The sequence below is a fragment of the Variovorax sp. V93 genome, from assembly GCF_041154485.1.
GTDB lineage: Bacteria > Pseudomonadota > Gammaproteobacteria > Burkholderiales > Burkholderiaceae_C > Variovorax > Variovorax beijingensis_A.
The window spans coordinates 3,673,642-3,897,046 of the sequence record NZ_AP028669.1; the positions used below are offsets into that span (position 1 = coordinate 3,673,642).

Below are 223,405 nucleotides of genomic sequence, written 5' to 3' on the forward strand. Positions count from 1 at the left end.
CGGGAGCCTTGGCTCGCCCCATCACCAGGTTGATCAGCGGCCCCGTCATCGCGGTGGTGGCGAGCGCCATCACCAGCAGCATGGTGAAGAGCTCGGGGCCGATCAGGCCCACGTCGAGTCCGATCTTCATCACGATGAGTTCCATCAGGCCGCGCGCATTCATCAGCGAGCCGGTGGCCAGGCTGTCGCGCCAGCCGTAGCCGGCGATGCGCGCGCCGGCCGCGCCGCCGGCGATCTTGCCGACGGTGGCAACAGCCACGATCAGCAGCATCGCACCCAGGCTCGCGCCGGAGAAGGCATTCGCCGTGGTGCCCAGCCCGGCGAGGGCGAAGAACAGCGGCATCAGCACGACGATGGAAATCGGCTCGATGCGTTCGCTCAGCGAGCGCAGCAGCCGGTCGTCGCGCGGCAGGCAGGCGCCGAACAAAAAGGCACCGAACACCGCATGCAGATGCAGCCATTCGGTCAGCAGCGCGGTGACCAGCAGGCCGATCATGAGCGAGGCCATCACCGTGGTCGAAGGCTCGCCATCGGGCGCCTTCACGCGCAGCAACCAGGCAAAGGCCGGCTTCAGGCCGAAAAACAGCAGGGCAAGCATGACGGCCACGCCGGCCGTGATCTTGATGAGGCCGGCGTAGCCCTCGCCCGCGCCGACCAGGGCCACCACGAAGGCCAGCAGGATCCAGGCGAACACGTCGACCACCGCGGCGGCGCTGAGCGAAAGCTGGCCGAAGGAAGTGCGCGTCATGCCGCGGTCCTTGAGGATGCGCGCCATGACCGGAAAGGCCGTGATGGAGAGCGCCGCCGCCATGAACAGCGCAAAGGGCCAGAAAGCGACGCCGGCCGGCGCGAGCGTGGGATACAGCGCCGGCGAGACCGCGAGGCCCAGCGCCAGCGGCACGATCACGCTGAGCACGCCCACGGCGCCCGCCGCCTTGAGCTGCGAGCGCATGTTCCGCGAGGCGCGCAGTTCCAGGCCGACCACGAACATGAACAGCACCAGCCCCACCGTCGACAGCGATGAAAGGCCCTGCAGCAGGTCCTTGGCGAACAGCTGCGCGTGCAGCGACGGAAAGAGCGCGCCCATGACCGCCGGCCCGAGCATGAGCCCCGCGGCCATTTCGCCCACGACGCTGGGCTGGCCCACATGGCGAAGCACCCAGCCGCAGATGCGCGCAGTGGTGAGGATGACGACGAGCTGCAGCAGCAGCGAGGTGACGGACATGGACGATACGGCGGTGACGGGTATCGCTCGATCTTAGTTTGCCCCGCGCGTGCCGCTCAGTCGGTCTTCGGGGAGCGCATCAGCCGCAATCCGTTGGCCACCACCAGCAGGCTCGCGCCCATGTCGGCGAACACGGCCATCCACATGGTGGCGCTGCCGAACACCGCGAGCACGAAGAACACGGCCTTGATGCCGAGCGCCAGCGTGATGTTCTGCCACAGCACCGCATGCGTGCGGCGCGAGAGGCGGATGGTTTCGGGCAGGCGCCGCAGGTCGTCGTTCATGATGACCACGTCGGCCGCCTCCATGGCAGTGTCGGTGCCGGCGCCGCCCATCGCAAAGCCGATGTCGGCCTGCGCGAGCGCGGGTGCATCGTTGATGCCGTCGCCCGCCATGCCGGCCATGCCGTGGCGCTGCTGCAGCGCCTTGATGGCCTCGAGCTTCTCCTCGGGCAGCAGATTGCCGCGCACGTCGTCGATGCCCGCGTGCATGCCGATCGCCCTGGCCGTGGCGGCGTTGTCGCCGGTCAGCATCACGGGCGTGACGCCCAGCGCGCGCAGCTCGGCCATGGCCGCCTGCGAGGAGGGCCTGATGGTGTCGGCCACCGCGAACAGCGCCAGCACGGCCTGGCCGGAGGCCAGCAGCGTGACGGTGCGCCCCGCTTCCTCGTGCTGCTTCAGCTCGGCTTCGAGCGCGGGGCTGCACAGCCCCTGCTCTTCGATCAGGCGGTGGTTGCCCAGCACATAGCTGCGGCCTTCGTGCGTGGCCTGCACGCCGCGTCCGGGCAAGGCGGTGAAATCGCCGACCGGCTGGTGCTCGCGATCCAGGCCTTCGGCAATGGCCTTCGACACCGGATGGTCGGAGCGGCCCGCGATGCTCGCGGCAATCGCAAAGACCGCAGCTTCATCCGATGCGCGGTCGAGCAGGCGCGATGCGACCAGCTTGGGCTTGCCTTCGGTGATGGTGCCCGTCTTGTCGAGCGCCACGGCCTTGAGCCTGCGCGCCTCTTCGAGGTAGGTGCCGCCCTTGATCAGGATGCCGCGCCGCGCGGCCGAAGCCAGCGCGCTCACCACCGTGACGGGTGTCGAGATGACGAGTGCGCACGGGCACGCGATGACCAGCAGCACCAGCGCCTTGTAAATGGCCTCGGTCCAGCTCCAGCCCATGAGCCAGGGCGTGAGTAGCGCAACGGCAACGGCCAGCACGAAGACCGCGGGCGTGTAGACGGCCGCGAACCGGTCGACGAAGCGCTGCGTGGGCGCGCGCGTGCCCTGGGCCTCTTCGACCGCATGGATGATGCGGGCGAGCGTGGTGTTGGCCGCCACCGCGGTCACGCGGAATTCGAGTGCGGCCGTCTGGTTGATGGTGCCCGCGAACACCGGATCTCCCACCGTCTTGTCGACCGGGATGCTCTCGCCCGTGACCGGCGCCTGGTCGATGGCGCTCGCGCCCTCGGTCACCACGCCGTCCAGCGGCACGCGTTCGCCGGGCCGGATGCGCACCACGGCATCGAGCGCCACCGCATCGGCCTTGGCCGTCTTCCAGCTGCCGTCGGACTGCCTGACCTCGGCCAGCTCGGGCGCCAGCGCCAGCAGGCCCTGGATGGCGTTGCGGGCGCGGTCGACGGCGCGCGCCTCGATCAGTTCGGCAATGGCATAGAGCGCCATCACCATCGCGGCCTCGGGCCAGTGCCCGATCAGGAAAGCGCCCGTGACCGCCGCGGCCATCAGCGCGTTGATGTTCAGGCGCCCGCGCAGCAGCGCGGCAAAGCCCTTCTTGTAGGTGTCGAGGCCGGCCAGCGCGATGGCTGCGAGCGCGAGCCCCATCTCCGCCGCCATGAACCCGGCGCCCTCCAGTGCGAGGAAGGACACCGCCTCGGCCGCGATGGCCAGCGCCAGCGCGGCAATGAGGCGCACGAGGCCGCTGCCCATGCCCGCGATGCCTGCGGGAGCGGCGGCGGCCTGCGCGCCGGCAGCCGGGCTGCCTGCCGCATCGTTCAGCGGTTCGGGCTTGAAGCCGGCCTTGCGGATGGCGTCGAGTGCGCCGGACAAGGCCCCGTCGTCGGCCGTGATGGCCATCGTGCGGTCGCCGAGCCGAAAGCGCAGCCCCCGCACACCCGCGATCGGTTCGAGCGCGCGCCGGATCTCGGACTCTTCGACCGCGCAGTCCATCGTGGGAATGCGGAAAAGCAAGGCGCCCTTCGGGATGTCGGCAGCAGGCATGGCGACGGCCGGCGAGCCGCAGGCCGGGTTGCCGCAGCAGGCCGTTTCGGGAGCGGCCTGCGCATGGGAGTGAGCATGCGGCGCCATCGATTTCAGGGCATTCTGGTTCGTCATGAAGCCGATTGGAAACCCTGAAGCAGGTGTAGAGTCAAACGACGATTCCTCCACTTCATTCTTGCCGCATCATGAAAATCGGAGAACTGGCCAAGGCCGCGAACACGCCGGTCGAAACCATCCGGTACTACGAGCGCGAGCAGCTGCTGCCCGAGCCCGCGCGCACCGAGGGCAACTACCGCATCTACGACGACGAGCATGCGCAGCGGCTGGGCTTCATCCGCCGCTGCCGTTCGCTGGACATGACGCTCGACGAGATCCGCAGCCTGCTGAGATTCCGCGACGCACCGCAGGAAGACTGCGGCGAGGTCAACCAGCTGCTGGACGACCACATCGGCCACGTGGCCGCGCGCATCCGCGAGCTCAAGACGCTGGAGAAGCAGCTGAAGGCACTGCGCCAGCAATGCTGCGGCTCCGAATCGGCGCGCAACTGCGGCATCCTTCAGGAGCTGGACACGGCCGCACCCGCCACCGAGCCCTTCGGACAACACGCGGGGCATGTGCATGGGCCGCTGCACAACGCGGCGGCGAAGCGTTCGGCTTGAGGAACAGGAGGGCCCTCCAGCCCGGTCACTTCCCGACCAGCTGCGTCAGCTTCTCCGCCTCGAAGCTCTCGTCGCGCGCCGCGTCGCAGGGCACGCAGTCCTTGGTGCCTGGCTGCGACGACAGCTTCTCGATGGCCTGCCACAGCAGCGCGATCTGGTGTTCCTGGCTCGCGGCACTGTCGATCAGCCCGCGCATCGCCAGGCTCAGCGGGTCGTCGTCCTGCGTGATGCCGTAGGCGGAGAACTTCTGCGGCGCGGCCACATCGGCGCTCTCGCCGGCCTTCGACGGGATGATGCGGGCGGGAATGCCCACCGCAGTCGCCCCTGCGGGCACCGGCTTGATGACCACCGCGTTGCTGCCGATCTTGGCGCCGTCGCCGACGACGAAACCGCCCAGCACCTTGGCCCCCGCGCTCACCACCACGTTGCGCCCCAGCGTCGGATGCCGCTTGGTGCCCTTGTAGAGCGAGGTGCCGCCCAGCGTCACGCCCTGGTAGATGGTGCAGCCGTCGCCGATCTCGGCGGTCTCGCCCACCACCACGCCCATCGCATGGTCGAAGAACACCCGTTCGCCGATCTTGGCGGCCGGGTGGATCTCGATGCCCGTGAGCCCGCGCGCCACGTGCGCGATGAAGCGGGCCGGCCACTTGAAACCGTGCGTCCAACAGGCATGCGCCCAGCGGTGCAGCACCACGGCATGGAAGCCGGGATAGACCGTGATCACTTCCCAGGCGCTGCGCGCGGCCGGGTCGCGTTCGAGGATGCACCGGATGTCGGCGCGCAGTCGAGAGAACATCGCTGCCTTTTGTCGTTATATCGATATGGGGAGGGCAGTCTAAAGCCCGGGTTCTTCGCGTACGAACGATGGGGGTTTTAGCCGTTGCGGGGCGTCCGGGCCGCATCGGCCATCGCCTTGGCGATGCCGCGCAGGATGTGGATTTCTTCCGGCGTGGGCTGGGCGCGGTTGAAAAGCTGCTGCAGCCGCGGCATCAGCTTCTTGGGCGCCGCCGGGTCCAGAAAGCCGATCTCCACCAGCGAACGCTCCCAGTGGTCGAGCATGCCGGCCACGGCCTTGGCATCGGCCGCCTCGATGGGCGCCGTGGCATCGCGCACCTCGTAACCGCCCAGGGCAAGCCGCCATTCGTAGGCCACCACCTGGATCGCGGCCCCAAGGTTGAGCGAACCGAACTTCGGATCGGTCGGAATGCTCAGCGCCACGTTGCAGCGGTAGACATCCTCGTTGCGCATGCCGAAGCGCTCGGAGCCGAACAGGAAGGCCACGTGCTGCTCCCCCTGCTTCGCGAGCGGCTCCAGGTGCTCCCGGGGCGTGCGGGTGGGCGGTCCGAAGTCGCGCGGGATCATGGCGGTGGCGCACAGGTGGGTCACGCCGTCGAGCGCATCGTCGAGCGTCTCGACGATGCGGGCGTTGGTCAGCACGTCGAGGGCGCCGCTCGCGCGCTGGATGGTTTCCTCGCGCCGCAGCACGTTGGCCCATCGGGGCGCGACCAGCACCAGGTCGTCGAAACCCATGGTTTTCATGGCGCGGGCGGCGGCGCCCACATTGCCGGCGTGGCTGGTCTGGATCAGGATGAAACGGGTGCGCATGGCGGGTTGGGAGACACTAACGGGCGGAGCCGGTAAAATGCCCGATTCTCGCCGCCCGCATCGCCGGACCGCCTCCGGGGGACCTACCCCACCGTTCTTCTCACAATCCAGAATGTCGTCCCCCAACCTGCATCCCATGCTCAATGTGGCCGTCAAGGCCGCACGCGCCGCCGGCGCCATCATCAACCGCGCCGCCCTCGACGTCGAGGCCGTGCGCATCTCGCAAAAGCAGGTCAACGACTTCGTCACCGAAGTCGACCACGCCAGCGAGCAGGTCATCATCGAAACGCTGCTTGGCGCGTATCCGGGGCACGGCATCCTGGCCGAGGAATCGGGCACCCAGCATGGCGCCCAGGATTCCGAGTACGTCTGGATCATCGATCCGCTCGACGGCACCACCAACTTCATCCACGGCTTCCCGGTCTACTGCGTGTCCATCGCGCTCGCGGTGCGCGGCAAGATCGAGCAGGCGGTCATCTACGACCCGAGCCGCAACGACCTGTTCACCGCCACCAAGGGCCGCGGCGCCTACATGAACGAGCGCCGCATCCGCGTGTCCAAGCGCACCCGGCTCAGCGAATGCCTGGTGTCCACGGGCTTTCCGTTCCGCAGCGGCGACAACTTCAAGCAGTACCTGGCCATCATGGCCGACATGATGCCCCGCATGGCGGGCCTGCGCCGCCCCGGCGCCGCGGCGCTCGACCTGGCCTACGTGGCGGCCGGCTTCACCGACGGCTTCTTCGAGACCGGCCTGAACCCCTGGGACGTGGCCGCGGGTTCGCTGCTGGTCACCGAAGCCGGCGGCCTGATCGGCAACTTCACGGGCGAGCCCGACTTCCTGGAACAGCGCGAATGCCTGGCCGGCGCACCGCGCATCTACGGCCAGCTGGTGCCGCTGCTCGCCAAGTACTCCAAGTTCGCGGGCATCGACGACAAGATGCGCGCCAGCGACCGCGTGCGCGCCGTGTCGGCCGCCGCGCGGCCCGGTGCCGACGAATCGGTCGACCTCTACGCCCGCAGCACCGTCACCGACCTGACGGCCGCGCCGCTCGACGGCGAGGCGCCCGCTCCCGCCGCCGCACCGGCCGCGCCCGTGCAGCGCAAGCTCACGCGCGTGCGCCGCGACGCGCCTGCAGGCGGCTCCTCCGAAGGCGACGCTTCCGCCAAGTGATGCAGGGGCCAGGTGCCGCCCTCCGGTTCCGTGCGGCGCTGCGCATTGCGCTGAGCCAGTACGTCGCCAGCGGCCTCACGGTCGCGCTCGGCCTGCTCGTCATCTCGGCCGGCGTGCACCTGTGGCTCGGCGCCATCGCGGCCTCCACTGCCGCGGTGGGCGTGATCGTCACGGCCCCGCCCGACCTGCCCGGCCCGCGCCGCGGCAAGTTCTTCCAGATGCTGCCGGCCCCGCTGATCGGGCTGCCGCTGTTCTTCCTGGTGCAGTTGCTGCACGCCGCGCCGATCCGCCTGGGCCTGGTGCTGGTGCCCGCCACCTTCGTCGCCTTCCTGGCCATGGCATGGGGCAAGCGGGGCATTCCCATCGCCATTGCGGTGATGTTCTCGATGATCTTCTCGATGGCCACGCCCGCACCCAGCGGCATGGCCGAGGCGCTCGAGCGCACCTGGCACTTCGGGCTGGGCGCCGGGCTCTACGTGATCTGGGCCACGCTCGCCAACCATGCGCTGAATTCGCGCTTCCGCGTGCAGTCGGTCTCGGACGTGCTGTATTCGCTGGCCGCGCTGATGCGCACCGAGGCCAGCCAGTTCACGCCGCGCGACGACACCAGCGACATCCGCGAAACCCCCGCGCCCCTGCTGGGCCGGCTGCTGCGCGAACAGGCCGCGCTGGCTGACCAGCTGCAGGCCACGCGCGACATCGTGCTCGAATCGCCGCGCACGCCGCGCCGTCAGCGGCTCGCCGCCATGCTGGTGATCGTGCTCGAGATGCGCGACCAGCTGCTCGCGAGCGAGCTCGACCTGGACGCGCTCAAGAGCCATCCCGCGCATGCCCAGGCCCTCATCGAGATGCGCCGGGTGCTCGAGGAACTGGCCGACGACACCACCGCACTCGGCGACGCGCTGCTGATGGGCCGCGAGCCCGAAGTGGTGGCCGACCGGCGGCCGCGGCTCGCGTCGATCCATCTCCCGGGCGAGGACCATGCGCCGAGCCACGGCCTGCCGGGCCCGAACGCCGCCATGCTCGCGCGCGGCCTGGCCAGCCGCATCGGCCACATCAACGACGAGGTGCTGCGCCTGTCGGCCATGGCGCGCGGCGATGCCGAGCCCAACCTTGCGGTGGTGCGCGCCAACTGGCAGATGTTCGTGAGCCCGACCGACTGGTCGCTGCGGCCCTTTCTCACGCTGTGGCGCTGGGACGCGCCGCCGCTGCGCCACGCCATTCGCGCGGCACTGGCCATTGCGGCCGGCTACGCCATTGCGGTGTCGCTGCCCTGGGGTTCGCACGACTACTGGATCCTGCTGACCATCGTGGTGGTGCTGCGCGGCAGCCTTTCGCAGACGCTGGAGCGGCGCAACAGCCGCGTCGCCGGTACGCTGCTGGGCAGCGTGCTCGCGGTGGGCCTGCTCTCGGCGCATCCGTCGCCGCTCGCGCTGCTGGTCATCCTCACGGTGGCGCAGGCCATCGCCCACAGCTTTGCGGTGCGGCGCTACCTGATCACGGCGGTGGCGGCCACCGTGCTGGGCCTGGTGCAGGCGCACATGCTCAACACCGGCGCCGCGCCCATCTTCGCGCTGTTCGAGCGCATTGCCGACACGCTGATCGGCGCCGCGCTGGCCTGGGGCTTCTGCTATGTGCTGCCCTCGTGGGAGCGCGGGCAGATTCCGGCGCTGGTGGCGCGCACGCTCACCGCGCAGGCGCGCCATGCGCGGCTGGCGCTCGGCCTGGGCCAGCTGCAGGCCATCGACAGCAGCCCCGAACTCGAATGGCGGCTCGCGCGCCGCGAGGCCTACGACAGCCTCTCGGCCCTGGTGCAGGCCACGCAGCGCTCGCTGTCGGAGCCGCGCGCGGTGCAGCCGCCACTGGAGCCGCTCGAACACCTGCAGGCGCACAGCTACCAGTTGCTGGCGCAGCTCAGCGCCGTCAAGTCGATGCTGGTGCTGCGGCGCGACCGGCTCACGGCCGCCGAGATCGAAGGCCCGCTCGCGCGCACCGCGCAGCGCATCGAGGCCGCCATCGGCAGCGCGCCGACCACCGGTCCCTCGCTGCCCGAAAGCACCGGCTCCACCACCGTGGGCGGCCCGATTCCCCTGCCCGACCCGTTCGACAACGACATCAGCCCCTGGCTGCTGCGCCGGCTCGATCTGGCCACGGCACTTTCGACGCAGCTGCGCGACGACGCGGCGCGCATTCTTCAACACCTGGACGAGACAACAGACGCAGCAACGACCCCCGCCTGATGACCCAAGAGATACTTGCCCACCCCTGGTTCGGCACCTGGATTGCCGTTCTCGTCGCCGTCCCGCTCGCTCTTCTGGTCCACCGCATCGGCGGTCTCGTGCTGAAACGGATCACCCGCCCCGCGCCCGCGGTGCACGCGATGGTGATCAACTGCAACGCACCGGCGCGGCTGGTACTGCCGCTGTTGGCGCTGCTGCTCATCTTCCAGGCGGCACCCGAGGACCTGCGCTTTCTCGGCAGCGTGCGGCATTTCAACGGCCTGCTGCTGATTGCCGCGACCACCTGGCTCGCGGTGAGGGCCATCAGCGGCTTTGCCGACGGCGTGCTCGCGCAGCATCCGTCCGACATCGCCGACAACCTGCAGGCGCGCCGCGTGCTCACGCAGACGCGCGTACTGGCGCGCACGGCCATGTCGATGGTGCTGGTGGCCGGCGGCGCGATGATGCTCATGACCTTTCCGGGCGCGCGCCAGGTCGGCGCCAGCCTGCTGGCCTCCGCCGGCGTGATCGGCATCGTGGCCGGCCTGGCCGCCAAGCCGGTGTTCAGCAACCTGATTGCCGGGCTGCAGATTGCGCTGGCCCAGCCGATCCGCATCGACGACGTGCTGGTGGTCGAGGGCGAATGGGGCCGCGTCGAGGAGATCACGGGCACCTTCGTGGTGCTCAAGATCTGGGACGACCGGCGCCTGATCCTGCCGCTCAGCTACTTCATCGAGAAGCCGTTCCAGAACTGGACGCGCCATTCGGCTCAGCTGCTCGGCTCGGTCTTCATCTACGTGGACTACGGCATGCCGCTGGCGCCGCTGCGCGAAGCGGCCGAGCGCATCGTGAAGGCGGCGCCCGAATGGGACGGCCGCTTCTTCAACATGCGCGTCACCGATGCGACCGAGCGCAGCATGCAGGTTCGGGTGCTGTGCACCGCCGCCACCTCGGGCCTGGCCTTCGACCTGCGCTGCACCGTGCGCGAAGGCCTCCTCGACTTCATGCAGCGCGAGTACCCGCAGTTCCTGCCGAAGATGCGCATCGAGGCCGATCCGCTCCCGGGCGCGGCGGCGGCCTGAAGCAGCGCACCGCCGCACGTCATCCGGGCACGGCGCCCGCCGGCACCGCCACCGCGCGCGCCGGAATCGGCACCGACATGACGATCGATGTGCGCGTCTCCCCCAGGTGGTTGATGCTGCTCACGAAGGCCTCGAGATGTTCGATGTCCCGGGCGACCACCTTCAGCACATAGGAGTCCTGCCCGGTGACGTGAAAGCACTCGAGCACCTCGCGCCGGCCATCGAGCAGCTTCAGCAGCCGGGCCTTGTCGGGCTGCGCGGTCGTGATGCCGATCAGCGCCGTCACCGTATAGCCCGCCTTGCGCGGCGGAACCACCGCGCGGTAGCCCTCGATCACGCCGGCCTCCTCGAGCCGCTTCACGCGCTCCGAGGTCGAGGGCACGGACAAGCCCACCTGCCGCGCCAGCGCCGTCAGCGAGGTGCGCGCGTCCTGCTGGAGCGCGTCGAGGATTTGCCAGTTCTTGGAGTCGATTTCCATGAATCTAAGGTGCAGTTGGGAATTTCACTTCCGATTTCAGGCTGGGCAGGCTGCACGCCTGAATTTCGCCATTCTCGCTATCCAGCCTGCGCCGAACAATTGCAGGCATGGACTTTTCTCTTTTCCTCAAGGCCCTGGTCATCGGGCTGTCGATTGCCGCACCCGTGGGTCCCATAGGCCTGCTCTGCATCCAGCGCACGCTCGCGCACGGCCGTGCCATCGGTTTTCTCAGCGGCCTCGGGGCCGCGCTGGCGGATGCGTGCTACGGCGCGATCGGCGCGTTTGGCGTGTCGGCGGTCATCTCGTCGATGGTGGCGGCGCGCGTGCCGCTGGCGCTCGGCGGCGCGGCCTTCCTGGCGTGGATGGGTGTGCAGCTGCTGCGCGCACCGGCCGCCACCCAGGCCCGCAGCGCGCAGGACGCCGCCACGCCGCTCAAAGCCACGCTGTCGGTGTTCATGCTCACGCTCGCGAACCCGATGACGATCCTGTCCTTCGTCGCGGTGTTCGCGTCGATCGGCACCGGGCATGCGAGCGGCAGCAGCAGCGCTGCCGTGACGATGGTGACGGGCGTTTTCCTCGGGTCGGCCATGTGGTGGCTGGGCCTCTCTACCGTGGTGTCGATGGTGCGGCACAAGCTCGGTGCGCGGGTGCTCCAGTCCATCAACCGGCTGTCGGGCGTGCTGTTGCTGGGCTTTGCCGTGTTTCAGCTCTCGGCGCTGCTGTCGCGCTGATCCACATGCCGGCGCCGCCGCAGCGGCGGGCGCTGGAGGTTGGTGAAGGCCCGCAGCAGCCACTCCGCCGGGCCGTAGGCGAAGCGCTGCATCCACCAGTGGCTCAGCGCCAGGTTGCCCGCGAAGATCGCGAACGCGACCGCGAATGTCGCCAGCGGCCCGACCGTTCCGATCCAGCGCAGCCCGTAGGCCAGAAAGATCCACGCGCAAGCCGCCGATTGCAGCAGGTAGTTCGACAGCGCCATGCGCCCCGCCGGCGCCAGCAGCTGCGCCAGCCACCGGCCGCGAGCGCTCTGGAACACGAGCAGCATGCCGGCCGCATACGCGGCCGACAGGAACGGCGCCGTCAGCAGCGTGAGCGCGAGGGCCTGGATGTCGCGCACCGGATCGCTCAGCCGCAAGGTCGGCCAGGCGTAGGCCAGCGCACCCGGCAGGCCGATGGCAAGGCCCCACCAGAACACGCGCCACCACAGTGTGCGATGCGCCTCGGCATGTGCGAGGAGCCCGCGCTTGCCGGCGATGAAGCCCGCCAGGAACATGGCCAGCGCCTCCGGCGCCTGCACCAGCGCCGTGATCCACCAGGTCTGCGAGAGATCGCGCAGATGCTGCACCACCACCATGGCGGGCGTGGCGCGGTAGGCGGCCAGCGCCGCGGCGGCTTCGCCGTAGGCCGCCTGCGCCGCCATCTGCATGTCCGCGTGCGTGTACATCTGGCCGACCGCGGCCCACAGCAATGAAGTGAGCAGCACCAGCACGATGGCCGTGCACGCCAGGAACACATCGCTGCGCCGCCGCAGCACGAGCAGCACGGCGCCCAGCACGGCATACGCGGTGAGGATGTCGCCGTAGTAGAGCAGCACGGCATGCGCCACGCCGAGGGCCCACAGCCCGACATGCCGCCGCACCATGCGCGGCACGAAGGGCTTGCCGTCGCGCTCGGCCGCGCGCATCTGCAGCGTGAAGCTGTAGCCGAACAGGAACGAGAACAGCAGATAGAACTTGCTCTCGAACACAAGGGCCCGCACGAACGAGGCGCCGCGGTCGGCCGGCGAGACGGCCATCGGATCGGGAATGCCCAGGCCGTAGTAGGTTGACGCGAAGCTCGCGATGTTGACCACCAGGATGCCCAGCAGCGCAAAGCCGCGCAGCGCATCGACCATCTGCTGGCGTTCGCTCGGGGCGGTGTTCATGCGGGTTTCCTGACGCCGGCACTGCCCCGGTTGCCGCCCGCCGCAGCCGCGACGATGCCGCGGATCGCTTCGACCAGCAGCCGTGCGCCCTCGCCCGCTTCGCCGCCGCGCCGCACGGTAAAGCCCACCGGCCCCTCGGTGCCCGAGGTGTCGATGGCCACGCGCTTCAACGCGCCCTGCGCAATGAAGCCCTCGACGGCACCCTGCGGCGCGAACCACACGGCGTCGCAGCGCTGCAGCAGCCCGACCACGAAGCTGGTGTCCGTCGCCTCCACCAGCCGGCTGGGCAGCGCCATGCCCTGCGCGATCAGGAAGGCATCGGCCGTGTGCCGGATCAGGGTGCCCGAGACCGGCAGCACCAGCGGATGGGCGGCCAGGGCGTCGAGCCTGGGCCTGCGCCGCGCCGCGAGCGGATGGCCCGGGCGCACCACCAGCAGCAGCGGTTCGCTGTAGAGCTGTTCGAACGCCAGGTCGGCCATCGCCGAAGCCTGCGCGAGCCGGCCGAGCACGAGATCGATCTCGCCCTGGCGCAGCTGCGTCATCAGCTGCGCGTTGGTGCCGCTCACCACGCGCACGCGCAGCGCCGGATGCGATGCATACAGCTGCGCGACGGCCTCGGGCAACAGGTTGGCCGCCATGTTGGGCAGCGCGCCCACGGCCACGCGCAGCTGGTCGGCTTCGGGCTGGTCCATGGCCAGGCCCATGCCTTCGCGCAACCCGCGCAGCGCGGAGACGGCATGGCGCACCAGCACCTCGGCCGCCGGCGTGAGCTCGACGCCGCGGCGGCGGCGCAGCAGCAGCTGGCGCCCGACGATCTCCTCGAGCTCGGCAATGGTCTTGGACACCGCGGGCTGGGTGAGCGACAGGGCCTTGCCCGCGCGCACGAGATTGCGCTCCTGCGCCACCATCACGAGGCATTGCAGGTGGCGCAGCTTGAGGCGCGCAAAGTTGTTCATGGCTGACATGGGAGGCTTCCCTGTGAGGCGGCCATCCAAATATAACCAGCTGGAATAGCTGGCAGAAGAGCTTTCAGTTGTGCGGGCCGCCTCTGCCTCCTAGAGTGCCGGCTGTACGGAGACAAGCAAACACATGACCACCGGTTTCTCGAAGAAGAACGCCCCGGGCGCATCGCGCCGCCTGGCCCTTGCCGCCACGGCTGCCTGCGCGGCGCTTTGCCTTGCGCTCGGCAGCCCGGCCGCGCATGCCGACGCGGCCTACCCCGCCAAGCCGGTGAAATTCATCACCAACTTCCCGGCCGGCGGTCCGCTCGACATTCTCGGCCGCGCGCTGGGCGACGTGCTGCAGAAAGAGCTCAGGCAGCCCTTCGTGGTCGACAACCGGCCCGGCGCCGGCGGCAACATCGGCGCCGACCTCGTGGCCAAGAGCCCGGCCGACGGCTACACGGTGCTGCTGAGCATCGACAGCACCTTCACCATCAATCCGCACCTGTATGCGTCGATGCCCTTCGCGGCAAACGCCCTGAAGCCGCTGATGATCTTCAGCTCGTCGGGCCTGGGCTTCGGCGTCGGGCCCGCCGTGAAGGCGAAGACGCTGCCGGAATTCATCGCGCAGGCCAAGGCCGAGCCCGCCACCTTCAGCTCGGCCGGCAACGGCAGCCCGGGGCATCTTGCGGCCGGCATCTTCTCGACCGCGACCGGCGCCAAGATCACCCACGTGCCCTACAAGGGCAACGCGCCGGCCGTGATGGCGCTGCTGGGCGGCGAGGTGCAGGCCGGCATCCTCGCCACGCCGGGCCTGCTGCCGCAGGTGCAGGCCGGCAAGCTGCGCGCGCTGGCCGTAACCGGCCGCCAGCGCTCGCCGCTGCTGCCCGAGGTGCCCACGGTGGGCGAACTCGGCCTGAAGGACCTGGAATTCGAGGTGCTCTACCTCGCGATGGTGCCGGCCGCCACGCCCGAGCCCGTGATGCAGGTGCTGCGCCAGTCGCTGCAGAAGGCGCTGGCGCTGCCGGAGGTCAAGGCGCGCCTGGCCTCGCTCGACATGGTGGCGCTCGGCGAGACCGGCGCCGCCGCGGCCGAGCGCCTGGCAGCCAGCCAGGCGCGCTACGGCCGCATCGTCAAGGCGACCGGGATGAAGGTGGACTGATGCCGGCTGCGCCGCGGCGCCCGCGGTCGGCCTTGGGCAGCACGGCCTTTTGCACCATGCGCTCGGCCTGTGCCTGCAAGCGGCGCAGGGATTCGTCGAGGCGCGTGGCGTCCTCCTCGCCCAGGGCCTCCATCAGCTCGGCGTTGATCTTCGTGACCAGCGGAAAAAGCTCGCCGTACAGCGCCTGCCCGCTCTCGGTCAGGCCCAGCAGCACCTGCCGCCGGTCGCCCGCGCGGGCCACGCGCGAGACCAGCTGTTTTTCGACCAGCGAGCCGACCGCCTTCGAGGTGCGCGCGCGGTCGAGCTGGGCATGCTCGGCCAGTTGGGAGGAGCCCAGTTCACCGCGGCTCGCGAGCACCGCGATCAGCCGCCATTCGCGCCGCGTGATGCCGAAGCGGCCCTCGCACAGCCGGATCACCATGCCGCCCGCCACCCCGACCAGCCGCGAAAGCCGGTACAGCAGCAGGTCGTCCAGCGAGCGGCGCGGCGCGGTCATTGGGGGTTAGTCCGGGGGATGGTTGATTAGATCAATCGAATGTAGCGTCTCTAAAGTCCTTCGGGATCCAGCACCAACCCCAGAAGATCCCGGAGACACCGCCCCATGCCCAGCACGCCCCTTCTTTCTTCCACCTTCGGCCGCCGCCGCGCGCTCGCCGCGCTGGGCGGGCTCGCCCTGGCGCCGCTCGCCCTCGATGCGCGGGCGCAGGCCTTCAAGCCCGGCCAGCCGGTCAAGGTGCTGATCGGCGTGCCCGCCGGCGGCACGCAGGACGTGCTGACGCGCGCCATCGCGCAGCAGGTGCGCGAGACGCTGGGTCCGCTCATCATCGACAACCGCGCGGGTGCGGCGGGCCGGATTGCGGCGGAAACCGTCAAGACCGCCGCGCCGGACGGCCACACCCTGCTGCTGGGCACGGCCAGCATGATGACCATGTTCCCGAGCGCGTACCGCAGCCTCTCGTACGACCCCATCAAGGATTTCGTGCCGATCATCAACGCGGCGCGCTTCGAGCTGGCCCTCACCGTGCACAAGGACGTGCCTGCCAACACGCTGGCCGAGTTCATCGCCTGGGCCAAGGCGCAGGGCGACAAGCTGAGCTTCGGCTCCTATGGCGCGGGCACGCCTTCGCACTTTCTCGGCGAGATGCTCAACCGCGCGGCCGGACTGAAGATGGTGCACGTGCCCTACCGCGGCTCCACGCCCGCGCGGCAGGACCTGATGGGCGGCACCGTGCCTGTCTACTTCGACACCGTCGGCGGTGCGCAGCAGATGCTGTCCACGGGCCGCGCGAAGGTGCTGGCCACCAGCGGCGAGAAGCGCTCGCCGCTCATGCCCAACCTGCCCTGCTTCGTCGAGGCCGGCTACAAGGACGTGGTGGCCACCGCGTGGTTTGCCTACTATGCGCCGCTCAAGACGCCGCAGCCCGTCATCGACACGCTGCGCGCCGAATTCACCCGGGCCGTCAATGCGCGCGAGGTGCGCCAGCTGCTGCTGCAGAACGGCATGTACCCGGTCGGCGACGGCAGCGAGGCGCTGCTCAAGACCATGCGCGAGGACACCGCGCGCTGGGCGGGCATCATGAAGGCCGTGAACTTCCAGGCCACCGACTGAACAACCGAACGAACGACCGAACCGAGGAGGAACCCCCACATGCCCAAAACCATCCCCATCACCCGCCGCCTTGCCGCGCTGCTTGCCGCGGCCGGCTTCATGGCGTCCATCGCCGCCCTGCCCGCCAGCGCGGGCGCCCAGGCGCTCGACAGCCCGCTGCGCATCGTCGTCGGCTACGCGCCCGGCGGCGCCACCGACCGCGTGGCGCGCATCGTCGGCGACAAGCTTGGCGCCAAACTGGGCGTGCCGGTCATCGTCGACAACAAGCCTGGCGCCGGCGGCCGCCTTGCCGCGCAGCAGGTCAAGCTCACACCCGCCGGCCAGAACGTGCTGATGCTCGCCAATCCGGCCGTGATGGTGGTGGCGCCGCTCGTCTTCAAGGACAACAACTACGACGCCGAGCGCGACTTCGTGCCCGTGTCGCACGTCAACACCTACAACTTCGCGCTGTCGGTGTCGCCCACGCTGCCGGTGCGCGAGCTCAACCACCTGCTGGCGTGGATGCGCGCCAATCCCAGCCAGGCCAACGTGGGCGTGCCGGCCACCGGCAGCCTGCCGCACTTCTTCGGCCTGATGGTGGGCGAGAAGGCCAAGGTGCAGACGCAGGTGATCGGCTACCGCGGCTCGGCCCCGCTGCTGAACGACCTGATCGGCGGCCAGGTGCCCATCTCGGTCGACACCGAGGACGTGGTGCTGCCGCTGCACGACACCGGCAAGCTGCGCATCCTCGCGCTCTCGGGCGAAAAGCGCTCGCCCTTCGCGCCGAACATCCCGACCTTCAAGGAAGCCGGCCTCGACCTGGCCGCCACCGGCTGGAACACCTTCTTCGCGCCGGCCAGCATGCCGAAGGCCAAGGCCGAGCGCCTGGCCGCCGCCATCCACGAAGTCATGCAGGATGCCGACACGCAGCGCAAGTTCAAGGACGCCGGCATGACGCCGGTGGTGAGCACGCAGGCGCAGACCGCCGCGATGCTCAAGGCCTACAAGGCGCAATGGGCCCCCGTCGTCCAGAAATCCGGCTACCAGCCCTGAGCCTTTCCAAAGACATGACCCGACCCAACATCATCTTCATCGTGGCCGACGACCTCGGCTATGCCGACCTCGGCTGCTACGGCGGCCGCGACGCCGCATTCGGCCCCGTGTCGCCCGTGCTCGACGGCCTGGCGGCCAACGGCCTGAAGCTCACGCAGGGCTATTCGAACTCGCCCGTGTGCTCGCCCACGCGCTTCGCGATGATCACCGCGCGCTACCAGTACCGCCTGCGCGGCGCGGCCGAGGAGCCCATCAACAGCAAGAGCCGCGGCAGCACCACGCTCGGCCTGCCGACCGAGCACCCCACGCTGCCTTCGCTGCTGAAGGCCGGCGGCTACCAGACCGCGCTCATCGGCAAGTGGCACCTGGGCTATCCGCCCACCTTCGGGCCGCTGCGCTCGGGCTACGACGAGTTCTTCGGGCCGATGTCGGGCGGCGTCGACTACTTCACGCACTGCGACTCCACCGGCCGCCACGACCTGTGGTTCGGCGAGGAAGACAGAAAGGAAGAGGGCTACCTCACCGACATCCTCTCCAGGCGCGCCGTCGACTACGTGGAGCGCATGTCGAAGCAGGACGCGCCCTTCTTCCTGAGCCTGCACTACACCGCGCCGCACTGGCCCTGGGAAACGCGCGACGACGCCGGGAAGGCGCCGCTCGTGAAAGACAACCTGTTCGACCTGGCCGGCGGCAACATCCATGTCTACCGCCGCATGATCCACCACATGGACGAAGGCATCGGCTGGATCATGGCCGCGCTCGAGAAGCACGGCATGGCCGACAACACGCTGGTGGTGTTCACCAGCGACAACGGCGGCGAGCGCTTTTCGGACAACTGGCCGCTGGTCGGCGGCAAGATGGACCTGACCGAAGGCGGCATCCGCGTGCCATGGATCGCGCACTGGCCCGCGGTGATTGCCAAGGGCGGCGAGAGCCGGCAACTGTGCATGACCATGGACTGGTCCGCCACCATGCTCGACGCGGCCGGCGTCAAGGCCGATGCGGACTACCCGCTCGATGGCGTGTCGCTGATGCCGGTGCTGAAGGACGCGAAGCACAGTTTCCGCCGCCCGCTGCACTGGCGCATGAACCATCGCGGCCAGCAGGCCATGCGCGATGGCGACTGGAAGTACCTGAAGGTGGACGGCAACGAATACCTGTTCAACATTCCGGCCGACGAGCGCGAGCGGGCGAACCTGGGCAAGAAGGAGCCTGGGCGGCTCGCGGCCATGCGGGAAGACTGGCTGGCCTGGAATGCCAGGATGCCCGCGATTCCGGAGGATGCGACGGTGAGCCTGGGCTACTCGGTCAAGGACATGCCGCAGCGCTGAACCCAGGCGAAGGAACGAGCGGCTCCGCCGCCTCGTCCCTTCGCCAATCCTTCACCTGTTCACGCCAAGCTCGAACCTGCGAGCGGAAGCGGCCAGCTCGGAGGCGCCGGCCATCGCCAAGGGGTCTGCCGCGGAGGCAGCGCCCGCCTCCAGCGAGCACCACGCGGCCGCGGGTTTGTCCGCCTCGAGCGAGCACCACGCGGCCGCGGGTTTGTCCGCCTCGAGCGAACACCATGCCGCTGCGGGTTTGCCTGCCTCAAGCGAACACCATGCCGCTGCGGGTTTGCCCGCCTCGAGCGAGCACCATGCCGCCGCATCCTTGCCCGGCTCGTGCCGGGCTGCGGCCGCCGGCTCGCCGAATTCCTCGGCGGTCAAGCGCTGCATCTCCAGAAAGGCCGCTTGCAGCGCCTTGGCGTCTTCCTCGCCGCGCAGGCCGAGGTACGGAAAATGGTGCAGGAAGTAGCCGAAAGCGGTTTCGCAATCCGCTGCGTACTTTCTCGTGTCGAGGATGTGCATGTGCCAGAAGCGGTCGACGTCCTGCTCGGGAGCGAGCGTCAGGTCGGGGTGCTTGGCGTGCAGTATCAAGTAGCGCTTGTAGGCCACCTCCATCTGGTCCGCGTAGCCTGCCGACCAGCCGTAGCCATCCTCTTTGCGGCAGGCCTTGAACTTGATCGGCGTGAGGTCGATCGCCTCGATGGCGGCGATCGTCTGCTCCAGTGTCTTGCGCTGGCTGGAATGGATCATGAATGCTCCTGTGAAGGTTGAGGAAGGTCCGAGCGAACGTGCCCGGCGACGATTGCTTCAAAAGTTCGGCCGTCAGGCGGCCTCCGATGGAGCAAACTGGTTGCGCAAGTGACGCGCCATGAAGTTGCGTGCCTCGTCGGCAGGGACGGGCTTGCACAGCCAATAGCCCTGTGCCTCGTCGCAACCGTGGCTGCGCAGGTAATCGAGCTGGGCCGTGGTCTCGATGCCTTCGGCGACCACCTTCATCCGCAACCCGTGGGCCAGCGTGATGATGCCGTCGATGAGCGCCCGCGCGTCGGCGTCCTGCGAAAGGTCGTTGATGAAGGAGCGGTCGATCTTGACCGTCGACAGCGGGAAGTGCTTCAAGTAGGAGAGCGACGAATAGCCCGTTCCGAAATCGTCGATGGCGAGGCCGACGCCCATGTCCCGGATCGTCCGGAGCAATTTCGCCGCACGCTCGGGATTCGCCATCACCGCGCCTTCGGTGATTTCCAGCTCCAGCAGCGACGGCTCCAGGCCCGAGGCTTCCAGGACGGCCTGTATGTCAGCGATGAGCGTGCGGCTTCCGAATTGGCGCGGCGACAAATTGACGCTCATCAGCACTTTTGGCAAACCGGATTTCTGCCACGATCGCGCATCGGCGCAAGCCCTCTCCAGCGCCCATTTGCCCAAGGACACGATCAAGCCGAGCTCTTCGGCGATCGGAATGAACTGCACCGGCGGAATCATGCCCAGGACAGGGTGGTGCCAGCGCATCAGCGCCTCGACGCCGACGATGTGCTGGGTCTGCAGATTCATCTTCGGCTGGTAGTGCATTTCGAGCTCGCCACGTTCCAAGGCATGGCGCAGTGCGCTTTCAAGCATCAGCTGTTCGGTATTCTGTGCATTCATCTTCGCGGCGTAGAACCGGAAGGTGTTGCGGCCTCTTTCCTTGGCCCGGTACATCGCGGTGTCGGCGTTCTTCAGGAGTGCTTCTGCATCGCCGCCGTTGTCCGGGTAGATGCTCACGCCGACGCTGGCGCTGACGTGCAGTTCGCGTCCGGCGAGGAAGAAAGGCTCGGCGCAGCAGGCCAGCACTTTTTCGGCGAGCCCCGCGGCATCGTTCGCGCTGGACAGGTTCTCCAGCAGCAGCACGAACTCATCGCCACCGAAACGCGCCACGATATCGGTCTCGCGCAGCAGCGCCGTGAGGCGCTCGCCGCAGATCTTGATCATCTCGTCGCCCACGCCGTGGCCCAGCGTGTCGTTGATGTGCTTGAAGCGATCCAGGTCGACGAATATCACCGCGAACTGCTTCTGATGGCGGTTGCTGCGCTTGATGGCGCGAGCAAGCTCGTGTTGCAGCGCGGCGCGGTTGAACAGGCCGGTCAGTCCGTCGTGGCTGGCCATGAAACGAAGGCTTCTCTCAGCCAGCTTGCGCTGCTTGTACTGGGCGATCTGCAAGGCGATCACACGCAGCGACTCCTGCGTCTCGGCGTCGACGGCGTACGGGTTGGAACCAAGGAGCTCCAGCGCCGTGATCGAATCGGTAACGGCCATCGGCACGACGACGCCGACGGCCAGCCCGGCCTCGCGGGCCATCGCATCGCGCGCGAAATGGCCCGCAGCCGCCAACAGGTTGATCTGCACGATGCCGCCGGTTTTCCAGGCGCGGCCCAGCGAGCCTTCGTCGGCCTGGTATTCGAACGACCGGCTGTCGGAAGCGAATTGCCGCACCGCCGGGGGAATGTGCTCGGCATGCCAGGCGGCGGCACAGCGAACCACGCCGTCCTCGCCAACGCTCCACAACGCGCCGCAGTCCCAGCGCAGGTCGGTGCATACGGCTTCCAGCGCCTGCGAGATCACCGTCTCGGCCCTGCCATCGCCGGCAAGCAGACGCGCGATCCTGTATTCGAGCCCCTGGCGCAATGCATCCTTGCGCGGCCGGGTGGCGTCGCGCACGGTACCGCGCACCATCGTCTTTCCGTCTTCTTCGGCCGACTGTGCGATGACGTGGAGCCAGCGTTCGGTGCCATCGGGCAGGCACAGGCGATGCTCGAATTCGCTGCGTTCCGTGGACCCGGAGGCCAGCGCGAGCTGCTGTTCGACCGCGGGGCGTTCTGCGGCCGGAACACGCAGGAGCAGCGTGGGCAGGTCGGGCTGCAAAGGGCCCGTCTCGAAGCCCAGGATGCGCAAAGCTTCGTCGGAGCATTGCAGGGTTCCGGTTTCGGGATCGAGGATCCAGCTGCCCAGGCTTGCCAGGTGCTGCGCTTCCTCCAGCTGCCGTTCGCTGGTGCGCAGGTGGCGGGTCATCTCGTTCGCCAGGATCTGGGCTCGGCTGCGTGCGGTGGTCAGCGAAAAGACGATGCCGGCAAGCAGCATGCTGGTGGCCAGGCCGCCGAAGACGATGAACCACGGAATGGCCTTGTCGAGCGGGCCGAAGACCTGGTTTTCGTCTTGAGCGACTTCCACAAGCCAGGAGTGGCCGCCCAGCTCGAAGCCGAGCATGCGTTCGAGACTGCGCGCCGGTGCCGCAGCGGACTTGGCCAAGGCCGCGCTGTCGAACAGCAATTGCCGCTCGCTGAATGAGGTCGCCGCGACAAACCTGGTCTCGACGCGTGTCCCGATCGCCCCGCGGCCCGGCCCGGCATCGATCAAGCGCAGCCGGAACGTCCTGCTGGCATCGGCCCCCACCACGTCGCTCAGCATCCCTGCGACGCTGAAGCCCGAGCCGACCGAACCGATATAGGCGTTGCGCCGCTGCTCGAGCGTATCGAGCGGCTGCCGTGGCCGATAGACCGGCAGCCGCATCGCCAATCCGATGTCGGACTCGCGGCCCGCGATGCGGACCTTGCGGCCGGACGTGACGAGGCCGCCGGTGTCGCGCCCCTGCTCGAGCGCATCTCCCCTGTCGGGCATCGCGCCCAGGTCATTGCCGAGCAGCCTCTCGTTGCCGGCCTGCGGTTCGATGTAGACCAGCGGGTAGTAGGTGTCCCGCTCACCGGGCGGCTTGATGGCGAAGCGGGAGGCCACGCCAGCGTCGAGGCTGGCATCACCGCGGACCTGTTCCTCGAAGGCCTGCTTGTCGTTGGCCGCAACGCGGGGCGCATAGGTGACGGCCTGGAAACCGGGGTAGGCTCTCGCCAGGTTCAGCCCCGCGACATAGTCCCTGAAATCGCTTCGGGTCACGGTCTCGGAAGTGTTGAATCGCGCACGCAGGCCGATCAGGACGGCAATGTAGTCGTCGAAGCGGGCTTCGACCTTGCGCGCCAGGTCGAGGGCGGTTGCGTCGAAGCGCGCCTGGGCACTGCGCCCGATCTCCTGGCGGGCGGAAGCGCCCAGGACGATCGACAGCGCCGTGCCAGCCGCGAAAATCACCAGCGGCAAGCGAATCCTGATCCAGACGGACGATGACATCGGATTTGATCCTGTCCTCGAAGCAGGCCGGTTGGTTCCGTGTGCAGCAGCGCGGCACGGCAGAGAACGCAACAGGTTGTATCGTTGGCGCAATATATAGGGCCGGTGCAAGAACGTCACGCGATTTGTCTCGGCAGCCAGGCAACGCCGTGCCTGGCGCGCCGCGACCGCATCGGTGTTGCTGGAAGTCTGCAACCGGGCCGCGAGAGGGGGCCTGATTCCGAAGACATCAACATGTAACACTAAGGTTGCAGGACAATCCCGGGCAGCAAAAAACTACAGCCCGAGATCGCCATGACCCTGGACGAACTGTTTACCGACAGCCACTTGCTTCCCACGGTGCCCAAGGTGGTGTTCGATCTCATCGAGCTCCTGCGCAACGAGGACGCCGCGGTTTCCGTGGTGGCACGCAAGATCGAGCTCGACCAGGTGCTGACGGCCCGCGTGCTGCGCATGGCGAATTCGCCGTACTTCGGGCTGCGCCGCAAGATCCTCTCGATCCAGGACGCGATCCAGCTGCTGGGCTTCTCCTCGATCCGCTCCCTGGTGGTGAGCTCCGGCCTCACGGGCACCTTCCGCAAGGTCGAGGGCGTGCACCTGCCGGCCTTCTGGTCGCACAGCCTGCGCGTGGCCGCCGTGGCCCGCTACCTCGCGGGCAAGACGCGCCGCGTGGACCAGAGCCTGGCCTTCACGGTCGGCAGCATGCACGCCATCGGCCACCTGATCATGGCCGGCGCCATGAAGCAGCCGATGGCCGAACTCAACGCCGTGCATCCCTTCGACCGCATGGGACGGCTCGAAGTGGAGCGGCAGAAGTTTGGCTTCCATTACGGCCAGGTCGGCGCGCGGCTGGCGGCCCGCTGGGAATTCGCACCCGAGTTCGTCAGCGCCCTCTCCTCCTTCGCCAACCCGATGGAGGCCGAACACGTCGATCCGCTCGCCAGCGTGCTGCACCTGGCGGTCTGGCGCGTCGCCCTGGAGCGCGAAGGGCTGCGCATCGGCGACGCGCAACACGTATGGCCAGCCCAGCCTGCCGACGCGATCGGCCTCTCCGAGGACGTGATGCAGGACATGCCGGCACCGCGCGAACTGGCGTCCGACCTGGAATCGATGATCGCCTGATCACCGGACGGGCGCCGCCCGCCCGTTTGCCGGGGCCTCGGCCCCACTGCCTTACCCGCCCATGGATGCGCCGCAGTGATGCGAAAGGCAGAGCTGTTTGACTTTTTTAGATATATCGAAAATAATTTAGATATACCTCAAGAGGACATCGATATGCGGCACTTCCATTTCGGCCACCACCACCATCACCACTGCCACTCTCCACGCGGCGAACACGAAGACGGCCTCTCGGGCGGCCGCGGACGCCACGGCGGCGACGAGCGCATGCACGGAGGCCGCGGCGGACGCGGCGGCAGCCGGGTGTTCGGCCACGGCGGGCTGCGCTTCGTGCTGCTGCAACTCATCGCCGACAAGCCTGCCCACGGCTACGAACTCATCAAGGCCATCGAGGACCGCCTGGGCGGCAGCTACGCGCCGAGCCCCGGCGTGGTCTACCCCACCCTCACGCTGCTCGAGGAGATGGGCTACCTGAGCGTGGAAACGGCCGACACCGGCGGGCGCAAGCGCTACAGCATCACCGCGAGCGGCCGGGAATTCCTGGCCGCCAACCGCGACACGGCCGACGCCATGATGGCCCGCATGAACGGCGGCGTCGATGGCGCCGGCCCGCGCGGCGGCCGCCCGCCGCAGGTCACGCGCGCCATCGAGAACCTGAAGCTCGCGATGCGCATGCGCCTCTCTGGCGCCCCCCTCACCGAACAACAAGCCCACGATTTCGCCGCGGTGCTCGACAGCGCCGCTCAACAGCTAGAGCGCATCTGAACTTCTTTCTTTGAAATGACCGACTTCACAACCACTTCTGCCTCCATCACGCCCGACCGCACGCCGCGCCGCGTGCGCCACGAGCTTCGCTTTCGCCGGCTCACGGTCCAGACCGTGCAGCGCCTGACGCCGCACCTGATCCGCATCACGCTCGCGGGCGACGACCTCGAAGGCTTCGCGAGCCCGGGCTTCGACGACCACGCAAAGATCTTTTTCCCCGACGCGGCCGGCCAGCTCACGCTCCCGACCATGGGGCCGGACGGCCCGGTGTGGCCCGCGGGCGGCCGGCCCGCCATGCGCGACTACACGCCGCGCCGCCACGACCCCCGCGCCAACACGCTGGAACTCGACTTCGCGCTGCACGACGCCGGCCCCGCCACGCAATGGGCCGAGCGGGCCAAGCCCGGCGACGTGCTCGGCGTGGGCGGCCCGCGCGGCTCGTTCATCGTGCCGACGGCGTTCGACTGGCACCTGCTGATCGGCGACGACACCGCCCTGCCCGCCATTGCGCGGCGCCTGGCCGAGCTGCCGGCCGGCGCACGCGTGGTGGTGCTGGTCGAGGTCGACAGCGAGGCCGACCAGGTTCCGTTCGAAACGCAGGCGGAGCTCACATTGAAGTGGGTGCACCGCAACGGCGCGGAACCGGGCCTGAGCCCGGTGCTGCTCGATACGCTCAAGGCCATGGAACTGCCGGCCGGCGACTTCCACGCCTGGATGGGCTGCGAATCGGCGATCGCGAAGTCGCTGCGCGCGCATCTCGTGGGCGAACGCGGCGCCAACCCCAAGTGGACGCGCGCCTCCGGCTACTGGCGGCGCGGCGCGGCGGCCACGCACGATACGCACGACGAGTAAGCCCCCTGGCATATTGCTCCTTCCCCTCCCGGGGGAAGGTTGGGATGGGGGCACGCGGCGCTTGCAAGGCCGCCGATACCTGATACGCCGCCTGCCCCCACCCCTGCCCTCCCCCGGAAGGGGAGGGAGAAAGAAAATTCAGAGCCAGCCGGCGCGCCTGAACCGGTAGTAGAGATAGCTGCAGGTGGCCGCAATCAGCGCCAGCGCCACCGCATAGCCGTAGCGGAATTTCAGCTCCGGCATGTGCTCGAAGTTCATGCCCCAGATGCCCGCGAACGCGGTGCACACCGCAAAGATGCTGGCCCAGGCCGCCAGCCGCTTGGTGACTTCGCTCTCCTCGATGGTGACCATCGAGAGGTTCACCGAAATGGCCGTGCCGATGGTGTCGCGCATCGCGTCGATCGAGCCGTTGATGCGGCCCAGGTGGTCGGCCACGTCGCGAAAGTATTCCTGCGAGGTCACGCAGATCTGCGGCACCCGCCCGCCGTGCAGCTTGCCCGCCGCCTCGACCAGCGGCGCCACGGCGCGCTTGAGGATCATGCTGCGGCGCTTCAGGTCGTACAGCTGCTTGATCTTGTCGCGCGCCGCGCCGCCCTGCGCGAAGATCTGCTGCTCGATGGATTCGAGTTCCACCTCGAGCGCGTCGATGACGGGAAAGTAGCGGTCGACCACCGCATCCATCAGCGCATACAGCACAAAGCCCGCGCCGTTGCGCAGCAGCTCGGGCTCGCGCTCGCAGCGCTCGCGCACGCCCAGGAAGCCCTGCTGGCTGCGGTTGCGCACCGAGAGCACGTAGTTGCGGCCGACGAACACGTCGACCTCGCCCACGTTCACGCAGTGCTCGCCCTCGGCAGAAGGCTCGACCAGGTGCATCACGACGAAGAGCGAATCGCCGTATTCCTCGACCTTGGGCCGCTGGTGGCCGTGGTGGGCATCTTCCACCGCCAGCGGATGCAGGTTGAATTCGTCCTGCATCTGGGCCAGCTCCTGCGGCGTGGCGTCGCTCAGCGCCACCCAGACGAAGCAGCCGGGCCGGGAGATGTACTCGCTGATGTCCTCGACCGGAATGTCGGCGAGCTTGGCGCCGTTCTCGTAGGCCACGCAGTTGATCAGCATCGGTACTCGTCCATGGTCGGTCTTGAAGGAGGCGGGTCAGGCCACCGTCTCCGGATTCGAAGCCGCGGCCAGCAGCAGGCCGGTGTCGGCCAGCGCGGCCTCGATGGCCTGCGTCTCGCTCCTGAGCAGCGCGAGGCCCTTTTCGGCGAATGCGCGATGGCTTGCCACGTCGGCCCACAGGCTCGCGGCGGCTTCGGCGCATGTCAATGATGTGAATCGGATGCGGCCCTTCGCCAGCTCGGCGAAGCGTTTCTCGCGCAGCGGGTCCGCCCTGTCCCAGGCGCCGCCGATGAGCACGCGCCGCCCGCGCTTGATGCGCGGTTCGCGCTCGGCAAAGAAAGGCAGCCTGGCGGACAGCCAGCCCAGCAACCCGGAATCCGACGCGGTGTCGAAGGCCGTTGGGGCGGTGTGCGCCTTCGCAAAGCCGCGCAAGGTGCCGAGCTGATAGAGCACCGCGTCTTTCGGTCCGGCTGCAGCGCCGCCTTCCACCGGCCTGATGATGGACGCGCCATGGCCTGCCCGCCCGTCGGGCCGTTTCGATTTGCGCAGGTCGGCGAGCTGTGCTGGCGTCATGCAGAGGTACAGCGCAGCGAGTTCTGCCGGCACGGTGGCGGTGTCGGGCAGCGCGTCCGCTTCAGGGCCTTTGAATTCATCCGGGTGGACCATGGGCGCCTTGTTTCTTCACGCGGGGTTCGCGCCGGCGGATTTTAAAGGTGGGCTGCCGGCCCGGCCGGACCGTTCGCCGTCCCCGATAATCGTCCGAGTGAAAACGACGACCGCGCAACCCTCCCCCTCCACCAGCGACTTCTCCGGGCACACGCCCATGATGGCGCAGTACCTGGGCCTCAAGGCGAACCATCCGGACACACTGCTGTTCTACCGGATGGGCGATTTCTACGAACTGTTCTGGGCCGACGCCGAAAAGGCCGCCCGCCTGCTCGACATCACGCTCACCCAGCGCGGCCAGTCGGCCGGCCAGCCGGTGGTGATGTGCGGCGTGCCCTTCCATGCGGTCGACACCTATCTTGCGCGGCTCATCAAGCTGGGCGAATCGGTGGCCATCTGCGAGCAGGTGGGCGAAGTCGGCGCCAGCAAGGGGCCGGTCGAGCGCAAGGTGGTGCGGGTGGTCACGCCCGGCACGCTGACCGATTCGGAACTGCTGAACGACAAGAGCGAATCGCTGCTGCTCGCGGTGCATGCGGGCACACGCAACTTCTGCGGCCTGGCCTGGCTCAGCGTGACCGGCGCCGAGTTGCGGCTGGCCGAATGCCCGGCCGATGCGCTCGAAGCCTGGATCGCGCGCATCGCGCCGAGCGAACTGCTCTACAGCGCCGAGGTGACGCCGGCCTTCGAGCAGCGCCTGAAGGCCGCGCGTGCGTCCACGCCCTTCACGCTCTCGATCCGGCCCGCATGGCAGTTCGACGGCGGCCTGGGCGAACGCAAGCTCAGCGAGCAGATGGGCAGCAACAGCCTCGCGGCCTGGAATGCCGAATCGCTCGCCAATGCGCATGCCGCCGCGGCTGCGCTGCTGGGCTATGCCGAGCACACGCAGGGCCGCGCGCTCTCCCACGTGCAGCGCCTGTCGGTGGAACGCGATGGCGACCTGATCGAACTGCCGCCCACCACGCGGCGCAACCTGGAGCTGGTTCAAACGCTGCGAGGCGAAGACGCACCCACGCTGTTCTCGCTGCTCGACACCTGCATGACGGGCATGGGCAGCCGGCTGCTCAAGCGCTGGCTGCTGTCGCCGCGGCGCGACCGCAGCGAGGCGCAGGCCCGGCTCGAAGCCATTGCCGCGCTCCAGTCCACCGTGCTGGGCGGCACGGCCGCGCCCTGGCGCGCCCTGCGCGAGCAGCTCAAGAACACCAGCGACGTGGAACGCATCGCGGCGCGCATCGCGCTCCGGCAGGTGCGTCCGCGCGAGCTGCTGGCACTGCGCCTCGCGCTCGCGAAGGCCGAGCAGCTGGCACCGGCGCTTCCGGCCTCTGGCGAGCTGCTGGGCCGCATCATCGAACGGCTCGCGCCGCCGCCGGGCTGTGCCGACCTGCTGGCGAGCGCGATCAAGCCCGACCCGTCGGCGCTGGTGCGCGACGGCGGCGTGATCGCCACCGGCCACGACGCCGAGCTCGACGAGCTGCGCGCCATCAGCGAGAACTGCGACGATTTTTTGCTGAAGCTCGAAGTCAGCGAACGCGAGCGCACCGGCATTTCCAACCTGCGGGTGCAGTTCAACCGCGTGCACGGCTTCTACATCGAGGTCACGCAAAGCGCGCTCTCGAAGGTGCCCGACAACTACCGCCGACGCCAGACGCTGAAGAACGCCGAGCGCTTCATCACGCCCGAACTCAAGGCCTTCGAGGACAAGGCACTGAGCGCGCAAGACCGCGCGCTGGCTCGCGAGAAGTGGCTCTACGAGCAATTGCTCGATGCGCTGCAGCCCTCGGTGCCGGCGCTCACGCAGCTGGCCGGCGCCATTGCCACGCTCGACGCGCTGTGCGCGCTGGCCGAGCGCTCGCACACGCTGCACTGGCGCGCGCCGAGCTTCGTCTCGCATCCGTGCATCGAGATCCAGCAAGGCCGCCATCCCGTGGTGGAGGCGCGGCTGGCCGAAAAATCGTCGGGCGGCTTCATCGCCAACGACACGCAGCTCGGGCCGCAGCAGCGCATGCAGGTGATCACCGGCCCCAACATGGGCGGCAAGTCGACCTACATGCGGCAGGTGGCGATCATCGTGCTGCTGGCGTCCATCGGCTCGCACGTGCCGGCGGCGGCCTGCCGGCTCGGGCCGATCGACGCCATCCACACCCGCATCGGCGCCGCGGACGACCTGGCCAACGCGCAGTCGACCTTCATGCTCGAGATGACCGAGGCCGCGCAAATCTTGCACAGCGCCACCGCCCAGTCGCTGGTGCTGATGGACGAGATCGGCCGCGGCACCAGCACCTTCGACGGGCTGGCGCTGGCCGCGGGCATCGCGGCCCAGCTGCACGACCGCAGCAAGGCCTTCACGCTGTTTGCCACCCATTACTTCGAGCTGACCGAATTCCCGGCCACGCACCACTGCGCCGTGAACATGCACGTGAGCGCCACCGAGGCGGGGCGCGACATCGTGTTTTTGCACGAAATGCAGCCCGGTCCGGCCAGCAAGAGCTACGGCATCCAGGTGGCGCGGCTCGCGGGCATGCCGGCCGCGGTGGTCAACCATGCGCGGCAGGCGCTCGAGGCGCTGGAGTCGCAGCATGCCCAGACGCGGGCGCAGGTCGACCTGTTCGCCCCGCCCCCGGCGGCTGAAACGCCCATGGCCAGCGCCGTAGAATCCGCCCTGGCCGCGCTCGACCCCGATGCGATGACGCCACGGGAGGCGCTCGACGCGCTCTATGCCTTACAAAAACTGAACACGCGCGAACGCAGCGCTGCGTAGCGGGCATCCTTCGTGCGAGATGAAAAAATGACTTATTGCGTAGGCATCAAACTCAACGCCGGCCTGGTGTTTCTTTCCGACTCGCGCACCAATGCGGGCGTGGACCACATCAGCACCTTCCGCAAGATGATCGTCTACGAGCAGCCGGGCGACCGCGTCATGGTGCTGCTGTCCTCGGGCAACCTGAGCATCTCGCAGTCGGTGCGCGAAATCCTGCAGATCGAGGAGCTGCGCGAAACACGCGAAGACGGCTCGCAGGGCGACCCCATCACCATCTGGAACGCCAAGAGCATGTTCGACGCCGCGCGCGTGCTCGGCTCGGCGGTGCGCCACGTGTATGACCGCGACGCCGAGGCGCTCAAGCATGCGGGGCTGGACTTCAACGTGTCCTTCATCTTCGGCGGCCAGGTCAAGGGCGAAGGCATGCGCCTGTTCCTGGTCTATGCGGCCGGCAACTTCATCGAGGCCACCACCGAGACGCCCTACTTCCAGGTGGGCGAATCCAAGTACGGCAAGCCGGTGCTCGACCGCGTGCTCACGCCCGAGACCCCGCTCGACGAAGCCGCCAAGTGCGCCCTGGTGTCGATGGACTCGACCATGAAGTCGAACCTGTCGGTGGGACTGCCGCTCGACCTGGTGGTGTACGAGGCCAACAAGCTCGAGACCGACCGCGTGATCTGCATCGACGCCGACAACCCCTACTACCGCATGATGCACAACAGCTGGGGCCAGAAGCTGCGCGAGGTGTTCGACAGCATCGAGGATCCGGTGTGGGACGACTCCGCCACCGAGCATCCGCTGAAGATGCCGGCCACGCGGCACAGCCCGCTGCGCAAGATCTCGACGCCCGACGAAAAACTGATCTGAAGCCGACCGCGGCCATGCCGATGCCTCCCGTCGTGTTCTCGCACGGCAACAGCTTTCCTGCGAGCACCTACCGCGTCGTCCTCGACAGCCTGCGCAGCCGCGGCTTCGAGGTCGATGCCATCGAGAAATTCGGGCACGACCCGAAGTACCCCGTCACCGACAACTGGCCGCACCTGGTGCAGCAGCTGGCCGACTTCGCACAGCAGCGCGCCGACCGCGCCGGCGGCCCGGTGTTCCTGGTCGGCCATTCGCTGGGCGGAATCCTGAGCCTGATGTGCGCGGCGCTGCATCCGGCGCTCGCTTGCGGCGTGGTGCTGCTCGACTCGCCGGTTCTCAGCGGCTGGCGCGCGAACACGCTCAATGTCGTCAAGCGCACACCGCTCATGAAGAGCATTTCGCCCGGCGCCATCAGCCGCAAGCGCAGGAACAGCTGGGCGCACCGCGAAGCGGTGTTCGAGCACTTCCGCAGCAAGAAGGCCTTTGCCAGGTGGGACGAGCAGGTGCTGCACGACTACATCGACCACGGCACCTTCGCGAGCGAAGACATGCGCGAACTGAGTTTCGACCGCGACGTGGAAACGGCCATCTACAACACCCTGCCCCACAACCTGGGCGCGCTGCTGCGCCGCCATCCGCTCAAGTGCAAGGCGGCCTTCATCGGCGGGCGCCAGTCCGCGGAGATGAAGCAGGTGGGCATGGCGATGACCCAGAAGGTCACCAGGGGACGCATCGCCATGCTCGACGGCACGCACCTGTTTCCCATGGAAAAGCCGCTGGCCACAGCGGCGGCGGTCGAGGCGGCGCTGCGCAACCTGATGGGCTGATCGGCAGCGGCAACACAGGCGCGCCTGGTCTTCGCGGCGCACCTCACCAAGAATAGCCGGCCTGCACGCGGGCGGCAATGCGGTTGCTGCTGCCGCTGCTGGTGGCGGTGGAGACCCCCAGCCCCAGGTTCAGGTTGTCGCTGACCTGATAGCCGAAAGCAAAGCCGATGGCCGATGCGCCGGCGTAGCCGCCCACGGCCGCCCCCATCCATTTCTTGCCCGCCGGCAGGGTCGGCATCGACGGCATGGCCAATGCCGATGCCACGCCCTTTGCGGCAAAGGCGTTCGCCTGGCTGGTCGCGTTGCTCACCGCCTGCTGCAGTTGGTTCACGTTGACCGCATCGGTGCCCAGCAACCCAGGCGCGACGTTCGCAATGCCACGCAGCTGTCCGGTGGCCGCGTTACCCACCGACACGGTGTTGTCGCGATCCGCCACCGAGCCCTGGCCCAGCGCGACCGCATTGCTGCCCGCGGCCAGCGTGTTGGCACCCAGCGCCACCCCGTTGTTGCCGGTGGCCACCGCGTTGTTGCCGACGGCGGTGGTGGGATCGGCCAGGGCCCTGGCGCCGGCGCCGATGGCCACCGAGCCGGCATGGCGGGCCTCGGCGCCGCTGCCCACCGCGGTGGTGCTGTCGCCATTGGCCGTGGCATTGGTGCCCAGCGCCGTGGCACCCGCACCGGTGGCCTTGCTGCCCGTGCCGCAGGTCACGCTGCCCCCGCTGAAGCTGCACAGGCCGTTGGCAAGGGCCTGGTTCATCACGCTCTGCAAGGCCGTCACCTGCTGCACCGTGAAGCTGTTGGAGGCCGCGACGGCACCCTGCTCCGCCTGCTGGACCTGACCGACGTTAGCGGCATCCGTCGCGGCCGTGCCGGCTCGGACGTTGCCAAGCGTGGTTCCCGCGCCGCCGTTGGCATTCAGGCTGACAGTCGTGCCACCCGGACCGTACTGGACCGAATTGTTCGCCACGCCCAAGGCGGTGTTGGCCGTGCCCTGGGCGGCCGCTGCCGCGGTTTGGGCGCCGTTGGCCGTGGTTTGCGCAGTGGCTGCATTGGCAAGGGCAGTGTTCGCCGTACTCTGGACGCCATTGGCCGTGGCCTGTGCCGTGGCCGCATTGGCAAGCGCGGTGCTCGCCGTGCCCTGGGCCGCCGCCGCCGCAGTCTGGGCAAGAACCGCCGTGCCCGTTGCGGCACTGGCGGTGGCCTGCGCGGTGTCCGCTGCGTTGGAAGCCGCATTGGCGGCTTGCTGCACGGTGTACAGCTGGCTGCCGTTGACGACATCGGTGCTCGTGGCGGTCACTGATCCGGCGCTGACGTTGACCAGGCCGCGCGTCTGGCCGGTCGATCCGAAAGAGACCGTGTTGGGCGCCGTGGCAGAGGAGTTCGCGCCGATGGCCACGCTTCCGGTCGCGCCGCCTGCGACCTGGCTGCCAGAGCCGATGGCCACGCCGCCCGTTGCAAGCGCCGCCGCGCCCGAGACGCCATCGTTGGCGCCACCGATCGCCGTGCTGCCGCTGCCGGACGCCACGGCGCCCTGCTGGGTGCCCGAGGCGCTTCCGATGGCGACCGCCGCGTTGCCCGTGGCCTGCGCGCCGCTGCCACCTGCATGGCCGGGGTAGCCGCAGCAGCCTTCCGGGCCCGCGCCTCCCGCCCCCAGCGCGATAGCCCCGCTTGCCGAAGCCCGGGCGCCGCTGCCGCCAGCTCCGCCGGTGCCTCCTGCAAAGCCCTGCCCAGCGGTTCCACCGCCTCCAATGGCCGTCGAGCCATTGGCGGTTGCGCTGGCTCCCGCGCCGCCGGTTCCGCCGATGCCGCCGGCAGTTCCGTTGCTGCCATCTCCACCCGCACCGATTGCGGTGGCGCCATCTGCGGTGGCCACGGCCGCGCTGCCGCCGCTGCTCGATGACCAGCCTGGCCGAATAGGGCCTGGGTTGCCCGCATCGCCGGCTGCATAACCGGCGGCGTGTGCGCTTCCCGCAAGAAGCAGGGTCATCGGCAGCAGCCGTCCGAGCCTGCGTGCGAACTGCTGCTGTTTTGCCGTCGTCTGGTTGGCCATGGACTTTTCCCCGTGAACAGTTAGAACAAAACGTGGAAAGTGTGTCTTTTTGTTTTCGGCAAGACCATCCCGGAGAACTGGTAGATGAAGAAGCCTCGACCGCAGCCTTGCCTTCGAACCGCGCACCAGCGGCGTCGGCCTCAGCACTCGCTGTCGCAAAGCCCTGACCACCGCATGGACAAACGAGGCGCCACAGATGTGAACTAAGGCAACATTCATGGAAAATAAGTCGAAACGTCCCAGTTTCTCGGCCACAGCCTCAGAATGCCGCCCAAATGTTCTCCTCGGAAGCCGTCGAAACCGTCTCGCTGAGCTCGGTGCTCGTGGTCGAAAACGACACGGCGATGCAAGAACGTCTGCGCTACATCCTGCCTACGCTCGGATGCGACGAGCCGCAGATCATCTGGGCCGACGATGCCGAGATGGCCATGCATCTGCTGGAAAAGCCGAGCTTCGGCGTGGTGCTGGTGGACATCGGCCTGCCCGGTGACGAAGCGGTCGAGCTCGTCGAGTGGCTGCAGGCCCACCATCCGCAGGTGCCGGCCGTGGCCATTTCCGCCTCCCGCAGCGAAGAAGCCATTTTTTCCGCGCTTCGCGCCGGCGCGGTAGCCTATCTCCTGAAGGAGCGCGACGACCTCGAACTGAGCATCGGCCTGCGCAGCATCGAGCAGGGCGGCGCCACCATCGATCCGGCCATTGCGCGCCGCGTGCTTGCCTGGCATGCGGGGCACGCGGCCGATCCGGGGTCGGTTCCCGACGCGGCGCTGACGCCGCAGGAGCGCAAGACGCTTGAACTCGTGGTGCAGGGGCTCGGCCATCGCGACGTCGCCGAAGCGCTGGCGATGCCCCGGCTGGCGGTGGAATGCCGCATCAAGGGCATCTACAGAAAGCTGGCACTCGGCTCGCGCGCCGAGACGGCGCACATGGCCGGCGGGCACGCCTAGGCGCGCTGACCAACCCTAGAGTTCGAGCACCAGCCGGCCTTCGCAGGCGCGCGAGCAGCAGGCCATCATCTTGTTGTGGGCCTCGCGTTCCGGGCGGGTCAGCACCACGTCGCGGTGATCGACCTTGCCGGACAGCACCCGCACTTCGCACGAGCCGCACAGGCCCTCTTCGCAATCGCTCTGCACATCGACGTTGGCGGCGCGCAACGCCGACAGCAGGGTCTGGTCGGGCGGCACGGTGACCACCAGGCCGGAATCCTTCAGCTCGACTTCGAACGCATGCTCCTTCGACGGATCGAGCGTGGCGAGCGTCGACTCGAAATGCTCGACGCGCAAGGCACCCTCGGGCCAGGCGGCGCAGCAGTCTTCGAGCGCCTCGAGCATGCGCAGCGGGCCGCAGGCATAGACCTGCGCACCGGCCACCGGCTCGGCGAGCAGCGCGCGCAGATCGCAGCGCCGTCCTTCGTCGCTCGCATGGACATGCAGCCGCTCGCCGTGCAGCGCCGCGAGCTCGTCCAGGAAGGCCATGCCCCTGCGGCTGCGGCCGCTGTAGTGCAGTTCGTAGTCCATGCCGAGCGCCTTCGCGCGGCGCGCCATGGCGCTCACGGGCGTGATGCCGATGCCGCCCGCAATGAAGATCGCCTTCCGGAGCGACTCGTCGAGCCGGAAGTGGTTGCGCGGCCCGCGGATGCGCAGCCGGTCGCCGGCCTGCACCTGCGTGTGCACCCAGGCCGAGCCGCCGCGCCCCCCGGGCTCGTGCAGCACCGCGATCTCCAGCACGCCGGCTTCGTCGGGATCGCCGCACAGCGAATACTGGCGCGACAGCTCGGGCGAGCCGCATTCCACGTCGATGTGCGAACCCGCGGTCCAGCGCGGCAGCGGCTTGCCGTCCGGCGACACGAGCCGCAGCTTCACGATGCCCTCGGCCACCGGCGTCACGCGCTCCACCACCACCGGCCGCGCGATCGCGTGCCGCGAGGGCTCGCCGATGCGCACCGGCACCTGCACCTCGCGCAGCGCGGGGTTCGCGCGCTCCGGATTGGCCGCAGGGTCCCATTCGACCCACAGGTGCTCGGGCCCGCGGAACGAGGTGTTCGGCACGTAGCTGAAGCGCTGCTCGGCAAGGCGCATGTGCGGCAGCCGCCGCGTGAACTCCTCGAGGAAGATCTGCATCTCCATGCGCGCGAGGTTCTTGCCCATGCACTGGTGCGAGCCATAGCCGAAGGTCAGGTGGTCGCTGGCGTTGTCGCGGCGGATGTCGAACAGGTCGGCATCCGCGAAATGCGCCTCGTCGTGGTTGGCCGACGAGGTGACGATCAGGAGCCGCGAGCCGGCCGGCAAATCGACGCCGCCCACCTGCGTGTCCCTGGTGACGAGGCGCCGCCAGGCGGCCACCGAGCCGTTGTGGCGCAGGCACTCTTCCACCGCGTTGGGAATGAGGCCCGGGTCTTCGCACAGTTCCCGCCACACCTGCGGATGCTGCAGCAGCAGCTTGACCGCGTTGGCGGTGGCGTTGGCGGTGGTCTCGTGCGCGGCCACGATGCCGGCCATCATCATCGAGTGCAGGTACGAATCGGTCACCACCTCGGGGTGCAGCTTCTGCTTGCGGATGCCGTATTGCATCCAGCCGGGCGCGTCGGGGTCCTGGCGCATCTTCTCGAGCACCTTGCCGGCGTACTGCCAGAAGTTGCCGACCGCATGCGCCACGGCCACCTGCTCTTCGGGCTTCGGCCGGCCCCAGGTGTTGACGGTGTGCGCAATCGAATACTTGCGCAGCGTATCCATGTCTTCCTCGGGCACGCCAAGGAAATGCAGCGCCACGGTCAGTGGAATTTCCCACAGCATCTGGTCGACGAGATCGGCGCGGCCGTCGTCGATGAAGCGGTCGACATAGCTGCGCGCCAGCTCGCGCACCATCGGCTCGTGGTGCTTGAGCGCCTCGGGCGTGAACGGATCCATCAGCGCGCGGCGGCGCGGCATGTGAGCGGGCTCGTCCTCGTTCACCAGCGTGCGGTTCAAAGCAAAGCCGTAGGAGGCGAGCACGGCATTGGCCTCGTCGCTCGTGGGCGTGATCTTCTCCAGCGCGTTCGAGGGGCTGAAAGTGATGTTGTCGCGGAACACCGCCTTGATGTCGTCGTAGCGCGTGATCACCCAGTAGCCGAGCCTGGGGCTGAAGAAGATCGGCTCCTTCTCGCGCGCCCAGCGCACGTATTCGGGCGGGTCCTGCTGGTAGCCGTCCTCGAAGGGGTCGAACTCGGCCGCGCGCGCGCTGACGGGACAGCCGGTGGGCGTGCGCTCGGAAGACAGCGGCCCGTGCGCGACGGGACAGCCGGAGGTGCGTGGAGGCAAGGCGGTGTCGGCGGACATGGCGGCGGGCTCAGTCGAGGGTGATCTTCAGGTCCCGGATGAGCTTGTGCCAGCGCACGGTCTCGCTCTTGAGCAGCGCGGCGTACTGCGCGGGCGTGCTGCCCACGGGCTCCACGCCGAAGTCGGTCATGCGCGTGCGCACCGAGGGTTCGTTGATCGCGGCCACCAGCTGGCGGTTGAGCGTGTTCACCACCTCCGGCGGCGTGGCCGAGGGCACCACCACGCCGACCAGCGCGGCGGCCTCGACGTTCCTGTAGCCGAGCTCGGCGAAAGTGGGCACGTCGGGCAGCTGCGGCAGCCGCGTCGGGTTGGCCACCGCCAGAGCGCGGACCTTGCCGCCCTTGATGAAGCCCGCGCCGGCCGCCAGGTCGACCATCATGGCCGGCAGCTGCCCGCCCACCACATCGGCCAGCGCAGGCGCCGCGCCGCGGTACGGCACGTGGACCATGAAGAGGCCGGCCTCCACCTTGAGCAGTTCCATCGCCAGGTGATGCGGGCTGCCGGCGCCGGCCGAGGCGTAGCTCAGGTCGCCAGGCTTGGCCTTGGCCCTGGCGATGAAATCCTTGGCCGTGGCAATGCCGGAATTGGCGCCGGCGACCAGGATCATCGGGAACTTGCCCATCAGCGTGACGGGGGCCAGGTCCTTGGTCGGGCTGTACGAGAGCGACTTGTAGAGCGCCGGGTTGAACACCAGCGTGCCGTTGTCGGCCGACAGCACCGTGTAGCCGTCGGCCGGCGCGCGCGCCGTCTCGGCCGCAGCCAGCGCGGTGTTGCCGCCGGGCTTGTTGTCCACCAGCACCGGCTGCCCCACCTGGGCGGAGAGCGTCTGCGCGACCGTGCGCGCGAGAAAGTCGGAGCCGCCGCCGGCCGCGTACGGAACGAGCCAGCGGATCGGCTTGGCGGGAAAGGTCTGGGCGCTGGCGCTTGCCGCGGCAGCAAGGGAAAGAACGGCAAGGCACCGAGCAAGGCGGTTTTTCATGGATGTCTCCGACATGATTTCGTATTGCGTAAGTATCATACGCATTGCGTAATCATGGTTCAAGGGACAACCCTGAACCTGGGCGGCTCCTGGACGCCCGCTCCCAGCGCCTAACATGAAGCCCACATGACCCAAGCTCCGGAGCTCCCCCCTCTTTCCCCCGCAACCCGCGAACGCCGCCAGCGCGTGCAATCGGCCGAAACCGGCATGGCGGTGCTCAAGGGCCTGGCCCACCTGGGCGGCCGCAGCAGCCTGACGGCCCTGTCGGCCCACGTCGGCGAAAGCCCGGCCAAGGTACACCGCTACCTTGCCAGCCTGATGGAGGAAGGCCTGGTGCTGCAGGACGCCGTCTCGCAGCACTACTACCTGGGCACGGAAGCCATCCAGATCGGCTTGGCCGCCATGCGCCAGGCCGACCCGATCCGCGCGGCCGAGCCCAGCCTGGTCCGGCTGCGCGAATCGCTCGAAGTGACCTGCTTCGTCGCGGTCATGGGCAACAAGGGGCCGACCATCGTGCGCTTCGAGGAACCGGGCCTGCCGGTCACGGTGAACGTGCGCGCGGGCTCGGTGATGTCGATGCTCTGGTCGGCCACCGGACGCGCGTTCCTGGGCCTGCTCGACGAGTCGCGGGTGCTGGCGCTCGCCGAGCAGGAACTGGCGGAATCACCGGAAGACATGCGGGCCACGCTGGACGCGAAGGACCCCATCGGCCAGCTGCGGCGCGACGTGCAGAAGGCGCGCTGCGCGAGCGTGAAAGACACCTACCTGCGCGGCATCAGCGCCGTGGCGGCGCCGGTCTACGACTATGCCGGCCGCGTGTGCGCGGTGCTGACGGCCTTGGGTGCGACAGGCGGCTTCGACCCCGCCATCGATGGCCCGATCGCCGCCGCGGTGCGCCAGGAGGCCCGCGCCGCGAGCGCCATCCTGGGGCACGGGAACGGCGCCTGAGCGCCGGGACAGCCGCTGCGCCTGTTCCTATTCCGCCCAGACCACCGTGCCGGTCCAGGCCGTGGCCAGCACCACGATGCCGAAGGCGATGCGGTACCAGGCAAAGGGAATGAAATCGTGCGTGCTGATGTACTTCAGCAGCCAGCGCACGCAGAGCCAGGCGCTGATGAAGGAAAACACCAGCCCCACGGCGAACAGCGGAATGTCGGCCACCGACAGCAGCGCGCGTTCCTTGTAGAGGCTGTAGGCACCGGCGCCGATCAGCGTCGGGATGGCCAGGAAGAACGAAAAGTCGGTGGCCGCCTGGCGCGACAGGCCGAGCAGCATGCCGCCGATGATGGTCGAGCCGCTGCGGCTGGTGCCCGGAATCATCGCGAAGCACTGCACCAGGCCGACCTTGAGCGCGTCCCACATCGTCATGTCGTCGACATGCTCGATGCGCACCGAACCCGGTGGCCGCTTCTCGGCCCACAGGATGATGAAGCCGCCGATGATGAAGGTGCTGGCCACGACCACCGGGGTGAAGAGGTGCGCCTTGATCATCTTGCCGAACACCAGCCCAAGCACCACGGCGGGGAGAAACCCGATGACCACGTTGAGCGCGAGGCGCCTTGCCTTGGGCTGCCTCGGCAGCGCCACCACGGTGGAGTGGATCTTCTGCCAGTACACCAGGATCACCGCGAAGATCGCACCGGTCTGGATGGCAATGTCGAACACCTTCGCCTTGTCGTCGTCGAAACCGAGCAGCGAGCCCGCAAGAATCAGATGTCCCGTCGACGAGATGGGCAGAAACTCGGTCAGCCCCTCGACGATGCCCATGACGGCGGCCTTCACCAGCAAAACGATGTCCACGCTTACTCCTTTAAAGAGCACCAATTATGGCGAGGCATCGAGTCAGGCCAGGTTCAGCTGGCCCCTGGCATCTGCGGGCTTTATCGCGCAGCTTGATTCGTGCGCAGCCGCAGGGCCCGCACCGCACTGTCGACGGTGGTGAGAACCGGCAGGCCGCTGGCCTCTTCGCAGGCGGCGCGCGCGCGCGCCATGCTGAACTGCGCGAGCGCAATGCGCGTGCAGCCGCGCTCGCGCAGCGCCACTGCCTGGGCGGCGATCAGCGCGTCGTGCCGCTGCGTGTCGCCGGCGTTCAGCGCGTCGAGCGCGCCTTCGGCCAGCACGGGCTCGAGTGCGGTGCCGGCCGGAAACTCCGGCGGCATCGATACCAGCGTGGCCGCGAAGGTGGCGATGAGCCCGAGGCGGCCCTGCCCTTGCGCGGCCTCCGCCACCATCGCCTCGTTGGGCTTGAGCACCGGCATGCCCGCATGCCGCCGCGCCACCACCTCGATGCAGGGCCCGAAGGCCGAGCAGGTGAAGAGGATGCCTCCGGCACCCGTGTCGACCGCGTACTGCGCGAGTTGCTGAAAGCGCGTATGCATCGCCGCGTCGAGCCCGCGGCCGCCGCGCGCGAGGTCGGCCGAGAGGCTGTCGTCCAGCAGGTTCATGCGCACCGCCTCGGGCCAGTCGCGCTCGAAGGCGGCGTTGATGGGCGCAACCGAGTGCGAGAGGGCGTGGATCAGGGCGATGCGGGTCATGCGGCAGGATTGGTCAGATGCCCTTGGACGAGGGGTTGGCAAAGGCCTCCTTCGTCTCGGCATTGAGCGGGTAGTTGATGTTGATGCCCTTGGGCGGAATCGGCGACATGAACCACTTGTTGTAGAGCTTTTCCATCTCGCCCGACTTCATCATGCCCGACACCACGCGGTCCACCAATGCCTTGAAGGCCGGATCGTCCTTGCGGAACATGAGCGACTGGTTCTCGGTGCGCAGGCTCTCGCCGGTGATGATGAAGTCCTTCGGATTACGCGCATTCGCGATCTGGCCGGCCAGCAGGATGTCGTCGAGAACGAAGGCCTGCGCACGGCCGCTTTCCACCAGCAGGAAGGAATCGCTGTGGTCCTTGCCGCCCAGGTTGTTCACCTCGAGGTTGCGGCCCTTGTCGGCCTCGCGCAGCAGGCGGAACGAGGTGGTGCCCGTGGTGGTGGCCACCGTCTTGCCCTGCAGGTCGGCAATGCTCCTGATGCCCGAATCGGCCTTCACCAGCATGCGCACGTTGTAGCGGAAGATGTCGGGCGAGAACGCCACCTGCTTCTGGCGCTCGACCAGGTTGGTGGTGGAGCCGCACTCGATGTCCACCGTGCCGTTCTGCACCAGCGGAATGCGGTTGGCCGAGGTCACGGCCTGGTACTTGATCTCGACCGCCGGCAGCTTGAGTTCGGTCTTCACCGCCTCGACGATGCGATTGCAGATCTCGATGCTGTAGCCCACCGGCTTCAGGTTGCCGTCGAGGTAGGAGAAGCCGAACGACGACTCGCGGTAGCCGAAGGTGATGGCGCCGCTCGCCTTGATCTTGGCGAGCGTGTCGTTCTCCTGGGCCTGCGCGGCTGCGTGCGGCAACAGGGCGGCAAAGGCCACCGCGAGAGCGGCAGCACCGAAAGGGATCGGCAGACGAAGCTTGGGCATGGAAGCGCTCCTCGGAACGGCGTTGAAGAAAACAGACGAAAGAAAATCGGCAACGAAAGGATCAGCGCGCGGCGGCGCGCGTCACCGCATCGATCGAAGCAGCGAGGCGGGCCGCGATGTCCTGCAGCTGCTGCCGCGTGGCAATGAAGGGCGGCGCGAGCAGCACGTGGTCGCCCTGCCGGCCATCGACCGTGCCGCCGAACGGGTAGCACAGCAGGCCGCGCGCCATGGCGTCCTTCTTGACCAGCGCATGGACCTTCAGCGCCGGATCGAACGGTGCCTTGCTCGCGCGGTCGGCCACCAGCTCGATGCCCCAGAAGAAGCCGCGGCCGCGGATGTCGCCCACATGCGCGTGGCCGCCGAGCGCCTCGGCCAGCATCGCGCCGAAGGCTGCGCCGTCTTCGCGCACCTTGGCGACCAGGCCGTCGCGCCGGATCACCTGCTGCACCGCGAGCGCCGCCGCGCAGGCCATCGGATGGCCGAGGTAGGTGTGGCCATGCTGGAAGAAGCCGCTGCCCTTCGACATGGCCTCGACGATCCTGCGCTGCGCGAGCACCGCGCCGATCGGCTGGTAGCCGCCGCCCAGGCCCTTGGCGATGGTGATGAGGTCGGGCACCACGCCCTCCTGCTCGCAGGCGTGCAGCGAACCCGTGCGGCCCATGCCGCACATCACCTCGTCGAGGATCAGCAGCACGCCGTATTTGTCGCACACCGCGCGCACCGCCTTGAAGTAGCCGGGTACGGGCGTGAGCACGCCGGCCGTGGCACCGCCCACCGTTTCGGCCAAGAAGGCGATCACGCGGTCGGCGCCCTGCGCGAGGATGGCTGCTTCGAGCTCGGCCGCGAGCCGCAGGCCGTACTGCTCGGCGCTCTCATCGGCACGCTGCTCGCGGTACGGGTAGCACGGCGCCACATGGGTGGCCGGCACCAGGATGGGCGCGAACGGCTCGCGCCGCCACGCGTTGCCGCCCACGGCCAGCGCGCCCAGTGTGTTGCCGTGGTAGCTCTGGCGGCGCGCGATGAAGTGCGTGCGCTGCGGCTGGCCGGTCTCGACGAAATACTGCCGCGCCATCTTGAGCGCCGCCTCCACCGCCTCGGAGCCGCCGCTCACCAGGTACACGTGGCTCATGCCCTCGGGGGCGGAAGCGACCAGCTCGTCGGCCAGCTGCTCGGCCACTTCGCTGGTGAAGAAACTGGTGTGCGCATACGCCAGCCGGTCGAGCTGCGCATGCATGGCGGCCAGCACCTCGGGGTGCGCGTGGCCGAGCGAAGACACGGCCGCGCCGCCCGAGGCGTCGAGGTATTCGCGCCCTTCGGCATCGCGGATGAACATGCCGCTGGAGCCGGCGGCAACCGGCGGGGTGTGGCGAAGGTGGCGGTGGAAGACGTGCGTCATGGCGGGTGGCTGGCGGATTTGTGTTTGGAACTAACGTTTCCACGATATTGTTATCTGGAACATTTGTTCCGTCAACTGTTCCGTCGTTCCACGTCCGGTACATTCGTTCCAACGACCGCTAGAAGAGAGACACCGCCATGGGCGCCAGAGACCAGATCCGCCAGCGTTTCAACGAACTGAGCCCCGCGCTGCAACAGGTGGCGCGCTATGTGCTCGACCATCCCAACGAGGTGGTGACCGCCTCGATGCGCAGCGTGGGCACGCGCGCGCAGAGCACGCCCGCCACGCTGGTGCGCTTTGCGCAGCACCTGGGCTATGCGGGCTGGCCGCAGCTCAAGGAAGCCTTTGCCGGCGACATGGGCCTGGGCAGCGAAACCTACGGCGGGCGCGCCAAGCAGCTCATCGGCCGCGCGCAGGACCGCAGCCTCACGGCCGAGATGTTCGAGGTGCAGCGCCGCAACCTGGAAGCCACGCACCAGCAGAGCGAGCAGGCGCTGCAAAAGGCCTGCGCGCTGATCGAGAAGGCTCCCGCGGTGCATGCGGCGGGTTTCAGGGCCTGCTTTCCGATCGCGTTCTCGTTCGTCTACGTCTACCGGCTCTTCCGCGCCAGCGTGCACCTGGTCGATGGCCAGGGCGGTTCGCTCGAAATGCAGCAGCGCGCCTTCGCCAAGGGCGACGCACTGGTGGTGGCCAGCTTCATGCCCTACTCGCGCGAGGCGCTGCAGGTGGCCGAGGCGGCCCGGGCCGCCGGCTGCCGCATCGTGGCCATCACCGACAGCGTGGCTTCGCCGCTGTCGCTGCTGGCAGACGAAACGCTGCTCTTCACGATCAACAGCCCCTCGTTCTTTCCCTCGGTGGCGGCTGGCGTGGCCGTGACCGAAGCACTGGTCGAGTTGCTCGCGAGCCGCGCGGGCAAGCCGGTGATCCGGCGCATCGACCAGGCCGAGGCGCAATTGTTCGAGTCGGGCGCCTATCTGGTGGCGCCGGTGGCGCGCGGGGGCTAGGCACAGATCGGATCCGATTGCATGCTGCAGTGCCGCATCGCGGAACCCCGCCGGATCGGCACGGTCCAACCGCTGTCGCGGTTGTGTGTCGCGACAGGAGGTAATGACCATGAAGCAAGTGAAGCATTGGCAAGATCCGGTCAACGTCGCCCTGGGCGCGTGGCTGATCATCTCGCCTTGGGTCCTGGGCTTCCAGGGCGTCACAGCCGCGATGTGGAGCGCAGTGGCGACGGGTGTCCTGCTGGGCGCCGTGGCGCTGGGCGCAACGCTGGTACCGCGTGCATGGGAAGAGTGGACCGAAGGCGCGCTCGCCATCTGGCTGGCCGTGTCACCCTGGGTGCTCGGCTTTGCCACCGTGGAGAAGGCGATGGTCAACGCGGTGCTCGTGGCTGCGGCCATCCTGGTGCTCGCGCTGTGGGTGCTTGTCACCGACAAGGACTACCTCGGCGGGAGCATGGATCGCCACGCGCATTGAGCGCGCAGGCGATCGCGTCGTGAGAAGCGGCCCCGCGCGCCTGGCGCAGCGGGGCTGAGGGGGACGGGGCAGCCGCCCCTCCCCGGGCAGCTACTTCACTCCGCTCTGCGGAGAAGGGGCAGCCTGCGCCGTCGGCGGCGCGGACGACAAGGTTTCGCCCGTCCAGCCGGCTTGCCAGCCGCCGCCCAGGGCCTGGATCAGCGCCACCGCGGCGGTCTGGCGATTCACCTGCAGCTGCACCAGCGTGCGCCGCGCGCCGAGGGCGGCGGCCTGCGCCGTGACGACCTCGGTGTAGCTCACCTGGGCCGCGCGATAGCGGTTGAGCAGTTGCTGCTCGGTCTTGTCGGCCGCGGCCGAGGCTTCGCGCCGCAGGCCCTCCTGCTGCGCCAGCGCGGCGCCCGCGGTGAGCTGGTCTTCCACCGCCTGGAAGGCGGCGAGCACGGTCTGGCGGTAGCGCGCCACGCTGGCTTCGTGGGCCGCCTTGGCCGAATCGACGCTGGCGCCGATCGCACCCGCATCGAACACCACCTGCGCCACCGACAGGCCCAGCGCCCACAGCGTGTTGGATGCGTTGAACAGGTCTTTCACCCGGCTCGCGCTGCTGCCCACCGAGGCGCTGAGGCCGAAGTTGGGGAAGTACGCCGAACGCGCAATGCCGATCTGCGCGTTGGCCGCGGCCACCGCGCGCTCGGCCGCCGCAATGTCCGGCCGGCGCTGCAGCAGCGTGGAAGGCACGCCCGTCGGAATGCCGGGCACCGTGGGCGTCCACTGTGCCGCGGGCAGGCTGAAGTCGGCCGGCGCCACGCCCACCAGCATGGCAATGGCATGCTCCAGCGTGGCCCGGGTGCGCTGCAGGCCCACGCGTTCGGCCTGTGCGCTCACGAGTTGGGTCTGCGCCTGCAGCACGTCGGTCTGCGCGGCAATGCCGGCCTTGTAGCGGTTGCTCGTGATCTCGAAGGCGCGCTGGTAGCCCTCGATGGTCTGGTCGAGCAGCACGATCTCGGCATCGGCCTCGCGCAGCGAAAAGTAGTTGGTGGCCAGGTCGCCGACGGCCGACAGCCGCGCCGACGCCAGGTCGGCCTCGCTGGCCTGTGCATTGGCCTGCGCGCTGCTCACGGCCTGCCGCAGACGCCCCCACACATCGGGCGCCCAGTCGACGCCCAGCGTCGCCGAAAAGGCATTGGACGCATTGCTGGTGCCGCCGACGTTGCCGCTGCGCCGGCCGCTGCCGTCGAGCGACACCGTGGGAAACAGCGCGGCGCGCTCGCCCCGCACCAGCGCCTGGGCCTGCGCATAGTTGGCCACGGCCGCGGCGATGTTCTGGTTCGACACCTGCACGCGGGCGGCCAGTTCGTCGAGCGTGGCGTCGCCGAAGAGCTTCCACCATTCGCCGCGGTCCAGCGCATCGGCCGGCGCGGCGGGGAGCCAGCCCTCGGCGGTCCTCTGCTCTTTCCAGCCGGCGGGTGCGGCCGAGGTTGGTACTTCGTAGGCGGGCCCTACGGCGCAGCCGGCCAGCACAGCAGCCAAGGCCAGGGCGGACAGCCTGCCGGGCAGATGCGAAAGGATGCGTTGTCGGTGTTTCATGGCAGCTTCATTCATTCTTCCGGGTCTTTCACCACGCGACCGCTTTGCCCGCGGCGGCTGAAACCACGCAGCCCCAGGCCAGGAACACCGCGGAACCGGCTTTGCCGGGCCGCTGGTGTTGCCCCCTTGAGGGGGGAGTCGAGCTACACGAAGTGAGCGAGGGACGGGGGTGGGTCATATGCTTGCGGCGCGGCTCAGGTGCCGTTCGTTGCCCGAGCGCCGGCGCAGCTTGTCGAGCAGCACGTAGACCACCGGCGTCGTCAGCAGCGTGAGCAGTTGGCTCGCGATCAGGCCGCCGATGATCGCCACGCCCAGCGGCTGGCGCAGCTCGGCGCCCTGGCCGAAGCCGATGGCCAGCGGCAGCGCACCCAGCGCGGCGGCCAGCGTGGTCATGAGGATCGGCCGGAAGCGCAAGAGGCAGGCCTCGCGCACCGCTTCCACGGCCGAGATGCCGCGCGCGCGCTCGGCATCGAGCGCAAAGTCGATGATCAGGATCGCGTTCTTCTTCACGATGCCGATCAACAGGAAGAGCCCGATCAGCGCAATGATCGAGAAATCCATGCGGAACAGCAGCAGCGCCAGCACCGCGCCCACACCCGCCGAAGGCAGCGTGGTCAGCACCGTGATCGGATGGATCAGGCTTTCGTAGAGCACGCCGAGCACGATGTAGATCACCACGATCGCCGCCAGGATGAGCGCCAGCTGCTGCCCCTGCGACTGCTGCGCTGCGAGCGCCGTGCCCTGGAAGCTGCCGCGCACGTTGACGGGCATCGCAATATCGGCCTCGGCCTGCGCGACGATGCGGCGCGCGTCCTGCAGCGTGACGCCTTCGCCCAGGTTGAACGAGACGGTGCTCGCAAGCTCGGTGTCCTGGTGGTCGATGGAGCTCGGCACCGCGCGCTCGCTGACCTTGGCAATGGCCGAGAGCGGCACCATCAGCGTGGTGTTGGCCGCCAGCGCCTGGCCGGTGGAAGCGGTGCGCAGGCCGGGGTTGGCCGAGGTGGTGGTCGAGGTGCCGGTGCTCGCGTCGGTGGTGTTGGCGAGCGAGCTCACCGTGGTGGCGCCACTCGCGCTGGTGCTGGTGGTGAGCGTCGAAGGCACGTACAGGTCCTTCAGCACCACGGGCGCGCGCTGGTAGCGCGGCGCCCATTCCATGATCACCGAATACTGGTTGAGCTCGTCGTAGATGGTGGCGACCGAGCGCTGGCCGTAGGCGTTGTAGAGCGCGTTGTCGACAGCACTCGAGGTCACGCCAAGGCGCGCGGCGCTGTCGCGGTCGACGTCGACGTAGGTCTCCACGCCGTTGTCGGCCTGGTCGCTGTCGACGTCGGTCAGCGCGGTTTCCTGGCGCAGCCGGTCGGCCAGCTTGGCGGTCCAGGTGCGCAGGTCGGCCAGGTTGTCGCCCTTGAGCGTGTACTGGTAGGTGGAGTTGCTCGAGCGCCCGCCCATGCGCAGGTCCTGCACCGGGCTCAGGAACACCCGCAGGCCGGTGAGCTGGTTGAGCTGCGGCCGCAGCCGGTTGATGACCGCGGCGGTCTTCTCGGTGCGCTGCGACAGCGGCTTCAGGTTGACGAACATGAAGCCACCGCCCGAGCGGCTGCCGCCCGCGAAGCCCACCACGGTGTCCACGGCCGGATCCTTGTGGATGATGTCGACCGCCTGGCGCAGCTTTTCGCTCAGCGCCACCGACGAAATGCTCTGGTCCGCGCGCAGCCCTGCGTTGAGCTGGCCGTTGTCCTGCTCGGGGAAGTAGCCCTTGGGAATGGCGGAGAACAGGTACACGTTGAGCCCGATGACCGCCAGCAGCACCACCATGACCACGGTCTTGCTCGCGAGCGCCCAGTCCAGGCTGTGGGCGTAGGTGCGCAGGCTCCACTGGTACACGCTCTCCGCCATGCGCGCCAGGCGCCCCGGCGGCCTGGCGCCAGGCTCCTCGGCCCGCAGCAGCATGGCGCACAGCATGGGCGTGGTGGTGAGCGAAATGACCAGCGAGATCAGCACCGCCACCGACAGCGTGACCGCGAATTCGCGGAACAGCCGGCCGATCTGCCCGTCCATGAACAGCAGCGGAATGAACACCGCCACCAGCGACAGGCTGATCGACAGCACGGTGAAACCGACCTCGCGCGCGCCGCGCAGGGCCGCCTCGATGCGGCCCATGCCGGCCTCGATGTGGCGGCTGGTGTTCTCGAGCACCACGATGGCGTCGTCCACCACGAAGCCGGTGGCCACGGTGAGCGCCATCAGGCTCAGGTTGTTGAGGCTGTAGCCCAGCAGGTGCATCACGCCGAAGGTGCCGAGCAGCGACACCACCGTGGCCACCGCCGGAATGATGGTGGCGCGCGCCCGGCGCAGGAACAGGCCGACCACCAGCACCACCAGCGCGATGGAGATCATGAGCGTAGCCTCGATCTCGCGCAGCGAGGCGCGGATGGAGTTGGTGCGGTCGGAGGCCACCTGCACCTCGATGTCCTGCGGCAGCTGCGCGCGCAGTTCGGGCAGCAGCTCGCGCACGCCATCCACGGTCTCGATGATGTTGGCGCCAGGCTCCTGCGTGACCAGCACGATCACCGCGGGCTGGCCGTTGAAGAGGCCCAGGGTGCGCGTGTTCTCCACGCTGTCGATCACCCGCGCGACATCGCCCAGCCGCACGGCCGCACCATTGCGCCAGGCGATCACCATGTCGCGGTACTCCACCGCATGGCGGCCCGGCGAGGGCGTGTAGATCTGCAGCCGGCGCTCGTCGTTCTCGATCGCGCCCTTGGGCCGATTGGCGTTGTTGGCCTGGATGGCGGCACGCACGTCCTCGCTGCTGATGCCGAAGCGGTTGAGCGAGAACGGCTCGAGCTCCACCCGCACGGCCGGCAGCGAGCCGCCGCCGATCTCGACCTCGCCCACGCCCTCCACCTGCGAGAGCTTCTGGCTCACGATGTTGGACACGGCCTCGTAGATCTGGCCCGGCGTGCGCGTCCTGGACGTGAGCGCCAGGATCGCGATGGGCGCGGCGGTCGGGTTGCGCTTGCGGTAGATCGGGTTGCTGCGCAGCGTGGCCGGCAGGTCGGCCCGCGCCGCGTTGATGGCTGCCTGCACCTCGCGCGCGGCGCTGTCGATGTTGCGCTTGAGATCGAACTGCAGGCTGATGCGGGTCGAGCCGTTCGAACTGGTCGAGGTGAGTTCGTTGACACCCGCGATCACGCCGAGACGGCGCTCCAGCGGCGTGGCCACGCTCGAGGCCATGGTGCTCGGGCTGGCGCCCGAGAGGCTGGCCGTGACCGAGATGGTGGGAAAGTCGACCTGCGGCAGCGGCGACACAGGCAGCACGAAGAACGCCGCGATCCCGGCCAGCGCAATGCCGATGGTCAGCAGCACCGTCGCGATCGGGCGTTCGACGAAGGGCCTGGACAGGTTCATGCGGCCGCAGCCTCCCGCTTGCGTCCGAACCGGCGGCCCAGCCGGTCGAAGGCCAGGTAGACCACCGGCGTGGTGAACAGCGTGAGCACCTGGCTCACCACCAGCCCGCCGAAGATGGCCAGGCCCAGCGGCCGCCGCAGCTCGGCGCCCTCGCCCCAGCCGAACATCAGCGGCAGCGCCGCGAAAAGCGCCGCCAGCGTGGTCATCAGGATCGGCCGGAAGCGCAGCAGCGCCGCCTGGTGGATGGCTTCGTGCGGCGACTTGCCCTCGCGCCGCTCGGCGTCGATGGCAAAGTCGATCATCATGATCGCGTTCTTCTTGACGATGCCGATCAGCAGGATGATGCCGATGATGCCGATCACGCCCAGGTCGTTGCCCGTGACCATCAAGGCCAGCAGCGCACCCACGCCGGCGGAGGGCAGCGTCGAGAGAATCGTCAGCGGATGGATGTAGCTCTCATACAGCACGCCCAGCACGATGTACACGCACACCACCGCCGCCAGGATCAGCCACAGCTGGTTGGAAAGCGATTTCTCGTAGGCCCCCGCTGCCCCCAGGAAGGTCATGGTCATGCTCGCGGGCATGCCGATCTCCCTGGCCGCCGCGCGAATGGCCGCCACCGACTTTCCGAGCGCCACGTTGTCGGCCGTGTCGAAGCCCACGGTGGCGGCCGGATACTGCGCCACATGCGTCACCTGCAGCGGCGCGGCCTGCTCGCGCACCGTGGCAATCGACGACAGCGTGGTGGCGCCGCCGCTGCCGGTGCGCAGTTGCAGGTTGCCCAGCAGCTGCGGCGAGGCCAGGGCCTCGCGCTGCGCTTCGAGGATCACGCGGTACTGGTTGGTCTCGGTGAAGATGGTCGAGACGATGCGCTGGCCGAACGCGCTGTAGAGCGTGTCGTCCACCGAGCTGGCCGTGACCGAGAGGCGCGAGGCCGTGTTGCGGTCGATGTCCACGTAGGCGGCCAGTCCCTTCGCGCCTGCGTTGGTAGTGGGGTTGCGCACCAGCGGTTCGGTGCGCAGGCGCTCCACCAGCTTCTGCGCCCAGGCATCGACGGTGTTGGTGTCCACCCCTTCGAGCGAGACGCGGAATTCGGTCGGGCCGGTCTCGGCGTCGATGGTCAGGTCCTGCGTGGGCTGCAGGTACAGCGTCACGCCGGCCACGGCCCGCACGCGCTCGCGCAGGCGCTGCATCGTGGCTTCCTGGTTGCCGCGGTCGGCGCGCATGTTGATGAGCATGCTGCCGGTGTTCAGCGCCGTGTTGTTGGCCGCATCCACGCCCACCACCGAGCTCACGCTGGCCACCTCGGGGTCGGCCAGGATCGCGTTGGCGGTCTGCTGCTGCAGCTCGGCCATGCGCGTGTACGACACATCCTGCGCGGCCTCGATGCGCGCCTGCAGCTGCCCGGTGTCCTGGGTCGGGAAAAGCCCCTTCGGAATCACCACGTAGAGCAGCACGGTCAGCGCCAGCGTGGCCACCGCCACGATGAGCGTCAGCGGCTGGTGGCGCAACACCCATTGCAGCCACACGTCGTAGCGGGCAATCACACCATCGAAGAAGCGCTGCACGCTGGCACCGAAGCGCCCGCCCTCCTCCGCCTGCGGCCTGAGCCAGCGCGCCGACATCATCGGCACCAGCGTGAGCGACACCACCGCGGAAATCAGGATGGTGATGGCCAAGGTGACCGCGAACTCGCGGAACAGCCGCCCCACCACATCGCCCATGAACAAGAGCGGAATCAGCACCGCGATGAGCGACACCGTGAGAGAGATGATGGTGAAGCCGATCTGCGTGGCCCCCTTGAGCGCCGCCTTGAACGGCGGATCGCCCTCCTCCAGGTAGCGCGCGATGTTCTCGATCATCACGATCGCGTCGTCCACCACGAAGCCGGTGGCAATGGTCAGCGCCATCAGGCTCAGGTTGTTGAGGCTGTAGCCCAGCAGGTACATCAGCCCGCAGGTGCCCACGAGCGAGATCGGCACCGCCAGGCTGGCAATCACCGTGGCGCGCACGCTGTGCAGGAAGAAGAAGATCACCAGCACCACCATCACCACGGCCAGCCCGAGCTCGAGCTGCACGTGCGAGACCGAGGCCCGGATGCCGGTGGTGCGGTCGCTCAGCACCTCCACCTTGAGCGAGCCCGGCAGCGAGGCCTGCAGCTCGGGCAACTGCTTCTTGATGGCGTCGACCGTGCCGATCACATTGGCGCCCGGTTGCCGCTGCACATTCAGGATGATGGCCGGGTAGAGCACAGGCCGCTGTTCTCCCGCGCGTAATGCGGCCCAGGCGCCCAGCTGCGTGTTCTCGGCGCCGTCGACCACGCGCGCCACGTCGGTCATGCGCACCGGCGCGCCGTTCTTCCACGCGACGATCAGGTTCTTGTAGTCGTCCGCCGTCACGAGCTGGTCGTTGGCGTTGATGGTGTAGGCCCGACGAGGTCCGTCGAAGCTGCCCTTGGCGCTGTTGGCATTGGCCGCGCTGATCGCGCTGCGCAGCGTGTCCAGCCCGATGCCCACCGACGCGAGCGCGTTGGTGTCGGCCTGGATGCGCACCGCCGGCCGCTGTCCGCCCGAAAGCGACACCAGCCCCACGCCGCTGACCTGGCTGATCTTCTGCGCGAGCCGCGTGTTCACGAGGTTCTGCACCTCGGTGAGCGGCATGGTCTGGGAGCTCACGGCCAGCGTGAGGATGGGTGCGTCGGCCGGGTTCACCTTGGCGTACACGGGCGGCGCCGGCAGGTCGGCCGGCAGCAGCGATCCGCCGGCATTGATGGCGGCCTGCACCTGCTGCTCGGCCACGTCCAGCGTCTGGTCGAGCGCGAACTGCAGCGTGACGATCGACACGCCTGCCGAGCTCACCGAGCTCATGCGGTTGAGCCCCGCCATCTGGCCGAACTGGCGCTCGAGCGGGGCCGTGACGGTGCGGCTCATGACCTCGGGGCTGGCGCCGGGGTAGAGGGTCTGCACCTGGATGGTCGGGTAGTCGACCTGCGGCAGCGCGGCCAGCGGCAAGAGCCGCAGGCCCACCAGGCCGGCCAGCACGATGGCCACCATCAGCAGCGCCGTGGCCACCGGCCGTTCGATGAAGGGGCGGGAGGGGCTCATCGCGAACGCGCTCGCTTGTTCCGGGGGTTGTTGTGGCGGCTGCTCTTCATCATTGCGGCGGACGCTGGCGCCGCCGCTCTCCACCGCCTTCGCCGCGCTGTCCGCGCGGGCCCGAGGCCGCACCGTGCGGCCCGGATGCGCCGCCGCGCGGGCCTGCCGCGGGCCGGTCGCCCTGCAGCTGCACGACCGCGCCGTCCTTGATGCGGTCGCCGCCCTCGGTCACCACGTTCTCGCCGGCCTTCAGGCCCGAGGTGATGGCCACCACCTCGACGTTGGCCTCGCCGCGCTTCACCGCGCGCATCGACACCGTGCGGTCCTCGTTGATCACATAGACGTAGTCGCCGTTGGGGCCGGTGCGCACCGCCGTCACCGGCACCACCACCGCGCGCACCTTGCGCAGCAGCATCTGCACGTTGACGAACTGGCTCGGGAACAGCGTGGTCTGCGCATTGCCGAAGCGCGCCTTGGCCTTCACCGTGCCGGTGGTGGTGTCGACCACGTTGTCGAGCGTGGAGAAGGTGCCCGTGTCGAGCGTTGCCGCGCGGGTGCGGTCGAAGGCGGTGACCGGCAGCGGCTCGCCCTTGGCAAGCTGCGCCTGGATGTCGGGCACGCGGTCCTGCGGCATCGAGAACTGCACGTCGATCGGGTTCATCTGCGTGATGACCGCGATGCCGGTGGTCGCGTTGGCCGTCACGGTGTTGCCCGCATCCACCGCGCGCAGGCCGATGCGGCCGGCCACCGGCGCTGTGATGCGGGTGTAGTCGAGGTTCAGCTTGGCGGCGGCCTCGGCCGCCAGGTCGGTGGTGACCGTGCCTTCGAGCTGGCGGACCAGCGCGGCCTGGGTGTCGACGTCCTGCCGGGCGATGGAGTCCTGTCCCAGCAGGGTGCGGTAGCGCGCCAGCGTGACGCGCGCGGCATCGAGCTGCGCCTCGTCGCGCTGGCGCGTGCCGCGGGCCTGCATCAGCGCCTGCTCGTAGGGCCGCGGATCGATGCGGGCGAGCAGCTGGTTCTTTGCCACGGTCTGCCCTTCCGTGAACAGCACTTCGGTCAGCACGCCGCCGACCTGCGCCTTGAGCGTGATGGTCGCGAGCGGCGTGACCGTGCCGAGCGCATCGATGGTCACCGGCAGCTCGATCTCGCGCGCCGCCGCATGGCCCACCGTGACGGTCGCGCCGCCGAAGCCCGGTCCGCCGGCAGGGCTGCCCTTGCGGTTGATCAGATACCAGGCGCCGCCCCCCAGCACCAGCAGCAGCACCAGCGCAATCAGGCTGCCGAGCCAGAGCCTGCGGCGCGAGGGTGGCCGTGCAGGCGGGGACGAAGAAGGTGGGGTTGCCGGTTGGACAGCAGGCGAATCGCCGGAAGAAGGCTCGGAGTTCGGTGATTCCATGGGGTGTGGCAGTGCGCAAGTACAGCCGCTAGTGGAGCGCCGCATCGTAGCGCGCCTGTCTTATGAACCGTAAAGCGCCGGTAAAGCTGCGGACAAGGGCTGCATTTCGCGCCGGTTCGCCGCAGCTCGCGCCGCCGCTCCGCATTTCGTCGCAGGAGCGTGGCGGCGGCGCCGGGGCGCCGGCACAGTCCGCTCCATCGAATCGTCTTTTCAACCGGAGAAACGCCATGCTGCTGCAAATCATTCTTCACACCCCGAAGTGGGTCTTCGCCGTTTTCGTGCTGCTCCTGTGGCTTGGCTGCAAGCAGCTGATGTCCGGCAGCGTCAGCCTGGCCAAGGTCACGCTGATGCCGATTGCCATGACCGGCCTCTCGCTGGCCGGCGTGATCTCGGCCTTCGGCGATTCGCCCGGCGCCCTGCTCGGCTGGGCCGTGGCGGCGGCCGCCCTGGTGCTGGTGGTGCTGCAGCAGCCGCTGCCCGCCAGCACGCGCTACGACCGGGCCACCCGCGAATTCCATCTGGCCGGCAGCGTGGTGCCGCTGCTGCTGATGATGGGCATCTTCTTCACCAAGTACGTGGTGGGCGTGGCCTTGGCCATGCACCCCGAGCTGCGGCAGCAGGCCGGCTTCAGCGTCGCCGTTCCCATGGTGTACGGCGCCTTCAGCGGCGTGTTCGCGGCGCGGGCGGTGCGGCTGTGGAAGTTGGCGATCCGTAGCGACGCCATGGCCGTGGCCGCCCGCGCAGCCTAAGATCGCCGCCGGCCACACTCCAGGAACCGCCATGACAGTGCTCTTTCTGATCCTCAAGATTGCCGTCTCGGTGGTGCTGGCCGCCTCCATCGCAGAGGCGCTGGTGCTGTCGTGGCGCCATGGATGGCGCAGCTACGACTGGAAGGCCGCCGGCGTTTCGGTGGTCGACTTCCTGGTGCGCGAGTACCCGCTGCGCTGGCTGCTGCCGCTCGCCCTCTGGACCGGCGCCATGGACTGGTTCTGGAACCACCGCCTCTTCACGCTGCCCATGGGCCACTGGAGCGGCTGGGTCGCCTGCTTCATCGGCCAGGAGTTCTGCTACTACTGGTACCACCGCGCGGCTCACCGGGTGCGCTGGTTCTGGTGCACGCATGCCATCCATCATTCGCCGAACCAGCTCAACCTGTCGGCCGCCTACCGTTTCGGCTGGACGGGCAAGCTCACCGGCACGCTCGCCTTCTTCATGCTCGCGCCGCTTTTGGGCATGCCGCCAAAGGTGATCCTGCTGATGCTCACGCTGAACCTGCTGTACCAGTTCTGGATCCACGCGGCCTGGATTCCGAAGCTCGGCCCGCTGGAATGGGTGCTCAACACGCCATCGGCCCACCGCGTGCACCATGCCTCGAACCTGGAATACCTGGACGGCAACTACGGCGGCGTGCTGATCGTGTTCGACCGCCTGTTCGGCACCTACATTCCGGAGCGCGCCGACCTGCCCTGCCGTTATGGGCTGGTGAGGCCGATCACCTCCAACAACCTCTTCGAGATCGAGTTCACCCACTGGCGCGCGCTGCTGCGCGACCTGCGCTCGGCGCGCTCGGTGCGGGCTTTCGCCGGCTACCTGCTCAAGCCGCCGGGCTGGCGGCCCGACGGGCCGGGCGAGACGACCGAGGAGCTGCGGCGGCGGGCTGCGCTGCAGCCGCCATCATCACCGTCATCAACCGCCGCCACTCTCATTCCCGTCCAGTTCAAGGAGCTGTCATGAACCCCGTTGCATCCCGTTCGGATTCGTCTCTTCCCGACATCGAAAAGCTCGCCCGCCGCCGCGCCGGCGCCAAGATGGGCTGGTACATCCATGCCTTCGTCTATGTGCTGGTGAACCTCGCTCTGGTGGCGCTCTCCGCATCGCGCGGCCACACCTGGGCCGTGTATCCGCTCATGGGCTGGGGCCTGGGCCTCCTGATCCACGGCGCCGTGATCTGGTTCGTTGCGCCCGGCGGCAACTTCCATGACCGGCTGGTGGAGCGCGAACGGCGGGCGCTGCGCTCCGGAACCCGCGGATGAGTGCCGAAGCGCTCCCCCGTTTCCGCGCGGAGAACATCCGGAGCATGCTGCGGCATGGCCTGATCACTGTCGTGTTCTGCTGCTTCATTGCCGCCGCGCTGGCCATCACGCAGCACGGGAACTGGGATGCGCAGATGGTGTATTCGCTGTCGATCGGGCTGATCAGCTGGCTCTTCATCGACGTGGGCCGGCTGCTGATCAGCGGCCACCGGGAGATCCTCTGGCCGTCCGGCCCCTGGGGCTATCTGCTGGTGGCGGGCGGCGTGACTGTGGGCTTCCTCGGGGGCAACGCCATCGGCGACGCGTGGACCCACCAGCCCCTGCTCGACTTCGGCAGCTTCACGGAACGCAAGCTCGCAACCACGATCGTCATCACCGTGACGGCCACCGTCTGCATGTGCTTCTTCTTCTACAGCCTGGGCCGGAGCAAGCACCTGCGCAGCCAGATCGAGCTGGCGCAGCGCAATGCCACCGAGGCACGCCTCAAGCTGCTCGAAACGCAGCTCGAGCCGCACATGCTGTTCAACACGCTGGCCAACCTGCGCGTGCTGATCACCACCGATCCGCCGCGCGCCGTGGCCATGCTCGACCGCCTCAACAACTACCTGCGCATGACGCTCAGCGGCTCGCGCGCACTTGCGCATCCGCTCGCGGCCGAGTTCGAACGGCTGGCCGACTACCTCGAGCTGATGTCCGTGCGCATGGGCGAGCGACTGCGCTACACGCTCGATCTGCCCGCCGAACTGCGTGACGCGCCGGTGCCGCCGCTGCTGCTGCAGCCGCTGGTCGAAAACAGCATCCGCCACGGGCTCGAACCCAAGGTCGAAGGCGGCGCGATCGATGTGCGTGCGCGGCAGCTCGACGGCCGGTTGATCGTCGAAGTGCGCGATACCGGCGTCGGCCTCGATGCAGCGCAAACTTCCGAAGGCAGCGGCTTCGGGCTCGAGCAGGTGCGCGAACGGCTTGCCACCGTGTATGGCGACCAGGGCCGCATGAGCCTGGCCGCCGGCCCTTCGGGCGGAACCCTTGCCACACTCAGCTTTCCATTGCAGCCCCGTCCATGAATCCCACCGCCCTCATCGCCGAAGACGAACCGCTGCTCGCCCAGGCCCTCAAGGCCGAACTCGCTGCCGCATGGCCCGGACTGCAGGTGCTCGCCACCACGGGCGACGGCCGCAGCGCCGTACAGGAGGCGCTGCGCCTGCTGCCACAGGTGCTGTTCTTCGACATCCGCATGCCGGGCCTCGACGGCCTGGGCGCCGCCGCCGAGCTGGCCGAACGCTGGCCTGTGGACGAGGCGCCCATGCCGCAGCTGGTCTTCGTGACTGCGTACGACGAATATGCCGCCCGCGCCTTCGAAGCCCAGGCCATCGACTACGTGCTCAAGCCCGTGCAGCCCGAGCGTTTGCGCAAGACCGTGCTGCGGCTTCAGCAGGCGCTGGCTGCGCAGCAGCAGGCAAAGCCAGCGCCCGCCGCCGCCGACGAGGCGCTCGAGCGCACGCTTGCGCAATGGCGCGAGGTGCTTGCCGCCGCAGCAGGCAACGGCGCGTCGGCGCCGCCCGCCACTTCCACCGCCCTGCTGAAGATGATCGCCGCCAGCGACGCCGGCGGCAGCACCGTGCGCATGGTTCCGATCGAAGAGGTGCTGTATTTCGAGGCCGCCGACAAATACATCCGCGTGCTGACCGCCGCGCACGAATACCTGATCCGCACGCCGCTCAAGCAGTTGCTGACCCAGCTCGATCCCGAAACCTTCTGGCAGGTGCATCGCGCGGTGGTGGTGCGCAGTTCGGCCATCGAGGCCGTGCACCGCGACGAGGCCGGCAAGCTGCACCTCGACCTGCGCGGCCGGCCCGAAAAAATCCCTGTCAGCCGGCTCTACGGCCACCTGTTTCGCGCCATGTGAAATGGCGGGCACGGCGCGGGCGCATAAAAAAAGCCGACCCCGGAAGGTCGGCCTTTCTTATTGGGCGGATGTTTGCCGCCTGCGGAACCGCTCAACGCCAGTGGCGATGGCCGTGGTAGTAGCCACGCGGACCGTAGTAGCGCGGCGGTCCGTAGTAAGCCGGCGGCGCGTAGTACACCGGGGCCGGACGGTAATAGACCGGCGGCGGCGGACGGTAGTACACGGGCGGCGGCGGTGCGTAGTACACCGGCGCAGGGGCCGCATAGACCGGGGCCGGGTAGTAGGCCGGAGCGCCCACGCCCACGGCAACTCCTGGCAGACCCACGCCGATCGACCAGCTCACGTCGCCACGGGCACTGGCCGAGGTGGCCGCAAACAATGCACCGGCTGCCACGGCACCCGCGGCGGCCCATTTGAAGAAGGTTGAACGTGTGAGGCTCATGATGTTGGACTCCTTGTTGGGGCGTTTTCCGCCCATGTGTGTATTGAACGCGCCAAATGCAAAGCGGTTGCCCGCCGCAATGTGAAGAACGTAGCCAAAGGTAACTGGCAGGGGGTGCGTTCTAGAATGCCGCAATGACCTCCCCGACCGACAAAGACAGCGCAAAAACAGCCGCTGCACCGAGCAATTTCCTGCGCCACGTGATCGAAAACGACCTTGCGCAGGGGGCCTATTCTGGCCGCAAATGGGGTGGCTCGCCCGGCGACGCCGCCCATCACGCCCAGGGCATGGCCGACCCGGCCAGGGTGCGCATGCGCTTTCCGCCCGAGCCCAACGGCTACCTGCACATCGGCCATGCCAAGAGCATCTGGCTGAATTTCGAACTGGCCAGGGAATACGGCGGCGTCTGCCACCTGCGCTTCGACGACACCAACCCCGAGAAGGAAGAGCAGGAATACGTCGACTCCATCCGCGACGCCGTCCGGTGGCTCGGCTACGAAACCTTCCTGGCCGACCGCCCGAGCGCCCCGGGCACCCTGCAGCCGCATGAATACTTCGCGAGCGACTACTTCGACTTCATGTACCGCGCCGCCGAATACCTGATCGGCGCGGGCCTGGCCTACGTGGACGAGCAAAGCGCCGAGGAAATCCGCGCCAACCGCGGCGACTTCAACACGCCCGGCACCGACAGCCCGTTCCGCAGCCGCAGCGTGGAAGAAAACCTCGCCCGCTTCCGCGCCATGCAAGCCGGCCAGCTGCCCGACGGCGCCGCCATCCTGCGCGCGAAGATCGACATGGCGAGCCCCAACATCAACATGCGCGACCCCGCGCTCTACCGCATCCGCCGGGCCACCCACCACAACACCGGCGACAAGTGGTGCATCTACCCGATGTACACCTTTGCGCACCCCATCGAGGACGCGCTCGAGCAGATCACCCATTCCATCTGCACGCTCGAATTCGAAGACCAGCGCCCCTTCTACGACTGGCTACTCGACCGCCTGGCCGAAGGCGGCCTGATCGCCAGCCCGCATCCGCGCCAGTACGAGTTCGCGCGCCTCAACGTCACCCACGTGCTCACCAGCAAGCGCAAGCTGCGCCAGCTGGTCGAGGAAAAGCACGTCGACGGCTGGGACGACCCGCGCATGCCCACCCTCGCGGGCCTGCGCCGCCGCGGCTACACGCCCGAGGCGCTGCGCCTGTTCTGCGAACGCAGCGGCACCACCAAGTCCGGCGGCTGGATCGACTACGCGAGCCTGGAAGCCGCGCTGCGCGACACCCTCGACCCCATCGCGCCGCGCGCCATGGCCGTGCTCGACCCGGTCAAGCTGGTGATCACCAACTGGGGCGAACTGATGGGCGGCGACGAGGTGCTCGACGACTGCTCCGCCCCTGTGCATCCGCACCACCCCGAGATGGGCAAGCGCGAGTTCAAGCTCGGCCGCGAGGTCTGGATCGAAAGCACCGACTACGAGGACGTGCAGCCCAAGGGGTTCTTCCGCCTCTTCCCCGGCAACAAGGTGCGGCTGAAGTACGGCCACGTCATCGAATGCACCGGCGCCACGCGCGATGCCAGCGGCAAGCTCGTCGAAGTGCAGGCCACGCTGGTGCCCGACACCAAGAGCGGCACGCCCGGCGCGGACGCCATCAAGGTGAAGGGCAACATCACCTGGGTGGCCGCGGCCGATGCGGTCGAGGCCGAGGTGCGGCTCTACGAGCGCCTGTTCGCGGCGGCCAATCCCGGCAGCGGCGATCTGCTCGACGAACTCAACAAGGCGAGCCTGGAGGTTTGCTCCGCGTACGTCGAACCGTCGCTGGCCAAGGCGCAGGACGGTGTGGCGTTCCAGTTCGAGCGGCACGGGTACTTCGTGCTCGATGCGAAGGCAAGTGCCGATGGCAAGCGCGTGTTCAATCGCGCTGCAGGCATGCGGGACAGCTGGGGCAAGTAGCCGCCCTCTGTCTGCACAAAGCCGGCGGCCGCGATGGCGCCGGCTTTTTTGTCATTCATTCGTGCCGTTTGTAGACCACGCCCAGCACCGCGCTGTTTTCATCCGTCGTGCACAGCGCCGGTCGCCCCTGCGCGCCGATCTTCAGACTGACCGTGTAGACGCCGTCGCGCGGCGTCGTGCCCTTGTCCGCAAGAACGCTCGACGCCGGCACTCGAAATTCGCGCGCGGCCGCGGCCACGCAGTTCCTGATGCTCGCCTCGGGCGCGCCGCCTACACGGATCGCGGTGCTGTTGCACCCGGCGGCCACGGCGGCCGCGCTTACCATCAAGACCCATCGGCCCAGTGCTCGGATGTTCATTTCCGGTCCCCTTGTGTTCGCTGCGCCCTTGTTTGTTCGCTTCGCAAGCCTTGAGTTCAACGCCATGCATCCCTCGCTTCCCGATTCCCGCTCGACCGGCCTCGACCGCCGCTGCGCCCTGCTCGGCACCTTCGGCCTCATGGCATTGGCCTCGACGCACGCCGGTGCGGCTCCCTCGCCCCGAAAGAAGCCGCCGGAGGTCTGGCCGCATGCATCCCAGGTACCGGGCGGCGTGGCCCGCCTGTCGCTCGGTCCCGCAGCCCGGCGCCCGAAGGCCTTCTCCGGCGACGTGCCGTTGCTGGTGGTGGGTGATGCCATCGAGTGGACCGCACTGGTGGGCATTCCGCTCGCGGCCGTGCCGGGCGAGGCGAGCATCGCCGTACGGTACGAGGGCGGCAATGAAAAGCAGATCGCCTACACGGTGAGCCCCAAGCAATACCGCGAGCAGCGCCTGACGGTGCCGCCGCGCACCGTCGACCTGTCGCCCGAGGACGAGGCACGCTACGAACGCGAACGCGCGCACCTGGCCGCCGTGATGGCCACCTTCACCGATCTGCGGCCCGATGCCTCGCTGCAGATGCGCGTCCCCGTGCCGGGCCGCCGTTCCAGTTCGTTCGGCCTGCGCCGCGTGTTCAACGGCCAGTCGCGCAATCCGCACAGCGGCATGGACATCGCGGCCGGCACCGGCACGCCCGTGCTGGCGCCGCTGCCGGGACGCGTGATCGACACCGGCGACTATTTCTTCAACGGCGGCACGGTATGGCTCGACCATGGCGGCGGCCTGCTGACCATGTATTGCCACCTGAGCCGCATCGACACAAAGGTGGGCGATGTGCTGAAGACCGGCGAGCAGCTGGCGGCCGTGGGCGCCACCGGGCGCGTGACGGGGCCGCATCTGCACTGGTCCGTGATGCTCAATCGGGCGATGGTGGATCCGGCGCTGTTTATTTCGACCTGATTCTTCGAGCACGAAGCGCAGCACCTTCTGCTGTACTTGCCCTTAACGCCTGCTTGCCTCATAAACTCGCCTGACTCACACGAGGGGCGGGGTCGAGGCAATGGCTAAACAAACAAGAACCGAGCGACGCCGCGAGCGCGCGAGGCAGGAGCTTGCCGGCAAGGGCTGGACTGCGATCGCCATCGGCGTCCTAATGCTGATGATCGTTCCTGCCTTCGTGCAAGGCCCCTTCGGGAACATGCTCGGGCCGGCTCTTCGGCCGGTCGGCTGGATGGCGTTGGCCCTTGGAGCGGTGCTGCTGGGCATTCACTACCTCACCGGCCGTGGCACGACATCCCTGAAGGTGGAACAAGCATCGGCCCTTAAATCGGCTCGACCGTCCGCATCTTCCGCTTCGAGGCGCGAGCCGGTCTTTGCCCCCGAACCGACCTTGTCTGCGGAGGAGACCGCGCCACGACAGGAGCAGCAATGGAGCGCCGCCGTGCTCTTCGCCATCGAGTGGCGCCGCTTCGAGGCATTGTGCGAAGCCTTCTACGCCCAGGCCGGATTTACCACCCGAAGCCAATCGCACGGCCCTGACGGCGGTGTCGATATCTGGCTTCAGTCCAAGCACATCGTTGCGCCGCGCATCGTGCAATGCAAGCATTGGCGCAACACGCAGGTCGCGCTGAAGGACATGCGCGAATTTCTCGGTGTGATGGCATCGCACAAGCTGCAGAACGGGACGTTCGTCACCAGTTCGACCTTCACCCGGGAAGCGCTGGCGTTTGCCAAAGCCAATGGTATCCAGGCGCAGGACGGTGCTGCATTGCTCAAATTAATTCACCTTCGTACGCCCGAGCAGCAGGCAGCGCTGCTCGCGGTGGCTTATGAGGGCGAATACTGGCGGCCAACTTGCGCCAGTTGCGGCACGAAGATGATGGAGCGGCCAGCCAAGGGCAATCGCGGCGCCTTCTGGGGATGCAACAACTATCGGCGCTGCGGAGCCAAACCTATCTGGAAAGCCAAAACGCCGAATCCGGCCTGACTCCCACTAATGGGAATGCAGTACTATTAACCCAAAGGAGATTGCCCCGCGCGCTGGTTGTACGGAGGCCGCACCATCGATGCGTTTCACCGTTGTTCTTCTTGCCTGCACCATGGCTCTGTCGGGCTGCATGATCGTTCGCAATCCCACGCCGCAGGAGTTGTCCGCACTCGATGACCCACCATTCGAGGTTCAGTCCAAAGTTGCGCACCTTTTGCCAAAGGCGGAGGCCTGGTATTCAGAGACAGAGATTCAACTTGCGCCTCTTGGGCGCTCTCTTACAGCGGACGAGGTAAGAACTGCGATTGAACTCGGCGTGACCGAACCGGAAAAAGTTCGGGTGGTCGTGCTTGACGAATTTCCGATGCCCAAGGACGAGCAACTACTCGCCGAAGCGAAGAAGCATGGTCTGGGCGGTTGGGCCGAAGGTGGCCGCAGTAATGGCCGCGTCATCTTGCTGAAGCCACGGGTTACGCATTCCCCCGTGGTGCTTCGGCATGAACTGGTTCATCTCGCCCAACAGGATCGGATGGGGCGCACAGCATTCTTGCGCCGCTACCTGATAGAACTTGAGATGATGGGCTACGCTAGATCGCCCCTTGAGCTGGAAGCATATGCAAAGCAAGGGGCACGTTAGATCGGCTTCGTCAGGTACACCGCCTCGCGCCCCACGATCACCCGCTGCGCGGGCATGAAGATCGTGCACTCGTCGCAGGGCGCGCGGATCTCGTCCGGGCCGTTGGTGGCGATCAGCTCGCCCTTGGCAAAGGTCTCGAAGCCGATCAGCGGGCGCACGAACGCGAAGTTTTCCGACTTGATGACGTGGGTCTGCAGCAGTTCGAAGCGGCGCTGCGGGCCGGGTGCCGGCACGGCGGGGTCCTTGTCGATGAGGCCGAAGTGCGCCAAAAAGTCGAGCGAGATGGCGGTGGCCAGCTCGGACGCCGAGCGCAGGAAGTGCTGGCCGCATTCGGCGACCAGCGCCACGCCCTTGCCATCGGGCAGGCCGTGGCGGCCATGCTGGATCAGCGGGGTGCCGGAGCCCAGGCCGTCGGGCATGACCAGGTGCACCGACGGACGGCCGATGGCCAGCGCCGCTTCGGCATTGCGATCGAACGCGGGATACACCCAGAACGGAATCACCGGCTGGCTGGTGGAGTGGATGTCCAGGATGTGGTCGGCCGCGCTCACCACCGGGCGCAGCGCGCGGGCGCGGCGCAGCTCCGGGCTGTCCTCGGTGCCGTCGAGCCATTCGGGCGACCAGATGCGGTTGAGGTTGTGCACCAGCTGGCGGCTGTCGAAAGGCAGCGCCTGGTCGAAGGATTCGTACGCCTCCACGTTGGCAAAGCTCACGGTGAGCGTGCCGATCTTCGGGCGCACCTGGGTGTCGAGCAGGTGCGTGGCGGCGGTCATGCCGCAGATTTCATTGCCGTGCGTGAGCGCGTTGATCAGCACGTGCGGGCCCGGCTTGCCGGACTCGAAGCGGTGCACGTAGTCGATGCCGACGTTGCCCTTGCGGTAGGCGGAGAGGTCGCGCGGGAGGACTTCGAGGGCGGGGGGAGATTGGGTCATGTTGGCGTGGGGTGTGGAACGGAGCGGTCGGGCGAGTTTGCTACAGCGCGCACATTCGTGCTGCTGGCGCGGCAACACCTGCCCGCGCCGTTCAACCTTCAGCCGGCTGGCTGTCTATCGCAGCTGCTGGTAATCCACAGGCACCCAGACATAGCCCTTGCCCTCGGCCCGCACATGGCCCAGCCCCGGGAACGGCAGGTGCGCGCTGCCGACCAGGTAGCGCCCCTTGGCCGCATCGGCATAGGCCTTCTTGCGCTCCGCCGCCGCCGGCTTCGAGTCGACGTCGAACGAGATGGTGATCTGCGGCTGCGCGAACTGCACGGCGGCCACGTGCACCAGGTCGCCCCACAGCACCAGCTTCTGGCCCTTGGACTCGACCACGTAGATGTTGTGGCCCGGCGTGTGGCCGTGGGCAGGCACGGCCTTGATGCCGGGCAGCAGGTCGGTGCTGCCCTTCATGCCCTTGAACTTGCCGGCCTCCACATACGGGTTCAGCGAGGCCATCGCACCCTGGAAGAAGCCCTTCATCTCGGCGGAGGCCTTCTCCAGGTTGCCCTTGTCCAGCCAGAAGTCGGCGTCTTCCTGGCCGGCGTGGATGGTGGCGTTGGGGAACACCAGCTTGCCGTCCTGCACGAGGCCGCCGACATGGTCGCCGTGCATGTGGGTGATGAGCACGTCGTCGACCTGCTCGGGCTGGTAGCCCGCAGCCTTGAGGTTGGCCTGCAGGCTGCCGAGCGTGGGGCCGAACAGGCCGCCGGCACCGGTGTCGACCAGCACCAGCTTGCTGCCGGTATTGATGAGATAGCCGTTCACCGAGGTGGGCACAGTGTCTTTCTCGAAGCCGCGATCGAGCAGCTTGCCGACCTGTGCCTGCGTGGTGTTGGTGAGCAGCTTCCTGGGCTCCAGGTCGATGGTGCCGTCGAACAGCGCCGTCACCTCGAAGTCGCCGAGCATCGTGCGGTAGAAGCCCGGCGCCTGGGTCTTGACCTGCGGGGCGCCGGCGTGGGCTGCAAACGAAAGCATCAGCATGCTGCCGGCCATTGCGGCAATGCCGCGTCGCAGCCAGCGGGTGGATGTTGTCATGGGTTCTTCTCCTCGGGCGGTTGCAAAGGGCGCCGAGAATAGCCCAAGCCGATCTACCGCGCAGCACTCACCAATTGACCTCCCGCTCCGGCGTCGCCGAGATGTGGTGGATCGACAGGTCGGCGCCGTCGTATTCCTCTTCCTGCGTGAGGCGCAGCCCCAGCGTGGCCTTGAGCGCGCCGTAGACCGCCGCGCCCGCCAGCGCCGCCCATGCCACACCCATCAAGGTGCCGATGAGCTGCGCCCACACGCTCACGCCGCCGATGCCGCCCAGCGCCTGGGTGCCGAAGATGCCCGCCGCGATGCCGCCCCAGGTGCCGCACAGGCCGTGCAGCGGCCAGACGCCGAGCACGTCGTCGATCTTCCACTTGTTCTGCGTGAGCGTGAACATCACCACGAAGATGGCGCCGGCCACGCCACCCACCACCAGCGCGCCCAGCGGATGCATCAGGTCGGAACCCGCGCACACGGCCACCAGCCCGGCGAGCGGGCCGTTGTAGACGAAGCCGGGGTCGTTCTTGCCCAGCGCCAGCGCCACCAGCGTGCCGCCGACCATTGCCATCAGCGAATTGACAGCCACCAGGCCGGAGATCTTGTCGATGCTCTGCGCGCTCATCACGTTGAAGCCGAACCAGCCCACGCACAGCACCCAGGCGCCCAGCGCCAGAAAGGGAATGTTCGAGGGCGGATGCGCGCTCAGCGAGCCGTCGCCGCGGTAGCGGTTGCGGCGCGCGCCCAGCAGCAGCACGGCCGGCAGCGCGAGCCAGCCGCCCACCGCGTGCACCACGACCGAACCGGCAAAGTCATGGAACTCGCTGCCCGTGGCCGAGGCGATCCAGGCCTGGATGCCGAAGGCCTTGTTCCAGGCAATGCCCTCGTACAGCGGATAGACAAAACCGACAATGACCGCCGTAGCGATCAATTGCGGCCAGAACTTGGCGCGTTCGGCGATGCCGCCCGAAATGATCGCCGGAATCGCCGCCGCAAAGGTGAGCAGGAAGAAGAACTTCACGAGCTCGTAGCCGCTCCTGGCCGCAAGCTCGGTGGCCCCCACGAAGAAGTGGGTGCCATAGGCCACGCCATAGCCCACGAGAAAGTACACGATGGTCGAGACCGAGAAGTCGACCAGGATCTTGACCAGCGCATTGACTTGGTTCTTCTTGCGCACGGTGCCCAGTTCCAGGAAGGCGAAACCGGCATGCATGGCCAGCACCATGATCGCGCCGAGAAGGATGAACAGCGCGTCTGCGCCCTGTTTGAGTGCGTCCATTGGAGCTTCTTGCAGTTTTTGGTTTTGAATTGGTGCATGCACCCGAATTGCTCGGGCCAGCGCCGCAAGAAAGCAAAAATGGTGCCTAAAAGCTCATTAGTGGTGCGTCACAGGTGGAAATGGGCGTTCCCAGTGCAGCGTTCGCACCGGAACAGGACGGATCGGCCCCAATCAGCTCGCCCCGGCGCGCAAGGCCTCGCGATAGCGCCGGCTGCACGGCACCGTGCTGCCATCGTGCATGTGCAGCCGGGCATCGCCCCCGTCGAGCGGCTCGATTTCCTTGATGCGGCCAAGATTGACCGCATGGCCTCGGTGCACGCGCACGAAATGGGCGGGGTCGAGCTGCGCCAGAAAATCGGTGAGCGTGGCGCGCAGAAGGTAGTCGTGGCCGTTGACGTGCAGGCCGACGTAGTTGCCTTCGGCCTGGAGCCAGTCGATGTCGCTCGCGGCAATGAGGAATTCGCGCCGCAGCTTGCGCACCAGGAAGCGCTCGGGGCGCGCGGGCGGCGCAACTGCCTGATGGGCTTCGGCGGGCTCGGCGGCCGCTGCTGCCGCCGCCTCGGGCGGGTCGAGCACGCGCGCCTCGCCCTGCAGCCGCAGCATGAACACACCGTAGGCCCAGATGCCGAACACCATCGACAGGTAGGCGCGCACGTCCTTCAGGTATTCGTAGCCCCAGCGGCCGGTCCAGCCGGCGAAGTCGTAGCGCTCGCCGGCCGCCGCATAGACCATGGCGCGCAGCGCGAACATCGCCGCCACGTGCACCACGCTGAAAACGACGCTGGCCGCCAGGTGCCACCCCAGGTAGCGCAGCAGATGGGTGCGCGCCAGCGGCGACAGCCGGTGCTGGATGGCCACCACCGCCGGCACCAGTGCCAGCAGCACGAGGTGGCTCGACATCTCCCAGGTGACGATTTCCCACGCGGCGCGGGGCACGGCGCGGTCGCGCGCGTCGATCAGCGCCACGGTGGTGTTGAACACCGCCTGCAGCGCCATGAAGACGATCCAGAAGCCCACTTCCACGCGGCGGCGGATGGGTTCGTAGCGCTCGTACAGGTTCTTCCGGGAATCTGCCATGCCCGGGATTCTCGCGATCCGCGCTTCCCATGGGCGAATTTCGTCCCCGCAGGCCACCGCTCGTCACAAAAGGGCCGGGATCCGTCCCTTGTGCAGTCGGCGCGCGGCGGGTGGACGCAACCATCGACCGATGAGCACAACCCCAGCCCCCCTGCCCGACCGCCGGCACGACATCGACGCGCTGCGCGCGCTGGCCTTCCTGCTGGTCATCCTGTACCACGTGGCGATGTACTACGTGGCCGACTGGCCCTGGCATCTCAAGAGCCCGCATGCGGCCGAATGGCTGCAGTGGCCGATGCGCATGCTCAACCTCTGGCGCATGGACCTGGTGTTCCTGGTCTCGGGGGTATCGCTGGGCTTCCTGAGCCGCCACCAGGGCACCTGGGGCCTGCTGCGCAGCCGAGGCGTGCGGCTGATGCTGCCGCTGGCCTTCGGCATGGCGGTGGTCGTGCCCTACCAGGCCTATGCGCAGGGCGTGGCCAGCGGCCTGGTGGCGCCAGGCTTCGGCGCCTTCCTGCTGCGCTATCTTTCGATGGGCGATCCGTGGCCGAAAGCGGCCTTCGACGGCGCGGAGTTCGGCATCACCTGGAACCACCTCTGGTACCTGCCCTACCTGTTCAGCTACACGGCGCTCATCGCGCTGACGCTGCCGCTGTGGAAGTCGCCGGCCGGCCAATGGATGCGCCGCCGCTTCAACGGGCTGCGCGGCTGGAAGCTGCTGTTGCTGCCGGCGCTTCCGCTGCTGGCCTGGACGATGCTGCTGGCCCGGCACTTTCCGCCCACGCACAACCTGATCCGCGACTTTCACCTGCACAGCATCTACTTCACCGTGTTCCTGTACGGCTACTGGATGGGTGTGGACACGGGCGTGTGGCGCGAACTGGAGCGCCTGCGGCGGGTGTCGCTGGCACTGGCTGCGGCGGCGATCGCCACCTTCATCGCGCTGAGGCTCGGCGCCAAGGGGCCGCCTTCCGGCGTGCTGATGGACAGCCTGCGCGTGCTCTACCTGTGGCTGGCGGTCGCCACCATCCTCGGCCACGGACACCGCCACCTGAACCGACCGTGGCCGTGGCTGCGCTGGGCCAACGAGTCGGTGTACCCGTGGTACGTGCTGCACCAGACGCTGATCATCGCGGGCATTGCGCTGCTGGCTCCGCTCGCGCTGGGGCCGGTGCTGGAGCCCACGCTGCTGGTCGTGCTGACCATCGTGGGCTGCTGGCTGCTCACCGACGGGCTGATCCGCCGCTTCAACTGGCTGCGGCCGCTGTTCGGGCTCAAGCGCCGGCGCGCCGGCGGCAGGGCCGCAGTCACTTCGCCGGCGGAGGTTCTTGCACCGGAACCAGGATGGCGCTCCCCGTCGCCACGAGCTTGAGGCTGTCGCCATCGCCCTGGCCATAGAGTTCGGCGGTGGCGAACACCTGCTTGCGTCCGGCCTTCACCACCTTGCCGCGCGCAATGAAGGCACGGCCCAGCGCGGGCGACAAACAGTTCACCGAGAAGTGCGAGGCCAGCACGCGGCCGGCCACCGTGGCGGCCGCGAAGCCGCAGGCCGTGTCGAGCATGGCGCCGATGAGCCCCGCATGCAGGAAGCCGGCGTACTGGCCCATGTCTTCCTCGCGCCATTGCATGCGCAGTTCGGCTTCGCCTTCGGCCGCGCGGGTGACTTCGAAGCCGGCCCAGCGGTTGAAGGCGGCGGTCTTGTTGATAGCCTGGATGGTGTCGAGCATGGAAGGTCTCCTCTGGGCAGAAGTGCATCGGCGATGGGCACGGCCTACTTTATGAAGCGCAGCCGCCGCAGGTCGTCGCGCGTGCGACCGGCCGCGCCGCCGCGGTTGCATGGGCGACAGCAATGCCCGCGACGAAAAAATCCGCAATGACTTAACCCCGTTGGACGAGCCCGGCCGTATGAGTGGAGACAAGCCATCCATCCACTTCCGAAGGTTCTCCATGCAAGCACCCTCCACCGCCTTCCTTCTTCTCCGTGCCAGCTTCGCCGCCACCGCCTGGCTGGCGGCAAGCGCCGGCGCCCACGCGCAAGCCGCAGCCGACAACTCGCGCATCACCCAGGTCAAGGTCTACCCCGGCAGCGCCACCGTGGAGCGCGTCGCGCGCATTGCGGCCGGCAGCCGGTCGGTCACCTTCGCCTGCCTGCCCGCGGGCCTCGACGTACAGAGCCTGCAGGTGTCGGCCGGCGCATCGGTGCGCGTGGGCGAGACCTCGGTGCTGAGCGAGGCGCGCGAACTGTCGCCCCGCTGCGCCACCAGCGCGCTCGATGGCCGCATCCGCGAACTCGAGGACCAGAAAGCCGCGCTGCAGGCCGAGAACGACGCGCTCGGCATGGTGACGGGCTACCTGAAAGGGCTCTCGGGCGGCAGCGGCGAATCGGCCCAGGGCGCCCGCACGCCGATCGATGCGCGCAACCTCGCCGCGATGGCCGAGGCGATGCGCCGCACCGGGCAGGATTCGCTGCTCAAGCAGCACCAGATCCAGCGCAGGCAGGCCGACATCGACCGGCAGCTGAACCCGCTGCTGGCCGAACGCAAGCGCTCGCAAGGCCATGGCGCGCAGGTGATGGCCGTGACCGTGACGCTGGCCGCCAGCGCCGATGCCGACGTGAAGCTGAGCTACCAGGTCGCCGGCCCCGGCTGGACGCCCACTTACCGCGCGCTGCTCGACACCGCCACGAGCAAGGTGCGCATCGAGCGCCAGGCGCTGGTGGCGCAGGCCACGGGCGAAGACTGGCGCGGCGTGAAGCTGGTGCTCTCCACCGGCCAGCCGCGCCGCGAGACCGCGGGCCGCACGCCCAGCGCGTGGCGCATCGGCATCGAGCCGCCGCCGCGTGTCCAGGGGGGCATGCCCGCGATGATGGCGGCGCCCGCGCCCGCCGCATCCGCCGACCGGCGCGCCATGGCCGAAGCCACGGAGCCTCTGTTCGACGTCAACGTGTTCGACAACAGCTTTGCCACCGAATTCGCGGTGCGCCAGAGCATCGACGTGCCCTCCAGCGGCCAGCGCGTGACGCTGGCACTGGGCCAGCACGAAGACACGGCCAAGCTCGCGGCCCGCACCAGCCCGCGCGTGGACGCCAGCGCCTTCCTGGTGGCCGAGCTTGCGCAGCCGGCAGGCGTCTGGCCGGCCGGTCCGCTGCAGCTCTACCGCGACGGCAACTTCGTCGGCAGCGGCCGCTGGAGCGCGCCGAGCGACGCCAGGCTCACGCTGTCCTTCGGCCGCGACGAACTCGTGCGCGTGCAGGCCGAGCCCGAGAACGACAGCCAGGGCACGGGAGGCTTTGCCGGCTCGCGCGCCGAGCGCAAGGTGCAGCGCGCCTACGTGGTGGAGAACCGCCACCGCACGCCGATCGCGGTGCAGGTGCTCGAGGCGGCTCCCGTTTCGGTCGACGAACAGGTGCGCGTGGCCGCGCAGTTCTCGCCGCAGCCCGCCGAGCTGGCCTGGAACAAGCAGCCTGGACTGGCCATGTGGCGCTTCGATCTGGATGCCGGCAAGACCGCGCGCGTCGCGGCCGACTACACCATCAGCTATCCGAAGGACGCGCGCCTGCAGATGCGCTGACCTGCCGCCGAGCGTCAGTGGGCCCTGGGCGTCCGCGCCTTGCGGGTGGCACCGGCGCAGGCCGCGCACACGCCATGCAGCGTCACTTCATGGCTCTTCACCTGGAAGCCCTTGGGCACGAGGTCGGTCATCGGCCCGGGGCAGGCATGCAGCATGAAGACCTGCCCACAGCTGCTGCAGTGAAAGTAGTGATGGTGGTGGTCGGCCTCTTCGCCGTGATGGCGCGAATGGGGGTGCGCATCGGGCTTGCAGGCCACTTCGTAGCGCGCCGGTTCGCCCGGCAGCTCGACCTTGGCGATCTCGCCGTCGGCCAGCAGCATGGACACCTGGCGGTACACGGTGGAGAGGCTGATCTCGGGCACGATGGCACGGGCGCGCTCGAGGATTTCCGGCGCGGTCAGCACCAGGCCGGTGTCGCTGAAGGCCGAAAAGACAGCGTTGCGTTGGCGCGTGAGGCGTTGCATGGCTCGATGATAGTGGGCGGGCGGCCTGCGGCTGGTCAGTCCGGCGGTGGCCCTTCGCCCTCGGCGGACTCGGCGGCCGGCTTGCGCTTCTTGCCGCGCGCCGCCTTCTTTGCTGCACGCTCCGCATCGGCACGCAGCCCCTCGGCGAGCCACTGCGCAAACTCCTCGGGCGTCTCGAGCGTGACGCGTCCGAGGTTGCCCGCGCGGAACTCGTGCATCACGATCTCGGCGGCCTTCTGCAGGTTGACGCGGCCCTTGCCCAGCAGCGCACCGCGCTTGCGGCCGATGGCGTCGAGCACCTCTTCGTCCTTCATGGCAGCGATGGCGGCGGCGTCGTGCTCGGCCAGCTTGAAGCGTTCGGTGAGGCCCGCCGCGTAATGCGCCTTCAGGTAGTTGAGCAGTTCGAGCGCCACCTCTTCCTCGTCGAAGGCATTGCGCCCCACGGCGCCGCTGGCCGCCAGGTTGTAGCCGCTCTTGGGCACCACGATGCGCGGCCACAGCATGCCGGGCGTGTCCCACAGGTAGAAATCGTCGGCCAGCGTGATGCGCTGCTCGAGCTTGGTGATGCCGGCCTCGTCGCCGGTCTTGGCCTTGCGGCTGCCGGTGAGCGTGTTGATGAGCGTCGACTTGCCGACATTCGGAATGCCGCAGATCAGCACGCGCATCGGCTTGGCCATGCCGCCGCGGTTGGGCGAGAGCTCGTGGCAGGCGCGCACGATGGCCTGTGCGGGTGTGGTCAGGCTCGCATCGAGCGCAATGGCGCGCGTGGCCGGCAGCGCGTTGTAGTGCGCAAGCCAGAGCGCCGTGCGCGCGGGGTCGGCCAGGTCCTGCTTGTTGAGCACCTTGAGCGTGGGCCGGCCAGCCGTGAGTTCGGCCAGCATCGGGTTGGCGCTGGAGCCGGGCAGGCGCGCGTCGAGCAGCTCGATGACCACGTCGATGTCCTTCACCCGCTCGGTGATGGCCTTCTGGGTCGTGTACATGTGCCCGGGGAACCACTGGATCGCCATCGAGGGTGTTCTTTCTTTCGCTCTGTGGGGGAAGGTGCGGGCCTGAAGGCCGGGTGCGCATTGTGGACCGCGCTGTGCGGCAAATCACGCCGCTACGCTTTCTGTAGCTGCACGGGCCCATTTTGCCTGCGCCTGGGCGCACTGCGCCCTCTAGAATCCGCGCGCTGCATGCGCAGCCATTTTCAATAAGTACCGAGGGAAATCCATGTTCAAGCGCCTTGCCGCTGCCGCCCTGCTGGCAGCCACCGTCGTTCCCGCGACCGTCGTCCACGCCCAGCGTCCCTCGCCGCCGCCGGGCCCGCTGGTCAGCGGCTACCTGTGCTGCAACATGCGCACCTACGGCAACTCGATCAGCGACATCAACTACGACGAGCAGGGCACCAGCATCGTGGCCGTGGGCACGCCGGCGCGCATCACGGGCTACGACTTTCGCTGGTTCAACCTCGATCTCGCGGGCAAGCCCCAGCGCATCAAGAACGACTACAGCCGCAACATCACCCTGATCGACTTCGCGCAGCGCTACGTGGTGACCGAAGACCCCAAGCTGAAGATGGCCGCCTTCCCGCCCGCCGTGCGCGACGCCATCGCCGCCGGAAAGGTGGCGCCCGGCATGACGCGCGAACAGGTGCTGATGGCCATCGGCTACCCGGTGGCCAGCGAGAACCCCAGCCTCGATGCGCCCATCTGGCGCTACTGGCGCGACAGCTGGTCGGAGTACCAGGTGAGCTTCGACGACAAGGGCCTGGTCAAGACCGTGGTGGGCGACCCGGTGGCGCTCAGCCGCGTGCTCGCAGCAACACCTTAGTTCGCGTGGGTGCGCGTGCCGGCGCGGCACACGCAATCTCCTGGAGGTTTTTGCATCGCGGAGGAGGTTCCGCCCCTATCATTTGACCGAGTGCGGCGCATGGACGCGCCGGTCGAAGCCGAACCTTTTTGATGGAGTTACCGCGATGAAACCCGTCTCCGAACTGCTCAAGCGCCACGATTCCGCGGCCTGGCGCACCTCGCCCGACACCAGCGTGTTCGATGCGCTGGCCACGCTGGCGCGCTTCGAGGTGGGCGCGCTGATGGTGATGGACGGTGACAGGCTGGTGGGCTTCCTGTCCGAGCGCGACTACACCCGCAAGGTGGCGCTGCAAGGCAAGAACTCCAAGGAGATGAAGGTCCGCGAGATCATGACGCCCGACGTGATGACCGTGACCCCGCAGACCCGCACGCGCGCCTGCATGGCGCTGATGAGCCAGCGCAAGTTCCGCCACCTGCCGGTGGTCGATGGCACCAAGGTGGTGGGCATGATCTCCATCCAGGACCTGATGGACGACATCATTGCCGACCACGAGGCAACCATCGCGCAGCTCACGACCTATATCCAGAGCTGAATCCCGCCCCGCTCCGGGGGTTGGGGAACATGCCTACGCGTACCTGGGGCGTTTAGGGCGCACAGTAGAGGCTCGTTCATCCATCATCAGGGACAAGGCATGCAGATCCAGGTCAACACGAGCAATGGTGTCAACAACAAGGACGCGCTGGAGCGCTGGGCCGACGCCGAGATCAAACAGCAGCTGGGCCGCTTCGTCGACGACGTCACCCGCGTCGAAGTGCACCTGAGCGACGAGAACCACGACAAGGCCGGCGCCGGAGACAAGTGCTGCGTAATGGAAGCACGCCTGGCCCACCATCAGCCACTGGCCGTCACCCAGCACGCCACCACCCTCGACGAGGCCTTCCGCGGCGCAGCCGACAAGCTCAAGCGCCTGCTCGACAACACGCTGGGCCGCCTGAACAACCACCGAGACCGCGATTCGATCCGCAAGGACACGGGCTTCATCGCGGAGTAGGCAACCGGGCTACCGCGCCTTTCGCCGGGGCGGCGGCGCGCGCGGCGCTTCGGCGGGCAGCAGGGGCGGCCGGTGGCCGCTTTGCATCCAGTCGTCGTAGAAATCGATCTTGCGCTCGACCAGCGACAGCGCCTGGTTCCAATCCGCAATGGTCTCGGCCACGCGCGCGCGGTGCGCGGCAAGCAGGTCGCGGCGCTGGCGCAGCGTGGCCTTGCCCTGCAGTGCCAGCGCGGTGTATTCGCGCATCCCGGCGATCGACATGCCGGTGCGGCGCAGCCGGTCCATCAGGTCGAGCCAGCCGACGTGCAGCTCGCCGTACAGGCGCCGTCCGCCATCGTCGCGCACGACGCCCGGCACCAGGCCCTGCGTTTCGTACCAGCGGATGGCGTGCACGGTGCGGCCGGTGCGCTGTGCCAGCTCCCCGATGTGAAAGGGCGCGCCGCCCTCAGCCGGCATGGGCAGGAACCGCAGCCGGCGGCGCCTCGAGCGCCTGCTCGACCAGTGCGGTGTCGAAGTACTCGGTCAGCTCTTTCACCTTGCCTCCTTCGATGCGGTAGATGTAGCAGTAGCGGTTGTTGTAGCGCTTGCCGGCCCGGGTGGGCACGTCGCCGCTGAACAGCACCACCACGCGGTCGCCCTCGGCAATGATGCGCTCGGTCTTGCTCACGTAGGGCCCGGCAAACTGCGCGAACAGCGGCTTGAGCAGCTCTTCGCGGATGGCGGCCTTGCCCGCGTAGGTGCGCGACCACGGCGTGCTGCCTTGGAGCGTCCAGCGGGCGTCGTCGGCCAGGCTGTCGATGAAGAACTGGCCGTTGCCCTGGTCCAGCTCGGAATGGATGCGCTGCACCAGCGCCCTGCTGTCGTCTGTCGTGTTCATGGCTGCTTTCCTGGGGAATGAATGAACCGGAAGGCCCGGTGAAACCCATTGGAAATGCTCGAGTGCACTCGAGGTCAAGCGGCCATGGACCGGATTGCGGATCAGCCTTTGCGGGCGTTGGCCATCGCCTTGCCGACCTCGTTGCTGCCCTGGGCCGAACCACTCTGCGGCACGATCTCGCCCTCGCGCGAAGTCACCTCGGCGAGCCGTGCGGCCAGCTGCTCGGGCGTGTCCACGCCGATGCCGAGCCAGGCGCCCTGCGTCAGCGTGATGTGCGCGGCCTCGAAGGTGCCGGCGCCGGCGCAGAGGATGGTGCGGTTCGGCGCGTTCTCGGCCGCCAGCACCAGCATGGCGGGCACCACTGCCTCGGGCTTGAGCGCGTCCAGCACTTCCTGCGGCATCAGTCCCTCGGTCATGCGGGTGGCCGCCGTCGGCGCCAGGCAGTTGACGCGGATGTCGTTCTTCGCGCCTTCGATGCTCAGCGTCTGCATGAGCCCCACCAGCGCGAGCTTGGCGGCGCCATAGTTGCTCTGGCCGAAGTTGCCGTAGAGGCCGGAAGACGAGGTGGTCATGACGATGCGGCCGTACTTCTGCTCGTTCATGAGCGCCCAGACGGCCTTGGTGCAGTTCACCGCGCCCATCAGGTGCACGTCGACCACCAGCTTGAAATCGGCGAGCTCCATCTTGGCAAAGCTCTTGTCGCGCAGGATGCCGGCGTTGTTGACCAGGATGTCGACCCGGCCCCAGGCGTCGACCGCCTGCTTCACCATGGCCTGCACCGCCTCGAAATCGGTGACGGAGGCGCCGTTGGCCATGGCCTGGCCGCCTGCGGCCTCGATCTCGTCGACCACGGCCTGCGCCGCGCTCACCGAGGCGCCGGAGCCATCGCGGGCACCGCCCAGGTCGTTGACCAGCACCTTGGCACCGCGCGCCGCCAGGGCCAGCGCATGCTGGCGGCCCAGGCCGCCGCCCGCGCCGGTCACGATGGCCACGCGGCCCTTGAAGTCGATGGTGCTGTTGCTCATCTCGCTGCTTTCTTTCCTTGGGAATGGGTGTGCCGAAGGCCGCCACGACGGCCGCGTGGCGTTTTACCCCAGAAAGGCGTCCCGGCGGGGCCGCCCGGAAGCGGGCTCAGTCGCGCGCGTGACGCAGCGTTTCGCAGTAGGCCACCAGCTGGTCGAGCTCGGCCGACTTGTCGAAGAAGGCATCGGCGCCCAGCTGCGCGGAGCGCTGGCGCATTTCGGAGGTGGCGTAGTTGCTCAGCACCACGACCTTCTGCTTGGCCGCGCGGCCGCGGCAGGCCCTGACCACGCCCAGGCCATTGCCGCGTTGCAGGAAAAGATCGACGATGGTGAGGTCCCAGTCGTCGCGGTGATTGTCGAGCCAGCGCACGGCCTCTTCCTCGCTGCTGGCGCAGGCCACCACGTCCGCGTCGGCCACGTCGTGCAGGAAGCCGACGAGGTTTTCGCGGATGAGAGGGCTGTCCTCGACAAGGTAGGCCTTGAAAGTCATGCCGCAATCTCCGGCCGAGCCACGGGCCGGAGTGAAAATCTGAAGCGTTCGGAATGCATGCCACCCATGGTCGCCGCGGTGGCAGCGCGCACGGTGGGCGATGCCGGCCAATGCCTGTAGGCCATCGCGCCTCGCGCCTGTCGTCAGGCGGGCCGTGTGGCAGTGGGACGCGCTGGACGGTCAGGCCGCGACGGCCACCCGCCCGCGGCCCAGCCCCAGGCGCGCGGGGGACACGTACTGCTCCCGGTAGATCTCGAAAGGCATGGTGTCGGCGGCTTCGATGCGCTTCTGCTCCTGGATCGATTCCTCGGTCATGCGCTCGAATTCGGCCTGCTGCTCGGCCGAGAACGGCAGCGCCAGCAGCGTGGCGCGGGTCTGCTCCGCCTGCGCGCGCACGAAGCCGATGAAGGAATTGCCGTGCCGCTCTTCGACCGCCGCCAGCACGCGCGCCGAAGGCAGGCTGCCGGGATTCTGCAAGGCGGCCAGCGCGGCGCGCACCGCATCGGCATGCTGCGTGCCGCCGCTCGCGGCATCGAGCGCGGCGGCGATGGGCCGGCACTGCTCGACCAGCTCGATGCCCCAGTCGGCCAGCCCCACCTCGCGCCCGCCGCGCAGCAATTGCAGGCCCGGTTCGCGTCCGCGCGCCGCCGTGAGGTGCTGGTTGTGGGCCAGCTCGGCGATTTCCTGGGGCGTATCGGCCGGGCTGTCGCTCAGCAGACACTGCAGCAGGAACACGTCGAGAAAGCGCATGGTCTGCGCGTTGATGCCCACCGGCTCGAAGGGATCGAGGTCCATCAGCCGCACCTCGACGTACTCGACGCCGCGCTCGCGCAGCGCATGCAGCGGGCGCTCGCCGGGGTGGATCACGCGCTTGGGCCGGATCGTGCCGTAGAACTCGTTCTCGATCTGCAGCAGGCTGGTGGCCAGCTGGTTGTAGTCGCCGCCGAGATTGCGGATGCCGATGGCCTCGTAGGCCGGCCAGGGCCGCGTGAGCGCGTCCTGCAGCGAGGCGGCGTAGCCCTCGAGGCTGTTGTAGCTCACGGCCAGCGAGGCCTGGGCGTCGCTCTGGTAGCCCAGGCGCCCCATGCGCAGCGACGTGCCGTGCGGCATGAACATGCTGCCGTCGCCCAGTGGCTGCAGCTCGTGCGGGCGCCCCGCGACAAAGCTCGAGCACAGCGCGGGCGAAGCGCCGAACAGGTACAGCAGCAGGAAGGCATGGCGCCGGAAATTGCGGATGAGCGCGAAATACTGTTCGCTGGAGACGTCGGGCAGCGACCAGTTGTAGTGGATGCCCGAGATGGTCTGCATGCGCCGCCCGTAGCGGTGGCTCAGGCCCATGCGGTAGACGCTCTTGGCACGCCCGACGTTCGAGGAGCCGTAGCGGCCGATGGGAATGGTCTCATCGGTCGGCAGGCCGCAGGGCATGCTCGACACCCAGAGGCGCTCGTCGCCGAGCGAGGCGAGCACGCGGTAGGTGAACTGGTGCACGCGCGTGAGCTCCTCCAGCGCCGACTCGGCGCTGGCATGCACGCCGGTGATGAGCTCGAGCTGCGATTCGCTGAAGTCGGTGGTGATGTGCGGATGGGTCAGCGCCGATCCCAGGGCCAGCGGGTGCGGCGTGAGCGCGAGCTTGCCGTCCGGCAGCGCGCGCAGGCTTTCCTTCTCGATGCCGCGCCGCATGCCCTTCAACCGCGCGGCTGAGAGCGCACCCAGCCTCTCCTGCAATCTGCTGCTCATATTGTTATGACCCGTCAATCTCTGAGGGGCTGGAAGGTAGCACGGCCGCGCGGGCGCTGCTCGTGCAGGGAATCCCGCCTTCCGCTATGCTGCGCGCCGCTATTGTTTTGATAGCTTGGCTCATGCGGGCTCGATCTCTTCCGACTGGTAGATGGAGATCTGCGGCGTGCCGTCGGCCATGGCGGCCAGCGCCTTGCCGAAGGCGCGCGACGCCTCGACGCGGAAATGCGCCTTCAGCGCCGCCATGTCGCTCCAGCGCTCCACGAAGCTCAGCCGCAGCGGCTGCTGCACGTCGGCGCTGACCTCGTGCGAGATGCAGCCGGGCTCGGTGCGCGAGCGCAGCACGTGCTCCACGCTGATGGCCAGCATCGCCTGCAGGGTTTCGGGTTTCGCCATGGCGTGTCCGATGACGAGGATCATTTTTTCGTCTCCAGCACGTGCAGGAGAAACCGGTTCAGGTCGGCAATTTCTTCCATGCAGACCGAGTGCGCCATCGCGTATTCGTGCCACTCGACGGGATGGCCCAGCGCGACGAGCGCGTCGCGCGACTGCAGCGCCCGTTCGAGCGGCACCACCGGATCCTGCCGGCCATGGGCCAGGAAAACCGGCGTGTCGTGGTTGGCCGCATGCCGCTCGGCCGCGGTGGTGGCGGCAATCGGCAGGTAGCCCGACAGGCCGACGATGCCGGCCAGCCGCTCGGTGTGGCGCAGCCCGGTCAGGAGCGCCATGGCGCAGCCCTGCGAGAAGCCCGCCACCACGATGCGGTTGGCCGCGATGCCGCGGGCTTTCTCGTTGGCGATCAAGGCCTCGATGGTGGCCTGCGAGCGGCGCAGGCCGGCCTCGTCCTCGCGCGCCGCCAGGTCGGCCACGGCAATGTCGTACCAGGCCGGCATGCGGTAGCCGCCGTTGATGGTGACGGGGATCACCGGTGCATTGGGAAAAACGAAGCGCACCGGGCCCACGCTCGAAAGCTCGAGCTCGTTGGCAATCGGCACGAAATCGTTCCCGTCGGCGCCCAGGCCGTGCATCACGATCACCGTGGCGGTGGGACTCGGAGCGGTCTCGATTTCGATCGGGGATCTGGACATGGTCGGTAGAAGGTATTCAGGAACGCGAAAAACCAGACCTTAGCGCATTCGGGCCGCCCGGGGCACGGGCTCACGGAATGCAACACAATGTCGGTTCCAGGAAAACCAATGAGCCCGCATCCGAAGCCCTCCATCGCCGCGACGGCGTCCGCCAGCGAAACCCTGCTGCGCAGCAGCGGGCTGCGCGTGACGCGCGCCGCGCAGACCGTGCTCGAATTGCTGGAGCACGCCTCGCAGCCGCTCACACACGACGACGTGGTGGCCGCCTACACCGCCGCCGCCGGCGAGGCGCCCGACCGCGTCACGGTGTACCGCGTGCTCGACCGCCTGGTCGACGCCGGCCTGTGCGACCGGCGCGTGGGCGCGGACCGCGTCAACCGCTTCTCGCGCCATGTGGAAGCCGCTTCGGGCAACACCTTCGAATGCGACCAGTGCCACAAGGTGCTCGCGCTCCCCTCCGACCCCGAACTGCCCAAGGTGATGAGCCGGCTCGGCCGCGAGCTGCGCAAGCAGGGCATCGACACCCGCCACACCGCGCTCACGCTGCATGGCACCTGCGGGGAATGCAGGGGCTGAGCCCAAGGGGCCGGCTACACGTTCCAGGACGGAAAAGGATCGGGCAGATTCGCCCACGACGAAGCGCCGTGGCGCATTTCGCTTTCGGTCAACAGGCAGGCATCGAGCCGCGCACGCAGGGCCGCCTCGTTCATTCCGATACCGATCAGCACCAGCTCCTGGCGGGCATCGCCGGTGGCCGGGTCCCAGTTCCTGCGGATGGTTTCCAGCGCTTCCTCGTCGGCAGGCCAATGTTCGCGTGGCACGGCGGCCCACCACAAACCCGCCACACCGTAGCGGCAGGCACCGCCCGCCTGCGACCATGAACCGGCCCGCGTGGCGCGGCTCGCCAGCCAGAAAAATCCCTTGGAACGCACCACACCCTCCCACTCGCCTTGCACCAGTTCCCAGAAGCGCTGCGGATGGAACGGCAGGCGCGCGCGGTAGACGAAGCTGCGGATGCCGTAGGCATCGCTCTCGGGCGGGTGCTCGCCGCGCAGTTCGGCCAGCCAGCCGGGTGCGCGTTCGGCCTGCTCGAAGTCGAACAGGCCGGTGTCCAGCACGCGGTCGAGCCCGACGCGGCCGAACGCCGCAATTTCGATGCGCGCACGCGGATTGAGGCTGCGCAAAATGGCCACCAGACGCGCGCGCTCCTCGGCACTCACGAGGTCGGTCTTGTTGACCACCAGCACGTCACAGAACTCGATCTGCTCGATCAGCAGGTCGACCACGGTGCGCGTGTCCTCGTCGCCCAGCGACTGGCCGCGCTGGCCCAGGCTGTCGGGCGAGCCGTAGTCGCGCAGGAAGTTGAAGGCATCGACCACCGTCACCATGGTGTCCAGACGCGCCACGTCGGCCAGGCTCTTGCCGTCCTCGCCGGCAAAGGTGAAGGTCTCGGCCACCGGCAGCGGCTCCGAAATGCCGGTGGATTCGATCACCAGCTGGTCGAAGCGCCCTTCCCTCGCGAGCCGGCCCACTTCAAGCAGCAGGTCTTCGCGCAGCGTGCAGCAGATGCAGCCGTTGCTCATCTCGACCAGCTTCTCGTCGGTCCGCGAGAGCTCGGCGCCGCCGTTCCGCACCAGCGCCGCGTCGATGTTGACCTCGCTCATGTCGTTGACGATGACCGCCACGCGGCGGCCCTCGCGGTTGTGCAGGATGTGGTTGAGCAGCGTGGTCTTGCCGGCGCCGAGAAAGCCGGACAGCACGGTGACGGGGAGGCGGTCGGTCATGGGGATGGCCCTATATGCAACAGAATTGCATTATATGAACCATCGCAACACAGTTGCGTTTGAGTTCGACCGGTCTTCCACCGGCGCTGCCGCGCGCATAGACTCCTGCGCTCGATGCAAGACCCTCGCCTGCCCATCCTCTACAGCTTTCGCCGCTGCCCCTACGCGATGCGCGCCCGGCTGGCCTTGGCCGCCAGCGGCGAGCATTGCGAACTGCGCGAAGTGGTGCTGAAGAACAAGCCGGCCGAGATGCTCGCCGCTTCGCCCAAGGGCACGGTGCCGGTGCTCGTGCTGCCCGGCGCCACCGCGCTGGAGCAGAGCCTCGACATCATGCTGTGGGCGCTGCGCCGCAACGATCCGCTGCGCTGGCTCGCGCCCGAGGCGGGCACGCTCGACGGCATGCTCGCGCTCGTGGCCGCATGCGACAACCACTTCAAGCCGCAGCTCGACCGCTACAAGTACCCGGGCCGCTTCGCGGACGCGCCCTCCGGCGGCGCGCGCGAGCTGGGTGCGCAGTTCCTGCTGCAGTTGGAAGCTCGGCTCGCCAGTGCCGGGCCGCAGCTCTTCGGCGCGCGGGCGGCGCTGGCCGATGCCGCCGTCATGCCCTTCGTGCGGCAGTTCGCGATGGTCGAGCCGGCATGGTTCGAGAGCCAGCCCTGGCCGCTGCTGCGCGCCTGGCTCGCGGGCTGGACCGCCTCGCCGCTGTTCGAGCGTGCGATGCACAAGTACGCGCCCTGGGTTCCGGGCGAAGCGGGTGCCGCCTACCCGCCGGCCTGATCAGGCATTCATCGCAGCCAAGGAAGCGCGCTGGATGCACTCCACGAAGTGCCGCGCGGCCGGCGTCAGCAACTGGCCGCGCCGGCGTATCACGCACACGCTGAGCACGGGCAGCGGCTCCTCCACCTCGACCCGGCGGATGCCGTGGCGCTTGAAGGTCAGGCGCACCAGCGGCTCCACGAACATGCCGATCAGGTCCATGGTGCCCACCAGTGCCAGCGCCACGGTGACCGACTGCCCCTGGATCACGCGTGCTGGCGGTGGCAGGCCGAGCGGCAGCAGCGGCGAGATCGTGTCGCGGCCGCTGAAGTGGTCGCCGTCGCCGGGCAGTATCCATTCGGCCGTGTACAGCTCGCGCAGCGACCGGCTCGCGCGCAGCGGATGCCGCTCGCGCATGCCGATCACCAGCTGCACCGGAAAGAGCTCCAGCGCCTCGAACTCCGCGTCGAGCGTGCCGGGCACCACATGCGCGACGGCAAAGTCCAGGTAGCCCTCGCGCAGCCGCGACAGCATCATCGGCAGCACGGCCTCGCTGAACTGCACATGGACCGCGGGCAGGCGGGTGTGGAAATCCTTGAACGCCACGGGCAGCACCGTGAGCGCGAACGAGGCGCTCACGGCCATCGATACCGTGCCCTTGACGCCGTCGCGGATCTGCGCGATCTCGTCGCGTGCGCGGCGCATGTCGGCCAGGAGCAGCCGCGCGCGCGGCGCAAAGGCCTCGCCGTATTCGGTGAGCCGCACGCCCTTGACGCTGCGCTCCACCAGCGGCGCGCCCACCTCGCGCTCCAGCTCGCGAACGATCTTGGTCACCGCGGGCTGCGAAAGCCCCAGCACGCGCGCCGCAGCGCGGATGCTCATCTGCTCGACCACGGCCACGAAGGCATGCAGCTGATTGGGTTTCATCGGAGGGAATGACAACCAAAAGTTATCGTCATCGCCCAATTATTGTCTTTTCAGCAGCGGACCCACTCTTTAGCATCCGACGCCGATCAGGCACTTCCCCCGGCCTGCCATCGCAACAAGACACTGGAGAGACATGAGCGCCCTTTTCCCCGCGAACTCCGCGATCCCCGCCGCCACGAGCACCAGCCGGCGCCGCACCATCGTCGCCACCACCATCGGCAACGGCCTGGAGTTCTTCGACTTCACCATCTACGGCTTTCTCGCGCTGGTGATCGGCAAGCTGTTCTTCCCGACCTTCGATTCCTACGGCCAGCTGCTGCTCACGGTGGCGAGCTTCGGCGTGGGTTTCATCATGCGGCCGCTGGGCGGCATCGTGATTGGCGCGTACGCCGACCGGGCAGGCCGCAAGAAGGCCATGACGCTCACCATTTTCCTGATGGCACTGGGCTGCGCGCTGATCGCCTTCACGCCCACCTATGCGGCCATCGGCGTAGCCGCGCCCATCGTCATCGTGCTGGCGCGGCTGATCCAGGGCTTCTCGGCCGGCGGAGAGGTGGGCGCATCGACCACCCTGCTGGTCGAGCACGCCACGCCGGCCAACCGCGGCTACATGGCCAGCTGGCAGTTCGCGAGCCAGGGCCTGGGTGTGATGCTCGGCGCCGTGGTGGTGGGCGGCCTGAGCTTCTCGCTCACGCCAGAGGCCATGCAGAGCTGGGGCTGGCGCGTGCCCTTTGTGCTGGGCATGCTGATCGCACCCGTGGGCATGTACATCCGCCGCCACCTCGAGGAGTCGCTGCACATCTCGCCGGAGGCGGCCGTCGCGCCGCGCGAAAGCAGCCTGAAGATCGTCTGCACGCGGCACGGCCGGACGGTGCTGGCCGCGATTCTCTCGCTGGTCGGCGGCACCACGGCCGCCTATGTGGTGACCTTCTACATGCCGACCTATGCGGTGCGCGAACTCGGGCTCACGCCCTCGGTGGCGCTGTTCGGCGCTGCGCTCACGGGCCTGATCTCGTTCGCGCTGGCGCCACTGGTGGGGCGGCTGTCGGACGTGGTCGGGCGCAAGCCGTTGATCCTCTGGAGCCGCATGGCGATGGCGGTGCTGATCTATCCGGGCTTCCTGTGGCTCAACGCCTCGCCGACACCTGCCGTGCTGTTCATCGTGCTCGGCGTCTTGAGCGTCGGCCTCGTGGTCCAGACGGTGCCGGGCATCACGATGCTGCCGGAGATGTTCCCGAAGGCGGTGCGCGCGAGCGGCATGTCGCTGGTCTACAGCGTGGGCGTGGCGCTGTTCGGCGGCTTTGCGCCCTTCATCAGCACCTGGCTGCTCAATGCCACCGGCAGCAAGCTCGCGCCGGCCTGGTACCTTGTGGCGATGACGGTGGTGTCGCTGCTCGGCCTCGTCTGGCTGCGCGACCACACAGGCCGCGACATCGATGCGGCCGGCGCACACGCAGCCGCCTGACGAACAACACTCACGACATCCACGCACAGGAGCCCCCATGCACACCCCCTCCACTGCCGCCACCCGCCATTTCTCGGGCACCTACGCCGAAGCGCGCGCCAAGTTCCTCGATGCCGCGGCAATGCGCGGCGCCGCGGTCGAATCCTTCGTGCTGCCGACGCATCGCGGCGCGCTCGGCGAGGAACTGGCGACCGACGTGGCGCTGATCGGCACCAGGGATGCGAAGAAGCTGCTGCTCGTCACCTCGGGCACGCACGGCCCCGAGGGCTTCTGCGGCTCGGGCGCGCAGCTCGCCACGCTGCACGACGCCGACCTGCTGGGCCGGCTCGAACAGGCGGGCGTGGCGCTGCTGCTGGTGCATGCGGTCAACCCGCACGGCTTTTCGCACCTGCACCGCACCAACGAGGACAACATCGACCTGAACCGCAACCACATCGACTTCGGCGCGCCGCTGCCGGTGAATGCGGAGTACGCCGAGGTCGAACCGCTGGTGCTGCCCGCCACCTGGCCGCCGACGCCGGCCGACGATGCCGCCATGGCCGCCTATGTCGAAAAGCACGGCATGCGCGCTTTCCGCGCAGCCGTCACCCGGGGCCAATACAGCTCGCCCGACGGCCTGTTCTACGGCGGCACCGCGCCTTCGTGGAGCAACCGCACGATGCGCGCCATTCTCCGCAGCTACGCCGCGTCGGCCACGCACATCGGCTGGATCGACATCCATACCGGCCTCGGTCCCTACGGCCACGGCGAGAAGATCTACCCGGGCCGCAATGCGCCGGCCGATCTTGCGCAGGCGCATGCCTGGTGGGGCGCCGACGTGTTCGCGCCCTTTGCCGGCGATTCGGCCTCGGCCGACGTATCGGGACCGGTGGTCTCCACCGCCTACGACGAGTGCCCCAACGCCAGCATCGCGCCCATGGGCCTGGAGTTCGGCACGCTGCCCGACGGCGAAGTGCTGACCCGCCTGCGCGCCGACACCTGGCTGCGCCGCCACCCCGAGGCGACCGATGCGCAGAAGCGCGAGATCCGCCAGCAGCTGCGCGACGCGTTCTACTGCGACAACGACGAATGGAAGGGCATGGTGCTGGGCCAGACGCGCGTGGTGCTGCTGCAGACGCTGCAGGGCCTGCGCAAGGCTTGACCGATCAGCCGAAGTTCGGTGCGCGCCGTTCGCGCAGCGAGGCCACGCCCTCACGCACGTCGGCGCCCGCGAAGCCCATGAATTCGAGCGCCAGCGAGGCGTCGAAGGTCGGGCCGGCCTGGCGCAGCCAGTTGTTGAGCGCGTACTTGGTCAGGCGGATCGCACTCTGGCTGCCGGCCGCGAGCCGGTCGGCCACTTCGTAGGCGCGCGGCAGCAGATCGGCCTCGTCCACCGCGAGCGACACCAGGCCGATGCGCTCGGCCTCCGCGCCGCTCACCGGTTCGCACAGCAGCAGGTGGTACTTGGCCTTGGCCATGCCGCACAGGAGCGGCCAGACGATGGCTGCGTGGTCGCCCGCCGCCACGCCCAGGCGCGTGTGGCCGTCGACGATCTTCGCGTCCTTGCTCGCGATGGAAATGTCGGCCAGCAGCCCCGCCACCAGGCCCGCGCCCACGGCCGGGCCGTGCATTGCGCTCACGATGGGCTTGTCGCAGTTGATGATGTTGTAGACCAGGTCGCGGGCTTCTTTCCAGACGCGCTGGCGCACCGCGTCGTCGGTGGTCATGTCCTGCACCATGGCCAGGTCGCCGCCGCCCGAGAAGCCCAGCCCCTCGCCCCTCAGCACCGCACAGCGCACCGTGTCGTCGGCCGCCACGTCGCGCCAGATCTCGGCCAGTTCGCGATGGCCGTCGTGGCCTGCCGTCGGCAGCTTGCCGTTGGTGGCGCGCATCTGGATGTCGAGCACCGCGCCGTGGGCGCCGCGGCGCGTGATGGCAAGGGTCTGGTAGCGGGAGTAGTCCATGGTGTCTCCGCCCCGCATCGCATGCGGGGACTTTCTTTGGCGTCGAAGGACGGGACGCCTATTTTCGCGCCGCCACCTCGCGGCAGCGCTGCACATTCGCCTCGAAGCGCGGCGCCAGCCCGGGCTCGCAGCCGTCGCTCGCGGGATTGAGCCTGCACATGCCGACGACCACGTAGTCCATCACCGCCTCGGTGCACATCGGGTACTTGGCCAGGTCGGGATTGGCCTGCGCCTTGAAGCCCCAGCGCTCCGAGAACTCCACCGTGCGGGCCATCGCGCCGTGGAAGAAGCTGCGGTCCCTGGCGGCGATGGCAGCCTCCATGCGCGGCAGCTCCTCGTTCAGGTAGCCGACCGAATCCAGTGGGAACGACGCCGGGTCCTGCTGGGCAGCCGCGAGGGAAGCGGCCAGGACGAGCGGCAAGGCGGCAAGGGTGCGCAGCAGCGAAGAAGGAGCAAAACGCGAAATGGGACGGTGTGGTTGCATGGCTTGGGATTCTGCAACGTTTGGAAGCATCTTTGAACGCCGGACGATGCGTGCGCACGACGCCCGGCGCAGGCTACCGGCTCTTTTTCTGCCGTTCGAACTTGCGCCAGTACTGGAACTCGTCCTCGTGCACTTCGAGATCGACCTCCGAGATGCGCGACTGCAGCCGCTCCTGCACGTCGGCCACGGCCTTGTTGTAGACGATGGGGCCGACCTCTTCAAGAAAGAAGCCGAGCAGCGCGCCGGCCGCGATGTTGCCGATCTTTTCTTCCATGTTCTCGTTGAAGTAGCGCTCGATCGACGCGATCGCCTGCTGGCGGGCTTCCTTGGAGATCTCGATGGTCATGCGTGCCGCTCTCGATGGTGGATCGATCGATTGTGCCGCTACCATGCGCTGCGGGCGCCTGCGGCCCGCCGCACAAAGACCTACAACACGGAGACCGCCTCATGAAATTCCATCCAGCCGGACTGGCCGCGCTTGCCCTGGCCGCCCTCACGGGCTGCACGAACCTGACCCCCACCGTGCCCCAGCGCCAGCTGATGCTGGTGGCCAACGACGAGAAGCAGTCGTGGAGCGACGCCGGCGCCGTGATCCTCGCGCCGATGGGGCGCGACACGGTGCAGGTGCTGGACATCGGCACCGATCCGCTGGCGCCCAGGTTGGTCGGCAGCCTGCAGCTGGACAACACCATCGCCGGCCCGCCCGTCAACCTCGCGATCACCCCCGGCGAAACGCTGGCGCTGGTGGCCAATTCGCTCAACGTGGTGGAAGAGAACGGCATCCGCAGGCAGGTGCCCGACAACCGCCTCTTCGTGCTCGACCTGAGCACCGCCCCGCCCCGGCTGCTCGACACGCTCACCGTGGGCAAGCAGCCCTCGGGCCTGTCGATCAGCCGCGCCGGCAACCTCGCGCTGGTGGCCAACCGCGCCGACAACTCGGTCAGCGTGCTGCGCATCGCGGGCAAGCAGGTGACGCTGATCGACACCGTCGCCATGGGCGATTCGGTGGCGCACGTGCGCTTCACGCCCGACGGCAAGCGCGCGCTGGCGGCCAAGTTCACCAGCCACAAGATCGCGCTGCTCGAGGTGAACGGCGAGAAGGTCAGCTACAACAAGGTCGACCTCGCGGCCGGCCTCTGGCCCTACAACGTCGACGTGACGCCCGACGGCAAGCTCGCGCTCACGGCCGACAACGGCAGCTCGGGCGCCTCCGACGGGCAGGTCGACACGGTGAGCGTGATCGACCTCGAAGCGGCGCCGCCGCGCGTGGTCGACAAGGTGGTGGTCGGCGACGGGCCCGAGGGCCTGGCCGTGAGCCCGACCGGCAAGCATGCGGTGGCCGTGATCCTGCGCGGCAGCAACTCGGCGAAGAACGCCTACTTCTACAACCGCAACGGCTCGGTGGTGCTGCTGAAGATCGATGGCAAGAAGGTCACGCGCGCCAACGAGGTGGTGGTGCGCGGCCTGCCCGAAGGCGCCGTGTGGAGCGCCGACGGCAAGTACCTCTACGTGGGCAACTTCATCGACCAGGACATCACGATCCTGCGCGTGGACGGCGACACGCTGGTGCCCACGGGCAAGTCGTTCCCGCTGCAGGGCCATCCGGCGGCAATGCGCGGGACAATGTCGCACTGACGCAACCCACCATTCCCAAGCGAAGAAGCCATGGCGCAACCCAAACGACAACTCCGCACGCTCGAGCGCGGCATTCTCTGCCTCGTGATCGGCGCCGCCGTCCTGCTGGCGCCGCGCTTCCTGCAGGGCACGCGCTGGTTCGAGATGGTGGCCGGTGCGTACCTGGTCGGCTGGTTCGCGCTGGTGCTGGGCGTGGCGCTGGTGGCGGTCGGGCTGTTCCAGCGCGGCAAATAGAGCGGCAACGGGCCGGCCCTGCAGCCGGCGGGGCTCAGCCCTTCTTGCCGCGCAGCTTGCCGGCGAGTTCCACGCACGCCAGCACGATGGCGCCCGCCACGATGCCGATGCCCGCATTCACCCCCATCGACCCGAGCGCGCCGAACACGCCGCCGGTGGCCTTGGCCCAGTCTTCCACGGCATGGCCGAGGGCCGGCACGCCGTGCACCAGGATGCCGCCGCCCACCAGGAACATGGCCGCGGTGCCGGCCACCGACAGCGCCTTCATGAGCCAGGGCGCGGCCGCGAGAATGCCGCGGCCCAGGGCCTGCGCGGCCTTGCCCGCCTGCCGGCTCAGGTAGAGGCCCGCGTCGTCGAGCTTCACGATGCCGGCCACCAGGCCGTAGACGCCGATGGTCATGACCAGCGCAATGCCCGCGAGCACGGTGAACTGCGTGACAAAGGACTGGCCCTGCACGGTGCCCAGCGTGATGGCGATGATCTCGGCCGACAGAATGAAGTCGGTGCGCACCGCGCCCTTGATCTTGTCCTTCTCGGCCGCCACCACGTCGACGGCCTCGTCGGCCACCGCGCGCTCGTGGCGCGCGGTGTCGGCCTCGTGCTCCTGCTTGTGCAGGAACTTGTGGGCGAGCTTCTCGAAACCCTCGAAGCAAAGAAAGGCACCGCCCACCATCAGCAGCGGCGTGACCAGCCAGGGCAGCCAGGTGCCGATGGCCAACGCCGCGGGCACCAGGATGAGCTTGTTGACGAACGAGCCCTTGCACACCGCCCAGACCACCGGCAGCTCGCGGTCGGCCTTGACGCCCGAGACCTGCTGCGCATTGAGCGCAAGGTCGTCGCCGAGCACGCCGGCCGTCTTCTTGGCGGCCACCTTGGTGAGGACCGAGACGTCGTCCAGGACGGTGGCGATGTCGTCGAGCAGCAGAAGCAGGCTGGTGGCCATGGCAAGGGTCGGTGTGGGGAAAAAAGAAGCGGCGAGCTTAGCCGCAACCGCGGCGCGCGCCGGCAATACCCGTACGCGGGCGGCCGTCGGGCGTCAGGCTTCAGGCGACGCTGCGCTTGAGGCGGATCTCTTCGACCCGCACGGTGCCCAGCGCGGTGGTCTTGGCGGTCTTCATTTCGCGCTTGAAGCCGGCGAGTTCGAAGAAGCGCATGGCGCGGTCGTTGCGGATGGGCACCCAGGCCGTGACCGTGGTGCAGCCTTCTTCCTCGAGGCCTTCGCGCGCGGCGTCCCAGAGGGCGACGCCGATGCCCTGGCCCCAATGCTCGGGCTTGACGTACAGGGCCCAGATCTCGCCCGTGGTGGACGGTGTCTTGGGGTCGCGCGAGCGGTCGAAGCCGACAAAGCCGACGATTTCTCCGGCCTGCACCGCCACCTGCACCTGCGGCTCGCTGAACTCGATGGCTTCGCGCCATTTGGCTTCGCGCGAGGCGGGAGCCAGCACGCGCAGCTCTTCTTCGGGCAGGATGCCTTCGTAGGCAGCCTTGGCGGCCAGGGCATGGACTTCGGCGACGGCCTTGGCGTCGCGCATGGTGGCGGGGCGAACTTCGTGATCTGACATGGATGCGGGGAAATCAAAAGGAACTGCGTATTGTCGCCGCACCGCTAAACTGCCCGCTACTACGCCGCATACGCAGCATCAAAAGGAGTCGATATGGCCAAGGGTCAACAGCGCGCAAACAAGGAAGCCAAGAAACCGAAGAAGGACACTTCGCCGCCCAAGCCGGTGGGCACCGGCGGCATCGAACCCGTGCGCACGATCACCACGGCGGTGATCCCGCGCGGCAAGCTCAAGAACAAGTGACCGACGAGGCCCCCGCCGGGCCGGCCTCGGCGCCCGCCAAGCCGGCCCAGCCCCGCAATCCGCTGCACGGGCTCACGCTCGAGGCCATCGTCACGGCGCTGGCCGATCACTACGGCTGGGAGCGGCTCGGCGAACTCGTTCCGATCCGCTGCTTCGCCATCGACCCGAGCGTGGGCTCCAGCCTCAAGTTCCTGCGCAAGACGCCATGGGCGCGCGAGAAGGTCGAAAGCCTCTATCTCTTCATGCTGCGCGAACAGCGCCGCGAGCAGCAGCAGCAGCAGCAACCACAGCCTCCGCAGCGATGAGGGTCCGGCTCGAACCGTCGGGCCTCGGCTTCGACGCCGAGGCCGGCACCACGCTGCTGAAATCGGCCGAGGCGGCCGGCATCGAGATGCCGAGCTCCTGCCGCAACGGCACCTGCCGCACCTGCATCTGCCAGCTGGTGTCGGGCTCCATCCGCCACATCATCGAATGGCCCGGCCTGAGCGCCGAGGAAAAGGCCGAGGGCTGGATCCTGCCCTGCGTGGCCGAGGCGCAGAGCGACCTCACGATCGATGCGCCCCTGGCGTTTTCGGTCTTCTGACCGCCGCGGCGCTGCGCTCTACTTGGCCGCCGCGGGCATCGCGACCACCAGCCGGTCCCGCTGCGCCAGCGAGGGGAACAGCTTGAACCAGCCCAGCGCCACCATCATGGTTCCGACGCCGCCCACCACCACCGAGCCCACCGGGCCGAGCAGCGCCGCCGTGGCGCCCGACTCGAATTCGCCCAGCTGGTTGCTCGCGCCGATGAAGATCGAATTGACCGCGCTCACCCGCCCGCGCATCGCATCGGGCGTCTCGAGCTGGACCAGGGTCTGGCGGATCACCACGTTGACCATGTCGGCCCCGCCGGACACGGCCAGCGCAACCAGGGAAACGATGAAGCTGCGCGAAATGCCGAACACCACCATGCAGAGCCCGAAGAGCCCGACGGCCATCAGCAGCGTGCGGCCAATGTTGCGCTCGATGGGCCGGCGCGTGAGCGCGATCGACATCACCAGCGCGCCCACCGCCGGCGCTCCGCGCAGCAGGCCGAGCCCCCAAGGCCCCGTGTGCAGGATGTCCTTGGCGTAGATCGGCAGCAGCGCCACCGCGCCGCCCAGCAGCACCGCGAAGAGATCGAGCGAGACGGCACCGAGCACCGGCTTGCGCTTCCAGATGAAATCGACGCCCGCGAACACCGTGGCCAGCGTGACCGGCTCGCGCGCGGCCGGCGTGTAGGCATAGCGCAGCCGCAACACCAGCGCGCAGGCCACCGCGAAGCACAGCACGCTGGCGCCATACACCACCGCCATGCCGGCCACGAACAGCAGGCCGCCGAGCGCCGGCCCGCCGATGATCGCGCCCTGCATGCCGGCCGAACTGAAAGCCATGGCGCGCGGCAGCATGGCGGGCGGCACCAGCAATGGCGTCAGCGCCTGCTGCGCCGGCATCTGGAAGGCCCGCACCGCGCCCAGCACCAGCGACAGCCCCAGCAGCAGGCCGCGCGTGTCGAAGCGCTGCACCACCGCGAGCAGCAGCACCAGCGCCACCAGCCCCTGCACCGCAAAACAGGCCGCCACGATGCGGCCGCGATGGTGGCGGTCGACCACATGGCCGGCCAGCAGCGCGAGCAGCAAGGCAGGCACGAACTGGTAGAGGCCCACGAGCCCGAGGTCCCAGGCGCTGCCGGTGAGCTCGTACATGTGCCAGCCGATGGCCACCAGCAGCATTTGCGAGGCCGCCGTGCCGAACAGCCGCGCCACCCACATCTGCATGAACGCGCGCTCGCGCCGGAGTTCGGTGAAGCCCGGGGAAACGGGAGCGGGAACGGGGGAGGCAGGGCCGGACATCTGCTCGAGGATAGCCGAGGCTTCATGAGCTTCGCATGAGCGCAGCGCCAAGGTGCAGCAGTGAACGCGGGCTCTGCTCCCTACACTCCCGTCTACCTATGCCGGACATCGACCTCATCCACGAAGACGCCCACCTGCTGGTTCTGAACAAGCCCGCCGGCCTGCTCTGCGTGCCCGGGCGCGGCGAAGACAAGCAGGACTGCCTGAGCGCGCGCGCCATGCGGCGCTGGCCCGACGCGCTGGTCGTGCACCGGCTCGACATGGCGACCAGCGGCCTGGTGCTGATGGCGCGCGGCGCCGCCATGCAGCGGGCGCTCGGTGACGCCTTTGCCGAGCGCCGCGTGCACAAGCGCTACGAGGCCATCGTGGACGGCGCGCTGCCGGTGCAGGAGGAATGGTCGGTCATCGATGCGCCGCTGATGGCCGACTGGCCCAACCGTCCACTGCAGAAGGTGGACCCGGCCGGCAAGCCCAGCCTCACGCGCTGGCGTGCGCTGTCTTCGTCTTCAGCGCCGGATGGAAAGACCGAGGCCACGCACCTGCTGCTGGAGCCGCTCACGGGGCGCTCGCATCAATTGCGCGTGCACCTGCTGTCGATCGGCCATCCGATCCTGGGGGATGCGCTCTACGGCGACGCCGATGTCCGGGCGCGTGCACCGCGCCTGCTGTTGCACGCCAGCGAACTGGGTTTCGTGCACCCCGTCACGCAGCAGGCCCTTTGCCTGCGGAGTCCGCCGGACTTCTTCTTCGGCGTCTCTTTTTTTACAGCCCGCCCTTGACCACGAGCACCGGCATCGGCGCGTCCTGCAGCACGCGCTGCGTGACGCTGCCCAGCAGCAGCTTCTCGATGCCGCTGCGCCCGTGCGAGCCCATCACGATCAGGTCAGCCGCGATGGCGATGGCGGTGTCGACGATGCCTTCGTGCACCACGTGGCCGTCGATCACGCGCTGGTCGCTGTGCAGGCCTTCGGCGGCGAGCGCCGCCACGCCGCGCGCGAGCGCCGCATTCGCGCTCGCGGTGGCCGCGGCCAGGTATTCGTTCTGGCCCAGCGCGTAGTCCGCACCCACGCCGATGAAGGGATAGTTGTCGATCACGTGGATCAACGTGATGCGGCTTCCGAACGCCAGCGCCAGGCCGCTGGCCTTGCTGACCGCGAGCATGGAAGTTTCGGAGCCGTCGATCGGAACCAGGATGTGATTGAACATGGCGGACCTCACTTTTTCGTTCGCGGACAGGCGCGGCTCGCAACCGGGCCGGGCCCCGAATTTAACCTCTGCGCCGGGCGATGGCTGTAGGACTCAAGCCAGCGGGATCAATCCCCCTGGAAACCTCCGGCGCGGCAGGTGACGACCAGCGTGTCGCGCCAGCCTGCGCCGCCCTCCTCGAGCGGCTGGATCGGCGTGGACTCGTGGATCACGCGCGCGTCGTCGAGCAGGAGCAGCGTCCAGGGCTCGGTCATGGTGAAGCGCTCGCCGCGGCGGCCGCTGGCTTCGAACACGCGCGTTTCGCCGCCCTTGATGCCGCTGCGCCCGACCAGTGCCACCGCCACCAGGTCGACGCCATCGCGGTGCGCGCCTTCGGGCGTGGGCCGTCCGATGCCGCCCGCGGTGTCGATGCGGAACTGGTGCGCCTCGACGAACCAGGGCTGCGCCGCCGCTGCGCCGCGCATGCCGCTCGCGGCTTCGCCCAGGCGCTGCAGCAGACGCTGCCAGGCCGGCTGCGCCACGGTGGCTTCATGCATGGGCGCGAACCAGCGCTGCATGCCGCCATGCAGCGCGTTGTATTCGACCGGCTGCCAGTGCGCGCGGTGCGGCGCCTGCGCGATCGAATCTCCTTCGACCGTGAAGCAGGCGTGGCGCCGCGTGCGATAGCGCCCGCCGTCCTTCAGGTATTCATCCGGCGGGAGATCGTTCCAGTCGGCATGCAGCGCCTCGAGCTGCGCAAGCGGCACGCCCAGCCAGTCGCTCACGCCTTGCGGGCTCAACACGGCATAGCCTTGCTCGCGCAGCGCGGCCTGCAGCTCGGCAGGCTGGACGAAGGGTGGAGCGAATGCGGCCGTGGTCACGACGCGGTGACCTTCACGTCCTTCCAGAACGCCACGCGATCGCGGATTTCCTCGGCTTCGGGCTTCGGGTCGGCGTAGTACCAGGCGGCGTCGGTGTGGAGCTCGCCATTGACCAGCAGCGAGTAGTAGCTGGCCGTGCCCTTCCAGGCGCAGGTGGTCTTGTGGTTGCTGAAGGTCACATGGTCGCGATTGAGCGAGCTCATCGGGAAATAGTGGTTGCCTTCGACGAGCACGGTGTCGTCGCTTTCGGCGATGGTGACGCCGTTCCAGGTTGCTTTCATGGTCTTTGCACTCCAACGGGGGTGGCGGGGGGGCGCACTTGGCGGGTGCGGGGCCGCGCGGGGAAGGGGTATTGTGCCCGTTGCGTTTGGCAGACGATTCCGGCCTGGGTTATGCCGTTTGAGGTTCGGGGCCGGGACTCGCCCCGGCGGGCGACCTCAAAACAAATCAAGCCCCAAGCCAATGCACGCTGAAGAGCCTCTCCGGATCCGTCCACACCGCCCCCGGCCGGAACCCCGCCTTCACCGCCAAAGCCCGCAGCCCTTCCACGGTGAACTTGTGCGAGTACTCGGTGTGGATGGTCTCCCCTTCCTCGAACGCAAAGCGCTCGCCGTTCAGCGAGACGATCTGGTCCCGCCGGCTCACCAGGTGCATCTCGATGCGCTGCTTCGGCGCGTTATAGAACGCCGCGTGCGCAAAGCCGTCGAGGTCGAAATTCGCATCGAGCTCGGTATTGGCGCGCCGCAACAAATTGAGGTTGAACGCGGCGGTCACGCCCTGCGCATCGTTGTAGGCCGCATGCAGGCGGCCCGGGTCCTTCACCAGGTCGACGCCGATCAGCAGCCCGCCGCCGCGCAGCATGCGCGCCGCGAGCTGCAGGAAGGCCAGCGCCTCGTCGGGCTCGAAATTCCCGATCGTCGAGCCGGGGAAAAAGCCCACCCGCTTGCCCGCACCCGCGAGCGGCGCGGGCAGCACCAGCGGCATGGTGTAGTCCGCCGCAATCGGCTGCACCGCCAGCTCCGGATAGTCGGCCTTGAGCCGCTCGGCCGCGGCCGCCAGGTGCTCGCCCGAGATGTCGATCGGCAGGTAGCGCCGGGGCGCCTCGAGCGCATCGAGCAACAGCCGCACCTTGGTGAGCGAGCCGGCGCCGAACTCGACGATCTCGGCGCCCGGCCCCACCTGCGCGGCGATCTCGCCCGCGCATTCGCCGAGGATGCGCAGCTCGGTGCGGGTGGGGTAGTACTCGGGCAGTTCGCAAATGCGGTCGAACAGCTGCGACCCCGCGGCGTCATAAAAATACTTGGGCGAAATGCTGCGCGGCCTGCGCGCAAGGCCCGCCCGCATCTCGCGGCCGAACTCGGAGAGCGCCGCACTTTCCGGGGCGGCGGGTGCGACAGGCTGGCGCTGCTGCTGTTGGGCGGCGGCAAACGAAAAGGAGGACGAGGAGCTTGGATTGCGCATGATTCAGATGTCTTTCGCGAGCCGCAGCCCCGAGAACTGCCAGCGCGCCGCCGGCGGAAAGAAATTGCGGTAGCTGGGCCGCGTGTGCCCGGCCGGCGTGGCGACGCTGCCGCCACGCAGCACCAGCTGGCCCACCATGAACTTGCCGTTGTATTCGGCCGCGATGCCGGGCATGGGCCTGAATCCGGGATACGGGTCGTAGGAGGAGCGCGTCCACTGCCAGACGTGGCCCGTCATTTGCGAGATGCCAGGCGCATCGAAGGCCGCTTCCCATTCGAATTCGGTCGGCAGGCGCGCACCGGCCCATTCGGCATAGGCGGCGGCCTCGTAGAAGCTCAGCTGCGACACGGGCGCATCGGCCTCCATCGGCCGCACGCCATGCGGGCCGAACACCTGCCATCCGCCCTGCGACTGCTGGGCTTGCAGCCGGGGATCGTCGGCTGCAAGCCAATAGGCCGGATGGCGCCAGCCCTGCGCCTGCACCGCCGCCCAGCCGTCGGAGAGCCAGAGCTCGGGGCGCTGGTAGCCGCCGTCGGCAATGAACTGCGCATAGTCGCCGCAGCTCACCAGCCGGTCGGCAATGGCATGGGGCTGCAGCAGGGCCGCGTGGCGCGGCGTTTCATTGTCGAAGGCAAAGCCCTGCTGCGGACCCTCATGGCCCACCTGCACCAGGCCGCCGGGCTGCGGCAGCCAGCGCATGGCCGGCGGCACGGCAGCCAGCCGCAGCGCGGGCCCTGCCGCGGGCCGGTAGGCGGGCAACAGCGGATTGCATGACAAGGCATGCAGGATGTCGGTGAGCAGCAGCTCCTGGTGCTGCTGTTCGTGATGCAGCCCGAGCGTGACGATGGGCTCGATGGCCGCCCAGTCGCGCTCGCCGGCGCCGGCGTCGAGCAGCGCGAGCACCGCCTCGTCGACATGGGTGCGATAGGCATGCACCTCGTCCACGGAAGGGCGCGTGAGCAGCCCCCGCTGCGGGCGCGGATGGCGCGGGCCGAGCGCTTCGTAGTACGAGTTGAAGAGGTAATGGAACCGCTCGTCGAAAGGCCCGTAGCCCGCCGCATGCGGCTGGAGCAGGACGGTCTCGAAGAACCAGGTCGTGTGCGCGAGATGCCATTTGGTCGGGCTCGCGTCGGGCATCGACTGGATGCACTGGTCTTCGGCGGAGAGCGGCGCGGCGAGTGCCAGGCTGGCGGCGCGCACTTCGCGGAACTTGCCGCGCAGCGCGCTTGCCGCCTGGGTGATCGGCCGGGAAAGCGTCATGGTGTCTCCAGTCGGGTCAACCGCAATTTGTAGCCGATGGCCGTTGCAGCAGCGCGTAGGACAAGTTCGCGCCCTTGAAGCGCGGCGTCACGCCGCGCCGCAATGCAGGCATCGGTGGGGGAGCCACTTTGGCACAAGATCGGCCGGCGTGCAGGGCGGCTGCGTATCATCTGTTCGATGCAAACGACCAACGCCTCCGCCCGCCCCCATGTCGTCATCGTCGGCTGCGGATTCGGTGGACTCGAAGCCGCGCGCCGGCTCGAAAGCGCCGACGTGGACGTGACGGTGATCGAGAAGACCAACCACCACCTGTTCCAGCCCCTGCTCTACCAGGTGGCGACCGCCGGCCTGGCCGCGCCGTCGATCGCGGCGCCGGTGCGCGCCCTGTTCCGCCAGCAGCCGCGCATCACCACGCTGCTCGGCGAAGTGAGTGCCATCGATCCGGCCGCGCGCGCGGTCCGGCTGGCCAACGGCAGCCTGGTGAGCTACGACCACCTGGTCGTCGCGGCCGGCGCCACGCACAGCTATTTCGGCCATGACGAATGGGCGCCCGTCGCGCCCGGCCTGAAGACGCTGGCCGACGCCTTCGAGATCCGCCGCCGCGTGCTGATGTCGTTCGAGGCGGCCGAAACCGCAACCGACCCGGAGCGCCGCCGCGCCCTGCTCACCTTCGCGGTGATCGGCGCCGGCCCGACGGGGGTCGAAATGGCAGGCACGCTGGCCGAGATTGCCAAGCACACGCTCGCCGGCGAGTTCCGCCACATCGACCCCGGGAGCGCGCAGGTGCTGCTGATCGAAGGCGGACCGCGCGTGCTGCAGGCCATGCCCGAGAACCTCAGCCAGAAGGCGCTCGACCAACTGGAAAAACTCGGCGTCGAAGTGCGGCTCAATGCGCGCGTGACCGCCATCGACGCCGGCGGGCTCGAAGTGCAGTCCGGCGGTGGCGCCGACGGCGCACCCGCCACCGGCTACCGCATCGACACCAGCTGCGTGGTGTGGGCGGCAGGCGTCGCAGCTTCGCCGCTGGGGCGCATGCTGGGCGAGGCGACCGGCGCCGAATGCGACCGCGCCGGCCGCGTCAAGGTCGAGCCCGACCTGAGCCTGCCGGGCCATCCCGAGATCAGCGTGGTGGGCGACCTGGCCGCGGCCCTGAGCTACGCGCCCGGTAAGCCGCCCAAACCGGTGCCCGGCGTGTCGCCCGGCGCCAAGCAGATGGGCCGCGCGGCGGCCGCCAACATTCTTCGCCGCATCGCGGGCGAGCCGACGGTGCCTTTCCGCTACCGGGACTACGGCAACCTGGCCACCATCGGCCGCAACTCGGCGGTGGTGGACCTGGAAACGCCCCTCGGCCCGCTGCGCTTCAGCGGCCGGCTCGCATGGCTGTTCTGGCTGTTCGCGCATGCGTACTTCCTGATCGGATTCCGCAACCGCATCGTGGTGATGATGGACTGGGCCAGCGCCTACTGGAGCTTCCAGCGCAATGCGCGCGTGGTGGCGGACGTGCAGGGCAGGAGCGAGTCCTAGCGGCGCGCCCGAAGGCCCCTTCGGAGCGCCCTGCCCCTTCCCGCGTCAGGTTCCGACCACGCCGCCATCGTTCTTCGTGATGGCGACCGTTGCCGAGCGCGGGCGCCCGGCGCCGTCCGGCCACTTCGACACGGCGAGCGGACGTTCCGGGTCGCTGCGCTCGTTGGCCGGCTCACCCGGATGCTGGATGTTGATGAAGAGCGTGCGCAGATCGGGCGTGGCCGTGAGGCCTGTGATCTCGCAGCCGGCCGGCCCGAGCAGGAAGCGGCGGATTTCGCCCTTCGTCGGGTCGCAGGCCAGCATCTGGTTGTTCGGCAGGTTGGCGTATTCGCCCTTGCCGAGCGTGGAGGTCGAGACGTCGGTCTCGATCCACAGCACGCCGCGTGCATCGACCATCAGGCCGTCGGGGCTGCCGAAGGCGTCGCCCTTGATGTTGCCCTGCGCTTCGTAGCGCGGCTGCTTCGGATCGCCCGCAAGCACGAGATGGTTCCAGGCGAACTTCGTCGCATCGAGGTCGCCGCTTTCCTTCCAGCGGATGATCTGGCCCATCGTGTTGTTGGAGCGCGGATTGGCCGCGTCCATGAAGGGCTGGCCCGGCGCACCGCGGTTGCTGTTGTTGGTGAGGGTGCAATAGACCTCCTTCGTCAGCGGATCGACGGTGGTCCATTCGGGACGGTCCATCCTGGTGGCGCCCAGCAGGTCGCTGGCCTGGCGCGCCTTGATGAGCACGTCGCCCTGGGTCGCGAAGCCCTTGTCGGCGACGAGCCCGTTCCTGCCCTGCACCAGCGGCAGCCACTCGCCGGTGCCGTCCACGTCGAAGCGGGCGACGTACAGCGTGCCGTGGTCGAGCAGGTCGCGGTTGGCGGCCGCGCCGCCGGGCTGCACCCTGTCGCGGCTCACGAACTTGTAGATGTATTCGAAGCGCGAGTCCTCGCCCATGTAGATGACCGCGCGGCCGTCGTTGGTGAGCGCGGTGGCGGCGCCTTCGTGCGCGGCGCGGCCGAGCGCGGTGCGCTTGCGCGGCGTCGAGGCCGGGTCCTGCGGATCGATCTCGACCACCCAGCCGTAGCGGTTGGATTCGTTCGGGTGCTTCGCCACGTCGAAGCGCGCGTCGTGCTCGTGCCAGCGGTACTTGGCGCCGTTGCCCTTCTTGATGCCCCAGCGCTTCTGGTGCGCGTCGGGCGTGTCGATGCCTTCGAAGTAATCCGCGAAATTTTCTTCGCAGGTCAGGTAGGTGCCCCATGGCGTCTGGCCGTTCGAGCAGTTGTTGTAGGTGCCGAGCACCTGCGTGCCCGTGGGGTCGGCCGCGGTGCGCAGCATGGGGTGGCCGGCGGCGGGGCCGGTGAGCGTCATCGGCGTGAGCGCGGTGATGCGGCGCGCGAAGCGCGACGGCAGCACCTGCGTCCACTTCGTGCCTTCGCGCTGCAGCTCGATCACCGAGACGCCATGCGCGTTCATCGACTTGCGCACCTTCTCGGCCGTCCAGGTCTTCATGCCGTCCGGATGCAGCAGGCCGTCGTCGACATATTCGTGGTTCAGCACCAGCAGGCCGCGGTTCGATCCGCCCTGCGGAAAGAAGGCCATGCCGTCGTGATGCATGCCGGCCTGCAGGGCCTGTTCGTCCGCGGTGTTGGAGCCATCGGTCTTGAATGCGGGCATCTGGCCAGCGATGCCGGTGGCGTCGCCCCAGCGGTAGAGCACCTGCGCGCTGTAGCCCTCGGGCACGACGACGCGGTCGACGGCGGCCATGGGCACGCTCTTGAAGCCGATGGCCCGGCCCAGCGTGCTCACCGAAGGGCCGGTGCTGGCGCAGCCGGCCAGCGTGCCGGCCGCCAGGGGACCGAAAAGGCCCGCCACGGCCGCCGCCAGGCCGCCGCGCACGAACACGCGGCGCTGCGGGTCGGAAACTTCGTGGATGGTGGGATTGGCGGAGGGATTGGAGTCCTCCATTTGCTCGAAATCTTTGGCCATCTTCTTGTCGTCATGGGTTGCGAGAACCCATGATGGTCTCGCGCCCGCATGAATCCGCCATGACAGCGGCCGGGGGCTCAGAAAAAGGCGTCGCTCCAGTGGTGCTCGCGCCGCTCGCGCCGCCAGTCCCAGGGCGGCGTCGGCTTCGAATCGGCCCACAGCCCCAGGCCTTGCGCACGCGCGGCGTCCTGCAGCTTGAAGAGCCCGCCGCCGCGCCTGGTCGCGATGCCGTCGTAGTCGTAGACCCAGGCCCAGCCGCCGGACACCATGCGGGTTGCGGCGTCCTCGCCGTTGCAAGCCACGTCGGCCACGGTGCGCCCGTAGCGGTCGGTGTCGCGCGGCGTGATCTGCGCCTCTACGGCGTGGCAGAGCCGGCTCAGCGCCTGCCGGCTGCGCTGGCCATAGGGCTGCCTGCTTTCGGGCGCATCGATCGCGGCGATGCGCACCTTGATCTGCTCATAGGAGCCGGCACGCCCGCAGCGCGCGGTGAGCGTGTCGCCGTCGCTGATGCCGACCACCAGGCAACTGCGGGGCTCGGCGCGAGCCAGCAGCGGCAGAGAGACGAATGCAAAAAGAAGAAGAGAAAAAACCGGGCGAAAGCGCATGCAGGCAGGAACGGAACGCACAGGGTGCAAGGAGCGTCGATTCTCGGCGCGAAGTGCCCGCCCCGCCCGGCTGAATCATTTGTTTTCGTCTTCCTGCAGCAGCCGCCACATCACCTTGCCGCTGCCGCTCTTGGGCAGCGCGTCGACGAACTGCACCTTGCGCGGGATCTTGTAGACCGCCATGTTCTCGCGGCACCAGTCGATGATCTGCTGCTCGGTGGTGTCCTTGTGCGTGGCGCGCAGCACCACCACGGCCTTGACCGATTCGCCGCGGTAGTCGTCCCGGGTGGAAATGACGCAGGCCTCCTGGATGGCGGGATGGCGGAACATCAGCAGCTCGACCTCGGCCGGCCAGACCTTGAAGCCGCTCGCGTTGATCATGCGCTTCAGGCGGTCGGTCATGAAGAAGTAGCCGTCCTCGTCCATGCGACCCATGTCGCCCGAACGGAAGAAGCGCTTGCCCTCGAACTCGACGAAAGCCGCCTGGGTGGCGTCGGGGCGCTTCCAGTAGCCCTGAAACACCTCGGGGCCATGGATGATGATCTCGCCCGATTCGCCAATGGGCATTTCGGCCAGTGTGTCGGGGTCGACCACGCGCGCATCGGTGCTCATGAACGGAATGCCCAGGCACTGCTGCTTGGGGTGGTCCGAGGGGTTGGTGTGCGAAGGCGCGGCGGTTTCGGTGAGGCCGTAGCCCTCCTGGTACTTGAGGCCGTACTGCTCGAAGAGGCGCTGCGCCACGGCCTGCGGCATGGCCGCGCCGCCGCCGCCGATGTGCGTGATGCTCGACAGGTCGTAGCTCGCGAAGTTGGGGCTGGCCATGAGGTCGATCACCATGGTGGGGATGTTGGTCCAGCTCGTGACCTTCCAGCGCGAGATGAGCCGGCCCGCCACCTCGCGGTCCCAGCGCGGCATGATGACCAGCGTGGCCGCCGCGAGGATGGAGGTGTGCATCATGCTCACCACGCCCGTGATGTGGAACATGGGCACCACCGCCAGCACCACCGCTTCCGAGGTGGCCTGGCCCCAGAGCTGGCTGGCCACCGCGTTGTGCATGAGGCTCGAATGGTGGTGCACGCAGCCCTTGGGCAGGCCGGTGGTGCCGCTGGTGTAGGGCAGCAGCGCCATGTCGTTGGCGCCCACCACGTGCTCGGGCGCGGCATGCCCCGCGGCCAGCGCATCGGTCCAGGCCATGGCCTTGCCGCCCGCCAGTTCGGGCAGCGGATGGCGCGTGGCGAGCCACTCCTTCCAGGCCGGCGCCGGGGCGTCGTCGCCGCTCGCATCGGCGTCGAAGGCGTCGGTGAACTGGGTCACGATCATGTGGGCCAGCTGCTGCGCCGGCGGCAGCGCGTTGCTGGCCTTGGCAAGTTCGCCGGCCAGGTCGCCGGTGGTGATGGCCACCTTCGCGTCGGGGTCGACGATGTAGTGCTTGAGCTCCTCGGCCCGGTTCATCGGGTTGACCGGCACCACCACCGCATTGGCGCGCAGGATCGCGAAATGCGCGATCACGAGCTGCGGGCAGTTCTGCATGTCCAGCACCACGCGGTCGCCGCGCTTCACGCCCAGCGCATGCAGCGTGCCGGCCAGGCGCTCGACCTGGACCGCGAAATCGCGATAGCTCAGCACCCGGCCGAAGAAGACCAGCGCGGCCTTGTCCGGATAGCGCGCCGCCGAGGTTGCGAGGTTGTGCCACAGCGAGGTGGCGGGAACGGTGATCGAATGCGGCAGGCGCTTGGGCCAGAACTTGTAGTGCGGGCGTGGTTGCATGGTCAAGGCAGGCGGGAGAAGGAGAGAGAGGGAAGGAAGACAGGCCGCAGCCTAAGCCGAGCCGCGCGCCGCTCCCATCGGGGAAGCCCCCGGGAGCGTCACCTTGGCGACGCCTGCCCGCCATCGCGCAATCTTCATCGCACGCGCCCTGCGACTACAGACAAGCGCGGCGTTCCGCGCGATACCTGCGTCTCCCACCACCCGTCACCCGAATGAAGGAGAGTTTTCATGGCAGCAGACAAGCACGCAAGCGTTCACTGGGAAGGCGCCGGCAAGACCGGCAAGGGCCAGGTCAGTACCGAGACCGGCGCCCTCAAGGACTACCCCTACGGCTTCGCCAGCCGCTTCGAGGACGACAAGCGCGGCACCAACCCCGAGGAGATCGTCGGCGCGGCCCATGCGGCCTGTCTGACGATGGCCTTTGCCTTCGCGCTGGAGAAGGAGGGCTTCACCGCCACCCGCATCGACACCAAGGCCGCGGTGCGGCTGGCCAAGGACGGCGAGGGCTTCAAGATCGACCGCATCGCGCTCGAGCTCGACGCCGCCGTGCCCAACCTGGAAGAGGCGAAGTTCCAGCAGATCGCGGCCGCCGCCAAGGCCGGCTGCCCGCTGTCGAAGGCGCTGGCCAGCGTGCCGGAAATCACGCTGAAGGCCACGCTCGCGGGCTGAGCCGCTGCTTATGATCGTCTCCACTTGAAAAAGAGGAGACGATCCATGACCCGACCCGTGCGCGCCGCCCTCCTGGCGGCTTTTTCAATCGCCTCGTTCGGCATCGGTGGCGCCGTCATGGCCGCCTACCCCGACAAGCCGATCAAGGTCGTCATCGGCTTTCCGGCCGGCGGCCCGCTCGACCAGCATGCACGCCTTCTGACCGACAAGCTGCAGGCGGTGCTGGGCCAGCCGCTGATCGTCGACTACAAGCCCGGCGCGGGCGGTTCGGTGGGCGCCGACGCGGTCGCCAAGAGCCCGGCCGACGGCTACACGCTGATGCTGGCCAACACCGGCGTGGCCGTAATCAACGGCGCGCTCTACAGCAAGCTGCCCTACAACACGCAGCGCGACTTCGTACCCATCGCGCGCACCGCGATGCAGCCGCTGGCCCTGCTGGTCACGCCCAAGCTGCCGGTGCAGAACCTGCGGCAGTTCATCGACTACGCCAAGGCACGGCCCGGCCAGGTCAACTACGGCTCGGCCGGCAACGGCGGCATCAGCCACCTGGTGCCCGAGATGTTCAAGACCGCGACCGGCATCTTCATGGTGCACATCCCCTATCGCGGCAGCGCTCCGGCCTTCACGGACCTGATGGCCGGGCAGGTGCAGTTCATGGCCGAGTCGATTCCGCAGGCGGCCAACTACCACAAGCAGGGCAAGGTGCGCGCGCTGGCCGTGACCAGCCGCGAGCGCAACCCCGCGCTGCCCGATGTGCCGACGGTGATCGAGTCGGGCGTCAAGGGCTTCGAGGTGGTGGGCTTCTACGGTTTCTTCGCACCCAAGGACACGCCCAGGGACGTGGTCGCCAGACTCAGCGACGCATTCAGGCAGGTGCTGACGAGCGCCGAGGTGCGCGACCGGATGGTGAGCCAGGGCGCGGACCCGGCCTATCTGGGCAGCGAGGACTTCGCGCGCTTCCTGGCCACGGAGACGCCGCGCTGGGACAAGGCGGTGAAGGCTTCGGGCGCGCGGATGGATTGATTGCTGGCGGTTCGGGGCGCCGTCGTTCTTCGGGGCACTCTTGTTCAGGGCGGCGTGCACAGGCCACCGGGTACTCCCCTCCGCGAATGTCCCCCGGCCTGCGGCCTCCTCCTTGATTTCGCTGCGGGGAGCACCCGATGCCCTGTGCACTGGGCACGCTGCTAATGATCTTGCGATCAACGACCGCTCTGTCCAACGCTCCCGTCGATGGGGTGCCTTGCGCAGCGAAATAAAGGGGGAGGCCGCAGGCCGGAGGACATTCGCGGAGCAAGGTACCCCGTCGGCGGGAGCGCGCCCTGAACAGCAGCGGCATGCACCACCGGCACGCGGCGCCGGCCCATTTCGGTGCACAGATCTTGCATACCAGTTGGCACAAAAGCTGCTGGTATGCATGCCAATGTCTACATCCGCATCCGAAATCAGTGCACGCATCGTCGAGGCGGTGATGGCGCAGAAGCTCGCGCCGGGCTCGCGCCTGGGCGAGCAGCCGCTCGCCATGCTGTTCGACTGCAGCCGCACGATCGTGCGCGAGGCGCTCACCCGGCTGGCGGCGCGCGGCATCGTCACGGTGAGCGCACGGCGCGGCTGGTTCGTGATCGAGCCCTCGCAGGACGAGGCGCGCGAAGCCTTCGAGGCGCGCCGCGTCATCGAGCTCGGCCTCATCCGCAGCACCGGCAAGATCGACAAGGCCGCGCTGCGCCAGCTGAAGGCGCACCTGCAGCGTGAAAAGGCCGCACTGAAAGAGAGCGACGTCGGCAACCGCAGCTTCCTGCTCGGCGACTTCCACGTGTGCCTGGCCGAATGCCTGGGCAACACGCTGCTGGCCGACACCTTGCGCGACTTCACCGCGCGCACCACGCTGATCGCCATGCTCTACCAGTCCACGCACGACGCCGTGCAGTCCTGCGAGGACCACGTGCAGATCGTCGCCGCCCTCGAGCGAGGCGACCATGCCGCCGCCGAGGCGCTGATGGCCGCGCACATCGGCACGGTGCAGTCGGCCCTGCGCGTGCAGGCGCCCACCGATCCGCTGGCGCAGCTGCGCGACGCGCTGGCGCCGCTGCAGCAGAAGAAAACCGCGGCCGTTCCCAGGCGGCGCAAGGCCGCCACGCCCTCCCCCGACGACACCGATTCATCGACTTACCTAGGAGCCCTGCTATGACTTTCTCTTCGTCCAAACGCCATCTCTCGCTCGCGCTTGCATCCATCGCCATGCTGGCCGCCGCCGGCGGCGCACAGGCCCAGAATGCCCTGGACAACGTGCTGAAGGCCAAGACCATCAAGATCGCCGTGCCCACCGACTATCCGCCCTACGGCTCGGTGGACAAGAACATGAAGCCGCAAGGCCTCGACATCGAGATGGCCGAGCTAATCGCCGCCAAGCTGGGCGTCAAGGTCGAGCTGGTGCCCGTGACCAGCGCCAACCGCATTCCCTACCTGCAGACCCGCAAGGCCGACCTCGTGATCTCCACGCTCGGCAAGAACGCCGAGCGCGAGAAGGTGATCGACTTCACCTCGGCCTATGCGCCCTTCTTCCAGGCCGTGTATGCGGCCAAGAGCATGAAGCTCACGAGCTTCGCCGACATGGCCGGCAAGACCGTTGCCGTGACGCGCGGCGCGATGGAGGACCAGGAACTGAACAAGGTGGCGCCGCCGAACGTCGACTACCGCCGCTTCGAGGACAACAACGCAACCATCGCGGCCTTCGTGGCCGGCCAGACGCAAACCATCGCCACCAGCGCGGCGGTCGCCGGCGACATGCTCGCCAAGAATCCGAAGGTGAGCGCCGAGTTCAAGCTGCTGCTGAAGGACAGCCCCTGCTTCGTCGGCGTGGCCAAGGGCGAAACCGCCTTGAAGACCAAGGTCAACGAGATCATTGCCGCCGCCAAGAAGGACGGTACGCTGGACGCCATGTCGAAGAAGTGGCTCGGCAAGGCCGCCGGCGACCTGCCGGTCTGAGCGCCGCTGAACCTCGAACAAGGGCGCGGCCATGGAATTCGACTTCGGTGCAGTTCTCGTCGACTGGCGGCTGCTCGCCAAGGGCATCGCGTGGACGGTCGGCCTGACGGCCATCGCCACCGTCATCGGCATGGCCGTGGGCGTGGCCTGCGCCTGGGCGCGCGCCAGCGGGCCGGCGTGGCTGCGCTGGGTGGTCGGCAGCTATGTGGAGCTGATCCGCAACACGCCCTTCATCGTGCAGCTGTTCTTCATCTTCTTCGGGCTGCCTGCGGCGGGCGTCAAGCTCACGCCGGAGGTGGCCTCGGTGATCGCGATGGTGATGAACCTCGGGGCCTACGCCACCGAGATCATCCGCGCCGGCATCGAGGCCACGCCCAAGGGGCAGATCGAGGCGGCCGTGAGCCTGGCGCTCGACAAGGTGCAGGTGTTCACGCGCGTGGTGCTGCCGCCGGCGCTCAAGAAGGTGTGGCCCGCCATGGTGAGCCAGATCATCATCGTGATGCTGGGCTCGGCCGTGTGCGGCCAGATCTCCACCGAGGAGCTGAGCTATGCGGCCAACCTCATCCAGAGCCGCAACTTCCGCGCCTTCGAGGCCTTCATCGTCGCCACGCTGCTCTACCTGGCGCTGGCCGTTGGGCTGCGCAGGCTGCTCAACTGGGCCGGGCCGAGATTCTTCTTCGGCCGCTGAACGCAGGACGCCACCACCATGGTCGATTTTTCTCTCTGGGACATCCTGCGCAACCTGCTGATGGCGCTGCGCTGGACCGTCGTGCTCTCGCTCATCGCCTTCATCGGCGGCGGGCTGGTGGGCGCCCTGCTGCTGTTCCTGCGGCTGCGCGGCGGCAGCGCCATGGGCCGCGCCGTCGGCCTCTATGTGCAGCTGTTCCAGGGCACGCCGCTGCTGATGCAGCTGTTTCTCGCGTACTTCGGCATCGCGCTGTTCGGCGTCGACGTGTCGGCGTGGACCGCGGCCAGCGTGGCGCTCACGCTCTACACCAGCGCCTTCCTCACCGAAATCTGGCGCGGCTGCGTGGCCTCCATTCCCAAGGGCCAGTGGGAAGCCTCGGGCAGCCTGGCGCTGAGCTTCAGCGAGCAGATGCGCCACGTGATCCTGCCGCAGGCGGTGAAGATCGCGATCGCGCCGACGGTGGGCTTCCTGGTGCAGGTGATCAAGGGCACGGCGCTCGCCTCGGTGATCGGTTTCGTCGAACTCACCAAGGCCGGCAGCATGATTTCGAACGCCACCTTCAAGCCCTTCGTGGTGTTCAGCTGCGTGGCGCTGCTTTACTTCGTACTGTGCTTCCCGGTGAGCCTGTACGCCAAGAATCTCGAGAGGAAATCCCATGGCCGCCGTGCTTGAATCCCACCAGACCTCCGCCGCGCCGATCGTGCGCGTGACCGCGCTGCGCAAATCGTACGGCGCCAACGAGGTGCTCAAGGGCATCGACCTCGACGTGAAGCGCGGCGAGGTCATTGCCATCATCGGCAAGAGCGGCTCGGGCAAGAGCACCCTGCTGCGCTGCATCAACGGGCTCGAGGTGTTCCAGGAAGGCTCGCTCACGGTCGACGGCAAGCCGCTGCTGCACGAGAGCGCCATGGCGATGCGCGAGCTGCGCCAGCACGTGGGCATGATCTTCCAGAGCTTCAACCTGTTTCCGCATCTCACGGTCGGCAAGAACGTGATGCTCGCACCCACGCTGGTGAAGAAGCGCAGCAGCATGGAGGCGGCATCGCAGGCGCGCAAGCTGCTCGAACGCGTGGGCCTGGCCGAGAAGTTCGACGCCATGCCCGAGCAGCTCTCGGGCGGCCAGCAGCAGCGCGTGGCCATCGCCCGCGCGCTGGCCATGGAACCGGCCGTGCTGCTGTGCGACGAGATCACCTCGGCGCTCGACCCCGAGCTGGTGGGCGAGGTGCTGCGCGTGGTGGAGTCGCTGGCCGACGAAGGGATGACGCTGCTGATGGTCACGCACGAGATGAGCTTTGCGCGCAAGGTGAGCGACCGCGTGATCTTCATGCACCAGGGCCGCGTGCACGAGATGGGACCACCGGCGGAAATGTTCGGGAATCCGCAGACGGCCGAGCTGAAGCAATTCCTTTCGTCGCTGCACGACTGAGGCGGTACGCAGCGCCGCACTACTTCCTGCCCGGCCGCGCGCGCGCCGGCTTTCGCACGGCCATGTCCGGCGGCAGTTCGAAGCGGTCGCCTGCCCCCAGCCCGGTGGCCACGCCAAGCCGGGCCGCCAGGTGCGCGGCATCGTAGGGCGCGTGCACCTTGACGTCGTTGTCGAAGTAGCAGAACACGTCGCGCCCCTTGCGCCCGGAGGACCGGCGCGAAGGTACGGCCAGCCTTGCGTCCTTCACCTGGCGTCCATGGCGCCAGGCATCGATGCGCTCGGCCCAGCGGTCGAGCGCGGCATCGCCGTAGCCGCTCGCGTAGAGCTCCTTGTCGCCATGCAGCCGCATGTAGACGAAGTCGGCGCACAGGTCTTCGAGCAGCGGCCAGCGCCCCGCCGTGTCGGCAACCACCAGCGCGACGCCATGGCGGCGCAGCATCGCGATGAAGTCCGGATTTGCAAAACTCGCATGGCGCACTTCCACCGCATGCCGTATGCGCAGCTTCGCGGGTGCCTTCAGCAACGCGCGGTCGTCGGCCAGCTTCTCGTTGTGCTGGCGCGCGAGCTTGAGGGCGGAACGGCCATCCCTGGGCAGCAGCGCCAGGAATTCCTCGATCCGACCGGCGTCGTAGGCCAACGACGGCGGCAGCTGCCAGAGAATCGGGCCCAGCTTGGCGCCCAATGCGAACACGCCCGATGCAAAGAAGTTGGCCAGCGCACCGTGCGGTTCCTTGAGCCGCAGGTTGTGGGTGATGTAGCGCGGCCCCTTCACCGCAAACACGAAACCGTCGGGCGTCGCGTCGTGCCATGCCTGGTACGACACGGGGCGCTGCAGCGAATAGAACGAGCCGTTGATCTCGATGGTGGGCAGCATGCGGGAGGCAAAGTCGAGTTCGAGCCGCTGCGGGAGCCCCTTGGGATAGAAACGGCCGCGCCATGGCGCATAGCGCCAGCCAGAGATACCGATTCGCGTCGTGCCCTGCATCGTTGGTCTTTTTTTCCGGAGCCTCGAACGTGGCCTGCCGAACGGCGCCGTGGCGTAGGAGATTTTCCTGTCCGCATAGCAGCATGCGCCCGGCGCGCCGGCCGGAGGTCCGGACTCCCCGGAACCCCGCGGGCTGTGGCAAGCTCCGAGCAGTATGCAAATCCGCTCCCTGCCCTTCACCACCTCCCGCCGCTGGATGCTGCGCGCGCTGTGCGGCGCCGCGGCCCTGCAGGCGCCGCTTTGCGCGCTGGCCGGCTTCAACTTCTTCACCAGCGAATACACCGCCACGCGCGACGAACTGCAGGCGCAGATCGCCAAGCGCTTTCCGGTGGCCGAGCGCTATGCCGAGATCTTCATGGTCGGGCTGCGCGATCCGCAGCTGGGCCTGGACGCGCGCAGCAACCGCGCGGCCATCACGGCCACGCTGACCATTGCCAGCCCCCTGCTGGCCGCCTCGCCGGTGCAGGGCGTGGTCTCGGTCAGCAGCGCGCTGCGCTACGACGCCGCAGCGCGCGCGCTGCGCCTGGACCGCCCCAAGGCCGAGCGCCTCGAGCTGCAGGGCGTGCAGGGCCGCGATGCGGAACGCCTGCAGCAGGTGGGCGCGGTGGTGGCGCAGGAGCTGCTGCAGGGGCAGGTGCTGCGCAGCTTCACGGCCGACGAGCTCACGGTGGGACGCAAGACCTACGAGATCGGCGACATCACGGTGCAGGACGACGGCATCAAGGTGCAGCTGAAATGAAATACCCACTGCTTGCCGCCGCATTGCTCATCGCGGGCTGCGCGGCCATTCTCCCCACGGCCAAGCAGCACTTCGACCTGCAGGCGCACCGCGGCGGGCGCGGGCTCGCGCCGGAGAACACGCTGGCGGCCTTCTCCAACGCCATCGACCTGGGCGTGAGCACGCTCGAACTGGACATCGGGCTCACGGCCGACGGCGTGGTCGTGATCTCGCACGACACCGCGCTCAACGCCGACCACACACGCGACGCGAACGGCGCCTGGCTCGCATCGAAGACCGGCCCCACCCTCCGTTCTCTCACGCTGGCGCAACTGCAGCGCTACGACGTCGGCCGGCTGAACCCCGCGAGCAGCTACGGCAAGCAGTTCGCGCTGCAGCTGCCGCGCGACGGCGAGCGCATCCCGACCCTGGCCGCACTGTTCGAGCAGGTGCGCGCACGCGGCGCCGCGGCCGCCACGGTGGGCTTCAACATCGAGACCAAGATCGATCCCACCAAGCCCGACGAGACCGCCGCGCCCGAGCCGATGGTGCGCGCCCTGCTCGCCGAGATCGACAAGGCGCAGATGGGCGGCCGCGTGACCGTCCAGAGCTTCGACTGGCGCACGCTCGCGCTGGTCGGCCAGCTTGCGCCGCAGTTGCCGCGGGCCTACCTGAGCTCCCCGCGCACGCTCAAGGACAGCCGCTGGACGGCCGGCCTCGACGCCGCGCAGTTCGCCTCGACGCCGCAGCTGGTCAAGGCCGCGGCCGGCACGGCGGGCGGGCCCGTCATCTGGTCGCCCGCCTACAACGACCTGACACGGCCCGCCATCAAGGAAGCGCAGGGCCTCGGCCTCAAGGTGCTGCCCTGGACCGTGAACCAGCGCGCCGACATGCTGCGGCTGATGGACTGGGGTGTGGACGGCATCATCACCGACTACCCCGACGTGCTGCGCGACCTGATGCGCGAACGCGGCCTCTCGCTGCCGCCACCTGGAAAGGCTTCGTCATGAGCCCCCGCCCGGCCGCTCCGAAGGGGGCTCGCACCGCAGCGCGTAGCGCGGAGGTTGCCTTATGAGCACCGCCGCACGGCAGCTCGAAGCCGTCAGCAGCGGAATCGCGGCGCTGCAAGGCGGCGGCGGATCGGTCGCCGCGCTCTCGAACGAGGCGCGCGCGAGCAGCGAACTGCTCGCGGCGCTGCCGCCGCGCTATGGCGAGGTGCTGCTGAACCTGCTCGACCGGCTCGAGTCGAGCGCGCTGTTCAGCGAAGAGAGCTGTTCCTTCAGCCAGAAAGACCTGCTCGACAACCTGCAGGCGTGGGCCGGCAAGGCCCGCGCGCAGCTGGCGTCCTGAGGAGAAACAAACCATGCAAAGACGCACCCTTCTTCTGCGCGCCGCCCCGCTGCTCGCGTTCGCATCCACGGCGGCATGGCCGCCGGCCGCATCGGCCGCCGCGCCGATGGTCGAGATCTGGAAGGACCCGAACTGCGGGTGCTGCCAGGACTGGGTCAGGCACCTCGAGGCCAACGGCTTCGCGACCCGCGTGCACGACGCTGGCAACAGCGCCGCGCGCACCCGGCTCGGCGTTCCCGCCAGGCTGGGCTCATGCCACACCGGCCTGGTCGGCGGCTATGCGCTCGAAGGCCACGTGCCCGCGCGCGAGGTGCACAGGCTGTTGCGCGAAAAGCCCAAAGCCATCGGCCTCGCCGTGCCCGGCATGCCGGTGGGATCGCCGGGCATGGACGGCGCCGCCTACGGCGATCGGCACGATCCCTACGACGTTCTGCTGGTGCTGGCCGACGGCGGCAGCCGCGTCTTCCAGAGCTACCGCTGAGGAAGACCGCGCCGCGCGTCAGCTGAAGCGGGCGGGATCGAAAGGGGCCAGCGCCGTCTCGGGCGCGGTGCCCGCGAGCAATTGCGCCGCGAGCCTGCCGGTGCGCGCCGAGCCGCACAGGCCGACGTGCCCATGCCCGAAGGCCAGCACGATGTCCGTGCTGGCCGCGGATGCGCCGATGCAGGGCAGCCCGTCGGGCAGACTGGGCCGGTGGCCGAGCCAGTGCTTCACGGCCACCGCCTCCGGCGGCTGGGTGCCAAGCGCCGGAAACATCGACCGCAGGTGCCGGTGCAGGATCTCGGCGCGCCGCCAGTCGGGCGCGGCATCGAGCCCACCGATCTCGACCTGGCCGGCCGCGCGCAGGCCACCGTCCATCCAGTGCGCGATGAGCTTGCCGTCGGCCACCATCGTCGGCGTGCGCGGCCCCGCCGAAGCGCCTTCGACGACCACGTGGTAGCCGCGTTCCGATTCGAGCGGCACCGGCGATCCGGCCGCTGCGGCCAGCGGGCCCGAGCGCGCACCGGCGCAGATGGCGGCGGCGTCGCAGGCGATCTCGCCGGCCTCGGTGCGCACCGCGCGCAGCCGCCCGCCCGCGATGCGAAAGCCGGTGGCGCGCGCCGCCACACGCTGCGCACCGGCCTCCTGCGCGTGCCGCGCCAGCGCCGCCACATAGGCCCCCGGATTGCGGCAGTGCCCGGCCTCGGGCACGAAGATGCCGAGCGTGTAGCGCGCGTCGAGGTCGGGTTCGCGCTGCCGCAATTCAGCCGCCGGCCACTCCTCCCACTGCACACCAGTGCGCCGGCGCACGCGCCAGCCGAGCGCGTCGCCCTCGAACTCCTCGCGCGACCGGTAGGCATGCAGCAGGCCGCGCTGCTCGATGAGCTGCGGCATCCCGGCCTCGGCGGCGAGCCGGGCATGCAGGGCCGGGGCATCGGCCAGCAGCGTGCGCAATGCGTCGGCGGTGCGCTGCACGCGCGCCTCGGTCCAGCCCGAGGCCAGGTAGCGCAGCAGCCAGGGCAAGGCCCGCGGCAGATGGCGCCAACGCAGCGCGAGCGGCCCCAGCGGATCGGTCAGCCAGCCCGGCACCTTGCGCCAGGCACCGGGCAGCGCGGGCGGCACCACGGAATGAGACGAGAGCCAGCCCGCATTGCCGTAGCTCGTGGCCTGCGGACCGCCCGGCTCGCCGGGCTCCACCACCGTCACGCGCAGGCCGGCGCGCAAGGCCTCGATGGCGGTCGCGCTGCCCACGGCGCCTGCGCCGATCACGACCACATGGCGTCCCGCGCCCTCGGCGGAGAAACTTCTTGCAACTGTCATGGGGGCCTATCGTAGAGGGCGCGGTCCCATAATCGGCCGCCATGCCCGCTCCGTCATCCGCTTCCTCTTCTCCTGCTTCGTCTTCCGGCGCCATCACCGATGTGGCCGGCATCGAAGTCGGCCATTTTTCCGACACGCGCCGGCCCACGGGCTGCACCGTGATCCTCGCGCGCGAAGGGGCGGTGGCCGGGGTCGACGTGCGCGGCGCCGCACCGGGCACGCGCGAGACCGACCTGCTCTCGCCCGGCAACCTGGTGCAGCAGGTGCACGGCGTGATGCTGGCGGGCGGCAGCGCCTGGGGACTGGCCGCGGCCGAAGGCGCCATGCGCTGGCTCGAGGAGCGCAACATCGGCATGGACGTGCGCTTCGGCACCCTGCCGATCGTGCCGGCCGCCGTGCTGTTCGACCTGCCCATGGGCGACGCGCGCATCCGGCCCGACGCCGCCGCCGGCTACGCGGCCTGCGAGGCGGCCACCCGCGATGCGCCGGAAGAAGGCAACGTGGGCGCCGGCAGCGGCGCGCTCGTGGGCAAGCTCTTCGGCGTGCACCGCGCGATGAAGGGCGGCATCGGCACCGCCTCGGTCACCGTGGGCGGCGTGACGGTGGGCGCGCTCATCGCGGTCAATGCGCTGGGCGACGTGATCGACCCCGACACCGCGCAGCCGGTGGCCGGCGCGCGCACCGAAGACGGCCTTGCGCTGCTCGACACGCGCCGCGCCCTGCTGCGCGGCGACCCGCCCCAGCCGCTGCTCGCGGGCACCAACACCACGCTCGGCGTGATCGCGACCGACGCGGTGCTGACGAAGGTGCAGGCCAACCGCCTTGCGAGCGTGGCGCACGACGGCCTGGCACGCGCCATCAACCCGGTGCACACGATGAGCGACGGCGACACGCTGTTTGCGCTGGCCACCGGCCGCATTCCGCTCGAAGGCCCTTCTTCCGAATCCAGGCCCGGCATGACCGTGCTCGGCACCATGGCCGCCGAGGCGGTGGCGCGCGCCACCTTGCGCGCGGTGCTGGCGGCGCGCTCCATCACCGTCGGCGAGCTGCACGTGCCATGCGCGGCCGACTTCGCCGCAACGAAAGGTTGAGTACCCCATGGCCATGCCCAAGACACTGAAGCTGATCCTGCTGTCGATCCGCGACCTGATCGCATCGGCCGGTCCCGTCGTGTTCCTCGTGATCGGCCTGCTGATTGCCGCCTACTGGTGGCTGCAGCCGCAGCCGCCCAAGCACGTGACGCTGGCAACCGGGCCGACCGGCAGCGCCTATTCGCAGTTCGGCAAGCGCTATGCCGAGCTGCTCAAGGCGAGCGGCATCGAGGTGGAGCTCAAGGCCACCACGGGCTCTTCAGAAAACCTCGAACTGCTGCGCAGCGGCGGCGCCGACGTGGGCTTCGTGCGCGGCGGCAGCGCCGACCCGGTGGCCGATGAGGAAGCCGGCCTCACCTCGCTCGGCAGCCTGTTCTTCGAGCCGATCTGGCTCTTCTACCGCGCCGACAGCGCGCAGAAGATCGACCGCAAGACGGCCACGCTGACTTCGCTCGCCCAGCTGCGCGGCCTGCGCGTGAACGTCGACCTGGCGGGCAGCGGCCTGCCCGAGATCATGGAAAGGCTCTTCAAGGCCAACCACCTCGAGCCCGATGCGCTGCTGCTTTCCAACCTGGAACAGGCGGCCGCGGCCGAAGCGCTGCAGGCCGGCCTGCTCGATGCCATCGTGCTGTCCTCGGCGCCGCAGTCGCCGCAGGTGCAGCGGCTGCTGCGCGCGCCCGACATCAAGCTCATGGACTTCGGCCAGGCCGATGCGTACACGCGGCGTTTTCCGTTTCTGTCGGCGGTCACGCTGCCGCGCGGCGTGGTCGACCTGTCGAAGGACCTGCCGCCTACGGACGTCTCGCTGCTCGCGGCCACCACCTCGCTGCTTTCGCGCGACAAGACCCACTCCGCGCTGCGCCAGCTCTTCGCGCAGGCCGCGCAAAGCGTGCACAGCGACGCCGGCTGGTTCAACCGCGCGCGCGATTTTCCCAACACACGCACCAGCGAACTGCCCGTGAGCCCCGAGGGCGACCGCGCCATCAACGGCACGCCGCCGTTCTGGCAGCGCTACCTGCCGTTCTGGGCCAGCAACCTGATCGAGCGCATGTGGCTGGTGCTCGGCGGCCTGCTGGTGCTGATGCTGCCACTGAGCCGCGTGGTGCCGCCGCTCTACCAGTTCCGCGTGCGCCGCCGCGTGTTTCGCTGGTATGCGCGGCTGCGCGACATCGAGGCCAAGGTCGATGCACGCCAGGGCGGGCGCGACGAATTGCTCGACGAACTCGAGGAGCTCGACCGCGTGGTCAACAAGGTGGCCGTTCCGCTGTCGTATGCCGACGAGCTCTATGCGCTGCGCAACAACATCCACACGGTGCAAAAGCGCGTGCAGATGCGCTGGCCGCAGCCCGGCGATTTCGCGCCCCGGACCGCGCCCTCCGCGGAAACCGCAAAAAGCGCTTGACTTGGAGCGCGCTCCAACTTCGAGAATTCCCGCCATGGAAGCCCACTTGACCATTGCGGAAGTCGCGCGGCGCACCGGCCTCACGGCCGACACGCTGCGCTACTACGAACGCATCGGACTGATCGCCGCGGTGCCCCGTGCACCGGGCGGCCAGCGCCGCTATGCGAGCGCCGACATGGATTGGCTGGCCTTCCTGTTGCGCCTGCGCGAGACCGGCATGCCGATCCAGGGCATGCAGGCGTTCGCCAGGCTTCGAAGCCAGGGGGACGCCAGTGTCGGGGAGCGGCGGCAGATGCTCGAACAGCATCTGGCCGAGGTCCAGGCCAAGGTGGCGGCGCTGCAGCAATCCATGCAGGCGCTGTCGCTGAAGATCGCGCACTACCGCGCCATCGACAGGAAGCGTCCCTCGTCACCGGGCACAGCCCCCGAAGGAAAGACGAGCGATGACCAACACACAAGCAAGCCACAACGACAACAACCTGCGCTACGAGCGCGGGCTCGCCAAGCTTCAGCAGATCGACGGTGAAGGCGGCGTCAAGGTGGTCGAGAGCCTGGCCGGCATCGCACCCGATTTCGCGCGCCTCCTGATCGAGTTTCCGTTCGGCGACATCTACTCGCGCCCCGGCCTCGACCTGCGTTCGCGCGAGATCGCGGTGGTGGCCGCGCTCACGGCCATGGGCAATGCCGCGCCGCAGCTCAAGGTGCACATCCAGGGCGCGCTCAATGTCGGCGTCACGCGCACCGAGATTGTCGAGACCATCATGCAGATGGCGGTGTATGCGGGCTTTCCGGCTGCGCTCAACGGCCTCGCGGCCGCGCGCGAGGTGTTTGCTGCCGATGCACCGGTGGGAGAGCCCGTATGAAACACCGCAGTTTTCGCATCCGCCTGCCTCTGCTCGGCCTCGCGCTGCTTGCGACCGCGACCCATGCGACCACCTCGGCGCGAACGCCCGCCCCGCCGGCCTGGACGCTGGAAAAACGCCCCGCGCACGACGAACTGTCCTCGCCGGTCGGCATGGCCTACGACGCGGCAGGCCATCTCTATGTCGCCAACTGGTCGGCCGGCACGGTGCTGCGCTTTGCGCCCGACGGTGCCCGCTCGGTGTTCGCATCGGGCTTGAGCGGCCCCAGCGGGCTGGCGATCGGCCCTTCCGGCGACATCTTCGTCGCGTCGTACAGCCAGGACCTGGTGTGGCGCTTCACGCCCGGCGGCAGGCAGAGCGTGTTCGTGAGCGGCCTGGCAACGCCGGCGGGCCTGAGCTTCGACCGCAAGGGCCGGCTGCTGATCGCCAACCGCCGAACCAATGAGATCCTCGCGGCGCATCCCGACGGCAGGATCGAAGTCGCGGCGCAGGGACTGCAAACGCCGGTCGGCGCGGTCGAACTGCCGGGCGGCGAGCTGATGGTCAGCAACATCGCGGGCGGCATCTCGCTGGTCGGGCCGGACGGACGCGCGCGAAGCATCCACGACGGGCTGCGCAGCCCGGGCCCCGGCATCGTCGCGGACCCCGAGGGCACTGCCGCCTATGTGGTCGACTACGGCGGCACGACCGTCAGCCGCATCGACCGCGAAGGAGGCCGCGTCGTGCTGGCCGACGGCCTGTCCAGCCCGGTGGGCCTTGCGCGCACCCCCGACGGCAACCTGCTGGTCGCCACATGGGGAGCGAACGCGGCCTTTCGGCTGGCGCGGCCACGTTGAAACGCGCCGGCTTGCCCGCCCCATGAAAAAAGCGCGCGGCCCCTTGCGGAACAACGCGCTCTTGTCGAGGCACCCTGAGGTCTCTTCCAGAAACACCGAGGAACCGGCTTTGCCGGGCCTCCGGTGTTGCCCCCGGTAGGGGGAAGGCGCGCGCGACACGAAGTGCGCGAAGACTGGGGGCGAGCCTATTTCAGCGCCTTGTAGCGCATGCGCTTGGGCTTGGCACCCTCTTCGCCCAGGCGCTTCTTCTTGTCGGCTTCGTACTCCTGGTAGTTGCCGTCGAAGAAGGTCCACTGGCTGTCGCCTTCGGCCGCCAGGATGTGCGTGGCGATGCGGTCGAGGAACCAGCGGTCGTGGCTGATGACCATCACGGTGCCGGCAAACTCGAGCAGCGCGTCTTCGAGCGCGCGCAGGGTTTCCACGTCCAGGTCGTTCGACGGTTCGTCCAGCAGCAGCACGTTGCCGCCCGCAATCAGCGTCTTGGCCAGGTGCAGCCGGCCGCGCTCGCCGCCCGACAGCGTGCCGACCTTCTTCTGCTGGTCGGCGCCGTTGAAGTTGAAGCGGCCCGCATACGCGCGGCTCGCCATCTGGAACTTGCCGACGTTGATGATGTCCAGGCCGTTCGAGATGTCTTCCCACACGGTCTTGTTGTTGGCGAGCTCGTCGCGGTGCTGGTCGACGAAGGCCATCTTCACGGTCTGGCCGATGACGACCTCACCCGAATCCGGCTTTTCCTTGCCCGCGAGCAGCTTGAACAGCGTCGACTTGCCGGCGCCGTTCGGGCCGATGATGCCGACGATCGCGCCCGGCGGCACGGTGAAACTCAGGTTGTCGATCAGCATGCGGTCGCCGAAGGACTTGCTGACGTTGTGGAACTCGAACACCTGCTGGCCCAGCCGCTCCGCCACCGGAATGAAGATTTCCTGCGTCTCGTTGCGCTTCTGGTATTCCATGTCGCTCAGCTCTTCGAAGCGGGCCAGGCGCGATTTGCTCTTGGCCTGGCGCGCCTTCGGGTTCTGGCGCGACCACTCCAGTTCCTTCTTCAGCGCCTTGGCGTGGGCTTCCTCGCTCTTCTGCTCCTGCGCCAGGCGTTCGCCCTTCTGCTCGAGCCAGGTGCTGTAGTTGCCCTTCCAGGGAATGCCACGGCCGCGGTCCATTTCCAGGATCCACTCGGCCGCGTTGTCGAGGAAGTAGCGATCGTGGGTGATGGCCACCACGGTGCCCGTGAAGCGCTGCAGGAACACTTCGAGCCACTCCACCGATTCAGCGTCCAGGTGGTTGGTGGGTTCGTCGAGCAGCAGCATGTCGGGCTTGGACAGCAAGAGGCGGCACAGCGCCACGCGCCGCTTTTCGCCGCCTGACAGCAGGCCGATCTTCGCGTCCCACGGCGGCAGGCGCAGCGCATCGGCGGCGATTTCCAGTTGATGTTCGGAATCGGTGCCGGCGGTGGCGATGATGGCTTCGAGCTGGGCCTGCTCGGCTGCCAGCGCGTCGAAGTCGGCGTCTTCGGCACCATAGGCGATGTACACCTCTTCGAGGCGCGCCTTGGCCGCAAACACCGCGCCCATGGACTCTTCGACCGATTCGCGCACCGTGTGCTCGGGGTCGAGCTTGGGCTCCTGCTCCAGATAGCCGATCGTCATCCCCGGCATGGGCAGCGCCTCGCCCTCGAACTCCTTGTCCACACCCGCCATGATCTTGAGCAGCGTCGACTTGCCCGAGCCGTTGAGGCCGAGCACGCCGATCTTGGCGCCGGGGAAGAAAGAGAGCGAAATGTCTTTCAAGAGCTGCCGCTTGGGCGGCACGGTCTTGCTGACGCGGTTCATCGAATAGACGTATTGAGCCATCTGTGAATAGTTACCTTGGGTAGCGGAAATTGGGGGAAAAGCGCGGGCGCCCGAAGAAGCTTTCGAACGCGGCAAACCATGGATTATCGACTCATGCGACAATAGGCACCGTTGCCGGGTCCAGTTGCCCGCAACACCGGCTCTCTGCCGGGGACGAAGAAAGCGCCTTTCAACCCTCTTGCGAGGGCGGACTTTCCGGCTCCCACCCCTGACCTTCATCAGCCTTGACTGGCTCGGCGTCACAAAAGACGCCAAGCGGGCCGATGCCACTGCGCCGTGTATGGCGCTTATTGTTTCCAATGAATTTTGACGAACTGAAGCTGGCTCCCGCCATCTTGAAGGCTGTGCACGAGCACGGTTACGACACCCCCACCCCCATCCAGGCGCAAGCCATTCCCGCGGTCCTCGAAGGCCACGACCTCCTGGGCGGCGCCCAGACCGGCACCGGCAAGACCGCTGCCTTCACGCTGCCCATGCTGCACAAGCTCAGCGTGGGCGCGAGCGCCACCAACAAGTTCGGCGGCATCGGCATCCGCGCGCTGGTGCTCACGCCCACGCGCGAACTCGCGGCCCAGGTCGAAGAGTCGGTGCGCACCTACGGCAAGTACCTGGAGCTCGACTCCACCGTGATCTTCGGCGGCGTGGGCATGAACCCGCAGATCAGCAAGCTCAAGAAGGGCGTCGACATCCTCGTGGCCACCCCCGGCCGCCTGCTCGACCTGCAGCAGCAGGGCATGCTCGACCTGAGTCAGGTCCAGATGCTGATCCTGGACGAAGCCGACCGCATGCTCGACATGGGCTTCATCCATGACGTGAAGAAGATCCTGGCGCTGGTGCCCCGGGAAAAGCAGAGCCTGCTGTTCTCGGCCACCTTCAGCGACGAGATCCGCGACCTGGCCGCCACGCTGCTCAAGAACCCGCAGAGCATCCAGGTCACGCCGCGCAACACCACCGTGCAGCGCATCACCCAGGTGATCCACCCGGTGGGCCGCGGCAAGAAGAAGGCGCTACTCGCGCACATCATCAACGAGAACAAGTGGAGCCAGGTGCTCGTGTTCACGCGCACCAAGTTCGGTGCCAACAGCGTGGCCGAATTCCTCACCAAGAACGGCATCGAGGCAATGGCGCTGCACGGCAACAAGAGCCAGAGCGCCCGCACCCAGGCGCTGGCCGGCTTCAAGAGCGGCGACATCCGCGCCCTGGTGGCCACCGACATCGCGGCCCGCGGCATCGACATCGACGAGCTGCCGCACGTCGTCAATTACGAAATCCCGAACGTCAGCGAAGACTACGTGCACCGCATCGGCCGCACCGGCCGCGCCGGTTCGAGCGGCGAGGCCGTGAGCTTCGTCTGCATGGACGAAGAAGGCTTCATGCAGGAAATCGAACGCTTCACCAAGCAGACGATTCCGGTGCAGTTCGTCGAAGGCTTCGGCCCCGAGGAAGGCGAACGCGCCGAGCCGATCGCCATGGGTCGCCAGACGATCTGGGGCGGTGCCGGCCGCCCGCCGAGCCGCGACGTGATGCAGGCGGCCGCCAAGGCTGCCCGCACCGAGATGCTGCAGCGCATCCGCGAGAACAAGGCCGGCCAGGGCGGCGGCGAACGCGCAGGCGGTGGTGGTGGCGGCAACGGCCAGCGCCGCGGTGGCGGCCAGGGCGGTGGCGGCCAGGGCCGCAATGCCAACGGCGGCGGCCAGGGACAGGGCCAGGGCCCGCGCGGCCAGGGCGCCCGCCCGGCACAAGGCCGCGGACCGCAAGGCCCGGCACGCGCGCCGCACCATGCGCCGCAAAATCACCTGCCGCATGACGAGCGCCAGCCGCGCCATCACGGCAACAGCCACAGCCCGACGCAGGCCAACCAGGTCGCGCACCTGCGCGCCGAAGCGGTCGCCGGCGGCGACGGCCAGCCGGATCCGCTGCGCACCAGCGTCGACCACATGGGTGGCGGCCGCGGGCGCGGACGCCCGGGCGGCGGCGGTGGCGGCTACGGCGGCAACCGCTCCGGCGGTGGTGGCCGTTCGGGTGGCGGCGGCTACGGCGGCGGCGGCGGTGGCAACCGCTCCGGCGGCGGCGGACGCTCGTTCGGGCGCTGACCGGCGCAGCGGGTAGATGGAACATCTGCCCCGCGACAAAGACAAAGGGCACTTCGGTGCCCTTTGTCTTTTGCGCCGCCGGCGCGGCGCCTCCCGACTGCCGCCCGCTGCGGACACAATCGCGTGCCATGCAAGACATCCCGCCCAACTACGCCACGCTCTTCGTTGCCACCTGCAACCTGCTGAATCTCGCGAACCCGCACCGGGTGTATTACGAGAACCAGGACGCCTACGACGAACGCGACTACGAACGCAAGATCGCCTGGACCGGCGAGCGCTTCCATGCGCTCAATGCCGACGTGCTCGCGGTGCAGGAGGTCTGGGACGAAAGCGCGCTGAAGGCCGCCATTGCGCGCAGCGGGCTGCGCTACGACTTCGTCTCGGTTCCCGGCGCGGAGAACACGCCGCCGCACAACGGCGCGCAGGGCACGCCGCGGGTCGGCATTGCCACGCGGCTGCAGGTGGACGAGGTCCGCTCCTTCGTCGATTTTCCGCCTGGCTTCGGGGTCGAGGTGCCGGGCCTGGGCCCGCACATGCGCTTCGAGCGCCCGCCCCTTCTGGCCACGCTGCGCATGAAGCACGGGCAGCAGGTGCACGTGCTCACGGTGCACCTCAAGTCCAAGCGGCCGAAGTTCCTGCAGGACGCGCAGGGCAATGCCCTGGAAGACCGGGAGGACCGCAAGGTCGGCGTGATGGCTTCGCTGCGCTCGCTCGTCATGCGCGGCGTCGAGGCGGCGGCCCTGCGCTGCATCGTGATCGACCTGCTGCAGGGCACCAGCACGCCGCTGGTGGTGATGGGCGACTTCAACGACGACCCGCACAGCGTCACCACGCAACTGGTGGCCGCCACCTCCGAAGTGGCCTACGACAAGGCCGCGCGCGACGTGGCGCTGTTCAACGCCTACGAGATGCAGGGCGAATCAGCGCTCAAGAAGGACGTGGCCTATTCGCACATCCACCAGGGCTTTCCGGCCGTGCTCGACCAGATCTTCGTGAGCGAGGAGTTCGTTGCGACGAGCCGGCGCAGCCTGGGCGACGTGCGCCGGGTCGACTACTTCAACGACCACCTGCACGAAGGTCGGGACCGCTCGCGCTCGGACCACGGCTTCGTGCGCGCGCTGCTGCGGCTGCGCACCGGCTGACGGGCAAGGTTCAGGGCATGCGCCGGCCGCTCTGGCGGTCGAACAGGTGCACGCGGTCGGCATCGATCGCCAGGCCCACGGTCTGGTCGGGCTGCGCGTCGACGCGGCCATGCACCGCCAGCACCAGCTTCGCTTCGCCGACCTGCACCAGCAGTTCGGTCTCGGCGCCCGTGGGCTCGACCACGATCACCTGCGCATCGACGCCGCTGCCGCCGCCCAGCGTGATGTCGCCGGGGCGGATGCCGTAGTGCACCGGCTGGCCGTCGGGCGCCGAGGTGCCCGGCGGCACGGGCCAGCGCGCGCCATGCGCCTCGACATGGCATTCGCCGCCCGAGCGCCGCACCGTGCCTTCGATCACGTTCATCGACGGCGAGCCGATGAACTGCGCGACGAACAGGTTGTCGGGGCGGTCGTACAGGTCGAGCGGCGTGCCGATCTGCTCGACGATGCCGTCGTGCATCACCACGATGCGGTCGGCCATGGTCATGGCCTCGATCTGGTCGTGCGTCACGTAGACGGTGGTGGTCTTCAGGCGCTGGTGCAGCGCCTTGATCTCGGCGCGCATCGCCACGCGCAGCTTGGCGTCCAGGTTGGATAGCGGCTCGTCGAACAGGAACACCTTGGGGTCGCGCACGATGGCGCGCCCCATGGCCACGCGCTGGCGCTGGCCGCCCGACAGCTCGCGCGGATAGCGCCCGAGCAGCGCGTCGAGGTTGAGGATCTTCGCGGCCCGCGACACGCGCTCGTCGGTCACCGACTTCTCGGCATTGCGCAGCCGCAGGCTGAAGCCCATGTTCTCGCCCACCGTCATGTGCGGATAGAGGGCGTAGCTCTGGAACACCATGGCGATGTCGCGGTCCTTCGACTCGAGGTCGTTGACTACGCGGCTGTCGATCATGATCTCGCCGCCGCTGATGTCCTCCAGGCCCGCGAGCATGCGCAGCAGGGTCGACTTGCCGCAGCCCGAAGGCCCGACCAGCACGACGAACTCGCCGTCGGTGATGTCGAAGCTCAGGCCCTGGATGATCTGGACCTTGCCGAAGGATTTCTGGATATTGCGAAAGGATACGGATGCCATTTTTGTTCCCAGGGTTCGCTCAGCTCTTGACGGCACCAGCGGTGAGTCCGCCCACCATGTAGCGCTTGAAGGCGTAGTAGATCGCCGCAGGCGGCAATGCATAGATGAGGCCGGTGGCCATCAGCAGTTCCCACGGCGAATCGTCGGCCGAAAGGAAGTTGCCGAGCGCCACCGCCAGCGTCACGCTCCTGTCGTTCGACAGCAGCAGGAAGGCGTAGAGGTACTCGTTCCATGCCAGCAGCAGCGAATAGGTGCCCACCGCCACCAGCGACGGCACCATCAGCGGCAGGTACACCAGCCGGAACAGCTGCAGCGGCGAAGCGCCGTCCATGCGCGCGGCTTCGTCGAGCTCGTAGGGCAGCTTGTCGGAGGCCTGCTTGAGCACCCAGATGCAGTACGGCGAGGCGATGGTCACCATGGCAAGGATCAGCGCCCACTGGCTGTTGAGCAGGCCGTAGTTGCCCATGGTCTTGTACATGGGCACGGCCAGGAAGGCCGCGGGAATGAAGTACGTGAACAGCGCCAGGTTCATCACCGTGCGGCCGCCCCGCACGCGCAGCCGGCTGATCGCAAAGGCGGCCGTGGTGGCGACGAAGAGCGTCAGCGCCCCTACCGTGAGCGCGATCAGCAGCGAGTTCCCGAGCTGCAACCAGAAGTGGTCGAGGTAGAAGTGCTTCTGCTGGAACACGATGCGGAAGTTGTCCAGCGTCGGATTCTTGGGCCACAGGTGGCCCGAGGTCGCGGAGTCCTTCGACGAAATGGCGAAGAGCACCATGTGGTAGACCGGAATCAGCGTCCACAGCAGCACCGGTATGCCGATGAGCAGCAGCCGGGCCTCGGTGAGCACGGCTTTCGGAGTCCAGCGCTTCATTTCGAGAGCCTCTTCATCATGAAGTACACGAGCGGGAGAACGAGCGGCAAGGCCACCACGATGGACGCCATCGACAGGTCGACCTGGTCGAGGCGCAGATAGCGGATACCCAGCGTGGCGAGCACATGCGTCAAGTCCGCGGGTCCGCCGCCGGTCAGCAGGTAGACGCTGTTGAAGTCGCCCAGCGTCCAGATCATCGAGAGAATGGTCGAGGTGATGTAGAGCGTCTTCAGCGCCGGCCAGCTCACGAAGCGGAACTTCTGCCACGACGAGGCGCCGTCCACGGAGGCCGCCTCGTATTGTTCGGATGGAATGGCGAGCCGCCCCGCCACCAGGATCAGGGTCCAGAACGGCAGCGACTTCCATACATGGACCACCATCGCGAAGGCCAGGGCCAGCGCAGGATCGTTGAGCCAGTTGGGGCCGTCGGCGCCGGTCAGGCGGAAGATCGTGCTGTTGATCACGCCCCACTCGGGGTTGAGCATGAAGCGGATCGACAGGATGGTGGGAATCGAGGGCATCGCCCATGGCAGGATGAAGATCGCCGAGACGATCTTGATCCACCAGCGCGATGTCACGAAGAAGCCCGAGAGCACCAGGGCTACGAGCATCTTGAGATTGATCGCCACGACCAGGAAGATGGCCGTGTTGATCACCGAGCGGAAGAAGATCGGGTCCTCGACCAGCTTCACGTAGCTTTGCGGATGGCGGGCGAGCCAGAGCCCGTAGCCCACCGGGTACAGCACGAACACCACGAACACCAGCAGGTAGGGCACGACCATGACCGCGCCCCAGAACTGCCAGCGCGCATGCCGCGCTCCGGGATTGACGACAGGCGTCGGGGTCGACGCGGCGGCGGTGGCAGTGGCGCTCATGGCATGCAGCTGCTGGTGGTTTCGGGTGTCGCGTGCGCGCGGCTTACTGCGCCGCCACCGTCTTGATGCGCGCGATCATCTCGTCCACGGCCTTGTCCACCGGCACCTTGTCGGTGACGACGCGGCTCATGGCCTTGGCCCAGACGTTCTCGTTGTTGAGCACGGTGAACTTGTAGTTCTTGGTGAACTCGAAGGTCACGGTGCCGGCGGCGTACTGGTTGTAGACCGACAGGCGGTGCGGATCGGCCTTCCAGAAATCGCGCTGCTGCGCGGCCTTGGTCACCGGGAACCAGCGGCCCAGCGAGCCTTCGACGTACGGCGTCAGGTTCTCTTCCTGCATCAGGAAGGAGACGAACTCCTTGGCGCGCGCCTTGTTCTTCGCGTCCTTGAACACCACGCCGGTCTTCACGGCCGTGCGGTACACCATCTTGCTACCGTCAGGCTTGCTCGGGAAACCCGCCGTGCGGATGCGCTCGGTGTAGTTCTTGCGCGCTTCCTCGCGCTGCTCGGGCGTGAGCGAGGCATTGTCCGAATCGTCGAGCCACTTGGCGGCGATGGAGATGGTCGCGTTGTGCGTCATCAGGGTCGTCTTGTTGTGGAACGCGACGTTGTTGTCCGGGTCCTTCCAGCTCGTCGACGACGGCGGCGTGCAGCCCTTGGTGTAGGGCGTGGTGTAGTCGGTCAGCGCGCCGATCAGGCCGGTGCGCACCTTCGGGTCGTCGACCAGCAGCTTGCCGTTGTCGTCCACCAGCTTGACGTTGTAGGCGTCCATGAAGGTCAGGAACGAATAGAACGAGTCGCTCGAATCCACGCCCATCGGCATGCCGATGCCGAAGGTGCGCTTGCCGCTTGCCTTGCGGCTGGCAGTTTGAGCCTTCTCGCACCAGAACGACCAGTACTCCTTCCAGGTGGTCGGGATATCCGACTCCTTGAAGCCCGCCTCGGCCAGCATGTCGCGCCAGTACTCGATGTGCATCGTCTGCTGCTTGATCGGGAAGGCGTAGTAGGCCTTGCTCTTGGTCTGGTCGTTGTAGAGGTAGGTGGTCTCGATCGTGTTGGGCGCGAAGCGGTCCTTGATGGGCGTGAGCACGCTGCCGAGGTCTTCGAGCTTGCCGTCGAAGGCCCACTTGCCGGTGACCTGGAAGTCGTACACGTCGGCATAGGCCACGTCGGGCGGGCTGCCCGAATCGAGCGCGGACACGGTCTTGGGGATCATGTCCTGGATCGGGTACTGCGACAGCTCGATCTTCACGTTCTTGTTCTTCTCCTCGAACTTCTTGATGGCGGCGAACAGCGCATCGTCCTCCGCCTTGTAGAAGCCCTTCACCCACCAGACGGTGAGCTTTTCCTGCGCGGCGGCGGGACCTGCCGACGCCAACAACCCCAGCGCGAACAACGTCGGCGCTATCAGCGACTTGACGACTTTCATGGTGTCTCCTTCTTCTTCGGTGGAAATGCTCGAACACGAGCGTGGGTGAAAAAAATCTGTTGCAACCTGCGCGGGCTCGCACCTGGTCCCGGGCTGCCCGGCTAGTGGGCCTTCAGCCGCGGCGGCGGACGGCCGAGCCGCGGCAGCCGGCGTCGCGAGCCGAGCACGTCTTCGATGTCCTGCCGCGCGCCGTCGATGAGGCGGATGACCGCCTGCTCGGCCTTGGCCGGATCGTGCGCAATCACCGCATCGAGCACCGCGCGATGCAGCGGCAGCGAAAGCGCGGGACCGTCGGGCTTGCTGGTCGATATCTCGAAGCTGGTGCGAAGCAGCGCGTTGAGTGCCTTGCTCATCTGCGCCAGCATGCGGTTGCGCGCCGCGCTCAGGAGGCCGGTGTGAAAGCGCAGGTCGAAGGTGACGTAGTCGCCGCCGTTCTCCACGGCTTCCTTCATGCCGGCGTAGGCGCGCTCTATTTCCTCGATGTCCTGCGGGCTGGCCCGTTCGGCCGCAAGCCGCACGGCCGCCGGCTCGACCACGCGCCGCAGGTCCTGCAGGTCGCGCAGGAACTCGGGCGTGAGCCCGGCACGCGACTGCCAGGTGATGACATCGGGGTCGAACCAGTTCCACTTGTCCTGCGGCAGCACCCGCGTGCCCACCTTGGGACCCGTCACGATCAGGCCCTTGGCCGCCAGCGACTTGATGGCCTCGCGCACCACGGTGCGGCTCACGCCGAGCTCCTCGCCCAGAATGGGTTCGGCCGGGATCGACGCACCGATCGCATAGCGGCCGGCCACGACAGCTTCGCCGAGCAGTTCGAGCGTGCGACCGTGGATGTTCTTGATCATGTGCGTGATGTGAAATTTGCTATGCCGACGCTCGAAAACACTAAGGGTCCGGCATGTTGTTCGCACTTATCATATGATGATTGAAATGGCCGATCGGCAGGACAAACCCTGAGGTTTGGGGCCGTAAGCGGTCGTAAACGGAGACAAACCGATGAGCAATTCCCCCAAGAAAAAACCCGAAGACCTGCGCAGCCAGCAATGGTTCGGCCGCCATGACCGCGATGGCTTCATCTACCGCAGCTGGGTCAAGGGCAAGGGTGTGCCGCACGACCAGTTCGACGGGCGTCCGGTCATCGGCATCTGCAACACCTTCAGCGAGCTCACGCCCTGCAACTCGCACTTCCGCACGCTCGCCGAGCAGGTGAAGATCGGCGTGTATGAAGCGGGCGGCTTCCCGCTCGAATTCCCGGTGATGTCGCTCGGCGAAACGCTGCTGCGCCCCACCGCCATGCTGTACCGCAACCTCGCGAGCATGGACGTGGAAGAAAGCATCCGCGGCAATCCGCTCGACGGGGTGGTGCTGCTCATGGGCTGCGACAAGACCACGCCCGCGCTCATGATGGGCGCGGCCAGCGTCGACCTGCCGACCATCGGCGTCTCGGGCGGCCCGATGCTTTCGGGCAAGTGGCGCGGCCAGGAGCTGGGCTCGGGCACCGGCGTGTGGCAGATGAGCGAGCAGGTGCGCGCCGGCACGCTCAAACTGCAGGACTTTTTTGAAGCCGAGAGCTGCATGCACCGCAGCCACGGCCACTGCATGACCATGGGCACTGCGAGCACCATGGCCTGCATGGTCGAGTCGCTGGGCATCGGCCTGCCCGGCAATGCCGCCTACCCTGCGGTGGATGGCCGGCGCAACGTGCTGGCGCGAATGGCCGGCCGGCGCATCGTCGACATGGTCCACGAAGACCTCCACATGTCGAAGATCCTCACGCGACAGGCGATCGAGAACGCCATCAAGGTCAATGCGGCCATCGGCGGCTCCACCAACCTCGTCATTCACCTGCTGGCCATCGCAGGGCGCATCGGCGTGGATCTCTCGCTCGACGACTTCGACCGGCTGGCCTCCGAGCTGCCCTGCCTGGTCGACCTGCAGCCCTCGGGCCGCTTCCTGATGGAAGACTTCTGCTACGCGGGCGGGCTGCCGGTGGTCATCAAGGAGATCGCGCAGTACCTGCACAAGGACGCCATCACGGCCAACGGCCAGACGCTGTGGGACAACGTGAAGGACGCCGAGAACTACAACCCGCAGGTGATCCGCCCGCTGGCCGAACCCTTCAAGGACAAGGCCGGCATCTGCGTGCTGCGCGGCAACCTCGCCCCCAACGGCGCCATCATCAAGCCCAGTGCCGCCACGCCCGAACTGCTGGTGCACAAGGGCCGGGCAGTGGTGTTCGAAAACGCCGACGACCTGCACAGGCGCATCGACGACGAGAACCTCGACATCGACGAGCACTGCGTCATGGTGCTGAAGAACTGCGGCCCGCGCGGCTATCCGGGCATGGCCGAGTCGGGCAACATGCCGCTGCCGCCGAAGGTGCTGCGCAAGGGCATCACCGACATGGTCCGCATCAGCGATGCGCGCATGAGCGGCACGGCCTACGGCACGGTGGTGCTGCACACGGCGCCCGAGGCGGCCGCGGGCGGGCCGCTCGCGCTGGTGCAGGACGGCGACATCGTCGAGCTCGACGTGCCCAACCGCAAGCTGCATCTGCATGTGAGCGACGAAGAGCTCGCAAGGCGGCTCGAGAAGTGGATCGCGCCCAAGGCGCCGCTCGACTCGGGCTACTGGAAGCTGTACGTCGACACGGTGCTGCAGGCCGACCAGGGAGCCGACCTGGCCTTCCTGCGCGGTCGCCGCGGGGCCTTCGTGCCGCGCGACAATCACTGACATGACAAGACTGGTCGCCATCGACTGGGGCACGAGCTCACTGCGCGGCGCACTGCTCGATGCCGGCGGCAAGGTGCTCGAAGAGCGCAGCGATGCGCGCGGCATCCTCAAGGTGCCGGAAGGCGGGTTCCCCGCGGTTTTCGAAGCGCTGTTCGGCGACTGGATGCGCCTCGAAGGTGCGCGCTGCCTGATCTCCGGCATGGCCGGCAGCAAGCAGGGCTGGGTCGAGGCACCGTATTGCGCCTGCCCCGCGGGCCGCGTCGAGGTGGGCCGCAGCATCATCGACATCGACGTGCGGCCGGGCTCGCGCATCTCCATCGTGCCGGGCCTCAACGACGAGCATGACGGCGTTCCCGATGTCATGCGCGGCGAGGAAGTGCAGATCTTCGGCGCCATGGCGTTGATGGACGTCGACGAGGGCGTCTTCGTGCTGCCGGGCACGCACAACAAGTGGGCCACGGTCAAGAAGGGCCGCGTCACGGGCTTTCGCACCTTCATGACCGGCGAGTTCTACGCGCTGCTGAGCCAGCATTCGATTCTTGCGCGCACGCTCGATGCCGATGCGCCGCTCGACGAAGCCGCTTTCGTGCAGGGCGTCGCGCGTGCCGACAACGGCCAGGGCCTGCTGCACAACGCCTTCGGTGCGCGCACGCTGGCGCTGTTCGAGCGCATGCCCACGCAGGAACTCGCCAGCTACCTCTCGGGCCTCCTGATTGGCGAAGAACTGCGCACGCAGTCGCTGCATGCCTTCGGCGAGGTGGTGCTGATCGGTTCCCCCGCGCTGACGCAGCGCTACACGCTCGCGCTGAGCGCCACCGGCATCGCCACGCGCAGGCTCGGCGCCGAAGCCACCTGGGCCGGGCTGCATGCGCTGTCCGGCTTTCTCGACGCAGACAGAAATCCGCCATGACCACACCGCAACAAAAATTCGAAGCCGCGATGCGCGCGCTGCCGCTGGTTGCCATCCTGCGCGGGCTTACACCTGCCGAGGCTGGCGACGTGGGCGATGCCATCGTCGAATCGGGCTTCCGGCTGCTCGAGGTGCCGCTCAATTCGCCCAAGCCCTACGCCAGCATCACGCTGATGCGCACGCGCTTTCCGCAGGCCCTGGTGGGCGCCGGCACGGTGCTCGACGTGCAGCAGGTGCGCTATGTGCATGCGGCCGGCGGCGAGCTGGTCGTTTCGCCCAACTGCAATGCGGAGGTGATCGCCGAAGCCGTGCGGCTCGGCATGGTCTGCCTGCCCGGCGTGATGACGCCGACCGAAGCCTTCGGCGCGCTGGCCGCGGGCGCGACCGGACTCAAGCTGTTCCCGGCCGAACTCGCATCGCCCGCGGTGGTGAAAGCCCTGCTCGCGGTGCTGCCCCAAGGCACGCCAGTGATGCCCGTGGGCGGTATCACGCCCACCAACATGGCCGAATGGCGTTCGGCCGGCGCGGCCGGCTTCGGCATCGGCTCCGCGCTCTACAAGCCGGGCAAGCAGGCTTCGGCCGTGCGCGCCGATGCCGAGCGGTTCGTTGCCGCCTTCACGGACGCAGCCCACGCCTGAAAACCTTCTTTCCACGTTCACGAGGGAGCGTCGATGTCCGCCGATTCTGATTACGCCAGTCCCGCCGTGCGCAAGCTGCGCGAAGACCTTGCACTCGCGCTGCGCGCAGCCGCCCACCACGGATTGTCCGAAGGGGTCTGCAACCATTTCAGCGTGCTGTTGCCGGGCGCGCAGGACCGCTACCTGATCAATCCGCGCGGCCTGCACTGGAGCGAGATCGGCGCCGACGACATCGTGCTGATCGACGTGCACGGCGAAGTGCTCGCCGGGCGCCACAGGGTGGAGCCGACCGCCCTGTTCATCCATGGCGCGGTGCACCGCCTCACGGGCCATGCGGTCGTGCTGCACTGCCACATGCCCTACGCCACGGCGCTCACGCTCACGGCCGAGCGCGCGCTCGATCCCACGCTGAGCCAGAACGCGATGCGCTACATGAACCGCATCGCGGTCGATGCGGTCTACAACGGCCTCGCGCTCGACGATGCCGAGGGCGAGCGCATCGCGCGCGCCATGGCGAGCAAGGACATTGCCTTTCTCGCGAACCATGGCGTGATCGTGGCGGGCGCCTGCATTGCGCATGCCTACGACGATCTCTACTACCTCGAACGCGCGAGCCTGCACCAGGTGATTGCGCAATCGACCGGACGCCCGCTGGTTCCCGTCGAGGCCGGGCTGGCCGCGCGCGTTGCGGCGCAGATCCAGGGCGAACGCGAGCAGTCCGACCTGTTCTTCGAGGCACTCCGGCGGATGCTGCCTCCGCCACGCGGCTGACGTCCGTTCGGCTGGTTGCGGACCGTGGAGGGGGCGTCCAGGATGGCGGCATGGCCGCGCAGCGGCTTACAGCTCTTCATCCGATTTCGCTCCAGCCTTACACAGCGTTCACATGAAGCCTCCACGATAGGGCTTCCAACCACTCCATGGGAGTTGCCATGAAAAAGCTCACTTACGCCATCGGCGCCGCGGCCCTGCTGTCGCTGGCTGCACTCACCGCCCCGGCACAGGCCCAGACCGGCGGCCGCTTCATCCAGGCCCAGGTGTATGTGGTGCCCGCACCGCCGCCTCCGCCGCGCCACCACTACTACGCGCCGCCGCCCCCGCGGCATCACTACTACGGCCCCGGCTACTACCACGGGCGCGACCGCTACGAACATCGGCATCGCCACTGGGAAGAGCGCCGCTATGGCCGCAGGGACTACGACGGCGACGGCGTGCCGAACCGCTACGACCGCCGGCCCGAGAATCCCTACCGCTACTGATCCGACGGTGCCGGCCTGAAGCGGTTCACGCCTGCGCCACGCGCCGCAGCAGGCCGCGGGTCGTGCGCGGCCAGCCCACGCGGCCGAACCAGGCACCGCCGGCAATCGCCGAGGCAATGACGATGCCATACACCACCAGCGCCGCGCCCTGCGCCGCAAAAACGCCGGCCAGTCCGCCGCCCCAGCGCAGGGCCAGCCAGCCGCCCGCGCCGGCCACCGCGAGCCGCGCGATGTTGCCGAGCACCGGCCACAGCAGGCGCCCTGCCCCCTGCGAGGCGAAGTACAGCACCAGGCCGACGCCGAAGAAGCCATAGAACGGTCCCACCACGCGCAGGTAGTGCGCGCCGGTTTCGAGCATGGCGGGGTCGCTGCCGAACAGCAGCAGCCAGGGGCGCGGGAACAGCGCCGCGGCGAGGCCGATGGTTTCGGTGAGCGCAAAGGCCAGCGCCGCGCCGGCCCAGGTGGCGCGAAGCGCGCGTTCCCGCTGCCCCGCGCCCATGCAGGTGCCCACCATCGCGACCAGCGGCGCGCCAAGGCCGAACACCAGCGGCACCAGCAGGTACTCGAGCCGCGAGGCGGTGCCGTAGCCTGCCAGCGCGCCCGAACCGAAGTGCCCCGTCAAGGCCGTGGCAATGCCGATCGAGAGGTTGGTCGCCACCGTCGACACCGCACCCACCAGCCCGATGCGCAGGATGTCGCGGAACAGGGGCCAGCGCAGCTTCAGTGCGGAGAGCGTGGGGCGCAGCAGGCTGCGCGGCGAGCGCAGGTAGACGATGAGCGCGATGGAACCCAGCAGGTAGTACAGCAGCAACGCCATCGCGCCGCCCGCGATGCCCATGCCCGGCAGCGGTCCCCAGCCGAAGATCAGGAGCGGCGACGCCGGAATGAGGAACACCACGCCCGCCACCGTCACGTTCGCCGGCACCGCCATGTTGCCGGTGCCGCGGATGATGGCCGAGAGGGAATTGAAGAGCCACACCAGCATCGCGCCAGCGAACACCCAGTTCGAGTACGTCAGGGCCGCGTCGAGCGCCGCGCCGGTGCCGCCCATGATGGCGTAGAGCCATCGCCCGCCGGCCAGCAGCACAAGCGAAAAGCACAGGCCGAAGCCGATCGCGATGACCGCCGCATGCCACACCAGCGCATCGGCGTCGCCGCGGCGGCGCGCGCCCAGCGCACGGGCGATCGACGAGGCAATGCCGCCGCCCATGGCGCCGGCCGAGGTCATCTGCATCAGCATGACAATGGGGAACACCAGCGCCATGCCGGCCAGCGCATCGGTGCCCAGCTTGCCGACGAAGTAGGTTTCGATGAGCCCGACGGATGCCTGCGCCACCATCACGAGCACGTTGGGCGCAGCCAGGCGCAGCAGGGTCGGCACGATCGGCGCCTCGAGCAGCATGCGCGTGCGCGGATCGAGTCCTCCGCTCATGCCGCCACCAGCTTCGCACGCGCCAGCCGCGCTTCGCGGATCGGCAGGTGCACCAGCGCGGCGCCCGCGGCGAGCGCGATGTCGATGTACCAGACGATGTCGTAGTTGCCCGTGGCCTGGAAGACGTAGCCGCCCAGGTACGCGCCCAGGAAGCCGCCGACCTGGTGCGCCAGCATCACGATGCCGAACAGCATCGCCATGTTGGCCGGGCCGAACATCTTGGCGACCAGGCCGGCGGTCGGCGGCACGGTCGACAGGAAGGTCACGCCCATCACGGCGGCGAACACCAGCATCACCACGGTCGTCTTCGGCGCCAGCAGGAATACCAGCACGGCGATGCCGCGCGTGGCATAGACCAGCGACAGCAGCGACTTCATGCGCCAGCGCCCCACGGCCCAGCCCATGGCCAGGCTGCCGACGATGTTGAAGAGCCCGATCATCGCGAGTGCCCAGCCGCCGACCTCGGCCGGCAGCCCGCAGGCCGCGACGACGCCGGGCAGGTGCGTGGCGAGGAAGGCGACGTGGAAGCCGCAGACCAGGAAGCCCAGGCTCAGGTAGCGGTAGCTGGGCGTCGCGAGCGCCTGGCCGATGGCCTGGCGCGCACTCAGCGGCTTCGTGCCCGATGCGGCCGCCGAGGCCGCGGCCATTGCGTTCGAGTTGCCCTTGAGCACCCATGCCGCCGGCAGCGCCAGCAGCACCAGCACGCCGAGCCACTGCATGGCACCGGCCCAGCCCACGGCGGCCGTCAGGCCGACGGCGATCGGCGCCATCGCGAACTGTCCGAAGGAGCCGCCGGCGTTGACCAAGCCGGTGGCCAGGCCGCGTTTCTCGGCCGGCACCAGGCGCGTGGTCGCGGCCATCAGCACCGAAGGGCCGGCCATGCCGGCGCCACCGGCGGCCAGCACGCCGATCGCGAAGATCAGGCCGGCGGTGCTCGTCATCAGCGGCGTGATCAGCGTGCCGATGGCGACCAGCAGCACACCGAGGAACACCACGCGCCCGGTGCCGATGCGGTCGGCCACGGCGCCCGCGAACGGCTGCGTGAGGCCCCACCAGAGCTGCCCGAATGCGAACGCCAGGCTGATGCTGCCGATGCCGAGCGCGGTCGAGGTGTTGAGCGCCGAGAGGAACAGGCCCATCGTCTGGCGCACCCCCATCGTGAGTGCGAAGGCGCCCGCGGCCGCCAGCAGCACGAGCCAGAGCGCGTGGCGCCGCAAAGGGGTTTCATTCATCGCCGGCTCCCGTTGCGTCTTCCGGTTGTCCATCGCCCAGCCCGGCGCGCTGCAGCAGCTCCAGGCTCTCGTCGAGCAGCGCATGCAGCGCCAGCACGCGCTCGGTGCCGAGGATGTCGTTGAGCGCCAGCTGCGCGCCGTGCCACAGGCGCTGTGCCTCGGCTCGCTTGTCGCGGCCTGCGTCGGTGATCGCCAGCATGCGGCTGCGGGCATCGGGCCCCTCCGTCTGCACCAGGAAGCCGGCAGCCAGCAGCGGCCTGAGATTGCGCGTGAGCGTGGAGGCGTCGACGTTCATCTCGCGCGCCAGGTCGACCGGCCGCAGCGGCCCGAGATGCAGCACGTGCGAGAGCAGCGAATACTGCGTGGTCTTGAGCCCGCTGGGCGCGACATGCGTGTCGTAGAGGCGCGAGGCCAGCCTGGAGAGCCGGCGCAGGCGGAAATTGGTACATCCTTGGGGCCTCAGCTGAGGAGGCTTCAGAGCAGCGTTCATGCCGTTCATTGTAGCTACAATAATTGTATATGCAACTATCAAGGAGTTTTTTCATGGCCGAGCCGCACGCCACCCTCAACGCCTGGATCGCCCAGGAGGCCGAGATCGTCCAGCGCCTGGACGCGGGGCCGGGACCTGGCCTGGCACGCCCGGAGCTGGTCGCCGGCAAGACCGGGCTCGAAATGATGGAAGCGATGCTGCGCGCCGAAATCCCCTACGCCGCCATCGCCAAGACCCTCGACTTCGCCCTGCTGGAAGTCAGCCCGGGCCGGGCCGTGTTCCAGGGCACGCCGCTTGCGCAACACCTGAATCCGCTCGGCACCATCCATGGCGGCTGGATTGCGACCTTGCTCGACTCGGCGCTGGGCTGCTCGGTCCACACCATGATGCCGGCGGGGCGCGCCTACACCACCGCCGAATTGAGCGTGAACTATGTGAAGGGCCTCACGCCCAAGGTGCAGCGGGTGCGCGCCGAGGGCAAGGTGATCCATTGCGGCCGGCAGCTCGCCACCGCCGAAGCGCGGCTCGTGGGGCCCGACGGCACGCTGTATGCGCACGCCACCACCACCTGCCTGGTGTTCGAGACCCCCTTGCCACGCTGATCGATCGGCCGCAGTCCATGCCCTCCTCCATCCCTCGCGACCCCTCGCCCGCGCCAGCCTTCGAGACCCTCCTCGCCGAGCGCTACAGCTGCCGCGGCTACCTTGCCGAACCCGTCGCGCGCGAGACGATCGATGCGATCCTTCAGTTGGCACAGCGCACCGCTTCATGGTGCAACTCGCAGCCCTGGCAGGTGATCATGGCCAGTGCCGCGGCCACCGAACGGCTGCGCCGGGCCTTCGATTCGGACGAAGCCGCGGCCGATGCCGCATTCGACATTGCACCGCCGGCGGAATACCGCGGCGTGTACCGCGAGCGCCGCCGCGAATGCGGCTTCCAGCTGTATGAAAGTGTGGGCGTGGCCCGCGGCGACCGCGAGGCCTCGCAGCGGCAGGCGCAGGAGAACTTCAGGTTCTTCGGCGCACCGCACGTGGCCCTCGTCACCACCGAGGCGCTGCTCGGCACCTATGGCGCGCTCGACTGCGGCGCCTATGTCAACAACTTCATGCTGGCGGCACGCAGCCTGGGCGTGGCCAGCATCGCCCAGGCGGCCGTGGCCTCGCGTTCGAAGTTCCTGCATCGCTGGTTCGACATCCCGGACGATCGCCAGGTGGTCTGCGGCATTGCCTTCGGCTACGAGGATCCATCGCACCCGGCCAACCGGTTCCGCACGTCGCGCGCGCCGCTGGCACAGGTTTGCCGCTGGGTGGATTAGTACTCGGGAGAATGCAACCGCCTCTAATATCCAGCCATCATGGGACTGTTGCTTCCTGCCAGCGCCAAAGAACTGAAGAATTCTTCTTGGGCCGTCGTGCTGTTTTTTCTGCTGCCGATGGGCTTGCTGGTTGTGTATTTGCCCAGCGTGTTTTTCTCCTCCGGGGCCAAGCTGTGGTGCCTTGCAAGCGCATTTGTCGCCAGCCTGCCATTTACGACCTTCATGGCCTATCGATCTCGGCGACTCATCGGGCTTGGCATACATCCTCACTTTCGCCGCGGCTCGCCGATGCCGATGAGCAAATACTTTGCTGTCTGGATCAGCAGTTTGCTGGCGCTCTACAGCTGGAGCCTGGTCGTGTTTGCCCTTGTTTCCATTGCCGGTCGAGGCGGGCATCAAGTTCGAACCTATGAGGTGGCAGACCTCAACGAATGCAAAGGCAAATGTTTCTGCACCTACCGGGTTCAGCTCCGCGACTTTCCTGAAACCGGACGCTTGGGCCTTTGCATATCCAAGGAGCTTTGGTCCTCATTGCGTCCATCCGAGCAAGTGCGCGTTGCTGGCCGTTATTCTCCGCACGTCGTTCATGTCGAGAGCGTGCAGCGCTGATCAAGGAATGCTTGTCAGGGAAGACGCATCGATGGAATGCTGCACTCGCCCGCTTCCTGCGTGATGAGCAGGCTTGGGCGAAGCCGGAACCAGATCGTGTCTCGGTCAGAGACGGCAATCTCCAATGTCTCTCGATCAGCATCCCTGTGATATCGGACGTCTTTTATCGAAACGCTTCTGACGCCATATAGCTCGGAGCCGTCGTGGGCAACCGACAGGGATAGATCCTTGTAGGCCGGGGCAATGCGGAAAGAGACGGTGTACCCGCCCACCTCGATCAGGTAGGAGAAGTCGTTGTATGGCCAAGGCATGTCTCGATCGGCCCGCGTGGGCTCGACTCCGAAGAAGCTCAACAACTCCAGTTCTTCGACTGTCACGCAGTTCATTGCGAGTACCTAACGAATTGGTTTGGGTTGTGTGTAAGACGGCCGGTCAGCAGCAGGTTTCGAACTGCTGGTGGATGCTGCAGCCAATCATCAGGACTGCGGACAAAGCGATAACGGCCAGATTCTCGACGCGGTCGATGTCGATGAAAAAGTTGTGGAAGTCATCCTCCGGTCCCCCGTGCCGCGGCGCGCTTCTTTCCTGGATGTAAGTGCAAGGACGTAAAAAGCAGCCTCAAACGCAGTGATAATGATTCGCATCGTCACCTTGACGGTGGCGATGCCCCAAAACACGTCTCTGCACCTGGAGGATCCTTCATGACCGACCGCCCCGGCGTCCAAGGCCGCGCCGCCCGCGCACTGATCGGCACCGCCGCCGCCTGGCTGGCTGCCACCGCCCTGCCCGCGCACGCCGCCAACGACGAACTCACGCTCTACACCACGCGCGAAGCCGCGCTGATCCAGCCCCTGATCTCGGCCTTCAGCGCGCAGAGCAAGATCAAGGTGAACACGGTGTTCGTGAAGGACGGCCTGCTCGAACGGGTCAAGGCCGAAGGCGCGCGCTCGCCGGCCGACGTGCTGATGACGGTGGACATCGGAAACCTGATGGACCTGGTCGACGGCGGCGTGACGCAGCCGGTGAAATCGGCCGCGCTCGAATCGGCCGTGCCCGCCAACCTGCGCGGCGCCGACGGCCAGTGGTTCGCGCTCTCGCTGCGCGCGCGCGTGCTCTACGCCGACAGGAACCAGCCGATCACCAGCTTCCGCTATGAAGACCTGGCCAACCCGAAGTGGAAGGGCAAGGTCTGCATCCGCGCGGGCCAGCACCCCTACAACACGGCGCTGATCGCAGCAATGATCGCGCACGACGGCGAGGCCAAGACCGAGCAATGGCTGCGTGGCGTCAAGGCCAACCTGGCCCGCAAGGCCACGGGCGGCGACCGCGACGTGGCGCGCGACATCCTGGGCGGCATCTGCGACATCGGCCTGGCCAACTCCTACTACGTCGGTCAGATGAAGAGCGCCAAGGAAGGCAGCGACGCGCGCAAGTGGGGCGACGCCATCAAGGTGGTCCGCCCGACCTTTGCCGGCGCCAAGGGCGGCGGCACGCACGTCAACATCAGCGGCGCGGCCGTGGCCAAGAATGCCCCGCAGCGCGCCAACGCGGTCAAGCTGCTCGAGTTCCTGGTATCGGAGCCGGCACAGGCGCTCTACGCGCAGGCCAACTACGAGTACCCGGTGCGCAAGGGCGTGGCGCTCGATCCGATCATCGGAGAGACCATCGGCGAACTGAAGGCCGACCCGCTGCCGGTGGCCGAGATTGCCAAATACCGCAAGCAGGCCAGTGCGCTGGTCGACAAGGTCGGTTTCGATCAGTGATGAACCTGGCAGGGCACGCCTTGCCGGTGGCCGGATGTTGATCGCGAGGCGCCAGCCGCCAGTCCTGCAAGCGGCGGGCCCGTTCTGGCGCTTCGCCTCGATGGCCATCGCGCTCGGCGTGCTCGCGCCGGTGCTCATGCTCGCATGGCTCGCCTTCGGCTCGGGCGTCGCGCACTGGGGGCCGCTGTTCGCGCACGTGCTGCCGCAGGCCGCGCTCAACACGGCCCTGCTGCTCATGGGCGTGGGTGCGCTGGTGCTGCTGATCGGCACCGGCTGCGCATGGCTCGTGACGGCCTGCGACTTTCCGGGACGCCGCGTGCTGAACTGGGCGCTGCTGCTGCCGCTCGCAATGCCGACCTATATCGTTGCCTTTGCCTACCTGGACCTGCTGCATCCGATCGGCCCGGTGCAGGGTGCGATCCGCTGGGCCCTGGGCTTCGACAGCCCGCGCCAGTTCCGCCTGCCTGACCTGCGCTCGATGCCGGGCGCGATCTTCGTGCTCGGCTTCGTGCTCTATCCCTACGTCTACATGACCGCGCGCGCCATGTTCATGACGCAGCCCGCGCACCTGATGGAAGCGGCGCGCACGCTGGGCGAAAGCCGGCGCGGCGCCTTCTTTCGCGTGGCGCTGCCGCTGGCGCGGCCGGCGCTCGCAGTGGGGCTGAGCCTGGCGCTGCTCGAAACGCTCAACGACATCGGCGCCTCCGAATTCCTGGGCGTGAACACGCTCACGGTGGCGGTCTACACCACCTGGATCACGCGCTCCGACCTGGCCGGTGCGGCGCAGATCGCCTGCGCCATGCTGTTCGTGGTGGTCGCACTGGTCTGGCTCGAACGCAACGGGCGCCGGCACCAGCGCTTCGGCTCGGCGCAGCGCATGCGCGCCATGCAGCCGCGGCGCCTGCACGGCGGCACCGCCTGGCTCGCCACCGCCACCGCGTCATTGCCGGTGCTGGTCGGCTTCGTGGCGCCGGCCCTCTACCTGGTCTGGGAAAGCGCCAAGCGGCTGCGCCAGGGCGGCGGCGTGTCGCAAGGCCTGCTGGCAAGTCTGGGCAACACGATCACGCTGGCCGCCGGCGTCACCGTGGCGGCCGTGGCCGCGGGGCTGGTGGTGGCGTGGGCCACGCGCAGCCAGGGATCGCGCCCGAACCGCGCACGGTGGCAGGCGCGCGCGGCCACGCTCGGCTACGCATTGCCCGGCACGGTGCTCGCCATCGGCCTGCTCACGCCTGCGCTCGCCTTCGATGCCGCGCTGGCCGGCATGCTCGGCCTGCAGGGCCTGCCGCTCATGGGCGCAGGCATCGTGCTGGTGGCGGCCTGCGCGATCCGCTTCCTCGCCATGCCGGTCGGCGGCATCGAGGCCGGTCTCGCCCGCATTCCGCCCGCCATCGAGCAGGCCTCGCGGCTGCTGGGCGAAACCAGCGGCGGCACCCTCAGGCGCGTGCACCTGCCGCTGCTGCAGCCCGCCATTGCCACGGGCGCGCTGCTGGTCTTCGTCGATGCCATGAAGGAACTGCCGGCCACGCTGCTGCTGCGGCCGGCCAATTTCGACACACTGGCCACCTGGCTCTATGCCGAGGCCGCCCGCGGCACCTACGAAGAAGGCGCGATCGCGGCGCTCGCCATCGTGGCGGCCGGCCTGCTGCCGGTGGTGCTGCTGGCGCGCAACCAGCTGGGCACGCCAGCTGCAAAGACACAATGAGTTCCCCCCTTTCCATCGAATCGATCCAGCTCGCCTACGAAACGCCGCGCGGCCTGCATGCCGTGGTCAGCGACTTCTCGCTTTCGCTGCGCGCCGGCGAGATCGCCTGCCTGTTCGGCCCCTCGGGCTGCGGCAAGACCACGGTGCTGCGGGCGATCGCGGGCTTCGAGCCGCTGCGCGCCGGCACCATCCGGCTCGGCGACGTGCTGCTTTCCTCCACCCGGGTGCACCTGCCACCCGAACAGCGGCGCGTGGGCATGATGTTCCAGGAGTACGCGCTCTTTCCCCACCTGTCCGCCAGCCGGAACGTGGCCTTCGGCCTGCGCCGCTCGAGCCGTGCGCAGCAGCAGGCGCGCGTGGCCGAGATGCTGGCGCTGGTGGGCCTGGCCGATGCCGGCGAGCGCTTTCCGCACGAACTCTCGGGCGGCCAGCAGCAGCGCATTGCGCTCGCCCGCGCACTGGCGCCTTCGCCCGAACTGCTGCTGCTCGACGAGCCGTTCTCGAACCTCGATGGCGGCACGCGCGAGCGCCTCACGGCCGAGGTGCGCGGCATCCTCCGGCGCGCCGGGCAGACCGCGATCCTGGTCACCCACAACGAAGCCGAGGCCCATGCCATGGCCGACCGGATCGGCGTGATGCACGGCGGCCGCATCACGCATTGGCTGGACACCCTCAAATAGCACAAGGCGCCCGTTCAGCGAATGGGCTTTTCGGGAAAAGGTTGTTCGGGGCCGCAAGAATTGCCGCGGTTCCACTTTCAACTTTCCGGAGAGCCCAACGTCATGTCCAGCAAGCCCCTCACGCTCGTCAGCCACCTGCTGTGCCCCTATGTGCAGCGCGCCGCCATCGCACTGGCCGAAAAGAACGTGCCCTTCGAGCGCGTGGTGATCGACCTGGCGAACAAGCCGGACTGGTTCGTTGCCATCTCGCCGCTGGGCAAGGTGCCGCTGCTGCGGCTTCAGCGCCCTGACGGCAGCGAGGCGGTGCTGTTCGAGAGCAACGTGATCTGCGAGTACCTCGAAGAGACCCAGCCCGGCCCGCGCCTGCATCCCGAAGATCCGCTCACCCGCGCCGAGCATCGCGCGTGGATGGAGTTCGGCTCGGCCATCCTGGGCGACCTGTGGGGCTACGAAACCACGCGCGACGCCGAAGTGTTCGAGCAGAAGCGCCTGGCCCTGGCCGCCAAGTTCGAGCGCGTCGAGGCTGCGCTGGGTGCCGGCCCCTACTTTGCAGGCGGAAACTTCAGCCTGGTCGATGCGGTGTTCGCGCCGATCTTTCGCTACTTCGAGGTCTTCGACGAAATCAGCAATTCGCACATCTTCGATGCCCTGCCCAAGGTGAATGCCTGGCGCAAGGCGCTGGCGGCGCGGCCGAGCGTGCGCAGCGCGGTGGTGCCGGAGTATCCGCAGCACCTGCGCGAATTCCTGCGCAAGCACGAGGCGCACTTGCTCGCGCTCGCCTAGGGCCGCGCTTGCAAGGCGCACGCCTTGCGGCGCACGGGCGCCTTGCAGCCAGCCCCTTGGCCGGGCAACGCGATCCCCAGAAATAGCGTTAACAGGCCCTAGCCCCGACAATGGAATTCTTCCCCCGCAACAACAGAGATCCCACGAGATGCGACTCCTCCACACCATGCTGCGCGTCGGCAACCTCCAGCGTTCGATCGACTTCTACACCCAGGTGCTTGGCATGAGCCTGCTGCGCACTTCGGAAAATCCCGAGTACAAATACAGCCTCGCCTTCGTCGGCTACGGCGGCGGCAACCCGGGGCAGGCCGAGATCGAGCTCACCTACAACTGGGGCACCGAAAGCTACGAACTCGGCACCGCCTACGGCCACATCGCGCTGGGCGTGCCCGACGCCTACGCGGCCTGCGAAAAGATCAAGGCCGCCGGCGGCAACGTCACGCGCGAAGCCGGCCCCGTGAAGGGCGGCACCACGGTGATCGCCTTCGTGACCGATCCCGACGGCTACAAGATCGAGCTGATACAAGACAAGGCAAAGGCTTCCGGCGACGGCGGCCCCGGCGGCTCGGACGCCCTGCGCGCGTCCTAGCCGGGCCACAGCGGCGCCCGCGCTCCGGCGCCGCCATCAGCGCTTCGCGGCCGCTGAATTAAGGATACAAATGATCACCTTTTAAAGGCGATCGGCATATTCTTTGCTGGTATTTTCAAGGGGTAGTGCTGATGCAGGACGCATCACATTCTGATACCCGGAATCGCGATCAAAGAGCTTCACAGTTCAGCAAGATCGTCCATTCGGACGCGACGCCGAATGCTCCTTACTCCTTGAACTATCTTCTACATGAGCGCTTCCTTCCAAGCGGAATGAAAATTGACGATTCTGAGCATACGCGGCAAGCCAATTGATCCGGCCATATCGCTGATCATCTTTTTCTTTTCCGCCCTGATCGTCGGTGTCATTCCATTTCTCTACCACGATACGGCGGCCCAGAATTTTCCGGATGAAGAAACGCTATTGAGTTTCTTCGGCGCCGATTTGTGCCAGCTCACTTCCACCACGATCGAGGAAAGAAACTCCTACGCCTGCAGCGCATTCCTGCTGGAATCGGCCGGGCTCAGCGCCAAGACGGCGCCCATTGCCGGCGCTTTTCTGAGCGTCACGCTGACTGTCATACCGATACTCCAATTCAGCCGAATTCCCCTTGGCGTATTTTTTGTCTCGCTTGGATGGGGATTCATCAGGGCCATTTTTCTTTCGGTGCTTTCGAAGGACATGCTGTCGGCCTGCGTGGTTCTGCTCTCGGTCATGGCGGCGCAGCACAGCGGGTTCGGGCTGACGTGGTTCCTGTCGTCGACGATCTACGGTTGGGTGGTCAGAAAGTACTGGCTCCTGGTCAGCGCCGTGTGGCTCGGGCTGCGGTTGATCAGAAAGCAGCTCACCGTATTCAGGCTCCTGGTCATCATCGTCGTCGTCTATATCGCGCTCGCGCTGACCTTCCAGATCGCACTTGGCGCCACGCTCGACTTTGCCCGCGCAACGGTCAATGAGAACCGGGAAGTGGGCGCCGAAGGATCGCGAACGGTCATCGAGGCAGTCATCGCCTCCGACAACGCCCTGCTGCAGGCGCTCAATGCCACGATCACCTTCTTCCGGCTGGCATTTCCGCTCGAGCTTCTGCGCTTCGGCTCGGTCAGCCAATTGGCGTTCATCTCGATCATGCCTTTCACGTTCATATGGATGGTGAAGGTTGTCGTCGAGGGCGCGAAGTCGGGCAATAGGAACCTGGTCCAGGCCGGCAAGGTGGCCCTTGCGCCTTTGTCCTTCCTCATCATCGAAGGGGTGTTCGAGCCCGACTTCGGCTCGTTTGCGCGCCATTTCGCCATCGTGAGCCCGCTCGTCTTTTCGGCCATGGCGCTGGCGCAGAAAACCGAGCTGGCCGAAAAGAGGCTCCTGCGGCGCAGGCAGGCCGCCGCCATTTCGAACAACCCGCTCTTTGTCCGTCCCACCCGTCAGGATCGAATTTCGTGAAATCCCAATCCATTGCGGTGGACCAGCCACAGTACGTCGAATCCATTCAGGCAGGCAGAGGCATTGCCGCGCTGCTGGTCGTGGTCCATCACGCGGCGCAGAAAGCACATGCACTTTCCGGCGGAGCCATTCCGCTGTTCGATTTCGGAATCATCGGAGTCGATATCTTCTTCATGATCAGCGGCTTCATCATCTACTTTGTCACGGCCAACAAGACCATGACCCACGTGGAATTCATGGAGAAACGGATCATCCGGGTGTTTCCCCTTTATTGGGGGCTGTCCTTGCTGGCCCTGCTGGTCTTCATCCTTGCGCCGAAGCTGATCAACAGCAATGCCCAGGAGCCCACCGACATTGCCGCGTCGTTCTTCCTGTGGCCCACGTCCGCCCCGTACCTGGTCAATAACGGATGGACGCTCACCTATGAAATCATTTTCTACGGCTTGTGGGCGCTGGTCGCGCTGCCGACCGCAAGGCCGAAGAACGCCTATCTCGCGTGCCTGGTATTGGCCGCTGCGTCGTTCATTGGATTGCTTTCCGGCCTCGACTACAAGATCATGAATTTTTCATTGTTCCTGGAGTTCGCCTTCGGCGTGGCCATTGGCGTGGCGTTCAAGAAGGGGCTGATCCGGCAGAGCATGCCGGTGTCGATCGTCTTGATGGCCGCCGGAGCATTTCTTGCGCATCTGGCAATTTCGGAAGGCCTTGGCAGCAGCGAACTCCGGGGATTTGCGCTGGCAATTCCCTCCGCAATGATTTTCTTCGGGTTGATATCGCTCGGATCGTTCTGGGCCAGGCTGCGCGTGATCCTGGCCATCGGGGACAGCTCCTACTCGCTGTACCTGTTTCACCCGTTCATCCTGGTGGCCATCCCCCTCGCGGTCAAACTGCTCGGCTTCACCTCGGTGCCTCAGATCCTTGTCATTTCCGTTGCGGTCTGTATCGCGTCGATCTGGGCTTCGCACATGGTCTACAGGTTCGTGGAATTCCCGCTCACGCAGATGATGCGGGGAATGATCAAGTCCGCGAAATCCTTCAGCGCAGCCAGGGCCAGGTGACGGCGCCGCCCGCGCAGATGCCGATGGTTCAGCAGCCCAGCAGGTCGGCCAGCTGCCTGATGTCGCGCGCGTGCAGGTTGTTGTCCGGGTTCGGCGAAACGTCCTTCGGCTGGGCGCGGCCGAATTCATGGGGCCGCTCGATGTAGGCGGTCTTGAGGCCGCAGGTGCGCGCTGCCGCCAGGTCGTCGTGGTGCGCCGCCGCGAGCATGACCTGCCCCGGCGTCGCGTCGAACACGCCCGCCACGCCAAGGTAGGTGCGCGGGTCGGGCTTGTAGGCCTTGAACACTTCGGCCGACAGCACGCAGTCCCAGGGCAGGCCTGCGCGCTTGGCCATTTCGGTCAGCAGGCCGATGTTGCCGTTGGAGAGCGTGCAGATGGTGAATTTCTTCTTGAGGCGCGTGAGCCCCTCCACCGCATCGGGCCACGCAGGCAGGCGGTGCCAGGCGCGGCTCAGGTCGCGCTTGGCGGCGGTATCGAGCCGGTCGGCCAGGCTGAAGTCGTGCAGCACCTGTTCGAGCATGCTCAGGTGCAGCTCGTCGAGCAGCGTGAAGCCGCCCTCGCCCGCCGCGATGCGCTCCATCACGGATCTCATGGCGGGCTGGTAGCCCGCACGCCAGGCGAGCGCAAAGGCAGCGCCATCGACGCCCGGCAATGCGCGCTCGGCCTCGGCGGCGATGCCGCTGTGCCAATCGACCACGGTGCCGAAAACGTCGAAGGCAATGACCTTCAGGTCACTGGCGTCGAAATCCGCACGCATGGCCGGATCAGCGTGCGAGTTGGCTCGCCGCGCGTGCGAGCTGTTCGATGCGCGCCCAGTCGCCGCTGCGGATGGCATCGGCCGGCACGATCCACGAGCCGCCCACGCAGGCCACGTTCGAGAGCGCCAGGAACTCGGCCGCGTTGTCCGCATGGATGCCGCCGGTCGGGCAGAAGGTCACGTCGCCGAACGGGCCCTGCCACGCCTTCAGCATGGGAATGCCGCCCGCCTGCAGCGCGGGAAAGAACTTGAGTTCGGTGTAGCCGTCTTCCTGCGCCGTCATGATCTCGCTGCCGGTGGCCACGCCGGGCAAAAGCGGCAGGCCGAGATCGTGGCAGGCCTTGCCGACCGCGCGCGTATAGCCCGGGCTCACGCCGAACTTCGCGCCGGCCAGCGCCGAGGCCTGCGCATCGGCCGCGCTGCGGATGGTGCCCGCGCCGGCCACGGCCTCGGGCACGTCCCTGGCGATGGCCTCGATGCATTCGAGCGCCTGCGGCGTGCGCAAGGTGACCTCGAGCATGCGGATGCCGCCGGCCACCAGCGCGCGCGCCAGCGGAATGGCATGTTTCACGTCGTGCAGCACGATCACCGGAATGACCGGTGCATCGCGCATGACCTCGAGTGCGGTGAGTTTGTCTGTCATTTCATTGCTCCAATGTTCACAGCCACGAGCATGCGCCCTCTTCCGCCGTCAGCGCATTGCGGCGCATGCCCGCGAACAGCTCGCGGCCCAGGCCATGGCCGTCGGCGATGCGCTTGGCCTCGGGCAGCTTGGCGATCTCGCGTTCGGCCCATTCGTCGTCGGGCACCAGCACCGCCAGTGTGCCCGCCACGGCATCCAGGCGCACGACGTCGCCGTCGCGCACCTTGGCGAGCGGGCCGCCCGCGGCGGCTTCCGGAGAAACATGGATGGCCGCCGGAACCTTGCCCGAGGCGCCGCTCATGCGGCCGTCGGTGACCAGCGCCACGCGAAAGCCCTTGCCCTGCAGCACCGACAGCGGCGGCGTGAGCTTGTGCAGCTCGGGCATGCCGTTGGCCTGCGGCCCCTGCCAGCGCACCACGCAGACCACGTCGCGCTCGAGCTCGCCGGCGGTGAAGGCCTGGTGCAGCGCGGCCTGCGAATCGAAGACGCGCGCCGGCGCCTCGATCACGTGGCGGTCGTCGGGCACCGAGGACACCTTGATCACGCTGCGCCCCAGGTTGCCGTTGAGCAGCTTGAGGCCGCCGGTGGCGCTGAAGGGATTCTCCACGGGCCGCGCGACGGCTTCATCCCTGGAAGGCGCGGCAGAGGTCCAGACCAGGCGCTTGTCGTCCGCCAGGGACGGGATGTTCGCGAACTCGCGGATGCCGCCGGCACGCACCGTGAGCACGTCGGCGTGCATCAGGCCGGCATCGAGCAGCTCGCCGATCACGAAGCCCGGGCCGCCTGCGGCCTGGAAGGCGTTCACGTCGGCGCTGCCGTTGGGATAGACGCGCGTCAGCAGCGGGATCACGTCGGAGAGCCGGGAGAAGTCGTCCCAGTCGATCACGATGCCGGCCGAGCGCGCCACGGCCACCCAGTGGATCAGGTGGTTGGTGGAGCCGCCGGTGGCCAGCAGCGCCACCATGGCGTTGACGATGCAGCGCTCATCGACCATTTCCCCGATCGGAGGGCAACTGAATTTCGCCTCGCCCGCGCGGCCGAGCACCGTGCGGACGGCCTCGCGCGTGAGCGTCTCGCGCATGGCGTCGCCGGGCTGGATGAAGGCGGTGCCCGGCACGTGCAGGCCCATGGCCTCGAGCAGCATCTGGTTGCTGTTGGCCGTGCCGTAGAAGGTGCAGGTGCCCATGGTGTGGTAGGCCGCCATCTCTGCGTCGAGCAGGCCCTGCCGGCCGACCAAGCCTTGCGCCGCCTGCTCGCGCACCTTCGATTTCTCGCCGTTCGACAGGCCCGAGGGCATGGGGCCGGCGGGCACGAACACGGTGGGCAGGTGCCCGAAATGCAGCGCGCCGATCAAAAGGCCCGGCACGATCTTGTCGCACACGCCCAGCAGCAGCGCGCCGTCGAACATGTCGTGCGTGAGCGCGATCGCGGTGCCCATGGCGATCACGTCGCGGCTGAACAGGCTCAGCTCCATGCCGGGCGTGCCCTGGGTCACGCCGTCGCACATGGCGGGCACGCCGCCGGCCACCTGCGCGGTGGCGCCGAGGCTGCGCGCCTCCTGCTTGATGATGTCGGGGTAGCCCTGGTACGGCGCATGGGCCGAAAGCATGTCGTTGTAGGCAGTGACGATGCCGATGTTGGGCGCCCGCTCCGTCACCACCTTGAACTTGTCGTTGGCCGGAATGCCGGCCACGGCGTGCGCGACGTTGGCGCAGCCCATGCGGTCGGAGCCCCTGTCGCGGTTGCGGATTTCCGCGAGCCGCTGGAGGTAAGCGCTGCGCGGCCCCCGGCTGCGCTCGCGAATGCGATCGGTAACGTCAAGGACGGTGGGATGTGTGCTCATGGGGATGGTTTCGGTCGTGCTGCCGGCATCTGGCCACTGTCGCTTTTGCGACCTTCGACGTGGAAGTCAATGGTACCAAGACCCTGCGACCGAGGCCGATGGAAATCCGCACTCCGGCAATACGGATTGGCGGGCCCCCACGGCCCTTTCCTGCCGCCCCGCTGCTGGCTCAGTCGACCAGCTTGACTTCCACGCGCCGCGCCTGGGCGTCGTTGCCCGAGCCGGCGGTGATGGCAGGTCGCTGCAGGTCGACCTTGTCGGCCGGCACCCCCAGGCCCACCAGCACGTCACGGACTGTTTCGGCGCGTTTCTTCGCGAGCTGCTCGTTGATGGCCGCGTCGCCCGTGGTGTCATGGAAGCCCGAGACCACGGCCTTGCGCCCGCCTTCCACGCCCTTGATGACGGCGGCCAGCGCCTCGGCCGCGCCGGGCGCCAGGTCGGCGCTGCCGCTGGCGAAGTAGAAGTTCACCACGCCGTCGGCCACGCGGATGCTGGCTCCGTCGGGAATGACGACCGTCACCGTCTCGGTCACTTCAGCCACCGTGGTGGTGGTCGCCGGCCTTGCAGACACCGCGGCCACCGCGACGGCGGGCATGCCGCCCGTTGCCGGCCCATGGCTCTTGTGCCAGAGCACGATGCCCAGCACGAAGAAAATCACCAGCGCAATCAATGCCAGGAGAAATCCGAGGATGAAGTTTTGCTGGCTGTCGTCGTCGCTCATGAGGGGTCGTACTCCGTAAGAAGAAAGGGGCCGGTAAATAATGGTGCGGTGAACCATGATCGCGAAATTGTAGGCGGCGCCCCCTCGGGCCCCGCACCCGATCCCGGACCGCCGGGCCTGGACCCCATGCCCAGGCCGCTGCGCGACCCGCAGCCGATGCTCGAACAGGCCATTGCCGACTGGGGCGGGCGCGACGACTTGTGGCTCTTCGGCTATGGGTCGCTGATCTGGCGGCCCGACTTCGATTTCGTGGAGCGCCGGCCGGCCTGGGTGCACGGCTGGCATCGCGCGCTCAAGATGTGGAGCCGCATCAACCGCGGCAGCGTCCAGACGCCCGGCCTCGTCTTCGGCCTGCTGTCGGGCGGCAGTTGCCGCGGCATGGTGTTCCGCGTGCCGTCGGCCCACGGGCTCGACACGCTGCGCAGGCTCTGGCTGCGCGAAATGCCCACCGGCGTGTACGACCCCCGGTGGCTCAAGTGCAACACGCCCGAAGGCCCGGTGCGCGCCCTGGCCTTCACGCTGTCCAGGCGCAGCCCCAACTTCACCGGCGAGCTCAGCGACGAGCGCTACCGCCACATCTTCACGCATGCCGTCGGCCGCTACGGCAGCTCGCTCGACTATGCGCGCCAGACCTTGCTGGAGCTGCGCCGCCACTCGATCCACGATGCGGCGCTGGCGCGGCTGGTCGCCCTCGCGCAGGAGCGGCAGGCGCAGGCCGGGGCGGCGGCCGATTGCGGGATGCCGCAGCCTCCGGTATATGTTCCAGGGTCTCCGGACAAATCTCCTTCTTCCCCCCTTCCCCAACAATCCTCCGGACCGTCCAAGGAAAAACCATGAACCATCGTCTTTTCGTCGCCACCGGCACCGCCCTTCTCGCCAGCGCCCTGCTTTCGGCCTGCGGCAGCATGATGGGCGGCAAGCCGAGCGCGGCCGCCGAACTGATGCCCACGGCCGCGATCTCGCCCAACCCCACGCGGGGCACGGTGATCTTCACCGCGCTGGACCATGGCGTGCGCGTGGCCGGCGAGGTGCGCGGCCTGGCGCCGGGCAGCGAGCACGGTTTCCACATCCACGAAAAGGGCGACTGCGGCGACAACGGCAACGCCTCGGGCGGCCACTTCAATCCCACGGGCGGCACACACGGCAAGTTCAGCGCGCCGGGCAGCCATGCCGGCGAAATGCCGAGCCTGGTGGCCGACGGCAGCGGCGTGGCGCGCTTCAGCGTCGACGTTCACACGATCTCGCTGACCGAAGGCGCCGCCAACAACGTGGTGGGCCGCGCGCTCGTGGTGCACCGCGACCGCGACGATTTCACCACCCAGCCGGCCGGCAACTCCGGCCCGCGCACCGCCTGCGCAGTGATCGCGCGGCGCTGAGCGGCTAGGGCTGGCCCGGGAAGCGCGCCAGCCAGAGCGCCTCGGCAGCGGCCAGGGCCTCGGGCGTATCGATGTCGGTCACGATGCCGACGTCGTCCACCGCGAGGTCGGCCACCGCATCGATGGCACGCATCGCCTTCAGGATGGAGACTGCGCCCAGCGGCCCCTTCAGCGCCGCCAGCTGCGCGCCGCAGCCGGCCGAAAAGCCCACCGGATGGCCGCGCTCGCCCCTGTATTGCGGCTGCACAGCGCGCACCCGGCCGGCCAGCGCGCCGGCCACGGCCCGCAGCGTCTCGGGGCGCACCAGCGGCAGGTCGCCCGGGAGAATGAGCCAGCCGGCGGCGTCCGGCGTGGCGCGCACCGCGGCGGCAATCGAGTCGCCCATGCCCGGATGGCCGGCGTCTTCGAGCCGCCATGGCAGGCCGCTCGCGCGCACCGCATCCAGCGTGCGCTCGAGCAGCGGCTTGCCCGCCAGCGGCGCCTGCAGCTTGGGGCCCGTGCCGCCGGCCGCGATGAAGCGCTCGCCGCGGCCCGAGGCCAGCACGATCACGCACGGAGAATTCGCCTTTGTCGCCATGCGCCGAGTATGTGCGCGGAATGCCCCGGGGTGCCTTGCGGCGGCGGCGCATGCGCAACAATGCCGACATGAGTTCTTCCTCTTCCCCTCCCACCAGCGAAGCGCTGGCCGCACTGCGCAAGAGCTACGAGCGCGCCGAGCTCGGCGAGACGCACAGCGCCGACGATCCACTCAGGCAGTTCGAGCGCTGGCTCGGCGAAGCCATCGATGCGCAGGTGCCCGAGCCCAACGCGATGACGCTGTGCACCGTGGGCGGCGACCTGCGGCCTTCGAGCCGCATCGTGCTCATCAAGGGCTATGACGCGCGCGGCATCGTCTGGTACACCAACTACGAAAGCCGCAAGGGCCGCGAACTCTCGGGCAATCCGTACGCAGCCTTGCAGTTCCACTGGGTCGAGCTCGAACGCGTGGTGCGCATCGAGGGCCGCGTGGAAAAGGCGAGCGCGGAGGAAAGCGACGCCTACTTTGCGAGCCGCCCGCTCGATTCGCGCATCGGCGCCTGGGCCAGCCCGCAGAGCGAAGTGATCAGCGGCCGCGACGTACTGGTCAAGAACGCGGCCGTGGCCGCCGCCAAGCACCTGCTCTCGCCGCCGCGCCCGCCGCACTGGGGCGGCTACCGGCTCGTGCCGGACCGCTGGGAATTCTGGCAGGGCCGCAAGAGCCGCCTGCACGACCGGCTGCGCTACCGGCTCGAAGGCAGCAACTGGGTGCGCGAACGCCTGGCCCCCTGAGCCTGAGCTTCCCCGTCTTTTTCGCGGAACACCGCGGAACCGGCTTTGCCGGGCCGTTGGTGTTGCCCCCTTGAGGGGGAGGCGGCTACACGAAGTGAGCAGCTACGGGGGTGGGTCAAGCCTCGCAGGGCGCAACCTTGAACTCGACGCGGCGGTCGAGCGCATCGCTCGCATCGTCGGCGCCCGTGCCCACGATGTTCTCGCGGAATCCCATGCCGGACTCGCGCAGCTTCTTCGACAGCGGCGGCGCCTCGCCCACCAGCCGGGTCTTCACGCTGAGCGCGCGCTGCAGCGACAGGCGCTCGTTGACCGACTCCGAACCGGTGCGGCTCGTGTGGCCGGTGACCACCACGCAGGCGTCGATCTGCGCCGCCTGGCGCGCGATCTGCCGCAGCCACATCGGATAGGCGGCGCTGATCTTCGGGTCGGCCAGGAAATCGGTCGAACCGGGCTTGAACAGGAACTTCACGCTCAGGTTGTTGGTTTCCAACCCGAGCCGCGCCAGGGTGCCGAAGGTCTTCTCCGCGTCGGCCGTCCGGCCGAGCTGGGCCTGCGTGAGATACAGGCCGCTGTAGATGCGCAGCTGCTGGCCGTCGGGCCGGCGCGAAGCGGCCTCGTAGCGGCTGAGCGCCTCGCTCATGCGGCCGGCCTCGTAGGCGGCGGTGGCTTCCTGCAGCACGGTCGACGTGGGAAGGCGCTCCAGGTAGAGCGCATCGGCGGCTTGTCCCGGCTGCGTTTCGGCAGTGCGGATGTAGCCTTCCACGCCGCGGTCCTTGCCATTCACCGGGCTGTCGCGGAAGAAGGCCGTGGGCCGCGTGTCGAGCGTTGCATCGCTGATGCGCGCCACCGATTGCGCGATGACTACGCCGCTCTTGATCTCGGTCAGCGCCAGGTTCAGCCGGTAGCGGCCGTCGGCCGAGTCCTTGTCGCGCACCAGCGTGCCGTTGAGCACGTACTGCGCGCGCTCGATCTCGGTGTTGTTGAAGGGCGTGACGGTGAACTGCTTGAACTGCGACTGCATGCGCTGCACGATGCGCTGCTCCGCCACGCGCGTGACCTCGGTCTGCTGGCCGCTCGCGCCTTCGAGCAGCGGGTCGATCACGATGCGGCTCTGCTTGATCGACGACTCCACCTTGGCCAGGAAGGCCGGCAGCTTCTGCGTCTGCACGATCAGGTCGTCCACGGCCTGGTTGACGGCCTGATCGAAAGGCATGGCATTGCCCGGCGCCGGCCGGTGCGCGCAAGCGGCGCAAAGCAGCGCGGCGCACGACAGCGCAAGCGCGCGCAGCGCCGTGCGGATCGGGTGGATGGTCTTCGTCATCAGCATTGGCTCCTCAAGATCTTCATGTCCTCGTCCGACAGCGGCTCCCCCACCGCTGCGCGCATGTTGATTTCGCTGCAGCGCCTGGAGGGCGGCGGCCTCTTCGGGGCCGGGGCTTTCTCCACCTCCGCTGTCGGCGGCGGCGCGACCACGGCCACCGCCTGCGGCTTGGGCCTGGCGCTCGGCTTCGAAGCCGGCGCGGGCGCCGGCTTGGGCTCCACCGAGCTGGCCGCGGGCGGCCCGGCCGGCGCCGGTTCGCGCGGCACGGCGGCTGAAAGGCAGGGCGTCCGGCACGGCTTCGTATCGGCGGCCGCCGGCATGGCGCACAGCGCGATCACCATCGCAATCGGCGCCATGGCGGAAAACGGCGAAGACCGCGGCGGGTATTTCATCAGCGGGCAAATGTAGAGCGAGAGGCGCCGCCCGCCATCTCGCCAAATGGCCACCCTGCCGAATGGCCTAGGGGTGCCGACGGACGCGTGAAGGGGCAGACCTTGGGTGCGACGACCACGGCCCAGGCGCCGGGACGCCGAGCCTGCGGGGCTGCGTCGAGGTGTTCCGCGATGCCGCTGAAGGCCAGGGAGGGTGTGTTTTTCGAGCCGATATGATGGCGCGGCGATCGGTTTCGAACTTAAAAAAAGCAGGGAGTGCTTATGACTACAGACGGAATCTCGGTCGGTCGAGCGCAGCATTCAGCGCCCACGTTCACGCTGTACGGGAGGATAGCTGCGGCTCCTCTCGGGCGCGTGAGCAAACCGGACCCGAGCCTTCACCTTTCTCTCGTCATCGACGACGCTTACAGCGGCATCACGGTCATCGATGGGCAGCCTACTTACGCCGAGGTGGGCTTGCAGAACGCGTTGCGCATCCGGACCAACATCTACGCCAACGCACTGCCAGCGGACGTGATCGTGAAGATCCCGCTCGATCCGCCCCACAGCATGAGCCCGGAGACATTCGCCCAGGAGTTAGTGAAGCGGGCCACGAATTTCGCCAGCTACGTGTCGCCCTACAGCTTCCCGATCAATCTGCGTGGCGACAAATGCACCCCGGCGAGTACAACAGCAGTTCGTACCTCGCTGCGCTGCTCAGGAGCGTGATGGGTACGGTGCCCGTTATTCGGGTCGCGGGATATCAGGTGCCAGGCTGGGAGAATCCGATGCCCCTTCACTTCTTCAAGGGCGAGGCGATCCGATGAAGCCGGGTTGGCGTCTCGCGCTTGCTGTGGCCGCCTGGGCCATTTCGATCCCGGTGATGGGAATCGTTGGGTCGTGGCTGAAGCGAGCAGCATTCCCCTCTGTCCGGGCCGAAATCGTTATGGCCCACACGATTGAAGTTGTGCTTGCTCTCCTGGCGGCCCTGATTTACTGGCGGTGCGTGCCCCATGCCTCGGGTCTCGTGCGGCGCCTGCTCTATCTGGCCGGGTTCATTGTGCTCATGGGAGTCGTCGGTCACTTCGCGCTTGGGGCAGGCATTGCCCTTGTAACGGTGTTATTCGGGCTGTGAAGCCCGGGGAGCGCGCACTACTGTCCAGGTGGCACGGCAACGGATGCGTTACGGCAGCCACTGCACCAGCGTCATGACCAGCGTCAGCGTCGCCAGCGCGAGCACCGTCGACACCGCGACGCTGGCCGTGACCAGGTCTTCCGAGGTGCGGTAGCGCTGCGAAAAGAGAAAGACGTTGGCGCCGATCGGCAGCGCCGCCGCCACCACCATCACCGTGAGCGGTATGCCGCGCACGCCCAGCAGCCAGCCGATGCCGGCCACCAGCAGCGGATGCAGCAGGTTCTTCACCAGCGCCTGCCCCGTCGCTTCGCGCCAGTGCCGCCCGACGGGCGTCAGCGCGAGCGTGATGCCCACCATCACCAGCGCCACCGGACCGAAAGCCTGGCCGAGCAGCAGGATCGGCTTGTCGAGGAATTCGGGCATCGCGAGCCCGGTCTGCGCAAACAGCAGCCCGGCGATGATCGGCATCGGCACCGGGTGGATGATGGCGTTGCGCAGTGCGCGCAACACCGTGCGCGCCATGGGGCGCTGCTCGTGGCCTTCCCGCTGCGCATGCTCGCGCGCCACGGCCAGCTCGAGCACCACGGTGGCGCTGGTCAATAGCACCAGCGAATGCAGCGAGATCAGCGTGAGCAGCACCACCATGCCCTGCTCGCCATAGGCCAGGCCGACCAGCACGATGCCGATCATCACCGTGTTGCTGTAGGTGTTGGCCAGCGCGATGACGGCCGCCGTGCGGTTGAAGCCGCGCAGCGCCAGCGTGCCCGCAAACAGCAGGCCCGAGGCGATGAAATACGCCGCCACGGGCTTCAGGCTCAGCTCCTGCACGTGCACCGTGCTCATCGCGCGGAAAAGCAGCGCCGGCGCAAGCAGCAGGAAGATCAGGTTGGAAAGGTCCTTGACGGCGCTGCCGCCGATCCAGCGGCGCCGGCCGGCCAGATAGCCTGCCGCGATTAGGACGACGACCGGCAGCAGCGAAGAGATGACGAACGAATTCACCCGCCGAGGATAGCCTCATGCCGGCAGGCAGCGCCGGCGGGTTCGTTCAGAAGGTCACGCGCAGCCCGACCTTCAGCGAACGCCCCGGCAGCGGCGCGTTCGGGTACACCGTCGTCGTCAGGATCGACGTCGGGCTGTAGGCCAGCTTGTTCGTGATGTTGTCGACGCGCGCATACCAGGTGAGATTGGCCCGCTGCACCTTCATGCGGTAGGCGATCGAGGCATTCCACAGCGTGTAGGCGTCGGTCTCGCGCGCGCCGACGCTGGGCACGTGGCGCTGCGCCGCGTTGTAGTCGAAACCGAAGCGCGCGCTCCAGGGGCCGTTGCCGTAGGCCAGCGTCGCGCCCGCGCGGAAGGGCGCAATGCGCGGCAGCGGCTCGCCGGTGTCGAGGTTCTTGGCACGCACCACGTCGCCGCGCCATTCCAGGTCGAGCGTTGCGGCGTCAGCCAGCCGCGCGAAGCCGTCGGTGCCCAGGAGGCGCAGGTTGCCGCTCGCCTCGATGCCGGTGAAGCGCGCGCGCACGCCGCTGTAGAGGTACTCGGCCAGCGTGTCGGTGGCTTCGGGGTCGGTCACCACCTGGCCTTCTTCGTCGAGCGTGCGGCCCGATGCCGTCAGGCCGATGTAGTTGCGAAAGCGCGTGACGTAGGCGTTGACGCGGGCCGTGTTGGCGCCCGACTTCCATTGCGCGCCGACGTCGAAGCCGACCGATTTTTCCTTGTCGAGGTTCGGATTGCCGACCTCCCAGGCCGCCGTTGCCACGTGCGGGCCGTTGGCGAGCAGCTCGTAGTCCTTCGGTGCCCGCTCGGTGTAGGCCAGGTTCGAGGTGAGCTGCCACTGCGGCGTGAGATTGACGAGCGCGCCCACGGCCGCGCTGTGCGGATTGAAGGTGCGCTCGCCGATGGCAAAGCGCGTCACGGTCGGGTCGTCCGGATAGCCGAGCGAGGTGACGCGGACCTTCTCGGTGCGCGCGCCAAAGCTCAGTCGGCCCCAGGAGGTGCCGAGTTCCTCATACAGGAACAGCGCGTTGGAGCGCGTGCGGCTGTGCGGCGCAAAGGCTTCCGCGCCGTCCGCGGCAAAACGGTTGCTCTCGCTCGCGAAGCCGACCAGGCCCTCGAAGTTGCCGATCTTCTGGTGGCGCGCCTCGATGCGCAGGTCGTTGCTCAGGTTCGAGAAGGTGGTGCCGGCCTCGCCGCCTTCGTACTCGGTGTGGCGGTAGTTGGTGTGGCTGGCCTTGGCGTGGATGCTGCTGATGAAGCCGCCCGGGCGCCACTCGCCCTCGATCGCCTGGCGGTCGGACTTCATGCCGATGGTCACGTCGTCCTCGGCCACGGTGCCGTAGGTGCTGCGGTAGGTGCTGGCCGAGGCCCCGATCCAGCCCTGGTCGAAGAACAGCGTGCCGCCCACCGCGCCGCCGTGCGCCTCGTTGGCCGAATTGCAGATCTTGCGCGCGAGCCAGGGCCGTCCGGGCTTGCTGCATTCCAGGTCGATGGGCACGGAGACATCCTTGGAGTCGCGGTTGAACGCATCGACGTGCAGCGCGAAGCGGTCGTTGCCGCCTTCGAGCACCACGCCGCCGTTCTTCTCCTTGCTGCCGGTGGAAAAGCCCAGGTCGGCACGGCCGCCGAAGCCGTTGATCGGCTCGCTCGGAATGCGGTTGTCGATCACGTTGACCACGCCGCCCACCGCGCTGCCGCCGTACTGCAGCGCCGATGGGCCGCGCAGCACCTCGACGCGCTCGGTGACCAGCGCGTCCATCGGCACCGCATGGTCGTAGCTCAGCGACGAGGCGTCGGGCGCGCCGCCACCGTTCTGCAGGATGCGGATGCGGTCGCCGTCGAGGCCGCGGATGATCGGCCGGCTCGCATTGGGCCCGAAGTAGCTGCTGCTCACGCCGGGCAGGTTGTCGAGCGTTTGGCCGAGCGTCGATTCGGAGCGCATCAGGAGCCTGTCGCCCGACAGCGTGGTGGTGGGTGCGATCAGTTCGCTCGCGCCCAGCGGATTGCCGGTGACGGCGATCTCCGGCAGGACCGGCGCGGCCGCTTCGGCGGGCTGCGCCTGGGGTACCGGTTGGGGCTGGGCCTGGGCCATGGCCGCGAAGGAAGCCAGCGAAAGAATGGCAGCGCCGATGGCGTTGCGACGGAATTTGGGAATCATGATGAACACTCGTTGAACCAAGGGGCGGCCGCCGCCATCCGCATCAACGCGGGGCAGCAACCGGAACACAGGGGGATTCAGCGAGTGGAAGGCGGGCCGCGCGCGTCGAACAGCGCAACCCAGCGGGCGATGGCCTCGCCCTGCAGGTAGGCAAAGGTGGCCGACGGCAGCAGCACCGGCAGCACCACCATCGGCACGCCGGGCGCGCCCGAGCCATGCGAGAGCTGGTCGTAGAGCCGGCACTCGGCATCGGAGTGATGGCCGAACAGGTCGCCGATGCCATGGGCCGCATGCTCGTGCGCGCCCTCCGGATGCGCCGCCAGCGCAGCCGCGTGGGCCTGCGCCAGGCCGGGCACGTGCAGCGTCCGGTGGATCAGCCCCAGCGTGCCCGCGAACCACAGCGCAACCATCAGCGCGATGGCGATCGCGCGAGTCGACGCGATCGTCCGGGTCGGGATGGGGCTGGCGACGTGCACGGGAAGCAGGGCTGAAAAGGAAGCTCAGGCCTTGACGCGCGATGCGAAGGTCTTCTGGAACTTCTCGACCTTGGGGCCGACCACGAAGGCGCAGTAGCCCTGGTTCGGGTTGTTGAGGAAGTAGTCCTGGTGATAGGCCTCGGCCGCCGTGTAGTTGGCGAGCGGCGCCACCTCGGTCACGATGGGCGCGCTGTAGGTCTTGCTTGCCTCGATCTCGCGGATGACCTCCTCGGCCACCTGCTTTTGCGCGTCGCCCGTGAAGTAGATGCCGCTGCGGTACTGCGTGCCCACGTCGTTGCCCTGGCGGTTCAGGGTCGTGGGGTCGTGCACCACGAAGAAGATCTCGAGAATCTCGCGCAGGCTGATGGCCGCGGGGTCGAATTCCACCTTCACCACCTCCGCATGCCCGGTGCGGCCGGTGCAGACCTGCTCGTAGCTCGGGTTGACCGTCTGGCCGTTGCAGTAGCCCGATTCGACGTCCACCACGCCCTGCACCCGGTCGAACACGGCCTCGGTGCACCAGAAGCAGCCTCCGCCGAGCACGATGGTTTCAGTGGGCGACGATGAAGAGGACATGGCTGCTCCGGCAGGTGGGGAAAAAGCGAACCCGATATTGTCGCGGCTTGACGGGCTGGATGCTGGTCACTACATTACTAACCCGCGAGTCATTAAATCATGCCCACCCCCCGATTCTTTGCCGACAAGATCTGCCCGGTGCGCGCCAAGCGCGAGCGCCGCAAGGAGGCGCGTCCGGGCGAACTGCTGGCAGCGGCGCTCGACCTGTTCGTCGAAAAAGGCTTTGCCGCCACCCGCGCCGAGGAAGTGGCGGCGCGCGCGGGCGTCTCCAAGGGCACCCTCTTTCTCTACTTTCCGAGCAAGGAAGAGCTCTTCAAGGCCGTGGTGATCGAGAACCTCGGGGGCCGGTTTGCCGAGTGGAACGACGAGTTCGAGGCCTTCGAGGGCACGACGGCCGACATGCTGCGCTACTGCATGCGCGTCTGGTGGGAGCGCGTGGGCATGACCAAGGCCTCGGGCCTGACCAAGCTCATGATGAGCGAAGGCACCAATTTTCCCGAACTGGCCGAGTTCTACCGCAAGGAGGTGGTGCGGCCGGGCCATTCGCTGCTGCGGCGCATCCTGCAGCGCGGCATCGACCGCGGCGAATTCGCGCCGGTCGACGTCGACCACGCCATTTACGCGGTGGTGGCACCGATGGTCTTCCTGATGCTCTGGAAGCACTCGGCCATGGTCTGCGTCGACGCGGAAACCTCGCTCGACCCCGAAAAATACCTCGCCACGCAGGCCGAGACCGTGCTCTACGGCCTCACCCGGCAGCCCGGAGCCGCCGCATGACGCGCAAATGCATCGCCGGCCAGCCGCGGGCTTGCGCCGCGCAACCTAAAATTGAAGGTTTGTCCTGAGCCCCACAAGGAAAAGCCTCCCATGAACCCCACCCCCTCCCTCGAGCGCCTGCGCTTCAACATGATCGAACAGCAGATCCGGCCCTGGGATGTGCTCGATCTGGAAATCCTCGACCTGCTGGCTGCGATCCGGCGCGAAGACTACGTGCCGCCCGAGCACCGCGCGCTGGCCTTCTTCGACATGGAGATTCCGCTCGGCGACGGCTCCGTTCCCGGCCAGGTCATGCTCTCGCCCAAGGTCGAGGCGCGCATGCTGCAGGACCTGCACGTGCAAAAGCACGAGTCGGTGCTCGAGATCGGCACCGGATCGGGCTTCATGGCCGCCCTGCTCGCCCACCGCGCGGCCCAGGTGCTGTCGCTCGAGATCGACCCCGCGCTGGCCGCCCGCGCCGCCGAGACGCTGCGCCAGAACGGCGTGGCCAATGTCGAGGTGCGCAACGCCGACGGCGCCGTGCCGCTGCCAAGCGGTCCGAGCTTCGACGTGATCGTGCTCAGCGGCTCGGTGGCGCGCATTCCGCAGAACCTGCTCGGCTCGCTCAAGGTGGGCGGCCGCCTCGCCGCCATCGTGGGCGAGGAGCCGATGATGCGCGCCCACATCGTCACCCGCAGCAGCGAAAGCAAGTGGGACACCGTCCAGCCCTGGGACACCGTGGCGCCGCGGCTGCTCAACTTCCCCGAGCCCTCGCGCTTTTCGTTCTGAACGGGCGCCACCGAATGATCGACCAAGTCCGCCCCGCCGATCTTGCCGCCTGGTTTGCGCAGCATCCCGAGGCGCCGCCCGTGCTGCTCGACGTGCGCGAGCCCTGGGAGCTGCAGACGGCCAGCGTTGCGCCGCAGGGCTTCACGCTCGTGGCCATCCCGATGAACGAGATTCCGGCACGGCTTGCCGAACTCGACGAGGGCCAGCGCATCGCCTGCCTCTGCCACCACGGTGCGCGCAGCCAGCGCGTGGCGGCGTTCCTGAGCCAGAACGGCTTTGCCGAGCTGGCCAACGTGGCCGGCGGCATCGACGCCTGGTCGGCACAGCACGATCCCTCCGTGCCGCGCTACTGATTCTTTCTTCAAGGACGTTCAATGCCTTTCAGGCCCAGGCTTTTGCCTCTTTCCGCAGCGCTTGCAAGTCTCTTTGCCACCCTGCTCGCGCTGCCGGCCCAAGGCCAGACACTGAACGAACTCTACGAATCCGCGCGCGGCTTCGACGCCACCTACCAGGGCGCGCGGGCCCAGTACGACGCGAGCGTGGCACGCGCCGCGCAGGCCAAGGCCGGCATCCTTCCGGCCGTGGGGCTCACGGCCGGCGCCACGCGCAACAACCTCGACATCGACACGCTCACCGGCGCCGGCCGCGGAACGACCACGCCGCGCGACTTCACCACGCAGAACATCGGCATCAACGCCACGCAGCCGCTGTACCGGCCCGCCAACTGGGCCACCTACGAGCAGGGCAAGCGCCAGGCCGAGATCGCGCAGGCGGTGCTCACCCTTGCCGAGCAGGACCTGATCGTGCGCGTGAGCCAGGCCTACTTCGACGTGCTCGCGAGCCAGGACAGCCTGACGCTGGTGCGCGCGCAGAAGGTGGCGGTGGCCGAGCAGCTCGCGTCGGCCAAGCGCAACTTCGAGGTCGGCACCTCCACCATCACCGACACGCGCGAGGCCCAGGCCCGCTACGACCTCGTCATTGCGCAGGAGATCGCCGCCGAGAACGACCTGCAGGTGAAGAAGGTGGTGCTCGACCAGTTGGTCGGCCGACCGGGCAGCGTGCCGGTGCCGCTGGCGCAGCCGGTGGTGCTGCCGACCGCCACGCCGGCCAACATCGAAGCCTGGGTCGCGCAGGCCGAGGAAGCCCACCCGGCCATCCGCCAGGCGCAGCTCGGGCTCGACGTGGCCGGGCTCGAAATCCGCAAGGCCGAAGCCGGCCACAAGCCCACGCTCGACGCCAACCTGGGCTACAACATCACGCGCAATCCGCACGGCACCAGCACCAGCACCGTGGGCACGCGCATCGATGCAGCGTCGGTCGGCGTGGTGTTCAACCTGCCGCTTTTCGCCGGCTTTGCCACCGAGAACCGCATCAAGGAAACGCTCGCGCTCGAGGACCAGTCGCGCAGCGTGCTCGAAGGCACCCGCCGCAGCGTCGCACAGGCCACGCGCGCGGCCTACCTCGGGCTGGTGTCGGGCGCGGGCCAGGTCAAGGCGCTCGAAGCGGCCGAGGCCTCGAGCCAGAGCGCGCTCGATGCCAACCGGCTCGGCTACCAAGTGGGCGTGCGCATCAACATCGATGTGCTCAATTCGCAGAGCCAGCTCTACCAGACCAAGCGCGATCTCGCGCAGGCGCGCTACAACGTGCTGCTGGGCAACCTGAAGCTGCGCCAGGCCAACGGCACGCTGACGGTCGACGACATGAACGCGATCAACGCGACGCTGGCGAAGAATGGCAGCACGGTGCCGCCAGCGCCCGGCGAAAGGCCGCAGGCCGCGCCTTCGGTGCCCGTGACGCCGCCACCCATTCCCGTGGTGCCGCCGGTGCCGGTGCAGCCGTTCAATCCGCCGGCACCCACGATGCCTTCGGCACCGCCGCCGCCGGTCATCCTCAATCCCCCAGTACGCTGAGGATTTTCTCCCTCCCAGGAGCCATGCACACTCAGTCGAGTGTGGGTTCGGCGCGCGGCGCTTCGCTTTCGAGCGGCGCGTGTTCCGACGCCACGGGATCCGCCGCCTGCGCGATCGCCAGCACCGCGGCTGCGGTGCGTTCGGCGGCGCCGCGGTTCGACGACGAGAATGACAGCGCAGCCTCGGCCATGGCGGCGCGGCGTTCGGGGTTCTCGACCAGCTTGAGCGCCGCGGTGACCGCCTGCTCCATGTTCTCGACGCGCAGCGAGGCCCCGGCCGCCAGCGAAAGCTGCGCCGCTTCGGCAAAGTTGAAGGTGGAGGGGCCCATGACCACCGGACAGCCGCAGGCGGCCGGCTCGATCAGGTTCTGCCCGCCCAGCGGTTCGAAGCTGCCGCCGAGCAGCGCAACGTCGGCCAGGCCGTAGTACAGCGCCATTTCGCCGAGCGAATCGCCCAGCCAGATCTCGGCGTCCGACGGCTCGCCCGCGGCGCTGCGGCGCGCCACCGCAAAGCCCTCGGCTTCGATCAGCGCGGCCACTTCGTCGAAGCGCTGCGGATGGCGCGGCACGATCATCCACTGCACGTCGTGCACGCGCTTGGCAATCGAACGGATGGCGCCCTGCTCGGGCGGCACGGGCGCGGTGGCGCCGAAGCGCCTGAGCACGTCGAGCAGCATGCGCTCCTCGCCGTCGCGCGAGCTCGCGAGCACCACCATCGGCTTGGGCAGCCGCTCGCGCAGCGTCGCGGCCGCGGCCAGCTGGCGCGCATCGGGCGAGGCGTCGAACTTCAGGTTGCCGTAGATGCCGGCCACCTTGGCGCCCAGCGACACCAGCCGGTGCGCGTCGGCCTCGGTCTGCGCCCACACGGCAGCCAGCGCCGAGTAAGCGGGCCGCGCGAGCCAGCCGAGGCGTTCGGCCGCGGCCAGCGATTTTTCGTTGAGCCGCGCATTGGCCAGCACCAGCGGAATGCGGCGCTCGGCGCAGGCGGCGGCCATCTCGGGCCAGACCTCGGTTTCCATCAGCACGCCGATGCGCGGCTGGAAACGGTCGAGAAAACGCTGCACCGCGCCGGGCATGTCCCAGGGCTGCCAGACCTGCGTGTCGCCGGGTTCGAGCAGCTTGGCGCCTTCTTCGCGGCCCGTGGCCGTGCCGTGCGTGAGCAGGATCGGTATGCCCGGGTACTGCCTGCGCAGTTCCGCGATCAGGATGGCGGCCGCGCGCGTTTCGCCGAGCGAGACCGCATGCACCCAGCACTGGCCCTCGCCGGTGGTGGCGTCGTCGTAATAGCCGAAGCGCTCCTCGACGGCCACGCCGTAGCCGGGCTCGGCCACCGCCCGGCGCCGCAGCTTGCGGCGAACCAGCGGTTGCACGGCGGTGGTGAAGGCGCCGTAGAGACGCAGCAGCAGCGAACGCACGGTGCTCAGTGCGACGCTTCGGCCAGCGTCGCGTCGGCCTTGACGGTCTTGAGGAGCGCGAGCATCTCGGCTTCGATGCGCTTGAGGGCCGCATCGGTCTGGCCCTCGAAGCGCAGCACCAGCACCGGCGTGGTGTTGGAAGCGCGAATGAGCCCGAAGCCATCGGGCCAGTCAACGCGCAGGCCGTCGATGGTCGAGACCACCGCGGGTGCCGCGAAGCTCGCGCCTGCGACGAGTTTTTCGACCACTGCATGCGGCTCGCCTTCGGCGCATTTCACGTTGAGTTCGGGCGTCGAAAAGCTCGTGGGCAAGGCGTTGAGCGTGTCGCTCGCATTGGGCGTCTTGCTCAGGATCTCGAGCAGGCGGCAGCCCGCATAGGTGCCGTCGTCGAAGCCGAACCAGCGCTCCTTGAAGAAGATGTGGCCGCTCATCTCGCCGCCGAGCGGCGAATCGATTTCCTTCATCTTGGCCTTGATCAGCGAATGGCCGGTCTTGAAGATCACCGGCTTGCCGCCCGCGGCCTCGATGGCCGGCGCCAGGCGCTGCGAGCACTTCACGTCGTACACGATGGTGCCGCCCGGCACGCGCGAGAGCACGTCCTGCGCAAAGAGCTGCATCTGGCGGTCGGGGAAGATGTTCTGGCCGTCTTTCGTGACGATGCCCAGGCGGTCGCCGTCGCCGTCGAAGGCCAGGCCCAGTTCGGCGTCGCCTTCGGCCAGCGCGGCCATCAGGTCCTTGAGGTTCTCGGGCTTGCTCGGATCGGGGTGGTGGTTGGGAAAGTTGCCGTCGACCTCGCTGAACAGCTCGGTCACTTCGCAGCCGATGGCGCGGAAGATGGCCGGCGCCGAGGCGCCCGCAATGCCGTTGCCCGAATCGACCACGATCTTCAGCGGACGGGCCAGCTTGATATCGCCGACGATGCGCCGGGTGTAGGCCTCGGTCACGTCGACCTTGCGCACGCTGCCGCCGGGTGCGAGCCTGGCGGTGCCGTCTTCCATGACCTTGCGCAGGCCCTGGATCTCGTCGCCGTAGATGGCGCGCCCGGCCAGCACCATCTTGAAGCCGTTGTAGTCCTTGGGATTGTGGCTGCCCGTGACCTGGATGCCGCTCGTGCACAGCGTGTGGGCCGCAAAGTAGAGCATGGGCGTGGTCACCGCGCCCACGTCGATCACCTCGACGCCGGTGGCCACGAGGCCGCTGATCAGTGCTTCGACGAGCGCGGGCCCCGAGAGCCGGCCATCGCGGCCCACGGCCACGGTCTTTTCACCGGCGGCGCGGGCGGCACTGCCGAAAGCCCGGCCGAGCGCTTCCGCGACCTCGGCATCGAGCGTGACGGGCACCACGCCTCGGATGTCATAGGCCTTGAAAATCGACGCACTGAGTTGCATGAAGAAGCATTCCCTGTAGGTTCTTGAGAACGGGCCATTGTAGGCAAGCGCTCCGGTGCCCACATGTCCGAAAACGGCCAGTTGAAACGAGTCGAAACCGTATCATTTGCCCATGCCTACTCCTCACGCATCCACCGAAGCACTCGAGAGCGACGCCTGCTACCTGGCGATGAAGACGCACGATGCGCGCTTCGACGGCTCGTTCTTCACCGCGGTGACCTCCACCGGCATCTACTGCCGGCCGGTCTGCCGCGTGAAGCTGCCGCGGCGCGAGAACTGCCGGTTCTTCCGCCACGCGGCGCAGGCCGAAGCCGAGGGCTTCCGCCCCTGCCTGCGCTGCCGGCCCGAACTCGCGCCGCGGGCGGCGAGCTGGTCCACCGAGGATGCCTCGCGCATCCTCGCGCTGCAGGCCGCGCGGCTCATCGACGAGCCCGATGCCTGGTCCGAGGACGGGCCGGGCGCAGCGCAGATCGCCGCACGGCTCGGCGTGAGCGACCGCCACCTGCGGCGCATCTTCGAGGCGCAGTTCGGCGTCTCGCCCTTGCAATACCTGCAGACGCGCCGCCTGCTGGCCGCCAAGCAATTGATCGCCGACACGCGCCTGCCGATGACGCAGGTGGCGCTGGCCAGCGGCTTTGCGAGCGTGCGCCGCTTCAACGCTGCGTTCCTGGAGCACTACGGCCTCAACCCGAGCGCGCTGCGGCGTGCCGGCGGCGCCGAGGGGGGCCAGGGGAAGGCCATCGAGGTGCGGCTGGGCTTTCGGCCACCTTACGACGTGAACGCGATGCTCGGCTTCTTTGCGCGGCGCGCGCTGCGTGGCGTCGAGCTGGCCACCACGGCCGATGGCAAGGAGCCCGCCAAGGGCAGCACCCCGGCTTTCGTTCACCTGGCCCGGACGCTCCGCGTGCAACAGGGCGGACAGGCGCACGCCGGCTGGCTGCAGCTGCGCTTCGACATGGCGCGCGAGCAGATGCTGCTGTCGGTCAGCGACTCGCTCGCCGCGGTGCTGCCGATCGTGATCAGCCGCGCGCGCGCCATGCTCGACCTCGATGCCGAGCCGATGGCCATCAACGCGGCGCTGCACGAGGCCTTTCCGCACGGCGACGGCCTGCGCGTGCCGGGCACGGTCGACGGCTTTGAACTGGCGGTGCGCGCGGTGCTGGGCCAGCAGGTCACCGTGGCCGCGGCACGCACGCTGGGCTCGCGGCTGGTGGAGGCTTTCGGCGAACCCATCGCCACGCCCATCGAAGGCCTCGACCGCCTGTTTCCCACGCCCGCGGCACTGGCGGGCGCGAGCGGCGACGCACTCGGCAAGCTCGGAATCGTGCGGCAGCGCCAGGCCGCGCTGCAGGCCATTGCGCGCGAGGTCGCCGGCGGCAGGCTGGCGCTGCATGCGGGCGCCGACGTGCCCTCGACCATTGCCGCGCTGCAGGAGCTGCCCGGCATCGGCGCCTGGACCGCGCAGTACATCGCGATGCGCGCGCTGCGCTGGCCCGACGCCTTTCCCGCGGGCGACGTGGCGCTGCAGAAGGCGCTGGGCGTGAGCACCGAACGCGCGGCCAGCCAGGCGTCGCAGGCCTGGCGGCCCTGGCGCAGCTATGCGGTGCTGCGCGCCTGGCATGCGCCGTCCCCCTCCTCTCCCGCCGGCGCCGCAACAGCCCCCTTGGCGGCGGCAGAGCCTTTCAACAACCTCACAACGGCAGGCGCCTCCGCCTGAAATATCATGAAGTTCAAGAGCAAAGTCATCTACACCTCGCACATCGACACGCCGCTCGGCGGCATCACGATGGCGGCCACCGACGAAGGCCTGGCGGGCGTCTGGTTCGACCAGCAGCGCCACTGGCCCGACACCACGGGCTGGCAGACCCAGGACGATCATCCCGCGCTGGTCGAGGCCGGCGCCCAGCTGCGCGACTACTTCGCGGGCAGGCGCGACACCTTCGACGTGAAGCTCGACCTCTCGCACGGCACCGCGTTCCAGCAGAGCGTGTGGCAGGCGCTGCTCGCCATTCCGGCGGGCGAGACCATGACCTACGGTGCGCTGAGCGTGAACGTGGGCAACCCGGCCGCGGTGCGCGCGGTGGGCGCGGCCGTCGGGCGCAACCCGATCAGCGTGATCGTGCCCTGCCACCGCGTGCTGGGCGCCGACGGCTCGCTGACCGGTTACGCTGGCGGGCTCCACCGCAAGACTGCGCTGCTGGAACTCGAATCGAAATAGGGCCCGCCGCAGGGCTGCGAAGACCTTATGAGCACGACAACGAACGACAACACCACCGCCCATCCGTCGCCGAAGCCCAAGGCCTGGCTCATCGACCTCGTGCTGCTCGGCGCGCTCTGGGGAGCGTCCTTTCTTTTCATGCGCATCGGCGCGGCCGAGTTCGGCGCCTTGCCTGCGGCTGCGGTGCGCGTGGCGGTGGCCACGCTGTTCCTGCTGCCACTCTTGTTCATGCGCGGCCACGGCGCGGCGCTGGCACAGCACTGGAAGGCCTCGATGGCCATCGGCGTGCTGAATTCGGGCATTCCGTTCGCGCTGTTCTGCTTTGCGCTGCTGACCATCAACAGCGGCCTGGCGGCGGTGATCAATGCCACGGTGCCGATGTTCGGCGCGCTGGTGGCGTGGGCCTGGTTTCGCGACCGGCCCGACGGCTCGCGCATCGTCGGCCTGGTCATCGGCTTCGCGGGCGTCGCCATGCTGGCGAGCCGCAGCGCGGGCCTGCACGCCGACGCCAACGGCAACGCCGCTCTGTGGGCCGTGCTGGCCTGCCTGGGCGCCTGCGCCAGCTACGGCGTGGCGGCCAGCGCCACGCGGCGCTACCTGGGCGGCGTACCCGCACTGGCCACCGCCACCGGCAGCCAGATCGGCGCCACGCTGTTCCTCGCGCTTCCGGCGCTCTGGTTCTGGCCCGCGCAGATGCCGAGCCTGCGCGCCTGGCTGGCGTTGCTGGCCCTGGGCATCGCATGCACCGGCCTCGCGTACATCCTGTTCTTCCGGCTCATCGCCAATGCGGGACCGGCGCGCGCGTTGACGGTGACCTTCCTGGTGCCGGTGTTCGCGGTGTTCTACGGCGCCGTGTTCCTGGGCGAAAACATCACGCAATGGATGCTGATCTGCGCGGGCGTGATCGTCTGCGGCGTGGCGCTGTCCACCGGCCTCGTGAAGCTGTGGCCGCGCGCGGGCGGCGCGGCCGCTACATCGCCCCCGCGACCACGTTGACCGACAGCGCGAGCACCAGCATGTTGAAGGCGAAGGCGAGCACGCTGTGCACCAGCGTGAGGCGCCGCATCTCGCGCGAGGTGGCCTGCACGTCGGACACCTGCGTGGTCATGCCGACCACATAGGCGTAGTACAGGAAATCGAAATAGTCGGGCTCATCCTTGCCCGGGAAGTCCAGCCCGCCGTCCGGCGAGCCGTCGCGCCGGTCGATGTAGTAGCGATGCGCATAGTGGAAGGCGTAGATCGTGTGCATCATGAGCCACGAGCCCACCAGCGCCACCAGCCCGAGCGCGATGTGCCCCGCCCGCACCGGCCCGCTCATCAGCTTGACCTGCTGCAGCAGCATTGCGATGGCCACCACGCTCGCGCCGATCAGCACCAGCATCGACACCAGGATCAGCACGTTGGGCTGGTCCAGCGACTGGGCGCGCTCGCGGGTGCGCCGCGCATCGAAGGTATCGGCCAGCCACCACGTGAGCACCTGGTAGACCGCGACAGCGGCACACCAGCCCGCAAGCCCGCGCGCCATCGCGTCGAGCGGCCAGGAGACGGCGGCGACCGCGATCCCGGCCACGCCGCCATAGAAAAGCCGCTGCGGGCCGGTCGTCGCGGAAAGGTGCTTGTGCATGTTCAAAGCTTACCTCTAGTACTTTCTGGGACATGCCCCGCATCGGCATCAACGCCGTCCTACACGCACAACGGCAATCGGCGCATGGGCGTTGCGCGAAGGCGCTATTAACTTGGCGGTCAACAACAGGGAGCAACCGCCCGGATGCCCGGCGCGCACACAAATTGCGTGTCGAGCCCGAGGCGTATTTTTTTGCCTTCTTTCTTCTCCTCTCCTAAGGACCTCTCCATGCTGTTGTTCCGCACCTGCCCGCCTGCCAGCCCCGCAAGGCTGACGAAGCTGGGCGCACTGGCTAGCGTTGGATTTCTCTTTGCTCCCGCACTGGCCTGGGCCGATCCGTCGCCCGCGCTGGACCGTTTCAGTTTCTCGGTGGGGGCCTTCAGCGCCGATCCGAAATTCAACGCATCGGTCAGTTCGCCGTACGGCGCGCTGCGCACGCGCGACCTCGAGCCCGGCCGCGTGACCATGCCGCGCATCACGGCCGACCTGCTGATCGGCGACAGCCATGGCATCTCCTTCGACTACTACCGCTACAAGCGCGACTACTTCGGCCAGGCCTCGGGCAGCGATTCCTTCGGCGGCTTCGGCAGCGTGACCGCGGTGGGCAATGCCAACCTCAACGTGAAGCTCGACTTCGCCAAGCTCTCGTACAAATGGTGGCTCGGCTCGGGCAACACGGTGTTCGGACTCGGCGCCGGCGCGGCCTACTACCGCATCGGCGTCGGCACCAACGCCAACATCGTGGTGAACGGACGGGTCCGCACCTTGAACGAAGACTCGAGCGATGACGCGATCGCGCCGCTGCTCGAGGTCGGCGTGCGGCATGCCATCACTCCCGACCTGCGCCTGTTTGCCGACCTCTCCGGCGTGCGCAAGGGCGGCGGCCGCTTTCACGGCAGCATCTACAACGCCACGGCGGGCGTGGAATGGTTTCCCGTGAAGAACGTCGGCGTGGTGCTGGCCTATGGCGCCACCAACATCGACATGGCGCGCGACAGCAGCACGGCGGAGACCCGCGTCAAGGTCAAGCTGCACGGACCCTCGGCCTTCCTCAAGGCGCGGTTCTGAGGCCCGCGGCGGCGCGGCGCCATGCCATGGGCGGGCGGCTGCGCGCATAGGTGCTTGCGATCATCGGGGGCCGCGCGCGGGCCCCTATGATCTTTTGATGTACATCCCAGCCCCCATCCGCTCCAACAAACCCGGCGGTTGCGCCGCCAGTGCGCGCGGCATCCGCAAACCACGCTCGCTTCGCCTTGCCGTCCCGGCGGCGGCAGCGCTGCTGCTGGCAGCGGGCGTACCGGCGCACGCGCTGGTCATCGGCGTGACCGAAGGCGTGAGCTACCAGGCCGCCGAAAGCCAGATCGCACCGCGCTTCGAGCCCATTGCCGAAGTGCTGAGCAAGGCACTGAAGCAGCCCGTGACCATCAAGGTGCTGATCTCCTACGCCAGCGCGCGCGAGGCCTTGAAGGAGCAGCAGGTCGACCTGGCCTTCATCCACCCGGCCCACGTGGCGCTCGAGGCCGTCAAGAGCGGCCGCTACCAGGCGCTGGCCTGGACCAGCGGCTTCACGGCCTACAAGGTGTCGCTGCTGTGCAAGGAGCCGCAGCCCATCTCCAACTGGAAGAGCATCGCCGGCAAGGGGCTGGTGATGCCCGACGCGGATTCGATCACCTCGGTGATCACGCGCGCGATGCTGCGCGAGCAGGGCCTGCAGCCCGCCGCGCTCAAGCTCACCAACACGCGCTACCAGGACGCGGTGCCGTTCTACGTGCAGAACGGTTTCGCCGCCTATGGCGCCACGGCGGCATCGGGCGTGGTCAAGACCTGGAAGGAGAGCGGCGGCAACGTCTGCGCGGAATCGCGCGCGGTGCCCATCAAGCAATGGCTGGTGTCGCGCAAGCTCGATGCCGCCACGGCCAGCGCGGCGCGCGACGCCCTGCTGGGCCTTGCGCAAAGCGATGCCGGCAAGCGCGCACTCGCCACATCGACCTACACTGGCTTTGTCGCACCCTCGGCCGAGGTCGAAACGGCCCTGATGACCTGGCTGGGCATCTGACCCCCTGCGGGCGCGGCGTTCCAACTCCGCTTTTCATGAACCACCCATGACCGACCTGTCCCGCTTTCCCATCACCCAAAAATGGCCCGCGCTTCACCCTGACCGGCTGCAGCTGTATTCGCTGCCCACGCCCAACGGCGTGAAGGTCTCGATCATGCTGGAGGAGACCGGCCTCGCCTACGAGCCGCACCTGGTGAGCTTCGAGGGCCACGACCAGATGTCGCCGGAATTCCTCTCGCTCAATCCGAACAACAAGATTCCCGCGATCCTCGACCCCGACGGGCCCGGCGGCAAGCCGCTCGCGCTGTTCGAGTCGGGCGCCATTCTTCTGTACCTGGCCGACAAGACCGGCAAGTTGATTCCCCAGGATGCCGCCGGCCGCTACGAAACCATCCAGTGGCTGATGTTCCAGATGGGCGGTATCGGTCCGATGTTTGGCCAGCTCGGTTTCTTCAACAAGTTTGCCGGCAAGGACTACGAGGACAAGCGTCCGCGCGACCGCTATGTGGCCGAAGCGAGGCGGCTGCTCGGCGTGCTCGACAAGCGCCTGGCCAATCGCGCATGGATCATGGGCGACGACTACACCATCGCCGACATCGCCTCGTTCCCGTGGATCCGCAACCTGATCGGCTTCTACGAAGCGGGCGAGCTGGTGGGCTTCAGCGAGTTCAAGAACGTGGCGCGGGTGCTCGAAACCTTCGTCGCGCGGCCGGCCGTCGTGAAGGGTCTGGGCATTCCCAAACGCGGTTGACCGGGCCTTCGGGGCGCAGCGCGCCCCGAACGAAAACAAAGCTACTCACTTTCCGACTCGAGTGTCTTTTTCAGGCACGCGCACGGGGTTCCCTCGCCTTTTCCAGCTTCGCCCAGAAGCGGTTGAGGTTACACTTCAATAAGAATAATTCTTATTCAATCATCCGAACCACCCGCACCACGCGCCGGTGGCCGGCCCAGGGAAACCAACACGTTGATGCTTGCGAGAAGGCGATCGGATGCGCGACCTCGTCCAGGAACTGGTAGCTCACTATGCGGACTTGCGCCGGCAACTGACGCGCGACCTGCGCGACCCGCACTATGCGGCGGACATCGCGCAATCCAGCTTCGAGCGCGTGTATGCGCACGCGCTCAAGATGAAGGGCGGCGACATCCGCATCGACGCGGCCCCTGAAAGCACCCAGGGCTCCGGCATCGAATCGCCACGCGCCTTGCTCTTTCGCGTGGCGCGCAACCTGTGCGTGGACGATGCGCGCCGCCGCAAGGTGGCACAGGACTGGGTCGGCACGCATTTCAACTCGGGCTCGCGCCAGGTGGTGCCGTCCTGCGAATACATCGCCGCGCAGCAGCAGGTGCTGGCGCGCGTGGTCGAGACGCTTGAAAAGCTGCCGCCCCGGCGGCGCGAAGTGTTCCTGCTGTTCCGGGCCTACGGACACACGCGCGCCGAAATCGCCCAGCAGCTGAAGATCACTGAAATGGCGGTCGCCAAGCACCTGCTGCGCGCTGCCATCGACTGCTCGCGCGTCTTCGCCCGGCTGCGTTCGGAGCTGATCGAGCAGCCGGTCATCTCGACGCGCCCGGGCTTCGACGCAAGCTTCGCCGAAGACTTCGCCTGACGGGCCGGCCGCATCGTGGCAAGCGTCCCGAACGAGAAACTCATCGAGCGTGCCCTCGCGCTGATCGTGGAGAGCGAGATCGCTGCGCACGACGCCGCCATGGCGGCCCGCCTGGCGCTTGCGCGGTGGCGCAGCCGGTCGGCGGAGCATGCGGCCGCGGCCCAGGAAGCGCGCCGCCGCTGGGATGCCCTCGGCGGCATGGCTGCGCAGTTGCGCGGGCTGCGGAAGTAGCGTGGGCGCCCTTGCCCTCACTGCAGGCGCCCCTCTTCGTGGCACGCCTGTTCCAGCACGGGCTTGATCAGCGCGGCCCCGGTCAGTGCCCAGAGGGTGAGCACGTCGTTCAGCGCGCCGATGTTCCCGGGGTCCACGCCGAGCCAGCGGATGAGCTCTTCGGCGCGCTCCGGCGAGGGCGCATCGTGCAGCGTGCGAAAGAGCGTCCACGCGGCGTCGAAAGCGGGATCGTCGGGCACACGGTCACGCATCATGCAGCCAGGCTTTCCAGCGGGACGTACGCCTTGTCCTCCTCGATCTTTCCGGCGCGCATCGTGACCACGCGGTCGGCCAGGTGGAAGTACCTGTCGTCGTGCGAGATCACCACCAGCAGATGCCCCTTGGCGCGCAGTTCGGGCAAGAGCTCCGTGTAGAACAGATGCCGGAAGGCCGGATCCTGGTCGGCGGCCCATTCGTCGAACACCAGCACCGGGCGGCCTTCCAGGTATGCATGCACCAGCGCCAGCCGCTTGCGCTGCCCGGTCGAAAGATCGGTGGTGGTGAAGGCGCCGTCCTTCACGCTCACCTTGTGCGCGATTTCCAGGCGTTCCAGGTAGGGCAGCGCCGTCTGCGGCAGCGTGGCCGTGCCCGCGCCCTCTTCGCCGGCCGCCAGATCCTCGAACAGGTAGAAGTCCGAGAACACCGTCGTGAACAGCTGCCTGTAGTCGTCGCTCCCTTCCGGCGTCACCACGCCGCCGTCGAGCAGCACTTCGCCGCCGTGCGGTGCATAGAGGCCGAGCAGCAGCTTGATCAGCGTCGTCTTGCCGGAGCCGTTGTCGCCCACGATGAACACCATCTCGCCGGGCCGCAGCGACAGGTCGATCGGCCCGAGCGTGAAAGCCTCGCCGCCCTCGGGCGCATCGAAGCCGTAGCGCACGCCGCGCATGGCGATCTCGCGGTTCAGCATCACGCCGTTGGAGGCGCGCTCCAGGTGCAGGTGCGGCTCCGGCGTTGCAAAGCGCGCCGACAGGTCGGCGATGCGCCGGAACGCGATCTTGGCCCGGCCCACGCCCGGCAGCGCGCCCGCGATCTGGTCCACCGGTCCCTTCAGGAACAGCATCACCAGCACGAAGCCGCTCAGCACCGCGGGCTCGGTCGGCCGGAACGCGGCCCAGCCGAGGATCAGCGCGATCAGCAGGAAGAACAGCGCCGAGCCGAAGGCCGTCGCCATCACGTAGGTGTTGATGGCGCGTCCGTTCACGGTGCGGATGTTGTCCACGATGCGCTCGATCTGCCCGCCGAACATCCGCGTGCGGCGCGCGCGGTGCATGCGGAATTCCTTCGCGCCTTCGCTGATCGCGCGGTAGGTCTTGTGCAGCTGCTCCTCGCATTCGCGCGCCTTCCAGAAACCCGCCTCGGCGCGCACCTGCGCGCGCGTCTGGATGGTCGCGCCGATCGCGAGCGCCACCACCAGCAGGCAGAACAGCGGCAGCGACAGGTACGCGAGGTACGCCAGGCAGCCCAGCGCAATCGCGAACGCGATGAGCGTGGACGACAGCACGAAGGCCACGTCGCTGATCATGTCCACGTCCTGCGACAGCACCGGCATCAGCCGATGCGTGCGGTAGCGCTCCAGCGCATCGATGGGCGCCGAGAGAATCTTCTGCGCGAGGCTCTTGCGCACCTGTGCCACCAGCCGCTGGCCGACGAAGTTGGTCGACACGTCCGAGGCCATGCGCCCCAGCAGCGCCACCGCGCACAGCCCGACGAAGGTCAGCAGCAGCCCGCCCGCCATGCCGCCCTCTCGGTTGAGCACCTGGTTGATGGTGCCCAGCAGCGCGACGGTGGCCGCACCCGCGCTGATGCCGGTGACCGCGGACAGGACAATCCATGGAAAAAAAGGCTTGAGCAGGCGCCCGAGCTCGGAGGTGTGGCCACGGGGGGCCGTGGTGGTCGGTGTCATGCAAAGGCTCTTTCCGCCCACCCGGGGCAAAACGGCTTGAAAACGGCCATGCCCCGTCGACATCGCCCGGGCGGCTGCACGCCGCTTACTGCATAGACGGCTGGGTCCCGGCAATGTTCATGCGATGTGACGGATGAACACCACCGCCGCCAAACCGTCTTCAAGGGATGCATTCCCCGCACCTCTTGCAGGCCGCCTCGTGATCGCGCTGCTGGAACCCCTGTTCCCGGGCGCACTCGCCGTGCATGCCGAACGGCTGCAGTGCGCGGACGCGGTACCGGCCGACGCGCTGTGCGTGGCCGAGCTGGCGCAGTCGCCTTCGCTCCTGGCCGACGTGCTGCGCCTTCATGCCCGCGCACGTGGCGCGGCCGGCGCGCGCGACCTGCGGCCGGTCGCCTCGGCGTGGAGCCTGGACTACCTTTCCGCGCTGCTGCCGCCCGTGGTGGCGGCCGCCAGCGTGCTGCAGCATGTGTTTCCGGTTTCGGCGGAGCACATCTGGGTGCGGCTCGACGACAAGGGCGCACCCTCGAGCTTTCATGTGCTGCATCCGGGCGATGCGCGGCGCGGCGCGGACACCGCGCAGCGCTATGCGCCGCTGCTGTGGCAGCACCTGCAACCGCTTTTTTCCGCCTTGTGCAGCCTCACGCGGCTTGCGCCCAAGATCCTGTGGGGCAACACCGCGCGCCACCTCGAACCGATCTTCGACATGGCGCTGGCCGCGACCGGCGGTGCAGCCCACATCGCGCACGACCGCGATCGCCTCCTGCACCACCCCGCCTGGCCGGACGAGGCCCGGCCGGTCAACCCGCTGCACGCCCGCCGCCGCGAGGTACGGCCGGTCGACGCCGGCCAGGGCCGGCCGGTCAAGCTGCACCGCCAGTGCTGCCTCTACTACCTGCTTCCGTGCGAGGACTACTGCGGCGCCTGCCCGCTCGCGCCGCAGCACCGCAAGAGCGCCGGCGAAATCCTGCAGCCGTGAACAGATGGCGCGCTGCCACGTCTTCTCCTGAAGGCCCCACGCCCGCTTGTTCCCAAGCCAACTCCAACGCCGATCCATCCTTCACGCCACACCCATGTCCCAGGCAAAGCTCGTCTACATCCTGTCCTTGAGAAACGCGGCCGCCGACAAGGCCGGCCAGTGCATCGACTTCAAGGGCACGCAGCGCTACATGGCGTCCCCGCTCGAATACCTGGCCAAGGCACTGGACGAAAGCTCGCTGGGAGCGGCCTATTCGCTCGAAGGCATCGTCTACGACGACGACGAAGGCTCGCCGCGGGACCGCGCGGCGCTGCAGGACTACGGCTTCTCCTGCCAGCCCGGCCGCCAGTGGATCTTTCCGGGCGACCTGAAGGCGCAGGGCAAGCTGCTCAACGGCATGCTCCACGCGGTGCCGTCCGAGTACCGGCGGCTTCCGCTCGACGCGAAAGAGCGACCCGCCGCCAAGAGCGCCTTCGAGCGCCGCCTGCTGGACAAGCTGCTCACGCTGCAGGCCGACATCGTCGTGCTCGACGGGCTCCTGGTCATCCTGGACGAACTCGTGCGCCCGGGTGCGCCCTTTCACCGCAGGATCGTCAACATCCACCCCGGCATCACGCGCATCGAGTCGCCCTACGAGCGCCGCGGCGCCTGCGCCACGCTCGATGCGCTGCACGGCGCCAAGGGCCGCAAGGTCGTGAACTGGCAGACGATGGAAAGCGTCCCCGCGCCGCTGCTCCTGAAGACCGGCGCCTCGCTGCACTACGTGGACAACGGCATCGACTCCGGCGAGGTCATCCACGACGTGCTCGGCACGCACATCGACCCCACGGACTCGATCCTCGAGCTGCGCTGGAACAACTTCAACCACAGCCTCTTTCCGGCACTCCACCAGGGCCTGGCCCTGCTCGCGAGCCACCGGTCCACCGAAGGAACCCCATGACCCTCACCTCCTACGCCGACGGCACGCCGCACGACATCACCCTGGACGGCGAGATGCTCGCCGTGCGCAGCCGCCAGGGCGGCAGCCGCTCGCTCTGGAAGCTCGCAGCCGGCGGGGCCGATGCCGCGCTCCAATGGGTCGACGGCAGTGCGGCCTCCACCCCTCACCTGCTCGCGGCGCTGGAAGCCGCCTTCGAGTACCGCCCCGCGCACAAGAGCCTCGCGGTGGCGGCGCCCGCGCCGGCCGAGGAGCTGACCCACACCGGCGTCCTGCTGGCGTCGCCGGACGGCGGCGTGCGCGCCTTTCGCGACATGCTCTGGCAGCAGCCGCGCCTGTGGCTTCCCACCGTGCATGCCCCGATGGCGCAGCGCTATGCGCTCACCAACGGCAAGGTGCATCCGCTGCGCACGCCCAAGCCGCGCGGCGTGCTCTACCAGCGCTTCATTCCGTGGCTCGGCAAGACCTTCTCGTTTCGCAGCATCGACCTCGAGCGCGACCTGGACATCTTCAACCGCTGGATGAACGACCCCGACGTGGCTGAGATCTGGGACGAGGAAGGCGACCTGGACAAGCACCGCGCCTACCTCTCGGGCATCGAACGCGACCCGCACATGTACTCGATGATCGCGAGCTTCGACGGCGAGCCCTTTGCCTACTTCGAGATGTACTGGGCCAAGGAAAGCCGCATCGCGCCCTTCTACGACGTGCAGGACTACGACCGCGGCTGGCACGTGCTGGTCGGCGAGCCGTCGTTCCGCGGCAAGGCCTGTGCCACCGCGTGGCTCACCTCCATCTCGCACTACATCTTCCTGTGCGACCCGCGCACCCAGCGCGCCGTGGGCGAGCCGCGCATCGACCACGTGCAGCAGATCCGCAACCTCGACAAGTCGGGCTACGCCAAGGTGAAGGAGTTCGACCTGCCGCACAAGCGCGCACAGCTCGTGATGATGCTGCGCGAACGCTACTTCATCGACGGCCTCTGGCTGCCGCGCAGCGACGCGCCGGCGGCAGCAGCCGCGTCCGCCACGCCCGTTTAACCCGCTCAACCGCTTCGCAGCAAAAGGAATCCGCCATGGTCATTCACGACGTCATCGGCATCGGCTTCGGCCCCTCGAACATCGCGCTGGCGATCGCGCTCGACGAGAAGCGGCGCGAGGGACGCCGGCTCGACGCAATGTTCATCGAGAAGCAGCCCACCTTCGCCTGGCACAAGGACATGATGCTGGAGCATGCGCACATGCAGATCTCCTTCCTGAAGGACCTGGCCACGCTGCGCAACCCGACCAGCCGCTTCACCTTCATCAACTACCTGCACGAGAAAAGGCGCCTGCAGGACTTCATCAACCTGAAGACCTTCTTCCCGAGCCGCCACGAGTTCAACGACTACCTGGCCTGGGCCGCCGCGCAGTTCGAGGATGCCTGCGTCTACGGCGAGGAAGTGTTCGAGGTGCTGCCCGAGCGCGAGGCCCACGGCGGCGACGTGACGCTGCTGCGCGTGCGCTCGCGCGACCGCACGGGACACGTGAGCGAGCGCCTCGCGCGCAACCTCGTGGTGAGCATCGGCGGCATGCCCAACATTCCGGACTGCTTCCGGGCGCTGCGCAGCGACCCGCGCGTGTTCCATTCGAGCAGCTACCTGCAGGGCATCGCCGCGCAGGACGGCGCGCAAAGAATCGCCATCGTCGGCGCCGGCCAGAGCGCCGCGGAAATCTTCATGGACCTGCAGGGCCGCCCCCATGCGCCGCAGGTCGACCTCGTCATGCGGGCCCGCTCCATCCGCCCCTCGGACGACAGCCCCTTCGTGAACGAGGTGTTCAACGCCGAGTTCACCGACTACATGTACAGCCGGCCCGACGACGAGCGCGCCGCCCTGCTCGAGGAATTCGGCCACACCAACTACGCAGTGGCCGACCTGGAACTGATCCAGCAGATCTTCAAGATGTTCTACCAGCAGAAGGTGCGCGGCGAAAACCGCATGCGCTTCCTGCGCCGGCACGACATCCACGCCGCCCACGCCACGGCCGAGGGCATCCACCTGACCATGTGCGACCGGAACACCGGCCGCGAAAGCACCTCGCGCTACGACGCCGTGGTGCTCGCCACCGGCTACGCACGCGAGCAGCACAAGGAACTGCTGACCTCCCTCGCGCCGTACCTGGATGGTTTCTCGGTGGACCGCCACTACCGCGTGCGCAGCACCGGTGACTTCCGCCCCGCCATCTTCCTGCAGGGCGCCTGCGAGTCCTCGCACGGCCTGAGCGACACGCTGCTGTCGGTGACCTCGGTGCGTACGGGGGAGATCGGCAGCGCGCTGCTGAAGGCCATTCCGGCGATGCCGGGCACGGCGGGCGCGGCCAGCGCCGCCAACGCCGGCCGGAGCGAGCGCCAGGCCGTCCGCGTCTAGGCCGCCGCCGAGGCGCGGCGGTGCGCGTGGCGGGTACGTGCTGAAGCATTTGGTACAGGGTGTCTCTCTTTTTGTAGTTCAAACGTCTCATGTACGGAAGCGCCAGAACTGCGGGATACGGCAGGCCTTGCGCTGAAACCCGAACACGTCGTTTTTTCACTGCTCCTGGAGTACCTCAACCTATGCGTCCCCTGCCCCGACCCCGCCTGCTGAGCGCCGCGCTTGCCTCGGCCTTCGGAACCGCCTGCACCCTCTGGGCGGCCCCCGCCTTCTCGCAGGACAGCAACCTGCCGGCGGTGACCGTCACGGCCGATACGGAAGCATCGGCCAAGGGCCATGTGAGCGGCTACGTGGCCAAGCGCAGCGCCACCGGCACCAAGACCGACACCCCGATCCTGGAAACCCCCCAGTCGATCTCGGTGGTCACGGCCGACCGCGCGGCCGCCATCGGCGCCACCACCGTGAAGGACGCGCTGGGCTACACCCCCGGCGTGAGCACCACCGTCTTCGGCGCCGACTCGCGCTACGACTGGATCTCGATCCGCGGCTTCGACGGCTACGCGCCGGGCTTCTACCTGGACGGCATGCCCCTGCGCAACAACGGCAACTGGGGCGTCTGGCAGATCGAACCCTACGGCATGGAGCGCATCGAAGTGCTGCGCGGACCGGCCTCGGTGCTCTACGGCCAGGCCAGCCCCGGCGGCGTGGTCAACGTGGTGAGCAAGCGCCCCACCACCGAGCCGCTGCGCGAAGTGCAGCTGCAACTGGGCAGCAACCACCGCACCCAGATCGCCGCCGACTTCTCCGGCCCCATCGATGCCGAAGGCAAGCTCAGCTACCGCCTGACGGCCGTCGGCCGCGACAGCAAGCTGCCGGCCGCCAGCATGGACGACGACCGCTTCTACATCGCGCCCTCGCTCACCTGGCGCCCCTCCGCGGACACCACGCTCACGCTGCTGTCGCACTTCAACCGCGTGCGTGGCGGCGTGTACACGCGCGGGCGCCCGACGGTCGGCTCGCTGATTCCCACGCGTTTCGGCAACTACATTCCCGACTCGCTCTTCGTGGGCGACCCCAACTTCAACCACTTCGACGTGGACCAGTGGATGGTCGGCTACGAGTTCGAGCACCGCTTCAACGACACGTTCACCGCGCGCCAGAACCTGCGCTACGGCCGGCTCGACGTCGACTACGGCGCCGTGCAGGGCCGCGCGATCGTGCCGCTCAACGGCAATGTCTCCGATCCGCGCAACTACCAGATGCTGCGCCGGAGCATCTCGGGCAGCCGCGAGAGCGTCTCGACCTTCACGCTGGACAACCAGCTCGAAGCCAACTTCGTCTCGGGCGACTGGAAGCACAAGGTGCTGATCGGCCTGGACCACCAGCGCACCGGCATCGAGCAGGCCAGCTACAGCGGCGGCAGCGCACCGAGCATCAACATCTACGCGCCCGTGTACGGCGGTCCGTTCTTCGTGCCCGCGCCCTATGTCGACGCCAACACCCGCCTGACGCAGACCGGCCTGTACATCCAGGACCAGATCAAGTGGGGCGAGCGCTGGAGCCTCACGCTCGGCGGCCGCTACGACCGCGCCTCCACGATCATCCACAGCAACCTGGACGGCACGCGCAGCGACATCCCCGAGCACAAGTTCACCAAGCGCGGCGGCCTGGTCTACACCTTCCCGAGCGGCTGGGCGCCCTACCTGAGCTACTCCGAATCGTTCTCGCCCTCGGCGCGCCTGAACCCGGACACCAAGAGCCCGTTCAAGCCCGAGACCGGCCGCCAGTACGAAGCCGGCGTGCGCTACCAGCCCGTGGGCACCACCGACAGCTACAGCGCCGCCATCTTCGACCTGCGCCGCCAGAACTACATCACCGCCGATGCCAACTTCCGCCCGCGCCAGACCGGCGAGGTGCTGGTACGCGGCCTGGAGTTCGAAGCGGCCTTCCAGCCCGTCAAGCGCATGAACGTGACGGTGTCCTACGCCTACACGCCCAAGGTGGAGATCACGGCCAGCAGCACGCCGAGCGAGATCGGCACGCCGCTGCTCGCGGTGTCCAGGCACCGCGCCGCGCTCTGGGCGGACTACCGCTTCGACAACGGCATCAAGGTCGGGCTGGGCGCACGCTTCAACGGCTCGAACCGCGGCGACCTGAACAAGGCGCCGATCCAGGTGCCTTCGTACACCTTGTTCGACGCGATGATCGGCTACGACATCGACCGCTGGAGCCTTGCGCTGAACGTGCGCAACCTGACCGACAAGACCTACTTCGCGAACTGCGACCAGTACGGCAATTGCTATTACGGCGACCAGCGCAAGGTCACGGCCACGGCCACCTACCGCTGGTAAGCCGCGCAGCGGCCTCCAAACGCAAAAAAGGGACGCAGCTGGCGCTGCGCCCCCTTTTTTGCGTGGTTCCTTCCGGCTCAGGCCGATTGCGCGGCCAGGCCTGCCTGCACGGCGCCATGCGCCGCATCGGCCTCGCGCAGCAGCCCCTTCAGCGCAGCGCACAGCGCGGGATGGCGAACGATGTCCAGGTGATCGGCCTGCGGCAGCACTTCGGCCGAGACCACCGGCGCGTGGTCGGCCCAGTTGCGCAGCGTCTCCTCGCGGCGCAGCGAGCTGTCCGCGAGGAACACGTGCAGCGGCAGCGGTGAGCGCGCATAGGTGTAGCGCGCGGCCTGCGCGCGCTTGTCGAGCGTCGTCCACAACAGGTACTCGGCCGCCTCGTCGCCGGTGCCGTCGAGCGGCAGCGGCTGCGCCGAATCCAGCACCTGCTCGGCCACCCAGGCAAGTTCCTCGTCGTCCATGCGGGCGAAGAGCGCCTTCCAGTGCCCGGCCATTTCCGAGCGGCCCAACCACTCCGAGAGCACCTCGTCGGCCTGGGCGCGCCGGGCAGCATCGAGCGGCGTCGAGGCGCGCAGCGGCGCGGTCTCGAACACGTCCAGCATGCCGGTGAACACGATCTCGATGCGTCCCTGCAGTTGCCGCGCGAGTTCGAAGGCCAGGTCGCCACCCGACGACCAGCCCAGCAGCGCGCAGCGCCCCTCGGTGGCCGTGGCGAGGATGAAGCTCGCGTACTCGGCGGCCAGCGCCTGCAGATCGAAACCGCGCCAGCGCTTGCGCGTGTAGACGTGGCTCACGAAGCCGTACACCACGCGCTCGCCCTGCAGCGCCTGCGCGAGCGGCAGGAACTCGCGCGTGTTCACGATGAGTCCCGGCAGGCAGAACAGCGGCACGCCGGTGCCGCTCGCGCTCAGGCAGACGGCGTCGTGCGAACCCTCGAACTTCTGCCGCAGCCGCTCGGCGAGGCTGCCGAGGCTGCTGGCCTGCATCACATCCGGCAGGCTCAGCTGGCCGCCGCCGGGCAACTGCTTGCGGATGCGCGCCACCAGCTTCAAGCTCAGGATGGAGTCGCCGCCCAGCGCAAAGAAGTTGTCGCCGCGTGCAATGCGGTCCACGCCGAGCACCTGGCTCCAGATGCGGGCCAGCGCCTCTTCGGTCGCGCCCCGCGGGGCGTCGAAAAGCCGCGCGGGCTCGGGCTGCGCCGGGCGCGGCAGCGCCTTGCGATCGATCTTGCCGTTCGCCGTGAGCGGCAGCGCGTCGAGCAGCACGATGCGCTCGGGCACCATCCACGCCGGCAGGCTGTCCGCCAGCGCGTGCCTCAGCTGTTCCACGTCGGGCGAACCGCCCGGTCCGGCAACCACGTAGGCGCGCAGCACTGTGCTCTCCTGCGCGCCCTGCTCTGCAACGACCACTGCATCGGCCACGCCATCGAGTTCGCGGATGCGGCCCGCCACTTCGCCCGGCTCGACGCGGTAGCCGCGAATCTTCACCTGGTCGTCGCTGCGGCCCAGAAACTCCAGCGTGCCGTCGCTGCGCTGGCGCACGCGGTCCCCCGCACGATACAGGCGTTGGCCGTCGCCGAAGGGGGAAGCAACGAAGCGGTCGGCGCAAAGACCGGCGCGTGAAAGATAGCCGCGCGCCACGCCGGCACCGCCGATGTAGAGCTCGCCCGCCATGCCGGGCTGCACGGGCTGCAATGCGTCGTCGAGCACCCAGGCGTCCATGTTCGCAATGGGTTTGCCCAGCGGCAGGCTGCCGGCTCCGTCGGCCTGCGCCGGCGCCGCATGCGTCAGCATGCCGACCGAGGTCTCGGTCGGCCCGTAGTGGTTGAAGATGCGCAGGTCCGGCCGCAGCGCCCGAATGGCCTGCAGCGTCGCGGCGTCCGTCGCCTCGCCGCCCAGCACGAGCGTATGCGACGGCAGCACCGCGGCCGCGCGCTGCGCGTTCAGCAGGCCCTTCAGATGGCTGGGCACGATCTTCAGCACGCCGGCGCGCGTCTTCGCCATGCCGTCCGCAAATGCATCGGGATCGAAGGCCGCGTCGCTCGAGACGAGGTGCAGCGCACCGCCCGAGCACAGCGCACCGAACAGCGAGGTGTGGCCCAGGTCCGCCGCGACGGTGGACACCATCGCGAAGCTCTCGTCCTCGGGCAGCGCCAGCCGCTCGAGCACGCCCTGCACGTAGTTGGCCAGCGCGCCGTGGTGAACGACCACGCCCTTGGGCCGGCCGGTCGATCCCGAGGTGTAGATCAGGTAGGCGGCCTGCGCAGGATGCACCGCACGTGCACGGTGCGGCACGAAGCCGCCCGGCACGTCGAAGCCCACCTGCAGGCACGGCAGCGCGGCCTGCCGCGGCTTGCCGCCGGACACCAGCACCAGCACAGCGCCGCAATCGGCCAGCAGCTCGTCGATGCGCTGCTGTGGCAGCGCCGGGTCGATGGGCACGTAGACGCCCCCGGCCTTCAGCACCGACAGCGCCGCCAGCACGAATTCGGGCGTGCGCTCGATGCAGACGGCCACGCGCTGCTCGGTACCGATGCCGCGGCTTTCGAGCTCGGCGGCCCAGTGGCCGGCAGCGCGCGCCAGTTCATCGAAGCTGTGCGCGCGGTCGCCGAAGGTGAGCGCCGTCGCGCCGCGGCGCCTTGCGGCCGCCTGGTCGAACAGGGCCAGCACGTTGTCGGCGGGCCAGCAGGCGCGTTCCCCGCGCAGGCTCGAATCGCCGGCCAACTGCATGCCGCTCAACGCGCGCGCCGGATCGGCCGCAACCTGCGCCGCCAGGCTGCGCAGCGCATCCGCCAGCCGCTCGATGGTCGCATGGTCGAAGATGTCCACGGCATACGCCAGAACGAAGGACAGTGCACCGCCGGCGTCAACCAGGTCGAAGCTCAGGTCGAAGTGCACTTCGTCCACGCCGATGCCGTGCGCGGCAGCCGCCGGATCGGCGGGCACAGCCCCCGCCGCCTGCTGCGTCGACTTGATCTGGAACAGCGGATGCAACCCCGGCGTACGCTCCAGCGCCAACGCCTCGACGAGCATGTCCAACGGCAGGTCCTGGTGGCTCTTGGCTTCGAGCACGCGCTCGCGCACCTGCGACAGCAGCGCGACGAAGCCGGCCGCGGGGTCCACCTTCATGCGCAGCACCAGCACGTTGGTGAAGTGGCCCACCAGGGCAGCCAGCTCGGGGCGGTCGCGCGTGGTCGACGGCGAGCCGATGCACACGTCACGCTCGCCGCTGTAGCGGTAGACCAGGAGGCCGAGCAGCGCAATCGCCACCATGTACGGCGATGCGGCCTGCTTGCGCGCCAGCTCCTTCAGGCGCTGCGACACATCCGGCGGCAGCGCGAAGCTGATCTGCCCGCCGCGCGCATCGCGCACCCTTTGGCGCGGACGGTCCAGCGGCAGCGGCGTGCTTTGCGGCGCACCCCGCAGTTGTTCGCGCCAGTACGCGGTTTGTCTTTCGAGTTCGCCGGCTTCGAGCCACTGGCGTTGCCACACGGCGTAGTCGGCGTACTGCAGGGCCGGCGCCGCAGGCTGTGCACTTCCCGCGGGCGCGGCGAGCAGCGCCTGCAGTTCGGCGACGAGCAGCGCCACCGATTGGCCGTCGGCCGCGATGTGATGCACCGCGAGAAAGAGTTCGGGCACGCCGTCGGCAAAGACGTTCAGCTGGCCGCGGAACACGGGGCCATGCTCCAGATCGAACGGCCGCGCACCGAACTCGGTGGCGGCACCCGCAAGCTCGCGCTCGCTGTCCGCGCGCGAGCCAGTCCATTCGCGCACCACCCAGCCGAAGCGATGCCCGGGGTCGATGTGCTGCAGCGGCTGCCCTTCGGCGCCGGCCGGGTAGGTGGTGCAGAGCACCTCGTGCCGCGCCACCAGTTGGGCGAGGCAGGCTTGCACCTGCTGCGGCGTGCACGACAGGGGCAGTGCCAGCCGCCCCGACAGGTTGTACGCGGGCGACTGCGGCGCGCGCTGCCACACCAGCCACAGGGCGCGCTGCGCATAGGCCACCGGCACCGGCGCTGCGGGATCGCGCGGCACGATGGGCAGCGCGTCGAAACCCACGCCGCTCGCGCGCAGCTTCTCGAGAAACACGCGCTGCTTGGCCGCAGGCAAGGCAGCGAAGCGGCGCGAGAGCGCGGTCATTTCCAGGCTCATAGGTCTTCCATCTCCAGTTCGCCCAGGAGGGCATCGATGCGCTCGACGCCGCGGTCCTGGGAGACCGTGGCGCCGTCTGGCGGTTCAGTGGCCACCGCGGCCACGGCGACGGCGAATGCCATCAGCGAGGGTTGCTCGAACACCGTGCGCAGCGGCAGCTCGATGCCGAAGCGCCGCTTGGCGCCCGATACCAGTTGCACCGCCAGCAGCGAATGGCCGCCGAGCTCGAAGAAGTTGTCGTGGCGCCCGACGCGCTCCACGCCCAGCACCTCGGACCAGATCGCCGCGAGTGCGGTCTCGGCCTCGCCCTGCGGCTCGGCATAGGCCGTGTCGCTCGCGAGTTCCGGATCGGGCAGCGCCTTGCGGTCGGCCTTGCCGTTCGCGTTGAGCGGCACCGCGTCGAGCCGCACGATGGCCGAGGGCACCATGTAGTCGGGCAGGTGCTGCAAGAGCCGCTCGCGCAGCACCGCGACATCCACCTCCCGGCCGGCCCGCGGCGACACATACGCGACGAGCCGCGCCCCCGCCGGGCCGTCCTTGGCCAGGACCACCGCTTCGCGCACCTCGGGCTGGGCCTGCAGCTGCGCCTCGATCTCGCCGAGTTCGATGCGAAAGCCCCGGATCTTCACCTGGTGGTCGATGCGCCCGAGGTAGTCGAGCTGGCCGTCGGCACGCCAGCGCACCAGGTCGCCGGTGCGGTACAGCCGGCTGCCCGGCTCGCCGAACGGTGCGGCGATGAAGCGCTCCGAACTGAGGCCGGCGCGGTTGAGATAGCCCCGCGCCAGGCCTGCACCGGACACGTGCAACTCGCCCGGCACGCCCACGGGCAGCGGGTTGAGGTCGCTGTCCAGCACCCACAGGCCGAGGTCCGGGATGCACACGCCCACGGGGCTGCGCTTCTGTTCGAGATCGGACCGCACGATGGACCGGTAGGTCACGTGCACCGTCGTCTCGGTGATGCCGTACATGTTGACCAGCTGCGGCTGCGCATCGCCGAAGCGATCGATCCAGGGCCGCAGGCTCTCCGGCTCCAGCGCCTCGCCGCCGAAGATCACGCAACGCAGCGAAAGGCGTTCGCCATCCTCCAGCGCCGGGCTGTGGGCCAGCTGGCGGAAGGCCGATGGCGTCTGGTTCAGCACGGTCACGCGCTGTGCGCGCAGCAAGGCCACGAAGTCGTCGGGCGAGCGGCTCACCCAGTACGGCACGATCACCAGCTTGCCGCCAGTGCACAGCGCGCCGAAGATTTCCCACACCGAGAAGTCGAACGCGTAGGAATGGAAATTCGTCCACACGTCCTGTGCGCCGAAGCGGAACCAGCCGTCGGTGGCGCCCAGCAGTCGCGCCACGTTGCGGTGCGTGAGCTGCGCGCCCTTGGGGCGGCCGGTCGATCCCGAGGTGTAGATCACGTAGGCGAGGTGGTCGGCGTGCACCGCCCATTCGGGTGCGTGCGCCGGTTCGGCGCGCAGGTCGAGCGTGTCGAGCTCCAGCACCTGCAGGGCATCGCCCGCCGGGAGCTTCGCCTTCACATGGCTTTGCGTGAGCAGCAGGCGGATCGCGCTGTCCTCGATCATGTAGGCCAGCCGGTCGGCCGGGTACTCGGGGTCCAGCGGCACATAGGCGCCGCCGGCCTTCAGGATCGCGAGCAGGCCCACCACCATCTCGATGGAGCGCTCGACCGCGATGCCGACTTTCACCTCGGGCTTCACGCCGAGCGCGACCAGCCGGTGCGCCAGCCGGTTGGCACGGGCGTCGAGCTCGCCGTAGCCGAGCGTCTCATCGCCGAGCACGAGCGCAATGGCCTGCGGATTCGCCTTGGCCTGGCGCTCGATCCAGCGGTGCACGGGTTCGACATCGCCCCTTGTATTGCGCATCGCCTCACCCGGCGGCGGCAGCGTGTCCGCAAGCCCCATGTCCCCCAGCCGCGCGTCCGGCGCGTGGGCCAGCAGCCCGAGCAGCCTGTCCATGTGCGCGGCCAGCGCGCCCACCGCTGCCTCGTCGAACTGGCTGCGCGCGTGGCTGTAGCTCAGCACCAGCGTGTCGCCCTGGTGCACGGAAAGGGTCAGCGGATAGTTCGTTTCCTCGCGGTTGCGCACCTCGCCGAAGCGCAGGCCGCCGGGCGCCTGCTGTTTCAGCGCCTGATCGAGCGGATAGTTCTCGAACACCACCAGGCTGTCGAACAGGTCCTGTCCGCCCTGCCCCGCCCAGCGCTGCACTTCGTAGAGCGGCGTGTGCTCGTGGTCCTGCGCCGCGAGGTTGCGCGCCTGCAGCGCCCGCAGCCAATCGCCCACGCGCTGGTCCGGCTGCAACGTGGCGATCACCGGCAGCGTGTTGATGAACAGGCCCAGCATCTGCTGCGCGCCGGGAAGATCCACCGGCCGGCCCGCCACGGTGGCACCGAAGCTCACGCTGCGCTGTCCCGTATGGCGCGCCAGCAGAAGCGCCCACGCGGCCTGCACCAGCGTGTTGAGGGTCACGCGTTCGCGCCGGGCCGCTTCGAGCAGCGCGCGCGTGCGCGGCGCGTCGATCTCGTGGCGGTGCATGCCGTGCCCGCCCTGTTCGACCGCTGGCTTGGGCAAGGTGTTGGCCAACCAGGTGGGACCTTCGAGGCAGGCGAGTTCCTGGCGCCAGTGGTGCTCGTCGGCAGCGCCGTCGCGCCCTTGCAGCCACGCGATGTAGTCGGCATAGCGCCCGCCGGGGGCCGCGGGTGCTTCGCCCGCGTAATGCCGCAGCACCTCGCCCATGAGCTGCGACGTGCTCCAGCCGTCGAGCAGCAGGTGGTGCATGGTCCAGACGAAGTGGTGCCGCTCATCGCGAACGCGCACCACCACGAGCCGCATCAGCGGCGGCCGCGCGAGGTCGAAACCCTGCGCAAGCTGCTCGGTGGCCAGCGCGTCCAGGGCCCTGGGCGCATCGACGCGCCCCCGCCAGTCGTGTTCGGCCAGCGGCACCTCGACCTGCCTTGCCACCCATTGCCACCCAGCTTCGCCCTGGACGAATCCGGTGCGCAGCACCTCGTGCCGCTCGAGCACTGCGCGCCAAGCCGCCTTGAAGCGTTCGGCATCGAGCCCGTCGATGTCCACGCGCAACTGGTTCAGGTAAGCGCTGCCGCCGGGCGCGAACAGGCTGTGGAACAGCATGCCGGCCTGCATCGGCGAGAGCGGGTACAGGTCCGCAAGGTTTGCCACCGGCAGCGCCAGCGCGTCGAGCTGCGGCTGGTCGATGGCGGCCAGCGGAAAATCCGCCGGCGTCACCCCTTCGGCACCGCTTGTGCAATGCCGCACCAGCGCTTCGAGTTCCTCTCGGAAGCGCTGCATCCAGCCCACGACCGCGTCGCGGTCGTGGCGTGCGCGGCTGTAGCTCGCGCGCAGCGAGAGCTCGCCGCCGTAGACCTGGCCGTTGATCGAGAACTCGTGCGTGAGCGGCGCGGCGCCATCCACCGGCGCGCCGCTGGGCTCCTGCGCGAGGCTCCATTGCGCCTGCGCATCGGCACCGCTGTTGTCGAACTGGCCGAGGTAGTTGAAGACCACCTGCGCCCTGGGCAGTGCGCGCACCGCCTCGCGCTGCGCGGCATCGCCCAGATGCTTGAAAATGCCGTGCCCCACGCCCTTGCGCGGAACGCGGCGCAGGTTTTCTTTCACGCGCTTGAGCGCCTCGCCTTCTGCGCCGAGCGGATCGAGCGCCACAGGGAACAGCGCGGTGAACCAGCCGACCGTGCGCGACAGGTCGATGTGCGCGAACAGGTCTTCGCGTCCGTGGCCTTCCAGGTCGACCAGCAGCCTGTCGTGCCCGCTCCACGCGCACAGCGCGCGGCCCAGTGCCGTCAGCAGGAGGTCGTTGGCCTGCGTGCGGTAGGCCGCGGGTGCATCCTTCAGGAACGCCTCCGTGGTGGCCTTGTCGAGCCGCCACTCGACGCTCTCCTGGTCGGCCGCGGTGTTCGATCCATGCGGACGCATGCATGGCAGCGCAGCCGGCACGTCGGCCAGCGCCTGCCAGTGGGCGAGCTCGCCGCCATGGGCCTTTGCATAACCCTGCAATGCGACGGCCCAGTCCTTGCAGCTGCTGCCCGCAGCGGGCAGCGCGATGGCCTGGCCCGCAAGGCTCTGCCGGTACGCGGCCTGCAGGTCTTCGAGCAGGATGCGCCACGACACGCCATCGACCACCAGGTGGTGAACGACCAGCAACAGCCGCGAGTCGCCGTCCGGCAGCTCGACGGCGAGCGCGCGGACCAGCGGGCCGTGCGCCAGGTCCAGGCTGCGCTGCGCCTCTTCGCACAGCGGCGCCACCTGCGCGGCATCCGCCGCGCGCCGCACCCACACCAGCTCCGCGAACTGGTCTTCGGGCACGGTCTCATAGCTTTGGTGCCACAGCCCGCCGGCGTCCTGCCGGTAGCGCAGGCGCAAGCTGTCGTGTTGCTGCACCACCGCGCGCAGCGCCTGCCTGAAGGCCGGCAATTGCAGCGGCTCGCGGTTCTTCAGCAGCACTGCCTGGTTCCAATGCGCGCGCACCGGCATGTCCATCCCGAAGAACGCATGCTGGAACGGCAGCAGCGGGGCTTCACCCTGCACATCACCCACCGGGGCAAGCAACGCATCGGCCGGTGCCATGACAGCCGCGAGCTGCGCCACCGTCTGCCGCTCGAAGATCTGCCTGGGCGCGACCTTCCAGCCCGCCAGCCGCAGGCGCGCCACGATCTGCAGGCTCAGGATCGAATCGCCGCCGAGCTCGAAGAAGTTGTCGTCGCGGCCCACGCGCGAGAGACCCAGCACATCGGTCCATACCGCCGCAATGGCCTCTTCGGCTGCGCCCTGCGGCGGCTCGAAAGCCTTGCCGTGTTCGGCGGCCGGCTCCGGCAGCGCCTTGCGGTCGACCTTGCCGCTCGGGGCGAGCGGCAGCGCGTCGACCACCACCAGCGAGCCCGGCACCATGTAGTCGGGCAGCGCGCGGGCAAGCCGCTCCTTCAGCACGGCCGCGTCGGCGAGCCGGCCGTCCCGCGGCGACACATAAGCCACCAGCCGCGCACCGCTCGGCCCGGGCCTTGCGACCACCACCGCTTCGCGCACTTCGGGCTGGGCCAGCAGTTGCGCCTCGATCTCGCCGAGCTCGATGCGAAAGCCCCGGATCTTCACCTGGTGGTCGATGCGCCCCAGGTATTCGAGCTGCCCGTCGTCGCGCCATCGCACCCAGTCGCCGGTGCGGTAGAGGCGCCCGCCTTGCGCATCGAAGGGATTCGCCACGAAGCGCTCGGCCGTGAGCGGCGCGCGGTGCAGGTAGCCGCGCGCCAGGACCTCGCCGCCGAGGTACAGCTCGCCGGCCACGTTGCGCGGCACCAGGTTCAGGTCCACGTCGAGCACGTAGGCGCTGCGGTTGCCCACGGGCCGGCCGATGGGCGCATAGCCCTCGGAGAATGTCGCGGTGTTTGCAACCTTCCACAGCATCGGCGTGACGACCGCCTCGGTCGGGCCGTAGCCGTTGATCAGCAGCGCGGGCTTCAGGTGCCGGCACACGGCGTCGAAGCCTTCGCGCGACATCGCCTCGCCGCCGAAGGAATACAGGTGCACCGGTGGGCAGCGGCCGGTGTCGCGCGCCCAGTTGGCCAGTTGCCGCAGGTAGGCCGGCGGGAAGCCGGCATTGGTCACGCCGTGGCGCTGCATGGCGTCGAGCGTCTGCTCGGCGCTCCAGAGCGAGGCATCGCGCAGGAGCAGCGATGCGCCGCAGCACAGCGCCGTAAAAAGCCGCTCGTGCGCCCCGTCGAACGAGAACGACAGGAAGTGCAGCTCGCGCGACTGCCGGCCCATTTCATAGAGCACCGCGGTTTCCACGCAGTGCGCGGCGAACGGGCCGTGCGACACCATCACGCCCTTGGGCATGCCGGTCGAACCCGAGGTGTAGATGATGTAGGCGAGGTTGCCCGCATGCACGGGCACATGGGGTGCGTTGTCGGGCTCGCCGGCCAGGTCGGCGGTGTCCAGCTGCAGCACGCGCAGGCCGTCCCGCAGCGGCAGGCCCGCCATCACATGGCTTTGCGTGACGAGCAGCGCAATACTGCTGTCCTCCACCATGTAGGCCAGGCGGTCGGCGGGATACTCCGGATCGAGCGGCACATAGGCGCCGCCGGCCTTCAGGATGCCGAGCAGGCCGACCACGATATCGGGCGAACGCTCCACCGCGATGCCGACGCGCGTCTCGGGCTTCACGCCCATCGCGATCAGCCGGTGCGCCAGGCGGTTGGCGCGGCGGTCGAGTTCGCCGTAGCTCAGCACCTCGTCGCCGAAGAGCAGCGCGGGCGCATCCGGGTTGGTCTTCGCGTGCCGGGCCATCAGATGGTGCACAGGCTCGGTGCTGCGATCACCGGAACCGTTCACGCCCCAGTTCGCGAGCCGTTCCTTTTCACCCGCGGTGAGCATGTCGATGTCTCCCACCGCTTGCTCGGGCCGTTCGGCAAGCGCGCGCAGCACGCCCAGGTAATGCGCGGCCATGCGGGCGACGGTCTCGGGGTCGAACAGCTCCTGCACCACATGAAAGCTCGCCTGCAGGTGGCCCTGCGCATCTTCGACGGTGCTCAGGGTCAGCTCGAACTGGGCCACCTGCGTGCCGATCTCATAGTCTTCCAACGTGAGGCCAGGCAGCGTGGCAAGCGCCGCGTTGTCGCGGCGCTGGTGGTTGAACATCACCTGGAACAGCGGTGCCGTGCCCAGGCTGCGTTCGGGCTGCAGGGCTTCGACCAGCTGCTCGAACGGCAGGTCCTGATGGGCCTGTGCGCCGAGTGCCGCCTCGCGGGTTTGCTGCAGTGCCTGCCGCAGGCTGGTGCGGCTGTCGAGCACATTGCGCAGCACCTGCGTGTTGACGAAGAAGCCGATGACGCGCTCCGACTCCACCCGGTGCCGGTTGGCCACGGGCACGCCGACGCGGATGTCCTGCTGCGCGGTGTAGCGGTGCAGCAGCACCTGCAGCGCAGTGAGCAGCACCATGAAGAGCGTGCTGCCCTCGGCCTGCGCGCGCCGGTGCAGCACATCGGCCAGGGGCAGCGGCAGCGCCAACTCGTGGCGGGCAACGCTGTACTTGCCGTCGCTGCGCCGCGCGTGGTCCGTGGGCAACTGCAGCACCGGATGCGCCGCGCCCAGCTGCGCCTTCCAGTAGCCGAGCTGGCGATCCTTCTCGCCGGCTTCGAGCCAGTGGCGCTGCCACAGCGCGTAGTCGGCGTACTGGATCGGCAGGGGGGCGAGCCGCGGCGCCTGCCCGGCCGCGCGCGCACGGTATTGCGCGACGAATTCGTCGACCAGGATCTGCATCGACCAGCCGTCCGACACGATGTGATGCATGACGACGACCAGCAGGTGCTCGTCGGCGGCCAGGCGGATGATTGCGACGCGCAGCAGCGGCCCGGCCGTGAGATCGAAGGGCGTTTCGGCCAGGCGCACGGCCTCTTCCCGCGCGCGGGCGTCGCGAGCTTCAGCCTCCGGGCCCGAAAGATCGGTCAGCGGAATCTCCAGCGTCACGCCCTCCCGTATCCGCTGTTCGACATGGCCGCCGGCATCCGCCTGGAACACCGTGCGCAGCGACTCATGGCGTTCGAGCAAAGCGTCGAAGCTGGCCTGCAGCGCCTGCCGGTCGAGCCGGCCCTTGAGCTTGAGACCGCCCGAGATGTGATAGGCCGAACTGCCGGGCTCCAGCTGCCACAGGAACCATTGGCGCAGTTGCGCATACGAGGCGGGGCACTGCGCCTGCGCAGCCGCATCGCGCGCAAGAATCGGAAACTGTCCGATGGCCAGGCCCTCCGCGCGGATCTTCTGGTAGACCGCGCGGCGCTGCGCGGGGGCGAGGCCCGAGAAGCGTTTGCCGATGTGAAGGTGGGTTGCCGTGATTTCCATCAAGCGATCTCCAAACTGTCGATGAAGGAATCAATGTCCGAAAGGGATTGGGCGACGGGCTTTCTGGCCGCCGCTGCAGCAACGAGCCCCGCCATGGCGGCGAGCACCGGATGCTGGAAGACGTCTTTCACGCAGAGCTCCGCATGCATTGCGCGCTGTACGCGGGCCACCAGCTGCACCGACATCAGCGAATGGCCGCCGAGCTCGAAGAAGTTGTCGTGGCGGCCGATGCGCGCCACGCCGAGCACTTCGGCCCAGATGGCGGCCAGCGCTTCTTCCACCTCGCCCTGCGGCGCTTCGTAGGCGCGCGCGCTCGCCAGCTCGGGCTGCGGCAGCGCCTTGCGGTCCACCTTGCCGTTCGGGTTGAGCGGCAGGCTGTCCAGCACGACGACGAGGGCCGGCACCATGTAGTCCGGCAGCACGCGGCCGAGGCGTTCGCGCAGCTGCGCGGCGTCGACGGCCTGGCCAGCCTGCGCCGAGACATGCGCCACGAGCCGCGCGCCAGCCGGCCCTTGGCTGGCGACGACGACAGCCTCGCGCACTTCGGGCTGCGCGAGCAGCTGGGCCTCGATCTCGCCGAGCTCGATGCGAAAGCCGCGGATCTTCACCTGGTGGTCGATGCGCCCGAGGTAGTCGAGCTGCCCTTCGCTGTTCCATCGCACGAGATCGCCTGTGCGGTACAGGCGGGCGCCCTCGGCCGTGCCGAAAGGGTCGGCCACGAAGCGCTCGGACGTGAGCCCCGCGCGTTCCACATAGCCGCGTGCAAGCCCGATGCCGCCCAGATAGAGCTCGCCCGCCACACCCGGCGCTGCAAGGTTGAGGTCGGCATCGAGAACGAAGGCCTGCGTGCCGGCAATGGGCCGGCCGATCGGCACCTGGCTGCGGCCGTCGCTGCGGCAGGTCCAGTGCGTGACGTCGATGGCCGCCTCGGTAGGACCGTAGAGGTTGTGCAGCGCTGCTTGCGGCAACCGCTTGAAGACGCCCAGTTGCGCCTCGACAGGCAATGCCTCGCCGCTGCAGACGATCTGCCGCAGACTCGTGCAGGCCTCGATGCCGTCGTGCGCCAGGAAGGCCTGCAGCATCGAGGGCACGAAGTGCAGCGTGCTCACGCCGTGGCGCTGAATCAGATGTGCAAGGCGTGCGGGTTCGCGATGATCGCCGGGCGCCGCCACGGCCAGCCGCGCGCCGGCCATGAGCGGCCAGAAGAACTCCCACACCGACACGTCGAAGCTGAACGGCGTTTTCTGCAGCACGGTGTCCGCGCCGTCGATCGGATAGGCCGCCTGCATCCATGCCAGCCGGTTGTGCAACGCGGCGTGCCGGTTGGCCGCACCCTTGGGACGGCCGGTGGAGCCCGAGGTATAGATCACGTAGGCGAGGTTTTCGCCGTTGAGCGCGACCACGGGGTTGGTCTGCGCCATGCTCCCGAGGTCCAGCTTGTCGAGCGCGAGCGCCGGGATACCGGCCGGCAGCGCAAGGCGATCGGCCAGGCTGCTGTGCGCGAGCACGAGGCCGAGCTTGCTGTCTTCGACCATGTAGGCGATGCGCTCCGCCGGGTACTCGGGGTCCAGCGGCACGTAGGCGCCACCGGCCTTCAGGACCGCGAGCAGGCCTGTCACCAGCTCCAGGCTGCGCTCCAGCGCAATGCCCACCTTGACCTCGGGGCCCACGCCCTCTTCGATCAGCCGGTGCGCGAGCTGGTTGGCGCGGCGGTTGAGTTCGCCGTAGCTGAGCGACACGTCGCCGAACAGCACTGCGACCGCATCCGGACGCCGGTCCGCCTGCCGTTCGATGAGGCGGTGCACCGGCACGGCCTCGCCGTGGCTGTGCGTGTTGACGCTCCACCGGCCAAGCTGCACTTTTTCCGCATCGCCCAGCAGATCGAGCTCGTTCAGCGTCGATGCGGGGCGCGTGGCCAAGGCTTCGAGCACGCGGCAATAGTGGCCTGCAAGCCGCTCCATGGTCTGCGGCTCGAAAAGCTCCGCCGCATAGCGGAAGTTGGCCTGGATGCCGCCGTCTGCGCGCTCGATGGTTTCCAGCGTGAGCTCGAACGGCGCGGCACGCTGGGCGAGATCGATCCGGCGCACGCGCAGTGCGGGCCAGCCTTGCAACAGCCGGTCGCCCTGGCCCAGGTGGTTGAACATCACCTGGAACAGCGGCGAGCCCGCATGCCCCCGTTCGGGGCGCAGGGCCTGCACCAGCCGCTCGAACGGCAGGTCCTGGTGCGCCTGCGCTTCGAGCGACACGCCTTGCACCTGCTGCAACAGGTCGGCCAGGCGCAGCTGTCCGTGCATGCGCGCATCGAGCACCACGGTGTTGATGAAGGCGCCGATGACGCCCGAGGTCTCCGGCCGGCCGCGCCCCGCCACGGGCACGCCGACGCGGATCTCCGGCTGCCCGGTGTGGCGAAACAGCAAGGCATGGAACGCGGTGAGCAAGGCCATGAACAGCGTGCCGCCCTGCTCGCGGGACTGGCGCTTCAGCGCCTCCACGAGCTGGGCAGGTACGTCCAGCGTGTGCTGCGCCGCGCTGTAGTCCGCGTCCGCGGCGCGCGGCCGGTCGGTGGCGAGCGCGAGCACCGGGTGGCTGTCGCCGAGCCGGCCGCGCCAGTAGGCGAGCTGGCGCTCGCCCTCGCCGTCGTCCAGCCATTTGCGCTGCCAGCGGGCGAAGTCGACGTAGCGGATTTCCGGTTGCGGCAGCGATGCCGGCACGCCCTGAACGCGCATCGCATAGAGCTGGGCCAGCTCGTCGAGCATCAGTTCGACCGACCAGGCATCGGAAATGATGTGATGCATCATCAATAGCAACTGGTGTTCGCCCTCCGCCATCTTCAGCAGCGTGCCGCGCAGCAAGGGGCCGGCCCTCAGGTCGAAAGGTGTGCGGCAGACGTCCGCCACCACTTCGGCGTAGCGCGATTCGCGCGCCGCTGCGTCGAGTGCGGCCAGGTCGATGAAGGGAATTGCGATCTCGACCGCCGCCTGAATGCATTGCTCGGGCAGTCCCCCCGCCCCCGACCGGAAGACGGTGCGCAGCGCCTCGTGCCGCGCCGCGAGCGCCTGCATGGCATCGCGCAAGGCAGCGATGTCGAGCGGCCCCGAGAAGCCAAGCCCGCCGCCGACGTGATAGGCGGTGTTGCCCGGGTTCAACTGCCACAGGAACCACTGCCCTTGCTGCGCGAAGGACACGGGCGCGGCGGCCCCGACGCCATCGTCCTGGCCGCGCACGATTGCCGCGCGCGCAGGCGCCGGGGCCGCATCGCGCTTCAGGCGCTGCTGCAGCAGGCTCAGTTGCGCCGGCGTGAGCCGGGCGCGTCGTTCGGAGAGGTTCTGGGTCTCGCTCATGGTGCGCTGCCTTCGGTGGTTTCTGCGGTTTCGGCTTCGCGTTCGATGTCCTCGATCAGGCGCAGCTCGACCAGGGTCGCCAGCTCGGCGATGGTCGGCGCCTTGAAGAACGCGGCGGGATGCAGCTCCACGCCGTAGGCCTTGCGTACGCGGGCCAGCAGGCGAATGGCGAGCAGCGAATCGCCACCCAGCTCGAACAGGTTGTCGTGCACGCCCACGGGCACGATGCCCAGCGCATCGCTCCAGAAGCCGGCAAGCACGCCTTCCAGCTCGCCTTCAGGGGCGGCATACGGCGTCTGCAGCACGGGGCGCGAATGGCCGGTGCGCAGCTCGGCTGCGGGCGCGTCGTCGAGGGAATCGAACAGGTCGTCGAGCGGCCTGAGCCGCTGTGCCAGCGGCGAGGCGGACACGATGGTCTGCGGCAGGTCGGGGCCGTTGGCGATGCGCTCGAAAGCGAGCACGCCGGTGCGTTCGTCCAGGCCCACGCCCTCGGGCAGGTCCATGTCGACGGCCACGCCAACGTCGCGCCACGCGTCCCAGTTGACCGAGAACAGCGGCAGCGGCGAACTGCGGCGGCTGGCCGTGGCAAGTGCGTCCAGGTAGGCATTGGCAGCGGCGTAGTCGCTGCGGCCGAGGCCGCCGATGAGCACCGAGATCGACGAGCAGAACAGCACGAAGTCCAGCGGCTCGGCGCGCAGCGCGTCGAGCAGCGCGAGCGTGCCCGCGATCTTGGGCGCGAAGGCCGCTTCGACCAGTGCCGGCGTGCGCTGGGCGATCATGCCGCGGTCGGGGTGCACGACGGCATGCACCACGCCGTGGACTGCGCCAAAGCGTGCGTGCACGGCCGCGAGCGCGGTGCGCAGCTGCGCGGCATCGTTCACGTCGGCCGCGAGCGGCAGCACCTCGGCGCCGTCCGCTTCGAGATCGATCAGCTGCTGCAGCTTGCGCCGCAGCACCACGGGCTGGGCAGCATCCGCGACGAGGCGCTCCCAATCGCCGCGCCCGGGCAGGGGCGTGCGGCCGAGCAGCACGAGCTTCGCTTTCCAGGTGCGGCTCAGGTAGCGTGCCATCGCAAGGCCGACACCGCCCATGCCGCCGGTGATGAGATAGACGCCGCCTTCGCGCAGGCGCTGCCTCGCGGCGGGCGCGGGCACATCGGACAGCGGCACATAGCGCTTGAGCCAGCGATGCGGGCCGCGGTAAGCCACCAGGAATTCATCGGGCGCCGCCCATGCCTCGTCGGCCACGCGGCGCGCGAGCTCGGCCTCGGCTGCACTCTCGGCTGCGGGCAGCACCACGTCCACGACGCGGCAGGCAATCGATGGGTACTCCTGGCCCAGGATCTTCGCGAGGCCGAGCAGCGTGGCCTTCTCGGGTGCGAGCGGCTCGGTGCCGGCAACGTCTTCGACCCGGTCGGTCACCACATTGAGCGCAATGGTTCCGCGGCCCGCTGCGCCTACCGCATCGAGCCCGTGCGCGAGTGCGAGCAGGCTGAAGTAGCCGGCCTCGAAGACTTGCGCGTGCGATGCCGCGGGCCGGTCGCCGTCCAGGCTCCACAGGTGATGCAGGCGCAGCACCGGCCCGGCTTCGGCTTCGACCTCGCGCAGCAGTGCTTCGTGGTCGGAGCGCTCGGCTGCGCGCAGGGCGTACTGGCCCGGCGCGGTGCGGGCAAAGCGCGGCCCGCGCAAGGCCAGCACCACTTTTTCACCGCGCTCGCGCAGGGTGCGCGAGAGCCGGTCGGTGAAGCTGTTTGCATCGCCCAGCACCAGCGTGCAACCTGCGCGCGCGCCCTGCTTTCCTGCGGGTACAAGCGGTGCGCTGCGCTCCCAGCGGAGCGTGTAGAAGAGGCTCGGCGAGGTGCTCTTCGCAGGCTGCGCGGCCTCGCCCGCCTCGATCCAGAAGCGCTTGCGCTGGAAGGCATAGGTGGGCAACGGCACGCGGCGACGGCTTGCGCCCTCCGCGCGGCATGCCGCCCAGTCGATGTCGACGCCCGCGGTCCAAAGCCCGGCCACGGCAATGGCCAGTTGCTGGGCGTTGCGCGCCGTTTGCTGCGGGTGGGCCTGGCTCGCCCAGATGCCCGCGGCCTCGCGGCTTTGCGGATGCTGGCGCGCGAGGCCCGCAAGCGTCTCGCCGGGGCCCACCTCGAGCACCACGCGGCCGGGCGCGGCGAAGATCTCGCGCAGGCCGTCCGCGAAGCGCACGGTTCCGCGCAGATGGCGGCCCCAATACGCCGGGCTGGTTGCCTCTGCTTCGGTGATCGGCTGGCCGGTCGCATTCGACAGGAAGGGAATGCGCGGCGCATGGCGCGGCAGCGAAGCGATCAGCTGCTCCAGCTCGGCCACGATGGGATCGACCAGGCTCGAATGCGAGGCGATGGCCACATGCAGGCGGCGCGGCAGTTGCTGGCGCGCGCGCAAGGCCTCCTCCGCGCGCTCGATGGCGTCCACCGGGCCGGCCAGCACGCAGAGCTGCTCGCCGTTCACCGCCGCCAGGTCGCAGCCGTCGCGAAGGAATTCGGCCAGCGCCGATTCGGGCAGCGACACCGCCGTCATCGCACCCGCTGCGAGCGTCTGCATCAGGCGGCCGCGCGCGGCGACGATGCGCAGCGCGTCTTCGAGCGAGAACACGCCCGACAGGCAGGCCGCCACGTATTCGCCAAGGCTGTGTCCAAGCATCAGCGCGGGCTGTACGCCGCAGCTCATCCACCAGCGCGCCATCGCGTACTCGACGGCGAACAGCGCGGGCTGCGCGTATTCGATGCGGAACAGCCGCTCGTTCGCTGCGGCTTCGTCGCCGTCGGCCGGGAACACCAGCGCGAGCAGGTCGATGCCGGTGCCGGCCTTCAGCAACGCCGCGCAGCGGTCGAACTCTTCGCGGAACACGGCGCTGTCCCGATAGAGCGCCTCGCCCATGCGTGCATGCTGCGTACCACCGCCCGGAAACAGAAACACCACCTCGGGCGCGGCGGCGGGCACGCGCGACGAGCGGGTCATCGGCGAAGCCAGCATTTCCGAGGCCATCGCCGGCTGGCTGGCCACCACGGCACTGCGCCACGCGAAGGGGCGGCGTCCGCTCTGCAGCGTGTGGGCCACATCGTCCAGCGCCAGTTCCGGATGGGCTTGCAGATGCGCCGCGAGTTGCGATCGGCCCTGCACCAGCGCTGCTTCGTCCTTTGCCGACACGGGCAGCACCTGCCAGCCGGAAGCGGTCCGTGCCGCGGGAACTGCCGGCGCCTCTTCGAGCACCACGTGCACGTTGGTGCCGCCGATGCCGAACGAGCTCACGCCCGCACGGCGCGGTGCCTCGCCCTCGGGCCACGGGCGCAGCTGCGCATTGACGTAGAACGGGCTGGAGGCGAAATCGATCTGCGGATTGGGGTTTTCGTAGTGCAGGCTGGGCGGCAGCATGCGGTGCTTGAGCGCCATCACCGTCTTGATGAGCCCGGCCACGCCGGCTGCGGCGTCCAGATGGCCGATGTTGGTCTTCACCGAACCCACGGCGCAGAAGCCGCGGCGCGCGGTCTCGGCGCGGAATGCCTGCGTGAGCGCGGCGAGCTCGATGGGGTCGCCGAGCGTGGTCGCGGTGCCATGCGCCTCGATGTAGCCGATGGTGTCGGCCGGCACGCCCGCGATGAGCTGTGCCGCGCGGATCACCTCGGCCTGACCGTCCACGCTGGGCGCGGTGAAGCCGACCTTGGCGGAGCCGTCGTTGTTGGCTGCGGTGCCCTTGATGACCGCATGGATGGTGTCGCCGTCGCGCAGCGCGTCGTCCAGCCGCTTGAGCACCACGATGCCCGCGCCGCTGCCGATGACGGTGCCGGCCGCCTTGGCGTCGAAGGCGCGGCAGTGGCCGTCGGGCGAAAGGATGGCGCCAGCCTGGTAGCGGTAGCCACCTTCCTGCAGCAGGTTGAGCCACACGCCGCCGGCCAGGGCCATGTCGCAGTCGTGGCTCAACAGCGCCTGGCAGGCCGTGTGGACCGCGACGAGCGATGTGGAGCAGGCGGTCTGCACCGTGACCGCGGGGCCGCGCAGGTCGAGCTTGTACGACACGCGGGTGCACAGCGAGCCGCCCGAGTTGCCGCTCATGAGGCCCAGCAAGTCGGCGATGCCGCTCGCCGCCCCGAGGCCGAACGACGGCAGCAGGTTGCGGATGAGGTACACGTTGGCGCCCTCGCCCGCATACACGCCGACCTTGCCCGGCCAGCGGGCGGCGTCGCAGCCCGCGTGCTCCAGCGAGGCCCAGGCGCACTCCAGGAAGATGCGCTGCTGCGGATCGAGGGTTTCGGCCTCGCGCGGCGAGTAGCCGAAGAAGCCGGCATCGAACTTGTCGAAGCCCTCGAGCATCACGCCGGCCTTCACGTAGTCGGGATCGTCCAGCAGCGACTGCGGCACGCCTTGCGCGCGCAGCTGCTCGTCGGTGAAACGGGAGACCGAGGCCACGCCGTCCCGGATGTTGCGCCAGAAGGCGTCCACGTCGTCGGCGCCGGGAAAGCGCCCGGCCATGCCGACGATGGCGATCTCGATGCCGCTCGGCTCGGAGGGTTCGAAGGGTTGGGACATCAGTTGACTCTCTCTGCCGCTTTGCGGCGTTGAAGCATGGCGGCGCGCTGGCGCAGGGCCCGGTCGTCGCCGGCCGCGGCCGCGGTGGCCGATGCGGCGGCGCGCGCGGGGGCCTGCTCCAGCCACTGGACCAAGGATTGGACGGTGGGGTACTTGAAGAGATTGACCACGGGGATGGCGGTGTGCAGCCGGTCTTCCAGCAGCCGGTGCGCGCGGATCAGCAGCAGCGAGTGGCCGCCCAGGTCGAAGAAGTTGTCGTGCAAGCCGACCTGCGCGACCTGCAGCACCTCGGACCACACCGCGGCCACCGTCTGCGCAACATGGCCTTGCGGCGCCTCGTAGGCCTGGCCGCCGGCAATAGCCGGTTCGGGCAGTGCCTTGCGGTCCACCTTGCCGTTGGCGTTCAGCGGCAATGCATCGAGCACCGCGAAGGCGCGCGGGACCATGTAGTCGGGCAGCGCCTGCGCAAGCCGGTCTTTCAGCACCGCGGTGTCGATGGCCTCGCCCGCATGCGGCGCGAGGTAGGCAACCAGCCGCGCACCGGCGGGGCCTTCCTTGGCGATTACAACGGCTTCGCGCACGGCGGGCTGTGCAAGCAGCTGCGCCTCGATCTCGCCGAGCTCGATGCGAAAGCCCCGGATCTTCACCTGGTGGTCGATGCGGCCCAGATACTCCAGCTGCCCTTCGCCGTTCCAGCGCACGAGGTCGCCGGTGCGGTAGAGCCGCCCGCCGCCGGCGCCGTCGAACGGATCGGCCACGAAGCGCTCGGCACTCAGGCCGGCCCGCTTCAGGTAGCCGCGCGCGAGGCTGATGCCGCCCAGGTACAGCTCGCCCGCCACGCCTTGCGGCACCGGATTGAGATCGGCATCCAGCACGTGGGTGCTGGTGTGGCTGATCGGCTTGCCGATGGGCACCTGGCTCCGGCCGTCGTTGCGGCAGGCCCAGTGCGTCACGTGGATCGTGGTCTCGGTGGGGCCGTAGAGGTTCTGCAGGCCCGCGCCGTGCAGGCGCACGAGCGTTTCCTTCTGGGTCTCGGCCGGCATCGCTTCCCCGCCGCAGATGATGTGGCGCAGGCGCGTGCTGGTCTCGATGCCCTCGTGCGCAAGAAAGGCCTGCAGCATCGAGGGCACGAAGTTGAGCGTGGTGACCTGGTGGCGCTGGATCAGTTCGACCAGTCGCGCAGGGTCGCGGTGATCGCCGGGGTTGGCCACCACCAGCCTTGCGCCCGCGGTCATCGGCCAGAACAGCTCCCACACGGACACGTCGAAACCGAACGGCGCCTTGTGCAGCACGGTGTCGGCGCGCGTGAGCTTGTAGATGCCCTGCATCCACGCCATGCAGCTGTGCAGCGCGCTGTGGCGGATGGCCGCCCCCTTGGGCTTTCCGGTGGAGCCCGAGGTGTAGATCACGTAGGCGAGGTTCTCGATGTGCAGGCCGACCTGCGGATCGCTCTCGGGCTCGGCGCTGAAATCGGCGGCGTCCACCTCCAGCACCGTGAGTCCACGACGGTCGGGCACGCAATCGGCGAGGCTGCTCTGCGTGAGCAGCAGGCCGATGCCGCTGTCCTGCACCATGTAGGCCAGGCGCTCTGCGGGGTATTCGGGGTCCAGCGGCACATAGGCGCCGCCCGCCTTCAGCACGCCCAGGATGGCGACGACCATTTCGATTGAGCGCTCCATCGCGATGCCCACGAGCACCTCGGGCTTCACGCCCAGCGCGATCAGCCGGTGCGCCAGCCGGTTGGCGCGGCGGTTCAGTTCCGCGAAGCCGAGCGACTCGTCGGCGTAGAGCAGCGCGGTGGCATCAGCTTGCGTGCGGGCCTGCCGCTCGATCATGCGGTGCACGGGCTCGGGCTGCGGCTCGCGATGCTCATTCACGCCCCACTGCGCGAGCCGTGCCTGCTCCGGCGCGCCGAGCAGCGCGATGTCGCCGACGGGTTGATCAGGACGATCGGCCAGCGCCTGCAGGACCGCGACGTAGTGGCCGGCCATGCGCGCAATGGTGTCGGGCTCGAACAGCTCGGCCGCGTAGATCACGGCGAGCGAGAGCTGGCCGCTGGGCCGCTCGCGCGCCTCGAGCGTGAGCTCGAACTGCGCCGCGAGATCGGGCAGCGCATGCTCTTGCGCGGCGATGCCGGGCAACTGGCCGAGCGCGCGGTAGTCCTCGAACAGGTGGTTGAACATCACCTGGAACAGCGGCGTGCGGCTCAGGCTGCGCTCGGGCTGCAGCATCTGCACGAGCTGCTCGAAGGGCAGATCCTGGTGCGCCTGCGCGCCCAGCACTGCATCGCGCGCCTGCGCGAGCACGCTCGATGCGCCGAGGCGGCCATGGATCGGATTGCGCAGCACCAGCGTGTTGACGAACAGGCCGACCACGCCTTCGGATTCCACGCGGTTGCGGTTGGCAATCGGCGCGCCGATGCGGATTTCTTCCTGCCCCGTGTAGCGGTGCAGCAGCGCCTGGAAGCCCGCCAGCAACACCATGAAGAGCGTGGCGTTGCCGCCATCCGCGGTCTTGCGCAACTGCGCGAGCAGGCTCGCCGGGAGTTCGAAGGCATGGCGCGCGGCGCTGTAGCCGGCCTGCGGCTTGCGCGGGTGGTCGGTGCGCAGGTCGAGCACGGCGTGCGTGTCGCCGAGTTGCGCGCGCCACCAGGCCAGCTGCCGCTCGCCCTCGCCTGCCGCCAGCCACTCGCGCTGCCAGAGCGCGTAGTCGGCGTACTGGATTCGCGGCGCGGGCACGCGCACGGCATTGCCCTTCAGGTGCGCTGCGTAGCCTGCGGCCAGTTCGTCGATCAGCAACTGCATCGAGGCGCCGTCGGACACGATGTGATGCATCACCACGGCGAGCACATGCACCTCATCGGCGATGCGGATCAACGCGGCGCGCAGCAGCGGGCCTTGCGTGAGGTCGAAGGGCTGGGCCTTGAGGCGCCGCGTGGCTTCTTCCAGTTGCGCATCGGCTTCGGCCTCGGGGCCGCGCAGGTCGACCAGCGACAGCGGCACCGAGCCGGCCGGCTTGATCCATTGCTCCACGCTGCCATCGACGCCGGCACTGAACACCGTGCGCAGCGATTCATGGCGCGCCACGAGATCATCAAAGGCCGGCTGCAGCGCATCGACCCGCAAGGCGCCAGTGAGGCGCAGCGCGCCGCTCACGTGGTAGGCCGGACTCCCGGGATCGATCTGCCAGAGGAACCATTGGCGCTCCTGCGCGTGCGAGAGCGGCAACGGCAACAGCCGCCGCTCTGCGGAGAGAACGGCGATGGGCGCGGGCTGCGGGTGCACGCCCTGCAGCTGCAGTTCGCGGATGGCCGCCGCGCAATCGCGAAGGCGCGGCTGCTCGAAGAGCCTGCGCGCGGGAAAGCCGATCTGCCAGCGCGCGCCGATGCGCGCAGCCGCCTGCGTGGCGGTGAGGGAACTACCGCCGCAGTTGAAGAAGTGGGCATCGCGGCCGAGCGCACGGTCGTCGCCGTACCTGCAGACCTCGCGCCAGATGGCGGCGACGGCCTGCTCGACCTCGTCGAGCGGCGCCTCGGCAACGGCCTCGACCGGGCCTCCGCGCACAAAGGCGCCGTGCTGGTAGACGGCATACGCGTCGGCACTGCCGTCGAGCCAGCCCGCACGGCAGGCACTGCGCTGCAGCTTGCCGCTGGTGGTCTTGGGCATGCCCCCCGGATTGAGCAACAGCACGGCCGACAGCGTCTCGCCGAACACTTCGCCCACGGTGGCACTCAGCGCATCGACCAGCGCCGCGGCCGGCACCAGCTTCTGCATGCTGCGCGACACTTCGGCGGCCACGCCGATGCCCTCGCCTCCCGGCCCTTGCGTGGCGAAGACCGCGACGCGGCCCTTGCGCACGGCATCGACCTCGGCCTCGATGAGCCGCTCGATGTCCTGCGGGTAGATGTTGTGGCCGCGGACGATGATCAGGTCCTTGATGCGGCCGGTGACGTAGAGCTGGCCCTCGTGCATGAAGCCGAGGTCGCCAGTGCGCAGCCAGCGCTGGCCGTCCCGCTCGACGAAGGTCTCGCGCGTCTCGCGCTCCTTGCCCCAGTAGCCGTGGCCGATGCTCGGGCCGCAGGTCCAGATCTCGCCGATCTTTCCGGGGGCCGCGGCCGAGAGCGATTCGGTATCGACGATCTCGAGGCGATGGCCGGGCGCGACATCGCCGCAGCCGACCAGCGTCGCGCCCTCGTCCGCCGGGGTTCCTGCGCCGCTGGCGAGGCCGGCGGCGGAAAACGTGGGCGCAACCAGTCCGCCGCCCCGGCGGCCGCCGGTGACGAAGAGCGTCGCTTCGGCGAGGCCGTAGCAGGGATAGACGGCCGCCGGGTCGAAGCCCGCGGGTGCGAAGCGCGAGATGAACTCGATTTCGGTATCGGCGCGCACGGGTTCGGCGCCGGTGTAGGCCACGCGCCAGCTCGACAGGTCCAGCCGGGCCAGTTGCGCGTCCTTCACGCGCTCCAGGCACAGGCGGTAGGCAAAGTCGGGGCCGCCGCTGAGCGTCGCGCGATGGCGCGAGATCAGTTCGAGCCAGCGCACCGGACGCTCCAGGAAGTAACCCGGAGAGCTGAGCACCAGCGGAATGCCGCTGTAGAGCGGCTGCAACAGTCCGCCGATCAGACCCATGTCGTGATAGAGAGGCGCCCAGGAGACGAAGCTGTCGCCCGGCCCGACACCCATGCTGCGCTGGATCGCCTCCTCATTGGCCATCAGGTTGCCGTGCGTCACGATCACGCCCTTGGGCGCCGAGGTGGAGCCCGAGGTGTATTGCAGGAAGGCGACGTCGCCGCCGGCCGGCTCGAAGGGGGCCCATCCGTCGGCCAGCGCGATGTCCACGGTGTCGACGGCGACGATGTCCGCATCGCCGAACTGGCGCGAGCCCGCGCTCGTTGCATTCATCGCGCGTGCCATGGCGTCGGAGGTCAGCACGCAGCGCGCCTGCGAATCGGCGGCGATGCCGCTCAGCCGTGCGAGGTGCTGCGGGCGCGCCGATTCCGGCGGGAACACCGGCACCGCGATCACGCCCGCGTAGAAGCAGGCCAGCATGCCCACCGCGTAGTGGTCGCCGTTGTCCAGCATGACCAGGGCGCGCTCGCCCCTGGCGAACTGCTGCTGCAGCCGGGCCGCAAGTGCGCGCACGCGGCGCTCGAAGGCGCCGTAGCTGATCGGCTCCGCGTGGTCCTCGCCATCCGCCGCGCTCACAACGGTGAGCCAGACGTCGTCGTGCCGCGTGTCGGCCAGTGTGCGGAGGTGCGCCACGAAGTTCTTCGGGCGCGGCGAGATCGGCGCCTGCAGCGCCTGCGTTTTCTTTTCCATCCTGCGGACTCCCTGCTTTTCTAGAAGCGGCCCAGATTGCCGTACGGCTCGGCCATGGCCACGATCACCTTGCGCGGCCCCTTGAACGGCGAGCGCGCATGCGCCACCAGCATGTTGTCGAGCATCAGCACGTCGCCCTCCTCCCACGGGAAGGCCACCGTCTCCGCATCGAGCACGGCGCGCACCTCTGCGAAGATCTCATCGCTGATGGTCGAGCCGTCGGCAAAGAAGGTGTTCCGCGGCACGTTCTCGATGCCGTAGATTTCTTCGAGCACTTCGCGCTCCTCGGCCTCGCGCGCAGAGATGTGGAACAGGTGGGCCTGGTTGAACCACACCTGCTCGCCGGTCACGGGATGCGTCTCCACAGCCTGGCAAAGCTGCCGGGTGCGCAGGCCGCCGTCGTCCTTCCATTCCCACGAGATGCCCGAGCGCTCGCAGAAGGCCTGGACTTCGGCGCGGCTTTCGGTGTTGAACACTTGCTGCCATGGCACGTCCATCTCGCCGAAGTTGCGCACGTACAGGATGCCGGGCTCGAAGCGCTTGCGGATGTGCCCGGGCATGCGGCGGTAGACGGCGCGGCTGTCGGCAATGGGTGTCTCGCCGCCCTCGGGCGAGGCGGTCACGCAGTGGAACCAGATCTTCATCGGCCACTCGCGCGTGTAGGCCTGCTCGTTGTGCAGCGGGATGCTCTGGTGCGCCGGGTATTCGGTCGAGGTGTAGACACCTGCGCCGGTGGAGGCCGACACCGCGGAGCGCGGCGTGGAGGCGAACTCGTACTTCAGCAGCGGATGGCCGAACGACGAGGCGAACTGCTGGAAAGTTTCCACCGCCGGCACCGAGAAGCCGCGCAGCAGCACGCCGCCGGCGACAAGGAGCGACTCCTCGATCTGCGGACGCAGGCGTTGCACCGCCGAGAGCAGGTCTTCGCCGGCATGCGCGGGTGTCATGAGGACCGGGAGGTCGGAGCCGGCGGGCGCCTTGCTGCGCACGAACCGTGTGAGCGTTTCATTCATGTCGATTCCTTGGCACGCCACGCGAGCGCGGCGGCATAGCCCGTGGGCGCATCGAGCGCCACGGCTTGAAGACCGGACCATTCGGCAACGGCGCATTCGAGGACGTATCGCCCGTTCGCACCGGAGTGGATGCCGATGGATTGAAGGTGCTCGGCCACGCCGACGCCGACGGCCTTCAGCACCGCCTCCTTGCCCACCCAGCGGCTGTAGAGGGCCTGCAGTGGATCGCCGGCTTCCTGCAGCGCGCGGCGTTCGCTGCCGGTGAAGGCGAGCGAAGCGACGGCCTCGGCGTCGACGTCGCTCCTGCAGGCCTCGATGTCGATGCCCACCGCGCTGACCACGCGGGGATCGGCGAGTGCGATGAGTGCATGAGCGCCCGAGTGCGAGACGTTGAAGAGCGTCGCATCGCCACCGGCCACGTCGAGGAAGGGCTTGCGATGCAGGCCCGCCGCGAACCGCACGTCGGCCGGCTGGCAGCCCACGCGCCGCGCAAGCAGGCCGCGAAGGGCCGCGCGCGTGGCCGTGAAGCGCACGCGGTCGGCGGTGCGCGCATATCTGTCGGCCTGCGCGCGCTCGGCGAGTGCCAGCAGCCGGCGCTCGGCCGAGACATCGGCGTCCAGGTCGAAGTCGAGGCGGTAGACCTCGATGCCTGCGGGAAGCGGGTCAGGCCAGGACACGGGACGCATGGCGCGCTCCTGCAACGGCCTGGCCGAGTCGCTCGGTGAGCGCGGCCAGGAATGCTGTTTCGCGCTGCCGGATGAAGAAGTGGCCGCCGTCGAACCAATCGAGCGTGAAGACACCCCCCGCCTCGGCCGACCATGCATGGACGGAAGCCGCGTCGATGTCGTCCTCGCGCCCGGCAAAGACATGCACGGGCATGGGCAGCGGCGCATCTTCGCGGTATCGGAAGCTCTCGCACACGCGGTAGTCGGCGCCGAGCATGTCGAGCGTGATGCGCATGAGCTCCGCGCTCGCGAACACTTCCTCGGGCGTTCCGCCCTGCCTGCGCAACTCGGCCGTGAGCGATGCGTCGTCGGTCTTGCCTGCGAAGCGCGCAGGATCGCGCCGCGAAGGCGCACAGCTGCCGGAAGCCATCAGCGCAAGCGGCAATGGGCGCCCCAACGATTGCAGCCGGCGGGTGATGCCGTAGGCCAGCAACGATCCCATGCTGTGGCCGAAGATCGCGAACTCGCCGCGCAGCGCCTCGGCCTGCTCTACGCAGACCTGCGCAACGAGCTCATCGAAGTTCCGGACCAGGCGCTCGGACAGCCGGCCCCCACGGCCGGGCAACTCCACGGGCACGATGCGGAGCCAGCGCGGCAGCAGCCGCCGCCAGCGCAGGTACATCGTTGCGCTGGCGCCCGCACAAGGCAGGCACAGCAGCGAGACGCTCGCGTCCACGCGCGTCAACCCGCCGCGGCTTGGGCTGCGATTCCTCCGGTCGCCGGGTTCTGCTGCGCCATCCACTCGCGCAGCGAACGCGGACGCATGTCGGTCCAGTTCTGCTCGACGTGGGCAAGCACGGTCTTCTTGTCGCCCTTGACGCCTTCTACCGCCGTCCAGCCCTTCGGCACGGCCTTCCAGTGGGGCCAGATGGAATACTGGTCTTCGTGGTTGACCAGAACGATGAAGGTCTCGTCTTCGCGATCGAAGCAACTCGTCGACATGGGTGCGTCCTTATGCGGTTGAACAGGATGAAAGGCGAGTCGACGGCCGGCTGGCCATCTCGTCGCTCCTGATCAACAAGACGTTTCAGGACACGATCTGTTCACTCCGCAGCGGCCGGCGGCACCAGTCCGGCCAGCAGCCACAGCCGGGCGGCTCTGTCGTAGGCCTTGCGGTGCCGGGGATCGGCAAGAAGCCAGGCCGTCATCTCGGCCCGCGCGCGGGCATCGAAGCTCTCGTGGTCGTACTCGCGCTGCACCCACTGCCATGCGGTGCTCCAGATGGGGTCGTCCTGTTCTTGTGTCATGCGTGAAGGGTGTGAGGCATCACGCGACAGTACATCGGCACGTCGCGCGGGGGCTAAGGCTTTTACCCTACACCAAGCCCACGGGCGTGCAAAGACTCAGTCGTCCTCGAGCAGGCGGCCGCATTCCTTGATCGCCTGCGCCGCCTCGGCAATCAGGCCGTTCACCAGCCCAAGCGCGCATCCCAGGCGCTGCGCGATGTCGCGCTGGGTGAGCCCTTCGAGCCGGTAGAGCTCGAACACCAGGCGCGTGCGCGCAGGGAGCCCGGCGAGCACCTTGTCGATGGCCTGGATCGCCTGGCGTTCGCGCATCAGGCGATCGGGGGTGGGCGCACCGGCGACATCGAGCACTTCGACATCGACATCGAAGGTGCGGTAGTTGGCCTCGACGGTGTGGCGCCGGCAGCAGTCGAGCGCGACATTGCGCACGACCTGGCAGCAATAGCCGATCGGCCGATCGGCCTTGCGTACGCAAGGGCCGTCGGTGATCTTGAGGTAGGCGTCCTGCACGACATCGTCGGCCAGCTCCGCGGTGCGAACGATTCTTCGCGCCACGCGCAGGAGCTGAGCACGATTTGCGATGAAGACCTCCGCGAGCGTGGGCTCCGAAAGGTGCAGCGCGCTGTCGATCGGCTCTCGCATCATGCGAGGCGGGGCACGGATCGCCCAAGAGAACGTCGGCGAGGATGCAGACAGGTGAACATGAAGCCGCTACTCCTGAAGTATTCAATGCAAATGAGAACTATTACTACTTGTGGGTACAAAAAAACCCGATATCCCGCCCTCTTCGTGTCCCATGTCCGTTAGACGTTTGAGCACGCAAAAGCGAGACAGGCGAGTGCCGGAAATCGGCCGGTCCGCTCATCGATGGTGGAGCGCCTGCATGACGGCAGGATGATCGGGTCCACCGCGCAACTAGAATTCCGCCCCTTTCCCCGATCCCTGCCCCATGAACATCGTCGTCAACGAAGAACTCAAAGCCTATATCGATCCATTGACTCCGGAGGAGCACGAGGCGCTGGAACGCAGCATCCTCACCGAAGGCTGCCGCGACGCACTGGTGCTATGGGGCGACGTGCTGGTGGATGGCCACAACCGCTACGGCATCTGCCAGAAGCACGGGCTGCCGTTCCAGACGGTGCAGAACACGCGCTTCAAGACCATCGAGGACGTGCACCTGTGGATGATCGACCAGCACCTCGGGCGGCGCAGCATCTCGGACTTCCTGCGCGGCGTGCTGGCACTCAGGAAGAAAGACATCGTCGACGAGCGCCGTGCGCGCGCCTTGGCCGAGACGGCGCCGTCGGACGGCGACGGCGCGCCCTTCGATGCCGATGCGCCTGCTGCCGAGTCGTCTGCCGGCAGCGCCGCGGTCCTGCCCCCGCCTGCCCCCTTGAGCAGCCGCGAGGCCATCGCGAGGGCCGCGCGCCTGAGCAGCAACCAGGTCGTGATGATCGAGAAGATCCAGAAGCAGGCCGCGCCTGAACTGGTGGCGGCCGTGAAGTCGGGCGTGATCTCCATCAACACGGCGGCGGCCGTGGCGAGCCTGCCTGCCGAAGAGCAGGTGTCGGCGGCGAATGCGGGCAAGGACGAACTCAGGCAGGCCGCCAAGCGGGTTCGCGAGGCCAAGCGCAAGCCGCGCGAGGAGTCGGCCGAATCGGATCCGGCCGATCCATCTGCCAGGCAGCCCGACACTGTTCAGCTGCTGGAACAGCGCGTGGCCGAACTCACGGCCGAGAACGAGGGCCTGCGCCAGCAAGTCGCCGAACTGCAGGCGCAGCTGGCTACAGCCGGATCTCGGTGATCTTCGCGCCCGACAGCGAAACGCCCGCTTCCAGCCCCACATTGGTCAAGACGAAGCCGACCACCGGCTGGCGCAGCGTGTTGGTGTCGATGCTGCCGTTCGCGCCCATGGTTGCGGCGGCCACGGTGGCATCGGCCCCGGCCGTCCATCCCTTGCTGTTGCGGAACTTGTCGAGCGCGGCCTGCGTGGTGAACACGTAGATCACGGCCTTCGACTGGGCGCCGGCCTGGAAGCCGATCGAGCCGGCAGTGGTGCTGTAGTAGGCCTGCGTGCGGCCGTTCACGCGCAGCGCGCCCCGGCCGTATTCGGCGCCGATGCCCATGCTGGCGCCGACCACGGCGGGAAACACCAGCACGCCGCTGGATGAGGAAACAACCTCGCGCGAGCCCTTGACCGTGTCGTACAACTTGGACAATGCGGCGTCGACCTGGGCATCGATCGATGCACGCGTGGAAGCGCTGCTGGCCTGGTCCTGGGGCCGCGTGGTGGTGCAGCCCACCACCGCGGCACCGCCCACTGCAACGGCACACGCAAGCGCAAGGCTTCGGAACTGGATGGATCGCATGACGCTCTCCTTTGCTGGCTGGAACGATGGAAAGGCCGAGGCGCTTTCTTTCGCGGCCTCGGCAGCCTGTTCGAACACTCATGCTAAGACCGCAAAATACCGCTGAAGCCGACTTGGGAAAACGGCCTACGCGAAGTCGAGCCATCCAGGAACGATGGGCCCGATCGGCCGCCCCATGACTGGGCCGATTGGCGGCTGGAGCCCTTGGGCGCCGGCTGGCCATGCGCGCGAGAATTACCAGGGCGCAGCCAACATGGTTCCGTCACGCGCCTGCGCGGCGTGGAAGAATGAAGCTCCTTCTTCCAGCGCCGCCAACGCAGGCGGCCCCGACGCCATGCCCCAGCCCGCCGAAGACCGGATCAGCGAAGCCGCCATCGTGGAGGCCGCCCACGCGCTGCGCGCGCCGGCCGTTCGAATGCTCGAGCAGCTCGTTGCGCATCCTTCGCTGCTGGGGCACGAGCAAGATGCACAGGCCTTCATGGCCCAGTCCTTCGCGAAGCTGGGCCTGCGCGTCCACCAGTTCGAGATCGACGAGCAAAAGATCCGCCGGCATCCGGGCTACTCGCCCTCCATCGCCTCGTACGAAGGGCGCACCAACGTGGTGGGCATTCACCAGCCCCGCGGGCCGCAGAAGGGCCGCTCGCTGATCTTCAACGGCCACATCGACGTGGTGCCGACCGGCGCCGAGCTGCTCTGGAAGCACCCGCCTTTCCAACCCGTGATCGAGGGCGACCGGCTCTACGGCCGCGGCGCAGCCGACATGAAGGCCGGCATTGCGGCCTACACGATGGCGTATGCGGCGCTGCAATCGCTCGGGCTCGAACCGGCATCGCCGGTGTACTTTCAGTCGGTGGTGGAAGAGGAGTGCACGGGCAACGGCGCGCTGGCCTGTCTGGTCGAGGGCTACCGTGCCGACGCGGCCATCATCCCCGAGCCGCTCGGCGGCGTGATGACCTGCCAGATGGGCGTGCTGTGGTTCGCGCTCGAGGTGCTGGGCAAGCCGGTGCACGCCTCGGTGGCCCAGACCGGTGTCGGCGCGATCGACTTCTCGCTGTACCTTTTCTCGGAACTCAAGAAGCTCGAGCAGCGCTGGAACGAGCCTGCCAATCGCTATCGCAGCTACGCGCATCACGCGCATCCGATCAACTTCAACCTCGGGAAGATCCAGGGCGGCGAATGGGCTTCGTCGGTGCCCTCGGCATGCCGCAGCGACATCCGCATCGGCTTTTATCCCGACATGAACGTGGCCCGCGCCAAGGCCGAAGTCGAGGCCGTGCTGGCTGCCGCCTACGCCGCGCATCCGGCTCGCGAGAGCCTGCGCTACCGGCTGATCTACGAAGGCTTCCAGGCCGACGGCTTCGACCTCGACCTGGATTCGCCGATCGTCACCGAGCTCTCGAAGTGCCACCAGGACATCGTCGGGCAGGCACTCGAACCCACGGCCTTCACGGGCACGACGGACGCGAAGTTCTTCAACATCTATGGGCAGACGCCCGCGGTCTGCTATGGCCCCACGGGCTCCAGCATCCACGGCATCGACGAGTGGGTTTCCATCGACAGCCTGGTGCAGGTGAGCGCCGTGCTGGCGGTGTTCATGGCGCGCTGGTGCGGCGTCGACCGCATCGATTGATCGAGACCGAAGAAGTGTTGTGTCATAGCCGCGTGGCGAAGCTCGTTTTACGATGCAGCCACGTCGTTCGCGTGGACGACCCGAACCCGCAAGGAAAGTGAATCAAAAAGGATGCATCCGCTGAATCTCGCCCTCTTCGATGCACTTGCGGCGGGCTTCGCTCCCTCGCCCGCAATGCTTCAGCTGGCGTCGGCCATCGCGCTGGGTTCGTCGTGGGCATGTGCAGTGGTTCTTGCCTGGGTCGCGTGGCGGCGGGTCGCGCAGCGGCCTTGCGTGCTGGCGGTGCTGGCCGCCGGCGGTGCGGCTTCACTGATCTCGCAGGAGATCGCTGCCTCCGTGGGCATGCCCCGTCCCTTCATGATGGGGCTGAGCCCTGCGCACGTTCCCCACGGCCTGCGCGCGGGGCTGCCCAGCACGCATGCCTCGGTGATGTTCACCATGGCCTTCATGCTGCTGCGGCGGCGCTCGACGCGCGACGTCGGGCTCGTCATTCTTGGCGCGGCCGTGGCCACGGGCTGGGCTCGCATCCATGTCGGCATTCATTTTCCGTTCGATGTCGCGGCAGGTGCGCTGCTGGGTGCGGCCATTGCCGCGGCGCTGTTTGCGATGCAGGCGATTGCGCCCAAGCTCGCTCCCCACGTTGCAGCAACCCTGGCGCGGCCGTTGCGCGTCCTGGCCGACGGCAGGGCCGGGCCATGCCTGATGCTGGTGTTCGTCTTCGCCGCTGCCTGGGTCGGCCTGAACACGCCGCAGGCGATCGGGCCGGCGGTGCTGGAGGAAAACGGGCCCGTCGAGAAGAGCACGGTTCTCCTGTACCTGGCCGCGGTGCTGTGCGTCTTGATGGTTCGCGTGGCGTTTCTCTCGCGGCCGGACCGCGTGGCCATCTGCGTCCTGCTTCTTGCGTTCGCGGCCCGGGAGGCGGATTGGCATCTGGCGCATTGGGGCACCAGCTTGCTGGAAGCACCGCGCTCGCACGTTCTTGCGGCAATGGCCGCCTTCGCGCCCGTCGCCATTGCGGCCGGGTGGCTGGCCGGACGCGCCTGGTCCGCAAGCCGTGCGATGCGCGCCTGGCGGCAATGGCGGCCCGAAGCCACGACCTCGCTGACCTTCGTCGCGGTCATCGGGGCTGCGATCATCCTCGATCAGGCACCCTTTTCCTTTGCGGAGCAGCCGGGCTTGGTCGACGCAGGCTCTGCTACGGCCTTTCGCGGCTACCTGATGCTCAGCTTCGAGGAAATCCTGGAACTGGCCCTGCCGGTGCTCGCGCTCCTGGCCCTCCTGCAGGCGAGACTGGGTGGGAGCCGGGATTCGGCTCCCGGCGGCATCAAGCGCTCGTACGCATAGCGCGAAGAAGCCCAAAGAAAAACGGGTTGCACCATTTCTGATGCAACCCGCTCTTTGACTGGCGGAGTGGACGGGACTCGAACCCGCGACCCCCGGCGTGACAGGCCGGTATTCTAACCAACTGAACTACCACTCCTGGTAGACAACGTTCACTCCTTGCGGAGCCAAGTGCTGACGACTTGTGCCTGCTTCACTTGCGCGAAACTGGCGACCCTACGGGGATTCGAACCCCGGTAGCCACCGTGAAAGGGTGGTGTCCTAGGCCTCTAGACGATAGGGTCAAAACCTTAGGAACCGTGCTGCGATCAGCACTTATCTTCTCGACACTTTTGATGGTGGAGGTAAACGGGATCGAACCGATGACCTCTTGCATGCCATGCAAGCGCTCTCCCAGCTGAGCTATACCCCCATTTGACTTTCAGGCTTTTCTTTTCAGAATCACCCTGCGTCGCTGTCGAGCCTCAAATTATAGACCGAAAAATCAGGCCCTTTTCAAACGCTCGACAACTTTTTCACGAGAAAAGATTGCGAGCACCGAATCGAGGGATGGCGTCTGCGGTGTTCCCATCACGAGGACACGAACCGGCATGGCCAACACGGGCATTTTCACCGAATGCGCGGCCAAAACTTCCTTGATGGCCGCGGCGATCGAAGCTTTTTCCCACGCAACGCTCGCGAGCCTCTCGGCGAGCGTTGCGATGACGGGCTTCACCGCATCGGTCACGTGCTGCGCGAGGTCGGCTTCGCCCGGCGTCACGTCCGCGTAGAACGCGGCGGCCCAGTCGGCCAGCGCGACCGTGGTTTCGCAGCGGTCCTTGAAGAGCGCGCAGATGGCGGGCAGGCGATCGTCGGCTTCGATGCCGCGCTTTTTCAGCTGCGCGGCCACCAGCGGCGCGAGCTCCGCGTCGGCCTTGGCCTTGATGTACTGCGCGTTGACCCATGCGAGCTTCGCGGCGTCCCACTGCGCGGGGCTCTTCGAAAGGTGCGAGCCGTCGAACCAGCTCACCATCTGCTCGCGCGTGAAGAGCTCGTCGTCGCCGTGGCTCCAGCCCAGGCGCGCAAGATAGTTGAGCATGGCTTCAGGCAGGTAGCCGTTCTCTTCATAGGCGGTGACGCTCACCGCGCCGCGGCGCTTGGAGAGCTTCTGCCCATCGTCGCCCAGGATGACCGGCACGTGGCCGAACGCAGGCAGCGGTGCACCAAGCGCGCGGAAGATGTTGATCTGCCACGGCGTGTTGTTGATGTGCTCGTCGCCGCGGAACACATGCGTGATGGCCATGTCCCAGTCGTCGACCACCACCGCGAAGTTGTAGGTGGGCACACCGTCGGGCCGCAAGATGATGAGGTCGTCGATCTCGCGGTTGTTGATGGTGATCTCGCCCTTGACGAGGTCGTTCCAGCTCACGTCGCCTTCGGGCGGGTTGCAAAAGCGCACCACGGGCGGCACGCCTTCTGGCACGGGCGGCAGCACCTTGCCGGGCTCGGGGCGCCAGCGGCGGTCGTACAGCGTCTTCTCGCCGCGCGCGCGCTGCGCCTCGCGCATCTCGTCGAGCTCGGCCGGCGTGCAGTAGCAGTGGTAGGCCGTGCCGGCCGCGAGCATCTGCGCGATGACTTCGCGGTAGCGCTCGAGGCGCTGCATCTGGTAGATCGGGCCTTCGTCGTAATCCAGGCCGAGCCAGTGCATCGAGGCGAGGATCTGGTCGGTCGAGTCCTGCGTGGAGCGGGCCACGTCGGTGTCCTCGATGCGCAGCACGAACTCGCCGCCATGGTGGCGCGCATAGGCCCATGAGTAGAGCGCGGTGCGCGCCGTGCCCAGATGAAGGAAACCCGTGGGGGATGGTGCGATGCGGGTGCGTACTTTGCCGGTCATTTCGTTATCGTGGATTCAGGGTGCTCAGACCGCGCGCAATGTCGGCCTTGATGTCGTCGGCGTGCTCGAGGCCGACTGCGAGGCGGATCAGCCCCTGGCCGATGCCAGCCGCCTGGCGCTGCGCCTCGGTGAGGCGGCCATGCGAGGTGGTGCCCGGGTGCGTGATGATGGTCTTCACGTCGCCGAGGTTGGTGGCAAGGCTCACCACGCGCGTGCTGTTCATGACATGGAAGGCATTGGCGCGCGCCGTCTCGGGCGAGTCGCCGACCACGTCGAACGACACCACCGCGCCGCCCTGCCCCGACTGCTGCTGCATCGCCAGTTCGTGCTGCGCATGCGAGGCGAGCCCGGGGTAGTAGACGCGTGCGATGCCCGGCTGCTTCTCGAGCCATTGAGCAATGTCCATCGCGTTCGCGCAATGCGCCTTCATGCGGATGCCGAGCGTCTCGATGCCCTTGAGCACGACCCACGCATTGAACGGTGCCAGCGCCATGCCGGCGGTGCGCACGATGGGCCCGAACACGTCGACGATGAGCTTCGAGGGACCGCAGATCGCGCCCGCCATCACGCGGCCCTGGCCGTCGAGGTGCTTGGTGCCCGAGTGGATGACGAGGTCGGCGCCCAGCGCCGCCGGACGCTGCAGGATCGGCGTGCAGAAGCAGTTGTCGACCGCCAGCAGCGCGCCCGCCGCATGCGCCACATCGGCCAGCGCGCGAATGTCGCAGACCTCGGTCAGCGGGTTGGTCGGCGTCTCGGCAAACAGCAGCTTGGTATTGGGCTTCACGGCTGCGCGCCATTCGGCCACGTCGGTCTGCGACACGAAGGTGGTCTCGACGCCGAACTTGGCGAACTCCTTGCCGAACAGGTTCAGCGTGGAGCCGAACACCGAGCGCGAGCAGACCACGTGGTCGCCGGCCTTGAGCAGGCCCATGCACATCATGAGGATCGCGCCCATGCCGGTGGAGGCGCCGATCGCCGCTTCCGTACCTTCGAGCGCCGCGATACGCTGCTCGAAACTGGTCACGGTCGGATTCGAGGTGCGCGAGTAGGTGAAGCCCGGCTCGGTGCCAGCGAAACGGCGCATCGAGGTTTCGGCGTCGGGCTGCACGAAGCCGCTGGTCAGGAAAAGCGCGTCGGAATGCTCGCCGTACTGGCTCGGCGCGAGCCCGGTGCGCAGCGCGAGCGTCTCCGGATGCAACCCGGGCGGCAGTGTTCGTTCTTCGTCGGTCACTTCGTCTGCTCTCACTCGCTGTGGTTGGGAAGCGCCAGGCGCGAAGAATCCTCTTCGGTCTCTTCGACGCGCGGACGGTTGCCGTTCATGCGCGAGATGGCTTCGGTGTCGATGTCGCCGGTCACGTACACGCCGTCGAAGCAGGAGGCATCGAAGCCGTCGAGCTTGGGGTTGAGCGAGCCGATGGCACGCTTCATGGCGTCGACGTCCTGGTAGATCAGCGCGTCGCAGCCGATCAGTTCGCGGATCTGCTCGACCGTGCGGTCATGCGCCACCAGTTCGTCCTTGGTGGGCATGTCGATGCCGTAGACGTTGGGGTAGCGCACGGGCGGTGCCGCGCTGGCCAGGTAGACCTTGCGCGCACCGGCGTCGCGCGCCATCTGCACGATCTCGCGGCTGGTGGTGCCGCGAACGATGGAGTCGTCCACCAGCAGCACGTTGCGGCCCTTGAACTCGCTGGCGATCACGTTGAGCTTCTGGCGCACCGACTTCTTGCGCACGCCCTGCCCCGGCATGATGAAAGTGCGGCCGACATAGCGGTTCTTCACGAAGCCTTCGCGGTACGGAATGCCCAGCAGGTGCGCGAGCTGCGTGGCGCTCGGGCGGCTCGATTCAGGGATGGGAATGATCACGTCGATCTGGTTCGGCGGCACGGTGGACACCACGCGCTTGGCCAGCGTTTCGCCCAGGTTGAGCCGCGCCTGGTACACCGAGATGCCGTCGAGCACCGAGTCGGGCCTTGCCAGGTAGACGAACTCGAAGATGCAGGGGTTGAGCGTGGGCGCCTCGGCGCACTGCATCGAATGCACGTTGCCCTGCAGGTCGATGAACACGGCTTCGCCCGGCGCGATGTTGCGCTCGAACACGTGGCCCGAACCCTCGAGCGCCACCGATTCGCTGGCCACCATCACGGTGCCGTCGGCACTGCGGCCCATGCAGAGCGGACGAATGCCGTACGGGTCGCGGAAGGCCAGCAGCCCGTGGCCGGCGATCAGCGAGACCACGGCATAGGAGCCGCGCAGGCGCTTGTGCATGTTCTTGACCGCGGCAAACACCTCGGCCGGATTCAGCGGCACGCCGCGCGACGCGCGCTCGAGCTCGTGCGCGAGCACGTTGAGCAGCACTTCCGAATCGCTCTCGGTGTTGGTGTGGCGGTGGTCGGTGGAGAACAGCTCCGAGCGCAACGCATGCGCGTTGGTCAGGTTGCCGTTGTGCACCAGCACGATGCCGAAGGGCGCGTTCACGTAGAAGGGCTGTGCCTCTTCCTCGCTGTAGGCGTTGCCCGCGGTCGGGTAGCGCACCTGGCCCAGGCCCACGCTGCCCGGCAGCGCGCGCATGTTGCGCGTGCGGAACACGTCGCGCACCATGCCCTTGGCCTTGTGCATGAAGAACTTGCGCTCCAGCAGGGTGACGATGCCGGCCGCATCCTGGCCGCGGTGCTGCAGCAGCAGCAAGGCGTCATAGAGCAGCTGATTGACGGGTGCGTTGCTGACAACGCCGACGATTCCACACATGAACGATTCCTCTCAGGGCAGGTAGCTTGCCAACTTTTCAGGCAGCGCGGGTTTCAGGCCCTGCAATGCCGCATCGAGAACATTGGCGCTGTGCGATTCGTGCCACCAGGCACTGTCGCTCAACGCCAGCAAATGAACAATGACCGCCAGCACGAGCAGGGCAACCACACCCCGCGCCGCTCCGAAGGCCCCACCCAATATCCGGTCCACCGGCCTGAGGCCGACAGCCGCAATCAGCTTGCGCGTCAGCGCCGCCACCAGGCCCACGCCGAATACCACGCCAACAAACACCAGCACAAAGGCCAGCGGATAGCGCCAGGTGGCCTGCGGGTCGCCGAAGGGCAGCCAGGCCGCCACATCCGACGCCAGCCACTGGGCGGCAATGAATGCAGCCACCCAGCCCGCCAGCGAAATCACCTCGAACACCAGGCCCCGCACCAGGCCGAACAGCATCGACACGAGAACGAGCGTGACAGCAATCCAGTCGAGCAGGGCCACGGCGGCGGGCGATGGCTACTACAACGTGAGGATCGCGGCCGACAAAGACAAGCCCTTGACCTTCTCGGCGGCCTTGTCCGCCTCGGCACGCGAGCCGAACGGGCCGACACGCACACGCGTGCGCTCGCCATCGGCCGTCTTGGCCACGTGCACATAGGTCTTGAGACCGGCCTTCTCGAGTTTCTGCCGCACTTCGCGGGCCTTGTCGGCATCGGCAAAGGCGCCGACCTGCACCACGAAGCGGCCGCCGTCTTCGGACGCGGCGGGCTTGGTGCTGGTGTTGGACGGCTTGCCTTCGAGCAGGGCGCGCGCGCGGTTGCCGTCGTCGGCCGAGGCCGGCTTGGGGGCTGCGGGCTTGGGTTCGGGTTTGGCTTCCGGCTTGGGCTTCGGCTCGGGTTTGGGTTCCGGCTTCGGCTCGGGTTTTGGCTCGGGCTTGCGCTCCGGCTTGGCTTCGGCCGCGGGCCGCGTCTCGGCCGCAGGCGTGCTGGCCGCCGGCTTGCCGGAGTCGGTGATTTCGGTGCCGTCGGCACGCTCGGTGATCATGCCGCCGCTCCCGGACGGTGCCGTGGCCACGCGGGTGCCGGGGTCGGCCGCGCCGGTCGCCGGTGCGGCGGGCGCAGGCGTGGCGGGCACCGGCAATGGCTTGACCTTGTTGCGATCGGGAATCTCGATCGGAATGTCGACCGCAATGGGGCGCGGCTGGGTGTCGAACAACAGCGGAAATCCGATCACGCCAAGCAGCACCAGGACCGCCGCGCCCACCAGCCGGTGGCGCGCACGGCGACGCATGGTTTCGACACTTTCCGCGGGGACGGCGGCCGGTGCGCTGCGTCCTTCGTTGCCTTGCGGGCCGCGCGTGCGGAACTTGAAAAACGCCATGAAGTTCGATCCCTGAAGGAGTGCAGCGAGGTGTGTGCCAGATGGTGCGGACGGGCCGGCGATCAGCCGCCGGGCAGCAGGTGTTTGGCTTGCAGCCGCGGAGTGCCATGCTCCAGCACGCCACCCACGGTGAAGAACGATCCGAAGACCACGATTCTATCAGCGGGGTCCGCGTGCTCGATGGCTGCGCGCAGCGCTTCCATCGGGCTCGCATGCACGCTGCCGGAGACGTCGGTGCGGGCGTTCTGCGCCTGCCAGCGCGCGAGCAGATCGCTCGCCTTGGCGGCGCGCGGCGTCGGCAGGTCGGTGAAGTACCAGCGGTCGATCATCGGCCCGATGCGCGCGAGGATCGGGGCCAGGTCCTTGTCGGCCATGACGCCGAACACGCCGTGCGTGGTGGGGTAGAAACCCATCGCGTCGAGGTTCTCGGCCAGCGCCGCCACCGCATGGGCGTTGTGCGCCACGTCGAGCACCAGCGCGGGCTCGCCCGGAACGATCTGGAAGCGGCCGGGCAGCTCGACCATCGCGAGCCCCGTGCGCACCGCCTGCGCGGTGATCGGCAGCCGGGGCCGCAGTGCTTCGAGCGCCGCAAGCACGCCCGCGGCATTGAGCAGCTGGTTGGCGCCGCGCAGCGCCGGATAGGCCAGCCCGCTGTAGCGCCGGCCGCGGCCCGACCAGCCCCACTGCTGCTTGTCGCCCGACAGATTGAAATCGTGCCCGAAGCGCCAGAGGTCGGCGCCGATGGCCGCTGCATGGTCGACCACGCTTTGCGGCGGCATCGGGTCGCTCACGATGGCGGGCTTGCCCGGGCGCATGATGCCGGCCTTCTCGAAGCCGATGCTTTCGCGGTCGGGGCCGAGATAGTCCATGTGGTCGAGGTCGATGCTGGTGATGACCGCGCAGTCGGTGTCGATGATGTTGACCGCATCGAGCCGGCCGCCGAGCCCGACCTCGAGAATGGCCACGTCGGGCTTCTCTTCGATCATGCAGCGCAGGATGCCCAGGGTGGTGAACTCGAAGTACGTCAGGGGCATGTCGCCCCGGGCCACTTCCACCGCCTCGAAGCTTGCTATCAGTTTGGAAGCATCGACCGCCTCGCCCGCCAGCCGCAGCCGCTCCTCGAAGCGCACCAGGTGCGGCGACGTGAAAACCGCCGTGCGATAGCCGGCATGCGTGAGGATCGATTCGAGCATGGCGCAGGTCGAACCCTTGCCGTTGGTGCCGGCCACGGTGATCACCGGGCAGTCGAAGCGCAGGCCCATGCGGGCGGCCATCTCCTTGGCGCGGTCGAGGCCGAGCTCGATGTTCTTGGGATGGAGTTGCTCGGCGCGCGCGAGCCAGTCGTTAAGGGTTTCCATGGAGCCCGGCATTGTCGCCGACCCGGAAAGCGCCCGGCGCCCCACGTTTTATCGGCATCATTGGCATCCATGACAACCCTCTACGGCATTCCGAATTGAAAGTGGCTGCGGTGTTCCCGCATGTTCCCGCGTTTCCGTGAAGTGGCGATTTCCGAGGGAAGCAGGCCTCCAATTAGGCCCAACGACTTCT

At 68.3% G+C, this 223,405-nt stretch carries 202 protein-coding genes, 3 tRNA genes and 1 pseudogene (1 of these 206 cut by a window edge); 103 read left to right on the top strand and 103 right to left on the bottom strand.

The genetic code is table 11. The annotated features are described in order from the left end of the window. Both ACAM54_RS17405 and ACAM54_RS17410 read right to left on the bottom strand, forming a co-directional pair. On the bottom strand, nt 1–1,225 hold the 5' portion of the coding sequence (locus ACAM54_RS17405; protein ID WP_369648385.1) for a cation:proton antiporter. It extends 38 nt beyond the left edge of the window; only the first 1,225 of its 1,263 coding nucleotides appear in the window; it begins with the start codon at nt 1,223–1,225; the stop codon falls past the left edge of the window. Nucleotides 1,226–1,281: 56 nt separating this feature from the next. After that, entirely contained in the window at nt 1,282–3,561 is a 2,280-nt protein-coding gene (locus ACAM54_RS17410; protein WP_369648386.1) for a heavy metal translocating P-type ATPase, read from the bottom strand. A gap of 71 nt (nt 3,562–3,632) precedes the next feature. Between ACAM54_RS17410 and cadR the strand changes: the two genes are divergently transcribed. Further along, nucleotides 3,633–4,106: a Cd(II)/Pb(II)-responsive transcriptional regulator gene (gene cadR, locus ACAM54_RS17415; RefSeq protein WP_145746225.1), complete on the top strand. Its 474-nt coding sequence runs from the start codon at nt 3,633–3,635 to the stop codon at nt 4,104–4,106. Nucleotides 4,107–4,131: 25 nt separating this feature from the next. Here the strand turns inward: cadR and cysE are convergent, their stop codons facing one another. Both cysE and ACAM54_RS17425 read right to left on the bottom strand, forming a co-directional pair. Then, entirely contained in the window at nt 4,132–4,902 is a 771-nt protein-coding gene (cysE, locus tag ACAM54_RS17420) for a serine O-acetyltransferase (protein WP_145746224.1), read from the bottom strand. Nucleotides 4,903–4,979: 77 nt separating this feature from the next. Beyond that, entirely contained in the window at nt 4,980–5,711 is a 732-nt protein-coding gene (locus ACAM54_RS17425) for an RNA methyltransferase (protein ID WP_145746223.1), read from the bottom strand. 112 nt (nt 5,712–5,823) lie between these two features. On the opposite strand from ACAM54_RS17425, the gene ACAM54_RS17430 reads away from it, so the two are divergent. The 3 genes from ACAM54_RS17430 to ACAM54_RS17440 are packed head-to-tail and all read left to right on the top strand — an operon-like array spanning nt 5,824 to nt 10,183. Beyond that, entirely contained in the window at nt 5,824–6,882 is a 1,059-nt protein-coding gene (locus ACAM54_RS17430; RefSeq protein WP_145746222.1) for an inositol monophosphatase family protein, read from the top strand. Then, complete coding sequence (locus ACAM54_RS17435) at nt 6,882–9,122, top strand: FUSC family membrane protein (protein ID WP_192323566.1); 2,241 nt, start codon at nt 6,882–6,884, stop codon at nt 9,120–9,122. The genes ACAM54_RS17430 and ACAM54_RS17435 overlap by 1 nt, the downstream gene beginning before the upstream one ends. Then, nucleotides 9,122–10,183: a mechanosensitive ion channel family protein gene (locus tag ACAM54_RS17440; RefSeq protein ID WP_369648387.1), complete on the top strand. Its 1,062-nt coding sequence runs from the start codon at nt 9,122–9,124 to the stop codon at nt 10,181–10,183. The genes ACAM54_RS17435 and ACAM54_RS17440 overlap by 1 nt, the downstream gene beginning before the upstream one ends. A gap of 19 nt (nt 10,184–10,202) precedes the next feature. Here ACAM54_RS17440 and ACAM54_RS17445 read toward each other — a convergent pair whose 3' ends face one another. Then, nucleotides 10,203–10,661, bottom strand: coding sequence for an Lrp/AsnC family transcriptional regulator (locus ACAM54_RS17445; RefSeq protein ID WP_012748664.1), 459 nt, complete (start codon nt 10,659–10,661; stop codon nt 10,203–10,205). A gap of 107 nt (nt 10,662–10,768) precedes the next feature. Here ACAM54_RS17445 and ACAM54_RS17450 point away from each other — a divergent pair, with 107 nt between their 5' ends. Then, nucleotides 10,769–11,392, top strand: a complete 624-nt coding sequence (locus tag ACAM54_RS17450; protein ID WP_369648388.1) for a LysE/ArgO family amino acid transporter — start codon at nt 10,769–10,771, stop codon at nt 11,390–11,392. Here ACAM54_RS17450 and ACAM54_RS17455 read toward each other — a convergent pair. Both ACAM54_RS17455 and ACAM54_RS17460 read right to left on the bottom strand, forming a co-directional pair. After that, entirely contained in the window at nt 11,365–12,582 is a 1,218-nt protein-coding gene (locus tag ACAM54_RS17455; RefSeq protein ID WP_369648389.1) for a DUF418 domain-containing protein, read from the bottom strand. The two genes, ACAM54_RS17450 and ACAM54_RS17455, sit on opposite strands and share 28 nt — an antisense overlap. After that, a complete protein-coding gene (locus ACAM54_RS17460; protein WP_369648390.1) occupies nt 12,579–13,547 on the bottom strand; it encodes a LysR substrate-binding domain-containing protein in 969 nt (322 codons plus the stop codon). Before ACAM54_RS17460 ends, ACAM54_RS17455 begins: the two co-directional genes overlap by 4 nt. A 124-nt stretch (nt 13,548–13,671) precedes the next feature. Here ACAM54_RS17460 and ACAM54_RS17465 point away from each other — a divergent pair, with 124 nt between their 5' ends. Further along, nucleotides 13,672–14,685 (top strand): Bug family tripartite tricarboxylate transporter substrate binding protein, encoded by a 1,014-nt coding sequence (locus ACAM54_RS17465; RefSeq protein ID WP_369648391.1) that lies wholly within the window; start codon nt 13,672–13,674, stop codon nt 14,683–14,685. On the opposite strand, the gene ACAM54_RS17470 is transcribed toward ACAM54_RS17465, so the two are convergent. Beyond that, the gene (locus ACAM54_RS17470; RefSeq protein WP_369648392.1) at nt 14,657–15,181 is read right to left on the bottom strand and encodes a MarR family winged helix-turn-helix transcriptional regulator; all 525 of its coding nucleotides are present in this window, start codon (nt 15,179–15,181) and stop codon (nt 14,657–14,659) included. The two genes, ACAM54_RS17465 and ACAM54_RS17470, sit on opposite strands and share 29 nt — an antisense overlap. A 105-nt stretch (nt 15,182–15,286) precedes the next feature. Between ACAM54_RS17470 and ACAM54_RS17475 the strand changes: the two genes are divergently transcribed. The 3 genes from ACAM54_RS17475 to ACAM54_RS17485 are packed head-to-tail and all read left to right on the top strand — an operon-like array spanning nt 15,287 to nt 18,657. After that, the gene (locus tag ACAM54_RS17475; protein WP_369648393.1) at nt 15,287–16,294 is read left to right on the top strand and encodes a Bug family tripartite tricarboxylate transporter substrate binding protein; all 1,008 of its coding nucleotides are present in this window, start codon (nt 15,287–15,289) and stop codon (nt 16,292–16,294) included. Between the two features lie 39 nt (nt 16,295–16,333). Then, on the top strand, nt 16,334–17,326 hold the full coding sequence (locus tag ACAM54_RS17480) for a Bug family tripartite tricarboxylate transporter substrate binding protein (RefSeq protein WP_369648394.1): 993 nt from the start codon (nt 16,334–16,336) through the stop codon (nt 17,324–17,326). Nucleotides 17,327–17,340: 14 nt separating this feature from the next. Continuing rightward, nucleotides 17,341–18,657: a sulfatase gene (locus tag ACAM54_RS17485; protein WP_369648395.1), complete on the top strand. Its 1,317-nt coding sequence runs from the start codon at nt 17,341–17,343 to the stop codon at nt 18,655–18,657. 51 nt (nt 18,658–18,708) lie between these two features. On the opposite strand, the gene ACAM54_RS17490 is transcribed toward ACAM54_RS17485, so the two are convergent. Continuing rightward, nucleotides 18,709–19,401 (bottom strand): hypothetical protein, encoded by a 693-nt coding sequence (locus ACAM54_RS17490; protein WP_369648396.1) that lies wholly within the window; start codon nt 19,399–19,401, stop codon nt 18,709–18,711. Between the two features lie 72 nt (nt 19,402–19,473). After that, nucleotides 19,474–22,797, bottom strand: coding sequence for an EAL domain-containing protein (locus ACAM54_RS17495; RefSeq protein ID WP_369648397.1), 3,324 nt, complete (start codon nt 22,795–22,797; stop codon nt 19,474–19,476). Between the two features lie 294 nt (nt 22,798–23,091). Between ACAM54_RS17495 and ACAM54_RS17500 the strand changes: the two genes are divergently transcribed. The 3 genes from ACAM54_RS17500 (at nt 23,092) to ACAM54_RS17510 (ending at nt 25,533) form a co-directional block, all read left to right on the top strand. After that, a complete protein-coding gene (locus tag ACAM54_RS17500) occupies nt 23,092–23,919 on the top strand; it encodes an HDOD domain-containing protein (protein WP_145746209.1) in 828 nt (275 codons plus the stop codon). A 153-nt stretch (nt 23,920–24,072) separates the two neighbouring features. Then, a complete protein-coding gene (locus tag ACAM54_RS17505) occupies nt 24,073–24,681 on the top strand; it encodes a PadR family transcriptional regulator (RefSeq protein WP_192323569.1) in 609 nt (202 codons plus the stop codon). 15 nt (nt 24,682–24,696) lie between these two features. Continuing rightward, complete coding sequence (locus ACAM54_RS17510) at nt 24,697–25,533, top strand: siderophore-interacting protein (RefSeq protein ID WP_369648398.1); 837 nt, start codon at nt 24,697–24,699, stop codon at nt 25,531–25,533. A gap of 138 nt (nt 25,534–25,671) precedes the next feature. On the opposite strand, the gene ACAM54_RS17515 is transcribed toward ACAM54_RS17510, so the two are convergent. Continuing rightward, the gene (locus ACAM54_RS17515) at nt 25,672–26,649 is read right to left on the bottom strand and encodes a magnesium and cobalt transport protein CorA (protein ID WP_369648399.1); all 978 of its coding nucleotides are present in this window, start codon (nt 26,647–26,649) and stop codon (nt 25,672–25,674) included. Between the two features lie 36 nt (nt 26,650–26,685). Next, a complete protein-coding gene (locus ACAM54_RS17520; RefSeq protein WP_369648400.1) occupies nt 26,686–27,315 on the bottom strand; it encodes a hypothetical protein in 630 nt (209 codons plus the stop codon). Nucleotides 27,316–27,472: 157 nt separating this feature from the next. Here ACAM54_RS17520 and mutS point away from each other — a divergent pair, with 157 nt between their 5' ends. From mutS to ACAM54_RS17535, 3 genes are read left to right on the top strand one after another with little or no spacing between them, the layout of a single operon-like run. Further along, complete coding sequence (gene mutS, locus ACAM54_RS17525; protein ID WP_369650996.1) at nt 27,473–30,070, top strand: DNA mismatch repair protein MutS; 2,598 nt, start codon at nt 27,473–27,475, stop codon at nt 30,068–30,070. A 27-nt stretch (nt 30,071–30,097) separates the two neighbouring features. Continuing rightward, a complete protein-coding gene (locus ACAM54_RS17530; protein WP_012748685.1) occupies nt 30,098–30,937 on the top strand; it encodes a proteasome-type protease in 840 nt (279 codons plus the stop codon). Nucleotides 30,938–30,951: 14 nt separating this feature from the next. Beyond that, entirely contained in the window at nt 30,952–31,761 is an 810-nt protein-coding gene (locus ACAM54_RS17535) for an alpha/beta fold hydrolase (protein ID WP_186454237.1), read from the top strand. 43 nt (nt 31,762–31,804) lie between these two features. Here the strand turns inward: ACAM54_RS17535 and ACAM54_RS17540 are convergent, their stop codons facing one another. Then, a complete protein-coding gene (locus tag ACAM54_RS17540) occupies nt 31,805–33,811 on the bottom strand; it encodes a YadA family autotransporter adhesin (protein ID WP_369648401.1) in 2,007 nt (668 codons plus the stop codon). A gap of 275 nt (nt 33,812–34,086) precedes the next feature. On the opposite strand from ACAM54_RS17540, the gene ACAM54_RS17545 reads away from it, so the two are divergent. After that, a complete protein-coding gene (locus ACAM54_RS17545; protein WP_369648402.1) occupies nt 34,087–34,755 on the top strand; it encodes a response regulator in 669 nt (222 codons plus the stop codon). A gap of 15 nt (nt 34,756–34,770) precedes the next feature. Here ACAM54_RS17545 and ACAM54_RS17550 read toward each other — a convergent pair whose 3' ends face one another. Together ACAM54_RS17550 and ACAM54_RS17555 are read right to left on the bottom strand one after the other, a co-directional pair. After that, on the bottom strand, nt 34,771–37,122 hold the full coding sequence (locus ACAM54_RS17550; RefSeq protein ID WP_369648403.1) for a cytochrome P450/oxidoreductase: 2,352 nt from the start codon (nt 37,120–37,122) through the stop codon (nt 34,771–34,773). Nucleotides 37,123–37,132: 10 nt separating this feature from the next. Next, nucleotides 37,133–38,101: a Bug family tripartite tricarboxylate transporter substrate binding protein gene (locus tag ACAM54_RS17555; protein WP_369648404.1), complete on the bottom strand. Its 969-nt coding sequence runs from the start codon at nt 38,099–38,101 to the stop codon at nt 37,133–37,135. Between the two features lie 126 nt (nt 38,102–38,227). On the opposite strand from ACAM54_RS17555, the gene ACAM54_RS17560 reads away from it, so the two are divergent. Further along, entirely contained in the window at nt 38,228–39,049 is an 822-nt protein-coding gene (locus ACAM54_RS17560; protein ID WP_369648405.1) for an IclR family transcriptional regulator, read from the top strand. Between the two features lie 27 nt (nt 39,050–39,076). Here ACAM54_RS17560 and ACAM54_RS17565 read toward each other — a convergent pair whose 3' ends face one another. From ACAM54_RS17565 to ACAM54_RS17580, 4 genes are all read right to left on the bottom strand, one after another. Beyond that, on the bottom strand, nt 39,077–39,901 hold the full coding sequence (locus ACAM54_RS17565) for an undecaprenyl-diphosphate phosphatase (protein WP_209535935.1): 825 nt from the start codon (nt 39,899–39,901) through the stop codon (nt 39,077–39,079). Nucleotides 39,902–39,981: 80 nt separating this feature from the next. After that, a complete protein-coding gene (locus ACAM54_RS17570; RefSeq protein ID WP_369648406.1) occupies nt 39,982–40,635 on the bottom strand; it encodes an aspartate/glutamate racemase family protein in 654 nt (217 codons plus the stop codon). 13 nt (nt 40,636–40,648) lie between these two features. After that, nucleotides 40,649–41,563, bottom strand: coding sequence for an amino acid ABC transporter substrate-binding protein (locus ACAM54_RS17575; protein ID WP_369648407.1), 915 nt, complete (start codon nt 41,561–41,563; stop codon nt 40,649–40,651). A 61-nt stretch (nt 41,564–41,624) separates the two neighbouring features. Then, nucleotides 41,625–42,959: an aspartate aminotransferase family protein gene (locus ACAM54_RS17580; RefSeq protein ID WP_369648408.1), complete on the bottom strand. Its 1,335-nt coding sequence runs from the start codon at nt 42,957–42,959 to the stop codon at nt 41,625–41,627. A gap of 137 nt (nt 42,960–43,096) precedes the next feature. On the opposite strand from ACAM54_RS17580, the gene ACAM54_RS17585 reads away from it, so the two are divergent. Together ACAM54_RS17585 and ACAM54_RS17590 are read left to right on the top strand one after the other, a co-directional pair. After that, nucleotides 43,097–43,963 carry a MurR/RpiR family transcriptional regulator gene (locus tag ACAM54_RS17585; protein ID WP_192323578.1) on the top strand — a complete coding sequence of 289 codons (867 nt, stop codon included), beginning with the start codon at nt 43,097–43,099 and terminating at the stop codon, nt 43,961–43,963. A gap of 109 nt (nt 43,964–44,072) precedes the next feature. After that, nucleotides 44,073–44,438: an SPW repeat protein gene (locus ACAM54_RS17590; RefSeq protein WP_021008268.1), complete on the top strand. Its 366-nt coding sequence runs from the start codon at nt 44,073–44,075 to the stop codon at nt 44,436–44,438. A gap of 90 nt (nt 44,439–44,528) precedes the next feature. Here ACAM54_RS17590 and ACAM54_RS17595 read toward each other — a convergent pair whose 3' ends face one another. The 4 genes from ACAM54_RS17595 to ACAM54_RS17610 form a co-directional block, all read right to left on the bottom strand. Further along, on the bottom strand, nt 44,529–46,022 hold the full coding sequence (locus ACAM54_RS17595) for an efflux transporter outer membrane subunit (RefSeq protein WP_369648409.1): 1,494 nt from the start codon (nt 46,020–46,022) through the stop codon (nt 44,529–44,531). 174 nt (nt 46,023–46,196) lie between these two features. Further along, nucleotides 46,197–49,433, bottom strand: coding sequence for an efflux RND transporter permease subunit (locus ACAM54_RS17600; protein WP_369648410.1), 3,237 nt, complete (start codon nt 49,431–49,433; stop codon nt 46,197–46,199). Then, nucleotides 49,430–52,537: an efflux RND transporter permease subunit gene (locus tag ACAM54_RS17605; RefSeq protein ID WP_145746191.1), complete on the bottom strand. Its 3,108-nt coding sequence runs from the start codon at nt 52,535–52,537 to the stop codon at nt 49,430–49,432. The genes ACAM54_RS17600 and ACAM54_RS17605 overlap by 4 nt, the downstream gene beginning before the upstream one ends. 49 nt (nt 52,538–52,586) lie before the next feature. Further along, nucleotides 52,587–53,924 (bottom strand): efflux RND transporter periplasmic adaptor subunit, encoded by a 1,338-nt coding sequence (locus ACAM54_RS17610; RefSeq protein ID WP_369648411.1) that lies wholly within the window; start codon nt 53,922–53,924, stop codon nt 52,587–52,589. A 227-nt stretch (nt 53,925–54,151) separates the two neighbouring features. On the opposite strand from ACAM54_RS17610, the gene ACAM54_RS17615 reads away from it, so the two are divergent. The 5 genes from ACAM54_RS17615 to ACAM54_RS17635 are packed head-to-tail and all read left to right on the top strand — an operon-like array spanning nt 54,152 to nt 57,863. Beyond that, nucleotides 54,152–54,673: a DUF6622 family protein gene (locus tag ACAM54_RS17615; RefSeq protein WP_369648412.1), complete on the top strand. Its 522-nt coding sequence runs from the start codon at nt 54,152–54,154 to the stop codon at nt 54,671–54,673. A 31-nt stretch (nt 54,674–54,704) separates the two neighbouring features. Next, nucleotides 54,705–55,658 (top strand): sterol desaturase family protein, encoded by a 954-nt coding sequence (locus ACAM54_RS17620; RefSeq protein WP_369648413.1) that lies wholly within the window; start codon nt 54,705–54,707, stop codon nt 55,656–55,658. Next, complete coding sequence (locus tag ACAM54_RS17625; RefSeq protein WP_369648414.1) at nt 55,655–55,957, top strand: 2TM domain-containing protein; 303 nt, start codon at nt 55,655–55,657, stop codon at nt 55,955–55,957. Before ACAM54_RS17620 ends, ACAM54_RS17625 begins: the two co-directional genes overlap by 4 nt. Continuing rightward, nucleotides 55,954–57,021, top strand: coding sequence for a sensor histidine kinase (locus ACAM54_RS17630; RefSeq protein ID WP_369648415.1), 1,068 nt, complete (start codon nt 55,954–55,956; stop codon nt 57,019–57,021). The genes ACAM54_RS17625 and ACAM54_RS17630 overlap by 4 nt, the downstream gene beginning before the upstream one ends. After that, nucleotides 57,018–57,863 carry a LytR/AlgR family response regulator transcription factor gene (locus tag ACAM54_RS17635; RefSeq protein ID WP_369648416.1) on the top strand — a complete coding sequence of 282 codons (846 nt, stop codon included), beginning with the start codon at nt 57,018–57,020 and terminating at the stop codon, nt 57,861–57,863. Before ACAM54_RS17630 ends, ACAM54_RS17635 begins: the two co-directional genes overlap by 4 nt. Nucleotides 57,864–57,954: 91 nt before the next feature. On the opposite strand, the gene ACAM54_RS17640 is transcribed toward ACAM54_RS17635, so the two are convergent. Beyond that, a complete protein-coding gene (locus ACAM54_RS17640) occupies nt 57,955–58,305 on the bottom strand; it encodes a hypothetical protein (RefSeq protein ID WP_145746184.1) in 351 nt (116 codons plus the stop codon). A 134-nt stretch (nt 58,306–58,439) separates the two neighbouring features. Between ACAM54_RS17640 and ACAM54_RS17645 the strand changes: the two genes are divergently transcribed. Beyond that, on the top strand, nt 58,440–60,254 hold the full coding sequence (locus ACAM54_RS17645; protein ID WP_369648417.1) for a glutamine--tRNA ligase/YqeY domain fusion protein: 1,815 nt from the start codon (nt 58,440–58,442) through the stop codon (nt 60,252–60,254). 55 nt (nt 60,255–60,309) lie between these two features. On the opposite strand, the gene ACAM54_RS17650 is transcribed toward ACAM54_RS17645, so the two are convergent. Next, on the bottom strand, nt 60,310–60,612 hold the full coding sequence (locus tag ACAM54_RS17650) for a hypothetical protein (RefSeq protein WP_369648418.1): 303 nt from the start codon (nt 60,610–60,612) through the stop codon (nt 60,310–60,312). A gap of 64 nt (nt 60,613–60,676) precedes the next feature. Between ACAM54_RS17650 and ACAM54_RS17655 the strand changes: the two genes are divergently transcribed. The 3 genes from ACAM54_RS17655 to ACAM54_RS17665 all read left to right on the top strand — a co-directional run bounded on the left by ACAM54_RS17655 (nt 60,677) and on the right by ACAM54_RS17665 (nt 63,234). Then, nucleotides 60,677–61,570 (top strand): M23 family metallopeptidase, encoded by an 894-nt coding sequence (locus ACAM54_RS17655; RefSeq protein ID WP_209535964.1) that lies wholly within the window; start codon nt 60,677–60,679, stop codon nt 61,568–61,570. A 100-nt stretch (nt 61,571–61,670) separates the two neighbouring features. Further along, a complete protein-coding gene (locus tag ACAM54_RS17660; protein ID WP_369648419.1) occupies nt 61,671–62,597 on the top strand; it encodes a restriction endonuclease in 927 nt (308 codons plus the stop codon). A gap of 79 nt (nt 62,598–62,676) precedes the next feature. Continuing rightward, nucleotides 62,677–63,234 carry a hypothetical protein gene (locus tag ACAM54_RS17665; protein WP_369648420.1) on the top strand — a complete coding sequence of 186 codons (558 nt, stop codon included), beginning with the start codon at nt 62,677–62,679 and terminating at the stop codon, nt 63,232–63,234. Here ACAM54_RS17665 and ACAM54_RS17670 read toward each other — a convergent pair. The 4 genes from ACAM54_RS17670 to ACAM54_RS17685 form a co-directional block, all read right to left on the bottom strand. Then, nucleotides 63,231–64,166 (bottom strand): succinylglutamate desuccinylase/aspartoacylase family protein, encoded by a 936-nt coding sequence (locus ACAM54_RS17670; protein WP_369648421.1) that lies wholly within the window; start codon nt 64,164–64,166, stop codon nt 63,231–63,233. The two genes, ACAM54_RS17665 and ACAM54_RS17670, sit on opposite strands and share 4 nt — an antisense overlap. 114 nt (nt 64,167–64,280) lie before the next feature. After that, nucleotides 64,281–65,249, bottom strand: coding sequence for an MBL fold metallo-hydrolase (locus ACAM54_RS17675; RefSeq protein ID WP_369648422.1), 969 nt, complete (start codon nt 65,247–65,249; stop codon nt 64,281–64,283). A gap of 67 nt (nt 65,250–65,316) precedes the next feature. Continuing rightward, nucleotides 65,317–66,519, bottom strand: coding sequence for an ammonium transporter (locus tag ACAM54_RS17680; protein ID WP_145746179.1), 1,203 nt, complete (start codon nt 66,517–66,519; stop codon nt 65,317–65,319). 171 nt (nt 66,520–66,690) lie between these two features. Further along, the gene (locus ACAM54_RS17685; protein ID WP_369648423.1) at nt 66,691–67,596 is read right to left on the bottom strand and encodes a LytTR family DNA-binding domain-containing protein; all 906 of its coding nucleotides are present in this window, start codon (nt 67,594–67,596) and stop codon (nt 66,691–66,693) included. Nucleotides 67,597–67,726: 130 nt separating this feature from the next. Between ACAM54_RS17685 and ACAM54_RS17690 the strand changes: the two genes are divergently transcribed. Then, entirely contained in the window at nt 67,727–68,968 is a 1,242-nt protein-coding gene (locus ACAM54_RS17690) for an acyltransferase family protein (protein ID WP_369648424.1), read from the top strand. Here ACAM54_RS17690 and ACAM54_RS17695 read toward each other — a convergent pair. Then, on the bottom strand, nt 68,904–69,323 hold the full coding sequence (locus tag ACAM54_RS17695) for a PaaI family thioesterase (protein WP_192323587.1): 420 nt from the start codon (nt 69,321–69,323) through the stop codon (nt 68,904–68,906). The genes ACAM54_RS17690 and ACAM54_RS17695 overlap by 65 nt on opposite strands. A 220-nt stretch (nt 69,324–69,543) precedes the next feature. Between ACAM54_RS17695 and ACAM54_RS17700 the strand changes: the two genes are divergently transcribed. Beyond that, nucleotides 69,544–71,166, top strand: a complete 1,623-nt coding sequence (locus tag ACAM54_RS17700; protein WP_369648425.1) for a DUF4139 domain-containing protein — start codon at nt 69,544–69,546, stop codon at nt 71,164–71,166. A gap of 14 nt (nt 71,167–71,180) precedes the next feature. On the opposite strand, the gene ACAM54_RS17705 is transcribed toward ACAM54_RS17700, so the two are convergent. Together ACAM54_RS17705 and ylqF are read right to left on the bottom strand one after the other, a co-directional pair. After that, nucleotides 71,181–71,630: a transcriptional repressor gene (locus ACAM54_RS17705; protein ID WP_209535979.1), complete on the bottom strand. Its 450-nt coding sequence runs from the start codon at nt 71,628–71,630 to the stop codon at nt 71,181–71,183. A 35-nt stretch (nt 71,631–71,665) separates the two neighbouring features. Beyond that, entirely contained in the window at nt 71,666–72,637 is a 972-nt protein-coding gene (ylqF, locus tag ACAM54_RS17710) for a ribosome biogenesis GTPase YlqF (protein ID WP_369648426.1), read from the bottom strand. Nucleotides 72,638–72,842: 205 nt separating this feature from the next. On the opposite strand from ylqF, the gene bamE reads away from it, so the two are divergent. The 3 genes from bamE to ACAM54_RS17725 all read left to right on the top strand — a co-directional run bounded on the left by bamE (nt 72,843) and on the right by ACAM54_RS17725 (nt 74,475). After that, the gene (bamE, locus tag ACAM54_RS17715; RefSeq protein WP_369648427.1) at nt 72,843–73,442 is read left to right on the top strand and encodes an outer membrane protein assembly factor BamE; all 600 of its coding nucleotides are present in this window, start codon (nt 72,843–72,845) and stop codon (nt 73,440–73,442) included. Between the two features lie 145 nt (nt 73,443–73,587). Then, nucleotides 73,588–74,016, top strand: coding sequence for a CBS domain-containing protein (locus tag ACAM54_RS17720; RefSeq protein ID WP_145746171.1), 429 nt, complete (start codon nt 73,588–73,590; stop codon nt 74,014–74,016). A 99-nt stretch (nt 74,017–74,115) separates the two neighbouring features. Continuing rightward, nucleotides 74,116–74,475 carry an HPF/RaiA family ribosome-associated protein gene (locus tag ACAM54_RS17725; RefSeq protein ID WP_145746170.1) on the top strand — a complete coding sequence of 120 codons (360 nt, stop codon included), beginning with the start codon at nt 74,116–74,118 and terminating at the stop codon, nt 74,473–74,475. 9 nt (nt 74,476–74,484) lie between these two features. Here the strand turns inward: ACAM54_RS17725 and ACAM54_RS17730 are convergent, their stop codons facing one another. The 7 genes from ACAM54_RS17730 to ACAM54_RS17760 all read right to left on the bottom strand — a co-directional run bounded on the left by ACAM54_RS17730 (nt 74,485) and on the right by ACAM54_RS17760 (nt 79,689). Next, a complete protein-coding gene (locus tag ACAM54_RS17730; protein WP_145746169.1) occupies nt 74,485–74,931 on the bottom strand; it encodes a MerR family transcriptional regulator in 447 nt (148 codons plus the stop codon). Then, on the bottom strand, nt 74,921–75,352 hold the full coding sequence (locus ACAM54_RS17735; protein WP_307697650.1) for a nuclear transport factor 2 family protein: 432 nt from the start codon (nt 75,350–75,352) through the stop codon (nt 74,921–74,923). The genes ACAM54_RS17730 and ACAM54_RS17735 overlap by 11 nt, the downstream gene beginning before the upstream one ends. Nucleotides 75,353–75,453: 101 nt before the next feature. Continuing rightward, a complete protein-coding gene (locus ACAM54_RS17740) occupies nt 75,454–76,377 on the bottom strand; it encodes an SDR family NAD(P)-dependent oxidoreductase (RefSeq protein WP_192323593.1) in 924 nt (307 codons plus the stop codon). A gap of 106 nt (nt 76,378–76,483) precedes the next feature. After that, nucleotides 76,484–76,864: a response regulator transcription factor gene (locus ACAM54_RS17745; RefSeq protein WP_145746166.1), complete on the bottom strand. Its 381-nt coding sequence runs from the start codon at nt 76,862–76,864 to the stop codon at nt 76,484–76,486. Between the two features lie 180 nt (nt 76,865–77,044). Continuing rightward, nucleotides 77,045–78,601, bottom strand: coding sequence for a glutamate--cysteine ligase (gene gshA / locus ACAM54_RS17750; protein ID WP_192323594.1), 1,557 nt, complete (start codon nt 78,599–78,601; stop codon nt 77,045–77,047). A 120-nt stretch (nt 78,602–78,721) separates the two neighbouring features. Further along, a complete protein-coding gene (locus ACAM54_RS17755; protein ID WP_015866417.1) occupies nt 78,722–79,021 on the bottom strand; it encodes a putative quinol monooxygenase in 300 nt (99 codons plus the stop codon). After that, nucleotides 79,018–79,689, bottom strand: coding sequence for an alpha/beta hydrolase (locus ACAM54_RS17760; RefSeq protein ID WP_369648428.1), 672 nt, complete (start codon nt 79,687–79,689; stop codon nt 79,018–79,020). Before ACAM54_RS17760 ends, ACAM54_RS17755 begins: the two co-directional genes overlap by 4 nt. A gap of 108 nt (nt 79,690–79,797) precedes the next feature. On the opposite strand from ACAM54_RS17760, the gene ACAM54_RS17765 reads away from it, so the two are divergent. Then, nucleotides 79,798–80,265, top strand: coding sequence for a Fur family transcriptional regulator (locus ACAM54_RS17765; RefSeq protein WP_369648429.1), 468 nt, complete (start codon nt 79,798–79,800; stop codon nt 80,263–80,265). Nucleotides 80,266–80,279: 14 nt separating this feature from the next. Here the strand turns inward: ACAM54_RS17765 and zigA are convergent, their stop codons facing one another. Then, a complete protein-coding gene (gene zigA / locus ACAM54_RS17770) occupies nt 80,280–81,473 on the bottom strand; it encodes a zinc metallochaperone GTPase ZigA (protein WP_369648430.1) in 1,194 nt (397 codons plus the stop codon). Nucleotides 81,474–81,587: 114 nt separating this feature from the next. Here zigA and ACAM54_RS17775 point away from each other — a divergent pair, with 114 nt between their 5' ends. Next, nucleotides 81,588–82,250: a glutathione S-transferase gene (locus ACAM54_RS17775; RefSeq protein WP_369648431.1), complete on the top strand. Its 663-nt coding sequence runs from the start codon at nt 81,588–81,590 to the stop codon at nt 82,248–82,250. On the opposite strand, the gene ACAM54_RS17780 is transcribed toward ACAM54_RS17775, so the two are convergent. After that, nucleotides 82,251–83,156, bottom strand: coding sequence for a LysR substrate-binding domain-containing protein (locus ACAM54_RS17780; protein WP_145746160.1), 906 nt, complete (start codon nt 83,154–83,156; stop codon nt 82,251–82,253). A gap of 133 nt (nt 83,157–83,289) precedes the next feature. Between ACAM54_RS17780 and ACAM54_RS17785 the strand changes: the two genes are divergently transcribed. Both ACAM54_RS17785 and ACAM54_RS17790 read left to right on the top strand, forming a co-directional pair. Further along, nucleotides 83,290–84,621 (top strand): MFS transporter, encoded by a 1,332-nt coding sequence (locus tag ACAM54_RS17785; RefSeq protein ID WP_369648432.1) that lies wholly within the window; start codon nt 83,290–83,292, stop codon nt 84,619–84,621. A gap of 37 nt (nt 84,622–84,658) precedes the next feature. Continuing rightward, on the top strand, nt 84,659–85,762 hold the full coding sequence (locus ACAM54_RS17790; RefSeq protein ID WP_369648433.1) for a M14 family metallopeptidase: 1,104 nt from the start codon (nt 84,659–84,661) through the stop codon (nt 85,760–85,762). A gap of 4 nt (nt 85,763–85,766) precedes the next feature. Here ACAM54_RS17790 and ACAM54_RS17795 read toward each other — a convergent pair whose 3' ends face one another. The 3 genes from ACAM54_RS17795 to ACAM54_RS17805 form a co-directional block, all read right to left on the bottom strand. Further along, on the bottom strand, nt 85,767–86,564 hold the full coding sequence (locus ACAM54_RS17795; RefSeq protein ID WP_307697645.1) for an enoyl-CoA hydratase/isomerase family protein: 798 nt from the start codon (nt 86,562–86,564) through the stop codon (nt 85,767–85,769). A 58-nt stretch (nt 86,565–86,622) separates the two neighbouring features. Then, nucleotides 86,623–87,048, bottom strand: a complete 426-nt coding sequence (locus tag ACAM54_RS17800) for a hypothetical protein (protein WP_145746156.1) — start codon at nt 87,046–87,048, stop codon at nt 86,623–86,625. Nucleotides 87,049–87,121: 73 nt separating this feature from the next. Continuing rightward, nucleotides 87,122–87,394 (bottom strand): DUF2164 domain-containing protein, encoded by a 273-nt coding sequence (locus ACAM54_RS17805; protein ID WP_145746155.1) that lies wholly within the window; start codon nt 87,392–87,394, stop codon nt 87,122–87,124. 101 nt (nt 87,395–87,495) lie between these two features. Here ACAM54_RS17805 and ACAM54_RS17810 point away from each other — a divergent pair, with 101 nt between their 5' ends. Both ACAM54_RS17810 and ACAM54_RS17815 read left to right on the top strand, forming a co-directional pair. Beyond that, nucleotides 87,496–88,683 carry a YncE family protein gene (locus ACAM54_RS17810; RefSeq protein ID WP_369648434.1) on the top strand — a complete coding sequence of 396 codons (1,188 nt, stop codon included), beginning with the start codon at nt 87,496–87,498 and terminating at the stop codon, nt 88,681–88,683. 30 nt (nt 88,684–88,713) lie between these two features. Next, entirely contained in the window at nt 88,714–88,917 is a 204-nt protein-coding gene (locus tag ACAM54_RS17815) for a hypothetical protein (protein ID WP_145746153.1), read from the top strand. A gap of 34 nt (nt 88,918–88,951) precedes the next feature. Here ACAM54_RS17815 and ACAM54_RS17820 read toward each other — a convergent pair whose 3' ends face one another. Further along, a complete protein-coding gene (locus ACAM54_RS17820) occupies nt 88,952–89,860 on the bottom strand; it encodes a DUF808 domain-containing protein (RefSeq protein WP_192323601.1) in 909 nt (302 codons plus the stop codon). 100 nt (nt 89,861–89,960) lie between these two features. After that, on the bottom strand, nt 89,961–90,479 hold the full coding sequence (locus ACAM54_RS17825) for a GNAT family N-acetyltransferase (protein WP_307697643.1): 519 nt from the start codon (nt 90,477–90,479) through the stop codon (nt 89,961–89,963). Nucleotides 90,480–90,572: 93 nt separating this feature from the next. Between ACAM54_RS17825 and ACAM54_RS17830 the strand changes: the two genes are divergently transcribed. Genes ACAM54_RS17830 through ACAM54_RS17840 form a run of 3 tightly spaced genes read left to right on the top strand, consistent with a single transcriptional unit; the run spans nt 90,573 to nt 91,305 of the window. Then, nucleotides 90,573–90,722, top strand: a complete 150-nt coding sequence (locus tag ACAM54_RS17830; RefSeq protein WP_015866429.1) for a hypothetical protein — start codon at nt 90,573–90,575, stop codon at nt 90,720–90,722. Beyond that, nucleotides 90,719–91,027 carry a VF530 family protein gene (locus ACAM54_RS17835; RefSeq protein WP_309932708.1) on the top strand — a complete coding sequence of 103 codons (309 nt, stop codon included), beginning with the start codon at nt 90,719–90,721 and terminating at the stop codon, nt 91,025–91,027. The genes ACAM54_RS17830 and ACAM54_RS17835 overlap by 4 nt, the downstream gene beginning before the upstream one ends. Further along, entirely contained in the window at nt 91,024–91,305 is a 282-nt protein-coding gene (locus ACAM54_RS17840) for a 2Fe-2S iron-sulfur cluster-binding protein (protein WP_145746149.1), read from the top strand. Before ACAM54_RS17835 ends, ACAM54_RS17840 begins: the two co-directional genes overlap by 4 nt. A gap of 18 nt (nt 91,306–91,323) precedes the next feature. Here the strand turns inward: ACAM54_RS17840 and ACAM54_RS17845 are convergent, their stop codons facing one another. Next, the gene (locus ACAM54_RS17845) at nt 91,324–92,517 is read right to left on the bottom strand and encodes an MFS transporter (RefSeq protein ID WP_369650997.1); all 1,194 of its coding nucleotides are present in this window, start codon (nt 92,515–92,517) and stop codon (nt 91,324–91,326) included. Nucleotides 92,518–92,690: 173 nt separating this feature from the next. Between ACAM54_RS17845 and ACAM54_RS17850 the strand changes: the two genes are divergently transcribed. Beyond that, nucleotides 92,691–93,371, top strand: a complete 681-nt coding sequence (locus tag ACAM54_RS17850; protein ID WP_369648435.1) for an RluA family pseudouridine synthase — start codon at nt 92,691–92,693, stop codon at nt 93,369–93,371. Here the strand turns inward: ACAM54_RS17850 and ACAM54_RS17855 are convergent. The 5 genes from ACAM54_RS17855 to egtB all read right to left on the bottom strand — a co-directional run bounded on the left by ACAM54_RS17855 (nt 93,355) and on the right by egtB (nt 97,379). Then, the gene (locus ACAM54_RS17855) at nt 93,355–93,798 is read right to left on the bottom strand and encodes a universal stress protein (protein ID WP_015866434.1); all 444 of its coding nucleotides are present in this window, start codon (nt 93,796–93,798) and stop codon (nt 93,355–93,357) included. The two genes, ACAM54_RS17850 and ACAM54_RS17855, sit on opposite strands and share 17 nt — an antisense overlap. A gap of 107 nt (nt 93,799–93,905) precedes the next feature. After that, nucleotides 93,906–94,658, bottom strand: coding sequence for a 2OG-Fe dioxygenase family protein (locus ACAM54_RS17860; RefSeq protein WP_369648436.1), 753 nt, complete (start codon nt 94,656–94,658; stop codon nt 93,906–93,908). Next, the gene (locus ACAM54_RS17865) at nt 94,655–94,939 is read right to left on the bottom strand and encodes a DUF427 domain-containing protein (protein WP_145746146.1); all 285 of its coding nucleotides are present in this window, start codon (nt 94,937–94,939) and stop codon (nt 94,655–94,657) included. Before ACAM54_RS17865 ends, ACAM54_RS17860 begins: the two co-directional genes overlap by 4 nt. A gap of 166 nt (nt 94,940–95,105) precedes the next feature. Next, nucleotides 95,106–96,119: an L-histidine N(alpha)-methyltransferase gene (egtD, locus tag ACAM54_RS17870; RefSeq protein ID WP_369648437.1), complete on the bottom strand. Its 1,014-nt coding sequence runs from the start codon at nt 96,117–96,119 to the stop codon at nt 95,106–95,108. 3 nt (nt 96,120–96,122) lie between these two features. Continuing rightward, on the bottom strand, nt 96,123–97,379 hold the full coding sequence (gene egtB / locus ACAM54_RS17875; protein ID WP_369648438.1) for an ergothioneine biosynthesis protein EgtB: 1,257 nt from the start codon (nt 97,377–97,379) through the stop codon (nt 96,123–96,125). Between the two features lie 177 nt (nt 97,380–97,556). Here egtB and ACAM54_RS17880 point away from each other — a divergent pair, with 177 nt between their 5' ends. Next, complete coding sequence (locus ACAM54_RS17880; RefSeq protein WP_369648439.1) at nt 97,557–98,903, top strand: NAD(P)/FAD-dependent oxidoreductase; 1,347 nt, start codon at nt 97,557–97,559, stop codon at nt 98,901–98,903. A gap of 45 nt (nt 98,904–98,948) precedes the next feature. On the opposite strand, the gene ACAM54_RS17885 is transcribed toward ACAM54_RS17880, so the two are convergent. From ACAM54_RS17885 to ACAM54_RS17895, 3 genes are all read right to left on the bottom strand, one after another. Next, complete coding sequence (locus tag ACAM54_RS17885) at nt 98,949–100,874, bottom strand: PhoX family phosphatase (RefSeq protein WP_369648440.1); 1,926 nt, start codon at nt 100,872–100,874, stop codon at nt 98,949–98,951. A gap of 77 nt (nt 100,875–100,951) precedes the next feature. Next, nucleotides 100,952–101,479, bottom strand: coding sequence for a thermonuclease family protein (locus ACAM54_RS17890; RefSeq protein WP_307697640.1), 528 nt, complete (start codon nt 101,477–101,479; stop codon nt 100,952–100,954). Nucleotides 101,480–101,554: 75 nt separating this feature from the next. Further along, nucleotides 101,555–103,246, bottom strand: a complete 1,692-nt coding sequence (locus ACAM54_RS17895) for a long-chain fatty acid--CoA ligase (RefSeq protein WP_369648441.1) — start codon at nt 103,244–103,246, stop codon at nt 101,555–101,557. A gap of 228 nt (nt 103,247–103,474) precedes the next feature. Here ACAM54_RS17895 and ACAM54_RS17900 point away from each other — a divergent pair, with 228 nt between their 5' ends. From ACAM54_RS17900 to ACAM54_RS17930, 7 genes are all read left to right on the top strand, one after another. Continuing rightward, complete coding sequence (locus tag ACAM54_RS17900; protein ID WP_028256202.1) at nt 103,475–103,915, top strand: OsmC family protein; 441 nt, start codon at nt 103,475–103,477, stop codon at nt 103,913–103,915. Between the two features lie 45 nt (nt 103,916–103,960). Beyond that, nucleotides 103,961–104,938, top strand: coding sequence for a Bug family tripartite tricarboxylate transporter substrate binding protein (locus tag ACAM54_RS17905; protein ID WP_369648442.1), 978 nt, complete (start codon nt 103,961–103,963; stop codon nt 104,936–104,938). A gap of 397 nt (nt 104,939–105,335) precedes the next feature. Continuing rightward, on the top strand, nt 105,336–106,100 hold the full coding sequence (locus tag ACAM54_RS17910; protein WP_369648443.1) for a GntR family transcriptional regulator: 765 nt from the start codon (nt 105,336–105,338) through the stop codon (nt 106,098–106,100). Next, nucleotides 106,097–106,897: a transporter substrate-binding domain-containing protein gene (locus ACAM54_RS17915; RefSeq protein WP_369648444.1), complete on the top strand. Its 801-nt coding sequence runs from the start codon at nt 106,097–106,099 to the stop codon at nt 106,895–106,897. The genes ACAM54_RS17910 and ACAM54_RS17915 overlap by 4 nt, the downstream gene beginning before the upstream one ends. A gap of 31 nt (nt 106,898–106,928) precedes the next feature. Further along, the gene (locus tag ACAM54_RS17920) at nt 106,929–107,585 is read left to right on the top strand and encodes an amino acid ABC transporter permease (protein ID WP_369648445.1); all 657 of its coding nucleotides are present in this window, start codon (nt 106,929–106,931) and stop codon (nt 107,583–107,585) included. 18 nt (nt 107,586–107,603) lie between these two features. After that, nucleotides 107,604–108,257, top strand: coding sequence for an amino acid ABC transporter permease (locus tag ACAM54_RS17925; RefSeq protein ID WP_307697637.1), 654 nt, complete (start codon nt 107,604–107,606; stop codon nt 108,255–108,257). Beyond that, complete coding sequence (locus ACAM54_RS17930) at nt 108,241–109,011, top strand: amino acid ABC transporter ATP-binding protein (protein ID WP_307697636.1); 771 nt, start codon at nt 108,241–108,243, stop codon at nt 109,009–109,011. The genes ACAM54_RS17925 and ACAM54_RS17930 overlap by 17 nt, the downstream gene beginning before the upstream one ends. A 19-nt stretch (nt 109,012–109,030) precedes the next feature. On the opposite strand, the gene ACAM54_RS17935 is transcribed toward ACAM54_RS17930, so the two are convergent. After that, nucleotides 109,031–109,996 carry a DUF72 domain-containing protein gene (locus ACAM54_RS17935; protein ID WP_369648446.1) on the bottom strand — a complete coding sequence of 322 codons (966 nt, stop codon included), beginning with the start codon at nt 109,994–109,996 and terminating at the stop codon, nt 109,031–109,033. 154 nt (nt 109,997–110,150) lie between these two features. Here ACAM54_RS17935 and ACAM54_RS17940 point away from each other — a divergent pair, with 154 nt between their 5' ends. The 4 genes from ACAM54_RS17940 (at nt 110,151) to ACAM54_RS17955 (ending at nt 112,545) form a co-directional block, all read left to right on the top strand. Further along, on the top strand, nt 110,151–110,735 hold the full coding sequence (locus tag ACAM54_RS17940; RefSeq protein WP_145746131.1) for a DUF1439 domain-containing protein: 585 nt from the start codon (nt 110,151–110,153) through the stop codon (nt 110,733–110,735). Next, nucleotides 110,732–111,724 (top strand): glycerophosphodiester phosphodiesterase, encoded by a 993-nt coding sequence (locus ACAM54_RS17945; protein WP_369648447.1) that lies wholly within the window; start codon nt 110,732–110,734, stop codon nt 111,722–111,724. The genes ACAM54_RS17940 and ACAM54_RS17945 overlap by 4 nt, the downstream gene beginning before the upstream one ends. A 61-nt stretch (nt 111,725–111,785) precedes the next feature. Next, nucleotides 111,786–112,064, top strand: a complete 279-nt coding sequence (locus tag ACAM54_RS17950) for a hypothetical protein (protein ID WP_209536002.1) — start codon at nt 111,786–111,788, stop codon at nt 112,062–112,064. Nucleotides 112,065–112,077: 13 nt separating this feature from the next. Then, nucleotides 112,078–112,545, top strand: coding sequence for a DUF411 domain-containing protein (locus ACAM54_RS17955; protein WP_369648448.1), 468 nt, complete (start codon nt 112,078–112,080; stop codon nt 112,543–112,545). Between the two features lie 18 nt (nt 112,546–112,563). Here ACAM54_RS17955 and ACAM54_RS17960 read toward each other — a convergent pair whose 3' ends face one another. Continuing rightward, complete coding sequence (locus ACAM54_RS17960) at nt 112,564–113,862, bottom strand: NAD(P)/FAD-dependent oxidoreductase (RefSeq protein ID WP_369648449.1); 1,299 nt, start codon at nt 113,860–113,862, stop codon at nt 112,564–112,566. Nucleotides 113,863–113,903: 41 nt separating this feature from the next. On the opposite strand from ACAM54_RS17960, the gene ACAM54_RS17965 reads away from it, so the two are divergent. Genes ACAM54_RS17965 through ACAM54_RS17985 form a run of 5 tightly spaced genes read left to right on the top strand, consistent with a single transcriptional unit; the run spans nt 113,904 to nt 118,054 of the window. After that, nucleotides 113,904–114,953, top strand: a complete 1,050-nt coding sequence (locus ACAM54_RS17965; RefSeq protein WP_369648450.1) for a P1 family peptidase — start codon at nt 113,904–113,906, stop codon at nt 114,951–114,953. A gap of 7 nt (nt 114,954–114,960) precedes the next feature. Next, nucleotides 114,961–116,355, top strand: a complete 1,395-nt coding sequence (locus ACAM54_RS17970; RefSeq protein WP_145746125.1) for a TAXI family TRAP transporter solute-binding subunit — start codon at nt 114,961–114,963, stop codon at nt 116,353–116,355. A 34-nt stretch (nt 116,356–116,389) separates the two neighbouring features. Then, nucleotides 116,390–116,881 (top strand): MerR family transcriptional regulator, encoded by a 492-nt coding sequence (locus ACAM54_RS17975; RefSeq protein ID WP_369648451.1) that lies wholly within the window; start codon nt 116,390–116,392, stop codon nt 116,879–116,881. After that, nucleotides 116,799–117,218, top strand: coding sequence for a carboxymuconolactone decarboxylase family protein (locus ACAM54_RS17980; protein ID WP_145746123.1), 420 nt, complete (start codon nt 116,799–116,801; stop codon nt 117,216–117,218). Before ACAM54_RS17975 ends, ACAM54_RS17980 begins: the two co-directional genes overlap by 83 nt. Further along, complete coding sequence (locus tag ACAM54_RS17985; protein ID WP_209536015.1) at nt 117,215–118,054, top strand: hypothetical protein; 840 nt, start codon at nt 117,215–117,217, stop codon at nt 118,052–118,054. The genes ACAM54_RS17980 and ACAM54_RS17985 overlap by 4 nt, the downstream gene beginning before the upstream one ends. 185 nt (nt 118,055–118,239) lie before the next feature. On the opposite strand, the gene ettA is transcribed toward ACAM54_RS17985, so the two are convergent. Further along, nucleotides 118,240–119,901, bottom strand: a complete 1,662-nt coding sequence (ettA, locus tag ACAM54_RS17990; RefSeq protein WP_015866459.1) for an energy-dependent translational throttle protein EttA — start codon at nt 119,899–119,901, stop codon at nt 118,240–118,242. 299 nt (nt 119,902–120,200) lie between these two features. Here ettA and ACAM54_RS17995 point away from each other — a divergent pair, with 299 nt between their 5' ends. Together ACAM54_RS17995 and ACAM54_RS18000 are read left to right on the top strand one after the other, a co-directional pair. Then, nucleotides 120,201–121,994: a DEAD/DEAH box helicase gene (locus ACAM54_RS17995; protein ID WP_145746121.1), complete on the top strand. Its 1,794-nt coding sequence runs from the start codon at nt 120,201–120,203 to the stop codon at nt 121,992–121,994. A gap of 128 nt (nt 121,995–122,122) precedes the next feature. Next, nucleotides 122,123–123,136 (top strand): endonuclease/exonuclease/phosphatase family protein, encoded by a 1,014-nt coding sequence (locus ACAM54_RS18000; RefSeq protein ID WP_145746120.1) that lies wholly within the window; start codon nt 122,123–122,125, stop codon nt 123,134–123,136. A 10-nt stretch (nt 123,137–123,146) separates the two neighbouring features. Here the strand turns inward: ACAM54_RS18000 and ACAM54_RS18005 are convergent, their stop codons facing one another. From ACAM54_RS18005 to ACAM54_RS18025, 5 genes are all read right to left on the bottom strand, one after another. Continuing rightward, a complete protein-coding gene (locus ACAM54_RS18005; protein WP_369648452.1) occupies nt 123,147–124,214 on the bottom strand; it encodes an ABC transporter ATP-binding protein in 1,068 nt (355 codons plus the stop codon). A 19-nt stretch (nt 124,215–124,233) separates the two neighbouring features. Then, nucleotides 124,234–125,085 carry a carbohydrate ABC transporter permease gene (locus tag ACAM54_RS18010; RefSeq protein WP_145746118.1) on the bottom strand — a complete coding sequence of 284 codons (852 nt, stop codon included), beginning with the start codon at nt 125,083–125,085 and terminating at the stop codon, nt 124,234–124,236. Further along, nucleotides 125,082–125,960, bottom strand: a complete 879-nt coding sequence (locus tag ACAM54_RS18015; protein ID WP_145746117.1) for a carbohydrate ABC transporter permease — start codon at nt 125,958–125,960, stop codon at nt 125,082–125,084. The genes ACAM54_RS18010 and ACAM54_RS18015 overlap by 4 nt, the downstream gene beginning before the upstream one ends. Nucleotides 125,961–126,003: 43 nt before the next feature. Then, complete coding sequence (locus ACAM54_RS18020) at nt 126,004–127,389, bottom strand: ABC transporter substrate-binding protein (RefSeq protein ID WP_145746116.1); 1,386 nt, start codon at nt 127,387–127,389, stop codon at nt 126,004–126,006. Between the two features lie 101 nt (nt 127,390–127,490). After that, nucleotides 127,491–128,234, bottom strand: coding sequence for a FadR/GntR family transcriptional regulator (locus ACAM54_RS18025; protein ID WP_369648453.1), 744 nt, complete (start codon nt 128,232–128,234; stop codon nt 127,491–127,493). 151 nt (nt 128,235–128,385) lie between these two features. Here ACAM54_RS18025 and ACAM54_RS18030 point away from each other — a divergent pair, with 151 nt between their 5' ends. The 5 genes and pseudogenes from ACAM54_RS18030 (at nt 128,386) to ACAM54_RS18050 (ending at nt 132,926) form a co-directional block, all read left to right on the top strand. After that, nucleotides 128,386–130,122: an IlvD/Edd family dehydratase gene (locus tag ACAM54_RS18030; RefSeq protein ID WP_369648454.1), complete on the top strand. Its 1,737-nt coding sequence runs from the start codon at nt 128,386–128,388 to the stop codon at nt 130,120–130,122. A 1-nt stretch (nt 130,123) separates the two neighbouring features. After that, on the top strand, nt 130,124–131,032 hold the full coding sequence (locus tag ACAM54_RS18035; RefSeq protein ID WP_145746113.1) for a 2-dehydro-3-deoxygalactonokinase: 909 nt from the start codon (nt 130,124–130,126) through the stop codon (nt 131,030–131,032). Further along, nucleotides 131,029–131,670 carry a 2-dehydro-3-deoxy-6-phosphogalactonate aldolase gene (locus tag ACAM54_RS18040; RefSeq protein WP_369648455.1) on the top strand — a complete coding sequence of 214 codons (642 nt, stop codon included), beginning with the start codon at nt 131,029–131,031 and terminating at the stop codon, nt 131,668–131,670. The genes ACAM54_RS18035 and ACAM54_RS18040 overlap by 4 nt, the downstream gene beginning before the upstream one ends. A 30-nt stretch (nt 131,671–131,700) precedes the next feature. Then, nucleotides 131,701–132,441, top strand: a pseudogene (locus tag ACAM54_RS18045) (aldolase); the annotation flags it as partial. 158 nt (nt 132,442–132,599) lie between these two features. Continuing rightward, the gene (locus tag ACAM54_RS18050) at nt 132,600–132,926 is read left to right on the top strand and encodes a hypothetical protein (protein ID WP_369648457.1); all 327 of its coding nucleotides are present in this window, start codon (nt 132,600–132,602) and stop codon (nt 132,924–132,926) included. Nucleotides 132,927–132,951: 25 nt separating this feature from the next. Here the strand turns inward: ACAM54_RS18050 and ACAM54_RS18055 are convergent, their stop codons facing one another. Genes ACAM54_RS18055 through ACAM54_RS18065 form a run of 3 tightly spaced genes read right to left on the bottom strand, consistent with a single transcriptional unit; the run spans nt 132,952 to nt 136,080 of the window. Continuing rightward, the gene (locus ACAM54_RS18055; protein WP_369648458.1) at nt 132,952–134,358 is read right to left on the bottom strand and encodes an MATE family efflux transporter; all 1,407 of its coding nucleotides are present in this window, start codon (nt 134,356–134,358) and stop codon (nt 132,952–132,954) included. Next, the gene (locus tag ACAM54_RS18060) at nt 134,355–135,590 is read right to left on the bottom strand and encodes an MFS transporter (RefSeq protein WP_369648459.1); all 1,236 of its coding nucleotides are present in this window, start codon (nt 135,588–135,590) and stop codon (nt 134,355–134,357) included. The genes ACAM54_RS18055 and ACAM54_RS18060 overlap by 4 nt, the downstream gene beginning before the upstream one ends. Further along, complete coding sequence (locus tag ACAM54_RS18065; RefSeq protein WP_369648460.1) at nt 135,583–136,080, bottom strand: MarR family winged helix-turn-helix transcriptional regulator; 498 nt, start codon at nt 136,078–136,080, stop codon at nt 135,583–135,585. Before ACAM54_RS18065 ends, ACAM54_RS18060 begins: the two co-directional genes overlap by 8 nt. A 53-nt stretch (nt 136,081–136,133) precedes the next feature. Between ACAM54_RS18065 and ACAM54_RS18070 the strand changes: the two genes are divergently transcribed. From ACAM54_RS18070 to ACAM54_RS18080, 3 genes are read left to right on the top strand one after another with little or no spacing between them, the layout of a single operon-like run. After that, entirely contained in the window at nt 136,134–136,682 is a 549-nt protein-coding gene (locus ACAM54_RS18070; protein WP_369648461.1) for a PaaI family thioesterase, read from the top strand. A 17-nt stretch (nt 136,683–136,699) separates the two neighbouring features. Next, nucleotides 136,700–137,395, top strand: coding sequence for a nitroreductase (locus ACAM54_RS18075; RefSeq protein WP_369648462.1), 696 nt, complete (start codon nt 136,700–136,702; stop codon nt 137,393–137,395). 39 nt (nt 137,396–137,434) lie between these two features. Then, entirely contained in the window at nt 137,435–138,004 is a 570-nt protein-coding gene (locus tag ACAM54_RS18080; RefSeq protein ID WP_369648463.1) for a hypothetical protein, read from the top strand. A 14-nt stretch (nt 138,005–138,018) separates the two neighbouring features. Here ACAM54_RS18080 and ACAM54_RS18085 read toward each other — a convergent pair whose 3' ends face one another. Then, nucleotides 138,019–138,390 (bottom strand): hypothetical protein, encoded by a 372-nt coding sequence (locus tag ACAM54_RS18085; protein WP_369651881.1) that lies wholly within the window; start codon nt 138,388–138,390, stop codon nt 138,019–138,021. Nucleotides 138,391–138,705: 315 nt separating this feature from the next. Here ACAM54_RS18085 and ACAM54_RS18090 point away from each other — a divergent pair, with 315 nt between their 5' ends. The 7 genes from ACAM54_RS18090 (at nt 138,706) to ACAM54_RS18120 (ending at nt 146,016) form a co-directional block, all read left to right on the top strand. Beyond that, nucleotides 138,706–139,767 carry a Fe(3+) ABC transporter substrate-binding protein gene (locus ACAM54_RS18090; protein ID WP_369648465.1) on the top strand — a complete coding sequence of 354 codons (1,062 nt, stop codon included), beginning with the start codon at nt 138,706–138,708 and terminating at the stop codon, nt 139,765–139,767. A 100-nt stretch (nt 139,768–139,867) separates the two neighbouring features. Next, a complete protein-coding gene (locus ACAM54_RS18095) occupies nt 139,868–141,469 on the top strand; it encodes an ABC transporter permease (RefSeq protein ID WP_369650998.1) in 1,602 nt (533 codons plus the stop codon). Next, nucleotides 141,466–142,149 (top strand): ABC transporter ATP-binding protein, encoded by a 684-nt coding sequence (locus tag ACAM54_RS18100; protein ID WP_369648466.1) that lies wholly within the window; start codon nt 141,466–141,468, stop codon nt 142,147–142,149. Before ACAM54_RS18095 ends, ACAM54_RS18100 begins: the two co-directional genes overlap by 4 nt. Before the next feature lie 102 nt (nt 142,150–142,251). Next, nucleotides 142,252–142,932, top strand: a complete 681-nt coding sequence (locus ACAM54_RS18105) for a glutathione S-transferase family protein (protein WP_369648467.1) — start codon at nt 142,252–142,254, stop codon at nt 142,930–142,932. Nucleotides 142,933–143,080: 148 nt separating this feature from the next. Then, entirely contained in the window at nt 143,081–143,521 is a 441-nt protein-coding gene (gene gloA, locus ACAM54_RS18110) for a lactoylglutathione lyase (RefSeq protein ID WP_145746098.1), read from the top strand. Between the two features lie 279 nt (nt 143,522–143,800). Next, nucleotides 143,801–144,958 carry a hypothetical protein gene (locus ACAM54_RS18115; RefSeq protein ID WP_145746097.1) on the top strand — a complete coding sequence of 386 codons (1,158 nt, stop codon included), beginning with the start codon at nt 143,801–143,803 and terminating at the stop codon, nt 144,956–144,958. Further along, a complete protein-coding gene (locus ACAM54_RS18120) occupies nt 144,955–146,016 on the top strand; it encodes an acyltransferase family protein (protein WP_369648468.1) in 1,062 nt (353 codons plus the stop codon). The genes ACAM54_RS18115 and ACAM54_RS18120 overlap by 4 nt, the downstream gene beginning before the upstream one ends. A gap of 28 nt (nt 146,017–146,044) precedes the next feature. Here ACAM54_RS18120 and ACAM54_RS18125 read toward each other — a convergent pair whose 3' ends face one another. The 4 genes from ACAM54_RS18125 to ACAM54_RS18140 all read right to left on the bottom strand — a co-directional run bounded on the left by ACAM54_RS18125 (nt 146,045) and on the right by ACAM54_RS18140 (nt 149,980). Next, nucleotides 146,045–146,773: a haloacid dehalogenase type II gene (locus ACAM54_RS18125; protein ID WP_145746095.1), complete on the bottom strand. Its 729-nt coding sequence runs from the start codon at nt 146,771–146,773 to the stop codon at nt 146,045–146,047. A gap of 7 nt (nt 146,774–146,780) precedes the next feature. Then, nucleotides 146,781–147,416 (bottom strand): bifunctional 4-hydroxy-2-oxoglutarate aldolase/2-dehydro-3-deoxy-phosphogluconate aldolase, encoded by a 636-nt coding sequence (eda, locus tag ACAM54_RS18130; protein WP_145746094.1) that lies wholly within the window; start codon nt 147,414–147,416, stop codon nt 146,781–146,783. A 16-nt stretch (nt 147,417–147,432) separates the two neighbouring features. Then, on the bottom strand, nt 147,433–149,259 hold the full coding sequence (edd, locus tag ACAM54_RS18135; protein WP_369648469.1) for a phosphogluconate dehydratase: 1,827 nt from the start codon (nt 149,257–149,259) through the stop codon (nt 147,433–147,435). Nucleotides 149,260–149,428: 169 nt separating this feature from the next. Continuing rightward, complete coding sequence (locus ACAM54_RS18140; protein ID WP_369648470.1) at nt 149,429–149,980, bottom strand: OmpA family protein; 552 nt, start codon at nt 149,978–149,980, stop codon at nt 149,429–149,431. A 126-nt stretch (nt 149,981–150,106) separates the two neighbouring features. Here ACAM54_RS18140 and ACAM54_RS18145 point away from each other — a divergent pair, with 126 nt between their 5' ends. Together ACAM54_RS18145 and ACAM54_RS18150 are read left to right on the top strand one after the other, a co-directional pair. Then, a complete protein-coding gene (locus ACAM54_RS18145; protein WP_369648471.1) occupies nt 150,107–150,817 on the top strand; it encodes a gamma-glutamylcyclotransferase in 711 nt (236 codons plus the stop codon). Next, nucleotides 150,814–151,356 (top strand): superoxide dismutase family protein, encoded by a 543-nt coding sequence (locus ACAM54_RS18150; protein ID WP_209536034.1) that lies wholly within the window; start codon nt 150,814–150,816, stop codon nt 151,354–151,356. The genes ACAM54_RS18145 and ACAM54_RS18150 overlap by 4 nt, the downstream gene beginning before the upstream one ends. A 4-nt stretch (nt 151,357–151,360) precedes the next feature. Here the strand turns inward: ACAM54_RS18150 and ACAM54_RS18155 are convergent, their stop codons facing one another. Further along, nucleotides 151,361–151,933 (bottom strand): nucleotidyltransferase family protein, encoded by a 573-nt coding sequence (locus ACAM54_RS18155; protein WP_209536036.1) that lies wholly within the window; start codon nt 151,931–151,933, stop codon nt 151,361–151,363. A gap of 50 nt (nt 151,934–151,983) precedes the next feature. Here ACAM54_RS18155 and pdxH point away from each other — a divergent pair, with 50 nt between their 5' ends. Beyond that, on the top strand, nt 151,984–152,664 hold the full coding sequence (gene pdxH / locus ACAM54_RS18160; RefSeq protein WP_145746088.1) for a pyridoxamine 5'-phosphate oxidase: 681 nt from the start codon (nt 151,984–151,986) through the stop codon (nt 152,662–152,664). A 115-nt stretch (nt 152,665–152,779) separates the two neighbouring features. Here the strand turns inward: pdxH and ACAM54_RS18165 are convergent, their stop codons facing one another. Continuing rightward, on the bottom strand, nt 152,780–153,991 hold the full coding sequence (locus ACAM54_RS18165; protein ID WP_369648472.1) for an OmpA family protein: 1,212 nt from the start codon (nt 153,989–153,991) through the stop codon (nt 152,780–152,782). A gap of 18 nt (nt 153,992–154,009) precedes the next feature. On the opposite strand from ACAM54_RS18165, the gene ACAM54_RS18170 reads away from it, so the two are divergent. From ACAM54_RS18170 to ACAM54_RS18180, 3 genes are all read left to right on the top strand, one after another. Beyond that, the gene (locus ACAM54_RS18170; RefSeq protein WP_145746086.1) at nt 154,010–154,393 is read left to right on the top strand and encodes a hypothetical protein; all 384 of its coding nucleotides are present in this window, start codon (nt 154,010–154,012) and stop codon (nt 154,391–154,393) included. A 338-nt stretch (nt 154,394–154,731) separates the two neighbouring features. Then, on the top strand, nt 154,732–155,085 hold the full coding sequence (locus ACAM54_RS18175) for a hypothetical protein (protein WP_209536038.1): 354 nt from the start codon (nt 154,732–154,734) through the stop codon (nt 155,083–155,085). Nucleotides 155,086–155,179: 94 nt separating this feature from the next. Next, nucleotides 155,180–155,491: a hypothetical protein gene (locus tag ACAM54_RS18180; protein WP_209536040.1), complete on the top strand. Its 312-nt coding sequence runs from the start codon at nt 155,180–155,182 to the stop codon at nt 155,489–155,491. A gap of 48 nt (nt 155,492–155,539) precedes the next feature. Here ACAM54_RS18180 and ACAM54_RS18185 read toward each other — a convergent pair whose 3' ends face one another. The 4 genes from ACAM54_RS18185 to msrA form a co-directional block, all read right to left on the bottom strand. Beyond that, nucleotides 155,540–156,490, bottom strand: coding sequence for an AEC family transporter (locus tag ACAM54_RS18185; protein WP_369648473.1), 951 nt, complete (start codon nt 156,488–156,490; stop codon nt 155,540–155,542). A gap of 46 nt (nt 156,491–156,536) precedes the next feature. Next, on the bottom strand, nt 156,537–158,645 hold the full coding sequence (locus tag ACAM54_RS18190) for a TonB-dependent receptor (protein ID WP_369648474.1): 2,109 nt from the start codon (nt 158,643–158,645) through the stop codon (nt 156,537–156,539). Between the two features lie 77 nt (nt 158,646–158,722). Beyond that, nucleotides 158,723–159,121, bottom strand: coding sequence for a hypothetical protein (locus ACAM54_RS18195; protein ID WP_209536044.1), 399 nt, complete (start codon nt 159,119–159,121; stop codon nt 158,723–158,725). A 24-nt stretch (nt 159,122–159,145) separates the two neighbouring features. Beyond that, nucleotides 159,146–159,697 (bottom strand): peptide-methionine (S)-S-oxide reductase MsrA, encoded by a 552-nt coding sequence (msrA, locus tag ACAM54_RS18200; RefSeq protein WP_209536045.1) that lies wholly within the window; start codon nt 159,695–159,697, stop codon nt 159,146–159,148. Between the two features lie 99 nt (nt 159,698–159,796). On the opposite strand from msrA, the gene ACAM54_RS18205 reads away from it, so the two are divergent. The 4 genes from ACAM54_RS18205 to ACAM54_RS18220 all read left to right on the top strand — a co-directional run bounded on the left by ACAM54_RS18205 (nt 159,797) and on the right by ACAM54_RS18220 (nt 163,152). Next, nucleotides 159,797–160,474, top strand: coding sequence for a TetR/AcrR family transcriptional regulator (locus ACAM54_RS18205; RefSeq protein WP_145746081.1), 678 nt, complete (start codon nt 159,797–159,799; stop codon nt 160,472–160,474). A 90-nt stretch (nt 160,475–160,564) separates the two neighbouring features. Further along, nucleotides 160,565–161,242, top strand: a complete 678-nt coding sequence (locus tag ACAM54_RS18210) for a protein-L-isoaspartate O-methyltransferase (RefSeq protein ID WP_369648475.1) — start codon at nt 160,565–160,567, stop codon at nt 161,240–161,242. A 14-nt stretch (nt 161,243–161,256) separates the two neighbouring features. After that, nucleotides 161,257–161,595 carry a rhodanese-like domain-containing protein gene (locus tag ACAM54_RS18215; RefSeq protein WP_015866500.1) on the top strand — a complete coding sequence of 113 codons (339 nt, stop codon included), beginning with the start codon at nt 161,257–161,259 and terminating at the stop codon, nt 161,593–161,595. Nucleotides 161,596–161,616: 21 nt separating this feature from the next. Next, nucleotides 161,617–163,152 carry a TolC family outer membrane protein gene (locus ACAM54_RS18220; RefSeq protein WP_192323627.1) on the top strand — a complete coding sequence of 512 codons (1,536 nt, stop codon included), beginning with the start codon at nt 161,617–161,619 and terminating at the stop codon, nt 163,150–163,152. A gap of 31 nt (nt 163,153–163,183) precedes the next feature. Here the strand turns inward: ACAM54_RS18220 and ACAM54_RS18225 are convergent, their stop codons facing one another. Both ACAM54_RS18225 and ACAM54_RS18230 read right to left on the bottom strand, forming a co-directional pair. Next, a complete protein-coding gene (locus ACAM54_RS18225; protein WP_369648476.1) occupies nt 163,184–164,566 on the bottom strand; it encodes a 3-deoxy-D-manno-octulosonic acid transferase in 1,383 nt (460 codons plus the stop codon). A 5-nt stretch (nt 164,567–164,571) separates the two neighbouring features. Next, the gene (locus tag ACAM54_RS18230) at nt 164,572–165,954 is read right to left on the bottom strand and encodes a phosphomannomutase/phosphoglucomutase (RefSeq protein WP_369648477.1); all 1,383 of its coding nucleotides are present in this window, start codon (nt 165,952–165,954) and stop codon (nt 164,572–164,574) included. A 112-nt stretch (nt 165,955–166,066) separates the two neighbouring features. Here ACAM54_RS18230 and ACAM54_RS18235 point away from each other — a divergent pair, with 112 nt between their 5' ends. Genes ACAM54_RS18235 through ACAM54_RS18245 form a run of 3 tightly spaced genes read left to right on the top strand, consistent with a single transcriptional unit; the run spans nt 166,067 to nt 169,168 of the window. After that, the gene (locus ACAM54_RS18235; RefSeq protein ID WP_369648478.1) at nt 166,067–167,671 is read left to right on the top strand and encodes a DNA-3-methyladenine glycosylase 2 family protein; all 1,605 of its coding nucleotides are present in this window, start codon (nt 166,067–166,069) and stop codon (nt 167,669–167,671) included. Between the two features lie 6 nt (nt 167,672–167,677). Continuing rightward, nucleotides 167,678–168,172, top strand: a complete 495-nt coding sequence (locus ACAM54_RS18240; RefSeq protein WP_369648479.1) for a methylated-DNA--[protein]-cysteine S-methyltransferase — start codon at nt 167,678–167,680, stop codon at nt 168,170–168,172. 27 nt (nt 168,173–168,199) lie between these two features. Then, on the top strand, nt 168,200–169,168 hold the full coding sequence (locus ACAM54_RS18245; RefSeq protein WP_369648480.1) for a DMT family transporter: 969 nt from the start codon (nt 168,200–168,202) through the stop codon (nt 169,166–169,168). Here the strand turns inward: ACAM54_RS18245 and ACAM54_RS18250 are convergent. Further along, nucleotides 169,143–169,796 (bottom strand): DUF1345 domain-containing protein, encoded by a 654-nt coding sequence (locus ACAM54_RS18250; RefSeq protein WP_145746072.1) that lies wholly within the window; start codon nt 169,794–169,796, stop codon nt 169,143–169,145. The genes ACAM54_RS18245 and ACAM54_RS18250 overlap by 26 nt on opposite strands. Before the next feature lie 228 nt (nt 169,797–170,024). Here ACAM54_RS18250 and ACAM54_RS18255 point away from each other — a divergent pair, with 228 nt between their 5' ends. The 5 genes from ACAM54_RS18255 to ACAM54_RS18275 all read left to right on the top strand — a co-directional run bounded on the left by ACAM54_RS18255 (nt 170,025) and on the right by ACAM54_RS18275 (nt 173,690). Continuing rightward, a complete protein-coding gene (locus tag ACAM54_RS18255) occupies nt 170,025–170,864 on the top strand; it encodes a hypothetical protein (RefSeq protein ID WP_145746071.1) in 840 nt (279 codons plus the stop codon). 97 nt (nt 170,865–170,961) lie between these two features. Further along, the gene (locus ACAM54_RS18260; protein WP_309932668.1) at nt 170,962–171,852 is read left to right on the top strand and encodes a PhnD/SsuA/transferrin family substrate-binding protein; all 891 of its coding nucleotides are present in this window, start codon (nt 170,962–170,964) and stop codon (nt 171,850–171,852) included. A 46-nt stretch (nt 171,853–171,898) separates the two neighbouring features. After that, nucleotides 171,899–172,603 (top strand): glutathione binding-like protein, encoded by a 705-nt coding sequence (locus ACAM54_RS18265; protein WP_369648481.1) that lies wholly within the window; start codon nt 171,899–171,901, stop codon nt 172,601–172,603. Between the two features lie 238 nt (nt 172,604–172,841). Then, nucleotides 172,842–173,459 (top strand): RNA polymerase sigma factor, encoded by a 618-nt coding sequence (locus ACAM54_RS18270; RefSeq protein ID WP_369648482.1) that lies wholly within the window; start codon nt 172,842–172,844, stop codon nt 173,457–173,459. 15 nt (nt 173,460–173,474) lie between these two features. Beyond that, nucleotides 173,475–173,690: an iron dicitrate transport regulator FecR gene (locus ACAM54_RS18275; RefSeq protein WP_145746067.1), complete on the top strand. Its 216-nt coding sequence runs from the start codon at nt 173,475–173,477 to the stop codon at nt 173,688–173,690. Between the two features lie 17 nt (nt 173,691–173,707). Here ACAM54_RS18275 and ACAM54_RS18280 read toward each other — a convergent pair whose 3' ends face one another. Both ACAM54_RS18280 and ACAM54_RS18285 read right to left on the bottom strand, forming a co-directional pair. Further along, the gene (locus ACAM54_RS18280; RefSeq protein ID WP_369648483.1) at nt 173,708–173,944 is read right to left on the bottom strand and encodes a hypothetical protein; all 237 of its coding nucleotides are present in this window, start codon (nt 173,942–173,944) and stop codon (nt 173,708–173,710) included. Further along, a complete protein-coding gene (locus ACAM54_RS18285) occupies nt 173,941–175,632 on the bottom strand; it encodes a cyclic peptide export ABC transporter (RefSeq protein WP_369648484.1) in 1,692 nt (563 codons plus the stop codon). The genes ACAM54_RS18280 and ACAM54_RS18285 overlap by 4 nt, the downstream gene beginning before the upstream one ends. A gap of 199 nt (nt 175,633–175,831) precedes the next feature. Here ACAM54_RS18285 and fhuF point away from each other — a divergent pair, with 199 nt between their 5' ends. The 5 genes from fhuF to ACAM54_RS18310 all read left to right on the top strand — a co-directional run bounded on the left by fhuF (nt 175,832) and on the right by ACAM54_RS18310 (nt 182,306). Continuing rightward, a complete protein-coding gene (gene fhuF, locus ACAM54_RS18290; protein WP_369648485.1) occupies nt 175,832–176,611 on the top strand; it encodes a siderophore-iron reductase FhuF in 780 nt (259 codons plus the stop codon). A 94-nt stretch (nt 176,612–176,705) separates the two neighbouring features. Further along, nucleotides 176,706–177,551 (top strand): formyltransferase family protein, encoded by an 846-nt coding sequence (locus ACAM54_RS18295; protein WP_369648486.1) that lies wholly within the window; start codon nt 176,706–176,708, stop codon nt 177,549–177,551. Beyond that, nucleotides 177,548–178,588, top strand: a complete 1,041-nt coding sequence (locus ACAM54_RS18300; RefSeq protein WP_369648487.1) for a GNAT family N-acetyltransferase — start codon at nt 177,548–177,550, stop codon at nt 178,586–178,588. Before ACAM54_RS18295 ends, ACAM54_RS18300 begins: the two co-directional genes overlap by 4 nt. Nucleotides 178,589–178,623: 35 nt before the next feature. Then, nucleotides 178,624–179,955 (top strand): lysine N(6)-hydroxylase/L-ornithine N(5)-oxygenase family protein, encoded by a 1,332-nt coding sequence (locus ACAM54_RS18305; RefSeq protein WP_369648488.1) that lies wholly within the window; start codon nt 178,624–178,626, stop codon nt 179,953–179,955. Nucleotides 179,956–180,137: 182 nt separating this feature from the next. Beyond that, on the top strand, nt 180,138–182,306 hold the full coding sequence (locus ACAM54_RS18310) for a TonB-dependent siderophore receptor (protein ID WP_369648489.1): 2,169 nt from the start codon (nt 180,138–180,140) through the stop codon (nt 182,304–182,306). A 77-nt stretch (nt 182,307–182,383) separates the two neighbouring features. Here the strand turns inward: ACAM54_RS18310 and ACAM54_RS18315 are convergent, their stop codons facing one another. The 11 genes from ACAM54_RS18315 to ACAM54_RS18365 all read right to left on the bottom strand — a co-directional run bounded on the left by ACAM54_RS18315 (nt 182,384) and on the right by ACAM54_RS18365 (nt 211,167). Continuing rightward, entirely contained in the window at nt 182,384–186,457 is a 4,074-nt protein-coding gene (locus tag ACAM54_RS18315; RefSeq protein WP_369648490.1) for an amino acid adenylation domain-containing protein, read from the bottom strand. Then, nucleotides 186,454–194,325 carry an amino acid adenylation domain-containing protein gene (locus ACAM54_RS18320; RefSeq protein WP_369648491.1) on the bottom strand — a complete coding sequence of 2,624 codons (7,872 nt, stop codon included), beginning with the start codon at nt 194,323–194,325 and terminating at the stop codon, nt 186,454–186,456. The genes ACAM54_RS18315 and ACAM54_RS18320 overlap by 4 nt, the downstream gene beginning before the upstream one ends. After that, nucleotides 194,325–197,666: an amino acid adenylation domain-containing protein gene (locus ACAM54_RS18325; RefSeq protein ID WP_369648492.1), complete on the bottom strand. Its 3,342-nt coding sequence runs from the start codon at nt 197,664–197,666 to the stop codon at nt 194,325–194,327. The genes ACAM54_RS18320 and ACAM54_RS18325 overlap by 1 nt, the downstream gene beginning before the upstream one ends. Further along, complete coding sequence (locus tag ACAM54_RS18330; RefSeq protein ID WP_369648493.1) at nt 197,663–202,225, bottom strand: beta-ketoacyl synthase N-terminal-like domain-containing protein; 4,563 nt, start codon at nt 202,223–202,225, stop codon at nt 197,663–197,665. Before ACAM54_RS18330 ends, ACAM54_RS18325 begins: the two co-directional genes overlap by 4 nt. Continuing rightward, the gene (locus ACAM54_RS18335) at nt 202,225–207,540 is read right to left on the bottom strand and encodes an amino acid adenylation domain-containing protein (RefSeq protein WP_369648494.1); all 5,316 of its coding nucleotides are present in this window, start codon (nt 207,538–207,540) and stop codon (nt 202,225–202,227) included. Before ACAM54_RS18335 ends, ACAM54_RS18330 begins: the two co-directional genes overlap by 1 nt. A gap of 20 nt (nt 207,541–207,560) precedes the next feature. Then, a complete protein-coding gene (locus ACAM54_RS18340) occupies nt 207,561–208,553 on the bottom strand; it encodes a TauD/TfdA family dioxygenase (protein WP_369648495.1) in 993 nt (330 codons plus the stop codon). After that, nucleotides 208,550–209,239 carry a 4'-phosphopantetheinyl transferase superfamily protein gene (locus ACAM54_RS18345; protein ID WP_369648496.1) on the bottom strand — a complete coding sequence of 230 codons (690 nt, stop codon included), beginning with the start codon at nt 209,237–209,239 and terminating at the stop codon, nt 208,550–208,552. The genes ACAM54_RS18340 and ACAM54_RS18345 overlap by 4 nt, the downstream gene beginning before the upstream one ends. Further along, complete coding sequence (locus ACAM54_RS18350; RefSeq protein ID WP_369648497.1) at nt 209,217–209,954, bottom strand: thioesterase II family protein; 738 nt, start codon at nt 209,952–209,954, stop codon at nt 209,217–209,219. Before ACAM54_RS18350 ends, ACAM54_RS18345 begins: the two co-directional genes overlap by 23 nt. A gap of 5 nt (nt 209,955–209,959) precedes the next feature. Continuing rightward, entirely contained in the window at nt 209,960–210,220 is a 261-nt protein-coding gene (locus ACAM54_RS18355) for an MbtH family NRPS accessory protein (RefSeq protein ID WP_145746051.1), read from the bottom strand. A 101-nt stretch (nt 210,221–210,321) separates the two neighbouring features. Further along, nucleotides 210,322–210,525 (bottom strand): DUF4880 domain-containing protein, encoded by a 204-nt coding sequence (locus tag ACAM54_RS18360; RefSeq protein ID WP_369648498.1) that lies wholly within the window; start codon nt 210,523–210,525, stop codon nt 210,322–210,324. A gap of 96 nt (nt 210,526–210,621) precedes the next feature. After that, nucleotides 210,622–211,167, bottom strand: coding sequence for a sigma-70 family RNA polymerase sigma factor (locus tag ACAM54_RS18365; protein WP_369648499.1), 546 nt, complete (start codon nt 211,165–211,167; stop codon nt 210,622–210,624). A gap of 304 nt (nt 211,168–211,471) precedes the next feature. On the opposite strand from ACAM54_RS18365, the gene ACAM54_RS18370 reads away from it, so the two are divergent. After that, on the top strand, nt 211,472–212,326 hold the full coding sequence (locus tag ACAM54_RS18370) for a plasmid replication/partition related protein (RefSeq protein WP_369648500.1): 855 nt from the start codon (nt 211,472–211,474) through the stop codon (nt 212,324–212,326). Here the strand turns inward: ACAM54_RS18370 and ACAM54_RS18375 are convergent. Then, nucleotides 212,307–212,891 (bottom strand): YSC84-related protein, encoded by a 585-nt coding sequence (locus ACAM54_RS18375; protein ID WP_145746047.1) that lies wholly within the window; start codon nt 212,889–212,891, stop codon nt 212,307–212,309. The genes ACAM54_RS18370 and ACAM54_RS18375 overlap by 20 nt on opposite strands. 175 nt (nt 212,892–213,066) lie before the next feature. Between ACAM54_RS18375 and ACAM54_RS18380 the strand changes: the two genes are divergently transcribed. Next, nucleotides 213,067–214,521, top strand: coding sequence for an ArgE/DapE family deacylase (locus ACAM54_RS18380; protein WP_369648501.1), 1,455 nt, complete (start codon nt 213,067–213,069; stop codon nt 214,519–214,521). 111 nt (nt 214,522–214,632) lie between these two features. After that, nucleotides 214,633–215,865 (top strand): phosphatase PAP2 family protein, encoded by a 1,233-nt coding sequence (locus tag ACAM54_RS18385; RefSeq protein ID WP_369648502.1) that lies wholly within the window; start codon nt 214,633–214,635, stop codon nt 215,863–215,865. A gap of 59 nt (nt 215,866–215,924) precedes the next feature. Here ACAM54_RS18385 and ACAM54_RS18390 read toward each other — a convergent pair. The 9 genes from ACAM54_RS18390 to folC form a co-directional block, all read right to left on the bottom strand. Further along, nucleotides 215,925–216,001, bottom strand: a tRNA-Asp gene (locus tag ACAM54_RS18390). Nucleotides 216,002–216,070: 69 nt separating this feature from the next. Beyond that, nucleotides 216,071–216,146 (bottom strand) — tRNA-Glu (locus ACAM54_RS18395). Nucleotides 216,147–216,198: 52 nt separating this feature from the next. Next, nucleotides 216,199–216,274 (bottom strand) — tRNA-Ala (locus ACAM54_RS18400). Between the two features lie 72 nt (nt 216,275–216,346). After that, nucleotides 216,347–217,735 (bottom strand): glutamate--tRNA ligase, encoded by a 1,389-nt coding sequence (gene gltX / locus ACAM54_RS18405; protein WP_369648503.1) that lies wholly within the window; start codon nt 217,733–217,735, stop codon nt 216,347–216,349. 4 nt (nt 217,736–217,739) lie between these two features. Further along, entirely contained in the window at nt 217,740–218,966 is a 1,227-nt protein-coding gene (locus ACAM54_RS18410) for an O-succinylhomoserine sulfhydrylase (protein WP_007835509.1), read from the bottom strand. Between the two features lie 11 nt (nt 218,967–218,977). After that, nucleotides 218,978–220,480 carry an amidophosphoribosyltransferase gene (gene purF / locus ACAM54_RS18415; RefSeq protein WP_145746044.1) on the bottom strand — a complete coding sequence of 501 codons (1,503 nt, stop codon included), beginning with the start codon at nt 220,478–220,480 and terminating at the stop codon, nt 218,978–218,980. Between the two features lie 12 nt (nt 220,481–220,492). Then, nucleotides 220,493–220,978 (bottom strand): CvpA family protein, encoded by a 486-nt coding sequence (locus ACAM54_RS18420; RefSeq protein WP_145746043.1) that lies wholly within the window; start codon nt 220,976–220,978, stop codon nt 220,493–220,495. A gap of 18 nt (nt 220,979–220,996) precedes the next feature. Beyond that, entirely contained in the window at nt 220,997–221,857 is an 861-nt protein-coding gene (locus ACAM54_RS18425) for an SPOR domain-containing protein (protein WP_145746042.1), read from the bottom strand. Between the two features lie 62 nt (nt 221,858–221,919). After that, on the bottom strand, nt 221,920–223,227 hold the full coding sequence (gene folC / locus ACAM54_RS18430; protein ID WP_192323645.1) for a bifunctional tetrahydrofolate synthase/dihydrofolate synthase: 1,308 nt from the start codon (nt 223,225–223,227) through the stop codon (nt 221,920–221,922). Between the last annotated feature and the right edge of the window lie 178 nt (nt 223,228–223,405).

Coding starts and splice junctions, on each gene's coding strand:
- ACAM54_RS17495 (WP_369648397.1), bottom strand. CDS start 22,797: ATGTCATCGTCCGTCTGGATCAGGATTCGCTTGCCGCTGGTGATTTTC.
- ACAM54_RS17805 (WP_145746155.1), bottom strand. CDS start 87,394: ATGACCATCGAGATCTCCAAGGAAGCCCGCCAGCAGGCGATCGCGTCG.
- ACAM54_RS17575 (WP_369648407.1), bottom strand. CDS start 41,563: ATGCCCAAGCTTCGTCTGCCGATCCCTTTCGGTGCTGCCGCTCTCGCG.
- ACAM54_RS17700 (WP_369648425.1), top strand. CDS start 69,544: ATGCAAGCACCCTCCACCGCCTTCCTTCTTCTCCGTGCCAGCTTCGCC.
- msrA (WP_209536045.1), bottom strand. CDS start 159,697: ATGTCCTCTTCATCGTCGCCCACTGAAACCATCGTGCTCGGCGGAGGC.
- ACAM54_RS18100 (WP_369648466.1), top strand. CDS start 141,466: ATGAGTTCCCCCCTTTCCATCGAATCGATCCAGCTCGCCTACGAAACG.
- ACAM54_RS18320 (WP_369648491.1), bottom strand. CDS start 194,325: ATGGAAATCACGGCAACCCACCTTCACATCGGCAAACGCTTCTCGGGC.
- ACAM54_RS18305 (WP_369648488.1), top strand. CDS start 178,624: ATGGTCATTCACGACGTCATCGGCATCGGCTTCGGCCCCTCGAACATC.
- ACAM54_RS18150 (WP_209536034.1), top strand. CDS start 150,814: ATGAACCATCGTCTTTTCGTCGCCACCGGCACCGCCCTTCTCGCCAGC.
- ACAM54_RS18250 (WP_145746072.1), bottom strand. CDS start 169,796: ATGCACAAGCACCTTTCCGCGACGACCGGCCCGCAGCGGCTTTTCTAT.
- egtB (WP_369648438.1), bottom strand. CDS start 97,379: ATGACGCTTTCCCGGCCGATCACCCAGGCGGCAAGCGCGCTGCGCGGC.
- ACAM54_RS18380 (WP_369648501.1), top strand. CDS start 213,067: ATGACTGGGCCGATTGGCGGCTGGAGCCCTTGGGCGCCGGCTGGCCAT.
- ACAM54_RS18085 (WP_369651881.1), bottom strand. CDS start 138,390: ATGAACTGCGTGACAGTCGAAGAACTGGAGTTGTTGAGCTTCTTCGGA.
- ACAM54_RS17720 (WP_145746171.1), top strand. CDS start 73,588: ATGAAACCCGTCTCCGAACTGCTCAAGCGCCACGATTCCGCGGCCTGG.
- ACAM54_RS18425 (WP_145746042.1), bottom strand. CDS start 221,857: ATGGCGTTTTTCAAGTTCCGCACGCGCGGCCCGCAAGGCAACGAAGGA.
- ACAM54_RS17910 (WP_369648443.1), top strand. CDS start 105,336: ATGTCTACATCCGCATCCGAAATCAGTGCACGCATCGTCGAGGCGGTG.
- gshA (WP_192323594.1), bottom strand. CDS start 78,601: ATGAGCAGCAGATTGCAGGAGAGGCTGGGTGCGCTCTCAGCCGCGCGG.
- ACAM54_RS17485 (WP_369648395.1), top strand. CDS start 17,341: ATGACCCGACCCAACATCATCTTCATCGTGGCCGACGACCTCGGCTAT.
- ACAM54_RS17510 (WP_369648398.1), top strand. CDS start 24,697: ATGACCGACTTCACAACCACTTCTGCCTCCATCACGCCCGACCGCACG.
- ACAM54_RS17825 (WP_307697643.1), bottom strand. CDS start 90,479: ATGTCAGATCACGAAGTTCGCCCCGCCACCATGCGCGACGCCAAGGCC.
- ACAM54_RS17765 (WP_369648429.1), top strand. CDS start 79,798: ATGAGCCCGCATCCGAAGCCCTCCATCGCCGCGACGGCGTCCGCCAGC.
- ACAM54_RS17940 (WP_145746131.1), top strand. CDS start 110,151: ATGCAAATCCGCTCCCTGCCCTTCACCACCTCCCGCCGCTGGATGCTG.
- ACAM54_RS18125 (WP_145746095.1), bottom strand. CDS start 146,773: ATGCGTGCGGATTTCGACGCCAGTGACCTGAAGGTCATTGCCTTCGAC.
- ACAM54_RS17800 (WP_145746156.1), bottom strand. CDS start 87,048: ATGCAACCACACCGTCCCATTTCGCGTTTTGCTCCTTCTTCGCTGCTG.
- ACAM54_RS17425 (WP_145746223.1), bottom strand. CDS start 5,711: ATGCGCACCCGTTTCATCCTGATCCAGACCAGCCACGCCGGCAATGTG.
- ACAM54_RS18020 (WP_145746116.1), bottom strand. CDS start 127,389: ATGAAAGTCGTCAAGTCGCTGATAGCGCCGACGTTGTTCGCGCTGGGG.
- ACAM54_RS18280 (WP_369648483.1), bottom strand. CDS start 173,944: ATGATGCGTGACCGTGTGCCCGACGATCCCGCTTTCGACGCCGCGTGG.
- ACAM54_RS18235 (WP_369648478.1), top strand. CDS start 166,067: ATGCCTACTCCTCACGCATCCACCGAAGCACTCGAGAGCGACGCCTGC.
- ACAM54_RS17515 (WP_369648399.1), bottom strand. CDS start 26,649: ATGCTGATCAACTGCGTGGCCTACGAGAACGGCGCCAAGCTCGCCGAC.
- ACAM54_RS18300 (WP_369648487.1), top strand. CDS start 177,548: ATGACCCTCACCTCCTACGCCGACGGCACGCCGCACGACATCACCCTG.
- ACAM54_RS18260 (WP_309932668.1), top strand. CDS start 170,962: ATGTACATCCCAGCCCCCATCCGCTCCAACAAACCCGGCGGTTGCGCC.
- ACAM54_RS18155 (WP_209536036.1), bottom strand. CDS start 151,933: ATGGCGACAAAGGCGAATTCTCCGTGCGTGATCGTGCTGGCCTCGGGC.
- ACAM54_RS17465 (WP_369648391.1), top strand. CDS start 13,672: ATGACCACCGGTTTCTCGAAGAAGAACGCCCCGGGCGCATCGCGCCGC.
- ACAM54_RS18075 (WP_369648462.1), top strand. CDS start 136,700: ATGCCCTCCTCCATCCCTCGCGACCCCTCGCCCGCGCCAGCCTTCGAG.
- ACAM54_RS17490 (WP_369648396.1), bottom strand. CDS start 19,401: ATGATCCATTCCAGCCAGCGCAAGACACTGGAGCAGACGATCGCCGCC.
- ACAM54_RS17840 (WP_145746149.1), top strand. CDS start 91,024: ATGAGGGTCCGGCTCGAACCGTCGGGCCTCGGCTTCGACGCCGAGGCC.
- ACAM54_RS17445 (WP_012748664.1), bottom strand. CDS start 10,661: ATGGAAATCGACTCCAAGAACTGGCAAATCCTCGACGCGCTCCAGCAG.
- ACAM54_RS17675 (WP_369648422.1), bottom strand. CDS start 65,249: ATGACAACATCCACCCGCTGGCTGCGACGCGGCATTGCCGCAATGGCC.
- ACAM54_RS17830 (WP_015866429.1), top strand. CDS start 90,573: ATGGCCAAGGGTCAACAGCGCGCAAACAAGGAAGCCAAGAAACCGAAG.
- ACAM54_RS17570 (WP_369648406.1), bottom strand. CDS start 40,635: ATGACCCGCATCGCCCTGATCCACGCCCTCTCGCACTCGGTTGCGCCC.
- ACAM54_RS17455 (WP_369648389.1), bottom strand. CDS start 12,582: ATGAACACCGCCCCGAGCGAACGCCAGCAGATGGTCGATGCGCTGCGC.
- ACAM54_RS17540 (WP_369648401.1), bottom strand. CDS start 33,811: ATGGCCAACCAGACGACGGCAAAACAGCAGCAGTTCGCACGCAGGCTC.
- ACAM54_RS17960 (WP_369648449.1), bottom strand. CDS start 113,862: ATGACAGTTGCAAGAAGTTTCTCCGCCGAGGGCGCGGGACGCCATGTG.
- ACAM54_RS18095 (WP_369650998.1), top strand. CDS start 139,868: ATGGCCATCGCGCTCGGCGTGCTCGCGCCGGTGCTCATGCTCGCATGG.
- ACAM54_RS18385 (WP_369648502.1), top strand. CDS start 214,633: ATGCATCCGCTGAATCTCGCCCTCTTCGATGCACTTGCGGCGGGCTTC.
- egtD (WP_369648437.1), bottom strand. CDS start 96,119: ATGCGCAATCCAAGCTCCTCGTCCTCCTTTTCGTTTGCCGCCGCCCAA.
- mutS (WP_369650996.1), top strand. CDS start 27,473: ATGATGGCGCAGTACCTGGGCCTCAAGGCGAACCATCCGGACACACTG.
- ACAM54_RS17545 (WP_369648402.1), top strand. CDS start 34,087: ATGTTCTCCTCGGAAGCCGTCGAAACCGTCTCGCTGAGCTCGGTGCTC.
- ACAM54_RS17695 (WP_192323587.1), bottom strand. CDS start 69,323: ATGCTCGACACCATCCAGGCTATCAACAAGACCGCCGCCTTCAACCGC.
- ACAM54_RS17610 (WP_369648411.1), bottom strand. CDS start 53,924: ATGGAATCACCGAACTCCGAGCCTTCTTCCGGCGATTCGCCTGCTGTC.
- ACAM54_RS18205 (WP_145746081.1), top strand. CDS start 159,797: ATGCCCACCCCCCGATTCTTTGCCGACAAGATCTGCCCGGTGCGCGCC.
- ACAM54_RS17505 (WP_192323569.1), top strand. CDS start 24,073: ATGCGGCACTTCCATTTCGGCCACCACCACCATCACCACTGCCACTCT.
- ACAM54_RS17580 (WP_369648408.1), bottom strand. CDS start 42,959: ATGACGCACGTCTTCCACCGCCACCTTCGCCACACCCCGCCGGTTGCC.
- ACAM54_RS18285 (WP_369648484.1), bottom strand. CDS start 175,632: ATGACACCGACCACCACGGCCCCCCGTGGCCACACCTCCGAGCTCGGG.
- ylqF (WP_369648426.1), bottom strand. CDS start 72,637: ATGGCGATCCAGTGGTTCCCCGGGCACATGTACACGACCCAGAAGGCC.
- ACAM54_RS17550 (WP_369648403.1), bottom strand. CDS start 37,122: ATGTCCGCCGACACCGCCTTGCCTCCACGCACCTCCGGCTGTCCCGTC.
- ACAM54_RS17410 (WP_369648386.1), bottom strand. CDS start 3,561: ATGACGAACCAGAATGCCCTGAAATCGATGGCGCCGCATGCTCACTCC.
- ACAM54_RS18025 (WP_369648453.1), bottom strand. CDS start 128,234: ATGATCAAGAACATCCACGGTCGCACGCTCGAACTGCTCGGCGAAGCT.
- ACAM54_RS17500 (WP_145746209.1), top strand. CDS start 23,092: ATGACCCTGGACGAACTGTTTACCGACAGCCACTTGCTTCCCACGGTG.
- ACAM54_RS18030 (WP_369648454.1), top strand. CDS start 128,386: ATGAGCAATTCCCCCAAGAAAAAACCCGAAGACCTGCGCAGCCAGCAA.
- ACAM54_RS17890 (WP_307697640.1), bottom strand. CDS start 101,479: ATGCGCTTTCGCCCGGTTTTTTCTCTTCTTCTTTTTGCATTCGTCTCT.
- ACAM54_RS17475 (WP_369648393.1), top strand. CDS start 15,287: ATGCCCAGCACGCCCCTTCTTTCTTCCACCTTCGGCCGCCGCCGCGCG.
- ACAM54_RS17965 (WP_369648450.1), top strand. CDS start 113,904: ATGCCCGCTCCGTCATCCGCTTCCTCTTCTCCTGCTTCGTCTTCCGGC.
- ACAM54_RS18010 (WP_145746118.1), bottom strand. CDS start 125,085: ATGAAGCGCTGGACTCCGAAAGCCGTGCTCACCGAGGCCCGGCTGCTG.
- ACAM54_RS17955 (WP_369648448.1), top strand. CDS start 112,078: ATGCAAAGACGCACCCTTCTTCTGCGCGCCGCCCCGCTGCTCGCGTTC.
- ACAM54_RS17595 (WP_369648409.1), bottom strand. CDS start 46,022: ATGAAACACCGACAACGCATCCTTTCGCATCTGCCCGGCAGGCTGTCC.
- ACAM54_RS17535 (WP_186454237.1), top strand. CDS start 30,952: ATGCCGATGCCTCCCGTCGTGTTCTCGCACGGCAACAGCTTTCCTGCG.
- ACAM54_RS17480 (WP_369648394.1), top strand. CDS start 16,334: ATGCCCAAAACCATCCCCATCACCCGCCGCCTTGCCGCGCTGCTTGCC.
- ACAM54_RS17790 (WP_369648433.1), top strand. CDS start 84,659: ATGCACACCCCCTCCACTGCCGCCACCCGCCATTTCTCGGGCACCTAC.
- ACAM54_RS17745 (WP_145746166.1), bottom strand. CDS start 76,864: ATGACTTTCAAGGCCTACCTTGTCGAGGACAGCCCTCTCATCCGCGAA.
- ACAM54_RS17935 (WP_369648446.1), bottom strand. CDS start 109,996: ATGCAGGGCACGACGCGAATCGGTATCTCTGGCTGGCGCTATGCGCCA.
- ACAM54_RS17665 (WP_369648420.1), top strand. CDS start 62,677: ATGCGTTTCACCGTTGTTCTTCTTGCCTGCACCATGGCTCTGTCGGGC.
- ACAM54_RS17865 (WP_145746146.1), bottom strand. CDS start 94,939: ATGAAAGCAACCTGGAACGGCGTCACCATCGCCGAAAGCGACGACACC.
- ACAM54_RS18355 (WP_145746051.1), bottom strand. CDS start 210,220: ATGTCGACGAGTTGCTTCGATCGCGAAGACGAGACCTTCATCGTTCTG.
- cadR (WP_145746225.1), top strand. CDS start 3,633: ATGAAAATCGGAGAACTGGCCAAGGCCGCGAACACGCCGGTCGAAACC.
- ACAM54_RS17630 (WP_369648415.1), top strand. CDS start 55,954: ATGAGTGCCGAAGCGCTCCCCCGTTTCCGCGCGGAGAACATCCGGAGC.
- ACAM54_RS18180 (WP_209536040.1), top strand. CDS start 155,180: ATGAAGCCGGGTTGGCGTCTCGCGCTTGCTGTGGCCGCCTGGGCCATT.
- ACAM54_RS17555 (WP_369648404.1), bottom strand. CDS start 38,101: ATGAAAAACCGCCTTGCTCGGTGCCTTGCCGTTCTTTCCCTTGCTGCC.
- ACAM54_RS18230 (WP_369648477.1), bottom strand. CDS start 165,954: ATGCAACTCAGTGCGTCGATTTTCAAGGCCTATGACATCCGAGGCGTG.
- ACAM54_RS17900 (WP_028256202.1), top strand. CDS start 103,475: ATGGCAGCAGACAAGCACGCAAGCGTTCACTGGGAAGGCGCCGGCAAG.
- ACAM54_RS17645 (WP_369648417.1), top strand. CDS start 58,440: ATGACCTCCCCGACCGACAAAGACAGCGCAAAAACAGCCGCTGCACCG.
- ACAM54_RS17885 (WP_369648440.1), bottom strand. CDS start 100,874: ATGGCCAAAGATTTCGAGCAAATGGAGGACTCCAATCCCTCCGCCAAT.
- ACAM54_RS18240 (WP_369648479.1), top strand. CDS start 167,678: ATGAAGTTCAAGAGCAAAGTCATCTACACCTCGCACATCGACACGCCG.
- ACAM54_RS17760 (WP_369648428.1), bottom strand. CDS start 79,689: ATGTCCAGATCCCCGATCGAAATCGAGACCGCTCCGAGTCCCACCGCC.
- cysE (WP_145746224.1), bottom strand. CDS start 4,902: ATGTTCTCTCGACTGCGCGCCGACATCCGGTGCATCCTCGAACGCGAC.
- ACAM54_RS17775 (WP_369648431.1), top strand. CDS start 81,588: ATGCAAGACCCTCGCCTGCCCATCCTCTACAGCTTTCGCCGCTGCCCC.
- ACAM54_RS17810 (WP_369648434.1), top strand. CDS start 87,496: ATGAAATTCCATCCAGCCGGACTGGCCGCGCTTGCCCTGGCCGCCCTC.
- ACAM54_RS18035 (WP_145746113.1), top strand. CDS start 130,124: ATGACAAGACTGGTCGCCATCGACTGGGGCACGAGCTCACTGCGCGGC.
- ACAM54_RS18190 (WP_369648474.1), bottom strand. CDS start 158,645: ATGATTCCCAAATTCCGTCGCAACGCCATCGGCGCTGCCATTCTTTCG.
- ACAM54_RS17430 (WP_145746222.1), top strand. CDS start 5,824: ATGTCGTCCCCCAACCTGCATCCCATGCTCAATGTGGCCGTCAAGGCC.
- ACAM54_RS17920 (WP_369648445.1), top strand. CDS start 106,929: ATGGAATTCGACTTCGGTGCAGTTCTCGTCGACTGGCGGCTGCTCGCC.
- ACAM54_RS17650 (WP_369648418.1), bottom strand. CDS start 60,612: ATGAACATCCGAGCACTGGGCCGATGGGTCTTGATGGTAAGCGCGGCC.
- ACAM54_RS17735 (WP_307697650.1), bottom strand. CDS start 75,352: ATGAACACGACAGACGACAGCAGGGCGCTGGTGCAGCGCATCCATTCC.
- ACAM54_RS17460 (WP_369648390.1), bottom strand. CDS start 13,547: ATGTCAGCCATGAACAACTTTGCGCGCCTCAAGCTGCGCCACCTGCAA.
- ACAM54_RS17740 (WP_192323593.1), bottom strand. CDS start 76,377: ATGAGCAACAGCACCATCGACTTCAAGGGCCGCGTGGCCATCGTGACC.
- ACAM54_RS18245 (WP_369648480.1), top strand. CDS start 168,200: ATGAGCACGACAACGAACGACAACACCACCGCCCATCCGTCGCCGAAG.
- ACAM54_RS17620 (WP_369648413.1), top strand. CDS start 54,705: ATGACAGTGCTCTTTCTGATCCTCAAGATTGCCGTCTCGGTGGTGCTG.
- ACAM54_RS17730 (WP_145746169.1), bottom strand. CDS start 74,931: ATGCCGGCTGAGGGCGGCGCGCCCTTTCACATCGGGGAGCTGGCACAG.
- ACAM54_RS17530 (WP_012748685.1), top strand. CDS start 30,098: ATGACTTATTGCGTAGGCATCAAACTCAACGCCGGCCTGGTGTTTCTT.
- ACAM54_RS18325 (WP_369648492.1), bottom strand. CDS start 197,666: ATGAGCGAGACCCAGAACCTCTCCGAACGACGCGCCCGGCTCACGCCG.
- ACAM54_RS18170 (WP_145746086.1), top strand. CDS start 154,010: ATGTCCTCGTCCGACAGCGGCTCCCCCACCGCTGCGCGCATGTTGATT.
- zigA (WP_369648430.1), bottom strand. CDS start 81,473: ATGACCGACCGCCTCCCCGTCACCGTGCTGTCCGGCTTTCTCGGCGCC.
- ACAM54_RS18070 (WP_369648461.1), top strand. CDS start 136,134: ATGGCCGAGCCGCACGCCACCCTCAACGCCTGGATCGCCCAGGAGGCC.
- ACAM54_RS17450 (WP_369648388.1), top strand. CDS start 10,769: ATGGACTTTTCTCTTTTCCTCAAGGCCCTGGTCATCGGGCTGTCGATT.
- ACAM54_RS17880 (WP_369648439.1), top strand. CDS start 97,557: ATGCAAACGACCAACGCCTCCGCCCGCCCCCATGTCGTCATCGTCGGC.
- gloA (WP_145746098.1), top strand. CDS start 143,081: ATGCGACTCCTCCACACCATGCTGCGCGTCGGCAACCTCCAGCGTTCG.
- ACAM54_RS17615 (WP_369648412.1), top strand. CDS start 54,152: ATGCTGCTGCAAATCATTCTTCACACCCCGAAGTGGGTCTTCGCCGTT.
- ACAM54_RS18055 (WP_369648458.1), bottom strand. CDS start 134,358: ATGAGCGGAGGACTCGATCCGCGCACGCGCATGCTGCTCGAGGCGCCG.
- ACAM54_RS18065 (WP_369648460.1), bottom strand. CDS start 136,080: ATGAACGCTGCTCTGAAGCCTCCTCAGCTGAGGCCCCAAGGATGTACC.
- ACAM54_RS18265 (WP_369648481.1), top strand. CDS start 171,899: ATGACCGACCTGTCCCGCTTTCCCATCACCCAAAAATGGCCCGCGCTT.
- ACAM54_RS17950 (WP_209536002.1), top strand. CDS start 111,786: ATGAGCACCGCCGCACGGCAGCTCGAAGCCGTCAGCAGCGGAATCGCG.
- ACAM54_RS18080 (WP_369648463.1), top strand. CDS start 137,435: ATGGGACTGTTGCTTCCTGCCAGCGCCAAAGAACTGAAGAATTCTTCT.
- ACAM54_RS17625 (WP_369648414.1), top strand. CDS start 55,655: ATGAACCCCGTTGCATCCCGTTCGGATTCGTCTCTTCCCGACATCGAA.
- ACAM54_RS18365 (WP_369648499.1), bottom strand. CDS start 211,167: ATGATGCGAGAGCCGATCGACAGCGCGCTGCACCTTTCGGAGCCCACG.
- ACAM54_RS17605 (WP_145746191.1), bottom strand. CDS start 52,537: ATGAGCCCCTCCCGCCCCTTCATCGAACGGCCGGTGGCCACGGCGCTG.
- ACAM54_RS17590 (WP_021008268.1), top strand. CDS start 44,073: ATGAAGCAAGTGAAGCATTGGCAAGATCCGGTCAACGTCGCCCTGGGC.
- ACAM54_RS17845 (WP_369650997.1), bottom strand. CDS start 92,517: ATGCAGATGTGGGTGGCGCGGCTGTTCGGCACGGCGGCCTCGCAAATG.
- ACAM54_RS17795 (WP_307697645.1), bottom strand. CDS start 86,564: ATGGACTACTCCCGCTACCAGACCCTTGCCATCACGCGCCGCGGCGCC.
- ACAM54_RS18015 (WP_145746117.1), bottom strand. CDS start 125,960: ATGAGCGCCACTGCCACCGCCGCCGCGTCGACCCCGACGCCTGTCGTC.
- ACAM54_RS17635 (WP_369648416.1), top strand. CDS start 57,018: ATGAATCCCACCGCCCTCATCGCCGAAGACGAACCGCTGCTCGCCCAG.
- ACAM54_RS18370 (WP_369648500.1), top strand. CDS start 211,472: ATGAACATCGTCGTCAACGAAGAACTCAAAGCCTATATCGATCCATTG.
- ACAM54_RS17925 (WP_307697637.1), top strand. CDS start 107,604: ATGGTCGATTTTTCTCTCTGGGACATCCTGCGCAACCTGCTGATGGCG.
- ACAM54_RS17930 (WP_307697636.1), top strand. CDS start 108,241: ATGGCCGCCGTGCTTGAATCCCACCAGACCTCCGCCGCGCCGATCGTG.
- ACAM54_RS18345 (WP_369648496.1), bottom strand. CDS start 209,239: ATGCGTCCCGTGTCCTGGCCTGACCCGCTTCCCGCAGGCATCGAGGTC.
- ACAM54_RS18060 (WP_369648459.1), bottom strand. CDS start 135,590: ATGAATGAAACCCCTTTGCGGCGCCACGCGCTCTGGCTCGTGCTGCTG.
- ACAM54_RS17985 (WP_209536015.1), top strand. CDS start 117,215: ATGAAACACCGCAGTTTTCGCATCCGCCTGCCTCTGCTCGGCCTCGCG.
- ACAM54_RS17670 (WP_369648421.1), bottom strand. CDS start 64,166: ATGACCCAATCTCCCCCCGCCCTCGAAGTCCTCCCGCGCGACCTCTCC.
- ACAM54_RS17680 (WP_145746179.1), bottom strand. CDS start 66,519: ATGGACGCACTCAAACAGGGCGCAGACGCGCTGTTCATCCTTCTCGGC.
- ACAM54_RS18140 (WP_369648470.1), bottom strand. CDS start 149,980: ATGAGCGACGACGACAGCCAGCAAAACTTCATCCTCGGATTTCTCCTG.
- ACAM54_RS18270 (WP_369648482.1), top strand. CDS start 172,842: ATGCGCGACCTCGTCCAGGAACTGGTAGCTCACTATGCGGACTTGCGC.
- ACAM54_RS17660 (WP_369648419.1), top strand. CDS start 61,671: ATGGCTAAACAAACAAGAACCGAGCGACGCCGCGAGCGCGCGAGGCAG.
- pdxH (WP_145746088.1), top strand. CDS start 151,984: ATGCGCAACAATGCCGACATGAGTTCTTCCTCTTCCCCTCCCACCAGC.
- ACAM54_RS17785 (WP_369648432.1), top strand. CDS start 83,290: ATGAGCGCCCTTTTCCCCGCGAACTCCGCGATCCCCGCCGCCACGAGC.
- ACAM54_RS18330 (WP_369648493.1), bottom strand. CDS start 202,225: ATGTCCCAACCCTTCGAACCCTCCGAGCCGAGCGGCATCGAGATCGCC.
- ACAM54_RS17685 (WP_369648423.1), bottom strand. CDS start 67,596: ATGGCAGATTCCCGGAAGAACCTGTACGAGCGCTACGAACCCATCCGC.
- ACAM54_RS17640 (WP_145746184.1), bottom strand. CDS start 58,305: ATGAGCCTCACACGTTCAACCTTCTTCAAATGGGCCGCCGCGGGTGCC.
- bamE (WP_369648427.1), top strand. CDS start 72,843: ATGTTCAAGCGCCTTGCCGCTGCCGCCCTGCTGGCAGCCACCGTCGTT.
- gltX (WP_369648503.1), bottom strand. CDS start 217,735: ATGACCGGCAAAGTACGCACCCGCATCGCACCATCCCCCACGGGTTTC.
- ACAM54_RS18050 (WP_369648457.1), top strand. CDS start 132,600: ATGAAAAAGCTCACTTACGCCATCGGCGCCGCGGCCCTGCTGTCGCTG.
- ACAM54_RS17755 (WP_015866417.1), bottom strand. CDS start 79,021: ATGATCCTCGTCATCGGACACGCCATGGCGAAACCCGAAACCCTGCAG.
- ACAM54_RS17970 (WP_145746125.1), top strand. CDS start 114,961: ATGGCCATGCCCAAGACACTGAAGCTGATCCTGCTGTCGATCCGCGAC.
- ACAM54_RS17435 (WP_192323566.1), top strand. CDS start 6,882: ATGCAGGGGCCAGGTGCCGCCCTCCGGTTCCGTGCGGCGCTGCGCATT.
- purF (WP_145746044.1), bottom strand. CDS start 220,480: ATGTGTGGAATCGTCGGCGTTGTCAGCAACGCACCCGTCAATCAGCTG.
- ACAM54_RS18040 (WP_369648455.1), top strand. CDS start 131,029: ATGACCACACCGCAACAAAAATTCGAAGCCGCGATGCGCGCGCTGCCG.
- ACAM54_RS17915 (WP_369648444.1), top strand. CDS start 106,097: ATGACTTTCTCTTCGTCCAAACGCCATCTCTCGCTCGCGCTTGCATCC.
- edd (WP_369648469.1), bottom strand. CDS start 149,259: ATGAGCACACATCCCACCGTCCTTGACGTTACCGATCGCATTCGCGAG.
- ACAM54_RS17585 (WP_192323578.1), top strand. CDS start 43,097: ATGGGCGCCAGAGACCAGATCCGCCAGCGTTTCAACGAACTGAGCCCC.
- ACAM54_RS18375 (WP_145746047.1), bottom strand. CDS start 212,891: ATGCGATCCATCCAGTTCCGAAGCCTTGCGCTTGCGTGTGCCGTTGCA.
- ACAM54_RS17995 (WP_145746121.1), top strand. CDS start 120,201: ATGAATTTTGACGAACTGAAGCTGGCTCCCGCCATCTTGAAGGCTGTG.
- ACAM54_RS18105 (WP_369648467.1), top strand. CDS start 142,252: ATGTCCAGCAAGCCCCTCACGCTCGTCAGCCACCTGCTGTGCCCCTAT.
- ACAM54_RS17560 (WP_369648405.1), top strand. CDS start 38,228: ATGACCCAAGCTCCGGAGCTCCCCCCTCTTTCCCCCGCAACCCGCGAA.
- ACAM54_RS18255 (WP_145746071.1), top strand. CDS start 170,025: ATGCTGTTGTTCCGCACCTGCCCGCCTGCCAGCCCCGCAAGGCTGACG.
- eda (WP_145746094.1), bottom strand. CDS start 147,416: ATGACAGACAAACTCACCGCACTCGAGGTCATGCGCGATGCACCGGTC.
- ACAM54_RS18090 (WP_369648465.1), top strand. CDS start 138,706: ATGACCGACCGCCCCGGCGTCCAAGGCCGCGCCGCCCGCGCACTGATC.
- ACAM54_RS18165 (WP_369648472.1), bottom strand. CDS start 153,991: ATGCTGATGACGAAGACCATCCACCCGATCCGCACGGCGCTGCGCGCG.
- folC (WP_192323645.1), bottom strand. CDS start 223,227: ATGCCGGGCTCCATGGAAACCCTTAACGACTGGCTCGCGCGCGCCGAG.
- ACAM54_RS17895 (WP_369648441.1), bottom strand. CDS start 103,246: ATGCAACCACGCCCGCACTACAAGTTCTGGCCCAAGCGCCTGCCGCAT.
- ACAM54_RS17905 (WP_369648442.1), top strand. CDS start 103,961: ATGACCCGACCCGTGCGCGCCGCCCTCCTGGCGGCTTTTTCAATCGCC.
- ACAM54_RS17705 (WP_209535979.1), bottom strand. CDS start 71,630: ATGCAACGCCTCACGCGCCAACGCAACGCTGTCTTTTCGGCCTTCAGC.
- ACAM54_RS18220 (WP_192323627.1), top strand. CDS start 161,617: ATGCCTTTCAGGCCCAGGCTTTTGCCTCTTTCCGCAGCGCTTGCAAGT.
- ACAM54_RS18145 (WP_369648471.1), top strand. CDS start 150,107: ATGCCCAGGCCGCTGCGCGACCCGCAGCCGATGCTCGAACAGGCCATT.
- ACAM54_RS17655 (WP_209535964.1), top strand. CDS start 60,677: ATGCATCCCTCGCTTCCCGATTCCCGCTCGACCGGCCTCGACCGCCGC.
- ACAM54_RS17780 (WP_145746160.1), bottom strand. CDS start 83,156: ATGAAACCCAATCAGCTGCATGCCTTCGTGGCCGTGGTCGAGCAGATG.
- ettA (WP_015866459.1), bottom strand. CDS start 119,901: ATGGCTCAATACGTCTATTCGATGAACCGCGTCAGCAAGACCGTGCCG.
- ACAM54_RS17725 (WP_145746170.1), top strand. CDS start 74,116: ATGCAGATCCAGGTCAACACGAGCAATGGTGTCAACAACAAGGACGCG.
- ACAM54_RS17850 (WP_369648435.1), top strand. CDS start 92,691: ATGCCGGACATCGACCTCATCCACGAAGACGCCCACCTGCTGGTTCTG.
- ACAM54_RS17975 (WP_369648451.1), top strand. CDS start 116,390: ATGGAAGCCCACTTGACCATTGCGGAAGTCGCGCGGCGCACCGGCCTC.
- ACAM54_RS18335 (WP_369648494.1), bottom strand. CDS start 207,540: ATGGAAAAGAAAACGCAGGCGCTGCAGGCGCCGATCTCGCCGCGCCCG.
- ACAM54_RS17520 (WP_369648400.1), bottom strand. CDS start 27,315: ATGGTCCACCCGGATGAATTCAAAGGCCCTGAAGCGGACGCGCTGCCC.
- ACAM54_RS17945 (WP_369648447.1), top strand. CDS start 110,732: ATGAAATACCCACTGCTTGCCGCCGCATTGCTCATCGCGGGCTGCGCG.
- ACAM54_RS17980 (WP_145746123.1), top strand. CDS start 116,799: ATGACCAACACACAAGCAAGCCACAACGACAACAACCTGCGCTACGAG.
- ACAM54_RS18360 (WP_369648498.1), bottom strand. CDS start 210,525: ATGACACAAGAACAGGACGACCCCATCTGGAGCACCGCATGGCAGTGG.
- ACAM54_RS18215 (WP_015866500.1), top strand. CDS start 161,257: ATGATCGACCAAGTCCGCCCCGCCGATCTTGCCGCCTGGTTTGCGCAG.
- ACAM54_RS17600 (WP_369648410.1), bottom strand. CDS start 49,433: ATGAACCTGTCCAGGCCCTTCGTCGAACGCCCGATCGCGACGGTGCTG.
- ACAM54_RS17470 (WP_369648392.1), bottom strand. CDS start 15,181: ATGACCGCGCCGCGCCGCTCGCTGGACGACCTGCTGCTGTACCGGCTT.
- ACAM54_RS18340 (WP_369648495.1), bottom strand. CDS start 208,553: ATGAATGAAACGCTCACACGGTTCGTGCGCAGCAAGGCGCCCGCCGGC.
- ACAM54_RS17815 (WP_145746153.1), top strand. CDS start 88,714: ATGGCGCAACCCAAACGACAACTCCGCACGCTCGAGCGCGGCATTCTC.
- ACAM54_RS17690 (WP_369648424.1), top strand. CDS start 67,727: ATGAGCACAACCCCAGCCCCCCTGCCCGACCGCCGGCACGACATCGAC.
- ACAM54_RS18315 (WP_369648490.1), bottom strand. CDS start 186,457: ATGAGCCTGGAAATGACCGCGCTCTCGCGCCGCTTCGCTGCCTTGCCT.
- ACAM54_RS17820 (WP_192323601.1), bottom strand. CDS start 89,860: ATGGCCACCAGCCTGCTTCTGCTGCTCGACGACATCGCCACCGTCCTG.
- ACAM54_RS18000 (WP_145746120.1), top strand. CDS start 122,123: ATGCAAGACATCCCGCCCAACTACGCCACGCTCTTCGTTGCCACCTGC.
- ACAM54_RS18005 (WP_369648452.1), bottom strand. CDS start 124,214: ATGGCATCCGTATCCTTTCGCAATATCCAGAAATCCTTCGGCAAGGTC.
- ACAM54_RS18310 (WP_369648489.1), top strand. CDS start 180,138: ATGCGTCCCCTGCCCCGACCCCGCCTGCTGAGCGCCGCGCTTGCCTCG.
- ACAM54_RS18295 (WP_369648486.1), top strand. CDS start 176,706: ATGTCCCAGGCAAAGCTCGTCTACATCCTGTCCTTGAGAAACGCGGCC.
- ACAM54_RS17440 (WP_369648387.1), top strand. CDS start 9,122: ATGACCCAAGAGATACTTGCCCACCCCTGGTTCGGCACCTGGATTGCC.
- ACAM54_RS17855 (WP_015866434.1), bottom strand. CDS start 93,798: ATGTTCAATCACATCCTGGTTCCGATCGACGGCTCCGAAACTTCCATG.
- ACAM54_RS18210 (WP_369648475.1), top strand. CDS start 160,565: ATGAACCCCACCCCCTCCCTCGAGCGCCTGCGCTTCAACATGATCGAA.